The following is a 230,686-nucleotide window of genomic DNA, read 5'->3' as shown; positions in this document are numbered from 1 at the left end:
CGAAAAGTGGGGCGGTGAAGCACTGCGCGTGGCGGGCAAGCCCGGTACCGAACATCTGCTTGAGGCAGCCCCGTCGGCTAATGCGGTTGTTGCCCTTGGTTCGTGCGCTGTTAACGGCGGATGGATGGGAGCTAACCCCAATTCAGCTGGTGCAGTAGGCGTTGAAAAGTTCCTCAAGGAATCTGGTATCAACGTTCCGGTTGTGAACATACCTGGTTGTCCCGCAAATCCGGAATGGCTGGTAGCGGTTCTTGTCGATGTCGTCATGATGAATAAGCTGCCGGCGCTTGATTATGAAAACAAACCGGCTCTTATCTTCGACGAAACTATTCACGACAACTGTGAGCGTCGCGGACACTTTGAGAACGGCGAGTTTGTCTATCAGTTTGGCTCGGAAGAAGAAGCCAAAAACTATTGCCTCTATGCCATGGGTTGTCGTGGCCCTCAGACAAAGGCCAACTGCGGTATCGTGCGCTACAACAACCGACGCAGCTGGTGTGTTGAAGCGGGTGCTCCGTGTATTGGTTGCTGCGAAGCGGCACCCATGGATCCTGGTCATAACTGGGTTGAGGTCAATACGCCCTTTATGAAGCGCCATCGCGATCTGCGTATTGGCGATTGGACGTTCCAGACCGAAGCGGTTTGCTTGGGCTTAACAGCTATCGTTGCTGCTGGCATTGCCGTTCATGGCTTTGGCATTAAGGCCTCAGGTCGCATGAAAGGCAAGTTCCGCTTTGAAGAAAAGCGTGCCTGGGATGCTAAGCACCCCGATCGGTCGGTGGGCGATTACGTTGAAGATAAGGTAATCATTAAGTCTGACGGGACCACCGAGACCGTATCTGCTGCCGATTTCGAAAAGAAGCAGGCTGACGATCTGCAGGTCATCAAAGAAAAGCTCAGTAAGAAGGGGGGCAGCGAGTAAATGGCACGTACCGTAATCGATCCGATCACCCGTATCGAGGGTCATCTGCGCGTCGAGATGGAAGTCAACGACGGCATGGTTACTGACGCGTGGGTATCCGGTGGCTGCTTCCGCGGCATGGAATTGGTGGTGCGCGACCGCACACCCGAAGATGCTGCCATGATTGTGCAGCGCATCTGTGGTGTCTGCCCGGTTTCGCATGCACATTCTGCTTCTATTGCTGGCGAGAAAGCCTATGGCATCACTATTTCAAACAACGCACGCATCATCCGCAACCTGGTTGAAGCAGCGCAGTTCATGCATAGCAATATTCTCTGGTTCTATAACCTGGCGGCGCTGGATTATGTGAACCCGCTCAACGCGCTGACGGCAAATGTTGCTGATGCGTACGATCTTGCTCAGGCAGCGGGCACATCGACCATGAGTGATCTCGGCGCAGTGAAGAAAAAACTGCAGACGTTTGCCGCCAATAAGCAGCTGTCTATTTTCAGTGGCAACTGGTTTGATGCTGAAAATAACGATGGCTACCAACTGACGCCAGAGCTCGATCTTATTTGTACGGCTCATTATCTTGAAGCGTTGCGCATGCAGGCGAAGGCGAGCGAGATTGCTGGTTTGCTCGGCGGCAAAATGCCTCACATTATGACAAGCACCGTCGGTGGCACCATGTTTGTGCCGACCGAAGAAAAGCTTGACGATCTGTGGGCGCTGGTCAACGAACTATATGATTGGGTTGAAGCGACGATGCTTCCCGACACCCTGGCTATTGCACCGTACTATGCTGATGCATTCGAATTTGGCCGTGGTTGTGGTCGCTATATCGCATGGGGCGTATTTGACGATACGAGCTTCGATATGACGAAGCGCTATCTGCCCGCCGGTGTCTTAAACGATGGATTCGCACTCGAAGAGGTCAACGAGGACGCCATTAGCGAATATGTTGGCCATTCCTGGTACGAGGGCTCGTCCGACTTGAATCCGCGCGAAGGCGAAACAAAGGCCGAATTTACCTCGTATGACGTTGCTGATCGCTATAGCTGGGTTAAGGCTCCTACCTACAACGGTAAAGCCATGGAAGCCACGTCGATGTCTCGTATGCTTGTTGCCTACAAGCGCGGCGTGCCGTTTATTGTCGAGCATGTTGACGCTCTGCTTGAAGCATTGGGTGCACCGGGCCGTATCGACATTGTGCCGTCTACGATGGGCCGCACGGGCGTTCGCCAGATCGAAACGCTCTATATTGCTGGCCTTATGAAAGATTGGGTCCGCGAGCTTATTGAAGCTATCAAAGGTGGCGACACTGAGTACTTCCGTCCACCGACTCGCACAACTGGTGAAGGATCTGCTTTCTGGGAGGCACCGCGTGGTGCTCTGTATCACACCGAAAAGGTCAAGGACGGCAAGATTACCGACTACCAGATTATTATTCCAAGTACGTGGAACCTTGCGCCAATTAATGGACATGGTGAACATGGTCCACTTGAACAGGCGCTTATTGGTGTACCCGTTACCGATCTCGAGAAGCCTATCAATGCCCTGCGCACCGTTCATAGTTTTGATCCATGTACAGCGTGCTCGGTGCATATTACGGAGCCGGCAACCGGTAAGAAGTTCCAGACGGTCACGAATCCTTGGGGAGTGAGGTAACATGGCTCATCTAGCCCATTACCGCGAGGCACATCCACTGCCTCTGGTGATCACTCATTATGTGAACCTATCCTGCATGGCATTGCTGATTCTGACGGGTTTCATGATTCATTTTCCGTATGCACCTGCCAATATGGGCATTTGTCGCGGCGTGCATATCTTCTGCGGTATCGTACTGTTGGTAAACTGCATTGTGCGTATTGTGCTTGCATTTGTAGTGGAATCAGCACCCGCCGAAGGTACGCGTCAGATGCAGAAAGATATCCGCTCATGGATTCCGCAACCGGATAATCGTCATCAGCTTATCGAATGGGTAAAGTTCTACCTGTTCATCAAGAAGGACCATCCGCTCTCAGGCAAATTCAATCCATTGCAGAAAATTGCCTATGGCGCTATTCCGTTTCTGATTATCTTAATGGCTTATACGGGATTTTGCCTGTGGGTACCCACCTCGTCGCTGCCGTTTTTCCAGGCAGGTACCGACCTTGTGGGCGGCATCATGAGTATGCGTATTATCCATTACATCATGATGTTCGTGTTCATCCTGTTCACGATGATCCATGTGTACATGTCGGTTATCGAAGGCGGAAAGCACCTGCTTGCCCTTATGTTTGCACGTAAGCAGCATGGCGGTATGACCTACGACATCCATACCCATGATGTAGCGGGAGAAGACTACAACGTACGGTAAGACTTTTCGTGATCTGCCAGGATACGCAACCTACTGATCTGGTAAAGCGAATCACTCGTACCGGATGGCAGGACGATATTGTTGTGGTATTAGCAAGCTGAATCGCTCCTGCAGTGCTGCAAAATGAATGAGCGTTACCTGTACTAGTAAGGCAAAAGCGAAGGTTCAACTCCGAAAGCGATAAGGACCTAACTTCGGTTTTCCGAGGTTAGGTCCTTTGCTTATGCGGTATTCTGGTCTTCTAAATGAAAGGGGTTCCATGCGTATTGCCGTGTTTTGCGTGGGCAATAAGCTCATGCTCGATGACGGGCTTGGTCCAGCTGTCTATGAAGAGCTACAAGCTTACGACTTTGCGGGAGCGGTGGATCTCTTCGATGTTGGCTGCATGAGCCTTGATTTGGTGAATAAAGTTGCCACCTATGACTTCATTATCACGGTTGATGCGCTTGAAGGAACCGGGGAAGCGCCAGGAACCATATTGCGTTTTTCGCCTGATGACGCGGCGCGTCGTGGCTTTGGGAGCCAATCGTTGCATGATTTGCGCTTAAGCGACTTATTCGATGCCGCAGCGCTTCTTGGATATCACGCCCAGGGAGTATGCTTAGGCATGCAGATAGAAAATGCCAACCCGATCGACTTGACCATAGGGCTTACCCCTGCCATAGCTGCTAAATTACCTGATCTTGTCGATGCGGTGCTAGCAGAACTGGTGGCTGCTGGTGTTGAGGTGTGCTTGGCAGCGACGGGGGAGCGCGTCGCTGTCGGATATCATCATTTAATGGGCTGATCAGGAAACAATTTGCTTGTTAGCAGTGTTCTCGCGCTTGCTTTTTAGAGCAGCTTTTCAATGGCTGCTTCAACATCTTCCATCTTGGCAGTGGGCTCGAAGCGCTCGATAAGGTTACCTTCGCGATCGAACAGGAATTTGGTGAAGTTCCACTTGATGTAGGCGGCATCACCAAATTCTTTGTCAACCGACTTAGCCACCTGGTTCATCATGAGTGCCTTTGGGCCACGACCAAAGCCAACAAAGGGCTTTTCAGTCGCCATTTCCTTGAAGAGCGGAAAGGCGTTCTCGCCATTGACATCGATCTTTTTGAACTGGGGAAATTCCGTTCCAAATTTCATCGTACAGAATTGATGGATCTCTTCATCGCTGCCAGGTGCTTGCTCGCGGAACTGGTTGCATGGAAAGTCGAGGATTTCAAACCCTTTTGTGCGATGGTTTGCATATATTTTCTCGAGGTCTTCGTATTGCGGGGTAAATCCACACCCGGTCGCAGTGTTAACCACTAGAAGAACATCCCCCTTATACGCACTCAGGGGTGCTTCGCTGCCATCAAGGTTGGTTGCGGTGTAATCATAGACGCGCATGACGTCATCCTTTCTTTTTAAGCTTCTCGTTCGTTGATAGAATAATTGCACACAATCTAATATAGTTCAATTAGTTCACAGAACATCCTTGCTTGCACTGGGGCAAAGATCGGCAATAAAGCAGTCGGCGCAGCGCGGTCGCCGGGCGATACAGAATTCACGGCCAAAATGAACCCACTGATGATTGATGTAGAGCCAATCTTTTTGTGGGTATGTCTTCAGCAGTGCTGCTTCAGTTTTTGCGGGCGTATCAGCTGATGGACCAGCAAATTTTAACTTATGCGCAATGCGGAACACATGGGTGTCTACGGCGATGCCTTGTGGGTTTTTAAATGCTTCACACATAACAACGTTGGCCGTCTTGCGACCTACACCGGGTAGCGTCTGCAATGCGTCAATATCGTTGGGTACTTCACCACCGAAATCAGTCATAAGAACTTGTGAGAGATGTACAAGATGCGTTGCTTTTGCTCGAAAAAAGCCGAGTGAATGGATGATAGTTGCAACATCAGTGACGTTTGCCTGAGCAAGAGCTGCTGGGGTAGGGTATGCTGCAAAAAGCGACGGGGTAACTTTATTGACAGCAGCATCGGTACATTGAGCAGAGAGCACAACAGCAACAAGCAACCGAAAGGGATCGCATTCGTAATCAAGCGAGCAGGCACCCGCACCGTAGTGGTCAAACATACGCTTTTCTATTTCAGCTGCGCGTTCACGTTTTGCTGCCATTGTTTCCCGTGGCATAAATGCTCCTTCATCGTGCTTTGAAAACGATCATACCTGTCTTTCGTGGAGCGCACGTGCATGCTGGCTGTCTTGTCGCAGAGTTGTTGCCGCACTTGATACAATAGGCGCGCTTTAAAACACGTATCGCCGCGCTATGCGGCTTTTCGTGTTTGGGCCGCTAGCGGTATTGTGGGCTTGCGCTGCGCGTGCTGTTTGAAGCCCTGTATTACAGCGGATTGCTTTTGCTGGCCTTTTCTGCAATGGGTGGCTATTGTGCGGTTTGGCCACTGCAGATTGCTATTGTTGTCTGGGCTTTTGCGACTACGGTGGTGGTCTTTGCTGAGTGGCTTCACGTGTGGCTGAGCGGACGTTAAGAAACTCTGTTTTCGCTTGCGCAGACGAGAGTAAATAAGAAAGGAATGTAACAGGCAATGTTGATAGATGCCCTCACATATCCTCTTAATGCCTGCAAAGACGTGCATACCTTCTGGGGTAAGCTCGATAGCGGTGCAGATGCGACAATGGGGCTTGCTGCTTCGGCGCGTCCATTTTTTACTGCAGCTCGCTTTGCGCGTACACCGCAGCCAACATTGGTCATTGTCGCTGGTGAAGAAAGCGCCGCAGATTTTGCCCGCACGCTTTCTGCCTATGTAGGTGACAATCGGGTCCTGCGTTTTTTTGAGCGAAAGGACTATCCCACGGCATCAACACCCGTTGATGTTCATGCGGTAGCGTGCCGCTTGCAAGCACTTCATGCGCTTGTTGAAAGCCGAGAATGCATTGTCGTTGCGAGTTCTCGTGCGCTGATGCGCCTGATGGGTCCAGTGCGGAGCCGTTTTTATCTTCCGTTGACTTTTACGGCAGGTATGGATGTGCAAAGTGGATCGGGTGAGCGAACGATCGCGTCGTTTGAAGCCGCTACAGAAGAGCTCGTGGCCTGTGGTTATCTCAACACTGGTGAGCTTTCGGGGCCAGGAACCTTTTGTGTGGGCGGAGGCACGATAGATGTCTGGCCCGGTAATCTTTCCTATCCCGTGCGCATCGACTTTTTCGGTGATGAAGTCGACGAAATACGACGCATTGTGCCAGCTACGGGACAGACGATTGCTCGCATCGACAAAGTGGATATATATCCCTTACGCGAGTACATGCCTGATCGTGCCGCCCTTGATCGAGCACGCCGGATTCTTTTTGATCCTGATACCACCGATCCAGTTTTGCGTGAGTCGCTTGAAGCGCTTGAGGGGGGTGTATACAACGAAGCGGCTGATGCCCTGCTTCCGTATTTGTATGCGCACCTGGCAACATTGGGGGATTTTCTTCCTTCCGATGCATTGAGTGTGTTAGTGGAACCGCGGTCGTTAATTGATGACGCTCTCCATGCTGCTGAAGCACTGTCTTCTCTTCCTGTTGAACACACCAGGTTTGTTGAGGATCTTATTTGTCCACCAGCGAAACTTGATTTTGGAAAAAACCAGCGTTGCACCTACCAGTCGATTATGCGCGTAGCTTCTTCGGTTGATGCTGAAATACCCGTAAAGCGTACGGAAGTAGCGGGAGATCCCGAAAAACTTTTTGGACGGTTGATCAGTTTAACTCAAGCGGATTTTACCGTTGTGTTTAGTGCTCCTTCATATCGTGCCCGTGAGGACATGAAGCTTGCTTTTGTGGAGCGGGGTTTGTCGATTGTCGACCTTGCGAATGCTGATGCAGATACCGTTCCTGCGCGTCTGCGTCGGGGGGTCGTCAACGTGGTGGAAGCAGATATTCCGCTCGGTTTGATTATTCCAAAGGCAAAAATTGCGCTGATAAGCCTGTCTGACACGCAAGGGGCTACGGCTATTCGTCATCATCGACGGGTGGATATCACCGAGATTACGTTCCCCTTTAATCCAGGTGATTATGTGGTTCATGCCGCTCATGGTATCGCGTTTTTCCGCGATGTTGTACGTCAAGAAGTGGGCGGGTCGCTGCGTGATTATCTACTGTTGGAATATGCCGAAGGCGACAAGCTTTATGTGCCGGTTGAGCAGCTTGATCGGGTAACGCGTTACGTTGGTCCTGAAGGATCTTCTCCGCGCTTGACACGCTTGAATACAAGCGACTGGTCGCGTGCCATGGGGTGCGCGCGTAAGGCAAGCAAGAAGCTTGCGTTCGACCTGGTAGATGTGTATACGCGCCGGTCGGCTGTTTCAGGGTTTCAGTATTCTGCCGACACACCCTGGATGCGGCAGATGGAAGAAGATTTTCCGTATCAGGAAACCCCCGATCAGCTGGCGGCAATCGCCGATGTGAAAGCAGATATGCGCTCGGCTCGACCGATGGATCGACTTATTTGCGGTGATGTCGGATTTGGGAAAACCGAAGTGGCGCTTCGAGCCGCTTTTAAGGCGACACAGGATGGCAAGCAGGTTATGGTGCTGTGTCCGACAACTATCTTGGCGCAGCAGCATTACACAACATTTAAAGACCGCTTTGAAGAGTATGGCGTTACGGTGGAAGTGCTCAGTCGATTTCGCTTTTCGTCTGAACAAGCTGCGGCGCTTTCTGGTTTTGCGCAGGGCACTGTTGATGTGCTGGTGGGTACCCATCGCCTGCTCTCGCGTGATGTAAACCCGCACGATCTGGGGCTTGTTATCATCGACGAAGAGCAACGCTTCGGGGTAGGGCATAAAGAACAATTGAAGAACCTGCGCGAGTCGATCGATGTACTGACCTTGTCTGCCACACCGATACCACGAACGATGCAGATGTCCCTATCGGGCGTGCGTGATATGAGCTTGATTATGACACCCCCCGACGATCGCAAGCCGATTAAGGTGCATGTGGGTGAATGGGATCCTGATGTGGTGTCCGATGCGATTCGGCGAGAATTAGCGCGCAACGGCCAGGTGTACTACGTGTCAAACCGGGTGCGTACTATTGATGATGCGGTAGCGCGCGTTGGTCAGGCAGCGGGCGAAGCGCGCATTGGTGTTGCGCATGGTCAGATGAGTAAAGAACAGCTCGAACAGGTTATGGAAGAATTTGCGGCGGGCGAAATCGATGTGCTTGTTGCGACAACCATTATTGAAAGTGGCATCGATAATCCCCACACGAATACGCTTATTATTGAGGATTCACAGCGCCTTGGATTGGCACAGATGTACCAGTTAAAAGGACGTGTTGGTCGCAGTTCATTGCAAGCGTACGCCTACTTTATGTTCCCCGAAAATGTTCCGTTAACTGAAGAAGCGACGGCGCGCCTTGAAGCTGTGGGTGAATACCAAGAACTAGGCAGCGGGATGAAAGTCGCCATGCGCGACCTTGAAATTCGCGGTGCTGGCAGCATGTTGGGAGCTGAGCAGAGTGGCAACATGAGCGCCGTGGGTTTCGATTTGTTTGCGCAGATGCTCACCGAAGCTGTGCGGGCGACACGTGAGGGGCGTGCCGATACGCTTCATGACCTTCCGCCAGCTCTTTCGGATATCACCGTTAACGTACCTGATCATACCTATATTCCTGAAGAATACGTGCCCGATGCCGATGCGCGTGTGCTCGCTTATCGACGGGTCGCTTCAGCTGATACACCAGAGGTAGTCGATGGGATTGCCGACGAGCTTTGCGCGCGTTATGGAGCAGCACCACGTGCGGCGCAGAATTTCTTTGCGAAAGCACGCATTAAGGCACGCGCGCATCAGATGGGGGTAACAGCGGTCAGTATCGTGGCAGGTAAACTCAATATTGAGCCGATTGCACAGCCGCCCGCATCGCTGGGGACAGACATTCGCCGTGCTCGTGGGCGGTATATTGTGCAGTCAAAAAAACTGCAGATACCTCTGACCTACTTTTCATATGACGACGAACATCCGCTTATTGAAGCGATCGATGCCTTTATAGCTACGTTACGTGCCAATTAATCCGACTGCTCGATGCCTTCAAGCCACACGCGACCGGTAACGGGCACAAGTGACACTGCCGCTTCAGGGCAGCTATCAACACAGATGCCGCAGCCAATACAAAGTGTTGCATCAACGACAGGGGTGCCATCACCATCAGCATTACCAGTACCATCAGAACTACTATCGCTATCGTCCTGCGCAAACCTGCGCGCTCCAGTGGGGCAGAGACGGACACATTCGCCCGATCCACGGCAGAGCGTTGTATCCGTAACGGAAAGGGCAATCTCTATGTTGTCGGCTATATCTTCTTGGCGGCTTATTGCTTCAAGAAGCATCTTGCGCCGGGGCATCATCAGGTGCCGTATAAAACCTTCGGGGGTCAGTGTTGGGAAGGCTTCTTCGTCGACAAGATTGAGTCGTGCAATCGCCCTCTGTCGTTCTTTTTTGGCGTAGTAATCGGCTAATACCTGGCTGTTGCGCAGTCGCCGTTTTCCGCTGGCAATCTCGCCAAAATCGGCAGCTAAATCGGTAAATGCTCCTCGGCGATCAGTCGCTTGGGTGCTTTTGGCATACTTGTCGATAAGCTTTTGCTTTTCAGGAATGCGGTATGAAAATTTCACGCTACCGCCCGTGCGTTCTTCAGCCATTTCGATAGCGCGCGGAAAGAGCGTGCCGCCGATATCTCCCGCGCGTTGGCAATCTTCACAGTATTTGAGATCGCAGGCCACCGACACGCGTATGTTTTCGGCTAAAAGGAGCGTCCATAGTTCGGGAGGGACCATAGATAGGCAGGGGAGCACAACGACATTCGTGTCGATGTTAAGCTCCGGGAAAATATTCTCGCGACAGGTCAGGTACGCTCGTCGACCTGACGTGGCAATTCTGCGAATGCGCGCATGCAGATCCGCCATAGTAAGATGGGTTGAAGCAAAGGTGTCACAGATACCAAAGCAGACACCACAGCCGTTGCAGCGGTCTATATCGACGTGCGGTACGCCCGGCAGCTCGGGTAGATCAATGGCGTCATGAGGGCATATATGCGTACAACGCAGACAGTCTGATCCAGCGGCATGGGTGCAGTACTCCTGCACAACAACTACTTTAGCGCGCGGCTTTGCTGTTTTATCTGCCATGCGCGTGTCCTACTGTTTGCTTTCGAAAACCTCTGCGAGCGTTGTGTCGATACGGGCAAGTATATCGGCGCGCTTGAGCAGCTCGATACTTTCAAACAAAGGTGGTGAAACCATATTCCCACAGACAGCAACACGCAGCGGTTGGAATAAAAACTTTGGCTTTATATCGAGTGGTTCACAGAGAGCCCGACAGGTATTTTGAAGCGTCTCATACGTCCATGGGATGGCCTCATCTGCTAGGACTGCACGCGTTGCCTGGAGTGCTTCGTCGGCACGGGCACCTTCTTTTAACAGAACCTTCTGCACACTCTTTTCATCGAGGTGAACGGCTGGTCCCCAGAAAAGATACGAAAGCTTTTCGGGAATGTCAGAGAGTCGCGTCAGGCGTTCGGCAATAAGCGGATAGATGCGTTCAAACCAATCACGATTTGTGTCGATAAGCGCCTCATCAGCACCAGCAGCTACGAGCCAGGGGCGCGCGGCATCAACCCAAGCTTGTGCCCCCATGTGTTGAATGTATTGTCCATTCATCCATTCGAGTTTTGTTTCGTCAAAGATGGCATCTTTTTTCGTAATGCGCTCAAGACTAAATTCGCGACAGAGCACATCGCGGGGAATAATCGTGGTTTCCCCATCAAGTGACCAGCCAAGCAGTGCTAAAAAGTTCACCAACGCATCGGAGGTAATTCCCGCATCGCGGTATTCTTCAACGCTGGTGGCACCATGGCGCTTTGAGAGCTTCTTGCCGTCTGCTCCTAAGATCATAGGAAGATGCGCAAAAGACGGTATCGGATAACCAAGCGCTTCGTAGATCAATATTTGACGCGGCGTATTGGATAGGTGGTCGTCTCCGCGAATAACATGACTGATGCGCATATTGGCGTCGTCGCAGACCACCGCAAAGTTGTAGGTGGGTGTGCCGTCGCTGCGCACAAGGATCATGTCATCCATTGCTTCAAGGGGAAAACTCATCGGTCCATAGACAGCATCGTCGAAGGTGATAGCAGGGTGATCTTCAGGCACCTTCAAGCGCCAGACATGCTCTTCGCCAGCCGCTATGCGCCTGTGCGCCTCGTCAGCACTCAGATGGCGGCAGGTGCGATCGTAGCCCGCATACGCTTCCCCGGAAACCTCTGCGGCATGCCGCTTTGCGTCGAGTTCTTCTTTAGTGCAAAAGCACGGGTACACCTTTCCGGCTGCTTTGAGTTTTTCGAGGGCTTCACGATAGGTATCAAGCCGTTCGGTTTGCGTGTAGGGGCCGTATGCGCCGCCTACTTCCGGGCCTTCATCCCAATCAAGTCCGAGCCATCGGAGCGCACGCAGGATGATCTGCGTATTTTCTTCCGTAGACCGTTCGGGGTCGGTGTCTTCGATGCGCAAAATAAATGTGCCACCTTGTGAGCGTGCAAATGCCCAGTTATCGATGGCAGTACGAGCGCCGCCAATATGCAATTTGCCCGTTGGAGAGGGGGCAAAACGAACGCGTACATCGCGATGATCGGTCATGATAGTCCTTCTCAGTTCCAGATGGGAGGGCACGTCTACTTTAGCGTGCGTTTGTCGTCAGAAGATGACGTCCCACAACTAGTGAAATCATACAGGTCAGTGCGCTTACCGCCAACCAGAGGATAGCCATGCCCATCCAAAATCCCTCGGGAAGCATGGTGATAAGAAGGCTTTGAGCGGGAAATGCCCAATTGCCTTGGGGGAAGAAGAGCCGGTGGAAGGCACTGAAAAAACCAACGAAATCGATGCTAGCCCAAAGTGCGCACAGGGCAAGCAGGACAATCAGAAGCAGGGGTGCACACATACATGCCCACGCCAGTAGGCGACGATGATGGCGTAGCGTCACGAGGCAAACGATTGTCCCAACGGCAGATGCGGCAATCCAGCCAAGTGCCGCATTGATTAAACGGTTGCAGTCGGCTAAGTGCGCCAATGATGCGCTATCAAGAGCTACTGATGCATCCAAATCCCCCAAGACACATACATATGCCCAGTCGTTAGTGGTGGTTGCCATCGTTGTTGCCGTCGTTGTTGCTGTTGATGCTGCGCCAGATGAAATGCTCTTTTCTTCAACGGCTTCATATGCTTCATGAATGCGCTCGGCAATAATGCGACTGCGCACATCGTTTCCTTGTGAACTTGCGCGTGCGTGGTCCATGATAATGCGTGCAAGTGCCTGTTCGGCTTTACCGCCCGCCTCTGACGTGGTATCCAGTGGCACCCAGGGTGGCGAAAGGGTGTAGTCACGCGTGGCGAGCGCCATATCCACCAAGCTATCGTGATCATACGGCGATGAAGGGGCATCAATGGTGTGGTCTGCCAGCAGTGCGCTTACTGGTCGCAGGGTACAGACGATAAAACCGCTGGCAAAAAGCGAACTAGCAAGCAACAGCGAAGCGATACCCGCAAGGGCTGTCCAACCGATAGATAAACCTGGTTGTGGCAGGTGGTTCTTTATCTGCGCGTTCTGACATGTATCACGAGACGGATCACGAGACGGTATGGACGTCTTCATCAACGTTTACCTTCAGGTCTGAGAGATGGCATTAGAGGTTGCAGTCAACCCACATAGTGGCACTGGTGAGATCACCTAAAGGTTCGCTAATAACCGGCTGGGGTCCTAATCGACTAAAGATACCCGCAAATGTTCCGTTGTATACATAGAGGCCATTCAGATTGTTGTAGAAGGTCGTTTGGCGGGGAACCTGGTCATCTTCGCGTGCCGAAATATCGTAACAGGGTGGAATTAACTCGGTTTTAAAGGGCATGTTATAGGTCTGCACCAAGAAGGGGGCACCTGCTGCTCCGTTGGCAAAACGGTTGACAATGGCCTGCCAGTCTTCGGATGAATACATGTTTCCCGCGTACACATCGCGTGCGCCATAGCTGTCAGTGGGCTTGATAATCCATTTGTCTTTTTGGGCGATAACGGCATTCAAGTCAATCTGACTTGCATCGAGGAACTTAGTTTGGGGAACGCCAGCCTGAATAAGAGCGATTTCATCGGTGGTAAGAAATGCCTGGGTTGATGGGTGGTGCATGGCATCGAATATCTGCTTGTCGTGGACAATATGTCCCGCAAAACTGCCGATGAGCGCCACGTTTTCATCAGCCACAGCATTAATAAGTGGCTGCACGTCATCCCAATACGCAAGAACATCATTGGTAACGATTCGACGCCAGATGGCATCAATGCGCGCGCCCTGTTTATCGCGAAGGTGTGTTCCATCGTAGGTAAGCTCGCGTGCATCAACCATGAAGGCATCCACTCCGTGACGGGCAAACGTTTGGCAAAAGACCTTAAATTCCTCGGTGATAGCGTTATCAAATATATCGACAATTGCCACGCGCGGATGGGCAATCGCATGGTCAAACGAAGTATAAATACGCATGAATTCATCGACCCAGGTGTCAAATAAATTGCTTGATTGCACCTGATGAGATTGTTTAAAACGGGCCAATGCGGGCGATGCGGTGAAGGAATTATTGAGTTCACGATCTTCATTCATGCCACTTGATCCATCGGCATTGAGTTCACAGAAACCAAAGGAAAGGTCATCTTCGTTAAGGAAGATATCAGCGCGCATGAAGGGGAGTAGTGCGTCGTAGCCGCGCGGCAGAAGAATCAGATCAACGAGGCGCGGATCATAATCGAAAATCGATCGATATGAGGCATCGTCAAGGTAGCGCTGCATGATCTTGCAGCAGATGGAATACGTTGTTTCAGAGATGTTCTTGAAGGCATCATACGTTTCTCGATCGAAGAGGCGCGGGACGTACGACGAAACAACATGCGTTCCATGAACGATAGCGGTTGAACTGTCCATATACGCATGCGCTGCCCGCCGACCAGGTAAATCGCCATCAAGTGCATCAATAATGTTCAAATACTCGCGTGTGTAATTTGCGTTTTGAGTCATACCGTCGTCTCCGAAATAGGGAATTATCACTGGTATTAAAGTGTATCATTGCCAAGAAACATTTCCCCGCTGCGCTACGGTAGAGGGGTGCTTTTATGAAGGAGCAACACTATGGAGAATCGTGAGGAACATTCCTCGTACCTGTTTACCAGCGAATCTGTGACCGAGGGTCATCCCGATAAAATGTGCGATCAGATATCGGATGCCATCCTTGATGCCATCCTCACGCGCGAAGCCGAGCTGGCCAAGGTAGGATATGTAGCACCTGATGGATCAGCGGCGGATGTTTCTGCTGTACGTACCGCCGTGGAAACATTTACTACGACCGGCATTATTACGGTCATGGGTGAAGTGCGCACACAGGCCTATGTTGACGTTGAAGGCATCGTGCGTGATGTGGTCGAAGACATTGGCTATACAAGCGATGACTTTGGATTTAACGCACGTACCTGTGCGGTATCAAATTACATTCATGCGCAATCAGCCGATATTGCTGCGGGTGTGGATGAATCCTATGAAGTACAAAACGGACAGGCAGATGCTGATGACCCGTATGAGCGCATCGGTGCCGGCGATCAGGGCGTCATGTTTGGGTATGCGTGCAACGAAACAAGCACGCTTATGCCAATGCCGATATATTTGGCTCATCGTCTTGCCGAACGGCTGACAGCGGTGCGTAAGAATGCAACGCTTCCATATCTGCGTCCCGATGGGAAGACGCAGGTTTCAGTGCGCTATGAAGACGATAAGCCAGTGCGTGTAGAAAAAGTACTTATCTCCACGCAGCATGCACCGGAAAAGACAACGGCTGAGATTAAAGCCGATCTTATCAAGTGGGTTATCGAACCTGTTTTTGCTGCTGAAGGGGTTGCCTGGGATGGCGCTGAGATATTCGTCAACCCCACGGGCCGCTTTGTGGTAGGGGGTCCCATGGGTGACACGGGTCTTACCGGCCGCAAGATTATTGTTGATACCTACGGTGGACGCGGGCGACATGGTGGCGGTGCGTTTTCTGGCAAGGATTGCACGAAGGTTGATCGCTCTGCTGCATATGCAGCGCGCTGGGTGGCAAAAAATATCGTGGCAGCTGGTCTTGCTGATGCTTGCGAGATCGAACTTTCGTATGCGATTGGGGTGGCAAATCCTCTGTCGGTGTATGTGGACACAAAGGGAACCAACACGGTACCGGTATCCACTATTGAACGGGCAGTTAATACGGTATTCGATCTGCGACCGGCAGCAATTATTGACGCGCTTGACTTACGTCGTCCGATATTCCGCAAGACGAGTGCGTACGGTCATTTTGGCCGCGAACTCCCCGAGTTTACTTGGGAGCGTACCGACAAAGTTGACGAATTGCGCGCTGCCTGCGGATTATAGAATACGAGCCGACTAGTAAGTGGTTGGTTGTCGCATGGAAGCTTCAACAGTGTCCTGCATGAAATTCGCGCAGGTTGTGCTTGATATTCCCACTCAAGCCCTTGAGGGTTCGTATGTGTATGCCGCGCATTCCGATTTGGGCGATATTGAAGTAGGTTCACCAGTCCTTGTTCCCTTTGGGGGGCGATCTGCTGTTGGTTTCGTGATGAAGATGCTGTCGCTTGATGAGCTTGCACCTGAGGCAGTAGAAGAGGCCCTTGGGTGTGATTCTCATAAAGTAAAACCAATCACGCGCCTGCTTGGTCGTTCGCTCTTTCCGCGCGAGTCGGCCGCTTGTGCCCAATTTCTTGCTCAGCACTATATTGCACCGCTTGCCAGTTGCGTACGTCTCTTTACGCCGCCGGGTGGTGTGCCGCGCATGGTGCACGGGCGCGACGGCTGGTATCTTCGTGATGCGTCGGTTGGTAAGGTTGACGATCGCTGGGTGCGCTTAGCAGTGGGTGCGCGTGAATTTCACCCGCGTAAGCAGGCAGTCAAGCAGCGCGCTATTATTGCAGCACTGGATGCTGGTGAACTGCGGGTAGCTGATCTGCGTGCTGAATATGGATCGGTTTCTGCCACACTGCGATCGCTTGCAACAAAGGGCGTTATTGAAATTTTTTCTCGCCGACGCATGCGTGGTACAAGCGTTTCAAACACACCAACATCTGGCTGCGACTATGGATTGTGTACTCTTGATGCGGCCCATAAGCCTCATCTAACGCCGGGTCAGCAACGTGCGGTTGCTGCAATATCGAAGGCTTTTCAAGCGCACAGTGGGCAGGTAGTGCTTGTCGATGGGGTAACGGGTTCGGGCAAAACCGAGGTCTATTTGCGTGCCATTGAAGAAGTGGTGCGATCGGGTCGTAGTGCTATTGTGCTTGTTCCTGAAATATCGCTTACTCCGCAAACGGTTGCGCGGTTTCGCGGGCGCTTTGGCGACATGGTTGCCGTGCTTCATTCACGGATGGGGACAGGAGAACGTTTCGATCAATGGGATTTCATCCGTTCGGGTGAAGCCCGTGTGATTGTGGGTGCACGCAGCGCGCTGTTTGCGCCTGTTGCCGATTTGGGGCTTATTGTTATCGATGAAGAACATGAGGCTTCCTACAAACAGGATAGTGCCCCACGCTACGTGACGCGTGATGTTGCGGCATGGATGGCGCGCGAGCGGGGTGCAGCGCTGGTGCTTGGGTCGGCGACCCCTTCTATTGAGGCGATCTTTCGCGTTCAGCATGATCCTACCTGGACGGCCGTTGAACTGCCCGAACGAGCCAATGGCAAGCCTCTGCCTTCTATTGAAGTTGTTGACATGGCACACGAATTTTCTGCGGGAAGTCGATCCATGTTTTCGCATCGTTTGCAGCAGGCTTTGCGCGAAACACTTACAGCGGGGAACAAAGCGGTGCTCATGCTCAATCAACGTGGGTTTGCGCAGTTTGTCCTGTGTCGCGCATGTGGCTTTGTACCTCAGTGTCCTAGCTGTTCAACCTCGTTGACCTTTCATGAAAAGGGCAATGTACTCATGTGTCATCACTGCGGTTTTCACATGACAACGCCCGCTGTCTGTCCGCAGTGTGGCAGCCCCTATCTCAAGCGCTTCGGGGCAGGTACGCAGCGGGTTGAAGCTGAACTTGCTAGCATACTTGCCGGCTTTTCCGATGTTGATGCGCATATCGTGCGGATGGATGCCGATACGACCGCACGCAAAGGGGCGCATCAAAAGCTGCTTGAGGAATTTGCTGCTGCCGACGCTGCGGTACTTTTAGGTACTCAGATGATTGCCAAGGGACTCGACTTTGATGATGTGACGCTTGTCGGTGTTATCAACGCCGATACGCAATTGCGCCTACCCGATTTCCGCAGCGCTGAGCGTACATTCGATTTGATTGAACAGGTAGCAGGTCGTTCGGGTCGCGCGCAGTTGCCTGGTCGCGTTATCGTGCAGACTTATAGTGCCACGTCAATCGCTATTCAGGCGGCAGCTCACTATGATCGCACGTCATGGCTTAACCACGAACTTGAAAGCCGAAAATCGCTGGGGTATCCGCCATTTGTTCGTCTTGCCGATGTGCTGGTGTGGGGTCGTGACGAGGCTGCTGTGCGGCGTGAAGCAGGCGAGCTATATCGTCGCATGACAGATGCTATCGATGAACATACGCAAGGCGATTGGACCATACTGGCGCCAACACCGTGTGTACTTTCGCGCCTGCGTGGTTCGTGGCGCTATCACATTACGGTAAAAGCACCAGCTACTGCAGATATCGCGCGGGTGCTTACACCGGTGTTTCGATCGCGGCGCGCAATGCATGAATTGTCTGTTGCGGTTGATATCGATCCAGCAAGCATGCTCTAAATCTTCAGTACCTTATCCAGCGAGATAGGTGACCGACGGATCGCGCTGTACGATGAGTTTAAGGTTGCTAATATAGCGATCGAGCAGCTGGCTGGGGCGCCGATCTTTGTGCATCACGTAACCGACCCGCATGGTTTCGTTAGCGTGCAAGGGGATCGATACAATTCCCGTGTACATTTCGCTTGAAAGTACGCCAGTTGTAATGGTAAAGCCATTGAAATTGGCAAGGAGATTCGACAGCGTACCGCGGTCGGACACGTGGATATTGCGCTTATGGGGCAGGTGTCCAAAGGGCTCTTCCGCAAAATAGAATGAATTATTGTTTCCCTGTTCGAAGGAGTATCGGGGGTATTCTTCAAGATCCTCAGGCTCGATGATTTCTTTATTGGCCAGGGGATGATGAGCGCCAACAAACACATGTGCGCTCGCTTCGAATAGCGGATAAAACATTAGTCCTGCGTCATCGAAGGCTTTCCACATGACGCGACTATTGAAGCTGTCGGTAAATACGATGCCGATATCGCTGCGGAACGTTTTGACATCCTCAAGAATTGCTGCTGTTGCTGTTTCACGCAGGATAAATTCGTATTCAGCGGTGTCGCAGGTTTCGGCAGTGTCAATGAAGGCCTGGACCGAAAAGGCATAATGCTGCGTTGATACTGCGAGTCGCGCATGATGTTCGGTGCTCTGAGCATAGCGGGCGTGAAGCATATCAGCCTGTTCGATAACCTGTCGTGCATACGCAAGAAGCTCTGTCCCTTCGTTGGTGAGCGTGACGCCTCGGTTTGATCGACGAAAGATGGCAATGCCGAATTCAGATTCAAGGTCTTTGATTGCGGTTGAAAGATTTGACTGGCTGGCATACAGGTTGTGCGCTGCGGCGTTGATAGAACCGTATTCTGCAATGGCGATAAGATAGCGTAGTTGTTGGAGAGTCATAAGCATCTTTCTGGGATATATAAATTGCCGAATGATTAAGCATTAAACACATCATTGCTCCACTATGCAAGGGGTAATTAAGTGGCAGATGAAGGTATAAATAGAGAAATAAATAGCTCTCAACTGGTATAACAGATACATATCGGTAGAATAGATAACAGATTCCAAAAACAACGAATGCCTGTACCTCTTGTCTTAGCGGGGTATGAAGCAGTTAAATGCTCAAGGTGCATCCAAGGTGCCTGGTAAACAAGGTGTCCAAGCCGATGCGAACTGCTTTATATCAAGGAGAGAAGCGATGGCAAAGAAAGATCTTCCTGACAACCAGAAGTATTACGACCCTGAGATTGAATGTATGCCGCGGCCTGAACTTGAGCAGCTTCAACTTACTCGTCTGAAGGATATGGTTGCTTTTGCCTATGAGAACACGGCCTATTACCGTCGCTCCTTCGATGAGGCGGGTGTTTCCCCCAACGATATTACTCAGCTGTCCGATTTAGAGCGATTCCCGTTTGTTGATAAGAAAACCGAGCGTGCCACCCAGCATGTGGGAAGTTTCTTTGGCGAAATGTGTGCGGTTGACGAAAAGGACGTTGTCTTCATGGCCACGTCATCAGGTTCAACGGGCGTTCCCACTGTTTCGCCGTTTACCCAGGAAGACTTCGACCAGTGGCAAGACATTGAGGCACGTCTATTCTGGCAGGCGGGTATGCGCTCGCAGGATCGTTACGTTCATGGGCTTAACTTTGCGTTGTATGTAGGTGGCCCCGATGTTATTGGTGCTCAGCGTCTTGGTGCGACCGCTATTTGGGTAGGGGCAGTGCCCTCTGACAGACTTCTGTTTGTTCTTGAGCACTATCAGCCAACCGTTATTTGGACAAGTCCTTCCTATGCGTGGACATTGGGTGAAAAGGCAAAAGCAAAAGGCTATGATCCTCGTCGCGACTTCAATCTACATACCATTATTGTTGCTGGTGAACCGGGTGGTTCGATCACCTCAACGCGTGAAGCTATTGAAGATATGTGGGGCGCGAAAGTTGTTGACTTTTTCGGGTTGTCAGATATCTATGGCGCGTGTGCTGCAAGCTGCGAGGCGCATGATGGCCTACATATTGTTGAGGACCAGATATTAGTTGAAACAGTCGATCCACAAACGGGTGCGCTGCTCGCTTCCGGTGAAACGGGCGAGCTGGTATATACGACGTTGGTGAAAAAGGCGCGCCCGATGATTCGCTTCCGATCGGGTGATATCGGATACGTATCAAACGAACCGTGCAGTTGCGGTCGTACTTTGGCGCGTATTCATATCACAGGACGTAAAGATGAAATGTTTATCGTTGGCGCTGTTAATGTGTTCCCGAGTGACATCGAACATGTGGTGCGTGCTGAAAAGGGTCTAACCGGCGAATACAGCATTCGCGTATGGGACGAAAACTTCTCAACGCGCTATGAGGTGTCTGTTGAACGTGCACAAGGTTCTGACGAGGCATTTGATACGGTTGCACAGCGCGTCGAGCGGGCACTGAAAGCGCATACTGGCGTGCGCCCGGCAAAGGTTCTTGTGTTTGATGCTGGTCGGCTCGGAGTATCATCGGAACATAAAGCCAAACGATTTATTGACGAGCGCACTCCTCGCAACTAGATGGGCGAAAAGACAGATGAAAGAGAGCAAGGAAACTATTATGGAAACGAAGTTTGCCGTATCTGGCCAACATTATCTCTTTAGCGTGCAGGCATTCGCTCATACTGTTCTTGCCGGTGGAGGTGTTGAATATTCCTATGCCTTCCGCAATGGCACTACGCGCAGTGTTATCGCCGATGTGCAAACAGGTCGCAGCAATTTGGGCGTGCTGTTTGAAACAACGGAAAACGCCGATGAAATTGAAGCAGCAGTGCTATCGGCGGGGTTAGAATTTACGCCGATCATTTCATCGAAGCCGTATATCGCTCTGCCCAAGAGCCACCCATTGAGCAACGCACGAAGCGTCTCTATTGAAGACATGACTGATTATCCCTATGTCTATTTTGAACAGGAGGAAGGCGATTCGTTTGCCTTCTTTGAAGAGGCCTTATCTTCTGTCCCTCGTGAAAAGCGTATTGCAACGACTGATCGAGCAAGTTTAACTGAGCTTATTGCGGCACTCAATGGGTACACGGTAACAAGCGGCATTCTGGTGGGCATTACTGATGGATCGCTGCTGCAGACTATTCCGCTGCAAACCGACGTGACCTTAAAACTCGGATACATTGCGCAAAAGGGTGCTCATCTCGAGGGTCCCGCTGAGGGTTTTGTGCAGAGTCTGACAAAGAACCTCTCTCGATACGTACGGCTGTAGTCGCGCAATCGGCACATTTTCACACGACAGGAGAAGCTTGTGGTCGATGTGATTTGGCATGGCAGGGGCGGACAAGGAGCGTTTACCGCTGCACGTCTGCTCGGTGCGGCTTGGTGTTATGAACAGGGCCATCAGGCCCTCGCATTTCCAACGTTCGGTCCTGAGCGCCGGGGTGCTCCCATGTGTGCGTTCACGCGTTTGGACACGGGTCCTATTGGCGTGCGTGGAGCGCCCACACAGGCGGATGTAGTGGTCTATCTTGACGATACGCTGCTATCGTCTGGATGGGAACAGGAACTGACTGCTGGGGGAGTGGTTCTTGTTAATACGGCTCGCACTATCGATGACAGTCGGGTTGTTTGCCTTGATGCAAGCGCTATTTCTACCGAACTGCTTGGGCGCGCTATTCCGAATACCGCACTGCTTGCCGCACTAACAAATCTTATTGAGGGGTTTACTGCAAAAACACTTAATCGTGCCATCAGTGAACAGCTACCTGCGCGCCTGCATGCTGGCAATCATGCCGTGGTCGAGCGCGTGTGTGCCATGGAGGTTGGTGTGCCTTCGGTTGCGCCTGCGGTTTCTGAATCGAATGCGCTAGCGGACAATCAAGATATACCAGCCAGTCATTTAGATGTACCAGCAGGTCATTCAAATGCATCAACAGACAGCTCAGATATACCAGTAGGTCCTCCGTCTGGCACTCCCTTTATACGTGCGAGAAAGCCACAGCCTGCCGATTACGCTCGGGCAACGTGCTTTACTGCGGGATACTTAGTTGAGAACAATGCCGGGTGGCGCGAGAGGCGACCGGTGGTGGACGCACAGCGTTGTACGGGCTGCTTGCAATGTTATTTGTACTGCCCTGATGGCGCTATCAAGCGGACACCGTCTGCTGCCGTAGTTGTATCAGTGGATACCGAATTTTGCAAAGGATGCGCTGTCTGCGAACAGGTATGCCCCTTTGACGCCATTTCAATGGTGTCAGAAGCAACTATCAAGCAGAATGCCGCCATCCAGTATTCCTCAGCCAAATCAGGGGCGGATACAGCTGGTACATTAGATAACAGACGTACCGCAACAGGCGCAATGAACAAGGAGAAGTAATGGGCGAGAGACGATTTCTCTCAGGTGATGAGGCATTTGCCGAAGGAGTGCGCCTTGCCAGGCCGCAGGTTATATCGGCGTATCCCATTACCCCACAGACTGTTGTTGTCGAACGTTTAAGCGAAATGGTGGAAAGCGGAAGCTTGACCGCCGAATACATTCATGTTGAAAGCGAGCATTCAGCACTTGCGGCGGCTATTGGCGCTGCGGCAACGGGCGCTCGTACGTTTACTGCAACGTCGAGCCAGGGACTGCTCTATATGGCTGAGTGCCTCACGTACGCATCGGGTGGACGGTTTCCCATTGTAATGATGAATGCCAATCGCGCGACATGTCTGCCGTGGAACATCTATGGCGACCAGCGCGATTCGCTTTCCCTGCTTGATCACGGTTGGATACAAGCATATGCCAAAGATGCCCAAGAGGCGCTTGACATGGCACTTATCGCCTATGCCGTTGCGGAGGATGCGCGCATTATGACGCCGGTTATGGTTAACCTCGATGGATTTGCCCTCACACACACCTACGAAACAGTGGATATTCCCACATCAGAAGAGGCTGATGCATTTTTGCCGCCCTATCAGACGAGCAATCGATTTGATTTTGAGAACCCGACCAATATGGCGTTTAGTGCAGGTCCGGCGTATAACCGTTACTTTAAACAGAGCGAACATATCGACATGCTGCGTACCAGTGAAGTTTTAGCCGATGTTGAAAAGCGCTTTGCTGACATTGTTGGTCGTCAGTGGCCAGGGATGATAGAGACTTGGGGCTGCGACGATGCCGAAGTTATTCTTGTGGTGCTTGGTTCGGTCGCTGGGCTTGCATGCGAAGTAGCTGAACATTTACGCCAACAGGGGAGAGCAGTTGGGGTTGTTCGCATTCGCTATCTCCGTCCGATGCCCGCTGCCGAGATTGTCGCAGCGCTTTCGGGGGCACAAGCAATCGGCGTGCTTGAAAAAGACATTTCCTTTGGCGCTGAGGGAACGGTATTCACCAATGTATCGAGCGCATTGTTTAACGCTGGCCTGTGTCTGCCAGCTGTTAACTTTATTGGCGGTCTTGGCGGTGATGATATTACCGAAGATCAGATGCGACATGTTTTCGATCAGCTGTTTTCCTGCGCACAGGGAAATAAGCACGATTCAGTAGAGTTTTTTAACATCGAAACGCCATCGAGGTCTGAAGTAAATGAAGCGTTGAAGGGGGTGCCGTCATGTCATTAAATGCTCGGACCCTTCCAACCGAAGAACCCTTTTTCGGTCATAAGGCGTGTGCTGGCTGTGGCGGGTCACTTGTGCTGCGACAGGCACTCAAGGTATTAGGTCCTCATGCCATAGCCGCCCTGCCAGCTGGTTGTATGAGTGCTGTGGGGTTCAACTTCCCTCAACTGTGCTTTGCGAACAACGCTATGATCACACCCTTCGCGGCAACCGCTGCAGTGCTGTCAGGTATTGATGCGGGGCTGCGCGCTCAAGGATGTAAGCCTGACGATTGTACTGTCGTCGGTTTTGCTGGCGATGGTGGTACCGCTGATATTGGTATACAGGCACTATCTGGCGCTATTGATCGCAACGAAGATATTCTCTATATCTGCTATGACAATGAAGCTTACATGAATACCGGTATACAGAAGAGTTCTCTGACGCCGTTTGGCGCACGTACAACGACAACGCCAGTTGGCGCCAATCTGCATGGCTGCACAACGGATAAGAAGAACATGTTTGAAATTGTTGTCGCTCATGGGATTCCTTATGCGGCGACGGCGAGCATTGGATATGCTCCCGATTTCTTACGCAAGGTGGCTAAGGCACGCGATATGAAAGGTACTCGGTATCTTCATGTGATTGCGCCGTGTCCCACGGGATGGGGCTGTCCCGATCGTGACATGGTCGATATTGCCCGTGAGGTGGTTGACGCGGGGCTGTGGTATCTCGCTGAATATGAAGGACCGCAGACTTCCCAGACACCAGCCGGTCGTTTGAAACTAAACCGTCGACCCGCTCAGTTTGCGTCAGGTGCCGATGAATGGGGATCAGTTGAGCATTATCTTCGCCGACAAGCTCGTTTTGCAGCGCTTGATGGTGAAGATATCGCCCGTATCGAAGCGGGGCGCGACGAAATGTGGGAGCGGCTTGAACGGCTGACGACTGCCTTTTCGTAAGGCGTCCTTTCATAAGGTGCTCGCTATCAAGTTATGCACCACAGTAACGGCCCTACGCAGATACCTCCTATTGCGAGAGGCGCACTGTTTAACAGGTGCGTTGTAGTGTTGCTCTAACCGATTACCGAGTGTAACAACACGCGTATACTAACAAGCCAGCTACTTCATATTCACAAGTCAGTTATTTACTTGTTATTGGCATCGTCTTCGACATAGACGCCTTCTTGCGTAAAGACCGTCGCGATTGTTTTGAAAAATATCCGCACGTCAAACGCAAAACTGAGGTGATGCACATAGTAGACATCGAGCTTCAATCGTTCATGCCACGCCAATGCGTTACGTCCATAGGCGGCAGCGTATCCGGTGATGCCCGGTTTAACAAGCAACTTTTCGCCTTCGTTGCCTTCATAGAGTTCTGTTTCGCGCTTCAGATCGGGACGCGGTCCGATAAAGGACATATCGCCTTTAAGAACATTGAGAAACTGCGGAAACTCGTCGAGACTGGTGCGCCGCATAAAGGCGCCGATGCGTGTCATACGCGGGTCATCGGCGCCGTTATACGTTGATCCGTCTGCCATCTTTAAATCGGGCGCGTTCACTTTCATTGAGCGAAATTTATACATGATGAATGGGCGCCCATTCTTGCCGATCCGCTCTGCGTTATAGAAGAGGGGTCCCTTATCTTCGCGATAGATAAGCGGTCCTACCACGATAAAAATCAGGAACAAGAACGGCAGCGCGATAATGCCGATAAGAATATCGAGAACCCGTTTAAAGAAGTGACGGTACATGCGGCTAGTTCCTACCTGCTACCTGCGGCAGCGAGAGCACGCTTGAGCGAGTCAGTGACATAGTCAACGTCGTCGTCGGTCAGTAACGTATGCAAGGGGAGGGTGATTTCGCTTGCGTACATTTTGTATGCCTGGGGGTAGTTGTCGATAGAAAAGCCGAGCTTCTGGTAGCCCGTAAACAGGGGAACGGGCTTATAGTGCACGTTGGTAGCAACCCCGTCGGTGGCCATCTGCACAATAATCTCGTTACGCGTTTGTTCGTCAATTCCCTTTATGTGCACCATTATCAGGTGTCCTGACGAGCAATTGTCGCCGTGGTAATGAGGAATAGTTATCACGTCGAGATCAGCAAGGTTGCGTTCGTAATGTTCGATTAATTCACGGCGGCGCGCCAATAGTGACGGATACCGCTTGAACTGTGCGAGCCCCAGAGCAGCCAAAACATCGGTCATATTGCATTTCCAGCCAGGGAATTCAATGTCGTATTCCCACGCACCAATTTTATTTTTCGAAAGCGCATCTTTTGATTGTCCATGGAGCGATTGGAGCATAATGTCGTGATAAAACGCGTCATTGTCAAAGCCATGTGAGCGCCACGCCAAGCCGCCCCCTTCGGCTGTCGTGAAATTCTTGACCGCATGGAACGAAAAACTCGTAAAGTCGGCGATGCTACCAGCTGGTTTGCCGTGCTGTGTTGATCCGAGTGCATGAGCGGAATCCGCAAAGATAATGACACGATCGAAACAACGTTGAATATCAGTATTCGGAGTCCAACAGGCAGCATGTGCGCGAACGATTTCAAATAACCGATCGTAATTTACGAGGTGTCCGCCTAAGTCAACGGGAATAATCGCTTTGGTGTGTTCATTGATGAGAGCACCGAGGGCGTCGTAGTCCATTTCAAAAGAATCTGCTTGCGTATCGCAGAGAATCGGGGTAGCACCCAGGTGGATAATGGGGGAAATGCTTGCCGTGTAGGTGTAGGCACAAACGATTACTTCGTCGCCTGGTCCAATACCGAGTGCACGCAAGCCACATTCCAGGGCAGCCGTGGCAGAATTAAGGCAGGCGAATCCGTCGGCACCCGTGAAAACTTTTAACTCCTGCTCCAACTGTTTTGTGCGCGGACCCGTGGTAATCCAACCGCTTTTTAGGGCAGCAGTTACTTCATCAATCTCTGCCTGGCTAATATCAGGCGGGGAAAACAGAATTTCGCGTTTTTCCATGATATCCTTCCCGGTTTCGTGTCGAAGCGCCCGACACAGTCCTTCCCGGTCTTGCGCTGGGGTGTTCGACATCATTTCTTGTACGGTCTTGTGTCGTGGTTCATCACCCTTCCCGGTACAGTCTTGTGCCGTAGCATCATGCGGCAGCAGTTTCCTGTACGGTCTTGTGTTGAACCATCCAACGTATTCCGTATCCGAGCAATTCATTATAGAGGGGGTCTTTGCAGGGTCAATGAATCCCGCCACACTTCCATTGCTTCCCGCTGCTGAGTCATTGCGTTATCCTTACAGACATGTTTTCCCAGCAGGACGGCGGAAGGATGGCAGTGAAGGATTCATACGACTATCTGATTGTAGGTGCTGGCCTGACGGGTGCAGTATTTGCTCACGAAGCAATACAACGGGGGAAGAGCTGCCTGGTCATCGACCGGCGCAATCACATTGCCGGCAATGCTTTCACGCGAAGTGTTGAAGATATCAATGTGCACGTCTACGGCGCACATATCTTTCACACGTCTATCAGGCGTGTGTGGGACTATGTGAATCAGTTCGCAGAATTTAATAACTACGTCAATAGTCCGGTGGCCATCTGGCACGATGAACTGTATAACCTGCCATTCAATATGAATACGTTCAATCAGCTTTGGGGCGTAAAAACACCTGCCGAAGCGCAGGCTAAAATCGCTGAAGCAGTGGCAGCTGAAGGTATTGAAGAACCGCGCAATCTTGAAGAACAGGCGCTTTCGCTGGTTGGACGCGATGTGTATGAAAAGCTCATCAAAGGGTATACCGAAAAGCAATGGGGGCGTCCTTGTTGTAAATTGCCCGCGAGCATTATTAAACGCATCCCGTGTCGCATGCGATTTGATAATAATTACTTTAACGATCGGTGGCAGGGCATTCCCATTGGCGGTTACACCGCACTGGTTGAACGCATGCTTGCTGGTACCGATGTTCTACTTGAATGCTCATATCGCGACTTTATAGCTGAACATCCGCAGTGCGCGGCGCGTACTATTTATTGCGGGCCGATCGACGAGTTCTATGACTATTGCTTTGGTTACTTGGAATATCGAAGCCTGCGTTTTTCCTCTGAGGTGATTGATGAAGTAAATCATCAGGGTAATGCGGTGGTGAACTACACTGATCGTGCAGTGCCGTATACCCGCATTATTGAGCACAAGCATTTTGAGTATGGCACGCAGCCAAAAACGGTGGTGACACGTGAGTATCCGGCTGCATGGCAGCCAGGTGACGAGGCATATTATCCCATTAACGACGATCGTAACACACAGCTCTACGAGCAGTATGCCGACAAGGCGCGCACGGAAGGCGATATTGTTTTTGCTGGTCGCTTGGGTGGTTACAAGTACTACGACATGGACAAAGCAATCAATGCGGCACTTGATTTAGTCGATGCTGAACTGGGCGTGTAACGCTTCTCGGTTTGCTTACACATAATCATGCATGGTGTAAAAATGGCGCTGAACCCCTCAACGGCGTACATCTAAACGGCGTACATCTATTATCTATCTCGGTAGATAGTGCCTTGCTGTCTCGTGGTTTTCTACCCCCGCCTTGTGCAGTCGTTCAAATACAAAATTAAATATTATATCTTGAACGTTCAGATATTAGGTTGTATTATTTCAAATCGAACGTATCGGTATTGATTTCCGATAGTAGTTTTAAGAAACGAAACGATCGATAAGGAATAGCTCCATGGTGAACTTGAACGATTTCAAGATCCTGTGTGCTCTTGACGAGCTTAATAATCCATCGGTATCGCAGCGGGTAATCGCCCAACACACAGCGCTGTCACTTGGTACCGTTAATGCTACTCTGGCGCGTTGCCGCAAAAAGGAGTACGTCGACGCGAATTGTCTTACGGAAAAGGGAAGAGCAGCTCTTAAGCCGTATCAGGTAGATAATGCCATCATTATGGCTGCGGGTCTTTCATCGCGCTTTGCTCCTATTTCGTATGAAAAGCCCAAAGGCCTCTTGAAGGTAAAAGGCGACGTGCTCATCGAACGGCAGATTAAACAGCTGCATGAGGCTGGTATCAAGGACATCACTGTTGTGGTGGGCTATAAGATGGAGTACTTTTTTTATCTTGCCGACAAATACGGTGTGAAGTGTGTAGCCAACCCCGACTACGCGACGCGCAACAACAACTCGACGCTCTGGGTCGTGCGCAATCAGCTGCGGAACACGTATATTTGCTCATCGGATATCTACTATACCGAAAACCCCTTTAGCAAATACGCTTGGTGTGCGTACTATGCGTCCCAGCACGTTGATGGTCAAACTGATGAATGGTGTATGGAAACCACTTCTGGCAATCGCATTGCCAAAATTACTATCGGCGGCAGTGATGCCGATATCATGCTTGGTCATGCTTACTTCGATCAGGCGTTTTCCAAACACTTTGTTGAAATTCTTGAGCGGGAATATCAGTTGCCTGAAACAGCGGGCAAGCTGTGGGAGAGCATCTATTTTGACCATCTCAAAGAATTCGATATGCGCGTGCGACGCTATGACGCGGGCTGTATTTACGAATTTGATTCGCTCGATCAGCTGCGCATGTTTGACCCGCAGTTTATTGAAAATGTCGACTCGGCGGTTCTTGATAACATCACTTCAGTTTTGGGATGCAAGAAATCAGACATTCGCGATTTTTATCCACTGAAGCAGGGAATTACTAACTTATCGTGCCATTTTTCGGTCGGCAATGCCGAATACGTGTACCGTCATCCAGGCGTGGGAACGGATAAGATGCTCGATCGTCAAGCTGAACTCGCAGCGCTTCAAATGGCGCGTGATCTTGGTCTTGATGAAACGTTTCTCTATGAAGATGCGCAGGCCGGTTGGAAGATATCGCGATTTGTTCCCCATGCACGCAACCTGGATGTGCATGACGAAAGTCAGCTGGCTCGTGCAATGCATATGTGCCGTCGGCTGCATGATTCTGCTGGTACGCTGGCGCGTTCATTTGACTTTTACGAGGAAGGCAAGAAGTACGAACAGCTGCTTGCTTCACACGGTCCTATTGATGTGCCGGGCTACCACGACCTTGCCCAAAAGGCATCACGCCTCAAGCAATATGCCGATGCCGATGGGTTTCCTCATTGCGTGAATCACAACGATTTCTTCCACTTGAATTTTATTCTCGATGACGACGACCGCCTATTTCTTATCGACTGGGAATATGCCGGTATGGCGGACTGCGCAAACGATTTTGGCACCTTTGTTGTTTGTAGTGAACTGTCTGATGACCAGGCAGAACGTGCGCTTGAATACTATTTTGACCGCCCACCGACCTTTGAGGAACGTCGCCATTTTTGGGCGTATGTGGTTCTGGCGGGCTGGTGCTGGTATGTCTGGGCGCTTGCGCGCCAGGCCGAAGGCGATCATGTCGATGAATGGCTATTCGTGTACTGGCGCTATGCGGATAGCTACATGAATCGCGTGCTCGGTTGGTATGAAGACGCCCAAAACTAATCTAAGCAATAGAGGTAGTAGGCCATTCACTTGCGTGTTATTTACGCAGCGTAATGCGAAGAACTCAAAAGAAACCATTGCGTGGTATGTACACGCTGCGGTAAGAGGAAACCGAAGGGAACCATCATGAAATACGGACTCGGAAGCGGCATTCTGTGGGGTCTTGATACGCTTATTTTGGGAATAGCGGTTTCAATGGCGCCACTTGCGGAACTTTCAGAAGCGCCGATTGCCAGCGCGTTTTTGCATGATGCGTGCTGTGCCATTATGTTGCTGCTGTATATGGGTTTGCGGGGACGCCTGGGCGATACCGTTGCGGCGTTGAAGACGCGCAGCGGACGTGTTGTTATGGTTGCCGCGCTGCTTGGTGGACCCTTAGGTATGACGGGTTATCTGATCGCCATTGCCAATATTGGTTCGGGTTATACGGCTATCATATCGGCATTTTACCCTGCTGTTGGTACAGTATTGGCAGTGCTTGCTTTGCACGAACGTATGCGGGTGCGTCAGGTAATTGCGCTGATGGCTGCCCTTGGTGGTGTGATGACGATGGGTTGGATGAGCGCTGGTGCAGAAGCTACGGCGGGAGATCCTCTTCTTGGTGTTACCGGCGCGCTCGTTTGTGTGTTTGGCTGGGGGTCTGAAGCGGTTATTTTAGCGTGGGGTATGCGTGACGATGCCGTCGATAACGAAACAGCCCTCCAGATCCGTGAAACCACATCGGCGCTGGTGTATGGACTGGTGGTTGCACCCGTAGCCGGTGCGCTTAATTTGGCAGGGGACGTTGTGACAACGCCGGCCATGGGTGTTATTGCACTTGCTGCCCTTGCTGGTACGGTATCGTATCTGTTCTACTATCAGGCAATCAATCGTATTGGCGCCGCGCGCGGCATGGCACTTAATATTTCTTATTCAGCCTGGGCCGTCATTTTTGGGGTAATCATCTTGGGAAACATTCCTCAGCTGCTCGACATTGTGTGCTGTGTGCTAATTCTGGGCGGTACGGTGCTTTCGGCAACCGCAGAATGGGTCGATTTGAATATGTTTAAGCGTGAAGATCCAGCTGTAGACCCTGCTTCGGGCAAGAGCGCGTCGATAACTGAAGGTGTTTCGGGCAAGAGCGCGTCAGCACCAAGAGACACTGCTTCAGAAAAAAATACATCAGCTGCGATGGATTCCACTTCAGGCAAAGACATGCTCGCAAAATAGATGCTAGGCAAGTAGATGTCCAAGCAAGTAGATTGCCCCCAACCGCACAAATTAGTCGGTTGGGGGCATCTTTAAACACATCTCATATTGTCAGATTTTGTAAGAGTACGGTCTATCATGCAGAAGCATAATTTCGAATTAGCTTTGCCAAGCTCCTGATGAATCAAAGAGATATTCGATGGCGTCGATCGTATATGATCCAGTGACCATGCCACCCCAGTTCACAAAGTAATACCAGATACCGTCTATCTTTTGCCAGCCGGTCTGCATGGCGCCGAATGTGCCATCATGGTTGGGGTTTAAGTAGTACCACGAACCATCTATTTTCTGCCAACCCGACAGAAGAATACCTTCTGAATCGAAGTAGTACCAGGTATTATCGATTTCTTGCCAGTCGGTGCGCATGCCACCCCACCAGGCAAAGTAATGCCATGAGCCATCTAATTGCAACCAGCCCGTTTCCATGCCACCAGATAAATCGAAGTGATACCACGTGCCATCTACCTGCTGCCACCCGACATTCGCGCCACCCCAGCTTGCAAAGTGATACCAGATACCGTCTATCTTTTGCCAGCCGGTCTGCATGGCGCCAAACGTACCGTCATGATCAGGGTTCAAGTAGTACCACGAGCCATTCAGCTTTTGCCAACCGGAAGCAAGATAGCCCTCTGAATCGAAATAGTACCACGTGCCATTTACTTTTTCCCAGGCAGAGGCAGGATAGCTTCCGTCGGCTCGTTTCAGCCACCAACCGTGACTATCTTCAATCCACGTATATTTTGAGGGATAGGGCGTGCCGCCAAATTCAAAGTCGAGATCAACGTTGCCGATAATGCCGTCGACACGCTCGACATCAGAGCATTGCCATAGGTGATATGCCTTTTTGTAGGAAGACTGATAGTTGCGGTAGTGTGCAATCCAGCGATCCCACTGATCAAATACCGAATCGGTCAGATAGTTATTCCACCAGTTGACGTTCGCATATACACCAGGTGTATAGCCTGCATCTTCGATGATGTCGCAGTATGCCTGAGCCATGTCGGCAAGTAACTGGCGATTATCGGTTGATGCGAGGTCCGATTCTTCAAGGTCGAAGTACACAGGGTACGAAGGGCTGTGGCCAGCAAGGTCGCGCAGGGTTCGCTGTGCCTCGTCGCGCGCTTCATCAACGGTAGTGGCCGTGGAGTATAAATAGACACCGTAGGGAATGCCAAGGCGTTCACATTCACCGACGTTGCGTTTCCATTGGCGGTCGTTGATATTGGTGCTTTGACCGCAGCGTAAGATAACAAAATCGATACCGGCAGCCTTTACCTTTTCCCAGTTAATCGTGCCTTGATGGTGACTGACGTCAATGCCAATAGCTGTTGCTCCTTCAATCACTTCGCCCGTGGGGGAGACAGCCCCTTCACTCGTGAGGCTCCATTTTGAAAGTTGGGTGCCAGCTGGTCGATTCGATGGACGTGATTGGCTACTGGCGGATTTACTTTGCGTTTCGGTGGTGTCCAGTGATTTTTCGGTAGTACCGTCTGTGTACAGCCGTACCCCATCGCGATACCGCCAGCTGTTTTCTGCTGCTTTTGCTGTGTCAGCTGCTTGTGCAGATGATGTCTGTGTTGCATCAGCGGCGGTAGAGGAATCGCTCAGGGCTGCATCGATCTCATCTGTCTGTTGAGCACTTGTTGTTTGTGTAAATGAATCGCTGCGCTGTGCTTGTGTGGGAGATGAGGAGGTGGTGCTGGTTACCTGGGTGGAAGTAGAAGTATCCCTACTAGACGAATTTGTGGCAGTAGCCCATGCGAGATCCGGCATAGTTGACAGAGCAAGCATGCCAGCAAGAAGAAAAGCACCTGCTATACGGATGGGTGCATTCGTATGCCGTGTGGCATACGAAGAACTAGTGTAACTTCTATTCATACTATATCGGATCCTCTCAGAAGGCATGACGAAGCTGGTTCGTGGCATCATTGTACCTGCCGGTATTCGTTGTTTATAGGATGTGCGGGTAGGCATGGATAAGTTCCACGAATAGTCGTGTACATTTGTCGATGCTGTGGCAATCGTGGACGCCCTGTGTGTACATTTGCGCTTGGTGGCGTGAGTTTGGGATAATAAGCCGATTTATTTCGACGTTCTGTCGATCGTTGCGGGAGAATGCTGCCAATGGCATTTAAAAAAGGAAATCATGCTGCTCCAAAACATGCAGCTACTTCTCAGGATACTGACCGATCTGGCGGCTTTAAGCCGGCAGTTGATATTGATTCACTGTCTCAAACGGCCTCGGTGCAGCAAGCGGGTACAAAGGCTTATTCGCGGCATGCCAATGGAAAGTACCAGCGTCCGAAGCGTCGTCGGCGCCGTATTGTTCTGACTGTGCTTGGCTGTATCTTTGCTGTTCTGTTAGTTGGCGGTGGCGTTGTCTGGGCTTATTTGCATCATACCGTTGAAGTGGTGGATGCAAACCTCAAAGAGGGCCTGGACGAAAATCTGCAGGATTCTCTTGTCAAAACCGATTTAACTAACGAACCTTTCTACATGTTATTGCTGGGTACCGATGAATCACTACAGCGTCAGGAAAACCTTGAGACGGGTGGAACATATCGAACTGATTCCATTATTCTGGCCCGCATCGATGCGAAAGCTAAGCAGGTAACCATGGTTTCTGTTCCTCGTGATACCAAGATAGAGCTTGACGGTCATGGTGTTCAGAAAATTAATGCGGCCTATGCATTTGGTGGTTCGTCGTTAGCTGTTGACACCATTTCCAGTGTTGCAGGGGTTGGTATTTCGCATTTTGCGCTAGTGGATATGGATGGCCTCAAGGCGACGGTTGATGCACTTGGTGGTGTGGAAGTTGATGTGCCTATTGAGATTAACGATCCAGATGCAGGTGGACATCTTGATGCAGGTTTGCAGACGCTCGATGGTGATCAAGCATTGATTCTCTGTCGTGCTCGTCATGCGTATGACAGCTATGGTGACGGTGATGGCTATCGCGCTGCTGACCAGCGTTTGGTTTTGCAGGCAATTGCGAAGAAAATGCTGGCGAGTGACCCTATCACACTCACAAATACCATTACGCTGCTTTCAGAATATGTTCATACTGATTTGTCGGTCAATGACATTATTGGCCTGGCACAGGCAATGCGTGGCATGGATCCCAGCACGTCACTTTGGAGTGCAACGTTGCCAACAGAAGCGGTGTACGAGGATAAAGTCTGGTACAACATCATTCTTGAAAAGCCTTGGAAGGCCATGATGGATCGCGTAAATGCGGGCTTATCTCCGACAGAAGAAACGGTTATTGATGAAGCAACCGGTATTGCAATGTCTTCAGCCGGTGATGATGCCCCTTCAACTGAGGTTGACTCGGGTGGATCAACGGTGGTGGACTCGTCAAGTTCTTCTGGTAACACGTTGAGTTCTTCATCTCCATCATCGAGCTCTACGTCTTCTGGCAACACATCTTCTACGCGGCACTCTTCAAACCGATAGTTTGAGGAACTTGCTTTCGTTATAGTAGTCTTCAAGCAAGTACATAAGTAATTCTCAAGTGCACTTCTCTGCGGTATTGATTCAATCGACAGTTAGATCGAAAAGGTGCTTAAACCGCTAGTGTACCAATCTTATTCTCAGGCGTATTTTTATGGATAGTTTGTTATCGCATTGAGCGCTAAAGAGATATCTAATAGCAAAATTATCGGGTTATTTTCTGGGATTAAAGTACTATATTTCATTATATATGCAGATAAAACAATATATCGTTAATATAGATAACAAACTGGCTATATAACGTATACCATTCAGCCTTTCAAGGAACATCTGAGAACGCTAGTATGCAACGCATGCAAAATAGCAGATGGCTCAAAAGGCAGTAACTGCAGAATGGCGAGATGGCCACAAGCAGGAACTGCAAAACGCTTGGCGGGCAGTGTCTGCAAAACGGATAAGGCGCATTGAGGCAAGAATACTTAACTCGGTCTTGATGAGTTCTATCGTAGGCAAAGAGAGCAACTGACAAAGCATCATGTTCGCTGTTTTACACTGTCGCCGAGATGACCTCGGTGCGAGAGACTGGAGGAATTGATCGATCATGATACGGATCGAGCATCTGTTTAAGACATACCATGCCGGCGAGACCGATCGGGAGCATGTTGCCCTTACCGACATCAATCTTTCTATTGATGACGGTGAAATATTTGGCATCATTGGTGAATCAGGTGCGGGAAAGAGCACACTCGTGCGCTGTATTAACTTGCTTGAGCGCCCGAGTAAGGGTCGAATTTTCATCGATGGGCGTGATGTGACTGATTGCACCGGCCGTGAACTTGCGCACCTGCGTCAGGGAATTGGCATGATTTTTCAGAACTTTAGCCTGTTTGCACAGCGGTCGGTATTACGCAACGTGACCTTCCCCTTGGAATTACAGCATGTTGAACAACCCCAGGCGCGTGAGAGGGCCTACGAACTGCTGCGTTTAGTAGGGCTTGAAGGCAAGGCGAATGATTATCCCTCTCAGCTATCAGGTGGGCAGCAGCAGCGCGTTGCGATTGCCCGTGCGCTTGCCTGTAAGCCAAGTATTATCCTCTGTGATGAAGCAACCAGCGCACTTGATACGATGACAACAAAGTCCATCCTGGGTTTACTTGCCGATATTAACCGCGAACTTGGGGTGACACTGGTGCTGATTACCCATTCGATGAATGTGGCGCAAGCTATTTGTCATCGCGTAGCGGTTATCGATGGGGGACAAATTGTCGAAGAGGGTGTAACGGCGGAGGTATTTGCTCATCCACAAAGTTCCATGGCGCGCGCTCTGTTGGGATTAGACGATGTGGGTGAAACAGCGCCTGCGAAAAATGAATCAGCTAACACAGCAACTTCTTCGCCTCAGAGTACGGAGGTGAGCGCATAATGGAAGTACTCACTTCGTTTTTCGGTCAGTATGGGCAACTATTGCTGGTTGGAACGCGTGACACCGTTGTTATGACACTCGTCTCAACGCTGTTTGCTTATCTGTTAGGTATTCCGCTTGGCGTACTGGTAACACTGACGGCGCCAGATGGGTTGCGACCCCATCCCGCTCTTTCGCGCGTGTTGGGTTGGCTAGTCAATATCGGTCGCTCGGTACCGTTCATTATCTTGCTTGTTGCCCTTATTCCCTTTACGCGCTTTATTGTGGGCACGAGTCTTGGAGTTCCTGGTGCCATTGTGCCGCTGGTTATTTCTGCCGCACCCTTTGTTGCGCGTATGGTTGAACAAAGCTTGCGTGAAGTTGATAGCGGTTTGGTGGAGGCAGCACAAAGTTTTGGTGCTTCGACGTGGCAGATTGTCTGGAAGGTATATCTGCATGAAGCTGTGCCGTCGCTCATACGTGGGGCTTCAATCACGCTTATTACGCTGCTTGGTTATTCAGCGATGGCCGGCACAGTAGGGGCCGGTGGTTTAGGTGATATTGCTATTCGCTATGGGTACCAGCGCTACCAAAACGACGTGATGATAGCCACGATTATTATTCTTATCGTGCTTGTTCAGATCGTGCAGAGTGCCGGTGATATGACTGCGCGGCGAATGGATAAGCGCAATCGGTAACGCAACAAATATCAATAGACGCAACCGATCGCGCGAAAACATTATTACGAGCAATCAATCGTACAGAAAACATCATTAACTGCTGCGTGAGAACGCAGGAGAGAAAGAAAGGAAACGAACATGACATTCAAAAAGACACACCGAAACACCCTTGCACTGAAGGCAGCACTTGTTGCCGCTGTGGCTGTTGTGGCTTTTGCCTTGGCCGGCTGCGGGACCGCAGGTACCTCGTCGACGAATGACACAGTCATTAAAGTGGGCGCAAGTCCGACACCGCATGCTGAAATACTCAAAGCTGTTAAAGATGAACTGGCAGCCAAAGGCTATACCTTAGAGGTTGTCGAATATCAGGACTATATTCAGCCGAATGTCGCGCTCAATGATGGCGACTTGGACGCAAACTATTTCCAGCATGCACCCTATTTGGACAACTACAACGAGCAGAATAAAACCGATCTTGTGAGCATCGGTGCTATTCACTTTGAGCCGATGAGCCTCTATGCAGGCAAGAGCTCCGATCTTTCTGCTATTGCTGATGGTGCAAAAATCGCCGTTCCCAGCGATGCTACCAACGAAGCGCGTGCTCTGCTGCTTTTGCAGGATCAAGGTATCTTGAAGCTTAAGGATGGCGCAGGGCTTGAAGCTACGACAAACGACATCGTCGAGAATCCCTACCATGTTCAGTTTATTGAGGTTGAAGCTGCCTCAGTAGCTCGCCAGCTACAGGACGCCGACTTTGCCATCGTGAATGGTAATTTTGCTCAAGCAGCCGGTCTTGATTCTTCCAAGGTCTTGGTCAGTGAATCTGCCCAGTCTGAAGCAGCAAAAACATACGCCAATGTTGTTGCTGTGCGTGCAGCGGACAAAGATTCCGCTAAGAGCAAGGCACTGTACGAGGCTCTGACCAGCGATACGGCTCGGCAGTTTATTGAATCAACGTACAACGGTGCTGTCGTGCCGGTCTTCTAGAGTTCAGTTACAGTCAATTAGATTGTCGTAAAGTTTCTAACTGCAGGACACAGCTTCATCTAACCGTCTTCGAGGGTTCAGGTGAGACCACATAACATCCTTCAACGGTGGGAACACAGTTTCATCTGCGCAATTTCGAGAGTTCAGGTGAGATCGCACGAAAGCCATGACGCTGGCACATAGCAGCTTTCGAGATCTTTGAGGATTCAACTAGATTGCAGTAAACCGGGTCTTTGCGGATAAAGTAGGACCCGGTTTAACTTTCTTTCTCGGTGTTTTAGTGCGCGATGGTCGTGTCGTATTATGTCCGCGCTACACTATGCGCGTTGAATCCAAGGGAAAGGGGCCGTGTGGCATGACTCCCGATCAAGAATATGTGATGCGCACGATTGAGTCGCGCGATGTCCACTTTGTGCGTTTCTGGTTTACCGACGTGATGGGTAACCTAAAGTCCTTTGCGGTGAGCCCTGGTGAATTGGCTGATGCCTTTAGCTACGGTATGGGTTTCGATGGAAGCTGTATAGCTGGATTCACGGGCGCCGCTGAAAGCGACATGCTGGCGTTTCCCGATGCGGGCACCTTTCAAATTCTTCCTTGGCGCCCCGATTCAAATGCCGTGGCACGCATGTTTTGCAGTATTCGCACTCCCGAAGGCGACGTGTTTGAAGGGGATTCGCGCGCGATTCTTGCGCGGGTGGTTGAGCAGGTGCGCCAGCGGGGCTTTTTAGTGAATATTGGCCCAGAACTTGAGTACTTTTATTTTTGCGATAGTACCGCGCCGGTTGTTCTTGATCGTGGGGGATACTTCGATTTAACGCAGCTTGATTCAGGGTCGGACTTACGCCGTGATACCGTGCTAACACTCGAGCGCATGGGCATTCCCGTGGAATATAGCCATCACGAAAGCGGTCAGAGCCAACACGAGGTTGACCTACGCTATTCCGATGCATGCAGCATGGCTGATGCTGTTATGACGTACAAGATGGTCGTAAAAGAAGTCGCTGCCAAGCACGGCGTATACGCAAGTTTCATGCCGAAACCGCTTTCCGATCAGCCAGGAAGCGGCATGCATTTACACGTTAGTCTTTTCACCCCCGACGACCATAATGCGTTCTGGGATGAACAGGCGGAAGCGGACTATCACCTGTCTCATCTGGCAAAGTGTTTTATTGCTGGCCTTTTGCATTACGCTCCTGAATATTCACTTGTTACCAACCAGTACGTTAACTCGTACAAGCGGCTAACCGGTGGGGCAGACTCACCGTCATATATTAGCTGGGGGCGGTCGAATCGCAGCACGCTCATTCGCATACCGGGCTATAAGCCACATAAGGAAAATGCGTGTCGCATTGAACTGCGCAATCCCGATCCTGCCTGCAACCCGTATCTTGCTATCGCGGCGGTGCTTGCTGCGGGGCTCGCCGGCATTGATGAAGAGCTTGAAGCGCCCGCACCGGTCGACGGGCATAATCTTGCGTTGCATACGTCTGCCCAGCTTGAGCAAGCAGGTATTGCCCAGATGCCCCGCACGCTTGCCGAAGCGGTCGATGCATTTGCTCAATCTCGCTTGATGCAGCGCGTGCTTGGTGAACATATTCATAGCTACCTTGTGCAAGCAAAACGTGCGGAATATCGCGCCTATCAGGCAACGGTTAGCCCGTGGGAGCTTGATCACTATCTCGAAGTCCTGTAACCGATACAGACAGGCAATCAATGATACCGAGTACAGTCACAAATAACGAAACTGACGAAGCCCGCAAGCAGGTTGCGTTTGTTGCCGATAGCTTAAAGAGTGCGTATAAGTTTCGGCAGGTGCTCTCGGCACTTCCTATCGATTTTGTCGCCCATTCAACAGCTCGGTTTGAGCGTGCCTTAGACCACGGTCAGCACTTCGATTTGGTGATTTTTGAGTTCAATCAAAACGTATCGATGTCGATGGCTGCCCTAGAAACAGCTTTGGTTGAGGCCGGTGGCATACCAACACTTATTATTGCGCCTGCCGATATATTGGAAGAAACACGTCTTCCAAGCCAGGTAAAAAGCGATTTTGTCGTTTCATCGGCAAGCGAAGGGGAGTGCAGCGTTCGTATTCGACGCTTGCTCTGGCCTCGTAATGATGCGCTTGAGACCGACACCATTACCGTTGGTTCACTGTGCATCAACCTTGCAACCTATCAGGTTACTATCGCGGGCACTCCGCTTGATCTGACCTACCTTGAATACGCGCTCCTCGCGTTTCTTGCAGCACACCCTGGTCGTACGTTTAGTCGTGATGCCTTGTTGCAGCGTGTGTGGGGCTTTGACTACTACGGTGGAAGCCGCACGGTTGACGTACATGTCCGTCGCGTACGGAGCAAACTGGGACCAGATTTAGCGCATCACTTAGAAACCGTACGTGGTGTTGGCTATCTGTGGCAAATCTAGTCCAGCATAGTCTCGGTTATAATTCGAAGAGAAATCACGACAACAGGGCAGGGGAATGAATATGCCAAAAACAATTGCCGTCATTGACGGGAACTCTCTGATGCATCGCGCCTATCATGCGGTGCCTCCCACTATGAATGCTCCCGACGGCACGCCGACCAATGCGGTGTTTGGCTTTCTTTCAATGTTTCTGAAATTTATTGATATCGCTCATCCCGATGCGGTGGTATGTGCGTTTGACGTGGGTAAACCACAGCATCGTATTGCTGCTCTTGAGCAGTACAAGGCTCAGCGTCCACCCATGGATGACGATCTGCGTGTGCAGTTTCCCGTTGTTGAGCAGGTGCTTGCCGCAATGGGCATTCCTGCTGTTAAAGTTCCTGGTTGGGAGGGTGACGATATCTTAGGTACCATTGCGGCGCGTGGCGATGCAGCTGGCTATGACACGCTGCTGGTAACGGGCGATAAGGATGCCTGCCAATTGGCCAGCGACCACACGCGGATTGTCAACACCAAACGCGGCATTTCCGATGTGGTCATATTCGATCCGGCGGGTGTAGAAGAAAAGTATGGTGTTTCTCCTGAACAGATTCCTGACTTTTTAGGGTTGATGGGTGACTCATCAGACAATATTCCAGGGGTGCCAGGTATTGGCCCGAAGACGGCTGCTAAGCTGTTGCAGCGCTTTGGGAGTATTGAAGGCATCTATGAGCATCTCGACGAGCTGAAAGGCAAGCAGCAGGAGAGTATCCGCGATAATCGCGATGCGGCATTTCTTTCGCGTGATGTTGCCATTATTAAGTGCGATCTTGATTTTGAACTCGACCTCGAGAATCTCACTTTTCCGTCATTTAATGAAGAAGCCGTGACAGCTGCGTTTGAGAAGCTTGGCATGCGGGCTCATTTGGGTCGTGTGTTATCGCTCATTGGTGAAGAGGCTCCTGTTGGTCATGTGGTTGCTCTGAAGTGGCAAGACTATACACGTAATGATGAAGCGTACAATCTGATTGCACAGGTGCTTGACGACAGTGTGGAATGCACAGGTGCTGAGCGTATTGGTATGGCATTTACCATATCTGATCAGGAAAACTTATTTGAATCAGGTTTGAAGCTGGCAGTCGCCTGCGACACCGGTTGTGCGCTTATCGAAGGTGATCGCGCACGTGCTTTATTGGGGTTTGCCGTAGGTCGGTCATCTTCTCTGCGCATTGCAGTGCTTGATGCTAAGGAAGCACTTCAGTGTGTTTATCCGCCGGATACTGCTGAAGAGATACATATTGCCGAAGCCGATTTGTTCGCCATGAACTTCTTTGATGTCACCTTGGCTGCCTATGTGCTTGATTCGTCTGTGTCGCGCTATGACTTTTCGTATCTTGCCGAAACATATCTTGAAGGTGCATTGGCGCCCGTTGAGGATGATGATGACCGCTTAGTTATGCAGGCTGCATGCTTACGGGCACTTATCGACCCAATGTCACAGGCGCTGGTGGCCGACGGCACGAAAGGCGTCTACGATACGATTGATCTGCCGCTTGTCCCGGTGCTTGCCCATATGGAGCGCATTGGAGCGCTGCTTGATACTGATACCTTGCAGGCACTTGGTTCTCGTACGGCTCAGAATATTGCTGATATATCAGAGCGTATTTATGAGCTAGCGGGTGAAAAGTTCAATATCGATTCGCCTCAGCAGGTGAGCCATATTCTCTTTGATGTTATTGGTTTGCCGCCGCGTAAACGAACATCACGGGGATATTCAACGGATGCTAAAGTGCTTGAAGATCTTTCAAGCGAACATCAGCTACCGGGCCTTATCTTGGAATATCGCGAGCTGGCAAAGATTATGGGCACCTATATTGATGCGCTGCCAAAGCTGCGTGGAGCTGATGGACGTCTTCATACCTCGTTTAATGAAACCGTAACAACGACGGGGCGTTTAAGTTCAAGTAATCCCAACCTGCAAAATATTCCGGTGCGGACAGAATTTGGACGTCATATTCGGGAATGTTTTATTCCGCTATCACCTGAGCATCTTTTTGTGTCGGCCGATTATTCGCAGATTGAATTGCGCCTGCTCGCGCATCTATCCGGCGATGCTCATTTAATTGACGCCTTCCGTTCAGGTGCCGACTTCCATTCGGCCACTGCTGCTCGTGTCTTTGGGGTACCTGTTGAAGAGGTGACTCCTGAACTGCGCAGCCGTGCGAAAGCAGTTAACTTCGGTATCGTTTATGGGCAGCAAGCATTTGGGTTGTCGCAGAGTTTGCGGATTCCCTTTGGTGAAGCGCAAGCGATGATCGACCGCTACTTTACGGCATATCCGGTTGTGCGGGCGTATCTTGATAACATTGTTGCGCAGGCACATGAGAAGGGCTACGCACTCACGATGTTTGGTCGTAAGCGCCATATCCCTGAATTGCGTGCTCATAATGCGCAGCAGCGAGCTTTTGGTGAACGCATCGCGATGAATCATCCAATGCAGGGAACAGCAGCCGATATCATCAAGAAGGCCATGGTCGAAGTCGATGCGCGCCTACGTCATGAATTCCCTAATGCGAAGATGATGATTCAGGTTCACGACGAACTTGACCTGTCAGTGCCAGCTGACCAGGTAGGAGAGGTATCTGCCCTCTTAAAAGAGGTAATGGAAAACGTTGTTGAATTGGATGTGCCGCTTATTGTTGATGTGCAGAGCGCCAAAAACTGGGCAGAAGCACACTAGAACAAAAAGTCCAACCAGCATCTGCTGGTTGGACTAATGGTTTACTGGAGCCAGTGACAGGACTCGAACCTGCAACCGCCTGATTACAAATCAGATGCGCTACCATTGCGCCACACTGGCAAAAGCCTGTTTATTATGCCACACTTCCGCATTTCGGCAAGTGTGTTTGACAAGAAACGTTTTCTACAATTCTTTTCGTTTTTGCTGTTTTTGTAGCGCTTGACTTGCCTTTAAGAAGTACGCGCCGACATCGTTGCGCAGCTCGCCAAAGGGCGAGGTATTCGCCTCTGCCAGCGAAGGAGGCATACTGTCGGAAGCATGATGGTTTGTATGCGCATGATCGCCACTATGCGAAGAGTGCGCATCACCAAGAATAAAGTGGTTAACCGGCATCGCCCAACCGGTTTTGTCCTGGATAGAATTGAATTTACGAGCAAGTTCTTGTGCTCGTTCATCATCAGCGGGAACGCCATCATGCATGAGTACGATAGCCTGCGCAATCAGTTCGTGCATCGCACGCATTTTTTCATGATGGCGCTGCTTTTCTTCAATATTGCGCTGAACAGCGGCTTCAACTTCCCGTGAAGCATTTTCTTCGTATACACAGCTCAGCTGCCAGAAATACTTTCCGCCATCCTCAAAGTCTTGAATGATGCGCGCATAGCGAGACCAGTCAATACTGTCGTCATCGCGCGTGGTAGCGGCAAGGTTTTTCAAAGCAGTAAAGTGCCGTAACAGCTCGTTAAATTCCGCTTCCATGGTCTTTGATTTCTCGCTGAACAGCTGTTTGACACTATCAATAGTGCGGTAATCATCCTGATCGCGCTTAATATCATCGAGCTGAATGCCAAGGAATTTCATGACCAGAATGCGATAGACATTCTCGATATCCTCTTCGGAATAGAGACGCTGATTGCGGCTGCCCTTTGCCGACGGCTTGAGGATGCCCGCTTGATCGTAGTATTGGAGCGTTCGTACGGTAATACCGACGCGTTCTGCGACTTCGCCGACGGTGCTATAACCTGTATCCGATTCCGTGGTCGGCTCCTTTCGATCCGATGCGCAAGGATAGTGCGGATTATAGATGCGGCTTACTTTATGCCGAGGGAATATTGGCGGAAGTAAACAACAATGTCATGGCTCGGCGGCAAGGATACTCCAATAGGTGTATAGACATACTGCTTCATTCGTATTTCAACAAGTTAGATATCTCACAAGTGTATGAGCACACCCCATTATTTTTTAGCGGGTTTGTTTCCTTTGAACGTTGTTATCGCATAGTTTTATAGCTGAACGTTTGTCTGGCTCGATACGTGTTTAACTTAATGCATAAGCTTAAGCTTTTCGGCTATGCACTTTTTAGATGTCTTGCTTGAGCGTGTCGATTAGCGATGCTGTGTCGGTATCATCTTGCTGTTAGAATAAGCACGTTTCCTTTAGGTGAAAGGTTTTCACATGTCCGATGCTCTCAGTGGATTCATTCAGAATTATGCGCTGGCTGTTTCGGTGCTTGCTGCTATTGTCATTATTGTTGTTACTTATATCGTCCAACGATGGGTGTTTTCGCTGATCAAACGGTTATCAAACAGCGATAAAACCCCTCTACCGGGTGGATCCATTCTGGCAAACATCGCTCGCATCATCATTTGGTTGCTGGGTTTAGCCATTCTTTCAAAGGTTTGTTTCAACTACGATCTCACGGCATTTGTTACGGCGTTAGGTGTTGGCGGTATTGCGATCTCGCTTGGTTTTCAAGATACTTTGCTCAACCTTATTGGCGGATTGCAGGTCTCGCTTGGTAAGATCGTTGAACTCGGGGAATACATCGAGGTACTTGGTCAACGCGGGCGGGTTGTCGATATTGGTTGGCGCCATACGACGATCATTGATTCATCCGGCAGCCTTCATTCCATACCGAATTCACTCATGAACAAAAACGCCATTGCCAGTATCGGTGAAGAAGGGGTTGTGAGCGTTCCTTTTCTTTTAGCTATAGGAAGTGATCTTGATGCGTTTAGTAACCGAGCCGTTGAAGCAGCGCGTCATGCACTCGGTCATGCAATAGGCGATAAGGGTGTATCGGTCCTTATGCGCGGGGAAGAAGTGGGTGGATTAGCTGGCGATATAACGGTGCACTATAAGCGTTCGCGGATTACTTCATCTGATGCAGCCGATAAGGTACTGCGTGCCATTGCTCCCGTGCTTACCGAGTATGCCGATGAGAGTTAGGGCTATCAGCACGCCCCGAGCAGCGATAATAAACTGCAAGGTTAAAGTCGCTTAATGTACGGGTGTAGTTGAGGTCAGCATGCAACGTGGGTATGTACTCGAAGCATGAGTTCCCAAACCATTAAAACTATCAGCTTTGACAACATCAAAATAACCCCGCTGTGCGAAGAGTTGTTACTCTACCTGCCAGTCAGGCTGTGGTAAGCGGATGAAAATAGTATCGGAATGTGTGTTAGACGTGCGCGAGTAGTTCCGAATCCTGTTTGTAAAAATTACCTTCGTAGAGCCAGCAGGCAAGTGGATCTTCCTGCATGCGATGGAGCGCAGCTGAAAGAGCAAAGGTGCCGAAACTCTCTTCGGGGTTCAGGTGATAGATTTGCGCCATTGGGTACCCGAGCTGTTTGGCGATAGTTTTCATGACGGGCGCAAGTCCACTTGCAACATCATACGAGGTTCCTTCGGCAAGATGCTTATACAGTGCCTCGTAGAAGCCGCCAAAATGGGTAAGTGTTTCGTCAGTTGGCTCGAATTCTTCGCCGTTACGTACCTGATCAGATTGAGTACTTTGTGCATGTGAGGTAATCCAGGCGGTATTGAAGGGCATCACAGTGCGGGTTAACGAACGGCTTGTAAGAATATCACGTAAGAAAAGCGCTCGACCTTCATCGGAAAGAAACGATTCATACAAGGTAGTGCCAACCGCATATAGGGCATCGAGACTGTGTGACAGGTCGTTATCAGAAAAGTTCCAAGCTTGCTGTGCACGCTCGAGTTCAGCTTGCAGAAATTGCTGAGCGAGCGTTTCCTTTTTCGGAAAATGATATTGAACAAGCGGGCGTTTGATATTGCAGGCTTTAGCAAGAATGGTATAGGTTGTTTCATCGTAACCAATAGTAACGAACAGCTGCCACGCCTTACGGCGGATGACGACTTTCAGTTTTTCATTACGTGGTCGTGCCATAAATTCATTCCCTCATGTGGATATCGGTCCCGGAAAATATACCATTTTGCATACCAATTAAAAGGTCTATAAACCGTTTTTCTATATACGGTCACTTATTTCTAACCAGGTGTCCTCAAGCTCACTCAAAGCTGCCTGATGATGCTGCAATTCTGCCTGTGCCACGCCCAGTGCAACAAAGTCGAAAGGATCAGTTTCTGCAAGTATTTCTTGCGCCTTAGTCACACGATTTTGTTGGGTTTTCATTTTCCTCTCAAGGCTATACAGTTGCTTGCGCAGTGCATGCCTCTCGGCGTTTGAGAGTTCATCGCTTGTTACATCACGTGTGCTGTCGGATGTTTTGCGCGCGTTATGTGTTGCAGAGGAACGTGCTGACTCGTTACTTGCTGTTGTAAAGGAATGTGCCGATGTAGCACGCGTTGTATTCGTATTGCGCGGGGCGGTTTGGGTGCCTTTTGCTGTATTCGATTGCGTGCTTTGGTGCTTCTGCTCAAGCAGCGAAAGGTATTCGTCAACACCGCCTGGTACATGGTGGATATGGCCATCTATGAGCGCGAATTGGCTATCGGTTACTCGTTCTATGAAATAGCGGTCGTGACTAACCACAATAAGAGTACCGGGCCAGTTGTCGAGCAGATCTTCAGTGACTGCGAGCATGTCGGTGTCGAGATCGTTACCAGGCTCGTCTAAGATGAGCACGTTGGGTTCGTCGAGCAGAATAAGCAGAAGCTGGAGTCGCCGTCGTTGCCCACCGGAGAGATCTTTGATACGCGCATTCATTTCTGCCGGCGTAAAGCCAGCGCGCTCAAGTAGCGCAGCAGGGGTAAGTTTCTTGCCTTCTACCTGATAGAAGGTTTTATAGCGCGATAACACTACCCGAATGGTGTCTTCTTCAAGCGGGGTAAGCTCGTCAAGGTTTTGTGTCAAAGTAGCAAAGTGAACAGTGCGTCCTGTTTTAATGTGCCCCAAGGTTGGGCGCAAGCTGCCATTGAGTAGATGCAGTAACGACGACTTGCCAGCGCCGTTTTCACCAAGAATACCAATGCGGTCACCAGGTCCGATATTCCACGTGATATCGGTGAGAATTCTCTGTCCACCACGGTCAAGACAGACATCAGAAAGTTCAAGTACCTGCTTGCCCAAACGCGATACGGCCATTTGTTTTAATTCAAGGGAGTTGCGCATTTCGGGCACGTCAGCAATCAGCGCCTGAGCAGCCTCAAGATGGAAACGTGGTTTACTTCGTCGTGCTTGCGCGCCGCGCGACAGCCACGCCAGTTCTTTACGCAGCTTGTTTTCGCGTTTTTGCTTCGCAAGGGCGGCACGTCGGTCGCGTTCAACCCGCTGCATGACATAGGCCGAATAACCACCTTCAAAGGGGTCAACCTGTCCATCATGTACTTCCCACATTGTGCGGCAGACTTCGTCAAGAAACCAGCGGTCATGCGTGACAACCAAAAGGGCTCCACTTCCACTTTGCCAGCGGCTACGCAGGTGTTCGGCAAGCCAATGAATAGCACCGATATCGAGGTGGTTTGTTGGCTCATCGAGCATGAGAATATCCCAGTCGCCAATCAGCAGACGCGCAAGGTCACAACGGCGGCGTTGTCCGCCCGAAAGGTCGGCAACGCGTTTTGAATGGTCAACGTCGCCCAAGAGTTTTTCGACAATAGTTCGTGCCTCGCGACTTGCCTCCCAGGTGAAAGCATCAACTTGGGCACCTGCTAGCACGTCTGCAACGGTGTTGTTGTTGTTGAGAGTATCACGTTGGCCCAGCAATCCGATAGTTGCATTGCCACTAGGTATAACCTGACCCGTGTCGGGTTCGATGCGTCGTGCGAGCAGGTTCAGCAGTGTTGACTTGCCGTCGCCATTAGCTCCGACAATACCAATACGATCACCTGACGATATGCCCAGTGTTACCTCGCTGAAAATAGTTTTGGTGGGGAAGTCCAAGCTAGCATCTTTACAGGTAAGCATCACGGGCACGACGAGTAATCTCCTTACAAACACAAAGCAATACTGTTTTACCTATTAATAATGATATTCACTATCGTAATGGCACGTATAGCGGCATTGATCATAGCAAGGCTGCCCCTTATCAATGCGGCATTGTTCGCTATAGCGCCGCTGCGCTGCAGCACTATAGCGACATTATCTCTATGGTAGCGCACCTCGTATTTCTTTCGGGAGTTGCTCTTCTTATGGGTGTGAAGTTAACACGATCACTTCGCTTTGTATCGGTTGAACGCGTTGTTACGACGAGATCGTGGAGTGTTGCTTTTGCAACATACCACCTGAAAGGGGCTCAGTACGATACGGCATGCATACGAGAGAGGTAATCGATGAAACGACAAATTATTACGATTGATGAAGAGAAATGCGATGGCTGCGGCATTTGTGTAACTGCTTGTCATGAAGGCGCTATTGGCTTGGTTGGCGGCAAAGCTCGTCTTTTACGTGATGACTATTGCGATGGCATGGGAGATTGTTTGCCTGAATGTCCCACTGGTGCTATCACCTGGGAAGAACGTGAAGCCGCCCCGTATAACGAAGCAGCTGTGTTGGCGGCTAAGCTTGAACGTGCTCGTGTCGATAACGCTCAGGCGCAGACGGTCAAGACAACTTCGGTTGCGTTTGCAGAGCCTGCTGGCGGCTGTCCTGGTAGTCGCGCTATGACGTTCGAGCGACACGTACCGTCATCGGGCGTATCTACCCCGTTAGCTGGATCGCCCCAGCGTGCATCAATGTCCTCACCATATAATTCACCAACTGCCGTGCCGAAACCATCTTCGGTGAATTCATCGGCAGTATCTTTCTTCAACGGCGTGCTGTCATCGTTAACAGACGAAAATCCGTCGCAGTCCTCCAATGCAGCTGATATAGCGGCTGCCTTTAGTGGCAACTATGCGCTGCCAACCGTTGGAGTTCGTCGCAATGGGGCACTTGATAGTGAACTTTCTCAGTGGCCGGTTCAAATCAAACTCGTGTCACCATCGAGTTCATTTTTCCAAGGATGCCATTTGTTAATTGCCGCAGATTGCACGGCATTTGCTTACGCTGATTTTCATCGCGATTACCTGACGGGTCGTGTGGCACTTATTGGGTGTCCGAAGCTTGACGCCGTTGACTACACCGAAAAACTTTCTGCCATTCTTTCACTTAATGACGTACGTGATGTGGTTGTGGCGCGTATGTCAGTGCCGTGTTGCGGCGGTATTGAAATGGCGGTGCGGCGTGCGATAGAGCAAAGCGGAAAAGACATCCCGCTGCATGTGACGGTTATTGATACGAATGGTGATCTGTTGTCATAAGCGGTTCGCCGCACAATTTAGACCGTTGGAGAACGGGGATATGAGAATTGTTCTCGCACTCTTGAAAATAAAGTTGCACACGGTTATAGATAGCTTGTACAAGTTAATCGATACATCCTATGAAAGGGGCATCTCATGATTAACGACAAGCTCAATACTTTGTTAGCAAACTATGCAGTAGTAGCCCACAAAACCCAGAACTTCCATTGGTACATCAAAGGTCACACCTTCTTTAACACGCATGCCAAACTCGAAGAGTTCTATGACCAGATGTTTGATCAGATCGACGAAGTAGCCGAACTGGTGCTGCAAAATGGCGGTCAGCCGCTCGCTTCGATGGCAGGCTTCCTTAAAGCTGCCACAATTGACGAAGCAGAAGATGGCTTCAAAGAAGTGAATGCACTCTTCGCAACGGTAAAGAGCGACTTTGAATCGCTGCGGAGTCTTGCTGCTGACATCAAGAAAGATGCTGATGCTGAAGATAATTATCTGGTTTCAGCAGCTATGGACGAGCACATTGCACTGCTGTCCAAGCATATCTGGATGATCGGTCAATCACAGATGTAAGCAAGTGTTTTCTTTCTTGCTGACGTGCGCAACTGGTCGGCTGCACATGCGAGGGAAGACTGAAATACCGAGACCATGGTTGATACGGCTGTCCCTCAGGGATAGCCGTTTTTTGTTATGCCTGACTGAGAGCTATCCATATCGGCGTTTTGACAGTCAGTCTGTGGGTGTCATTTTGTTATGTCCGACTGAGAGAATTCAAGCCTACTTGAGACTGTGGTGTATGGTTTTCCCCTATTGCAAGCGCCTCCGAAGGCGCTTTAAGCCCTTTTCGGGCGTGTGTAATTGTGGTTAGGGTGGTTAGGGTGGTGCCATAAAGGATAAAGAGGTAAAGGGACAAGGGACGCACGATCGGCTAATCGGTCGCATCGACATCAAGCGTGGCATTGAACTCATAATGAGGGTACTTTTGCGCTGCTTGGCGACATATTTCATTAAAGGTGGCATATCGATCTTTGTCATCGAACCCAATAACCACGTCGAAGCTCACCGTTTCTGTTTCCTCATTCAGATAGAATCCATGAAGGTCGTGTACGTGGGGAAACTGCGCAATGATGTCTGCTATACCCGTGCGTATTTCACTTGCTTTACTGCTTTGAGTGTTTGTTGAATAAATACCAACCGCCAGCAAATGGACATGCTGTTTTTCGTAGACCTCTTTTCTAATGCGACGGCTGATTGCATCCATGTGTGCGGCCGTCATCGTGTCATCTACTTCCACATGAACACATCCATCAATAGCACCTGGGCCATGGTCATATAGAGCCAAGTCGTAGGCGCCATGTACACCATCTATCTGGTTGATGGTTGTCCGTACTGCTTGGGATAACTGTGCTTCAGCGCGTTCACCAAGCGTTTTACTGACCGCTTCACGAAGAATATCGAACCCTGCTTTAATAATAAGCAGCGAAATAATCGCGCCTACCCATCCATCAAGCGAAATTCCACCCGCGAGGTATACACCCGCTGAAGCGAGAGTGGCAGCGGATACGACGGCGTCATAGCGTGATTCGATGCCGGACCCAACCAGGGCATCGGCGCCTAAACGCTTGCCACGCTTAATCGTGAATGTGCCTAAGACCATCTTTGCAACAATGGAAACAGAAACGATCAAGAGGGACGTAAAGTCATACGTAGTTGATTCTGGCGTAATGATGCGTGCGATAGCTTCCTGCATGGAATTAATACCGGCATAAAGCACGATACCAGCCACCAGAAAGGTGACAAGATATTCGATACGACCATAGCCAAACGGGTGTTTGCGGTCGGGTTTTCGTTCGGAAAGCTTGGCACCGATAAGCGTGATAATGGAAGAAAGCGCATCGGAAAGATTATTGATAGCACCCAGGATAATAGCGACCGAATTGGAAAGCAGACCAGCGAGCATCTTGAAGACAACGAGAAGGATGTTTGCTGCAATGTTGATAAGCGCTACCTGACGAATGGAGCGATTGCGTGCCTTCAAGCCGATTTGTATTTCCAGTTCAGTGCCTATTTTGCATTCCTTTCGTTTCTGTATGCTTACCGCACATTTGTATAGTCAATTTCAAGCGGTTAGTGTATGTTAACGAATCTGAACATCTCGTTAGTACATGCAAGCAATTCTGAATGTTCAGTTAGTACATGCAAGTAGCTCTGAACGCCCAGGTGATACATGTAACCAATTCCGAATATTCAGCCCTACGGTGAATAGCTATCTTTTACCTGCCATTTTTTACACTCCACATTGAAGTTTGGCTAACCTAACTTATAGTAGTGCAACATTAAAAGGCGGCAAGTAGATTTCTTCCGCTGTTTTAAATCGTTCACTAAGAACAGATTACAAACCACTACTGAGTACTATCTTTCTGGCAGGACAATCCTTCGTATATACTCGAGACTATGAAATTACTTGCAGCTATAACAAAAATGCTGGATTCAAGTGGCATGAATGCAATGAAACTTGCCAATGCTATTGGCTGTACGCATGCCACTATCTTTGATTTGTTTAGCTTTAAACGTGACGATGTGAAAGCTGAAGAACTCGTGTCAATGGCGGCGGCTATGGGATATGAAGTTGTCTTGCGTGGTCATGGGGAAGAAATCCGTATCGACCCAGCATGTAAGAGTCAATCTCACCAAAAGGATTAACCTTTTAGGGACAGAGAAAATAACAAAAACTTGGAAAGGAGGTAATTCTCATGTCAAATACGAAAAGAACAGGACAAACAGCTCTTTATGAGCGTTTAAGTCGTGATGATGAAATGCAAGGAGAGAGCAATTCTATCACCAATCAAAAGCAGCTACTTGAAAGCTATGCCAAAAGAAACGGCTTTGTAAATATTTATCACTATACAGACGATGGAGTAAGCGGAACAACCTTTGATAGAGAGGGATTTCAAAAAATGATAAAAGCAGTAGAAGAAAACAAAGTATCTACTGTGATAGTAAAAGATATGAGTAGGTTTGGCAGAGATTACCTCAAAGTAGGCTTTTACACCGAAATACTTTTCAAAGAAAAGGGAGTAAGATTTATCGCTATCAATAACGGAATAGACAGTGAGAAACAAGCAGAAAGCGACTTTACCCCATTTTTAAACATTATGAACGAATGGTATGCAAGGGATACCTCAAGAAAAATACAATCTATCTTCAGAGCAAGAATGGAAGAGGGTAAAAGAGTATCTCCAAGCGTTCCATACGGCTATTATAGAAACCCAAAGAACAAACAGCAGTTACTTGTCGATAAAGAGAGTGCAAAGGTCGTAAAACGCATTTACCATCTTGTTATAGAGGGATATGGAGTAACACAGATAGCAGATATACTAACCAAAGATAAAATCCTTATTCCGTCAGCCTATGCAGAAATACATTATCCCGAAAATAACCATAGCTCAAAGAAAAGAGGAATAGAAGACCCGTATTTTTGGACACCGACCACAGTAGGTTATATCTTAGAAAAAAGAGAATATATGGGACACACTGTACTTGGTAAAACAATATTTGGACAGCCGATAATAAGATAAAAGCGTTGAAAGAGTTTGGTTGTAATTGTAACAACTACAATCCTTACAAAGAGAGTGAAACACCATTATTTAGAGATGAAAAAGTAAATTGGTTTTGAGGAGATAAAAAATTGATAGAAAGTAGACCTGAGTTTGACAAAATTACATCGTTTGATGAATTTACTAAATACTATTGGTATCGTGAAGAACTTTCACAGATATGCAAGTCATTAGGATTAGAATATAGAGGTACAAAACAGGAACTCAATTATATTATTGAGCAATACTTTAAGGGTAATTTGATTAAAAAATCATCAATAAAAAATGAAAAGAAGCAAGTGGAAAATATTACTTTAGATACACCATTACTTGAATGTGGTTTTTCTTTTAATGCAAAGTTCAGAGAATATTTCGCTGTTTTAACAGGTATCTCACCATTTAAATTTACTGCTGATATGGCAACAGTTTGGAGAAAAGTAAAAAGAGAAAATGATTTGAGTTTTACAATTCAAGATATGCTAAAAGTTTATTATGGGAAATCAGATTATGCAAAGTATGATAATTCGGTTTGTCAATGGAATCAATTTTTAAAGGATTTCTGTGCAGACGAAAATAGTTGCAACTACTCAAACAAATTAAAAGTAGCTTCTATTCTTTGGAAAGAAGTCAGAAATTCAAGAAATGAAAAAATTTATTCAAAGAATCTTTTGACTGAATATGCCGATAAAATAAAAGAGTATTGCAAGTAGGATATTTTTAGCTTGCTAAACTAACAATTCAATAAAAGCTAACACGAAAGCAGTAAATCAAAAAGGTTTGCTGTTTTTTCTTTGCTTAAAAACGGAAAGGAGGACACATGGAAGAAGAAAAAAGAGTAATAAAAGAACCACAACATAAACAGTTAATAATGGATATTGGAAAAACAAAATACACCGTAAACCTACATTTCAAGCAAGGTACAGGGGAAACATACAAGGATAAAATACTAAAGCTAATCAAGAGAGAAACAGAGAAGATATAAATTTATCAAAAAAATTTTGTTTATGTCCTTGACAAATCTTCCCAAACGGAGCCGTAAGCATATATTGTTACCGTATACGGTTGATTTCTGATGGTATGCAGCAGCCGGTTTTACCAATATTGTTCGCCACGAGAATGTGAAAAAGAATTGGCTTTGCGTGGAAGCTTTCGTCCTGACGGGATGATAGATAGATAACGCTGCCGTCTCAATGGAACGATAGATAGGTAAGAAACATAGTTGTGTATCGGTTTGGTGGGATTGCTGCTCAATCTTGAAGGGAGATTATCGTGCCAAATGCATTGGTACTTGTTGATGTGCAAAACGATTTTTGCACTGGTACGCTTGCGGTAGAGGATGGACCAGAGGTTGCCTGTGCCATTGCGTCATATGTACGCGAGCAGGCGGCTGATTACGACTACATCGTGACGACGCAAGATTGGCATATTGATCCCGGTTCTCATTTCAGTGATCAACCCGATTTTCGTGACAGCTGGCCCATTCATTGTGTGGCTGATACCTGGGGAAGCGAGCTTTTTACCGACGTGCGTGATGCATTGAATACAGCTCCGTCTGAAAAAGTTGTATCCATTATAAAAGGAATGCAATGCGCAAGTTATAGCGGCTTTGAGGGTGTGTTGCGCGGCGATTCTAGCCAGTCGATGGATGCCTTTCTTACCGCACAAGGTATAACTAATCTGGTGATTGTTGGCATTGCGACTGATTACTGTGTGGACGCAACGATACGCGATGCCGTGCAACAGGGCTATCACGTTGAGACAATTGCTTCTCTGTGCGCTGGTATCAATGCAGATCGCGTAGGGGAAATCTATACTGAGTATCCACACTTAGGGGTTACGGTTCGCTAGACTATAGCGCGCGTAATGGGCTTGCCCAATTTTTACGAATCTATATGACTTTGCGCGTTGCGGTTTGCTCGACGAGCAGCGCATGTAATGCGGGCGTATTACGTAATGCAAAGGTTTGATATAAGGACAATTCGAATCTATAAAGCAATTTGAACTGTGCTTTTACCCGCTCGTTCAACATGGTATGAAAGATCTGCTGCATTACGGCAAGGTTGGCTCGGTACAATAGGTGCTGATAACCGAGATATCGTTTCTTGTTAAAACGGTATCAATGAGCAAAAGAACATGCGTGCGTGGTAAAGAGCGCTGCTTACAATATAGAGCGTTTGCGCACGATATCGAGTGGGTAATCATACATGACAACGGGGAAGGACTGATGGTGTCTTTTAGGCGGACTATTTCAGTAACAGGTGACACAACAGCACACAAAGTAGATGATTACGTGCAGTTTAGCTATCGACGCGGCGTGTTCGCGGTAATGCTGCTCCTGATGCTTTCTTTGGTTCTTGTTGCTTCAGGTTGTTCCATTCCTTCATTTCCTAACTTTATGTCGGCGCCAACAAGTGATGGTCCCGTTGATTGGACACAGTGGGATGAACAAACTGCCCCCGACTATTACACAGTTGAAGGCCCTGCCCAAATACCTGATGATATTCCTCCTGCTGGGCAGGTTGATTATTCGCCACTTGATGCACTGGGTCGGACCGGGTCGGCGGCGGCAACGGTCGATTGGGATATGATCGAGGAAAGTGCTGGATGGCGGCAGAAGTTTGCTGCTGGTGATAACCCAAGTGGGTGGGGCGATAACGCCGAAGTAGGCATCGATTTACCTGATGGGCGGGTGTATCACGGCTGGTTTTGGAATCGCTCGCACCTAATAGCAGACTCGCTTGGTGGTGATGCGGTTCGAAAGAATGCAGTTACTGGCACACGCATGCAGAATGTGGGCGCTAATTCATCAACACGACCTGGTGGTATGGCGTATCCAGAAACAAAAGTCAGAGATTGGCTCAAAGATCATCAGAGTGAAACAGTCGAATATGCTGCGACACCGTTGTATGTGGGTGACGAACTGGTTCCGCGCGCGGTGAGTGTGGATATGCGCTCGTCAGACGGTAGTATTGACGAGCATGTCATAGTGTTTAATGCCGCAAAGGGTTATTCCATTGATTACCACGATGGCACGTTTTCACCTTCGTAAGTCGCATGATTAGCGATGCTATATGACGTATGAGTATGGCATCGTGAAGCAAACCGACGTTTTCGAAACAAACGTTTTTGAAACAAGCTGAAACAAACGAACGGGCAGCGAATCCATGAATCCGTTTCGGCTCATGAATGCTCGCTGCCCCTTAAAACATGTATGAGTGATTTACTGCTTATTCACTACCTTACAGGTAAGCATTACTTCTTTGGTAGTGCATTAGCCATTAAGGCATCGTAGTCAGCCTGGCTAAGATCGTAGTGATAGAACAGGTGGTAGTACTCGGTCACGACCTGTTGCAGGTCGTTATCGAATGCGATACAAGAACAGCGACAATCATCAAAAGGGCAAGTCCTGCAATAATAGTGCGCTGCCTGTGCTTACGCGTTTTCTCCTTCGGCAATCCCATGAGCTCCCTTGTGGTAGTGCCTTGTTGTTGTCCTGTCGCAAACGACTGCTCGAGTAGATGAACAGGTTCTTTTACCAATCTGCCAGAAATTATAGCCAATTAAGGATATATATGCGATAAAGCTACGACATATCACGGCTGGATAGCGCGGTTATGGGGAAGTCTTCACGATAGTGGCGCACGAGACCAAAAAAGAGTACTATTCGTACTCATGCATACGAGGTTTGCTCGCATGTGGACAACTTTCGCTAGCTTGGAAAGTGGGATTCGTCCCGCTTTCTTTTGTTCTGGGAGAAAAAGGGGGTGCCAGATTCTCACCGGTAAAGAAACGCGGCTTTTAGAGGCGCTTGAACCAACTGCTCGTGAAAAGGGTATCGAGATCGTATCAATTGAGATTGTTGGGTCGCGCAAGGCGCCAACAATTCGGGTGTTCATCGACACTCCTGATGGTGTTAGCTTTGATGCACTTGCGTCTGCTCAGTCGTGGATTAACGAGATCATGGATGCCATCGATCCGTTTCCAGGTGCCTACATGCTTGAGGTGAGTTCCCCAGGTATCGATAGACCTCTGCGTACGCCTGAGCACTTTCAGCGTTTTAGCGGTCAGGAAGCACAGATTGTGCTGCGTGCACCGATCGATGGGCGCAGTAAATTCACCGGTATGCTGAAGGGTTTCGCCGATGGAGCTGTTCTTCTGCTGGTGGATGGTGCCGATGAGGTGACATCAATAAACTACGATGCGATCAAACGGGCTCATCTCAAGGGTTCCGTTGATTTTCACTCTTAAGGGAAAGGATAAGACTGCCATGGCGACTTCTGAGCTTATCGAGGCATTACATGCTTTAGCGCATGAACGCAAGATTGATGAATTTTATCTGATCGAGCGTTTAGAGGCTTCGCTGGCAAAGAGCTATCAGAACATTCTCGATCTCGAATGGGATGCTCGTGTCACAATCGATCGCAACACGGGCAAAATTTACGTTTATGAATTGGTGCCGCAGGGCGAACCCGATCCTGAAACAGGTGAATATACCGATTTCGAAGAACGCGATGTGACACCTGATGATGTTAGCCGTATTGCGGCGCAGAATGCAAAAGGTGTTATCAACGCCATTGTGCGTGAAGCGGGTCGTCAGTCTATTTACGAAGAGTTTAGCCAGCGGGTGGGCGACTTAGTCACCGGTACCGTCCTGCAGGGCACTCCTGATTTCACCATTATCAAGATTCGTGACGGCGTTGAAGCGGAACTACCTCATTACGATCAGAAGCGTTTTCCTGACGAACGTAACGAACGTCCGGCTAACGAGCGCTATCGTCATAATCAGCGTTTAAAAACCCTTATTATCGAGGTACGAAACCCCAATTCGGAAGAATCACGGCAGCGTGGCGAACAGGCACGTCCGTCTATCGTGGTATCGCGTACCCATCCCGACTTAATCCGCCGTCTTTTTGAGATTGAAGTTCCAGAAATCTATGACGGTGTGGTTGAAATTAAATCAATCGCGCGCGAACCAGGTGCACGCAGCAAGGTGGCAGTGGTTAGCCACGAAAATCATCTTGATCCTGTTGGTGCCTGTGTTGGCCCTAAAGGTTCTCGTGTGCGTATGGTCGTTGAAGAATTACGCAACGAACGAGTTGATGTCATCCAGTGGAGTGATGATGCGGCAACGTATGTGCGCAACGCTCTTTCGCCTGCTCGTGTTTCTCACGTTGATATCGATGAAGAAACGCATTACGCAACCGTTATCGTTCCGGATGATCAGCTTTCTTTAGCGATCGGCAAAGAAGGTCAGAATGCTCGATTAGCTGCTCGCCTTACCGGTTGGCATATCGACATTAAATCATCGTCATTTGCTGGCGAGCCGGTTGTTTCTGAAAACATTCTGATCGACGAAGAACCCGATGACGCTGTTTCCGGACAATGTGAGTTTATCGATGAAGAGGGCGTGCGCTGTCGTAACCACGCGCGTCCAAACAGCCGCTTCTGCGGCATTCATTCTCAGGCAGAGAAGTAAGGTACGATGATGAACGCTGCTGCGACAACAAGACGCTCTCATGAGCCTCCGTTGCGTACGCGTCGTTGTATGACGTGCTCGTCAAAGCGTGAGAAAGCCGACTTGTTTCGAGTTGTGCGCCATGCTGATGGCACGGTAGCGTTCGATCCAACGGGACGTGCACCGGGTCGTGGTGCCTATGTGTGCAGTCCGGCTTGTCTTGAAGAGGCTTGTCGCAAGGGCCTTATGGGGCGAGCTTTGAAGACGCGGGTTGATAACCGCGCAGCGCAACAGATCGTCGCTGACATGCTCAGAGAGCACGAGCGGCGTGCAGGAATAGACTAGGAGATGCGAATGGCCAGCATGCGAGTACATGAATTGGCAAAAGAGCTGAACATGTCAAGCAAAGAATTGCTTGAGCGTTTGGCAGAGATGAAGATCCCCGCGAAGAGCCATGCAAGCGTTCTCAATGATGCCTATGTGCAGAAGATACGCAAGAACCTTGCGCCTGAAGAAAAGGCACAGGCTGGCATTATCGATCAGAAGGAAGCTGAAGAGCTTGCGCGCGAGAAGGCAGATCAGGCCGCCAAAAAGGCTGAAGAAGAAGCCGCCAGACGTGCTGCTGTTGAAAAGGAGCGCGCGCTGCGCGAAGCGGAACGTGCTCGTCGTCAGCAAGAGCAGCAGGCAGCGGGAGCCTCTGGTGCGTTTGCGGGTTCTACCACCGCTGCTGATGAGCCTTCAGCTGATCATACTACGCCGAGGTCAGCGCCGTCTCCTTATGCTGATCTCGCCGATCAGATCGCACTTGAAAAAGAACGCGTTGCGCGTGAAAAGGCCGAAGCTGAAGCAAAAGCTCGTCGAGCCGCAATTGAACGCGATGTTGAAAAGAAACGTGCGGTTGAAGCGCGCCTGCGGGGAAATCAACGTCCGCGCCAGGCAGCATCTTCGGTATCAGTGTCTGCACCAAGCTCGCGCGAAACGGCAGCACCGAAACCTGCAGCTGGTGCGGCTAATCGGTTCGATTCATTGTTGTCTCAAATCGAAAGCGAACAGCAGCGTATTCAGAGTGAAAAAGCAGCGGTGAAACAGAATCGTCGCGATCGCAAACAGGCAGCGGGCAGTCGTCGTGCCCGCCAGCATGACCGTGAATTCGAACCAGACGTACCCGAGCTCACACAGGTTGCTGCATCGGGTGAAGATCGCTATGCCCACATGGCTGTTCAGGCTGAAAAACTTCAGCGTGACAAGGTACTTGCCGAAGCGCGTGCGGCCGTTGCAGCGGCAAGTGGCGAAGGTGAAGGACGCCGCCGCAAGCGCAAGGAAAAGCGCGAAGCGGAAGCGCGCGAGCGCGCCGAAATGGAAGCAATCGAAAAGGGTCTCGACCCAAGCTTGGTGCTCGATGATTCTGTGGTTGAAATTCCTCAGGGTGCAACCGTTCAGAAGTTTGCTGAATTACTCGACGTTGCGCCAAATGACATCGTAAAACGCCTGTTCATGCTGGGTCAGGCGCTCACGTTAACGCAGAGTATGAGCGATGACCTTATTGAACTGATTGCTGATGATATGAACCGCAAGGTGCGGGTGGTATCGCCCGAAGAAGAGTTTGCGGTTGTGTATAACGATCGAGACGAAGATCTCAAGCCCCGTCCGCCTGTTGTAACGGTTATGGGTCATGTTGACCACGGCAAAACGAGCTTGCTCGATGCTATTCGCCATACGGGTGTTGCTGAACGCGAAGCGGGCGGCATCACTCAGGCGATTGGTGCGTCGGTCGTCAACCTCAATGGTCGTCAGGTTACGTTTATTGACACGCCTGGTCACGAGGCATTTACTGCCATGCGTGCACGCGGTGCTAAGGTAACTGATGTGGTTGTTTTGGTGGTTGCTGCCGACGATGGTGTTATGCCGCAGACCATAGAGGCTATCAACCATGCAAAGGCCGCCGGCGTTCCTATTGTTGTGGCGGTTAATAAGATTGATAAACCCGGTGCAACGCCTGATCGCGTCCGGCAAGAGCTCACCGAATATGAGATCATTCCCGAAGAGTGGGGTGGCCAAAACATGTTCGTTGATGTGTCGGCTAAACAGCGCTTGCATATTGACGACTTGCTTGAGGCTATTCTCTTGCAAGCCGACGTGCTTGAACTAAAAGCAAATCCTGATGCTTTGGCATCCGGTTATGTTATTGAAGCCAATCTTGATAAAGGTCGCGGTCCGGTGGCAACCGTGCTTGTTGAGCGCGGCACTTTGCGTCCGGGCGATACTGTAGTTGCTGGTACCAGCTACGGTCGCGTGCGCGCTTTGGTTGGTACGCGTGGCCAGCAGGTAGAAGAAGCGAAGCCTTCTGATCCGGTTGAGATACTGGGCTTGGGTAGCGTTGCAGCTGCGGGCGACGAATTCCGTGTATTCGAAGACGAACGCGACGCCCGTAAGCTGGCGGAAGAGCGTGCCTTACGCGCTCGTCTTAAAGCGCAAGAGTCACGTCATATGAGTCTTGATGAACTCTTTAGTCATATCGAAGAAGGTAAGACAACTGAGTTGAACCTTGTGGTGAAGGCTGACGTGATGGGTTCAATCGAAGCTCTGCGTGATGCCTTTGGCAAGATGGACCAGTCCGAGGTAAAGATTAATATTATTCATGCTGCGGTTGGTGGCATTACGGAAACCGATATTACTCTTGCGGCGGCAAGCGATGCCATCATTATCGGCTTTAACGTACGCCCAACGGGCAAAAGTCGTACGCTCGCTGAAAAAGAAAAGGTGGATATTCGTCTATATCGGGTTATCTACCAAGCAATCGAAGATATTAACGCTGCACGTGTGGGTCTTCTGTCTCCCGATATTGTTGAGAAAGACACGGGTATCGTTGAGGTGCGCGAAACATTTAAGGTTCCTAAGGCTGGAACGGTTGCCGGTGGATACGTTGTCGAAGGCGAAATCAGTCGCGACGACAAGGTGCGTATCGTGCGTGATGGTACCGTGGTATTCGAAGGTGCTATTGCGAGCTTGCGTCGCTTCAAAGACGATGTTAAGACCGTTCGTTCAGGCTATGAGTGCGGTATCCAGATCGAGGGATACCAGGATATCAAGGTGGGCGACACCATTGAAGGCTATCAGGTGGTTGAAGTAGAGCGCACCGAGTAGAATCATTAAGCCTCTGCAGGTACCTCAGCTTGTGGGGGCTTTTAAGCATTCTTCTGTCGCATAAAGTGCCACTCATTTGCTTACTGTCACAGGTAAGTGCTGGTAGCTCGGCATAGGCGGCATGTTGCAAGGAGGCTTCCTATGAAGCAGAGTTCTTCCAGCCGGAAGGTAAATCAACAGGCTCGCGAGGTTATTGCGAATGCTTTACTGTTCGAAATATCTGATCCGCGCCTTGCGTTAGTGACAATAACGGACTGCGAAGTGAGCTTCGATCGCAGTGCCTGTAATGTGTTTTATACCTGCGACGCTCAGTCCTATACTGAAGTTGCACAGGCATTTGCTGCCGCACGGGGACGTATTCGCTCGATTATGGCTCAGCAGCTCTCGTGGCGTGTTGCTCCTGATCTGCGTTTTATACGGGATGAAAGCGTCGATGCGGCGCAGCGTATCGAAGAAGCACTCAAGCGCGAAGCGGAACGAGATGCGTCCCATGGATAACACAGCCACGAACGCCACTCTTTCCCAGATTGCCGATCGTATTCTTGGGGCACAGCGTATTGCCATCTGCGGGCATGTGAGCCCTGACGGTGACTGCATTGGTTCGCAGCTTGCCCTTGCGTGTGGCTTGCGCCAAGCGGGAAAAGAAGCAATCTGTCTCTTGGCGGCTGACGAGCCAATTGAGTATGGACTGCGTTTTCTTCCGGGTGCTGCCGATTTCGTGCCGGCTGAGCACTTCAAAGGATCAATTGACCTTTTTGTCACCGTTGATGTGCCAAGTGCTGCTCGTTTGGGCTCGTTTGCAGCCGACTTGCATGCAAAAGCGCCTGCCACGGTGACGATTGACCATCATATAAGCGAAAGTCCGCTTTCACAGATGAACTTCGTCGATGCGGATGCACCGTCTTGTTCACTTCTGATATGGCATTTGCTTGAGGCGATGGATATCAATCGCGATGCGGCGATGGCAACCTGTTGTTTCACCGGTCTAATGACCGATACCGGGCGTTTTAGTTTTCAAAATGCTACTGCAGACGCGTTTGATGTGGCAGCTTCCATGGTTCGTGCCGGTGCTAATCCGGGGTATATTGCCATGCAAGTATTTCAAAATCGTTCGCGTGCGTCGCTGCGCTTGGAACAGATCGCTCTTGCGCATGCCCAGTACTTTCATGATGGTGCCTTTGTTGTCAGTGTACTCTCTGAAGCTGATTTCAAAGAGGCGGGGGCTGTGCGTGCCGATGCTGAACCACTTATTGATGTGCTGCGCTCGGTGCGTGGAGTGCGTGTTGCTTGCATGCTGCGTGAAAAGGGCTCTACCGTACGTGGCAGCCTGCGCGCAAAAGACGAAACTGATGTTGGCGTCATTGCCCGCAGCTTGGGTGGCGGCGGTCATCGGGCGGCTGCAGGTTTTACGTTCAATGGATCACTTGGCGCTGCACGTGCACGTATCGAAACAGAGTTTTCACGGTTAGCCTCTCGGGAAACAGAAGGGGAATAGCAACGTGGGAAAGAGGCGTGAGGCCTCGGGATATTCTCTTGTTATTGGGGTGGATAAACCGGCTGGTATGACAAGTCACGATGTGGTTGACCGCATACGGCGTATCTATGGAGAGCGCCGCGTAGGACACACCGGCACGCTTGATCCGGCTGCAACGGGTGCTCTGGCGGTGTGTGTTGGACCGGCGACACGGCTTGATCGTTTTCTCGTGGGACATCGAAAAGAATACGAGTTTACCGTAGTGTTTGGTGCGGCAACTGATACTGACGACGCGCAGGGTCGAGTGATTGAACAGTTGCCTGTTCCGGTGTCTGTCGGAAACGAAGCGGCAGTTCGTGCTTATTTCGATAGCCAGTTGGGAACTCAACATCAGCGGCCACCAGCCTATTCAGCTATTAAGGTTAATGGCAAGAAGTCGTATGCTGAAGCGCGTCGGGGCAACGTTATCGAATTAGCGTTGCGTCCCATTGAAATTTACAAGCTTGACCTCGTGGGTTTTGAACAGACCGAGGACATGGTGTCGTGGTGCGTGCGCGCAGAGGTATCAGCGGGGACGTACGTGCGTTCCATAGCACGCGATGCGGGGTTAGCCTTTGGAACCTGTGCTCATGTGGGTAGTCTTCGTCGGTTAAGAAGTGGCTCTTTAGCGGTTGAGGATTGCTTGACCCTTGATGAAATTGAGCGCAATCCACACACGTCAGCTTTAGATCCGCTTACGTTACTCAATAGGCGCATTCTCTTTGCCGGGGATGGTCAAGCAAATGATGTTGCACACGGGCGTCCGTTAGTTATTGATAACAGGCAGCTTGTTGCCTTTGATGCGCATACGATAGGTGCTTACAATTCTTCCTGCACAAGTGGCTTCTTTCTCGACGAAACGCCCGTTTCTGCAGGGGAGCAGATTGGTATCGTTGCCGACAATAAGCTTATTGCTATCTATGAATACGATGCGAGTTGTGCCGTATTTAAAAGTGCCTGTGGATTTGCAACGGGGGTGAATCGTGGGTTCGATATATACCGTCGATGAGACATTTGATCATACTCTCTTCGCGGGGTCTTCCTGTTGCTTTGGTGTCTTTGATGGGGTTCATACCGGCCATCGGTTTCTTATTGATGCTGCTAAAAAGGCGGCGCACGAGGCAGGCAGCCGCAGCATCGTACTGACGTTTGATCGTGACCCTGATGAGATTTTTGCTCCCGATAAACTCAAGAAATTGCTATCAAACGAAGATCGCCTTGCTTTGTTAGCTCAATCCGGTGTTAATGCGGTGTGTGTGCTTCCGTTTACACGTACCCTTGCAGCACTTTCACCGCAGGATTTTCTTGAGAAAACATTTGGTGTCTACTCGCCAGCTTTTCTGCATGTTGGGTGCGACTTTGCTTTTGGAGCGCGCGCGCAAGGCACGGTTGACGACCTTCAAACGTGGGCACACCAATCGGGTACGTCTATCTGTGCCTATGATTTAAAATCAGCAGATGGCGATATTATTACTGCCACGCGCATTAGAGGGCTTCTTGCTGATGGATGGGTTGAAGAGGCGAACCGCCTGATCGGGCGTGCCTATGCCTTGCACGAAACGGTGAGGCCAGGCCGTTCGGATGGGCGCGATTTTGGCTTTCGAACCGCAAATCTTACGGTGCCGTCTGAGCGGTTTGTTGTCGCTGAAGGGGTGTATGCCGGATATGCTATCGTAGCTGGCAAGCGCTATGCGGCAGCTATTTCCAACGGGGTTGCACCAACGTTTGCCGATTCAACCACCGCTAATGTCGAGGTGCATATTCTCGACTTCGATCAAGAAATGTATGGCGAGACAATTTGGGTGGAATTTCATCACCGCTTACGGCCGATGATGCGCTTCTCGAGTACCCAAGAGCTGATTGATACCGTCATGGGTAATATTCAATGGGTACGCGATAATATGAAGGTGTAACACAGATAACGAAAGGGATGGCACGCGTGGCGGGCATCAGCGATGAAGACATACAAAAGGTGCGTGCCGCTACGGATCTCGTTTCACTCTTTTCAGAGCGGGTTCCCCTGCGTCAGCGGGGTCGTGATTTCTGGTGTTGCTGTCCCTTCCATGACGAAAAATCGCCGTCGTGCAAGATAGATCCAGCCACGCAGCAGTTCTATTGCTTTGGGTGTCACGAGCATGGTGACGTGTTCTCATTCGTCATGAAAACTGAAGACATTGACTTTCCTGATGCGGTACGTCGTCTAGCTGATCGTGCCCACATTGAACTACATGAAAGTGGTGGCCGCGGTGGGGTTTCACGCAGCTACAAAGAACGCCTGCGGGGTGTGTGTCAGGAAACGCGTGATTTTTATCATCAGCAGCTCATGCGCTTGAAATCTCCTGAAGCCGATGCGGCACGGAGCTATCTTGCGTCGCGCGGTCTTGGCGGTCAGGTTCCTGCTCACTGGCATTTAGGGTTTGCACCGGGTCATGGTGTTCTTATGCGCCATCTGCGATCGCGCGGTTATACGGTCAAAGAAATGGTCGATGCCAATGTCGTTGTTTCCCGTGACAACGCGACGCCCCGTGATCGGTTTTTTAATCGCATTATGTTTCCCATTCACGACGAACAGGGGGAATGTATTGCCTTTGGCGGGCGTGTTGTTGGGTCGGGCGAACCGAAGTACCTCAACAGCCAGGATACTCCCTTGTTCCATAAATCAAATATTCTGTTTGGTCTTGATGCCGCTAAGGCAGCTATGACTGCCAGCGGCCAGGCGATTGTGGTTGAGGGGTATACCGATGTCATCGCGCTGTCTGAGGCGGGGGTTAAAAACGTGGTGGCAACCTTAGGAACGGCGTTGACCACACAGCATATTCGTTCATTATCACGCCATGCTGGTCAGCGCGTTATATACCTGTTCGATGGCGATGAAGCTGGTCAGCGAGCAACGGATCGTGCGCTTGGGTTTATCGATGAATCTATGACACCTGAGGCGGGAAAGGTTCGGATAGACCTACTGGCTTGTACTTTGCCTGATGGCCTTGATCCGGCCGATTTTGTCGACAAGTATGGTGCTGATGAATTACGAGCGGAGCTTAAACAGGCAAAACCGTTAATCGCTTTCGGTATCGATCGCCATCTTGCTCAGTTTGACCTTTCAACGCCCGAGGGGCGGACGGCTGCATTTGCTGATGCGTTGGCTTTACTTGCACCTATTAAGGATTCTCTGCTTGCGCAGGATTATGCTGTGCAGATTGCGGGGCGTCTTCATTTTCGTGAAGATGATGCGCTTGAACGTCTTTCACGCCTGCAGCCACCTCGCCGTGCGCAGGTTGCTTCGTCGTCAAGTTCTTCGCGCAACGCAGATCATCAAGATCGTCAGGTTGCATTGTCATCTCAACCGCAAACGACCTCGTCGGTCAAGCCTGCTGCTTTACCGCAGAGCGAACGGACACGTCGTCGTTTTGAAGCCGCGCTGATACGCGTCTGTGCTCATCATCCGCACCTGACGCTTACCCATGCGGATGCGCTTGCTCAGACAAACTGGCATGAAGCACTTCATGCGCAGGCTGCCGATGCTCTCTTAGATTGTGTGGCGAAAAACCCGACTGCTTCACCAGCTGAAGCTGCTGCTGCCATTACTCAACGTGCCCCTGATGCAACGGTGTTATTAGTAAGTCGTTCTCCCGATCCATCTGATATCGCTGCTTTTGCTGCATACCTTGTTGAAGAACTTTCTTTAGGTGACTTGTCAGATACGATAGATGCATATCGGAGTCAGCTCGCCCGTCCAGACGGTCTCGACAGTCAAGAGCGGGAACTCCTGTTTCAGACGGTTGCGGGCATGCAACGTGATTTGGCGGTGCGCAGGCAGGCTCAACGCGATCGCAGTACGTTTACGTTTGGGGAAACGTAACGACGTCTTACGTGATGGCATCAGTCTGGTGGAGACTTTTCGCGCTGTCGCTGGTGTCCTGCCTGTTCGTTGTCTTCATTCGCTACAATAACAGCGTTAATTGCTCAGTGCCGGCAGGCGCTTTACTATACGAACAGAAGGGGTGTGACGGTTATGAGAATCGTCCTGTCTCCCGATCCAATCCTTCGTCAGCGTGCGGAGGAAGCTGATATTGCTGATGAGAGCCTTAAAAGTCTCGCACAGCAAATGGCCGAGACAATGTATGAAAATAATGGCTGTGGTCTTGCTGCGCCGCAGGTCGGTGTCTTGAAGCGACTTATTGTTATCGACTGTGATACCGAATCGGAAGAGCGTAATCCTATTACGCTTATCAATCCCGTGATCTTAGAGACTGCAGGTGAATGGGAAACTGAAGGGGAGGGCTGCCTTTCAGTACCCGGCATTACCGTGCCTATCCGTCGCCGTGCGTTTGCCCGTGTCGAATACCGCGATTTGGACGGCAATGTGTGCACCATCGAAGGTGATGGATTGCTCGGGCGCTGCCTGCAGCATGAAATTGACCATCTCAATGGCAAAACGCTCTTTGAAAGTTGCGACCCCATTACACGTATTGCGGCATTGCGCGACTACGATGCGGCTTTAGCGGCTGGTGCGCAGCCAGGCGAAGTAGCCATTGCTTAAGCACGACTGAAACGCCAAGGAGGAGGATCGCGTGCGGATCGTGTTTATGGGCACCCCAAAGTATGCGGCGACCATACTGGACAATCTTATAGCTCATCACGAAGTGGTCGGTGTTTTTACGCGCCCTGATGCGGTGCGTGGTCGCGGACGTGAACTTCAACCGAGTCCGGTTCGTGAGTTGGCTGATCGGGCAGGTATTCCTGTTTTTACACCGACCACGCTGCGCGATAATGCCATCTACGATGTGATTGCTTCGTTGCAACCAGAGGTAATTTGCGTTGCGGCGTATGGGGCAATTCTTCCGCCGCGTATTTTGTCGCTTCCGCGATACGGCTGTCTTAATGTACATGCTTCCTTGTTGCCGCACTGGCGCGGTGCGGCGCCGATTGAGCGCGCTATCCTTGCCGACGATGAGGAAACGGGCGTCTGCGTTATGCGTATGGAAGAGGGGCTTGATACCGGTGACTACTGTGTTGTTCGAACAACACAGATTAACGGTAAAGGAACCGTCGAACTGACCGCTGAATTAGCCGACCTTGGTTCGCAGGCGCTTTTAACAGCATTGACGTTGCTTGCAGAGGGTCATATTGAATGGACCGCGCAAGATGATTTCTTTAGTACCTATGCCGATAAAATTGGTAAAGGCGAACTCAACTTAATACCTGCCGATGAAGTTCGTCGCGCTACCCGTAAGGTGCAGGCTTCGTCGCCAGCGCATCCGGCACGCTGTCTTATTGCGTCGCGTCCGTGCACGGTTGTGCGTGCTCATCGTGAGCCAAGCCGTCTATTGCGCGAGCGTATGCGCATTTCAGAAGGGCATACGGTACTTTTTCAAAAGAAACTTTACTTGGGATTTTCAGACGGCGCGCTTGAGATCGACGAAGTTCGTCCCGATGGTAAGCGCACAATGACTGGTCGTGATTTTGCAGCTGGTATTCAAAATATCAAAAGTGGGGTTATCACCTGGGAGTCATTAGATGTCTGAGCTTTCCTGCGCGCGGCGCCTTGCCGTAGAGATCGGCCGCGATGCGCGTGAGCGCAAAGCATTTGCTTCGGATCTTCTTGATGCGCGATTGGGTAAAAGCGGCTTGAATGCTGCTGATCGTGCGTTTACCCGTGTGCTAGTTCTTGGCGTGGTAGCAACGGTTGGCACTCTTGATGAGGTGATTGGACGCTGTCTTGATCGGGCAGGGGATGTTGGTCTGCAGCTGCGTGATGCTCTGCGTGTGAGTACCTATGAAATTATCTTTCTGAATAAAGATGCCTATGTGGCCGTTGATCAGGGAGTTGAACTGGCTGCATTTGTGCAGCCACGCGCCCGCCGTCTTGCTAATGCGGTGTTGCGTCGCATTATGGCAGCTCGCAAGTCGTTTCCCTTTGGCGATCCACAAACTGACGATGCTGCACTTGCGCGCTTGTACGGGTTTCCACTCTGGATGGCACAGATGTTTATCGCCGAGATGGGTCGCACGTCAGCGGAACAATTTATGGCAGCCAGTAATGAACCGGCATCGGTTTACTTTGGTGTAAACGCGCTCTGTACGTCGGATGCGGCAATTGAAAATGCGTTTACCCGCGAAAAGATTACGCTTAAACCGGTGACATTGCCCGTTGTATCTGCTGGTGAATCATCTGCACAGAGGATGCCCTCTACCCACAGAGCACCTACTACACAGACGGCGTCCTCTCTACACGGGGCATTCGCTACCCACAAGGAGTTTTCAGGCGATACAGAATCATCTGCGCGAACGGTAACGATTTCCGGCTGTTTTGAGGCGCCACATGCCTCGACGGTGACATCGCACGTAGCGCGTCGTGCATTCGATCAGGGGCAGCTGCTCGTTAGTGATGCGGCGGCACAAGCAGTTGCTTTACTGGCGCTACCCGATGTTGCTCCCACATCGTTTCTTGAGGTCGGTTCAGGGCGCGGGACGAAAACCATCTTGCTGCAATCGAATGCGTATCGCCGTTTTGGCACGCAGATGGATCTTACCTGTGTGGATGACCATGAATTCAAGATGAATGTCGCCTCAAGTCGAGCAGAGCGCTATGGTGCGCATATTTCACACCCGCTTGTAGCTGATGGACGCACGTTGTCACCTGCTCGATTCAATGCCGGCTTTGCAGCGGCGCTCGTTGATGCGCCTTGCTCCGGGCTTGGTACCTTGCGCCGTCATCCAGAAATACGTTGGCGGCTAGCACCACGCGATATTGCGGCACTTGCCGAACTTGAATTGGACCTCATAACAGCTGCTGCTCGCTTGGTGGTGCCCTTTGGGCAGTTGACCTATGCAACCTGTACGGTCAGTGCCGCAGAAAACGAAGGTGTGATAAAACGATTTCTCGCTTCGGATACGGGTAAGCAGTGGCGTATTGTACCCACGCCCGTGGGGGGTGCTTCGAAGCTCTTTTTTAAGACAACATTAACCGCTGGGGGATGTGACGCGCATTTCGCTTGCCGCCTGCGGCGGATTAACTGAAGAAGCGTATAATAAATTGCCTAAATAAACTCGTTTTGTGGGCTGATAGAAGGGCGCCTTTGCGCCATTGGGAAGGATGGAACTTCATGCAAGCCGAACGTATCATGGAATTCGTGCGCGTAGCAGAATCGGCTGCTCTCGCTTGTGAGCGCTGGTGTGGCAGAGGCGATAAAGTTGCTGCCGATCAGGCTGCTACGACAGCTATGCGCGAGGCATTTAATAGCATCGACTTTTCTGGGCGCATTGTCATCGGCGAAGGCGAGCGCGATGAAGCGCCCATGCTCTTTATTGGCGAAGAGCTTGGTCGTGGTGGCGAGGAAATTGATATCGCAGTCGACCCGCTGGAAGGCACAAACTTGTGCGCCTACGACCGCCCTGCTGCGTGGTGCACTATTGCAGTCGCTCCACGCGGTGCTTTACTCTATGCGCCGGATACCTACATGTGGAAAGTTGCTGCTGGTCCTGCTTGTCGCGGGAAGATCAGCGTGGATGCATCACCATCCGATAACGTAGCTGCTATCGCCCAGGCGCTGAATAAGCCCATTTCAGAGGTATGCGTATGCATTCTCGATCGTCCGCGCCATGCTGACATGATTGCCGAGCTTCATAAAACGGGATGTCGCGTGAAGACTATCGACGATGGTGATGTGTACTGGTGTATTGCCACTGCACTGCCGGGCAGCGGTGTCGATGCCGTTATGGGTGCTGGCGGATCGCCCGAAGCGGTGCTTTCGGCGTGTGGCCTCAAAGCGGTTGGTGGTGCCTTCTCGGCTCGGTTGGGTTTTGAAGTTGACCCTGACGGCGTTGAAAAACGCGCTCGTGCTGAAAAGATGACTGACATCGATCTTGATGCAGTCTTGTCGATGGATGATTTAGTACGCAGTGACGATGCACTGTTTATCGGCGCGGGTGTTACTAATTCTGAATTACTCAAGGGTGTTCAGGTGTTTTCTGATGGTGCGCAATCCATTGAAACGCTTGTGCTCAATGCGTATGATTCGTCGGCTCGTATTATTCGGAGCTGCCACCGCGGAGAGACTGGTCAGATTCACCTCTAGGATCGTATTGCAGCTTGCTTATCGCATGGCAGCTCGATCGAACGAGAAACCTGCAGGTTGTTTTTCTTCCTGCAGGTTTTCTTATTGCAATCTCAATTAGTATTGCGGCTTGATTCAGATGAAACTTGCAGGTCGTTGGCTCAGCACTTGACACGATTTAATCGAACCCGAATGTTTGCAGCTCGATTCAGTGAAGCGTGGGAGCAGTCTCTCTATTCCTAGCGTTTCAGATCGAGCCGCAAAATTCTGTGCACATATTTCAGTATGGACGTACTAGATTAAGCCATCTTTCTTATCAGCTTCGGCAGGGAGACCCGCTGCTTGTTCGTCGTGGCGCCTGATAGCAACACGACGAATTTTGCCGTTAACAGTTTTGGGAAGCTTGTCGACATAATCGATGATGCGTGGATATTTGTAGGGTGCCGTCAGATTTTTTACCCATTGTTGCAGTTCGCTCGTCAGTTCATCGGTGCCCTCGAACCCATCAGCAAGTACTACCGTTGCTTTAACTGCAAAGCCGCGCAGTGGATCGGCGATGCCGGTAACTGCTGTCTCGCGTACCGCTTCATGCTGCAAAAGGATGCTTTCGATTTCAAAGGGCCCAATGCGATAGCCAGAGCTCTTGATAACATCGTCGTTGCGCCCAACGTACCAGAAGTAGCCATCTTCGTCTTTCCAAGCAGTATCGCCTGTGTGATACCAGCCATTGCAGATGGCTGCGTCGGTCTTTTCAGGGTCGCGATAATAGCCCATCATAATACCGTGGGTGCTCGTATCCATTCGAATGCAGATTTCACCCGTTTCCCCTGTTGGGCAGGTGGTATCATCGGGATGATGAATCTCAACTTCGTACTGCGGCACCGCTTTGCCCATGCTGCCTAAGCGTGGTGTCATGCCGGTAAGATTTGCAACGGTAAGCGGTGTTTCGGTCTGGCCGAAGCCTTCAAAGATTTCAAGACCGGTGTGTTGCTTCCAGAAATCAAATAAATCAGGGTTGAGTGCCTCGCCGGCCGTGGTGCAATAGGTAAGACTGGACAGGTCGAAAGCGTCAAGATCCACTTCGCGGAACATGCGATACATCGTTGGTGGGCAGCAGAGTGTGCTTACCTGATAACGTGCGATCAATGAAAGAATTTCATCGGCATGGAAGCGGTCGAAATCATAGGTGAGTACGCATGCTTCCATAAACCATTGGCCATAATACTTGCCCCAGACCGCTTTACCCCAACCGGTATCAGCAATGGTAAAGTGCAGTCCGCCGTCACTTTTGACATTGTGCCAATGTTTAGCGGTTAAGATATGCGCGACGGCATAGCCTGAATCGTGCATAACCATCTTTGGTTGACCGCTCGTGCCGCTTGAGAAGTACATGAGCATCGGGTCTGCTGCAGCTGTCTGACGGCGAGAGAAGTGCTCACTTGCCGCGCGTACAGCGGTGTTAAAGTCGATCCAGCCCGGTCGCGCTTCAGCTGCTTTGCAGATACCGTCCGGTCCTGACAAGGCACTTCCATAGCCAGCTGTGCGTACTGCGTGAGCGTCCATCATGCCGCCGCCGGCGCCGTTGACGATAAATCGTGCCTTTAAACTGGGACATTCGCTGACAACTGCATCGGTAACCTCGGCAATGTCGCCACATGAAGTGCAGACAACCGCCTTGGCTTCACAGCGATTGATGCGATAGATAAGATCATGTTCCTTCAGCATAAAGGTGGCAGGAACCATGACCGCACCAAGCTTGGCAAGCGCGGTTGCAATAAACCAGAATTGATAATGCCGACGTACGATAACTAAAACCATGTCGCCTGATCCGATACCGTGTTCAGCAAACATATTTGCGGTTTTGTCCGACCAGCGCTTCATGTCGGCAAAGGTAAAGCGATGTTCTTCACCTTCAGGATTACACCAGATCATAGCCGGACGAGCGGGGTCAGCCTCGGCGATATCATCAACCACGTCATAGCCAAAATTGAAGGTATCGGGGTAATGAACGCGGAAGCGGGTAAGCATGCCGTCTTCGTCAAACGACTCGTCAACATAGTGCAAGTTGATGTTTCTCATAGTATGTCTTTCAGGACAGAGGGGGATAACCCCTGATGTGTGCAGATAGGGATGAGTGGCGGTAGCGGCGCGCAACCAAAACGGTAGGCGCCTAGAGAATCTGCTGTCCGCGGGGTTTCATAACCAAGGCAAGGAAGACGCACGGTTGGCCATCAATGGCGATCATTCCGTGTGGACGTCCTGAATCGTATAGTACGCTATCTCCAGGTCCGAGCTCTTCGATATGTTCATCATGCTGAAAGCGTAGACGCCCACTGATGACATAGTCGAATTCCTGACCAGCATGATTGGATAGATGGATAGGTTTATCCTGTTCACCGGCTGAGTACGGTGCTGTTACCACAAACGGTTCGCACATTCTGCCGTGGAGGTACGGCGCTTTATGAAGGTATTCAAATTGGGCGCGCCGTTTAATAGAAAGACCCTCGTCGGCACGTGTAAGGGTGTATCCATTCAAATGGGGGGCTTCACCCGTGAGCAATTCGACAACATCTACGCCCAGTCGATCAGCTGCTTTACTTAAAAAGGTAAAGGTTAAGTCACGCACACCGCTTTCTTGTGCGATGTACTCTTCAATTGAACGGCCGGTTGCTTGAGCCATCTCTGGCAGGGAGATGCCCATGTCCTCGCGCAGTGCACAAATACGGCGCGCGACCTCTTGTGTGTCGATGTTCATCGCATACCCCCTTCGTAGTCTCGTCTGTCTACTTGCCTATAGCTTGCGGTTTTTTGATTTTAATTCATTTTCATTGTCTATTTGCGCAAAGATAGTGGCTGCGTCGATTTTTCACGCAGAGCTGTTTTTGGCAGTTCAAGGATTGTCTCGATCGGACTGCCTGTGCTATGTTACCGCCCACATATCATTTACGCGATAGCGTGAGGAATAGTGGAATACGTTCGGTATCGCCATTGCCATACGCTTTGAAGGGGGTGGGTTGATGTCTGAGGTTTCGCTATTTAACAGAGCCAAGAAAGAAATGCCAGAGGTCGATGCACTAGCGGCTCTTCCAACGCTACCGACATCTCTTGGTAATCTACCCTCAATTGTTGTGGTGTGCGGCTATTACGGTGTTGGCAAGACAACCTTTTCGCTTAACTTAGCTATTGCAGCTGCACGCGCTGGTCGGCAGGTAGTGTTGGCTGATCTTGATGTGGTGAATCCGTATTTCCGCTCAAGTGATAGTGTCGAGGTATTACATACTCACAGTGTTGATCTTATTGCACCTCCGTTTGCCGGAACGTCACTTGATACACCCGTTGTTTCGGGTCAGGTCGAGGCGGCCATTGATGCAGCGCGTATGCGGCCAGGTGGGTTACTGGTGCTTGATGCGGGTGGCGACGATGCTGGTGCGCGCGTGTTGGGACGTTTAGCTGCCTCAATCGCACGCGATTCCTATGAATTTTTCTATGTGGTCAATGCCTGTCGTGAAGAACATCCCGACGCTGATGCCGCAGTGCAAATGCTTCAAAGCCTTGAGGAAGCGGCGCGCTTGCAGGCAACGGGTGTGATTAGCAATGCGCATCTTGCTGGTGAAACAACAGCGGCAGTCATTGCAGAAGGGGAGCGGTTTGCGCGCGTGGTGTCCACGAAGTTGAGCCTTCCCTTGGTGACAACTACCTATCCGCTTGAAATGCTGCAAGAATCCGTGTTGTTGGCGGAGCAGGACACCGAAATGGGCGTTTCCGGTGAAAATTACACGGACGTTTCCCAAAAAAGCGACACTGTCGCCGGCGAAAGTCGCTTTGGTGTGCGACTATACGTCAAAGCTCCTTGGGATACGCCTTGGGGCAGGGTGTAGATTTGCCCTACCGTGCGCTTAAGCAGACGCGCATATCGAAGCTAACTATATAAGAGGGTGCAGACGTGTCTCTAATCATCGTTGATGAATCCTATTGCAAAGGATGTGGTCTGTGCGTCGATGCCTGCCCTGAAGGTATCGTCGCCTTAGCAGATGATCGCATCAATGAAAAAGGGTATCATCCGGCCATTTTGACCAATGAAGCAGCCTGTACAGCCTGTTCAAGCTGTGCAACGATGTGCCCAGATGTGGCCATCACGGTCGTAAGGAGTCGATAATGGGCGATAAGGTTTTAATGAAAGGTAACGAAGCGCTCGCAGCTGCTGCGCTGCGTGCCGGATGTCGCTTTTACTTCGGCTATCCCATTACGCCCCAGACAGAAATCGCTGCTTATATGAGCAAGGTTATGCCGCGTATTGGTGGAGCCTTTTTGCAGGCAGAAAGCGAAATCTCAGCAATCAATATGCTCTATGGTGCCGCGGCGGCAGGTGCGCGAGCTATGACCTCGTCTTCTTCTCCGGGAATTTCTTTAAAGGGTGAAGGGATTTCTTACATGGCTGGCGCCGATCTTCCAGGTGTAATCGTCAATGTTGAGCGTGGCGGCCCAGGTCTTGGCAGTATTCAGCCCTCACAGCAAGATTACTGGCAAGCAACGCGCGCCATGGGTCATGGTGATTCTCGACACATTGTCTACGCGCCGTCGACTGTGCAAGAAATGGCTGATCTGACCTATTTGGCATTTGATAAAGCTGACGAATATCGTATGCCGGTAATTATTCTTGCCGATGGGCTGCTGGGTCAGATGATGGAAGCAGTCAAGTTGCCTGAAGAAAAAGGCGAGCTTCCCGAAAAGCCGTGGGCGACATCAGGACACGGTGGTGCTCGGCCGCATAATATTGCAAACTCGCTCTATCTCAAGCCTGATAAGCTCGAGAAAAGCTTACTTGCACGCTACGAACGCTACGAACGCATTGAACAATCCGAACAGCGCTTCGAAGGGTTCATGCTTGAAGATGCCGAATATGTTGTTGTGGCATTTGGTGCCAGTGCTCGTATTGCGCGCAGTGCCGTTTTGAAGGCACGTGAGGAAGGTATATCAGCCGGCTTACTGCGTCCGATCACGCTTTGGCCATATCCTAACGATGCTTTGCAGGAAATGCTTGACCATGTGAAGGCATTTCTTTCCGTTGAGATGAGCATGGGGCAGATGATTGATGATATTCGCTTAGCGATTCACGACGAACGTCCGGTTTCGTTCTATGGTCGCACGGGTGGCATGATTCCTACTCCTGAAGGCGTTCTTGCCGCTATTGAGCGCGCGGCTGAGAGGACGGTGTAACCATGGCAGAAACAGAAAAAGTTATTTTCGAGCGGCCAGCATCGCTGTTGCCCGTTCAAACACATTATTGCCCCGGCTGTGGGCATGGTATCGTTCATCGTCTTGTGTCAGAAGCAATGGATAAACTTGATATCGAAGGCAAGACGGTTGGCGTAGCACCGGTCGGTTGCAGTGTGATGGCATACGACTACTTTGGATGCGACATGATAGAGGCGGCACATGGGCGCGCTCCCGCTGTCGCAACTGCTGTCAAACGCGTACTTCCCAACAATGCCGTATTCGCTTACCAGGGCGACGGCGACCTCGCAAGCATTGGTATGGCTGAAACCATTCATGCTGCTACCCGTGGCGAAAATATTACGGTCATTTTTTACAACAATGCTATCTATGGTATGACCGGCGGGCAGATGGCACCTACTACACTACCGCAGCAAGTAACGCAGACAAGCCCCTATGGGCGTGATGTGGCTGAAGCGGGATTTCCTATTCGCGTTTGTGAGCTGCTTGCTCAGCTTGACGGCGTTGCGTATCTCGAACGTGTTTCGGTGGGTAATCCCGCACAGGTGCGGAAGGCCAAGCGCGCTATTCGCAAAGCGTTTGAATATCAGCTCGCAAACCGTGGCTATACCATGATCGAAATTGTCGGTACATGTCCCACCAACTGGGGTATGACTCCCTTAGAGGCGATCAATTGGATGGAAGACAACATGCTTTCATACTATCCGCTTGGGGTGTACCGCGACGTTGTTGCTGAAGGTTTTGATACTGCGAGCGATGCTGCTGCGGCTCGTGCGCAGGCAGGCAAGAAGGAAGACTAGCTATGGCGCAGACCTCATTCATCCTTGCTGGTTTTGGCGGACAGGGGCTTCTGTTTGCAGGTAAAATCATTGCTCAGGCAGGCTTGCAGGAAGGAAGAGAAGTCTCTTGGCTTCCAAGTTATGGTCCTGAAATGCGTGGTGGCACCTGCAACTGTAGCGTTTGTGTTTCGGATACGCCTATTGGCAGCCCGCTCGTGACCGATCCGGATGTGGTTATTGCCATGAACCAACCCAGTGTGGCGAAATTCATGGGGACTATCAAACCAGGTGGGTTGCTGATTGTTGATAGCACTCTTGTTGAAGAGGTCGATGGGCGTGATGACATCACCATATATCGCCTGCCTGCGACACATCTGGCTGAAGAAAACGGTTTTCCAAAACTCGCTAACGTCATTCTTACGGGTAAAGCCTTCCGTGAGACGGGCTTTTGTAAGCGGGAAAGTATTGATGAAGCGCTGCGCGCCGTTATCCCAGCGCGCAAAAAAAATCTGCTCGAGCCCAATCAGAAGGCACTGGCCTTAGGGATAGAGCTGTAGTTTTCGTCATAGCTGCTCATGGTGGACTTGATGGCGTCCTCTATCTTACTGGCTGCTTACCTACTTGACGGGTCTGGCGGACACGCGCACATGACGGGACTTTCGCAAACTTGAGGTAGGTACTGCTTAATAAGAATTCCTGTATGGTACGGAAAAGCAGCGGTAAAGAATAAAAGCACGAGGATATTGTATCTTCGTGCTTTTCCTTGCCAAGCGCGCCTATCTGTGGTTATATGCAAGCGTCTTTAAAAGCGGTACAGAGAGACCGACAAGGCTTGCAAGGCGCGTGTAGTAAAAGCTAAAGCGTCTTTCTTGAACGAGGAGCCTTTGTCTGTCGCAAAGGCATTTTTTATGCCCTGCGGCGGGCACGATGGAGCGGGGGCGTCCCATCGGCACAAGGTCGTTCTGTACGCACTCATGACTGAGAGGAGTGTGTATGAACAGAAACCGACAAGCGAGTTCTGTGTGCATGGATGCTGCAGAAATCGAACGTTCGCTGACACGTATTGCACATCAAGTGCTGGAAGTGAACCATGGCACCAAGGATTTGGCGCTGGTTGGTATCGTCACACGTGGTGACATGCTAGCTGAAAAACTCGTTCGTAAGATAGCAGATATTGAGGGGGTGGACATTCCCTTAGGCCATCTAGATATCAGCTTCTATCGCGACGATTATCTTACTCACCTTGCCCCCGAGGTACATGGTACAAACATCCCCTTTGATATCGACGGCAAGCATATTGTGCTTGTCGATGACATTCTCTTTACCGGTCGCACGATCCGTGCAGCGCTCGATGCGCTCATGGACCTTGGACGCCCACAGACCGTACAGCTTGCCGTGCTTGTTGATCGTGGTCATCGCGAGCTGCCCATTCGTGCTGACTACGTTGGTAAAAACGTGCCATCAGCAGCTGATGAAAGCGTGCGTCTGTTCCTTGAGGAAGTCGACGGACGATCTGAGGTGGACGTTTTTACCGTTGAGCCGGGGTCGCGTGCCGGTGCGGCTCCTTTGGGAGGGAATGAGTAATGGCTTTCAATCATAAGAATCTCATTGATATTCGCGAATATTCGGCAGATGACATTATGCAACTGCTTGAAACTGCGGTTTCCTTCATGGAAGTCAATGAACGCAAGATTAAGAAGGTGCCGCTGCTCAAGGGCATGACGGTTGTCAATATGTTTAATGAACCGTCGACCCGTACGCGTTCAAGCTTTGAACTGGCTGAAAAGCGTTTATCGTGCGATAGCTTGAACTTTGGGGGCAAGAGTACGTCGTTAGTGAAGGGCGAAAGTCTTGTTGATACCCTTGAAACGCTTGATGCCTACAAAATCGATATGGTCATTGTGCGTGACAAACATGCTGGTGTTCCCCATTTAATTTCGCAGCATACCGATGCGGCTGTGATTGATGCAGGCGACGGCAAGCACAATCACCCCACTCAGGCGCTTTTGGATTTGTTTTCCATTTGGCGGGCGAAAGGAACGCTTGAGGGTCTTTCGGTTGGTATTGTGGGTGACATCGGTCATTCACGAGTTGCGGGCTCGCTTGTACCGGCGTTAAAAATTATGGGTTGTACCGTCACCTTGATTGCACCGAATACCTTGTTGCCGGCTATGCCAGAATTGCTCGGTGCCGATGCGGTTACCGCCGATCTTGATGCGGTTTTGCCTGAACTGGATGTCGTATATATGCTGCGTATTCAGCGTGAACGGTTAGAGGGAGCACCATTCCCGAGTCTGCGTGAGTACAACATGCTTTTCGGACTTACGCGTCAACGCGAACAACTAATGCGTCCTGATGCCATTATTTGTCATCCGGGGCCCATCAACCGCGGTGTTGAACTTGATAGTTACATGGCAGATCACCCGAGTCGTTCGATGATTCTCGATCAGGTGTATGCCGGTATCTGCACACGTATGGCAGCGCTGTATCTGCTGCTGGGAGGGAGCGAAAATGGCTTTACTGCTTAAAGGAGCGCATGTTGTTGATCCGCAGGTGGCGCTCGATGGCGTGTGTGATGTACGTATCGAAGACGGCCGTATTGTCGAGGTTGGCCACGACCTCGCGACAGAAGGTGCGACCGTACGTGACCTGTCAGGTAAGTATCTTGTCCCTGGCTTGGTAGATATGCATGTTCATTTACGCGAGCCCGGCGGCGAGCAGAAAGAAGATATTGCAAGCGGTACCCGTGCAGCAGTGCATGGTGGCTTTACGGCAGTTTGCTGTATGCCGAACACTGAACCAGCCATTGATAATGGGGTAGCGGTCGAAGCGGTTAAAGGTATTGCCGCCCGCGAAGGTGCTTGTCGCGTTCATGTTTCTGGCACTCTGACGCATGGTCGCAAGGGTGAGATCATTTCCGAAATGGGAGATATGGTCAAGCACGGTGCGGTGGCATTCACCGATGATGGGGGAAGTCCACAAGATGCGGGCATTATGCGCTTAGTCATGGATTATGCGCACCAGTTCGGGCGAGCAGTTATGTCGCACTGCCAAGATACTGGTCTCGTTGGAGCGGGACAAATCAACGAAGGTGCTGCGTCAACTCGCCTTGGTATTCTTGGCTGGCCCGCAGCGGGTGAAGAACTCCAGATCGCACGCGATATTGCCCTCTGTCGCCTTACCGGGACTCATCTGCACATTCAGCACATTACCACCGCGCGCGGTGTTGAAGAGGTGCGTCGGGCAAAAGCCGAAGGCCTGCCTGTTACGTGTGAAGTTACTCCACATCATCTGTTCTTGAATGAAGATGCGCTCGATGAAACGTACAACACAAATTTGAAGGTTAACCCGCCGCTACGCACACAGGCCGACAACGACGCGCTTATCGCGGCGCTTGCTAATGGCACGATTGATGCTATTGCTACCGACCATGCGCCCCATACCGATTGGGAAAAGGATTGCGAATTTGAGATTGCTGCTTTTGGCATGACCGGTCTTGAAACATCGCTCGCGCTTGTTTGGACCCAGCTTGTCGAAACGGGTGTTATCGATTGTTCTCGTATGGTGGAAGCGATGGCTATCGCCCCTCGCCGTATTCTTCAGGTTGAGCAAGTATCGATTCAGCCAGACAGTCCAGCTGACCTGACGGTTTTCGACCCTGAAGCCAATTGGACCGTCACGGTCGAAGACTTCCAGAGCAAGGCGAAAAACTCCGGTTTTATCGGCGCTCAGCTGCATGGTCGCGCAACTGATGTGTATGTTGCTGGCGTTGCCAAGATGCAGGACGGCAAAATTCTTGTCTAAGTAGGAGAAACACGTACTGAGATCTGTCTTAAGCGTAAGCGTGCTTGCAGTGGATAGAGGCGATAGTGGCGCACATTATCGGCAGTGACCAGGGCTTGTTTAAGGCGAGCACATGCCCGCATACGGGATAACTGGTGGGTATTCTGAAGTGATGAATACCCACCATCAGTAGAAAAACCTAAGGGGAAGCAATGGAGAGAGCCGAACTCGTCTGTGAGACGGGTCGCATTATCGAGAACAGCGCGGTTGGTCCAAACCTGTATGTCATGCGTATCGAATCACCGCGCATTGCCCAAACAGTTCAACCGGGACAGTTTATCCACCTGCGCGTGCCGGGTATGGAGGGCCATATTCTGCGGCGACCTTTTTCGATTTACGATGTCGTTGTTCCGTCTGGCTGCCTTGATGTTCTCTATCAAGAGCGCGGGTTTGGTAGCCGCCATATGACACACCTTGTTGCAAACCAGCTGGTTGATAATATCGGGCCAGTTGGTCGGGGGTGGTCACTGCCACAAGACATCACGCGGGTGCTTATTGTGGGAGGCGGCGTGGGTGCCGCACCATTGCTTATGCAAACGCGAGTACTTGTGAGCGCTGGGGTAGTAGTTGATGTAGTGCTTGGCGCTCAAACAAAGAATACCCTTGTAACGCTTGATCGCTTTGAAGCAACGGGAGCACACATTCATGTTGCTACCGATGACGGTAGCTCTGGTGTGGCGGGATTCTGCACCATTCCTGCTGCTGAATTGCTCGAAGCTCATCACTATGATCTGGTTGCGTGCTGCGGACCTGAACCACTCATGCGCCGCATTGCCGATACAGCACATCAGGCAGGCGTTTATTGCGAAGTATCGCTTGAACGTCGCATGGCATGTGGTGTGGGCGCCTGCCTTTCCTGTGTGGTTGAAACATCGAAAGGAAGACAACGCGCCTGTGTTGATGGCCCTATCTTTAATGCACGTGAGGTGGTGTGGTCATGACAGCGGTTAATTTCGCGGTTAATCTCGGCGGCCTAGCGATGAAAAACCCCGTGACGGTTGCGTCGGGGACGTATGCGGCTGGTCGTGAATATCATCCGTTTGTATCCGTTGACATCCTTGGTGCGGTTACGACAAAGGGCGTATCCCTTTCAGGCTGGGCGGGAAATGATGCACCTCGTATTGCGGAAACTCCTTCCGGCATGCTTAATTCCATTGGATTGCAAAACCCCGGCGTTGCTGCTCTGCGTGCTGGCGATCTTGCCTGGCTGGCGCAGTATGACGTGCCGGTTATCGTGAATGTATCTGGTCATAGTCCGCAGGAATATGTGCAGGTTATTGAGGCGCTTGAAGAAGACGACCGGGTGAGTGCTTACGAGGTAAATATCAGTTGTCCGAATGTTGATGCAGGTGGTATGACGTTCGGGACGACGTGTGATGGCGTCGAAACGGTAGTGTCAGGCTGTCGTGCTGTAACCAATCGCCCGATGATCGTTAAGCTTTCTCCTAATGTGACGGATATTGCTGAAATCGCGCGTGCTGCAGAAGCGGCGGGCGCCGATGCTATTTCACTCATTAATACTCTGCTCGGTATGGCTATTGATGCAGACAGTCGCACGCCGGTTCTTGCCCGTGTGGTGGGTGGCTTGTCTGGTCCAGCCGTCAAGCCAGTGGCGCTGCGCATGGTGTGGGAAGTGAGCCGCGCTGTTTCACTGCCGCTGCTTGGTATGGGCGGTATCACCAATGGCACCGATGCGGTGGAATTCATGCTTGCTGGGGCAACAGCAGTAGCAGTCGGGACGGCAAATTTCATGAACCCCTTTGCAACACAGCAGGTGATAGATGGTATTCAAGCCTACTGCGAACGTCAGGGTGTTGACGATGTCAACGATTTAGTAGGGGGGTTGCAATGCTAATTCCATGGCAAAACGCACCAGCACGTGAGCGCATTATCGTGGCGCTTGATTGTGAAAAAGACCGCGCGCTTGAACTTGCCGATATACTTGCTGGTCACGCACGGTGGCTGAAAGTTGGCATGACGCTCTTTTATGCGCTTGGTCCTTCTATCATTCACGATTTAAAAGAACGTGGCTTCAATATATTTCTCGATCTGAAGTTCCATGATATTCCACATCAGGTGTTTGGTGCTGCGGCATCCGCTACGCATGCCGGTGCCGATATGTTGACCATGCATACCTTAGGCGGCGAAGAAATGATGCGCGCTGCGGTACAGGGTGCCAATAAGGCAGCTGCTGAAGGGGGGAGTGAACCTCCCGTCATGCTTGGCATTACGGTGCTTACGAGCATGAATCAAGCTGCTCTTTCATCGCTTAATATTGCTCTGCCGATTGCCGATCAAGTGCAAGCCATGGCGCGCTTGGCATATACCGCGCAGGCACACGGTGTGGTTGCGTCTCCCCAGGAAGCGTCAGCTCTGCGTGTACTACTTGGGCCCGATGCATATATTGTGACACCTGGTGTACGACCACGTGGATCGGCTCTCGACGATCAGAGCCGTGTGGCTGATCCAGCTTCTGCTATTGCTCAGGGCGCCTCGCATCTGGTTATTGGTCGCCCCATTACGCAGGCGAGCGATCCCGTTGCCGCATTTGAGGAAATTGTTTCGAGTTTGGAATAATACAAAAGGCTAGAAACCGCCAGATAACGAATGATTTTACCGTCCGCTGACAGTTAATTTATGCCAGTTGAGGATGTGTAATTACCGCGGGCGAAAAATTAAGGCTACGAACAGGGATTTTTTGTATTACTATGGGTAAGGCGCAATAGGGTGCCCATATGAGAAAGCAAAGGAGATCTGGAGATGGCAATTCCTCAGCTTACCCCGGAAGAACGCAAGGCTGCTCTGGAAAAGGCCAAGGCTGCACGTATCAAGCGTGCTGAGATCCGCGACGATCTGAAGAGCGGCAAGCTCACCTTGGAAAAAGTTCTTGGTATGAAAGACGATCCCGTTGTGGGTCGCATGAAGGTTTCTACCTTGATCGAGACACTTCCCGGCTATGGCAAGGCTAAGGCCGAGAAAGTTATGGCTGAGCTGCACATTGCTGAAAGCCGTCGTTTGCGCGGTCTCGGCGAGCGCCAGGAAGCTTCCCTGCTGGAGCGTCTCGGTTAGTGTCGCGAACTGGCAACCTGTTCGTTATCTCAGGTCCATCGGGCGCGGGTAAGGGCACACTCGTAAAGCGTGTCCTTGACCGCGTCCCCGATGCATGGGTTTCCATTTCAGCTACAACCCGTGCCCCTCGTGCCGGGGAAGTTGATGGTGTCTCATATTTCTTTCTTTCTGACGATCAATTCGACGATCTTATTGCGCAAGATGGCTTCCTTGAATGGGCTTCGGTGCACACCGCGCGATATGGTACGCCTCGCGCAAGCGTAGAAGAGCGCTTAGCTGCGGGTGTTCAAGTTATTCTTGAAATAGATGTACAAGGTGCTTTTCAGGTTAAACGCTATATGCCAGAGTGCCATCTGGTTTTTATAGCTCCTCCAAGTATGGAAGAGCTGCGTGCGCGCCTCGAAGGTCGGGGAAGTGAAACTCCTGAAGCGATCGCTGAACGCATGGCGACAGCGGAAGTGGAACTTGCGCAGAAAAAGAAGTATGATTACACGGTTGTTAATGACAACCTTGATGAAGCGACCGACCAGCTGGTCGCTTATATCGAATCGCTGGCGGAACGAGAATAAGGATCAAAGAAACTATGAGTCTTATCGAACCAAAGATCGATCAGCTTCTTGAAGAAACCGATAACGACCGGTTCCTTCTTTGTGCGATTGCTTCGCGTCGGGCGCATGATATTAACGACATGCTGCGCGGTCAGCGCGATCGTGCTATTCAGCTGCAGACTGCTGTTGAAATTGCGCGCGCTTCAAACAAGAAGCCGCTCTCTATTGCGTTTGACGAAATATCCAAGGGGGAAGTCTCCTGGGATCCTGCAACCATTGATGCGCAGGCGCACTAGGTCACACCATATTTAAACAATCAAGCAGCCCGCTGTTGCCCTTTTGGGCAGGCGGGTTTCTTCATGTACCAATCTTTGCAGGGGTATACCGTGGAATTTCAACGCATCTGTTTGGTTCATTATCATGAAATTGGCCTGAAAGGTCACAATCGCGCATCGTTTGAAATGCGCTTGCTGCGCAATCTTGAGGCGCTTTTGCACGATCAACCTATTGTTACGATCCATCGTATATCTGGGCGTCTTTTGGTGTTTATTGAAGAAGGTACCACCTTTGAGACTGCGTGCGCCATCGAAGAAGCCATTGCTAAAGTGCCTGGTGTAGCGCGGGTTTCCTGTGGATATAAGTGCGAGCGCGCCATTGAGGAAATGTCTGAAGCAGCTCGTCAAGCGCTGGTGGATGTTGGCGATTTTCAATCGTTTAAAGTGGCTGCTCGAAGAAATCACACCGATTTCCCTATTGATTCCATGCAGATAAATCAGCTGGTCGGTGCAGCTTTATGCGAGGCGTTTCCCGATAAAGCGGTAAAGATGAAAGACATGGACATTCAGATTGGTGTTGAGGTTATCCAATCGGCTGCCTATGTGTATGCACGTAGCATACGTGGGGTGGGGGGTCTGCCCGTTGGATCGAGCGGACGCGTTGTGGCGCTGCTTTCAAGTGGTATTGATTCGCCGGTTGCGCTTTGGCGGATGGCGCGGCGTGGTGCTGTTTGTATAGCGGTGCATTTTAGTGGTCGTCCTCAAACGAGCGCCACCAGTGAGTTTCTTGTTGATGATATTGCCCACCTGCTCGAGCACGATGGGTGTATTGCACGCGTGTATGTTGTGCCCTTTGGTGACTATCAGCGCGAAATTGCCCTTACTGTGGCTCCTGAACTGCGAGTTATTATGTATCGACGCCTTATGTTTAAAGTGGCCGAAGCGATTGCCAATCAGGAGGGTGCGCGGGCACTGGTAACTGGCGAAAGCTTAGGTCAGGTTGCCTCGCAAACGATCGATAATATTTTCGCAACTGCTTCTGCTGTTAACCTGCCCATATTTCGTCCGCTTATTGGCACTGATAAGCAAGAGATTATTGCCGACGCACAGCGACTGGGTTCATTTCCTATTTCAAGTCAGGATGCGCCCGATTGCTGCACACTCTTTATGCCGCGTAATCCCGAAACACATGCAAAGATGGATAAAGTTCTTGCTGAAGAGGCAAAATTTCCGCAGGACGATTGGGTTAAGGAAATTGTGGCAGCTGCCGAAGTTCATGATTACACCTGTCCAGCTTATCGCCCGCCTCGTGCTGCACAGTCGCTACATTCCGACAGCATGTAGGGGATGTTAAACGCCCGCTGGCTATTCCTCGGCTGCACAATCGTCACATTCTGACACCATGTAAAGGATGTTAGATGCCGTGCTGTACAGACTGACTATTCCCCGGCTGCGCAGTCACCACGTTCTGCACCATGTAAGAATATTACATATGACGCGGCTACTCCTCGGCCGTACAAATGCCATATTTCGGCAACATTTAACGGCATAGTTTGTCCATAACGTGAGATAGGTTTAAAGGACCCTTTTGAAGGGATTATCTCTACCGAGGAGACCCTATGCCCTTTATCGCCACGTCCGAGCGCCTCACTAGTCGCTTGCATCTTTCGTCTGCAAGTAGACCTGCCCTGGCTGGCGTGATACTACTGGTGCTTGTTGCGCTGGTTTTGATGGTTCATAACATTGTTGCCTGTGCGGCGCACAAAGCGCTTTCTGAAGAGATACCACAAACCCAATCTTCGCCTTCTGCGGCCGAAGCGATTTCGTCTGATGATGCGGTTGATAGTGATGAGGTTGACGGAGCCAATGAAAGCCGTGCCCATTCTGCATTCGATCAAAAGAAAGTGATAGTGCATGTCAGCGGGCATGTTGTGAACCCCGGTGTCTATGAATTGTCACCAACGGATCGTGTTGAAGCAGCGGTGGAGGCTGCTGGTGGCATGAGTGAAGATGCCGATGCCAATGGATTGAACCTAGCGCGTGTGGTGCAAGATGGCGAGCAGATATATGTTCCAGGATTAGCAACCGATGATACTGCCACCAATCAATCTGGTGCATCTTCTTCTGTGCCATCTACATCGACATCATCGAAGAGCTCATCACAATCAGCGGGTAGCGCTGGGTCATCGCGTACGCAGAAAGTAAACATCAATACAGCAGATGCTAATGAACTATGCAGCCTACCAGGGGTAGGGCAAAGCACGGCACAAAAAATTATTACGTATCGTCAAACGGAGGGTCGTTTTGCCACCAAGGAGGATTTGAAACAGGTATCGGGTATTGGGGAAAAGAAATATGCCGCGCTGGCAGACTTTATTACTGTTTGATCGGGTATCAGACCGCAATAGTGTGCAGAACGACCAGCGTTGGTGTCTATCATGTGTGGACCGTACGCAGAACAATCATGTTCTGGAACGCGGCTGTGTACAGAGCGATCGCATGCCGCGTGTGGGTCATGCATGTACTCGCTGAATGCGAGCCGCAGGTAGAACGATCGAGCATGGTGAATACGAGTCCCTTGCAAAATACTCCCTTAAGACCGGCGCTCATGCCTCATGTATGTGCTGCGCTTGGCATGTGGGCAGCAGTTGGTGTGTCCCTTTGGTGGCTCGATACGGATCCTGATATTTCTCCAATCCTTTTGATGGGAGAATCACTCGGTGCTTTAGTGCTTTTTGTACCGTTTGTCGTGCGCGTACGGTCACATTTGTTATGTGCTTTTCTTTCGCTTCTGATTGGTACAGCCGCGGGTCTTGCTATCAGTACGGTGTTTATTCTGGTGCTTAACGAAGAAGCCGATCAGATTGCGCACGATGGTGCGCAGAGTCATACGTTCTGTGCGCTTGAAGATTCCCATACAGGCGAATTTAATTCTTCGGTAGAGGCGCTCTGTGTGCTTGAATCTGGTTCCCTCGAGCGGGTCTCGGTTATATTCGATAAGAATGAATCGCTTTCCTGTTGGGAAGTATTCACCGCCCACGGTGAATTACGGGGTGAAAAGCCAGCTTCAAGAGGTCGCCTGACACAACAAGGGCTTGCTGGTGATGTACATGCCCAGACAATTGAGCGGTTGGGACCAGCGCCTTTTGCTGCGTTGCCCTATACCGCACGGCATGCTTGTCTTTCAGCGCTGAGCAATCAAGGGGGAGAGGGTACTCTTCTGTTAAAGGCGCTTATCTGCGCTGACCGATCTGACCTGACGGGGAGTAGCGTTTATCGTGCAGTGCGATCATGTGGGCTTGCTCACTTAGTTGCGGTAAGTGGGTCGCATCTGGCGGTTTTTGCTGGGATGGTTGCTGCCATTCTCGCACGCATTCGTCTTGCAAAAGGACCTCGTAATATGCTGGTGCTTGCTCTTGCGGGTATCTATGTGGTGTTTGCGGGTGTGCCGATATCGGCTCTGAGAGCGTGTGCCATGTCAGCGGTTGTATTGCTCTCTTTTGCGTCGCGGCGGCGGGCAAGCGGTCTTTCCGCTTGGGCCTGGTGTGTTGGGGTACTTGTTATTTTGTGGCCGCCGAATGCCCTATCAGCATCGTTTCAACTTTCGGCTGCTGCAACACTGGGGATTATTCTGTTTGGTCGTTATTTTGCGCAGTGGATTGGGGTACTCCTTTTTGGACATGCACAACCCATAGCCGATGTTCTTGGCATTACGATTGCAGCCAGTTTAGCGACTCTGCCATTTTCAATAAGCGTATTCGGTCAGTTTCCCCTTGTGTCTCCACTGGCTAATGTGCTTGCTACGCCGTTGTTTGCGCTTACCTGTACAATCGCTTCAATACTGGTGCCTATCGCGGCTCTTATTCCGCCTCTTTCGAGTGTACTTGGTATACCGTGTTTCTGTGCCCAAGCGCTTTGTGATGTTGCCCATCTCTGTGCACACATTCCCTGTGCGAGTATTCCTGTCGCCTTTGAACTTCCCGTATTGCTCTGTGCAACGCTTACTGTGTTTGGCGTACTGTATGTTCTGTGGCCCACACCTTCACTGCCAGCTGCCATTAGTGCTGCCTGTCTGGCAACAGGCGCTTTGGTATGCATTCTTATTGTGCCCCCTGCTTTGCATGCGAGTGAACTGGTGCTTTTAGATCTTGAAGGGGATAGTGCCGTACTGGTCCGCGATGGTCCTTCAGCGGTGCTTATTGGGACAGGGTCATCTGGTCCCCGTCTGCTTAAGGCACTTGCTCGACATGATGTTAATCATCTTGATGCACTTGTGGTAACGGATGCATCCGCGCATACGCGCGTACTTGATGCGGTCTGTGGTGGAATAGGCATTGATCATGTTATTGCGTTTGGGCAGGGTTACACGCAGACAAAGGAAGATACCATCGCACCAAATAACAAGAACACACAGATCAATGGCCTGTTACTTGAAAGCTCTTTACCGAATTCATGCGGGGCGGGAAACGGATACTGTTCAATAGGTCATTTGCGATTGACGAGCATGTCTGATGTGACTGGTATATCTAATTCCTCGGATGAGCACGAAAGCGAAAACGGGCAGGGCATTTCGGGGGTGCTGTTTCAGTTAACAGCCGATACGAATGGCGATGGAACGGCTGATGTAACAGCACTTATTACTGACGAGCATTTCAAGCCAACGCTTGAAAGAGCACATTGTCTGAAGAGCAATGGACCGATAGATGTTCTTGTTAGTTTGCAACCGCGGGTTGATAGCAGTCGTGACGAGCGCATCGCAAAAGAAATTCATCCACGTGTCATTATGGAAGGACTCGTTCGAACAAATGAAGCGGGAAGTGATTTGATAGGTTCGTCTTCAACAGGTGATTCACGTCACATGACTGCTCACGCAACCAGTCGGGTAGATAAACAAAAGAAGAGCGATGTCCTTCTGTACAAAACTGATACATGCGGGGATGTTGTATGCAGATTGTTGCCGGACACAATGTACATCAATGCGGATCGCGTACCATGACGATATGACTTCAGCATCGACAACACCTTTGCTTCCCGCTTATCTTGTTACGGGCACCGATGACCTCAAGAAAGAGGCAGTTATCCGTCGTCTGCATGAGCGCATTGCCCGTGAAGGCGACCTGTCATTTAATCGTGATGAATTTGACGGGGCACAGGCTCAGGGTGAAGCTATCGTGGCATCTTGCAATACGCTTCCCTTTGCTAGCCCTGTTCGCCTTGTTGAGGTGTTTGCAGCTGATCGCTTGAAGGGGAGCGACGTTGCCCAGGTCATTGAGTATCTCGCGGCGCCCAATAACCAGACAGTTCTCTGCCTGGTGGCAACCGGGCTCGCCAAAAATACGCGCCTGTATAAAGCGGTGGCAAAGTTAGGTGCTCAGGCAGTTATTGATTGTGCGCCGCCAACCCGCCGTGATTTACCGAAGAAAGTTTCGGCTTTAGCAGCTTCACAAGGGGTATCTATTACCCAAGCTGCCATTGGTACCCTGATTGATCTTGTGGGAGAAAACACCGTCGCTCTCAACGCCGAGATACGCAAACTCGCGCTTGCTCACTGGGGAAGCGATGCAATCAATGAAAATGAAGTGCGAGCGCTTGTAAGCCGTACGAATGAAGCTAAGCCATGGGAATTTGTCGACGCTTTTTCAAGTCGCAATGTTGAGCGCTGTCTTGTTATTCAAGCGCAGCTTGGAGATATTTCAGCCTATCGCTTGCTTGCCCTGTGTGTTACGCGCATTCGCGAACTTATCATGACGAAGGCGCTCGTTAATCGAGGTCAAGTTCAAACACTTCCTGATTTATTGCATCTTCCTGCTTGGCGGGTAAAAAATCATGTTACCTGGGCGCGCGGGTTTTCAGTGTCAGAACTTCACCGAGCACTTGAAAGCGCCCGTGACACCGAATTAGCTATGAAAAGCGGTGCCAATCCTGAAGAATCTTTTGAGTCCTGGTGGCTTGGTGTCGTCTGTCGATAAGACATCTGTCATGAAACTTCGAATAATTTGTCGGCAAACAAGTTAGTTAATCTGCGCTGCTAAGCGGATGTAGGTACATATCTCTGCTTATAGCCTCAAAGTCAAACGGATCAGCTTTTAGGTGTAAAAAAGCCCAGAAGAGTATCGACTGTTCTTAGGATATGTGGCCTGATGTGTCCAAGAAATCGTCCGGAGGTCCACCTCGAAAAAGGGAGGCGTAAGCCTCCCTTTTTCGAGTGTTTGTACTGTATGTATTGAGTTGAAACGTATTCAGCTCGGTTATTCAGCAGCCTCTTCAGTGGACTCTTCAGCTTCTTCAGCCTCGCTTGCCTTTTCGGCTTCAGCCGCTTCAGCGGCCTTACGAGCTTCCGCAGCAGCTTGAGCCTTCTTGGTGGCCTTGCGATTCTTTTCCTTTACCTTGGCGGCTTCTTCATAGGCCTTCTGACGTTCAGCACGACGTGCAGCCTTCTTGGTACCACCCTTTGGCTCGGTAGCACGCTTCTCCGGTGCCTTGTAGGCAGCACGAATCTCATCGGTGACGACGGTGTTAGCAAGTTTCATAATGCCACTTTTACGGTTAGCCGCTTGGTTCTTATGGATGACTCCCTTTGAAGCCGCACGATCAAGCAGCTTGCAGGCATGATGGGCGCCAGCCAGTGCAGCAGCGCCATTGCCGGCCGCAACAGCATCTTTAACGACACGAATAGCCGTCTTTAGTTCGCTTTTGACGGCGCGATTACGCAGACGCGCCTTTTCATTGGTACGAATACGCTTCTTCTGACTTTTGATATTTGCCATGCTGGAACTCCTTTAATTCCGCCTTCTGCCGCAACGCGGCGTATTGTCTACCTATGCGGCATGCAGAAAATGCGGGGTGGAGTCTTAAGGCCAGGTGGAATACGGTCTTATCCGACGCATTTCAGAACCTGTGCCGAAATGCGATAGATTGAACGGTCAGGATTTTCCGTTCATGCGGCCGTTAGCCACCCGACGTAACGATGATCCCATGCAGCCTTGTCTGCAGATCCGCATAAGCAGTGTGCTTTGCGAACGTCTTGCCGGATACGCGATGCATCAGGTTACCAGATTTTGGCCATACGGTGGCGTGTGAAGGAAGAAAAGCGCGTACAAATGCACATCTCCTGCACGCCTGCGGGCAAGCTGCAGCGATGAGTTCTTATGGCAGCGTAACCGATATATTTTCCATCTCCTGCACGCCTGCGGGCAACTGCTGCAGCGGTATTTCAAGATATTTCCAACAACATTGCTGCAGCAGAGCAGTCATGTTGATGGTGTTTCAACTAAGAAGCACCGCGGTGAGATTTGGCGCTTCAGTAGAGGGTGCCGATACGCGTTCTATTTCACGATACAATATGAGTTCCGTTTACGCGGGATATTTGATCACACCCCTTGCACGTTTAATCGGAAGGGCAGGGGTATAACAGCAGTAAAGAAAGCAGCTATGACCGATCCTTCCCATATCAGGAATTTCAGCATTATTGCGCACATCGATCACGGTAAATCGACGCTCTCCGACCGTATTCTGGAACAGACCGGTACGGTTGCTGCGCGCGATATGCGCTCGCAGCTGCTTGATAACATGGATATCGAACGTGAGCGTGGCATTACCATCAAAAGTCAGGCAGTACGGGTAAGTTATACCGCCGATGATGGTGAAACGTATCAGTTCAATCTGATTGATACACCGGGGCACGTTGACTTTACCTACGAAGTCAGTCGCAGTCTTGCCGCCTGCGAAGGCGCTGTGTTGGTGGTTGATGCAACTCAAGGGGTCGAAGCACAGACGGTCGCAAATGCGATGATGGCTATGAATGCAAATCTGGCTGTTATTCCTCTTATCAACAAGATTGATCTACCGGCTGCCGAACCTGAGCGTGTCAAAGCAGAAATTGAAGATGGCCTTGCTATCCCCGCTGATGATGCCGTGCTTGCCAGTGGTAAAACGGGTGTCGGCGTGCATGATCTGCTCGAAGCCATTGTCTATGACATTCCCGCTCCTACGGGCGATGCACACGCGCCACTGCGCGCGCTTATCTTTGACAGTTATTTTGATGCGTATCGTGGTGTGGTAGCGCTCGTGCGCATTGTTGACGGGCAGCTTACCTGTGGACAACACCTGCGTCTGCTGGCTACCGATGCCGAGATGATCGCTGAAGAAGTTGGCGCACGTCATCCGGCGGAAGAGCCGTTGGAATGTCTTAGCATGGGCGAGGTTGGCTATCTTGTGACGGGATTGAAGGATATCGCACAGGTAAAAGTTGGCGACACCATCACAGCTACTGAAAACACAACCGTCGAGCCACTCCCGGGCTATCGTGAAGCGAAACCCATGGTCTTTACGGGGCTTTTCCCGATTGATGGCGACCAGTACGAGCCGCTTAAAGAAGCGCTTGAAAAGCTTTCCCTTAATGATCCAGCCCTTATTTGGGAACCTGAGACCTCGCATGCGCTTGGCTTTGGGTTCCGCGTAGGCTTTTTGGGACTTTTACACATGGAAGTTGTTAAGGAACGGCTTGAGCGTGAATTCAGTCTTGATTTGCTTGCAACTGCGCCAAGTGTGGAATATCACGTCTACAAATCATCGGGAGAAATGGTAAGCCTGCGTTCGCCGCAAGAGATGCCCGATCCGGGTGAAATCGATCATATTGAAGAGCCGTATCTCAAGGCAAAGATACTTATTCCGCCTGATTATGTCGGTGCTGTTATGGATTTAACGGTGGCGCGTCGCGGTGAATTTATTACGATGAACTACCTCAGCCCGACGACGGTCGAAATGGTTTGGGAGATTCCCTTGTCGGAACTCATTATGGACTATTTCGATAAGCTGAAGTCGAATACACGAGGATACGCAAGTCTCGACTATGACTTTGATGGCTATAAGCCAAGCAAGTTGGTTCGGCTTGATATCTTGCTGGCGGGCAAGCCTGTTGACGCGCTGAGTTTTATCGTTCAAAAAGATAAAGCCTACGATCGTGGGCGGGTGCTCACTGAAAAACTCAAGGAAATTATTCCCCGACAGATGTTTGAAGTGCCCATCCAAGCTGCTGTTGGTGGGCGTGTTTTATCGCGTCAAACAGTCAGTGCTAAACGTAAGGATGTTCTTGCCAAGTGTTATGGCGGCGACATCAGTCGTAAGCGCAAGCTGTTGGAAAAGCAGAAGCAAGGTAAGAAACGCATGAAGGGAATCGGCAATGTTGAGGTTCCCCAAGAAGCATTTATGGCCATATTGAAGGTCGACGAGTGATAGGCAACTATATGGCAGATACACAAGACGATACCGAACGCAGTTGGATTGACGAGGCCTTTGATGACAGGCGGCCGCCAACGCGGCGCATGGCTGGTTCGAGCAAAGCAGCAATTGGCTGTGGATGCTTTCTGGCCATTCTTTTAATGGTGATTATCGGTGTCTTAGGGCTTATGGGTGCCCTGAGTCTATCGAAAACCGTATAGGGCATCAGGTGGATTGGCCGGCATTTATGGCAACGCATCCGGTTATGTTAGCTCCTATGGCTGGCGTAACCGATCCAGTTATGCGTAAGCTCTGTCTTGAACAGGGCGCTTCTCTTACGTTTACCGAAATGGTAAGCGCTAAAGGGCTGTCGTATGAAAATCAGCGCACTGAAGACCTTTTAACGCTTTCTCCAGACGAGACACAGGTTGGCGTGCAACTCTTTGGACATGAGCCTGCTACCATGGCCCACCAGGCAGCACGTGTACGCGAAATGCTTGGCGAAGCGCTTGCTGTTATCGACATCAACATGGGCTGTCCTGCCCGAAAAATTATTACCAAAGGCGATGGATCGGCTCTTATGCAGCAGCCCGACCGTGCTGTACACATTGTTGCTGCTGTTGTTGACGCCGTCGATGTTCCGGTTACCGTTAAGATGCGGCGCGGGTTCGCGCTTGGCTGCGAGACTGCGGGTGATCTAGCACGTCGTGTTGAGCAGGCAGGAGCTGCGGGGGTAACGGTTCATGGGCGATTTGCGCAGCAGTTATACCGCGGCACATCCTGCCATGCGACTATTCGTCGCGTAAAAGAAGCGGTTGCGATTCCGGTGGTTGGCAATGGGGATGTCTGTTGTGGCGCTGATGCGGTTACGCTTATGCGTGAAACTGCGTGCGATGCCATCATGATTGCACGAGCAGCTGAAGGAAATCCATGGGTGTTCGCCGACGTGGCAGCAGCACTCGCTGGTAAGCCAGCACCACAACCACCCAGCTTACGCGAGCGCGTCGCGCTTGCTCGACGCCATGCGCGAGAGCTCTATAGGTGGGAGCCGCGTACACTGGTGCGTATGCGCAAGCAGGGGAGTTGGTACTGCAAGGGTCAACCAGGTGCCTCACAGGCGCGCGAAGCGTTGAATCGATGCCGGTCGCTTGCAGAATTTGAGGCTGCATTTGACGAAATGGATCGCCGTCTCGACGAACTTGAAATGCGTGAGGATGCGCAATGAACGATCCTTTCAAAGCGCTCTATGTGCATGTTCCGTTCTGTCGGGCAAAATGTTCGTATTGCGATTTTGCATCACATGTTCCAGGACACAACAGCGAAATGGATGCATATGTTGAAGCGGTTGTGCTTGCCCTGCGTGCCCGTGGGCGCGACGGGTTGTTGAGTGATATTGAAACCGTCTATTTTGGTGGGGGCACACCAACATTTCTAGGACCTGCCCGCCTTACTCAGTTACTGTATGCACTATCTCTTTCAATGCACCTAACCGATACGGTTGAATGCACTATTGAGGCAAATCCTGAAAGTCTGACACGGCGTATGGTGCGTGATCTGTGGGCGCTGGGAGCCAATCGGCTTTCCCTTGGTGTACAGAGTTTTGACGATACGGTGCTCGGTATATTGGGGCGTCCTCATTCAGCTGATGATGCGCGCCGTGCAATCGACGATGCGCATGATCGCTTTCACAATGTATCAATCGATTTGATATGTGGTATTCCTGGTCAAACGCCTGGAAGTTTTCTTTCAAGTGTGCAGGAAGCTATCGCGCTCGGTGTTTCGCATATTAGTATTTACCCGCTCACCATCGAAGAAGGCACACCATTCTATAGCCTATATAGTAAAGGGCTGCTTGCTGCTATTGACGAAGATGAACAAGCTGATGCCATGATAGATGCTTCACGTATACTTAAGCAGGCTGGTTTCTATCGATATGAAGTAGCAAGCTATGCTCGTATGGGATATGAATGCCGCCATAACTGTTCCTACTGGACAGGAGTACCGTATCTCGGTATAGGGTCGGGAGCCGTTAGTATGGAACAGAACGACGAGGGACGTTGGCGCAGTCAGGATGGATATATTCTTGAGCGACTCGATCGCTATCAGCGCGAAGCAGAAGATCTCATGCTAGGTATGCGCCTAACAAAGGGTATTTCCGATATACGTCTTAATGAAGCGGCGAAGTTGCTACCGCAGGCACCAAATACGTTTTCATCGCTTGTCTCGCTCGGTCTGGTTGAACATACGGATGGCGTATGGCAGTCAAGCGAAAAAGGATGGCTGCTTGGCAATGAACTCTATGGAGCACTTCTTGATTTGGCACCCTAATTAGCATGGGCACTTTTAGCGCTCTAGCCAGCATGGGTACTAACACGATCATTGCGTATGCCAGCGTGCGCCTCACGGCGTTCAACAGGTTGATATATTTCATCTGCATCGGAGGATTCCTTGGTAACAGCGTGCGCCTCATGGTGTTAAACACGTCGATACATCGACGTTGACTGTTCTCCTGGTGACATATTGGTATCTTTTGGAAGACAGTATCAGCACTCGATAGGCTTGGCTGCTAGAATGCCCTTTCAGCAAAGTATGTCGCAAAGCGTATTTTGGTGATGGTTGTAAAAACAGCTGACGAGTTTTTGAAGAGCCTTTCACCAAACAGTCGCGAAGTAGCTGCGAAGAGTAACCGGAAAGGAGCGTGAACCAAAGATGCTTTCTGATAGGCGCCAACGGGTGCTTGCTGCACTGATCGAAGAATACATATCGCACGCCCTGCCGGTTGGTTCGCGCACGCTGGTTGAGAACTATCGTTTGGGCGTCAGTTCAGCAACGGTGCGCAACGAACTATCAGTGTTGGAAGATGCAGGCTATATTAAGCAGCCGCATACGTCCGCTGGGCGCATTCCCACCGATTTCGGGTATCGCGCATTTGTCGATGACTTGTTGGGCTCGTATGTTACCGAAGAAGACCTTGATGAAGATTCTCGCCGTGCGGCGCGGGCGCTGAAAGATTCAGCGCTTGAACTCGACGATTTGATGGATCGCACCACGTCGGCGTTGGCTCGCCTGACAGAATGCTTATCGATCGTATTGCCCCCACAAACACTTTCGCTGTCAGTGCGACAGATTACACTCGTGGCGCTCTCAGCGCGGCGCGTCATGATTGTGGTGGTAACTGAAGAAGGACAGGTGCTTGATCGTCAGGTGGAATGTCCCTGCGAAGTATCACCTGATGAAGTACATGCCGTGCAGGAGACCTTAAACGCGCTGATTGTCGATAAACAACCAGATGATATACCGCATCATATTGACGAGGAACAGTTTCCCGACCATTTAACACGCCTTCTTATACGCGAGACGCTACGCCTTGTTGAAGAAGGCTCGGCAGGGCGTGCTCATCAAGAAGGTCTCAAAGCGTTGGTCCGACAACCCGAATTTGCGCAGGCACAGGCATTGATGCCCGTACTTGAAGTGCTTGAAGACGATACGATTTTGTTGCGTATACTGCACGATGTTGATAGCGATGGGAATACCACAGTGCGTATCGGAAGCGAAAACGGAGCCGCCTCTCTTGCGGGAGTGTCGGTGGTGGCTGGTCGTTACGGTCGTGGCCACAGCGAAGGAATTGTGGCAGTCATTGGGCCAACACGAATGAATTACGCACAAGTTATCAAGGCGGTGCGCACAGCGCAGAGCGCCTTGGGTGACACAGACGCATAAGGAAGACAGCTAGCGCTCTTGTAAAGATGGTAGCGTTGGATCGGTAAAGGAAGGTAGAACGTTTCATGTCCAAAGATCTCTACGAAGTACTCGGGGTTGAAAAGACAGCCACCGATGACGAGATCAAGAAGGCGTTCCGACGTCGTGCACGGCAACTTCATCCTGATGTCAATAAAGCGGATGATGCCGAGGAACAGTTCAAAGAATTAAACGAAGCATATGACGTGCTTTCCGATCCGGCTAAGCGTGCTCAGTATGATCGGTTTGGCACTATCCCTGGTAGTGCTGGTGGCAATGCACCATATGTCGATCTCGACGATCTGTTTGGCGGATTCGGCAGCATGGGCGACATCTTCAGCAGCTTCTTTGGCGGCGGTCAAGGTGGCGTGCGTATGCGGCGTGAGGGGCGTGATATGGGCGTGGGCTTGCGGCTTACGCTTGAAGAAGTGGCCGCTGGTGTGAAGAAAGAAATTGTCTACGATCGCCTTGCGCCGTGTCCCGAATGCGGCGGCAGCGGATTGGGTCCTGATGGAAAGGAAACTACATGTCCCGATTGCCATGGACAAGGCCGTGTTGTTACCGTTCAGCGTACCTTTTTAGGAGACATGCAGACCGCTTCGACCTGTCCGCGCTGTAACGGCACCGGCACTATTGTGACGGATCCTTGTCCAGAATGCGAAGGGCAGGGACGAGTTCCCGACCGTCAGCGCATTACCGTTGAGGTACCCGTTGGTATTCGCGACGGTCAGCAATTGCGCCTTTCTGGCTTTGGCGAAGCGGGCATGCAAGGAGCCAGCGCGGGCGATCTTATTGTGACGTGCCGTATCGTCGCTCATGATTATTTCAAGCGCGATGGCGACAATTTGCATACGCGCGTGAGCATTTCAATGGTGCAAGCCGCACTTGGCGCTGAAGTTGAAGTTGATGGCATTTTCGAAGGTGAAAAAGTAACCGTTGTTATTCCTGAAGGCTGTCAGAGCGAACAGGTTGTTCGGACGCGAGGGTATGGTATGCCACGCTTCAAAAGCGAAGCGCGAGGCGATTTGTTTACGCATGTGAATGTGGTCATTCCGAAAAAGCTTTCGAAGCGCGAACGAGAATTGCTTGAAGCGCTTGCAGAAGAAATGGGCGAGGGATACACCGAAGAGAGAACACCCTTCCAGAAGATCAAAGACGCGTTTAACTAGGAATCTCATGAGCTTGGCACGCTTCTTTCTTCCTTCTCAGGTGCTTGCCTGTGAACAGGAAAGTCCCTTTATTTTGCGTCTTTCTGCCGAAGATGAACACCACGCGCGGGTCTTGCGTCTTGCAGCTGGTGAACATGTGGCTGTTGTTGATGCGGCACAAGACTACTTTGAGTGCGAGATTGTTTCCTTCTATGCAGCAGGCATGTGCGTGCGTATTGCGGCGCATAATTCTGCTTCTGTCGACCGTCCCCAGGTATGTCTGTTGCAGGGTATTTCAAAAGGTGACAAGGTTGATGTTGTTATACGGCACGCGACCGAGCTCGGTGTAACGCAGTTTGTACCGTTAGCCTGCGAGCGAAGTGTGGTGAAACTTGACGGTGATAAAGCACACAAGCGGGTCGGTCGGTGGCGTGCGATTGCCAAAAGTGCCGCTATGCAATCAGGGCAGCCGCGTATACCTGAAGTTACTCTTCCGTATCGCTGCGACGAAGTGGCAGAGATACTTTCAGATGCTACGTGTATCCTTATTTGTTGGGAAGAAGCACATGGCGTTGGCGTGTCTGAGGCAATTGCTCAAGCACTTCAGTTGAGTGGACAGACGGCTGCCCACGCTCGCGTTGCGCTTGTCATCGGCCCTGAGGGTGGTCTGACGCAACATGAAGTGGATTATTTCTTGCATATGGGACCACCGGCTTACGCCGTAACTCTGGGGTCTTCCATCTTGCGCACTGAAACAGCGGGTATTGTGGCGCCAGCGCTTGCTCTGTCGACTCTGGGTGTCCTGCAATGAGATACACCATCATTAACTTAGGGTGCAAGGTTAATCGGGTCGAGTCGGATACCATCGCTGCTCAGCTCGAGGATCGGGGAGCCATTACCGACGACAGGTATCCCGATGTTGTTGTTATCAACACGTGTACCGTTACGGGCGAAGCAGAAAAAAAGACACGAAAAACCGTGCGCCGTGCCTTGCGTGATTTTATGGGCGCTCGGTCGGTTGTTGTTACCGGTTGTGCAGCCGCACTTGATCCAGATGAATTTTTATCCATGGATGAGCGCGTTGTTGTATGCGGAAAGAATCAGGTTGCCGATACCTGTTTTGAAGCAGTTCACGAAGAGCCGCTTATTGCCGAGGAAGTGCGCCGTCACCTGCGTTTTGGGGGAGATTTTCCTACCCGTGTTGGCCTTAAGATACAGGATGGGTGTAGCGCGGCATGTACGTTCTGTATTGTTCATGTTGCGCGGGGAAAAGCGTTCTCACGACCTCTTCCTGATGTACTGCGCGAAGCACACGAGCTGTACGATGCGGGCGTGCGCGAGGTAGTTTTAACCGGCATTAACCTGGGAACCTATACCAGTAACAATGCCAACTTAGCAAAGGTGGCTCAGCAGCTTATTGACGAGATGCCGAAGCTGCGAGTACGTATTTCGAGCATTGAACCACTTCATGCAACGGATGAATTGATAGAGGTGCTTTCCCGTCAAGAGGGGCGTGTGTGTCGTCATCTTCATCTGCCTCTTCAATCAGGGTCGTCGAAGGTCTTACACGAAATGGCGCGCCCGTATAGTGCCGAGCAGTTTTTGTCGATTGTTGAGCGTATTCGCACAGCTGTTCCCGAGGTATCGTTGTCGACCGATATTATTGTTGGGTTTCCCGGTGAAACTGATCAGGACTTTCAAGCAACCCTTGATATGGTGCGTGCGTGTCGCTTTTCGAAAGTCCACGTATTTCGTTACTCGAAGCGCGCGGGAACACCAGCAGCAGCGCGCACTGATCAAATAGATTCACTGGTCAGTGCTAACCGTTCGCATATTCTTTCAGAGCTGGCGCGTGAGGTGCGCTGGCAAGAAGCCACTCGACGCATCGGAACAAGCGAAGACGTACTTGTTGAATCACATGGTTTGGGAATGAGTGAATCGTATTATCCCGTTTCGGTTGACCCGGCGATACCGCGCGGTTCTCTGGCGCGCATGCATTTGAAGAGCTTTGATTCTCACGGGACGTTTCAGGTTTAATGCGCTTTATAATAGCCCCAGAATTCTTGAAAGCATTTTCAGCGTGCGGTGCACTTATGAAAGGCTGAAACGGTGGATATCACAATCAATTATGACTATGGACGTGAACGTGTTGAGGGCATGCCTCTTGAAAGTCTTGCGCAATTTATTATCGCCGCTGAAGGCAAGCCGGCCTCTACCGAGGTTTCTATCAGCTTTGTCGACGATGACCGTATTGCTGAGCTGAACGAAGCATATCGCGGCAAAGTGGGTCCAACCGACGTATTAAGCTTTGAGTGCGACGGGTATGATGACGATTTCAGCGTCAACAACGAAGCTGATCAGGTGGGGGAGATTCCCTACGAATTGGGCGACATTGTTGTGGCAGTTGATGTGGCCGAACGACAGACGGCTCTTTTTGGCACGACGTTGGCAGAGGAAATAGAGCTCTTGGTGTGCCATGGTCTGCTTCATCTTTGTGGATATGATCATATGGTTGAAGAAGAAGCTCAGGTAATGGAAGCGCGCGAAGATGAGCTGCTCGCTGCGTGGAGGAATTCCCTATGAAGCCCGATGGGACTCCCACGCCGTTTGTTTCTTCTTTTCGATATGCGGCTCGTGGCATAGTTCAGGCGTATCGACTGGGTCTTAACATTCGCGTGCAGACCGTGGTTGCTTTGGTGGTTGTCCTTGCTGGAGTTCTCTGTGCTCTTAGCCCCGTTGAATGGTGTCTTATCGTTCTGTGCATTGGCGCTGTACTGGCGGCTGAATGTCTCAATACTGCTCTTGAGCAGGCTATCGATTTGTCATGCCCTCATTTTGATGAGCAGGCGGGCGTTGCGAAAGATCTTGCTGCTGGTGCCGTGCTCGCCCTGTCGATAGCTTCTTGCATTATTGGGCTGCTCGTGTTTGTTCCTCATATTATTTCGTTTTTTTGTTAGCTTCAGTGGGTGAATCAATGACTACTCAAACCACGCTATCACACTCTGAATCACAATCTGGTGATGACACATCGTTTCAATCGGGGTTTGTCACCCTTGTCGGTCGTCCCAATGCAGGTAAGTCAACACTTATCAATGCTATCATGGGCAAAAAAGTGGCTATTACCAGCGATACCGCTCAGACAACGCGCCATCGCTTTCGCGCGGTCAAAACTACCGATACCTTTCAGCTGGTGCTTATTGATACGCCAGGCATTCATAAGCCACATGATGCGCTTGGCCAAGAACTCAATGAATCAGCCATCCAAGCGCTTGACGGTATCGATGTGGTTGCTTTTCTTGTCGACGGTACTAAACCTGTCGGCACGGGGGACGAATGGGTGTCTCGCATAATTGCTCCTATCAAGGCAAAAAAGGTACTGGTTATCACCAAGATTGATCTCATCGATCAAGATACGATTGATGCGCAGATGGAAGCGGCGTCAGCACTTGCTGATTGGGATGCAAAAATTCAACTTTCTGCCGTAAGCGGCGAGGGCGTTGAATTCTTCCTGAACAAAATGGCATCGCTACTCCCGGTAGGCCCACGCTGGTTTCCTGCCGATATGGAAACCGATCAGCCCCTTGAAGTGGTGGTTGCTGAATTCATTCGCGAAAAAATTCTGCGCAGCTTTTACGATGAAGTACCCCATGCTATTGGCGTGGTGGTTGACGAATTGGAATACGTACGACGCAAAGATCTCGAACGCGTTTTTGCCACGATTTTTGTTGAACATGAAAGTCAAAAGGGCATTATTATTGGCAAACGCGGGGCAGCCCTAAAAGCTATCGGGCAGGCTGCGCGCATAGATCTTGAACAGTTGCTTGGCTGTCGGGTGTATTTGGACTTACATGTGAAAGTCAAAAAGAACTGGCGGCGCGATCTCAATCAGATCAGACGGTTTGGTTACGGCGAAGGCATTTAATGGGTCGTCCTGCACAGCATGAGCGCGCTATCGTCTTGCATCGCAATCGCTTGCGTGAAAGCGACGCTATTGTCGATGCGCTCATTGAAGATGGGTCCCGTATCAGTTTTGTGGCACGCGGTGCCTTAAAGCCTTCTAATCCGTTTGCGGCACGTCTTGATCTCTTTGGGGTATGTGATGTCATGCTTGCGCCGAGTCGTGGGTTGGCAATTGTCAGCGAAGCGCGTCTTGCGGCTGCCCATGCTCCATTGCGTAGTGACATCATTCGCAATGCTGCGGCGGCTCCTATTCTTGATGCGCTGCGTCGCTGTGCACATGAGGATCTTCCGGTTCCTCGCCTATTTCCTATGACCGAATCCATTCTTGACCATCTATCGACCTGCGAAGAGATAGTATTATGTCCGCTGACGGCTGCCTATCTTTTGAAGCTGTTTGCACTCCTGGGATTTCGCCCTTCGCTTGACACCTGCATCGATTGTGGACAGTCGCTTTTGGAAGACAATCCAACAGACGAAGTGCGCTTTTCATATATCGACGGCGGGGCGCTTTGCTACGACTGTGCCGCATCCCATGTCCATGTGGCGCTTTCTCTGCATACCCTCAACTGGGCACACGCATTGTCATTGATGACCTTTGACGAGGTGGAACAGGCTGATTGCGATATCGACACCGCATTTCACGTGCTGCATCTGTGTCATAGTTGGCTGCGTGGTGCCTTGGGGGTTAACCTGAAATCGATGAATTTTCTTCTTTCCTGCGGACTCTTTTAAGGCAGCGTGAAAAGGGGGTGTTCACTTGAAGCAGAGGCCGCTTGTGTGCAGACGATAGAATCACCTGATCGAGAATGCATCAGTGCACGAAGCGCCTATAATGGACAAGCTGTCTGGTGACAGACTACTTCCTGCTTGGCGCGCACGCGCCCACCGCATGACGCTCGGCGGGAAGCGAATTGTTGTGGACGTCACGTCCCGAAGAGAAAGGTGGGATCATGGCTGACAAGCTGAGTATCTCCAAAGAGCGCACTGCAGAATTGATGCGCGAATATGGCAAAAACGAACACGATTCGGGTAGTGCGGAGGTGCAGGTCGCCATTCTGACGGAGCGTATCCGTAATCTTACCGAACATCTGAAGACCCACAAGAAGGATAACCATTCTCGTCGTGGTCTGATGATGCTTATTGGTAAGCGTCGTGGTCTTTTGCGTTACATCAAGAACCGTGACATCGAGCATTATCGTGACCTTATTAAAAGGCTCGGTATCCGCGATAACGTGTAAATGCCTAAAGCCCGCATTTTTGTGCGGGCTTTTGCTTTTCCACCAGAGCGAACACGGTCGGTCGCGCAGGGCGTGGCTGCTCGGGTAGTGGGGGAGGTCCCTACTACAAAGAAGCTTTAGGCACTCCGGCCTAAAGGAACGAGAAAGTAGACACATGAAAAAAGTTGTTGAAGAATTCGAACTCTATGGTAAATCCTATCGTCTTGAAACAGGCGAATTGGCAAAGCAGGCAACGGGTGCCGTGCTGGTGACACAGGGTGAAACAACCTGCTTGGTAACAGCGGTCGTTTCGAAGGAAGAAAAAGATTATGACTTCTTCCCACTGACCGTCGACTTCATGGAAAAGATGTACGCGGTTGGCCGCATTCCAGGTGGTTATTTGAAGCGCGAAGGAAAAGCTTCCGACAAGGGTACGCTCACGGCTCGTATGATCGACCGTCCTATTCGTCCGGGCTTTCCTGATGGATTTAAGCAAGAAGTACATATTGTTGCTACGACGTTTGTTGCTGACGGCCAAAATCCACCTGATTGCATTTGCGTTGGCGGCGCTTCGGCGGCTTTGCTTGCTGGCGGTGCACCGTTTGATGGTCCTGCTGCTTGTGTGCGTATTGCCCGCAACGTGGAAACGGGCGAATTTATCGTTAACCCCACCTATGCTGAACAGGAAGAAAGCGATCTTGAGCTAACGATTGCTGGTACTGCCGATTACATCAGCATGGTTGAAGCAGGTGCCAATGAAGTAAGCGAAGAAGACATGCTTGCCGCAATGAACTTCGGACAAGAAGCCATTGCCGCCTTCTGCGACGCCCAACAGCGTTTTCTCGACCAGCTCGATTGTACGCCGCTTGAATATGCCATTCATACCGCTGATCCGCGTATTGCCGAACGCGTTAACGCTCACGAAGCCGAGATGGCTGCTGCTCTGCGTGATGCTGATAAGCTTTCGCGTATCGCAAAGGTTGAGGCGCTTAAAGCAGCTGTACGCGAAAGTGATTTCAGCGACGAAGAGCGCGCTGCGTGGGCTTCCGATATTGCCGCTGCTCTGAAGGCGCTCGAGAAGCGGGCGATGCGTGTCATGATTATCGAAACGGGCGAGCGGGTCGATGGGCGTGCTGCCGACGAGATTCGTCCTCTTTATATCCGCCCGGGATATCTTCCGCGTGTACATGGTTCGGGCTTGTTCCAGCGTGGCCAGACGCAGGCACTTTCAGTGTGCACACTGGGCACATTGCGCGAAGGACAGCGGCTTGACACGATTGACCCATCCGAGGGCAAGCGCTATATGCACCAGTACAACTTCCCGCCCTATTGCACGGGCGAAGTTGGTCGTATAGGAGCGCCAAAGCGTCGCGAAATTGGCCATGGTGCCCTTGCTGAGCGGGCTCTTATTCCCGTGCTTCCCAGCGAAGATGATTTTCCCTATGCCATTCGTGTTGTCTCTGAGATTCTTGAGTCCAACGGGTCAAGCTCTATGGCATCTACCTGTGGATCAACGCTTGCCCTTATGGACGCTGGCGTGCCCATTACGGCTCCTGTTTCCGGTATTGCAATGGGCCTTATCAAAGAAGGAGACGAAACGGTCATCCTGTCTGACATCCAGGGTCTTGAGGACTTCCTCGGAGATATGGACTTCAAGGTAACTGGCACCGCTCGTGGTATCACGGCTCTACAGATGGATAACAAGGCGCGCGGTCTGTCGACTGAAATTCTTGGCAGGGCGCTTGCGCAGGCGAAGGAAGGACGTGCCTTTATCCTGTCTGCTATGCTTGAGCAAATTTCCGAGCCACGTGCTGAACTGTCTGAGTTTGCGCCGCGTATCGAGACTATCAAGATTCCGGTTGAAAAGATTCGCGACGTTATTGGCACGGGTGGCAAAGTTATTCGCGGCCTCCAAGACGAAACCGGTGCGACGATTGAGGTCGAAGAAGACGGTACGGTTCATATTGCTGCCGTTGAAGGCCCTGCTGGCGAGGCAGCTAAGCAGGCTATTCTTGACATTATTAAAGAGCCTGAAGTTGGCGAAATATACGACGGCGAAGTGGTAGGTATCAAAGACTTTGGCGCCTTTGTTAAGCTGACAGCTGGTAAAGATGGCCTGCTTCATATCAGCCGCATGGCCAATGGTCGTGTGGGTCAGGTCGAAGATGTGCTTAACCTGGGCGATGCTGTCAAGGTTGAAGTTATCGAAGTTGGCGACAACGGCAAAATCAGTCTTGATCGCATTGATAAACCCGATGCACCGCAAGGCTCTTCACGTCCACGCCGCGATATTGACAGTCGTAGCGATCGCGGGCAGCATGAACGCCGTCAGTCTGGTCGCCGCCCAGGTGACCAAGGTGTGCAAGGCGATCATCGCCGTTCTCGGTCACGTAAGCGCGATTAACATACGACGTTGGGAGAATGACATGATACATGTTGCGGTAAGTGGCTGTGCTGGACGGATGGGAGCTACGGTAGTTGCTGCTGTCTTAGCTGCCGACGATATGGACTTGGTATGCGGTATCGACCCGCACCAGACACCTGCCGCATTTCCCGTCTACAAAAGTGTTCCCGAGGCTCTTGCCGCGCAGGATACTATTGATGTCTTGATTGACTTTACCGAGCCGTCATCAGTTGCAGACAATATTCGCAGCTGTCTGGCGGCTCATATCAATTGTGTCGTGGGAACGACCGGTCTTACCCCAGCCGATCTTGAAAAGTTAGCCGAACAGGTATGCGACAATACGTGCTTATTCTATGCACCCAACTTCACTATCGGTGCGGTGTTGATGATGCAATTTGCCGAGATGGCCGCAAAGTATTTCCCCGAAGCAGAAGTTATCGAATTCCATCATTGTCATAAGAAAGATGCCCCCAGTGGCACCGCGATGAATACGGCTCGTCGTATTGCCGCAGCACGTGATCATACCTCGTTGGCACCAGGTCGCGAAACCGAAGTTGCTGATGGGCAGGGTGCTCGAGGGGCGCTGGTCGAAGGGGTGCCGGTCCACTCGGTACGCAGCAATGGTTATTCTGCTTCGCAAGAGGTTATATTTGGTTCAATGGGACAGACGTTAACTATTCGGCATGACTCATGGGATCGTGCCAGTTATATGCCGGGCGTGTTGTTAGCAGTGCGTGCTGTTATCGATCGAGAGGGCCTTATTATTGGACTTGAAAACCTTATGGCTTGAAGACTTCAAAATGTCGCTTGCCAACAGGGTTGCTTTCGGTATAATTCTCTCTTGCGCAACAGCGCACTAAAAATTCCTCGGTAGCTCAACGGCAGAGCATTCGGCTGTTAACCGAAGGGTTGTAGGTTCGAATCCTACCCGGGGAGCCATTTGATATACCTCAAGGGCCATAAGGCCCTTTTCTACGGGCGTTTGGCGCAGCGGGAGCGCGCTTCCTTCACACGGAAGAGGTCACAGGTTCAAACCCTGTAACGCCCACCATCGACATTGCAGGTCAGAAGCGTAAAGTTCCTGACCTGTTTTCATGCATGTGACTGAATGTGATTGAGCGCTTTTTCTCTGCTCAAAGCTGTTCGAAGTTTTAAGTTCTCGAAGCAAACATCCACACGCGTCGGTAGGCGAACGAGCGCACACATTCTTCCTTATTTGAATAAATCCCCGCACGTTCCTCTAGGTAAATAAACGTTGATGCGCCTAGAACGGAATTCGAGGTGGGCCTCCGGAATTTTCATACTTATTCGAACGGATAGCGTTCAGTTACGCAGTATGAGAATGAAAGCTCAATATTTGCATAGAGATCGCACTTCCCAGCGTGTGAATGAGTGCGCACATTGAGCTTCATCCGACATGGGCTTTCGCCTTGCGTAGGTTTAACGTACTTCGCTACAGAGTCTTCAAGAGATGGGATAATAAATCGGATAAAGTAGCCCATTTATTTGATTCGGAGGCGAATTGCATGTCCCAGAGCACACAGCCATTATTTGGTCGGCTTATTCCGGCAATGGTGACACCATTCGACGATGAGTTACATGTCGATATAGCGCAGACTCGTGCTCTTGCGCGACGTCTTGTCGATGGCGGCTGCGATTCTCTGCTGATCTTCGGAACAACAGGGGAGGGCCCTACTGTTTGCGCTGATGCAAAGATTGACGTTCTTGGGGCACTTGTTGCTGACCAGTCGTTAACGGTGCCGATTATCGCTAATGTTGGCAATAACTGCACCGCTGATACCATCGCGTTTGCGCGTCGTGCTGAAGAAGTGGGTGTCGATGGTCTTATGGCGGTGGTGCCGTACTATAACAAGCCACCTCAAACCGGCCTGTTTGCACATTTTTCTGCTCTTGCCAACGCAGTTGACCTGCCGATAATTCTTTATAACATCCCAGGGCGTTGTGGGATCAATATGGAAGCAGAAACGACGCTTGCGCTTGCCCGTGAGCATCACAATATTGTTGCTGTTAAAGAAGCTTCGGGTGATCTTGAGCAGATCGCCCAAATCGCCGCTGATGCTCCGGATTATTTTACGGTGTATTCGGGTGATGATGCATTAACCGTCGATGTTATGAAGTGCGGAGGGGCAGGCGTTATTTCAACTATCGCTAATGTTACCCCGGCGCGCATGAAGAAAATTGTGGAGTATGCGGCGCAAGGTCTATGGACTGAAGCAGTCGCTGAAAATGAAAACTTGTTGCCCCTCATGCGAGGGCTGTTCGCGACGTCCAACCCCATTCTGGTTAAGGAAGCATTGAATCTGAGCGGATTCAATGTGGGGGGCGTGCGGCTTCCGCTTCTGCGGGCAACCAGAGAAGAATCAGCTGCATTAGCGCAGGTAATGCGCAGTGTTGGTCTCTCTGTCTAACCGCAAAGGAAAGGTATGAGCAATAACCAAGAAAGTAAGTCCACTACGGACTCTAAGCGGCGTGCGCCTTCACAGTCGTATAAGCACGCCCACATCGAACATGAACGACCGAAGCTCACGCAAGCAGAAGATTCGGTAAAAGGGTCTGCAAAACGGCGGAGTTCTCATCGTCGCCAGAGTTCACCATCAATTCGGGAGGGAGCATTCTCTTCGCGCAATGAAGTATCGGGTATTTTGTCTCCCAAAAAAGATCCTAAGGCACAACTTAAGGTAATTCCCTTAGGAGGGCTCGACGCAATCGGCAAGAACATGACCGTTTTCGAATGCGGAAACGACATGATACTTGATGATGCAGGCATTATGTTTCCCGACGATGACCATCCCGGTATTGATCTTATTTTGCCTGATTACACCTATGTTCTTGAGAACGCCGACAAACTGCGCGGCATCGTCATTACGCACGGACATGAAGATCACACCGGGTCGCTGCCATATTTGATGAAGGATCTCGACTGCGAGGTACCGATTTATGCTACTAAGCTCACACTCGGTTTAATCGAAGGCAAATTTGCCGAGCATAAGATCAAAAATGCGAAGCTTATCGAAATTAAGCCCGGTCAGCGCATTAAGCTTGGCTTCTTCACGTGTGACTTCTTTTCGGTTAACCATTCCATTCCTGGTGCTGTCGGTATCTTTTTCCAAACGCCGGCAGCTAATGTACTGCATACGGGTGACTTTAAACTCGACCAGACACCGATTGATGGCATTACGACCGATTTTGGCGCGCTGTCTCGTGCGAGCGAAGTGGGCGTCGACCTTATGATGAGCGACTCCACGAATGCAAATGTGCCGGCTTTCACACCGAGCGAGGCTGAAGTTGGCAAGGTGCTGCGCGATATCATCAGACATGCAAAGGGCCGCGTGATCATTGCGAGCTTTGCAAGCCATATTCATCGCATGCAGCAAATTTGTGATGCCGCTGTTGAAGCGGGACGCAAGGTGGTTGTTACCGGGCGTTCAATGGTGCAGAACACCGATATCGCGCGCCGGCTCGGGTATCTCGATGTACGCGATTCTGACATCATTGATGCGTACGATCTCAAGGGTATTCCACCCGAGAAAGTCGTTGTCATGTGTACCGGGTCGCAGGGCGAGCCCCTTTCTGCCTTAGCGCGCATTGCGGCGGGAGAGCACAAAACCATCTCTATCGAAGCGGGCGACACTGTTATCATCAGCGCAACTCCGGTACCGGGCAACGAAAAGGCGGTAACGCGCGTTGTTAACCTGCTTGCCAAGGTTGGAGCCGATGTCTACGACAAAAACCGTGCGCGCGTTCATGTTTCAGGGCATGCGGGCGCTGAAGAATTAAAAATCATGCTTTCTATCGTGAAGCCACGTGCCTTCATGCCGGTTCATGGTGAAGCGGCACATCTGCGGGCTCATGCTCAATTGGGACGTGCGGTAGGCATTGATCCTGACAAGATATTCATTCTCGAAAATGGTGAATCACTTGTGCTATCAGGGGGCAATGTACGCGAAGGCGACCCTGTACAAAGCGGTATTGTTTTCGTTGATGGTCTGTCAGTTGGTGATACGAGTCAGGATGTCCTCGACGAACGTAGCGCTCTGGTTGAACAGGGAATTGCTACAATTGCCTGCGCTATCGATCGGTCTTCTGGTTCGGTTCGTGGTAGTGTACAGGTGCAGATGCGTGGCATTACTGGTGGCGACGATGCCTATTTGGCGGAGGATGCAGCCACTACTGTCAAGCGGGCGCTTGAGAAGGTTATTACCGACGGGTCACGTAAGCGGCGCGATTATGAAAAGGCCTGTCGTCAGGCACTTCAGTCCTTTATGTGGGAAAGTATTAAACAGCGTCCAATGGTTATCGTTAACCTGATTGAACTGTAAATAAGAGCATTAAACAATACGTAGGGGAGAACGGGTGCTGCACATGGCGGCACCGTGGATAAAGGAGCAGGGTTTGGCTCGTTCAGCCAAGGGAAAAGCAGCCGCGCGCAAGAATACACGGACAGCTTCTCGTCAACCGCGTAAGGCTCAATCAGCTAGTCGGGCCGCACGCGTTGGCGATGTCGATCATCTTCTTGATGAAAAGTCGCGCCGTGATATAGCGGGCGTTATTTGTGCGGTTGCGGGTATTGTCCTGTTTTTGGCAGCCTGTTTACCATCGAACGGCCTGGTGACTGAATGGCTTTCCAATATGCTCCATATTGGATTAGGTATCGGCGCTTTTCTACTGCCAATTGTTCTTCTGCTTATCGCAGCGGTGCTTTTTATCGGACGCGTGGGCGAAAAAATGAGCGTACGCGTTGCGCTTGGCCTTATTATCCTCTTTTTCTCGTTGCTGACGTTGTTTGCTGTCTTTACGCCGAATGTTGCATCGTCGTCTTCTGATGTGCTCTTTCAGGAGAGGCATCTTATCGCCCAAGGCGGCTATGCCGGCGCGCTGATCGCGTGGGTTCTTTTAACGCTCTTCGGGCAGCAAGCAGCCGCCGTGGTGGCTATTGGGGCCATACTCATCGCGCTTATCGTTATTGGGTTTTCCGTTAATGGCTTGGTTGAAAAAGTACGATCGATGCGTCAACAGAAAGTTGCTGAAGAGCAGGCGGAAAATAAAAATGCATCAGCCAATGGCATGGAACCGTATCAGACGCGTACGCGCAAGGTACGCCGTGCTGCCAACAGCGCAGGGGCAACCGGGCAGCAAAAAGGTGAAGATGCCATGCCAACGGCACGTATTGTGCGCGGTCGCGCTTCTGCTGCTTCGCCAACCGAACCGCTCTCTCCGCTTTCGCGCGCTGCTGCCGCTGTCGGGCGTTCTGACACCCAGGCGCTTACCCGAACATTAGGCAAAAAGAAAAGCGCCAGCAAATCGGCGGGAGGTCAATCGACACCTGCTCGCAGTGCTGGTGCTGTTCCACATCCGTCAGAGGGTTTCGAGCTTCCCGCGGCAAGTTTGCTCATGCGAAAAGACCCCCGAACGTCAGATGGTGAAGGGGAAGAAACCCTGCGCCAGACAGCGCAGTTATTGCAAGATACGCTTGCTGATTTTGGCGTGGACGTTTCGGTTGAAGGGTGGGCTGCTGGCCCAACGGTCACCCTCTTTAAGGTGGCGCTTCCTTCTGGTGTGCGCGTCAGTCGTGTTACGGGCCTTACCGATGACATTGCACTCGCTATGGCATCGCAGGGTGTGCGCATCTTTTCACCTGTTCCCGGCACAAATTACGTTGGCATTGAAGTGCCCAATGTCAATCGACGTACCGTCTTTTTGGGTGATGTGCTTGATGTGGCTGGTGCTGGTCCACTGCAGGTAGCTATCGGAGAAGATGTCGAAGGGCACCCCATCGTCAACGACCTTGCAAAGATGCCGCACTTGCTGGTAGCTGGCACCACCGGGTCAGGTAAATCGGTTGCCATCAACGGCATGATCATGTCGATCCTGATGCGTGCGACACCAGCTGAGGTGCGCTTCATTATGATCGACCCGAAACGCGTTGAATTTACCCCGTATAACGGCATTCCCCATCTCTATGTACCCGTTGTAACCGAATGCAAAGAGGCCGCCAGCGCCCTTTCTTGGGCAGTTGCAGAAATGGAGCGGCGTCTTAAGCTTTTCTCAAAGGTGGGTGCGCGCAATATCGCTCAGTACAACTCAAAAGCGCAGAATGGCATGATGATCGGCGATGAGGCTGCTGAAGAAATACCCTATATTGTCATTGTGATCGACGAGTTGGCTGACCTCATGATGAACGTAGGCAAAGAAGTTGAATTCAGCATTAGTCGGTTGGCTCAGTTGGCGCGTGCTGCGGGTATCCATATGATTATCGCCACGCAGCGGCCTTCTACCAATGTCGTGACGGGCCTTATTAAGGCGAATATCACAAACCGCATGGCGTTAACGGTGGCTTCTGGTATCGATTCGCGCGTTATTCTTGATGCAACAGGTGCTGAAAACCTTATCGGCAATGGCGATATGCTCTACGGCAAGCCCGAATATCCCAAACCGCAGCGCTTGCAGGGCTGCTTTACGTCGAACAAAGAAATCGAATCGGTGGTCGATCATCTGAAGGCGCAGGGTGAACCTGAATACCATCAAGAGATCCTGCAAACTAATGTCATGTCTATTGGTGATACGATGCCCGATGGGTCAGGTGGTCGGAGCAGTTCCGACGATCCGCTTATTTGGGATGCTGCTGAAATCGTGGTTAATTCTGGTTTTGGTTCGACCTCTAATATACAGCGTCGACTGAAAGTTGGTTATTCGCGAGCAGGGCGTATAATGGATATGTTGGAAGAAAAGGGTATTGTGGGGCCGCCCAATGGCAGCAAACCCCGTGAGGTACTCGTTGACACAATGGAATTGGAAACCCTCAAGGCATTTGAAATGAACGATGAGGATTCCGGAGAGTAGACAGTAGATGGACGAGATCGGCTTTGGCGAGATACTACGCCAGACACGTGAACGCAAGGGCCTCGGCCTCAACGCCACGGCGCGCCGCTTGCGCATCCGCCCTGATATCTTGCGTGCTATCGAGGATGGTAATTTTGCTGCGATGCCGCCACGTGGATATACTCGCAATATGGTAAACGGATATGCACGCTATCTTGGTTTAAATCCAACTGAGATAACCGGGATGTTTATCGAAGAACTTTACGCCTATCAAGCGAGCCTTTCGCAGCAACATCGACGGAGTTCAGGCATCGATATGCCTGACGATGTCGAGTCTTCACGTCTCTCGCGTCGTTCTTCTTCTCGTCTTTCACGGACGCAAGGGCGCACCGATCATACATCGTCACGAACTGGTCGTAGCCGTTCTGAAGGTGCTGCGAGTCAAACTCACCGCACGCGGCAAAACGGATCCTATGTCGGTGGTCTGACGGGGGCAGATACCTACATAACCCAGAATTCACGGAGCACTCGACGGTTCAGTGACGAGTCGTCAGAACGAGGAGAAGGCGGCTTCTTGAGTCGTATTCCTTTTGTGGCGAGCCAGTATACGGGTGCCTCATCGATATCGTCTAATACGTCAGCACGCAGCATTGCTCCCTTTATTATCGGCGCGGCGGTACTCCTGCTGATCGTGGTACTGATCTGGTTATTTTTCTTCCATGGCCGCGGGCAATCTTCCAATACTGCTGTGGAAACCATGCCGGTTACCACCGTTTCTCAGTCGCAATCGAGCGATACGTCTTCAGATTCCGAGGCAGAAAGCAATCAAACAGGTACAACGTCGTCTGAAAGCGCTCCTGACCATGGAACATTTGAATACACGATTGCTCAGGGCTCTTCAACCTACCTTGAGATATATGTCGATGGTACTCGGCAGACCGCTGGTGATGTAAACGGCCCGGCTTCTGGATCGTATGATTTTACGGATTCGCTCAAATTGGTTTGCTCAGAGCGGAAGGCGATATCCGTTAAAATCAATGGTGAAGCGGTGACGCTTGAAGAAAATGCAAAAGGTATTGTAAATACCACCTATCGCTTTAGCGATATCTTGGCTGAGTGGGAGAAGACGCACTCTTCTGGACGGGCGACTTCAACAGCAACCTCAGCATCGTCGTGACGCTGCTATAACGGACAAACTATCGTCTCGTTAATGCATCTCAGTGAGGTTATCTACAACGCCACTATTTTCTGAGGTAAGGGTTGATAGCTTTGTTTACGTGCGCACTATGCCCGAATGCGCGTGCTTCATCTGTCGAATTATCGCAATGACATAAGCGATTCATGCGCTGCGATAGCCATCTGCTACGATAGACCAATAGCATAATAGTAGTTGAGACTGATGAGTGCCTTGTCGGTTCGAATAAAGGGGGCGTTATGGCAAAGGAATCAAGCTTTGATATCGTGTCGATCATTGACTTACAAGAAGTTGATAATGCTTATGGCCAAGCAAAGAAAGAAATAACACAGCGCTACGACCTCAAGGATTCGGGGTCAACTATCGCGTTCGATAAGCAGACAGCGACACTCACTATTACGGCGCCCAGTGATTTCGTAGCTGGACAGGTTCAGGACATCATTACCAGCAAGCTGTCTCGACGCGGCATTGATCTTGCTGCGGTGAAATGGGGATCATCAGAATCAGCGTCAGGTGGGTCGGTGCGTCGCAGCGGTAAGCTCATCGAAGGCATTGATCGTGAGTGTGCGCAAGCGATTAATAAAGATATCAAAGCGCAAAAATTTAAGGCAAAAGTGCAAATCGAAGGTGACAAACTGCGGATAAGCAGCGCTTCACGCGATACCTTGCAGGAAGTTATTGCTTTTGTGAAATCAAACGATTACGGACAACCCCTGCAGTTTTCGAACTATCGCTAAGACTTGCAGGAGATACCATCCATGCAAGAAATAACAGCAGGTACAGATACCCGTAGCAGTCAGGCTGATAAAGGTGTTCAGGGTAATTTGAACGCTGCAACTGCTCCAAACAAGTCGATACACAAAGATGTTTGGGGAACTTCTCGCATACCCAATGCCTGCATCATCACGATGGGATGCGCAAAAAACGAAGTTGATTCAGCCAAGATGCGCGGCCAACTCCAAGAAGGTGGTTGGTCTGTTATTAACGACCCTACCGCAGCTGATGTGATTATCGTCAATACCTGCTCATTCATACAAGCAGCCACTGAAGAAAGTCTTGAAACTATTTTCGAGGTTGCTGATCTGAAACGTGTCCGTTCAGGGCAAGCGAAGATTGTCGTTGCTGGCTGCATGCCAGCACGCTATGGGGATGATCTTTCCGATTCTCTTACTGAAGCAAGTCGGTTTGTTCCCTGCAGTAAAGAAGATGATATTCTTTCGGTTGTCGACGAGCTGATAGATCGACCGAAATCGTCGTATGCGCCGGGTGCTTCATCCATTCCCGTTGTCGCTTCTTCCGATCCGCTGTACAGCGCCTATGTCAAGATATCGGATGGATGTGACCGCTTTTGCAGCTACTGCACTATTCCTTTTATTCGTGGTCGCTATCATAGTTTTACCTTTGAGGTAATCGAGGCAGAAGTAACGCGTTGTATCGATTCGGGTGCACGTGAAATTGTTCTTATTGCTCAAGATACCGGACGATGGGGACAGGATTTTGACCAGCCTTCAACACTAGCTTGCTTGATGGCTCGTCTTGCCGAGCTACATCCTGACACGTGGTTTCGCGTGATGTATCTGCAACCTGAAGGGGTAACTGACGAACTTCTTGCTGCTATGGCATCGCACGATAATATTTGCTCTTACCTGGATATTCCTTTTCAGCATGCCGACGAGCGTCTTTTGACCTCGATGAATCGGCGGGGGAGTCGCGCTGGGTATCAAACGCTTATCGAGCACGTACGTTCTTGTGTGCCGGGTATTACCCTGCGCACCACCATGATCGCTGGTTACCCGGGTGAACGCGACGAAGACTTTGAAGAAATGCTTGAATTCATCGACGAAGCAGATCTCGACTATGTTGGTGTGTTTGCGTACTCGCAGGAAGAGGGAACGCGAGCCGCGCGGCTTTCTGACCAGGTTGACGAAGCCATCAAACAAGAGCGCGCACAGCGCCTGCGTGATGTGGCTGATGCTCATTCGCAGATGCGAGTTGCCAAGCGCATTGGAAGCACGATGGATGTCTTAGTGCTTGGCTGTGAAGAAGACGGACGACTTATTGGTCGAGCGCAGTGTCAAGCGCCAGATGTTGATGGTGTCGTCTACCTTGATCACGGGCAGGTGGGTGAGATCGTTCAGGTGGATATTACCGATACGTTCCTCTATGAAATGGAGGGCGAATGTCATGTCTAAGCGCAGCGACGAAGTAGATACACTCTGGACACCAGCCAATAAGGTAACACTGCTGAGAATCTTGCTGATACCGGTATTTGTTGTTGCTATTGTGAGTCCTTGGCCCGATTGGCTTAATGCGTGGCCTGATGCAGCGACTTGGAAACCATGGGTTGCAGCTGGTGTGTTCGCTCTTATATCTGTGACCGATTCAATCGACGGATACCTCGCACGCAGTCGCAATGAGGTTACGGCACTCGGTAAATTTATGGATCCGCTCGCAGATAAGATACTTGTCGCTGCAGCCTTGCTTGCTCTGATAGAGCTGGGATCACTGCCGTCGTGGCCAGCGCTTATCATTTTGGCGCGGGAATTTATTGTATCCGGTATTCGTATGGTGGCTGCCAGCAGGGGCGTAGTTATTGCAGCAAGCTGGTATGGGAAGGCAAAAACTGTCCTGCAAATTGTGGCTATTCTTCTTTTCATTATTAAAAGCAGTCAGCCTATTGCCAGCAGCACCGCTTTCTATGTGCTGTCGTGGACGGTGATGGTGGCGGCATTGATTTTGACGATTGTATCAATGCTCGATTACCTGATGAAAGCAGTGGAAGTCATGGGCTTTACAGCGGCTACTACAACAGAAGAAGTCACGTCATTAGGGTCTGGTACTGAATCTGTTTCTTTTGATGCGGCGTGCGATACCAGCAAAATAACCTATACTGCAGGCAGTATAGGTGAAAGTGATCAGGCAAACAAAACCGCTGATAGTACGGATAATCGGAACAAGACAACCGATACTGCAGGCAGTATAGATGAAAACGACATTCTCGTTCCCGCTTGTTTTGAAGAACAGATCACCCACCTTGCTACGCAGGTTATTAGACTTGCGGGGAATCACGTGCAGCTTGCAACGGCTGAAAGTTGTACGGGTGGGCTTATTGGTGCTGCTCTTACATCTATTCCAGGCTCTTCCGCGTCGGTTGTTGGTGGGGCAATCACCTATTCAAACGAAATGAAACAACAACTGCTTGGCGTCAAAGCTGCCACTCTTGTCGAATATGGGGCAGTCAGCCGCGAAGTAGCCTGTCAAATGGCATCTGGTGCGCGCACGCAAATGGGTGCCGATATTGCTGTTTCAGTTACTGGCATCGCTGGGCCAGGTGGTGCGGTAAAAGGCAAGCCAGTGGGAACCGTTTGGCTTGCGCTTGCGCAGGCAGACGGGGTTCAAGCGTACGAGGAACATTTCAAGGGCACTCGCGCCGAGGTACGGGCACAAACCGTTATTCGGGCACTCCAATTAATAGAAGCAGCACTCAGTCAGTAGTTTCAGGTTTATGAGTTTGTGACTCAGTTGGCTCGGTTAACGCATCATGGGCGCCAGACTTTTGACACATAACTGCCAACGTTAACAGGTACTATGAGTTCCGATAAGATTTCTTGACACACAAACGGATGTTCGTATAATTAAGAACGGCCTCAACCGGACGTGAAGGGGAAGAAATGGCTCAGTCCAACGAAAAAGAAAAGATGCTCAAGATCACTACCGATCAAATAGAGCAGCGATTCGGTCGCGGCACCATCATGAAACTCGGTGAAAATGATCATAGCCTTGAAGTGGGCGTTATTCCTACTGGTGCATTACCGCTCGATGCAGCGCTTGGCATTGGGGGTGTACCACGTGGACGCATCATTGAAATCTACGGCCCAGAATCAAGTGGTAAGACAACCTTAGCGCTTCATATTCTTGCAGAAGCCCAGGCACTTGGCGGTATTGCCGCATTTATTGATGCCGAACATGCACTTGACCCGGTCTATGCAGCTCGTCTTGGCGTTGATGTTGACGATCTATTGATCAGTCAGCCTGATACCGGTGAGCAAGCGCTTGAAATATGCGACATGCTCGTGCGCAGCGGTGCGATCGATTGTGTGATTATCGACTCGGTAGCAGCGTTGGTTCCCCGCGCCGAAATCGAAGGCGAGATTGGGGAAACAACCGTCGGTCTTCAGGCGCGTCTTATGAGTCAAGCACTGCGTAAGCTTGCTGGATCACTTTCACGATCCAATACAACCTGTATTTTCATCAATCAATTACGTGAAAAAATTGGCATTATGTTTGGCAATCCCGAAACTACAACCGGCGGTCGTGCGCTTAAGTTCTTCAGTAGTGTACGCATTGATGTTCGTCGGTGTGACTACGTCAAACTTAATGGCGAAACGATCGGTAACCGCGTGCGGGCAAAGGTGGTAAAGAATAAAGTTGCACCACCATTTCGTCAGGCCGAATTTGATCTGATATACGGTGAAGGCATCTCAAAAACTGGCTGCATCTTAGATATGGCTGTTGAGTGTGGTATCGCTAAGAAAAGTGGTGCCTGGTACACGTATGGTGAAGAGCGTCTTGGCCAAGGTCGTGAAGCCGCAAAACACACGCTTGAAGAACATCCTGATTTACGCGAGGAAATTGAAGCGAAGGTGCGCGAAGAGTATGAGATTGCGCTTCCCGACCAGGTTGCTTCAGCCGAGGTAACCCCCGTGCCAAAGCCGACGAAAAAGCGGTAAATTCCTCAAATGGACGTTAATCAGTTCAACTCGGCGTTTGCCTGCTTCGACCCTGACGAGCACTGTACTCGACAGCGAAAAAATAGTAGTCGTCGGAGTAATCGCCGACGGTCTGGCTCTCGTCGGGCACGGTATGCGCATACTGCAAACGGGAGTATTCGTGCTACCAGATTCTCTTCGAGTGATCAGGACAATCTTGATTCGAATGATACGTCACCCACACAGCCGACTAAACCAGCTTTCGATCGTATTGTGCAGCTCTGTACTTTGCGCGATCGATCCTGTTTTGAATTGCGCGAGCGCTTGAAACGTGACGGCTACGATACCGAAGATATAGAAGCTGCACTGGCACGTTGTTGTGCCTGTGGATTGGTTAATGACATACGGTTTGCGGAATCCTATATACGTGCCCATGTGGCCCAAGGAAAAGGCTCACGCACGATCGCACAGTTTCTTGCCATGCAGGATATAGCCGTCGAGAGTCTTAAGGGATGGCCTGATGCGTTTGGATTGTCGTCAGAAGATCAAATGAAACGGGCGTATCAGCTTCTCTGTACGCGTCCACCACATGCACGAGATATGCGTCAAGCCGCTTGGCGCAAACTCATTTCACGCGGATTTCCACCGGATGCGGCTGCTCGAGCGGTTCGCCAGTGGGCGAATGAAGCATTGTATTCAGAAAGCTCTAACTCTGTGACAAGTTCAAACTAACGCAACGAAAAGAGTGCTTTCTAGTGATATTGCAGCTTTTCAGTGTTTGCTTTGAATACCAGCCGTTCAACTCGTATTATGTAAACACGTGAGAAATTATGCCCTCGAGGCATCCCATATAGGCAAAACTGCATAGGGTCGCATCATTATTGCAACGGCATCTGTTCTCATGGTCGCCAGCGAGGCTATACCCTTGTTGGCTTGTGAACTTACGAGTATGGAAGGGGAGAGCGGATGTCTGAAATCATCCTCATTGTTGCAATTGTTATTGCGATTGCGGCAATTGTGGCCGTCATCGTCATGCGCCAAAGCACCCAAAAGTCACAGCATCGTTCTGAAGAAGAAGCACGTACGCTCTTAGAAGATGCACGACGACAAGCAGACGCGCTTCGACGTGAAGCTGAAATCGAAGCAAAGGACGAGGCGTTAAAACTCCGACAGTCGGTCGAATTAGAAAAGGCCGATCGCCTTAAGGAAGTGCGTGCAGCAGAAGACCGCCTAAACCAACGTGAAAAATCACTTGACCACCGAAGCGATTCGCTTGATGCACGAGAACATCAGCTTTCAAGCATGCAAGGTCAGGTGGAAAAGCGTAATCGCGATTTACAGGAAAGCGAACGCGAACTTCAACAACGTCGCGATAACCTCGATGAAGAATATGAGCAAGTTAATCGTAAGCTCGAATCTGTTGCGGGTATGACTGCTGACGAAGCGAAAGATGAATTGCTCAATAATCTTAAGGACGGACTCGCTCATGAGTCTGCTGCCATCATCCGTGAATCGGAGGCGCGCACAAAAGCAGAAGCTGATAAGACAGCTCGTGAAATCCTTTCACTTGCTATTCAACGCGTTGCTGCTGACCATGCTGCCGAGGTAACAGTGTCGACAATTCACATCCCCTCTGATGAACTCAAGGGTCGCATTATTGGGCGTGAAGGACGCAATATTCGTTCATTCGAGCAACTCACAGGCACTAATCTCATTATTGATGACACCCCAGAATGTGTGACTATCAGCTGTTTCGACCCGGTACGGCGTGAAATTGGCCGCGTAACGATGGAAAACCTTGTCGCCGATGGTCGTATTCATCCAGCTCGTATCGAAGAAATGTTTAAGAAGGCTGAAAAGCTTGTTGACCAGCGTGTCCAAGAAGCGGGAGAGCAAGCGGCATTCGACACAGGTATGCACGATCTTCATCCTGAACTCGTCCATACGCTCGGACGTTTACGCTATCGTACAAGCTACGGACAGAATGTCCTCAACCATAGTCTTGAGGTTGCCTATATTGCTGGCGTGATCGCTTCTGAACTTGGTATTGATCCCATTACGGCGAAGCGCGCAGGACTTTTGCATGACATCGGCAAAGCGGTCGACCATGAAGTTGAGGGCGGTCATGCGGTTATTGGTGCTGATTTAGCTCGACGCTTCGGTGAACGTCCCGAGATCGTACATGCTATTGAAGCTCATCATAACGACGTCGAACCGAATAGCGTGCTGGATGTCATTATTCAAGCGGCTGACGCTGTTTCAGCAGCCCGTCCTGGTGCTCGTAAAGAAACGCTCGACGCGTACGTTAAGCGTCTCGAAAAGCTTGAGGAAATCGCCAATGCGCACAAAGGTGTTGAGCGCACCTATGCTATTCAGGCTGGTCGTGAAGTGCGTGTTATGGTTAAACCTGAAGAAGTTGACGAAGCCGCTACCACCGTACTTGCTCACGATATCGCGCAGCAGATCGAAAATGAAATGCAGTATCCCGGCCAGGTGAAGGTCGTGGTTATTCGCGAGAGTCGTGCAGTCGACATCGCAAAGTAGCCACTATGTCTGAATCTGATCTCTCAGATTTTATTGAAGCGGTAACGGGCGATACCCACTTGCGGGTCGAAGATGATCTTGGATGTGGTTTCGTCCGTCTCCGTTCTGCTGAAGCTGAGCGTCGTCAAGCCAAGCATGACATCCGTGGTACGGAAGATATTGTCATCGAAATGCTGCGCAATGCGCGTGATGCGCACGCCAAGCTGATCTTTGTTGCCATCTCACGCACTGAATCAACGCGTCGCATTACGATGATTGACGACGGCGATGGGGTGCCTGACGAACTCCAAGAAACAATCTTTGAAGCACGCGTCACAAGTAAGCTTGATAGCGTTCACATGGATACTTGGGGCATTCACGGACGCGGTATGGCGCTCTATGCCATCAAAATGAATGCGGCACAGGCATTTGTTGCAGCATCAACGCTTGCCGGCGGTTCTTCATTTGTTGTTGAAACTGATCTTGGAAACCTTCCTGAAAAACGCGATCAAAGTGCCCATCCGCAGTTTTCTTTTACGGAATCTGGAACACTAACGGTGCGCGGTCCCAAGAACATCAATCGAGTCATCGCTGAATTTGCATATCTCGACCGTGCCGCCTGTTCAGTCTATGCTGGCTCACCCATCGAGATCGCTGCGACGCTCTGGCAGTATGGTCGTGCCGTGCTCTCGCAAAATACGATTGCCTTTTGCTCTGATGCACAGACTATTGCACCTGCTCAACGTCTTGCGTGCGCGGCAGAGCCGGAAGAGTTTGCTGAAATTGCACGTACTATCGGTCTGGAGCTGTCTTCTCGCAGCGCACGGCGCATTATGGATGGCGAAGTACAGCCGCTTCTTCCTGTGCTGGATACCATTAGCATTGAACGCAGTGATGGTGTGGCTCCTCAAAAGAAAACGGGTAGTTCTCATCAGAGGAAACCCAAAATCACTCCCGCTACGGTGCTCGCTGCGGGCGATGAACGCCACCTGCGGCTTTCTGCTGATGATAAGAGTCGTTTCAAAGAAGCCTTACTTCGCGCTTGGGCGCCGCTCGCGCGCGCGTATTATCTCGATCCGAATATTGGCATTGATATTAAGGTAAAAGGCGATCGCATCGAAGCTTCTTTTCCTGTGATACTCCAGTAGTCAGAACAGTTAGTTCAAAACCGCGGTCACGAGTAAAAGCTTCTTCTCCCGTCGTACTACAGGAGGGTTTGCACCGACTTGAATCACCAAACATGTCAGCATCTAAAGTCACGCGAAACTACATGAATGGTGATGCGGTGAGGGTTGCACATAGTTGAGCCACTTAATTGCGCTCGTGTTGTCACCTCGATAGAATATCAACGAAGAGCAAAATCATATCCTATGCGTTTCTATGCGCCTATATCATTTCTGAAGGAGTACGCGTGCCGCAGCCCTTGGAAGACTCTCGTCAGACGGGCTTTCTCAAAGTCTCGTCTAAATCTTCTCCCGCGTCAGTGGCAGGAGCAATTGCTGGCATGGTCAAAGATGATGTGTCGGTTGAAATACAGTCGGTTGGCGCTGGAGCGGTTAATCAGGCGGTTAAAGCAATTGCTATTTCGCGGGGCTTTTTATCGCCTATTGGCATTGAAATTGCCTGTATACCAAGCTTTGCTGATATCGTTATCGACGGTGAATATCGCACTGCCATTAAATTCACGGTTCTACCATTAGATAATCAGGCAGTACAACTATCTCTTGATCTTACTCAATAAGGATTCTCTATTCATGTTCGAAAATACTACGTTTTCCATTACCACCTTTGGCTGTCAGATGAATAAACACGATTCGGAGCGGATCGCTGGCCTGCTAGAATCGCTTGGCTCTATTGCGGTGTCTTCGCCGGCCGAAGCTGATTTTTCCATTTTCATGACCTGTTGCGTACGTGAAAAGGCAGATGAACGCCTGATGGGTCAAGTGGCAACCATGAAAAATGATGCGCCGCGCAAAGGAAGTCCTTTTGGTCGGCGCTTTGTTGCAATTGGCGGTTGCATCGGTCAGCGTGACGGCGAAAAACTCCTCACTCAGTTAGACAATGTTGATGTTGTTTTCGGCACACATAACATGGAAACGCTTCCGCAACTTCTTGAGTCAGCGATTGAGAAAGGCTCGCGGCGCGCTGAGATTATTGATGGGCGAGCGGAATTTCACGATGAGCTGCCTGAAGATCGCGAGCATCCCTGGGCGGCATGGCTTCCGATAACGGTTGGCTGTAATAACTTCTGTACGTTTTGCATTGTGCCCTACGTGCGCGGTCGTGAAATAAGTCGACCGCTTGACGAAATTGCTGATCAGGCACGTGCCTATGTGCAGCAAGGCGTCAAAGAAATTACGTTGCTTGGGCAGAATGTTAACTCCTATGGCCGCGATCTCTATGGGTCGCCGCGGTTCGATGCAGTTCTTGATGCTGTTGCCGCTTCGGGTATTGAGCGCATTCGGTTTGCAACGAGCCATCCAAAAGATTTAACCGATGGCGTTATCGAGCGCTTTGCCACGCTGCCCAACCTTATGCCAGCTCTTCATCTTCCGGCGCAAAGTGGCTCTAATCGCATTCTTGCCGCCATGAATCGTCGCTATACCATAGAGCACTACGAGGGACTTATCGAAAAGTTACGTGTGGTACGACCCTATATTGCCTTGTCAACCGATATTATCGTTGGCTTTCCTGGCGAGACCGAGGACGATTTTGAACAGACCTGTGAATTAGTCAAACGGGTTGGATATAACCAGGTATTCACCTTTATATACAGCCGTCGTGACGGAACTCCTGCAGCACGCTTGCCTGATGATACGCCGCGTTCGGTTATTCAAGAGCGCTTTGATCGGTTGGTTAGTATTGTTCGAGAGGGGGCGCTTGCACGCAATCGTTTGTCGCTTGATCGCACGATGCCTGTTTTAATTGAAGGAATAAGCAAACGCAATGCGTCGATGATGGCAGGAAAAAGCCCTTATAACCAAACGGTGCATCTTCCCCTTCCGGCGGGTACTTCCTTGCAGCAGTGGGAAGGCACCATTGTTACTGCGCATATTGAAGAAGCACGCACGTGGTATCTACGGGGAAGTATGCAGTCGTGACTCAAAACACGCTTGCATCGCACAGACCGCATCCTCTGGTCATCTGCGGTCCAACTGCTTCAGGTAAAACTGATCTTGCACAGGCGGTGGCACAAGCTATTTCAGGAGCGGTCTTAAGCGCCGATAGCATGCAGGTGTATCGCGGTATGGATATTGGAACAGGAAAGTTACCGCCAGCCGAACGTGTTGTTGATCATTATGGATTTGACCTTGTTGATCCTGGTGAGCCGTTTTCAGCTGCTATATTTCAGACCTATGGCCGGTCCATTATCGATGAACTTGCGCAAGAAAATCGCCCCTGTGTACTGTGTGGTGGGACTGGTTTTTATATTCGTGCCGTTATTGATAACTATACCTTTCCCGCGGGTGAGCAAGTTAATAATCCAATACGTGATACGTATCTGGCGCTATGGCAGGCAGAAGGCAGTCAAGCATTGTGGCAACGTCTTTTTGTGCGCGATCCCGATTCGGCGCGGGTCATTCATCCACATGATACAAAGCGCGTTATCCGCGCATTTGAATTGCTTGATCAGGGTACGTCGTATGCGTATCAGCGGCAAAAACTTGCAACCATTGATGAATTTTATACAGCAACCCATATTGGTATTGCTATTGATCCTGATGTTCTGCGACAGCGCATTGATCAGCGGGTCGATACGATGATAGAAGCAGGTCTTGTTGATGAGGTGTCTGGGCTGCTTGATGCCGGTTTTCGCAGTGGTATTACTGCTCCTCAGGCAATTGGCTATAAAGAAATAGTGGCCTTTCTTGATGGACTCTGTACGCTTGATGAGGCTATTGAAAAGATTAAAACAGCGACAAAGCAATATGCCAAACGGCAACGCACCTGGTTTCGCAAAGACACGCGCATTCATTGGATTGATGGTACTAATAGAGCTGTGTCAGACATACTTGCCCAGGCACTTGCTATCTGTACGGTATAGAGATGTTCACTTTCGATAAAGGAACGTTTCATATGCTATGTAGGCATCTGAAAAGTTGTTCTATGCTGTGGTTTGTCTACCAAATAAATAATCGATGCAGCAAAAGGAGATACCCATTCTTTCCCTGAGGAATACGGGTATCAATTTAACTTTGTATTGCACGTAAATACACCCTTTTGATGGGGCACTAGTTGGATACGCGTCTTGTATCTATTTTCTTGAAAACTTGTAGGGTAGGGGCTCGCTTAGCGTATCGGTCTGAAGAGTGCCACAACCTTGCCGACAATCGTGCAATCCCGAACAATAATCGGTTCCATCGATGAATTTTCAGGCTGAAGCCGTATATGGTCTGCCTCGCGATAGAAGCGTTTAACGGTGGCGCCGTCATCGATAAGTGCAACAACAATTTCGCCATTTACTGCGGTGGGTTGTTCCTTTACTACAAGATAATCGCCGTCATTGATACCGGCTTCAATCATTGATTCGCCGTGAACGGAAAGAAGAAATGAAGCAGCATCGCCGACAATTTCCGTTGGAAGTGAAATATGATCGGTAATGTTTTCTTCAGCTAGTATCGGTTCTCCTGCAGCTACATCGCCCACTAAGGGCAACGTAACAACGTTGTAGGGGGTGTCGACCAGCGCAGAAGGTTGTCCCATAGATTCCGCAGCAGCACCTGTGAGGGTAATAGAGCGCGATTTCAGCGGATCACGATTAATAAGCCCCTTTTCTTCGAGAGCACGAAGATGCACATGAACGGTAGAAGGGGAGCGCAGGCCTAATTTATTGCAGACCTCGCGCACGGTTGGACCGTATCCCTTTTCTTCAATAAATTCTTCAATGCAAGAAAGTACCTGTTGCTGGCGTTTTGTCAGATCGTTCATGTTCATTTCCTTTTTACGAACAAATGTTTGATTTTTCATTGACAAGAACTTTTGTTCGATTTAGAGTATACACGAACAGAAGTTCTTATCAAGTCAGAAGGAGCGAAAATGAACGGATCACAGCGTGACTACCGAGTGATGGGTTCCTCAGCACTGGTTGCTGCTCATAAAGCACCGACGGTATCCGTTATCGATTTCGCCCAGGCACAGCGCACATTTGCGCAAGCAGAACAGTTGTATGAACCAGCCATATCTGACATTTTATACAGCAAAGTTATGCGCTTTATCGATACCACCCAGCGTCTTTTTTATCAGGCTGTTGACTTCGTTCGGACAAGCGATATCGCCGCCGATATTAAGAAGCATGATTTAAGTGGCTATGGCTATCGTGAAAAACCGTCATTGTTCACAAATGTTGGTGCCGCTGCGGTCTATGTTCTTATTGCCGCTGGTGCACTGATTGCTATTCTCTAAGTACAGCAAATCATATCTAACCAGTTGTATCAGCTCGCATAAACGTGATGTTATAATGCATGCCGTCTCACAAACCGAGAGGACTGACATGCGTTGCCCTTCATGTGGAAACACTGATTCAAAAGTAGTTGATTCTCGACCTTCAGAGGATGGGGCTTCTATACGCCGTCGTCGCGAATGCCTTTCATGTGGTCGTCGTTTTACTACCTACGAACGGCTCGGTGAAAATCCCCTTATCGTTTTGAAGTCCGATGGCTCATCTGAGGTATATCATCGCGATAAAATTCTTCATGGTGTGTATATTGCTTGCGCGAAGCGTCATATTGCCCCTGAACAGGTAAATGATCTTGTTGATGACCTCGAAGCAGAATTGCGTAACAGCAATCGCACTGAAATCCAGTCAAAAGAACTTGGCGATATGGTTCTTGCGCGTCTTGCTGATCTTGATGAGGTTGCTTACATCAGATTTGCAAGCGTGTATAAAGATTTCAAAACGGTCGATGAGTTTGCTAAAGCCTTGAAAGGTCTCTAGTTTATGGATACCACTCAAATCCCTTTGCCGATTAAAAAGTTAACGGCCGAAGCTGTTATACCGCATGCTGCGTATGCCGGTGATGCTGGTATCGATTTGCGCGCTTCAGCTCCGCTTACACTTCAACCATTCGAACGAGCTCTTATCCCAACAGGACTTGCTGTTGCAATACCTCATGGGTATGCCGGTTTTGTTCTTCCACGAAGTGGATCCGCCATTAAACATGGTTTGTCACTAGTTAATACGCCCGGACTTATTGATAGCGGCTATCGTGGTGAACTGAAGTGTATCGCTATCAATCTTGATCCTCATACACCAATTAACATACAGGTTGGAGATCGCATCGCTCAGTTGGTTATCATGAAAGTTGAGTCTCCAACAATTATCGAGACAGACGAACTCGATGAAACTGAACGCGGGACGGGTGGATTTGGTAGTAGTGGCCTCAATTAGACTAACTGAGTATCATAAAAGTGTAAAAGTAGGCCTTAAAACGGCTTAGAATGCGTATAACCAGTTCAAAAGCTATTTTTAATCCATTAATTACGTTAATCTGCGCCATATCCGCTGTTTTATGAACCGATATTGGCTTATACGTGTCTTTGTAGAACAAAACCGGTTCTCTGAGTGTATAGATGAAAACAGTAGCCTTTGAAATCCGAAGGCGTTCCAATAAGCAGTGGTCATGGCTTAAACAACACCAGACAGCGAGATAGCGTAGAAATAATTTTGCACGTTGAACTGATAGCTAACGAGCAATAAAACGTACAAGCAATTTAAACGTTTAACGCAAGCACGGATAGACAATAAAATTCTTACGTAAAAGACTTAGCATCCGTATGAGTAATAGCGTTAGCATGACGTTACTTAAATAATTGATAATATATGTTATGTAAACTAAAGAATGAGATATTGAATTTGGACAGAGCACCTACTAGTGAGATATAGCGTATGGTAGTAATACCCTATACCGCTGCGAGACATCCTTCTCTGTTGTTATATAGCTCGCATATTCTTTAGTTCGTAGACGTTGGATATGGCCGTTTAAACTAAGCCAGTTGGCAGACATTCCGCAATAGATTAGGTAGACATCGCTTTGACAGCATGCGCTGCTGGTTCTGTTGTTGCGTATGAAGTGTATTGATCAACTTATACAGACTCTGGAAAATGCGGTCTGATACTTACTTCACCAGAAGCAAGTCGATCAATTGATCCGTCGCTAAAACGCAAACATAACCGAAGGTCGGCATCAATATCAATGACGTGTGCGACTTTCCCATCATGTACTCCACTAACAACGGTAACCTCATGCCCTACAAGAAATGAACGTTGTCGGTACTCATCAACAATCGCAGATAAATCGTCCATCTGATAAAGAGCAACAAGCTCTTTGATAAGCGTTGCAGCTAGCGTATTACGTCCTTGCCAGCGAACTTGTTGCCATAGCGCACCAGCACGATTGCTATAGGCTAATGGAAACCCACCAAGAGGTTCGTACGCATTGATGCCAATGCCGACAATCGCAAACGTAAGACTGCCACTTTCAAGGTCAGAAACCGCCTCGGTAAGAATACCGCAAACCTTTTTCTGTCCAAGATAAATGTCATTTACCCATTTTATTTGGGGCTGATCAGGCAATCCATTCACTGAATCAATAGCTCTACAAACGGCAACAGCTGCCGCAGCCGTGATAAAGCCCGCTTGATCAAGCGGACAGTTTGGACGCAATACGAGACTCAGATAGACACCCGCATCTCCCAGGGAAAAGAACGGGCGCCCTCTCCTGCCACGACCAGCTGTTTGTTTGGCAGCTATAACACAGGTAAAAGGTGCCGCTCCTGCCTCTGCAAGTTTTCGGGCATCATCATTGGTGCTTGTTGTCTGCTGGAGTACGTGTAGCTGTGTCTGCGTCGTGCTGTGTGGATCAAGTAACCCGACAATACCGTCTTTTGTCATAAGGTCACAGGGGTTAGCAAGTCGATAACCTCTATTGCGAACTGCTTCAATTGTAAGACCTTCTGCTTCAAGCAGTTTAATGGCCTTCCAAACAGCCGCTCGAGTAACCTGGCATGATGCAGCAAGTTCTTCGCCTGATACCCACCCATCGTGTACGCGTGTGCAGGAACTTTGAGCGAGAATGACACGCACTTGTTCCTTAAGAGCGGATGTGTGCGTTGTGTTCGGTGCTGTGCTCACTGAAGGACCTGACGAATCGCACCTTCAAGTGTATCGAGTAGAGTAAGCGCTTCAGATTGTGACGAAGCCTTACCAAACAGATACGCCTTTATTTTTGGTTCGGTACCACTAGGTCGGATAATGACCTTACACCCTTCATCAATACGAAATTCAAGCACATCAGCCTGTGGAAGATCGGCAACCCCCTGCTGATAATCGATGTATTCCCTCACTGGCCACGTGGCAATATTTTTGAAGGGATGTGATCGCAAACGTTCAATCAGTTGTGCCATTTCCTGAGCACCGGCAGCACCTTCAAACGCAATGCTGATGGTGCGATTTTCGTAGAACCCATAACGTTGATACAACGATTCCAGCGCTTCTGAAAGGCTCTTCCCTCTCCCCTTCCAGAATTGTGCCATCTGACAGATAAACATGCAGGTAGAAACCGCATCTTTATCACGCACTAACTGCGTGCCAAGGTAGCCATAACTCTCTTCAAAACCAAGTATGAAGCGATCTAATTCGTCCACAGCCTCAAGGCGATTCATCACGGTGCCAATATATTTGAATCCGGTCAGTGTCCGAATGACTGTTGCACCATAATCGGCAGCAATAGCATCGAGTAGCGCAGTTGATACGATAGTACTGACAACAACTGGCTTTTCGGGAAGGATACCCGCTTCTTTACGCGCTCGACAGAGATAGTCAAACAGAAGAACACCCATTTCATTCCCTGAAATGAGGTCATAATCGTTGTTTTTACCTCGACAGGCAACTCCAACTCTATCGGCATCTGGATCGGTCGCTAAAAGGAGATCCGAACCAGTTTGACGGGCAAGCGCAATGCCCATTTCGAGGGCTTGGCGCACTTCGGGATTTGGATATGGACAGGTTGGAAAAGTGCCATCGGGATTGCGCTGTTCGGGCACAATGTGTACGTCGTCAATGTCAAGACGATCGAATACCTTACTCACCAATTCCAAACCAGAACCGCAGAGCGGTGTATAGGTTACACGTAAGGTTGAAGGATTTTCAGGCGAAATTGGATCAGACATACGTGCTGCGAGTGTTGCATCAAGAAAGTTATCAAGTACTGCATCAGGAACAAACGTTATCAGGCCTTGCGAAACGAAATCGTCTAAGTTGCCGTCTTGTACGTCGTCAAATGCATCAATGTGATCGATAGCGGCAGAAATTTCTGCAGACGTATCGCTTGTCATCTGACAGCCATCAGCGCCATAGACCTTATATCCATTGTAGGGAGCAGGATTATGGCTTGCCGTCAGCACAATACCTGCTGTTGCCTCTAAAAAGCGCACGGCATAGCTTAAAGCAGGTACTGGTTCAATACGTGGAAACATACGCACGGCAATGCCATTTGCTGCCAGTACGCAAGCGGCACGGCGCGCGAAAAGCTCCCCTTTTAGACGGCTGTCACGAGCGATAACGACACAGGGTGTCGCATCTTTAACCGTTGCATTGAGGTAATTCGCCAGCCCTTGGGTCGCTTTACCCACCGTATAGATATTCATGCGATTGGTTCCAGCGCCAATAATGCCGCGTAAGCCTGCCGTACCAAACGAAAGATTTTGGAAAAACGCGTCAGCAAGTGCTTGATCATGAGTACCATCAAGCAGTTCATCAAGTTCACGGATAATGTCGCTATCCTTAGCACACTCGCGCCATCGGAGCGCTTCACACTTGATTTCATTCATGTTGGCCTCTTTCAGCATGCGTATAGGCAACGAATGTTATTCTTCGTATCCGTTGGGATTCATCATCTGCCAGCGCCAGGCGTCGCGACACATGTCTTCGATGTCAAACTTCGCTTCCCAGCCCAAATCACGTTTTGCCGCATCAGCGCTTGAGTAGCATTCTGCCACATCGCCAGCACGACGAGGTAAGATGGCATAGGGAACCTTTTTACCCGTCGCCTGTTCGAAGGCATGAACCACTTCAAGAACACTGTAGCCACGTCCCGTGCCAAGATTCCAAACATGGATACCAGGTTTCCCTTTTGTGGCCGCCAGTGTACTGACATGACCGCGTGCCAGATCGACCACATGAATGTAGTCGCGGACACCAGTTCCATCAGGCGTGTCATAATCGTCGCCAAACACGCCAAGCCGTTCGAGCTTGCCAGAAGCCACCTGGGTGATATATGGCATAAGGTTGTTCGGTATGCCATTAGGGTCTTCGCCCATCAATCCACTCTCATGCGCACCAATAGGGTTAAAGTACCGCAAAAGCGTAATATTCCACTCGTCATCAGCACGCTGTAGATCCCGCAAAATCTGCTCAAGCATCTTTTTTGTCTGGCCGTACGGATTCGTGACCTCACCAAGCGGGCAGTCTTCAGTAATCGGCACAAATGCTGGGTCCCCATACACAGTTGCCGACGAACTGAAAATGAGATTCTTTACCCCATGCGACCGCATGACATCCAACAGTATTAAGGAACCGGTAATATTGTTTTCGTAATACTCCCAGGGCAGCGAAACGCTTTCACCGACTGCTTTTAGTCCAGCAAAATGAATAACTGCCGAAATGTTTTCTTGCTCAAAAAGGTTTTCAAGACCAGCTCGATCACGCATATCTATCTGGTAAAACCGCGGGCGCACACCAGTAATCTGCTCAATACGATTAAGTGACTCAGCTTTTGAATTTACGAGATTATCAAAAACGACGACATCGTAACCAGCTTCAATTAGCTCGACGCAGGTATGACTTCCAATAAAGCCTGTTCCGCCAGTGACTAGAATAGTTTCCATGTGAGCTCCTTGCTCTTCTTTTGACGTTGCCTTTCATGGCGGCAGGTAGTAGCTTCTTTCAACATGGTGTACATCATAAAGCGGAGATATACCATCATCGTGCGGCATACCTTTTCTTCTCGCGTTTATGTGCATACTGCGCACCGCAAAGAGGCCCTCACCAGAGTAGCAAATTATAAGCTGTACCGGTGTGTTTCCTTAAACTTCCAGATGGGTCGCTTGTGAAAAAGCAGTAGTGGAGCCCTTTCTTGGGGTAAACTAGTCCGCATGGATATTTTGCATCGCGCCTCGAAGCGCTCTCATCTGCCGTTTTTTGGTACGAGTATCCGCACCTTAGGTGTTCTATCTGTTATCGGCCTTTTTATCGCATTGCTCGTTTTTCCTTCGAGCGCTGTTGCTGACGATATGCAGGATGCGGTTGATCAAGCACAGTCTCAACTTTCTGCGGCCGAGGCACAGATGGAAGCAATTGTTGCTGATTATCACGCCACTGAAGCTGAAGCAGAATCAATGCAGACGCGTATTGATGAAACAGCCGCTGCCGCCTCGCAAGCTCAGCAGGCGGTAAATGAAGGTCGTGATGAACTGGGATTAGTGGCACTCTCGCAGTATCGCGCATCCGATTCATCGCTTATGCTTTCGTTGCTTTTAAATGCGACTTCATTCGACGACTTACTGCGGCAAGTCACGTACTTTGATGCAGTTATGCAGCAAAAGGCTGATCTTATTGCGGAACAGAAAGAACGCGTTGAGCAATATAACCAGCTCATCAGTGAACTGAATGCTCAGAAGGATGCTCAAGACGCAAAGCTTGCTGAACTTGAAGAACGTCGTACTGAAGCTCAAACCCTTGTTGAAAATGCTCAGTCTCAGTTGACAAATGCACAAGGTGAACAGGCTTCTCGCCTTGCAGCTTTAGCTGCCGCATCAGAATCGCTTGGTAATACCACAACTCAAGAAGAGACAACGACTTCGTTTGACCCTTCATGGAATACGTTCAGCAACGACAGTACGAATAATTCAAACTCGAATTCAAATTCGTCACCCTCTCCCTCTCCTACCCCTACTCCGACACCAACACCGAACAACAACACGAGTGATGATTCGACTGCGGGATGGAAAACGGGCATTGCTTCGGCGTACGGTGGATCATCAGACCCGTCTACCCCTAACCCTGGCACAACCGCCACGGGAGCCCGCTGCGACGATAATTCAATGGGTGTTGCAGTTCCGATGTCGCTTCCGGGTTACCGTTCGCTATTCGGGCATACTGTCGAAATTAAATATGGTGGCAAAACCGTTCTAGCAACTATCAATGACTGTGGTGGTATGGGTAACGGTAGCCGTGCGCTTGATTTGCAGCCAGGTGTGTTTAAGTCTTTTGGTGCAAGCACCTGCCAGGCTTGGGGCCTGCGCACCGTCAGCTACCGCATTCTTTAGCCACCAGCAAGCAGACATACCGAAGCGCTTTTATGAACCCCAGCAGTAACTCCTCCGCAAATCGTGAGCATTTTTCTGCGCTCACACCGCGTCTTATGTTGCAATTGGCAGCACCTCATACCTGGCCGGCTTCTATCGCACCGGTACTTATTGCTTGTGCTCTTTCATTCCAAACACTTGATGGCCACGCGCTTTCGGGCTTTATGGCTTGTGTGTTGCTCGTGATTAGCATACTGCTGCAATCGGCAGTCAATACTATCAACGACTATTTCGATTATGTAAAAGGCACCGATACGCGAGAAAATCAAGATGACCCCACCGATGCGGTGTTGGTATACAACAACGTTAATCCGACACAGGCGCGTACCTATGCCATTGCTTTGATTGTGTGTGCCTTTCTGCTTGGTCTGTACGTTATCTGGTACGCAGGAATTATTCCCCTGATCATCGCCCTTATTGGAGTGGTAATCATATTCCTCTATTCAGGGAGTAAAACACCGATATCCTACTTACCGCTTGGTGAAGTTGTGAGTGGTTTTACGATGGGTGGACTGATTACTCTCGCTTCCTATCAGGCACTGACGGGTGTTTTTGATGGCACGGTTCTGATATGGTCGCTGCCGGTTATGCTTGGCATTGCTTTGATCATGCTGACAAACAATACCTGCGATATCGAAAAAGATATAACAGCACACCGGCAGACGCTGCCGGTTCTACTTGGTCGCAAGAATGCCCGCTCGCTGTACCACGGCATCATTTATACGTGGATCGTACTTGTCTGTTTACTTGTTATTATGCATGGTGGCGGTGGCTGGATTGTGCTCCCTTTCATGCTTGTTGCTGTGCATCCAATTGGACGTGCCCTTATTGCAAATCCGCTTATTCCATCAAGTCGCGCAGGTGCATTTGCCCAGTGTACAAGCCTTAATATTGCTCTTGCTGCCTTCTATGCGGCAGGACTTTTGGCCTATACACTTCCCGTGTCGTTCTTCCCTCTTGTTTAGAGGCTGTACTTTTTCACGCACGTAACACGCGTTGCGCTAGTTCTCTGTCATCACGCAGAAGTTGTTATCGCTGACAACGGCCGCCTGAGAGTTGTTTAGTGGAACCAGATCAAGCTTGTCGCCGTAGATTCTGATCGTCTCAGCGGTCGTCTCGACGAAAGGAAACTCGCCGTTATGGGGCAGCACGTACCAATCGACGAGCCCCATACCGATGCAGTCGTTGAGTTCGGGGGCTACCGCCCTATCGTCCATAATTTGGTTGTACTCAATGTCTGGGCAAGCGATTATCGCGCCGGCGGATTCCCCGATATAGAGCATGCCCTTGCGAACCTTTTTCGCAATAAGGTCAATAAGCCCGTTTCTTTTCAGTTCTTGTAGGAGGAAGAACGTATTACCACCGGATATGCACAGGCATTCGCAGCTTGCAATAGTATGGGCAGCCTCATCGCGTGTGACTGCAGCCACGTCGAGGGTTCGTAGGGCGTAACCCATTTCCCGAAGTACTGCTGCCCCTTCGTCGACATAACCTCGGTATTCCTCCACGTTGGCAGCGGTGGGGATGAACACGATTTCCACAGGCTGCTCCTCCGAGAGAAACTTTTCGGCAAGGCCCTTCGTGCCTGCTAGGTAGGATGTCAAGAACAGCTTCATAGAAACGATACTCCTTTTGATCTGCCTATGTGTATAGTATCGGCCATGCGATAGATTCATAGTGTGATTTCGCATCTTAGGAATTTATTTTACCTGACGCAGGGTTCATCGAGGTCGATGAGTGCCATGGGCGCATCACCAGCCTTCATCCAGCCAGTAAACAGAGCACCTCATTGAGTACTATGCATCAGCCCGTCTCATTGAATGCCGTGCGAGCTAACGACAGTAACTCAGCAACCTTAAGAAAACGTGATATGCGAAACACCCCGCAGTCGATCAAGATTTGCGACAGCAATAAGTTCTTGTGGAGTAACTGCCTCATCAGTATCGATAATTCCCGCTAAATAGGATAGATGCCCGATTAGCGCCTCTGGAAAACGGTAGGTTTCTAACATACGTTTGAGTGAAGCATCCTGATCGCGTTTTGACAGACGTCGTCCAGTGGCATTCACCAAAAGTGGCACGTGCGCATAGGCCGGGTGTGGAAGACCCAGAAGGTCCTGCAGATACTGTTGTCGCGCAGCGCTTTCGAGCAGGTCAACACCACGGACAACCGAGGTAACTCCTTGTGCCGCATCGTCTATTACCACCGCAAGCTGATAGGCAAATACCCCGTCGGCACGTCGGACAATAAAATCACCACAGGTATCTTTGAGATTTTGAGTACTCACACCCTGCATACGATCGGTAAAAGAAACAACCGTGTCAGGTACCATCACGCGCCAAGCTGGCTGCCGGCCAATTTCTGCAAGCTCGTGTACGCGCCTGGCAACAACGTCGGGTGCAAGATTGCGACAGGTGCCGGCATAGACAACGCTTCCACCATGAGGGGCTGATGCCGCATGTATATCGGCCCGGCTGCAAAAACAAGGATAGAGCAGCCCCCTTTGTCGAAGCTGGTCAAAAGCTTCTTGATAAGCCTGAGTGCGGGTGCTCTGAAAGAGTGGTCCTTCATCCCAATCAAAACCCAACTTCTTGAAATCACGCATAATGTCGCGCGCATATTCAGCTCGACAGCGAGCCGGATCAAGATCTTCAATACGTAAAACAATGCACCCGTTTGCTTGACGTGCAACAAGCCACGCAATGAGCGCAGAAAAGATATTGCCAGCATGCAACTGCCCTGATGGTGAAGGAGCAAAACGACCAACAACGGGTACTGTCGGCGAAGCAGATTTAGCGGCATCAAATGTCATGCCAGCACAATCTTATTCGCTAAAGCGCAGGCAGAAGGCACCAATCTGTACGACATCACCATCATGCAGTATCGCTTCAGAAATACTTTCATTATTGATCCACACGCCGTTAAAACTTCCATCATCGGTGATGCGATAACCATCAGGCGTAGCTTCAATAAGTGCATGTGCACGAGATACCGTCATATCGTTAAGAAAAATATCACACTGAGGCGATCGACCCACGTTCATCTTGTTGGTACCAAGCCGATAGGCTGTTCCCTGGTTTTGGGGACCACGTAAAACCGTTAATGTTGAAGGGCGCGCAGGAGAAAGAGGAGCGCTGATTGTCTCGTTTAACGCGATGGGCTTAAAGCGCTGAGTAGCTCCCGAAAGCTTAAAACCACAAGAGGGGCACGCTGCGGCGCCAGGTTCCAGGGGGCTATTACATACCGGGCAGGTTTCCATAGTGGCTCTTTCTCGTTGTTGGTAGACCTAAGCTGCCTTTTGCAGTACACGGTCATCTATCTTTGGAGTTTCATTGTACAGAATGCTTTGCGCTACAGCGGATTCTCCCGAGAAACCAGAGATGAAGCGCTGCCACCAGATGCCGATGCCCGTAAAAAAGTCAGGAGCATCAACACTCTGCGTAGCCACCAGGTTTTCAGTTGCAATAAGCGTGTTGTGCTGATAGTAGTCAATACGCCCAACGATATCGCCAGCTTTTACGGCTCCGTTGGGCACAAACCAGGTTGCTTGCTGACTGACATTGCCTTCAAGATCGCAGACCATTACCTCAGCCGACGCATCGCTAAATGTTGCATCAACAGTTTTATCAGTCCAGGCACCCAGGGCTACTGAAGCAGCAAGCGGTACGGTAGTGCCCGAAGCATCAACAGTCGTGTTTTCGGTATGAGCTAATGAATAATTAATTCGATGGTTAAAAACCCAATCCCAGAGCGTGCGCGTATCAGTAAAACGCTGCTTTTCGCTTGTCGAATCAAGTACCACCGAATAGAGCGTGATATCAGAAGTTTCTACCGCTCCAGCAAAGCATTCGCCAGCCGAATCGGTAAAACCTGTCTTAACCCCAATCGTACCCTCATAACTGCCTAAAAGTTCATCGGTGCTGTCAAGCGAAAGGGAAACCTGTTCCCCATTACGCAATACCTTGCAGGTTCCCCCATCGGTGCTTGTAATCGAACGGATAGCATCTTTGCTCATGGCATATTCGATAAGCTTTGATATATCGCGCGCGGTACTGCCAAAGTCACCTGACCACGAACCATCATCGAGACCGTGTGGGTTTGACCAAATTGAATCGTTCATGCCCAAATCGGCGGACTTCGCGTTCATGGCATCAACGAAAGCCTGTACGCAAGCGCTGCTATCCGAAGCATCTTTATTTGACGATGTCAGCATCATGCCGCCAATTGATTCAGCAATAGCCCACGCAGCATCGTTTCCCGAAGGCCACAGCAATGCTTTGAGCGCTTCAGAAAGAGGCATGGTATCCCCTTCCTGCAGGGCGGCTGTTGATTCGCCAATACGAGCGGCTTGGGAGCTTACCGTAATGGTTGTGTCAAGTGGCACGGAATCAATGGCGGTTACGGCTGTCATAACCTTTGTAATACTGGCAATATGAACGCGGGTATCAGCATCGCGCTCAAAATAGGTGGTTCCATCTGAGCCAACAACAATCGCGTGTTCAGCATCAATATTAGGACAGCGGGAAAGAGCAAGGCTACGGGCACTAACAGTTTGACCAATGACGATATCGCTCTTGCGAACATCAGCGAGTGCTCCCGTGGGAAATACAAGCGTGCAGGAAAGTATCCCCGCTATCAGAAAAGCCCCCGCGCACTGAATAAAACGCGTTCCGCGCTTGTTACGCAATGACGATGGATATGTTTGCAACCGCATCAGACACTCGCTTTCTGCTGTACCTGACGAACTTTGGAGATGGCAGCGTAAACGTAGTACGAGGTGGTAAACACGCCGAGTAGCATGCCAGCATACACAAACCAGATGCCCCACCCCACCAGTTCATGGTTAAAACCAGGAAGCCACGCAACATCAACCATACCTAATCCAGCTATTTGTGGCCAGTTGAGTATGAGGGCAGCAAATCCAACAAAGAGGCACGTCGTAGCTACTTTTCCTGGATAGATAACATCCACGTGTACGTTCCATTGACGACGCAGCAAGGCATACCCGGCCATCATTACGGCGTCACGACAGACGATGACCGCAATAATCCAAAGTGGCACGCGCCCAATCAGAAAAACACCCAAGACACCAAATATCATGAGCAGTCTATCAACAGCCGGATCAAGCATGCGACCCAGTTTACTCACGCTGTGAGTGCGACGTGCAACCTGCCCATCAATCCAGTCCGTGCCGGCTGCAAGCGCAAACAAAATCATAGCGGAGACATCATGTCCCCCAATAAGAACAACAAAGAACAGCGGGATCAAACAGAGCCGTATGAAGCTAATAAGATTAGGAAGCGTCAGAATACGGTCCGTTGGTTGCGCGGGGGTACCGTATTCATCCTTTTGCGTGTCGTGTATCTGCTGATCCGTCCGGTGCACGTAGTTTCCTTCGAAGAGCGACTCCAGCGTACCACTGCACGCCTAAGCTGCCATTCTAGCGCAAGCACAGCGAAATTAATCGGTGCTTGTATTGCGTTGCTTCGCTTTCATAGCGGCTTCAACTTTCGCCTTCTTTGCAGCAGCCTTTGCCGCTTTTTCTTCGGCGGATTCCTCTGGTTTTTCCATCAGCTCAATATGCATCATGCGCAGAGGTTTTTGATACTCTGGCTCCATCGAAAGCGAAGATGTCGGGCACGCACGAACGCAGGCACTGCATTGCACGCAACGAAAATGATCGATCGACCAGGTACCATTCTTTTTTTCAACCACAATTGCGTCCGAAGGGCATACTCGCTGGCACATACCGCAGAGAATACATTCGTCGATACGATTCGCAATATGACCCTTGAGGTTGAGATATGCCGGCTTGACCTCTGTTGGATAGAGTAATGTTTCAGGTTTGGTAAACAACGAACGGAGCGTCATTTTTCCCAATTTGAAGCTTCCCATACCATGCCTACCTTTCCGAACAGCTGATGCAAGGATCGATGGTAAGAACAATCATATTTACATCAGCCAAATCGCAACCCTTAAGCGCCATGGCCATACCAGCGAGGTTAGCGCTCGTTGGTGTGCGCATGCGCATGCGCGAGAGAAACTTTGTTCCGTTACCCGATGCATAGTAGTAGCATTCGCCGCGCGGCTGCTCAAGCGCATGACACGCCTGGGATCCTGCGGCGGGTGAACCCTTTACCTTAGTAAGCACTTCACCCGCAGGGATCGTATCAATCAGCTGGCAAATGATATCGATACTCTGCAACACTTCGCGTATACGTACTTCAACCCGTGCATAGCAGTCGCCATCATGAGATAAGATCGGCTCGAAATTGGGAAGAGCCGCATAGGCAGCACTCCCCTTACAACGGGCATCGTTGTTGACAGCCGATGCGCGCGCAAACGGACCCGTCATACTCCAAGCGGCTGCATCTTCGGGAGAAATGTAGCCAACTCCCACAAGGCGACCTTTGACGCTTGAATCTTTTAAGAACGTATCGCTGATCTGCTGATAGTCAGCTTTGATACCTTCAAGTCTCTCTTTCACTGTAGCGAGTATTTGAGCATCTTGATCGCGCACCATGCCACCGACGAGGTTTGCAGAAAAGATGACACGACCACCAGTCATTGCTTCAAACAGGTCGAGCACACGCTCACGCAGGCGCCAGCAATGCATGAAGAGACTTTCAAAGCCGAATGCATCAGCGGCAAGACCTAGCCACAGTACATGAGAATGAATACGTGACATCTCGTGCATGATAACGCGCAGATACTGAGCACGTGGCGGCACTTCGATGCCCATGAGATGCTCGATAGTTTCGGCGTATCCCATGCTATGACCAAAGGCACAGATACCGCAGATACGTTCTGCGACGTAGATAAACTGGTTGTAGTCCTTGGTTTCAGTCAGACGCTCAAGACCACGATGGATAAACCCAATCTGAGGAATGGCTTCAACAACCGTCTCATCTTCCACTACCAGATCGAGGTGAAGTGGTTCGGGTAAAACGGGATGTTGGGGACCAAAAGGTATAACGGTTGACTTACCCATAACTATTCACCTTCCTTCGAAGCAGTTTCTCGAGCAGCACGTGCCTCTTTCGCCTTTGCTAAGCGTGCCGCTTTTTCACGAGCTGCTTTTTGAGCGGGGGTAATGACTGTCATGGGTGCCTTTTCTACCAGATCATAGAAACGTCCCGCAAAATCGAGAACCATACCCTCAACACGAAGGCCGAATAGATCGACCGCTTCGTTTTCAAATGGGAACAGCCCCAGATACATACCTTGAAGCGACGGAAGTGGCGTATCAGGCGTTACGCCATGAACCTGGTAGTTTTCGTAGACATCGTCTACCCCATCGTGGCAAAAGGTGTACGTAACCAATACGCCTTCTTCAGTATTCGTGCAATGTATCTGCACTGCACGAGCACCGGCTTCCTTTTTCTGGGCGGCCAGATCAACAATCTGGTCGATAGTTATATCTTCAAACGTCTGCTTCATTGGGCGTCTCCAACTTCTGTATCGTGCGCAGCTGCTGCCATAATGGCCTCTTCAACAGGCACGGCAACCGCATTCTGTGCGTCATGCGACTTCATAGGTGTTGTTGGATCTTTCCCTGCTTTCAGTAGTGCAGCTTTTTCTTCAAGTATGCCAACCGCTTCAACAACCGCATCGATAATTGCTTCAGGTCGAATGGCACATCCCGGTGCATAGACGTCAACTGGAACAGCGTTTTCCACTCCACCAATAACGTTGTAACAATCGTGGAACACCCCACCGGTGCAGGCACAACATCCGCACGCAACAACGGCTTTTGGCTCTATCATCTGGTTGTACAGCTCTTGAACAACCTTAATATTCCGCTCATTAACACTTCCCGTTACCAACAGGATGTCGGCGTGTTTTGGGTTGCCAGTATTAATAACCCCGAAGCGTTCAGCATCAAAGCCAGGGCAGAGCGCGGCCAATACTTCTATATCGCATCCATTGCAGCTTGACGCGTCATAATGGATGACCCAGGGCGATTTACTCGCAAACGACATCGCTGCACCTCCTTACATAAACGCCAAAACGGTGATGTTAATACCACCCGCAATAAGAGCAACAATCCAGGCCCATTTGAGCATCGATTGCCACTTCACGCGGGCAAAGTTGTTGTCGATCCAGATTTCAAGAAGATAGACGACGACAACGGCGACGATGGCGGCTATCCATCCAACAGGGCTCGCATAGAGGAAAAACATACCAACCCAGCCCATGAACAGCACCGTTTCGTACCAGTGCATAACCTCGACCTTCGCGAGGGTCGGGCCACTCATTTCGGTGGTAATACCCGAAACAAGTTCTTGATGCGCATGGTGGCTATTGGAAATATCAAAGGGGCTTTTACGGAGCTTGATCGTGAGCACAAACAGCAAACCCAAAAATACCGGCCACGTAAAGCAGAGGATGGGATGACGCAAGCTCAGAAGATCAGCCACATCAAACGACCCTGCGGTTAAGTACAGTGCCATCGCGCAAAGCAGCACCATTGGCTCGTAGCTCATAACCTGCATGGTTTCGCGCGCTGCGCCCGCTTCTGCAAAGGGCGAACGGGTTGAATAGGCCGCAAGAATAAAGAAGAGGCTCGATAGGGTAATAACAAACACACAGAGCAGGAAGTTACCACCCGAAAAGAAGATACCACCTGCAAGCACCGCAAAAACAAGCGACGCTATTACATAGGTTCCCTCGACGCTGTTAACGCTGAAACGCTCTTTTTCAAGCAGCTTACGCACATCCCAGTAGGGCTGCAAAAGCGGCGGGCCAACACGACCCTGCATGCGAGCGCTGATAATACGATCCACTCCGGCAATAAGGCAACCGACAATCGGTGCCAGCAACGCAAACAGAAGGGTTCCCAGTATCGTTGTGATAAACGTATTCATGGTCATCCTCCTATAACAGTGACGCGGGTGTAGCCAGAGCAATCGCAAAGGCGGCAATAATGATGATGGTACAAGCTATTTCCCCTATCGGAGCAATATGCGTTTCACCGAAAATACCCTCGAGATACCAGTTGCGAGCCGTCGAAGCTGTTTCGTGTGAAAGCGAATTAGTAAAGGTGCGTTGGGTATTATTGAGACCAACACCCGACAGATAGACACTTGCTTGGCGCGTCTTAGGATTTCGATGCGAAAGACCCCCGAATATAATCCAGGCAACCGCAAGCGAGAGAATGCCGGTAATCCAGAGGATGTCGTTTCCACCATTCGTGAAGACCGCTGGACCCCAAATAGTCCAAAGATACGGCATAACCAAATAGTCACTTATAACGGGCAAGAGCGCGCAGCAGAGCACCAGAACCACTGCCATCGTGGCAAGAGCAATCCATTCACTGCGATGGATGGAACCTTCGAGCGAATCTTGGGGCGCAGCAATACCAGCCAGCTTACCCATCCATTTTGCCCAGAACATAAAGGTTGCACCCGATCCAAAGGCAAGCAGGATAAGAAGAACCACTTGGCCTGAATCGATAAACGAAACGAGTGCTGCCCACTTTGATACCAACATGCCAAAGGGAGCAATAAACATGCACATGATACCGAGCATCATAAGACGACTGAGACGGGGCAACCGTTCAAATAGCAGATCTTCGTCTTCAATATCACGACTGCCAATATGATGCTCAGCGGTACCCACGCAAAGGAACAAGAGCGATTTAGCAATAGCATGGAACAGCACGAGGAAGATGGCTGCCCAAACTGCTTCGGGCGTGCCAACGCCAGCACAGGCGACAATAAGGCCGAGGTTGGCAATTGTCGAATAGGCAAGCACCCGCTTGGCATTGGACTGGCTGATAGCAATAAACGAAGCAAGGCAGAATGTAATACCGCCAACCAGTATCGTCATAGCTGCTGGTATAACTGACACGGTAAATGCTGGCGCCAGTTTAATAAGCATAAATACGCCTGCTTTTACCATCGTTGAACTGTGCAGCAAGGCACTGGTGGGAGTAGGTGCCACCATTGCGCCCAAAAGCCAGGTGTGAAACGGCATTTGAGCTGCCTTTGTGATACCAGCGAATGCCAGGCAAGTCACTGGCACGATAGCAAGGGTTGGATAGAGCGCTGCAGCTTGTACGAAATCAGCAAGTGACAAGGTATTAAAGAACAGGACACTACACATAAGAGCCAAGACAAATGCGATACCGCCGGCAAGATTCATAATAATCTGGCGAAACGCACTCCGTAGTGCTTCTCCGGTCTTTGTGTAACCGATAAGCAAAAACGAGCAAACCGTTGTCACTTCCCAACCAGCAAACAGCCAGGAAAGATTATTGCTAAATACGATTGCATACATGGCCGAAAGAAAAAGGAACATGAGAGCAAAGAATACTGGCCGACGGTCAGGGTCATTGGCATGATGCTTTTGGAAGTCCTTCATGTAACCAAGGGCGTATACGCAGATACCGCATCCAACGATGCCAATAATGAACACCATGAGCAGCGACAGTGAGTCAAAGTACAGGTTGTAGTGCACGTGTGAGTCTGAAGCAATTGTCAGCGGCACTTCAAAAAGGAGTGAAAGAACCAACTGAATAATGGCCAAGACACCTGCCCAGCGATTCTTATACCGAACGGCATAGACCATAATGCATGCACAGACCGCTACGCTTACGAGAGGAAGCAATAGATCAACCAGAGGTGCTTCGGCCTCGAAATAAACGCCAGGCGTACCGATATTGGTTGCAATCAACCACAGTGATGCCGCTGCAATAAACGCAGAGGCACCATACACAATGGCCCCTCGAAGCATTTCGGTACGTGCGACAAGCAATAAAGCTGCCGCAATGAGCGGAAACACGATTAAAAATACGGGCGTACCCACGGGCGTCACCCCTTCAAACATTCTCTGATACGTGGAGCTATCTGCTATAGCTGTATATGAGCATACGGCAAGAGCGTTGCGCCAGGTATAGGGGTTTTAACGGAGGTTGCCACAATCGGTAGACGGATTTTTACTGGCTAAAGCAGCCTAAGCGAACAAATTCTGTCCGTATTCAGTGCACATTTTATGCACATGTACGAAAGCAGGCCAGAAGCTTTAAGCCCCTGGCCTGCGTTTTCGATGGTGGGCGTTACAAGATTTGAACTTGTGGCCTCTTCCGTGTCAGGGAAGCGCTCTCCCCCTGAGCTAAACGCCCGTATGTGCTGCCATGCAGCGAAAGACATTCTATCAAAGACCTCTTGAAATGGAAGAGACTTTTCAGAATGCTGCGCAGGTGCACCGAAAAGCTGGAGGCGACGCCCGGATTCGAACCGGGGATAAAGGCTTTGCAGGCCTCTGCCTTACCACTTGGCCACGTCGCCGTGTGACACCCTGTTTCAACAGAAGAGCCGACCGAATTGTATTCAGTCGGCTCTGGTTAAACACTGGAGCGGACAACGGGGTTCGAACCCGCGACCCCCACCTTGGCAAGGTGGTGCTCTACCAACTGAGCCATGTCCGCGTGCGCAAGAGACAATTATACGTAACTCACCGAGTGACGCAAGGGGGTATTTTGCTGTCTGTCTTCCCTCTTGCCTGGCGGCATAATTCCTTCATAAGGCAGTGCGATAGCATCGCTTCCACACCTTACCTGCGCTTTTATTGAAGCGAGATAGTCAGATACACGGGGATTATAGGATGCACATTTTTGACTGTAACCCTCTACCCACTATTTTTATTTAGCTCCACTTGTATCGAAACGATATGGTCAGATACACGTCGATGTACAAGAACGCATTACCGTCGAACTGCGGCGGTCTGGAGCTAACTACACGCAAGCGATCCGTGTCCCTATGGTGGTGAGTAGCCACAGACACACTTTTCTGCCTATATCCCCGGATCGTCCAAGACAGCAAAAACCCAAGCTCAAAAGAGCCTGGGTTTTGGTTACCTGGTGTCGGAGGCGGGATTTGAACCCGCACACCCGGTAAATGGGCACTAGCACCTCAAGCTAGCGTGTCTGCCGTTCCACCACTCCGACATAAGCTCAAACGAGCAGCTGGTAGTCTACCAAAAGCCCGTAGGATTGCAAAGAAGTTTTTAACTGTTGATAGTACCCTGCGGATAGAGAACCATCAGAAGGATAAGCGACAGCAAAAAGACCACGGCAAATACGATGGTAATACGATCGAGGTTACGCTCGATAATACCCGTGCCAGTATTCGTTGAATACAACGAACTTGCAATGGCGTCAGATATGCCAGTTCCCTTTCCGGAATGAAGCATAATAAAGACAATTAAGCCAGCGCCGGAAACAACGAGAGCAATAATAACCAGGATAAGCAGCGGATTCAATGCAAACTCTTCCAATCGGGTTCAACGGACAGGCCGCAATAAGCCTGCAAAACAGAAATTATACCGTAATAGACACATGACGCAACTAGTTGCGAACAAGTGATGAAGCAGTCATTTCTGAGGGAATTGAAACACCTGCCATATCAAGCAGAGTCGGCGCAATATTGCAGAGCGCACCCTTCCCCGCTTGTGCATCCGGCGAAAAAGAAAAACCAGTTTCGGCATAATCAATCAGCACCAGCGGCACGGGCGCAGTGGTGTGGGCAGTATGCGGGGATCCATCGGCGGCAAGCATTTTGTCGGCATTGCCATGATCGGCAGTTAAAAGGGCAACTCCCTGCTTACGCTTGAGCGCCGCAAGTACACGACCGACACCACGATCAACTGCTTCAACCGCTTGCACGGTCGCCGGAATCGAACCAGTATGTCCAACCATGTCGCAGTTAGCAAAATTGACCAGATAGAAGTCAGCCTCATCGTTATCAATAGCCTGCGCTAAGGTGCTTGAAACTTCTTCTTCACTCATTTCGGGTTGAAGGTCGTAGGTGGCCACTTTCGGCGAAGGAATAAGTACGCGCTGTTCCCCTTCTTTTGGCTCTTCACGCCCACCATTCAAGAAAAAAGTGACATGCGCATATTTTTCAGTCTCAGCAATGTGATACTGCGTCAGTCCCGCAGCAGCAATGGCATCAGCAAGCACCATCTGCGGAAGTTCCTTCGGAAAAGCCACGTCAGCAGGAATACGTGGGTCATATTCAGTGAGGCAGACAAACGTCGGGTGGCAATTGGCGCCCGTAAACCCATCGAAAGTTGGATCGCAAAACGCGCGCGTAAGCTGCCGTGCGCGATCGGGCCGGAAGTTAAAGAAGATAACCGCATCATCGTCGGTCATAGGACGCTCAGTAAAGGAAACAGGTATTACAAATTCGTCAGTTACCTTGTCGTTATACGAGGAATGAAGATATTCAAGTGGTGTCGCTGTTGTAATTGGTTGCGCTTGAGCAATTGCTTGCCACGCCGCTTGCACCCGATCCCAGCGGTTGTCGCGGTCCATCGCATAATAGCGACCTGAAATACTTGCAATCTGATACTGCAAGCCGGCGGCAGTATGCTGTTCACACGCATCCAACACCTGGCGAAGATATCCTTCAGCACTTTTTGGCGGCACATCGCGGCCATCGAGGAATGCATGAATAAACACCTGCTGCACACCATTGCGCGCTGCCATATTCATCAAGGCAAGCAGATGGTCGATGCTGGAATGAACACCACCATCAGAAACAAGTCCCATCAGATGGAGAACTGATCCTCGTGTGCGGGAGGTCTCCATAGCCCGAAGCAATACTTCGTTGCTTTCTATTGAGCCACTTCGGCACGCTTCATTAATGCGGGATAGTTCCTGATGAACGACACGTCCTGCCCCTATGTTGAGGTGTCCCACCTCAGAGTTGCCCATTTGACCAGCTGGTAGGCCAACTGCTTCACCTGATGCTTCAAGTTGAACAGACGGCGAATCGGCAAGCAAATGGTCGAGTACGGGGATATGTGCCTGGGAAATGGCATTACCCGTACCTGATGACGCTAAACCGAATCCATCCAAAATAATCAAAGCAGCAGGAAGATGCAGTGACGATTGGGGCATGGCAATTCCTCGATTCACTTTCATACTGATGACATCCGTTGCGTCATCGTTTTGTTTGAGAAAGAGTATACAGAAGTTAGCTTAGGCATTCTTCGATGAGTTGCACAAACGATTCCGCCTTCAAGCTTGCACCACCTACGAGTCCCCCATCAATATCTGCTTCAGCAAGGAGTCCGCGCGCATTTTCAGGTTTCATTGAACCGCCATACAGTACACGCATGGCATCGGCTGTTTCGGCCGTGAAATCAAGTGCAACTTGCGCTCGTATGGCAGCACAAACTTCTTGAGCTGCTTCAGGTGTAGCGGTACGTCCGGTTCCAATAGCCCAAATGGGTTCATAGGCAATAGCCAAGCGTGCAACCTGCTCGGCATCGAGACCCGCCAATGCAGCGGACACCTGAGCGCGAATGTAGTCCAAATAGGTACCAGCATCGCGCAGACCAAGCGATTCACCAACACAAACAATGGGAATAAGACCGCCATTAAGTACGGCATGTACTTTTCGATTAACCATTTCGTCAGTTTCAGCAAAGAGCGTGCGCCGCTCGGAATGACCAACGATGCAGTACTCCACGCCAATCTCCGAAAGCATGCCAACGCTTATTTCACCCGTGAAAGCCCCGGATGGCTCCCAATGAACATTTTGGGCACCTAACTTGATGGAAGATCGATCGAATTCAAGCACGGAGTAAACCGCTTTAAGATCACAGGCGGGCGAACAGAGTACAATATCGATTGACTCCCACGATCCACGGCTTTGATTGCTGATGGCTTGAGAAAGAACAACGGCTTCCGCCCAGTTTTTATTCATTTTCCAATTGCCTGCCAGCATAACCTTACGTGTCATGAGATCTCCTTCTTGAGCGCTTCAACACCTGGAAGAGCGCACCCTTGCACCAATTCCATTGAGGCACCGCCACCAGTGGAAATAAAGGTCATTTTATCGGCGAGATTAAACTTGTTGACGGCTGCGACACTATCGCCCCCACCAATAACAGTGACAGCATCAGTGGCGTCGGCAAGTGCAAGAGCCACCGCCTTTGTACCTGCCTCAAATGCCTCCATCTCAAAGACACCCATGGGGCCATTCCAAAATACGGTGCGTGAAGCGGCAATCGCGGCCGCATAGTTTTGTGCTGTTTGCGGACCAATATCAAGCCCCATCATGCCGTTGGGAATAGCATCAGCTGAAACAAGAGCGGTCTGGGCATCAGCAGCAAAACGATCAGCCACAACAATATCGCAGGGAAGCAGCAACTGTACTCCTGCTTTGTGGGCAGCCTCTATCATCTGCGCTGCCCGTGCGATCCAATCGTCCTCTTTCAGACTGGCGCCAACTGAATATCCTTGGGCTGCCAAGAAGGTAAAGCACATACCGCCGCCGATAATAATCGTGTCAGCTTTGCCAATGAGCGCATCGATAACGCCAACTTTGTCGGATACCTTCGAGCCACCAAGAATCGCAGTAAATGGTCGCGCTGGGTTTTCGAGCATACTTGTTAACGTAGCAACCTCGCGCTGAAGAAGAAAACCCGCATAGGAAGGAAGCAAGGTGGCTACCCCGGCAGTTGATGCATGAGCACGATGCGCTGTTCCAAACGCATCATTAACATAGATATCAGCCAAGGCAGCAAGCTCTTTACAGAACGAATCCGCGCAGGCCTTTTCCCGCGCGTCAAAACGCAGGTTTTCAAGCAGAAGAATTTCACCAGGTGCAAGCTCCGTCGCACATGCACGAGCATGGGAACCAGTAATGTCTTCAGCAAAACGCACGGGTGCATCAATAAGTTTTTGAAGCGCACCAGCAACAGGAGCCAGAGAAAACTTTTCTTCGTAGCCCTTCCCTGCTGGACGACCAAGGTGGCTTGCCAAAATAACTCGTGCACCACCGCGAACAAGGAATTCAATCGTCGGAAGTGCGGCACGAATACGCGTGTCGTCGGTCACCACGCCATCTTCAAGTGGCACGTTGAAATCAACACGTACTAATATGCGCTTATCCGCTAGGGGCGCATCCTCGAGTGACTGTATCGTAGACATGAGGTTCCTTTACCTGATTTACCTAAAATGGATAGTAGAAATACCTGCGCAGAAAAGTCGTCATGCGATAGTCGTTTTAACTTTTTCGGTTTCGACCCATCTGCGCAAGATATTCAATCGGCTTTTCCTTGTTTGGAAAAGCTAAGCCTAAAGCATAAGCCGTGCAAGATCCTTGACGCGCTGAGAATAACCCCATTCATTGTCGTACCAGGCAATGCACTTAGCCAAGGTGCCCTCGCCACCAAGTACCATAGTCAGCCCCGCGTCAAAAATCGACGAATGATCGTCATGCACGATGTCGCACGAAACAATCGGATCGGTTTCGTACTTGAGAATACCAGCGAGCGGGCCTTCTGCTGCTTCACGCATTGCTGCGTTAATGGACTCAATAGTTACCGGGCGTTCGGTTTCAAAGGTAAGGTCAACCATCGAACCATCAGGAACAGGCACGCGCGTGGCAAAACCATCCAGACGGCCCGCAAGTTCAGGTAGCACAAGGGAAACCGCGCGGGCAGCACCGGTAGTGGTGGGAATCATTGACTGAGACGCCGCACGAGCTCGGCGTAAATCTTTATGGGTGGCATCAAGAATTTTTTGGTCGCTGGTAAACGCATGAATCGTATTCATGAAGCCGCGTTTGATGCCGAAGTTGTTCAAAAGTACCTTGGCCATGGGGGCAAGACAGTTAGTCGTACACGAGGCATTACTCACGATATTATGAACAGCTGGATCGTAGAGTTCGTCGTTTACACCCATCACAATAGTGATGTCTTCGTTCTTTGCGGGAGCGGTAATAAGAACTTTCTTTGCACCCGCATCGATATGCGTACGCGCCGTATTTCCATCGCGAAAGGCGCCAGTTGCTTCAATAACAATATCAACGCCAAGTTCGCGCCAGGGTAGATGAGCGGGATTGCGGTCGCAGAAAGCGCGCACCTTAGCACCGCCATCAACAATGAAACCATCCTCAACTGCCTCAACTGAATCAAAGGCGCGTCCATGGATGGAATCGTACTTCAAAAGATGAGCAATCGCAGGGATCGCACCGGTGTCATTGACGGCCACTACTTCCAAGTCTGGGTCGTTGGCCATCGCGCGAAAAACCAATCGTCCAATGCGGCCAAATCCATTGATAGCTACCTTCGTCGCCATGAATTCCCCTTTCATAAGGCGTTTTCGGCATGTATGCCCTACTGAAAGCACACACGCACTTAGTGTAACCTACCGCTACGAAATCTGAGCAGCAAGCTGCTCGATGCGTCGTACGCGGTGGTAGACGGCAGACTTAGAGAGCGGTGGATCGGCAAGAAGACCAATCTCTTTGAGCGTGGCATCGGGGTGCTGCACCCGCAAACGAATAAATTCCTGCAAAGCAGGAGGCAGTGCATCCATGCCATAGCGCCCTACAACAATCCGAATAGCGCGCACCTGTTCGGCACTTGCGTCGGTTGCCTTTTGTTGGTTAGCAAGTTCAGCATTTACACGCCGATTTACTTCGTTGCGCACGCTCTTAATAACGCGTTCATTTTCCATAGCTAAGGCACTTTGATGCGCACCTGCTAAAGCGAGAAATGCCGATATGGCTGCACCCGACTTCAAATAGACAATGAAGTTATTCCGGCGCTGCATGATCTTGGCGGGTATGTCAGATCGTTCCATAAGGCGTGCGATATCATCGGCAAGATCACTTGCTTCAAGAGCAATCTCAAAATGAAAATCTCCGCGCGGACTGGCAATAAAACCACCACCGAGAAAGGCGCCGCGCAAATATGCCGCAGCACAGCACCGTTTCTCGACAAGCTGAGACGGAATGCCGGAACGTATCCCCGTTTCAGAGATGATGCCCAATTCACGCAGGGCATCAGGCAGTGCCGCCTGCATGGGAACTTCGATCAAGTAATTTGGCGTTTTGTGCAACACACTGCGTCGGACAGTTAGTTCAGTTTTTAAGTGAAATAATTCGTGCAGAAGCTTCACCATAAGACGCGCGGTTGGCGGTGAGTCGGTATCAACCTCAAGCGCCATCTTTCCCCCACCCGACAACACCAGGGACCCTTCAATGCGTACGAGTGCAGAAAGTGTTGCCTGTTCGCAGTGAGAACAGGTTGGCGCAACGCGCGAAAGTTCTTCTTTTACATCTGCGGTGAACGACATAGTTTAAGTACCTCCGCAAATGCACGACTTAATGCCAGCGGATCATGCCAGGTGGGGTTTTGACTGTTGGCAAGATTGCGAGTGATAACCATTGGTCCCGTTTCTTGGATGCGGCGCACCGAATCAAAACTAATCGAAACTGGTCGAATACGCCCCGTCGCTTCGCTGTAGCGATGCGGATCACCAGCAATCGTGGGGCCCTCTACCTCTGAGGCAAAGTTACCTGCTTCGTATCCACCGGGTCGCAAGGGCTGCGGTGTATTGATAAGAACATAATCAAGCAGGCCAGCCATGCCATGTGCCTGCAGCGCTGACACATGTTCTTCGGCCGAAAGACCCCAGGTCTCGCCCTGCATATCGGCAAGTCCACAGACAAACAGCGTTTTCCCACGCGAAGCACGAATAGCTTCGGTCACGCCAGGAACAAGCAGATTGGGAATAATCGACGTAAACAGCGACCCCGGACCAAGCACGATAAGATCGGCTTCGCAAATGGCCTTAATAGCCTCGGGATAGGGCTGTGCCGTTGACGGGTCTTTCAACCAGACACGCTCAAGTGCGGTCCGTGAATGAGAAAGTAATGCCTGACCTTCGATAACTCGGCCATCTTTTGTTTCGCCCACCAACACAACATTGCCAAGCGTGGATGGATACACATGGCCCTTTGCATGAAGAAGACCCTCGCAGATACGGACTGCCTGAGGAAACGACCCGCTTGCCTGTTCAAGGGCTGAAAGCATGAGGTTGCCAAGGGTGTGATTATCAGCAAATTCAAACCGGTATTTAAACGCTTGGGTAAGCGCATCATCAGTGTCTTCAGCAAATGCAATTAGGCATTTTCTGATATCACCAGGTGGCGTCACGTTAGCTTGTGCGCGCAATTTACCCGTCGATCCCCCATCGTCTGCCATTGCAACCACAGCGGACGTCTCGGCGCCCAACGAAAGCAGGGTCTTAATCGACACTGGAGCGCCGGTTCCGCCACCAATCACCACCGTGCGAAAAGCACGTGCATGGCCGACGTTTGGCAGCGCACCCCGCAATGCGGCGAAGGCAGCAGTAGCCGAGGGATCTTGCTTGAAGGGACGCTTCACACTGAAAGACATGCTAACCACGTTCCTTCCCTGTTGCTGCGACCTCAGCTCGCGCGAGATCGCGATGTGATACATGTACTTGATAGCCGCGGCTGGTTAGAAAATCTCCCGTTGCACACGCAAGCGCAACACTGCGATGTTGGCCGCCCGTGCATCCCACGCCGATCGCCAGCTGCTGTTTACCTTCTTTAATATAGCCCGGTACAACGCAATCGAGCAGAGCGTACCACCGCTTAAGGAACTCTTCTGTTTCGCTTCGTTGCATAATGAAATCACGCACTGCCTCGTCAAGCCCCGTCAACGGACGCAGCGCTGGATCATAATATGGATTCGGTAAAAAGCGCACGTCAATGACGATATCAGCATCGAGCGGCGAGCCATGTTTAAACCCAAAGGAATACACCACGATGCTCATCTTGTTGTGATCGGTTGCATCCCCAAAAGCAGCAGTAATTTTCTGTCGCAGCGCAATAGGACGTAAATTCGTCGTATCAATAACAAGATCTGCAGCCGTACGCAGCTCGCGCAAAAGCGATCGTTCCTCACGAATGCCCTGCGCAATAGTCATGCGTGCATCCGTACAAAGAGGGTGTCGGCGGCGAGACGCCTTATAACGAGCAATCAGCGCATCATTGGATGAATCAAGAAAGATAATACGGTAAGAAACGCCATCATTTCGCAGGAGCGTTAATTCACTGGTAAGCTCGTGAAAGAACGAACGATTACGTGCATCGCACACCACGGCTAAGCGGCGCGGTAAACCTTCCTGACCGGGAATGCTATCTGACTTAACCAAAGAACGTAGCAGTGACGGTGGCAAATTATCAATGCAGAAAAAGCCCATGTCCTCGAAGGTATGCATGGCTTCAGTGCGTCCCGCGCCGCTCATACCGGTGATAATCACAAGATCACAGTTGGTTGCATGTGGATCGTCCGCTTTATTGGCTGCTGAAGTACTTTGCTCGACACGCGTGCCCTCACCTGCAAACACAGCGTAGGTTTGTGCCGCACTGGCTTTCATTGAGTGATCCATCTTTGACTGGGATGGCAGGGCGTCTTCACTGTCGCTCATCAATCCTCGCTTTCGGTGGAAGGATCATCAATCATGTTTGCGGAAACATCCACGGAAGACAACATGCTCGCATCAGCTTGCGAGGTGGATGATTGTGGCACATCCCTGTTCGTTGTCGCGTTTGCTGCATCCGTTTCTTCTCTCAAATCATTATACTGTGCCAGCACCGCAAAGAGTTCGCGTGCCACCTCGACTGGTAGGACACGTGATGCCTCGAGGTCTTCTAAGGATGCTTGCCGCAAGTTTTTGAAACTCTTGAAGTGGCGCAATAAAGCCTTTTTACGCACCGGACCAATACCCTCGACTTCGTCCAAAATGCTTGCTGTCATACCTTTGCCGCGCAGCTGCCGATGAAACGTAATCGCAAAACGATGCGATTCGTCACGCACTCGTTTTACCAGGTACAGCGATGCTGAACCACTCGGCAACACGACAGGACCAGATTCCTGCCAAGGGACAAACAGTTCTTCGTCACGCTTCGCTAAGCCTGCCAAGGGAATGTCCACGCCCATCGAACCAAGCTGCTCTATGGCAGCACTCAGTTGTGGCTTGCCACCGTCAAGAATAAGCAGGTCGGGTTTTCGCCCAAACCGTTCGTCAGCCATACGTTCGGGCGCATACCGGCGCCCGAGTACTTCTTGCATTGACAGAAAGTCGTTCGCCTCGTCGAGATCGGCCTTTATTTTGAAACGACGATACTGGCTCTTGTCGGGGCGGCCATCGGTAAACACCACCATTGAGGCAACTGTATACGTACCATGGAACGTCGATATATCGAAGCATTCAATACGCAGCGGCGGCTCAGGCAGAGCCAGAGCGCTTTCCAGCTGGAGAAGCGCCTCGTTAATGCGCTTATCTTCATAGTTGGTACGCACCATATAGCGCATAAGCGTATGGCGCGCATTGGTCGTGGCCATATCGAGCAATTCACGCTTTTCACCACGTTCGGGTTGGGCAAAACGAACTCGTGCACCATGACTATTTGCAAGTTTACGAGTAAGCCAATCACCCATCGTGTCCGCGTCGTCAGGCAGCTTCTCTAAGATAATTTCACGCGGAATAGATGTTGCCACGTCGTAGTACCGCAAGAGAAAATTGCGCAGCAAATCGTCATCCGATACGTCTGTTCCTTTGTTGAGCACAAACTCGTTGCCGTTAATAACACGCCCTTCGCGCACCATCAGCACATGAACACCGGTGATCGTTTCTTCGCGAAATATTCCAATTACATCGGCGTTGAGTGAATCGGACACCACCGCGTGCTGTTTATCTTCAAGCCCCCGTATGATGTCAAGACGTGCCTTTAAGCGACCGGCGCGTTCAAAGTCGAGATCAGCAGCAGCCTTTTGCATATCGTGAGAAAGTTCCCGAGTGAATTCACGGCGTGAACCCCGTAAAAAACGCGCGACACGGGTAAGATTTTCCTCGTATTCTTCGGGCGTTATTCGTCCGCAACAGGCGCCCGGCGCCAATCCAACATGGCAATCGAAACACGGCTTCATGGGGTTTTTCTTAAACGCCTCGTACCCATCACGATCGATTATGCGCTTCATCTGTCGCCATTGCGAACAGGAGGCAGAACATAGCGGGACAATACGCCGAACGATATCGATGAGATTACGCGCCGCGCGGCTATCGGTATACGGACCAAAGTACAGCGTATCCGCGCGGTGTTTTTCGCGGGTAAACTTGATAGCAGGAAACACGTCCCCTTTTGTTAATGCAATAAAGGGATAACTCTTATCGTCTTTGAAATCTGCATTGAAGAAGGGCGAGTATTGGTTGATCAGGTTTTTTTCAAGAACAAGACTCTCGTATTCATTTTCAACCACAATGTATTCAAATGAACGTATCTGATCGACGAGCAGCGGAATTTTCGCGCGGTCATCTTGAAAATTAACGTACTGACGCATCCGCGCGCGTAATTGCTTTGCCTTGCCGACATAGATAACCTGGCCTGCTTCGTCTTTCCACAGATAGACGCCAGGTAAGGTCGGTACACTTGCAAGCTCGCGTTTGATGCGCTCGATATGATCGATATCAGTCATGTATTTCAGTATACGGCACCGACGTTATTACGTTTATGGCTCTCGCCTGCCTTCGCAGGCTGACCATTCAGTTGATAACGTTTCGTAACGGTTAAAAGCACGAGCGCTACAGAGCACGCAGCATACAGAACGATACTATTAACCACACATTAAACCTCGCTAAAGGAGACCATTGTGAGTTACGTCCAGACAGTTATCGACCAGGTAAAAACAAAAGATGCCGGACAACCGGAATTTATCCAGGCAGTTACTGAGGTTCTTACCTCGCTTGAGCCAGTTATTGAAGCGCATCCTGAATTCCAAGAAGCTGTCCTGCTCGAGCGCATTGTTGAACCCGAGCGGGTTATTATGTTTCGCGTGCCATGGGTTGATGACGCCGGTAACGTGCAGGTAAATCGTGGTTTCCGCGTACAGTTTAATAGCGCTTTAGGACCCTACAAAGGGGGGCTGCGCCTGCATCCATCGGTTAACCTTTCCATTCTGAAGTTCCTCGGTTTTGAACAGGTGTTTAAAAATAGTTTAACCACGCTGCCTATGGGCGGTGGCAAGGGCGGCTGCGACTTCAATCCGAAAGGTCGCTCCGATGCTGAGGTGATGCGCTTCTGCCAAAGCTTTATGACCGAGCTCTTTCGTCACATCGGTCCCGATACTGATGTTCCTGCTGGTGACATTGGCACGGGTGCGCGTGAAGTTGGGTATCTGTTTGGACAGTACAAACGCCTGCGCAACGAATGGTCGGGGGTTCTTACTGGCAAGGGTCTTTCGTTTGGCGGATCGCTCGCACGTACTGAAGCAACGGGCTATGGACTGGTGTACTTTGTTGAAGAACATCTCAACAATAAAAACGACAGCTTTGCGGGTAAGACCGTGTGCATTTCTGGCTCGGGCAATGTGGCCATCTATGCTGCAGAAAAAGCAAGCCAGCTTGGTGCAACCGTTGTAACCCTCTCCGATTCAACTGGTTGGATCTATGCACCCGAAGGCGTTGATCTTGACCTTGTAAAGCAGATTAAAGAAGTTGAGCGTGGACGTATTAAAGAATACGCTGATCGCATAAGTGGCGTACAGTACCACGAAGGTCGCGGTGTCTGGAGTATTCCTTGCGATATCGCTCTGCCGTGTGCCACCCAAAACGAACTGCTTGCTGATGATGCGGATATGCTTATTGCTAATGGCTGCACCATTGTTGCTGAAGGTGCCAATATGCCCACAACGCTTGAGGCAACAAATAAGCTGCAACAAGCTGGAATAGCATTCTTCCCTGGTAAAGCCGCTAATGCTGGTGGCGTAGCCACCTCAGGTCTTGAAATGTCCCAGAATTCTGAGCGACTTGCCTGGACCTTTGAAGAGGTTGATGGACGCCTGCAGAATATTATGAAGGGTATCTACCACGCGGCCGATGATGCGGCACGTGCCTATGGACATGACGGCAATTACATGATGGGGGCCAATATTGCCGGCTTTGTCAAAGTTGCCGACGCCATGATGGCGCAGGGCATCGTGTAAGCACAATACATCACGCCATGCTGTACGAGTCTCGTCTAACTAATGGTCTCAGATTCTTCATGCACTGGCAGACGACTGACGTTTGTTGTCGATGGTAGTTAGTCTTCGTTGTATGAAGTGACTGTGACAGCAGACAGAAGCTAAGATATCAGACCAACGCCGCTATATATAATCCCCCATTCTTCAGCAGCTTACGAAGAGTGGGGGATTTTTGTGCGATGTTGAGAAGCTACTCGGGCAAGCTAAAACCTGAAACCTAAGCATGTAAACCGAAAACCAATGAGTGAGCCCAGAGCATTAAGTGGCTCATTGATACTCTCGCTATCTTTATGCATCGCTCCTCTTGTCAAGAATAACTTCGCCTTATTGCGTATTACCCGTATCACCACTGGCTGCATTGATGTGAAGCAGCGGGGCAAGAAAACGACCGGTATGGCTCTGTGGGCAAGCCGCCACTTTTTCAGGTGTACCAGCCACGACAACGCTACCGCCCCGCGCGCCACCTTCAGGACCCATATCGATAATATGATCAGCACATTTAATAACATCGAGGTTATGTTCGATAACCAACACGGTGTTCCCCGCATCAACAAGACGCTGTAGAACAACAAGCAACTGTCGCACATCCTCAAAATGCAGACCCGTTGTCGGTTCGTCGAGAATATAGAATGTCTTGCCAGTTTGCTGGCGCTGCAATTCACTTGAAAGCTTCACGCGCTGCGCTTCGCCACCAGAAAGCGTCGTCGCTGGCTGCCCAAGGCGGATATATCCAAGACCAACATCGTGAAGTGTCTGCAACTTGCGCTTGATCGATGGAATGCTGCCAAAGAACTCAAGTGCTTCGTCAACAGTCATTTCAAGAATATCGTAGACGTTTTTACCGCGATACGTTACTTGCAGGGTCTCACGGTTGTAGCGCTTGCCCGCACATACTTCGCAGGGAACATAGATGTCGGGCAAGAAGTGCATTTCGATCTTTACCTGGCCATCGCCTTTGCACGCTTCACAGCGCCCACCAGCTACATTGAAGCTGAAGCGCCCAGGGTTGTAGCCGCGTGCCTTGGCTTCCTGCGTAGACGCCATAAGCTTGCGGATATCATCCCAAAGCCCCACATACGTCGCCGGATTGGAACGTGGCGTACGGCCAATAGGACTCTGGTCGATGTTGACCACCTTATCAAGCCGTTCAGTTCCCTGGAGTTTTTTAAATAATCCACTCCGTCGCCGCGCATGACTGACACGGTTCGCCAAAGCAGGAGCAAGGGTGTCGGTAACAAGCGAACTCTTACCCGACCCTGATACACCGCAAACAAGTGTCAAGGTGCCAAGTGGCACTTCAACGTTGACCCTCTTGAGGTTATTTTCTTCTGCACCAACAAGCTTAATAGAACCCCGCCGGGGATGACGCCGCTTTGTGGGCACGGGAATGCTGAGGGTGCCATTCAGATACGCTGCGGTAAGCGAATTAGGCGCCTGCGCGATTTCCTCAGGTGTTCCCGCCGCTACCACTTCGCCTCCATGCTCTCCGGCACGCGGACCCATATCAATTACGTAGTCGGCACTACGGATGGTTTCCTCGTCATGCTCAACCACAAGCACCGTATTCCCTAAATCGCGCAGGTGAATAAGGGTTTCAATAAGGCGGGCATTATCACGCTGATGCAGGCCGATAGATGGTTCGTCGAGGATGTATAAGACGCCCATCAGGCCGGCGCCGATCTGTGTCGCTAAGCGAATACGTTGCGCTTCGCCGCCCGAAAGCGTAGCCGTCGCGCGCTCAAGGGTAAGATAATCAAGCCCCACGTCGACAAGAAACTGCAGGCGCGCACGGATTTCTTTAACAATCGGTTCGGCAATACGCTCATCCGCCCCGGTAAATGACAAGCCCTTAAAAAACTCAAGGGAGTCAGCAGCACTCATCTCGCACACTTCATGAATGTTCTTGTCATGCACGGTTACCGCAAGAATTTCAGGCTTAAGACGCATACCGTGACACGTTGCGCACGGAATAATGGAGAAGTACTGCCCTAGTCGTTCGCGCGCGCGATCGCTTTGCGCCTCCTGATAGCGGTGTTCAACGGCCGAAAGAATACCTTCCCATTCGATAAACCAATATGTTTCGCGCCCATCGACTGTCACATAGTCGACTCGCACCTTTTCATCTTTGGGTAAACCATAAAACATGGCATCACGCACACGTCGCGGCAGGTCACCCCACGGTGTTTCAGGTGAACAACCAAGGTGCTTGAGTACTGCCCGCATAACCTGCGGATAGTAATTGCCTGTGGTAAAAGGAGCAACGGCACCGTCCGCAAGAGAAAGAGACGGATCAGGGACTACCAGACGCTCATCAACCTCTTCGCGACTTCCGATACCCGAACAATCAGGACAGGCTCCATACGGAGCATTAAAGCTGAAATCGCGCGGCTGCAGTTCATCCATTGAATGGCCGTGAATAGGGCATGCCAGCGCAAGACTATAGGTCATCTCGCGCTCTTCGGTATCATCAACCACCAGCACAGTTACCCGTCCGTCAGCAAGTGTTGTCGCGGTCTCAACCGCTTCGGCTATACGAGAAAGCGCATCGGCTTTCAGTACCACACGGTCAACGACTACTTCGATCGTATGTTTGAATTTTTTCTCAAGCTTGATATCGTCGCCATCGAGACGCATCACTTCCCCGTCGATGCGCGCACGGGAAAACCCTTCATGACGAATATCTTGCAAAAGCTTAGTAAACTCGCCCTTACGCCCCACCACCACGGGCGCAAGAATAAGCGCCCGTTTATCGGATGCTGCGGCAAGAATTTCATCAGTTACTTGATCGGTGGTCTGTCGTTTGATTTCGCGTCCGCACTCAGGACAATGAGGAATGCCCACTCGAGCAAATAGAAGACGCAGATAATCATATATTTCAGTGACAGTACCCACGGTGGAACGCGGATTTTTACTGGTTGTCTTCTGGTCAATTGATACAGCCGGTGATAACCCATCAATACTATCGACATCCGGTTTGTTCATTTGACCCAGAAACATACGGGCATAGCTCGACAGGCTCTCAACATACCGGCGTTGCCCTTCGGCGTAGATGGTGTCAAAAGCTAATGAACTCTTACCTGAACCTGATAGGCCAGTAATAACAACAAGTTTGTCGCGCGGAATAGTCACGTCGACATTCTGAAGATTATGCTCGCGGGCGCCCTTAATGACGATCGCATCTTGAGGCATGAAATCAGTCCTTTTCAAAATTGGTTTATATTTGTGGCTTGATGCCTTTCAAACCTCCAGTGTATCCCCTGCGGGTGAAAATCATGCACGCGGATGCGCTTGCTTATGAACTTTTCGCATCTGCGCAATTGAAACATGTGTGTATATCTGAGTGGTCGAAAGGCTTGAATGACCCAATAATTCCTGAACACTTCGCAGGTCTGCACCACCTTCAAGCAAGTCGCTCGCAAACGTATGACGCATATCGTGTGGCGTGTATGCAGCGCGCACCCCAGCTTGGATAAGTGTTGTCTTAAACATCTTGCGTATCGCGTCGGTATTCATCGGCAATCCCCGAGTCGAAAGGAAGAAATACCCCGGATCAGTGCGCCCGCGCAACAGATCGTTGCGAGCAAAATGGAGGTAGGCACCCATACTTTCGATGGCGAGAGCATGTAAGTACACAACCCGCTCTTTACTCCCCTTGCCGAACAGTCGGGCAGTACCTCTGTCGAGATCAACAGCATCCACGGTTAGTGCAGCCGCTTCTGATATACGAGCACCACAGGCGTAGAGAAATTCAAGCACTGCCTGATCACGCATTTGTATCGGTGTTTGCAGGCGTGTTTTTCCTTGCTCATCGCGCGGGCCATTAACACGTAAAATGCGCACCATATCGGAAGGTGGTATCCGATGCGGTAAATGCTTTCCCTCTTTGAGTGACGATACTGCTTCAGCAGGATTATGTTCGAATAATCCTGCAATTTGGCCCCATCTGAAAAAGCCACGTAACGAACTTAAGCGGCGATTGATTGTCGCCTTTGCATAGCGAGCAGCATCAAGATCAACCAGATAAAGCCGAATGTCTCGATGCGACGGTTCAAGCGCGTTTATATTTGAGCGTTCGGCAAAACGAAGCCAGTCGGCAAGATCGTTGCCGTAGTTACGTATGGTATGCGCTGAAGCACGGCCAGTGCTCGTCAATTCTTCGAGATAGCGTGCAACAAGTAACTCAGCACTATGGGATTCTGTCTGATGTTTGGTTGTCATCGCACTACCCCTTGATGTGAGGACGCCTTGGGTGCTTGATCGTATAAATCTAAATCGGTGGATGCCTCGGTGTGGAGATTTACGTCATCCTGAGACGCTGAAGCACTCTGTGCTACACACGTATCGGAATATGCATCGGTAAGAAGCCCCACTTTTGACAGCATGTGACAATAGTCATCAAGTGCCTTGCCGCCACGCTGCGCATACGCATCATAGCGAGCACGCTTATTCTTCACCCGTTCAGCAAGCGGCTCGATGATACCGAAATTCACATGCATTGGTTGATAGTCTTCTGTTGTTGGATCACTCGCCCACAGCCAAAGCGATCCAAATGCCATCTGCCGCGAAAGAGGCGGCGGTGTGAGGTTTCGCAGTCGACTCACAACACCAAACGCAGCATGTAAACCTGAACGAATTGCCTCACAGTAACCTTCAGTTCCCGTAATTTGTCCCGCCGCAAACAAGGGCACCCCCTGCCAACGTTCTGTCTTAAATGACAAGTCACTTGCGAGCAGTTGCGGTGCATCCATAAAGGTGTTGCGATGCATAACGCCGTAGCGCGCAAATTCAGCCTGTTCAAGACCGGGAATCATCTGAAAAACGCGCCGTTGTTCGGGGAATGTCAGATTGGTCTGAAAACCAACCAAGTTGTAACAGGTTCCTTCACGGTTTTCAGCACGCAGCTGCAAGGCAGCCCATGGACGTTTATGAGTACGCAGATCAACAAGACCGACCGGCTTAAGCGGTCCAAAACGCGGGGCATCAACACCAGCACGAGCAATCTCCTCTATCGGTTGGCAGGCTTGAAATAGTTCCTTTGTTTCAAAATCACGCCGTACCACCCGCTTGGCGCTTAGCAGCGCCGTAATGAATTGCTCGTATTCTTCTTTCGTAAAGGGCGCATTCAGGTAATCGCCCTGTCCCTCTTCGTAGCGACTTTGTCGAAAGAGGATGTTTGTATCAAGCGAGTCCGCCATAACAATGGGAGCGGCTGCGTCAAAGAACGAGAGGTTGTCTTGTCCGGTAACACCAGTGATGAAATCAGCAAAAGAATCGGATGTCAGTGGACCGGTAGCCACAATCACCGCATCAGCTTTTGGCGTTTTTTCTTCGCGACCATTTTTGTCGACACGCAGGCTGATCGACCCATCCGCATGCACACTAAGCGCTTCGCCACACACCAGATTGATACTGGGCGCTGCGGTAACCTGATCGGTAACCGCATGGGCGAATGCATACCGATCAACTGCAAGGGCTCCACCAGCCGGCACCCGTGTTTCACGGGCTGTTTGGTACAGAAAAGAGCCCAGTACATCTAGCTCACGCTTGAGCATACCTGCTGCACTTGACAGACTTTCACTCTTTAGCGAATTGGAGCAAACGAGTTCAGCACAAAGCCCCGTTTCATGAACGCCATCGGTAAACAGAGGGCGCGATTCAATAAGCGTTACTTTAATGCCACGCGCTGCAAGTTGGAGCGCTGCTTCACTGCCCGCCAGACCGGCACCGATAATGTTTACATGATATTTTTGCATCCGACCATAGTAGCAGAAACCCAATTGCAACCTGAAAGAAGAGGTTTCTTTCAACGCTTATGTTCCTTGCTAACAGGTATGACACAATTACTTTTGTCCTTTATCCTTGCGTACTGCACACCTTATCCTTATGGCCACCACGCTGACATTAAAGGCTCGCAGGGCCATAGCGCCCATCAGGATAACGCGCGACAAGATGGAGAGCTTCCGCCCGCGCAAGAGCTGCCAATACGTTTGGTGCGGTGGCCTGCTTATTTTGTGCACAGAGCACATCAATGAGCGTGTCCGTTCGAAGCGGTTCCGCCCGCAAGGCAGCAAGAAGTGCTTGAGTTACCGCATCCAGCGGTAACTCAAGCGACTTTGAATCATCATCCATGTGAATACACTCTTGTTTCAAGAGACAAAACAAGCTGCTTAAGGCGGTATCGAATGTTTCATCGTCAACTATAGGCGTTGCACCCTGATAGATAAGCCTATTTGCCCCCGCTGAGGTTGGAGATGTAATCGCTCCAGGAACAGCTAATACCTCACGATTCGCTTCAAGCGCTTCATCGGCTGTTGAAAACGTGCCCGACGGAATGCCAGCTTCGACAATAAGTGTCGCTTTGGCTAAACCAGCTATAAGACGATTGCGAGCACGAAAGGTATACGGCAGTGCAGGGAAATCCCATTCGTTTTCGGAGACAATTGCACCACCGTTATTGATAATTTCTTGGAACAGGGGGACATGAGACGGCGGATAGGGTTGATCACAGCCACCCCCAAGAAAGGCTACGGTACGTCCGCCCGCTTCAAGGGCAGCCCGATGCGCACGCGCGTCACACCCGCGTGCTCCACCCGATATGATGCAAATACCACGCTGTGCAGCGTGACGTGCAAATCGCTCAGCGCATGAAAGTCCATACGGGGTTGCTCGCCGCGCTCCAATAATAGCAAGCCCCTCTTCAAGTGATTCAAGTGACCCAATGCCATAAAGTGTATGAGGCGGCTTATTAATACAAGTAAGCGCTTTTGGATAAGTTGATGAACCAATAGACACCTCAAAGCGCGGGCCCGACAACGGGTGACCTTCCCACCGCTGCCATCCGTGTCGGCGCCGTTGCGCATGAGCTTCTTCAAGCGATGGCGGCTCCACCACTGACTCCCTTCCCCATTTGAGCACGTACTCGAAACGATAGCGCTTCAGCAACTTGATCAGCAGATACGGTTGTATCTTCAGCAATGTCGGCAATCGTCCGTGCTACGGCTACCACCTTCATAATGCCGCGCCCACTGAGCGCACACGAATCAGCTGCGCTGCGCAGAAAGCACGCTGCTTCATCAGTTAGGGCACACGCACCAATAAGTTCCCCCACATTGCGCGCCGGTGGCCCGCCCTGCTGCCGCCATCGTTCGAAGGCAAACGTGCGCGCCGTCATAACACCTTCGCGCAATTGCGCTGACGAAATTCCTTTATTCTCTGAAACAATTTCGTCGTAGGCACTGCGCCACACATCGATACAAAGATCAAACCGATCAAGAATGGGACCACCGATACGGTTTTGGTACGACTGTACCTGTGTCGGCGTGCACGTGCAGGAAATTTTCGCATCGCCATAGTAGCCGCAGGGGCAGGGATTACTCGCGCCGACCAACATAAAATGTGCGGGCATAGTAATAGTGCCACACGCACGAGTAATAACGACCTTTCCAGTTTCCATTGGCTGGCGAATGCTCTGTAATACACTTGGATGAAACTCTGGCATCTCGTCAAGAAAGAGCACACCCCCGTGCGCAAGCGTTACCTCACCAGGGCGCACAGGATTGCCTCCCCCTACCAGTCCAGCCATTGTTGCACTGTGGTGCGGCGCTCGAAATGGTCGATGTCCAGCAAGAATCGAAGAAATATCTGCACCAGCTATGGAGTGAATCCGTGCGGCCTCGATACGTTCTTCTTCCTCAAGGGGAGGCAAAATACTCGCTAAGCGCTCAGCGAGCATCGATTTTCCTGACCCAGGAGGCCCAATCATCATAAGGCCATGTCCACCTGCCGCCGCTATTTGACAAGCTCGCTTAGCAACGACACACCCACCGACATCGGCGAAATCGGGGAGTTCTTCAGGCTCTCTGTTGGAATGATATTGTGCGGCGAGCAAGGTATCTTCGCGAAACGTACCTAATGAAGCAACGCACTCAACCTGATTGGAAAGAATTCCTTCCCCTTCAAGGCAACAGGGTGCGCAGATGAGCCGTAGAGCCTGGCGAGCAGCACAACAACGATACGCTATCATGCCGGCTACTGGTTTAACGAACCCCTCAAGCGAAAGTTCACCCACCAGCAATGCATCAGCAACATGGCGTGGATCAATCTGACGAGTAGCGGCTAGGATGGCAGCAGCAATAGGCAGATCAAATCCTGAACCAGTTTTCTTCAACGACCCTGGAGCCAAGTTGACAACTACTTTATCGGGCGGCATTGAAAATCCGCAGGCTTTAATGGCAGCACGGATTCGCTCGCGGGCCTCTTGAATAGCAGCATCAGGCATTCCAACGATAGAAAACCCTGGCAAGCCAGTAGTGATAGCCACTTCCACCATAACCGGCTGTGCATCGACTCCCGTTATGGTTGCACATCGTACGCTAAAGCGACTATCGTTCATCACATCGCGCAATCACTCGCAAGCACATCGCGATGCATACGCAAGAATGCGCGACTTTCACCCGTAGCAAGGATGGAAATAACATCAAAAGTCACCCGCATCTCGGGTAAATTGTTGCACGACCTGAGGTAGCACTCTGCAATTCGCTCATAACGACTGCGCTTTTTTGCATCGACCGCTTCGGAAGGAAACCCACGGGCAGCACTCGAACGCGTTTTTACTTCGATAAAATGAATGCTTCCCTCGCCCTGTGCAATGATGTCCGCCTCGCCAGCCTGACACATCCAATTGCGCTCAACTATTTCATAGCCCCGCCGCGTAAGAAATGCCGCAGCTGCATCTTCTCCCCGTCGTCCAAGTTCGCGATTGTTCTGTGACTTGTTCGTTGGTGCTACTGTGTTGATTGAAGAGGATTCTTTTCGCTGTTCAATGCTATTTTCTTTCTCATGCATAGCATGCGTTGTAGAAGAATCAACAGATGGTTTCGACTGAGTCTTCGTATTGCTACGTTTAGCGGCTTTACCAGTAGATTGTTCGTCTTTTGTTTTTCGAGCGGCCATAACGCCCTCCTTTCCTTGCTGGTAATGCTAGAAAGGCGATATGGCACAGAACTCTGGAAAATACAGTCGATATGTCATGTCAAACTGGCAGAAATGCAGCGCCAGCCAAACAAATTAAAACAGTGATTCCTGAACAAAGGAATGACAAAAACTGCGTCGATGAAGTGGGCAAAGACCATACTTTTTAATAGCAGCAATGTGTTCAGCAGAGCCGTAGCCCTTATTTCGGTCAAAACCATAAACGGGATATGTTTGTGCTGCCTGAGTCATAAGCTCATCTCGTTCAACTTTAGCCACCACTGACGCAGCAGCAATGCAGGCTAGGCGTGCGTCCCCTTTAATAAACGTGCGTTCACGCACATCAAAATGAAGGGGGTTTCCATCAAGCAACACGACATCAATGGCAACACCTGCGGTCTCAACCGCCGCTACCGCACGACCAAAAGCACGTCGCAGGCAGGCAGACATTCCCGCATCATCAATATCTTCGGGCGCTATATGTTGAACTGACCAGGCAATTGCAACATCTTTAACGGCAGCAGCCACCTCTTCACGACGACTGGCAGAAAGTTGCTTTGAATCGTTGAGATGTGCAATGTGCGGCGCTTCAGGCAGCACCACTGCCGCTACTGTCAAAGGGCCGGCAAGTGGTCCGCGACCGACTTCATCAAGACCGACAGACACTCCACCATCTGCGGCTTGTGCCTGCAAAGTATAGAGTTCTTCAAGACGCTGCTGTTCAGCGGCTTGTGCCTGTAAGCGATGTCGCGCGCGTTTAAGAGCCTGTTGAATTCCCTTACGCGTATCAGACGCCAAAGAGCGCTCAAACACGGCAAATGATTCCGCATCAGCTTTTTGCAAGCGAGAAACAATGTCTTGAACTGTCTGTCGACGCTGATTCATTTATCCTGCCAGTGTTGAAAGAATACCTATAAGGTATCGCGTTAATTAATTAGTTAACTAGTTAGTAGATGCTTTATCTATCAGTTAATTACCTTATGCTAGCTTAAACCACGTGAAGCATCTATAAAAAGGGCTCCTTATTGGAGCCCTGTTAATACGCTTGTCCTAGAAGGATTTTTCTTTAATCTTGGCGGCCTTACCTACCTTATCGCGCAGATAGTACAGCTTGGCACGACGGACGGCACCACGGCGGACAACTTCGATGTGATCAATCTTCGGAGAGTGCACAGGGAAGGTACGCTCAACACCAACAGAAAAGCTGACCTTGCGGACGGTGAATGTCTCACGGTTGCTTGCGCCCTGACGACGGATAACATCGCCTTGGAAAACCTGAATACGTTCGCGATTACCTTCGGTAATGCGATAGTGCACCTTTACCGTATCACCCGCCTGAAAATCAGGGAGATCCTGTTTAATTTGCTGCTGCTCGATAGCGCGGATGATATCCATGGCTGTTCCTTCTATATGGTCAATTCACAATTGAATGGTCTTGTAAAGACGCGGTTGGAAAGTATACCGTGGTCGCTGATACGAAGCAAGCAAAAAGCACATCCCTACTTTGAAAGTTCACCAGCGAGGTCTTCAAGGCCAAATATAACCCGCAAATCATACCCTTACCTACCACTAGCAACACCAACCGATATCTTTCGTTTCAGAAGATATTGGATACCACTTACATGCCGAAAAACGCCGCAAGGAGTGCATAAGCTACAATACCCGCACACGCACAGCCAATGAGGGAATGCGTGCGCCATGCGACGATAACAACAAGCGCCGCCGACACCAGCGGCACCATACTCGCTGCTATACCAGCATCAAACATACTGGGCTTGAACAAATCATTCGCAACAAGCGCCGCGAAAGCAGCTGGCGGAATCAGTTCTAATGCCATTCGTACATCAGCTGGCAATTCGCGGCCTTTAAGTGCAAACAGCGGTACGCAACGGCAGATAAGCATCGTTGCGATACATATGCCATAAACAAGCAAGAAGCTCGATGCGGTCATGCGCTCACCCTCTTTCGCACGACCAAACCGCAGGCAACCCCCAAGCAAGCACCAAACAGAATGGCCGGCCCTTCAAGGCCAACGATCTTAAACAAGCAAACACTAAGCATGCTCACCGCAACAACAACTGCAGTGATGCGGTTATGACGTTGCGACACAAGCAGGCAGATAAAGATAGAAGTCATCGCAAACGAAGCAATTGCCGCCGGTATCGGCAAAGCATCGCCAGCCACCGCGCCGAGCGCATTAGCCGCTGCCCACGAGAACATGCAGAGTACGTTGACCGCTGTTGCCTGTGCAGGAGTCCACGAGCCCTGTTGAAACCGGGTAAGATTTACACCAAAACTTTCATCGGTTACGGTGGCGGAAAAGAAAAATGAAAGCGGCTTTCGTACCTGGGCGAAATAAGGCGAAAAAGCTGCTGCGTACAGCATCTGTCGCGTATTAACAAACGATACGCTTGCAATAATTGATGCCGCGGGTGCACCAGCAAGCTGCATGCCACCTACCATGAATTGTCCTGCCCCTGAATAGAACGTCATGCTCACCACAAAGGCTAACCACGGACTGAGTCCAATCTGCGCTTCCATAATGCCACAGGGAACGCCAATAGCGAGATAACCCGCCATGATGGGAAGCGCAGCAGAAAAAGCGGTTTGTAGACAGTGTTTAATCGACATGACTCGCCATTATAGCGGCGGCTATGCCAGTCACAACATGTGCGCCTCTGAAATCAACGGACAAACTGATGTGGCATAAAAATTTCTCGATACACACTCAAAGCATAACGGTCGGTCATTCCTGCAACAAAATCAACTACCGCACGTGAATCGTCACCATCTGATAGTGAACGATATTCTTCAGGCACCTCATTAATACAGGCAAGATAATGGTCAAATAGCCCAGAGACCACATGATGAGCACGCTGCACTTCAACAAGCACTTCGGGCGCATGATATACCCTATCAAACAGAAAGGAACGAAGTTCCATCATTGCTGACCAGGTATCATCTCCCATTCGTATATCATCTAAGTCTTGAGAGGTATGCACGCAGTCAAGCACCATGGTCTGAATGCGTGCTGAATGACTTTCACCAAGACGACGGCGGGCAGCTGATGGAAGATCTTCTTCAGAAAGAATTCCTGCCCGAATAGCGTCATCAATGTCGTGATTCACATAGGCAATACGATCTGCAAGAGCGACCACGCGTCCTTCGAGCGTTTCAGCCTGCTGAGATCCGGTATGACACACAATGCCATCACGCACTTCGGCGGTAAGGTTAAGACCACCACCATTGTTTTCGATAACCTCGACAACCCGCAAACTCTGAATGTTGTGACGAAAGAGATGCGCTGTACGCGATGCTTCGCCATCCATTCCCATCAAACTGCCTAAGCTGGCACACAGAGCATCTTCTCCCGCATGCCCAAACGGTGTATGCCCTAAATCGTGACCGAGCGAAATAGCTTCAGTAAGATCCTCATTTAAACCAAGCGCACGCGATACCGTGCGCGCTATCTGAGATACTTCTAACGTATGAGTAAGACGCGTTCGATAATGGTCGCCCATCGGCGCCAAAAATACCTGCGTTTTGTGCGAAAGACGACGAAATGCTTTGCAGTGAATAATCTTGTCGCGATCGCGTTGATATTCAGTCCGTAGTTCATCGGGATAGCTGCTGTTTTGGCGACCTTCGGATTCGTCGGAAAATGATGCATCATCGGCGAGCGTTTCATGCTCTATCGCCTGGCGCTCTTCACGTGTCACAATATGCATACGGCTCTCCCCTTCCGCATTCGCATTGCTCGGTATCCTGATCAATAATCGTTTGCATCTTACCATCGGGGCGATTTACTCACACAGGTGTTTGTTGCGAAAGAACGCCTATCTGAAAGAAAGATATGCCGCCAGGTTAAACTACCGATCAACAATAAGCAGGCGCCGACAGTGAGGACACCGGCTAATCGGTGCCTCACGTTCTACCTGCAGAAAGCGGTTTGGTTCAATGGTGCTGCGGCAGGCCCCGCAGCGGTCACCGTCCAAGCGTGAAACGCCAATACCCCCACAACGTGCCAGTGCTTCTTCGTATGCATCAAAAAGCTCAGGTGAAAGAGCAGCGGTAAACTGAGGACGCTGTTGGTTGGCAGCTAACGCCGTCTGCTCAAGGGCGCTTCGCTGCTGTTCGTATGCTTGCCGAAGCGTCTCTTCTTTACTATTTAATGCTTCAAGGGCATTTGCAGCCTGCGTGAAAACTGTCTTAATTTCGGTGATACGTTTATCGAGCTTACCCATTTCAAATTCGAGCGTTTCACGGCGCTTTGCAATGCCTTCAAGATCGCGAGTAAGCGACTTAATACTGCGGTAGTCGCCACTAGCCTGCGAAATATCAGTCTGCTTTTCGCGCTGACGACCGGCAAGATCATCGTCCTCTTCAGCATACCGCTGGAGCTTTAATTCAGCCTGATCAAGCAGTTCTTTGATCTGGTTATACTTATCGGCAACAGTCGCTTTTCGCTGACTGATTTCTTCAATTGCTGCCGGCTGTGGGAGCTTTGTTAAATCCAACTGCGCTCTGATACGTTTTCGATCAAGATTTTGCAGCGATTCAAGGGCACTAATCTGCTCTTTTGTTGCCTGCATGGCTATTGCCTCCGCATCATGTTGGGAACGGTCCAGTTATCACTTTGATCCAGAATAGTAATTCGACTCTCGTCAAACCCCGCTGTTTCTATTGCCGCAGCCAGTACGCCCGTTAGGGGCAACTCGCTCACATCATGCCCTAACTCTATCACGGCAAGACCAGTTTGCACGATATCGAGCGCGGCATGATAGCGGATTTCACCGCAAACCAGGCAATCGGCACCGATGCGTGCGCAATGCTCCGGAAGATCGCCTGTTGTACCCGTGCACGTCACAACAGTGGAGAGAACCTTATCTGCCCTACCCCAAACGCGAGGAGGACGACCAAATACTTCAGCACAACGACACGCTAAATCCGAAAGGGTTAACGGACTATCGCTTGCAACGTGACAGAGCTGACCATATCCCTTTTCGAGTTCAGAGGCAGGTATTCGATCGACAATTGAGTCGAAAGTAAGTCCCAAAAGACCCGGTAAAACAGAAGCAGCAGCCGGGCTGACATCGAGCGTCGTATGAAAGTTCATAAGCGCAATTCCCGCATCAAGCGATTCCCATACCGTTGCTGCCGGACCCCAGGTGCTCGACGATGCTGGCATAATGCGACACGGCGGATCAAGAAACGCAGGATGGTGAGTAACTAATACATTTGCACCAATGTGCTGAGCGGCACGGACAGCACGTGGCGTTGCATCGAGCGCTACCGCAACACCTGAAATCACAGCACGCGGATCACCCACCAGCAATCCCGTTCGGTCCCATGATTCAGCATCGGAAGCAGGAAATAGTTCAAGAAGTGCCTGTTCCAGTTCACCTACCGTAATGGTACGCGATGTCACACGTAGGGCGTCTTGCTTAGTGGCGATCTCTGTTTTCTGATCGGTTTTGCTCATAGCTCTTTCCTTTACCTCTGCCAGGAAAGCACACGCTCAAACGCGGCAAGAATACCGTGAACATCCTCTTCGGTTGTTGAACGACCAATCGAAATACGCAGGGTACATAAAGCGCGATCACGATCGATACCGATCTGTTTAAGAACTCGACTTGGTTCAAGTGAATGAGAACTACAGGCCGAACCCCCTGCAAGAGCCACCCCTTCGCGATCAAAGCGCAGGATGAGCGTTTCGCTCTCAAGGCCAGCGACATTGACACTCACAATATTGGGGAGAAAGTCCTTCGATCCTGATTCGCACGGAACGCTGCACTGTACTCCCTCGAAGGCACAAAGCCCTTCATAGAGCATATCGCGCAGGTTGCGCTGGCGATTTACCTCTTCATTGAGGCCTTCACCCGTCGCAGCAGTGGCTGCTGCTGCAAAACCAACCATACCTGCAACATTCTGCGTGCCACTGCGTAAGCCGTGTTCTTGTCCACCGCCCAGAAGCACCGGGAGAAACGGGGTACCTGACTTTAAAACAAGAGCACCTATCCCCTTGGGGCCGCCAATTTTATGAGCTGAAATGCTGAGAGCATCGACACCTGAGGCATCCAACCCAACCGACATTTTTCCAAATGCCTGAACGGCATCAGTATGCATGAGAGCGCCCGCTGCATGAACTACTTTTGCGATTTCGGCAACTGGCTGGATTGAACCAACTTCGTTATTTGCCAACATAATTGAAACCAGTACGGTATTCGGCTGAAGAGCCGACTCAATAGAAGCAGGCGAAACAATACCGCGCCTATCTGGCTCAACATACGTTACTTCGACACCTTCGCTCTCGAGGCGATGTGCAGGCTGCAGCACAGCATCATGTTCAATTGAACTGACAATCAAATGAGGAACAAAATCTGCTTGACCACGCTGACGTACCGTTTGCGCAGCAGCACCAACGATGCCAAAAATAGCTGCGTTATCCGCTTCGGTAGCACCACTCGTAAAGATAACCTCGTCCGGCCGTGCACCGGTACTGCGTGCGATAGCGCTTCGTGCATCTTCCATTGCTGCAAACGCACGACGACCTTCGGTATGCAGTGAATTGGCGTTTGCATTGACCGTAATATTTTCCGGTCCGCTAAATGCCTCCATTGCCAAAGCCGCCTCTTGACTCAGCGGGGCTGTTGCCGCCCAATCTGCATAGATACGCTTCATCGTTGCCTTACTTCCTTTCTTGTAGTGCCTCGCTGCTGACAGATAGCACTACGAGACACTGGTACGGGCGTTATTTGCGGCGCCACGAATTGAATCGATAGCCTGTGCCCGATCAGCCGCCTTAAAAACAGCATTCCCCGCAACGAGTACATCAGCCCCCACAGCGCCAACCAGCGCCGCCGTTTCAGCAGAAATACCACCATCCACCTGGATACGAGGGCAAGCTCCTTCCTGGCGGGCAGCGCGAACCACCTGCTCAACACGATCAATCGAAGCAGGCATAAAAGCCTGACCAGAGAACCCCGGTTGAACACTCATAACCAGCACCATATCCCATGCGTCATAGATACCCTCAAGCACACTCGTAGGCGTATCGGGACGCAGGGCAATACCCGCATGCACACCGGCAGAGCGAATAAGCGCTGAGGCTTCAAGGGCTTCCGTGCGCCCACCCAGCGCTTCCCAATGAATTGTTACGTAATCGGGAGACGCCGCAAGATACCACGGTAGCTGCACAAGTGGATTGTCAATCATAAGATGCACGTCAAGGGGGATATGCGCACTACGTGCAATCTGATTAAGCAACGGCACCCCAATTGTTAAATTAGGTACGAAGTGACCATCCATTACATCAATATGAACCAAATCTGCACCAGCGCGTTCAATGTCATCAATTTCATCAGCAAGATGCATGAAGTCCGCTGAAAGTATGGACGGCGATATCCGTGCTGCCTCGAACATACACAACCCTTCGTTCAGGCTCAAAGCCGAATGCTATTGACTAGGCGATTGTAACGCAGTGCAGGCGCTAGCTATGGCACTGTTCAAGTTTCAGCAGGAATTCCTTGAGCTTGTCGGCTGCATCATCTGAGCGAACAGAACGATTGGCACCCACAATACGATGACTCGGAATAAAAAAAGGCAATGGATTCGCGCGACTCGCCGATCCAACTGCACGGTACGCTTCCCCATGACCAATAGAGGCAGCAATATCGGCATACGCACGGGTTTGCCCATACGGAATAGCAGCGGCTGCGCGCCAGACATCTTGTTGGAACGGTGTTCCGTGAGCTGAAAGTGGAATATCGAAGACAAAACGCTTGCCAGCAAGATATTCCTGCAGTTCTGTTGCCGCACGATTAGTAAGGGCACTCGGTGTATGCACACCGGGAAAAGAACCTTCACCCACACAAGCACCCACCAGCGCATATCCATCAGATGCTAGTGTCACAGGCCCAATCGGTGTGACATATGAATAATGCGTTAAGGGAGTACGACGCGGAGTATAAGCCATCAAGAAAGACCGTAGAACTCTTCCCGTAAGGGACGCCGCGCGAGCTCAATTGCAGCTTTTGATGCGTCTGCACCCTCCCAGACAACCTGACGAACCACCTCAGCAATCGGCAACTCGACACCAGCACGCTTGGCAAGGGGAAGCAATGTCTTCGAGGCAAGCGCCCCTTCCACCACCATATGAGTTTCTTCACAGAAGTCATCAAGTGATCCACCAGCTGCCAGGCGTTCGCCAAAACGACGGTTGCGCGAATGCTGCGACATGCACGTTGCGATCATGTCACCGGTGCCCGCCAAGCCCATGCAGGTGAGCGCGTCGCCGCCCAGTGCACTGACTAGACGACCCATTTCCGCTAATCCTCGGGTAATGAGCAGCGATGCCGTATTGTCGCCATACCCAAGACCGTACGAAAGACCAACGGCGATAGCGATAACGTTTTTGCAGGCAGCACAAACCTCAACACCAACAACATCTGTACTGGTATAGGTACGGAAATTCTCGGTAGCAAAAACTGATTGTAGGAATGAAGTGGTATCCGCATTGCGCGAGGCGATAACCGTTGCAGCAGGCATTCCGGCGATAACTTCTTCAGCATGGTTGGGGCCAGAAAGTACCGCAAGTCGACTGACATTACCCATTTCTTCTTCGAAGATCTGTGTTGGTAACAGACCACTAACCGCTTCAACACCTTTGCTACAAATAATAATCGGCAGATCGTCTGCCGCTCCTGCAGCTGCCAAGGCACGTGCAACCCCGCGCAGTAAGTTTGACGGAGTGACCACCGCTATTGCCTCGGCATTCATTAAACAATCTTCGTAGCCCACTGTTGCGACGATATTTGATGAAAGCGTCACGTCGCTGAAGTAGCGTTGATTTATATGGTTGGCATTAATTGACGCAACAACTTCAGGACGTCGTGCCCAAAGGTTTACGTTCAAGCCTTTTGTAGCAAGCATTTGCGAAAGGGCTGTTCCCCATGAACCAGCTCCGATAACTCCAATCTTCATGCGTTACCGCCCTTTCCGTTTATGTTTTTACCCACCGTACTTTCAGTGCCAGCCCGCAAACGAGCAATGTTATCTCGATGAGCCCAAATAACAAGTATGCCGACGAGCGCACTCATGACACACGCTAACAGGTCATCGTGGAAATAGAACACAGAAAGCGGTACACAGAGCACCGCAGCGGTCAGCGAACCAGCAGAAATGCGCTTCGTTATCAGTGCTACCACGGTAAACGAGGCCAGTTCGATAAGGGCACCAACAACACCGAAGGTCACAAATAGACAGCCAACGGAAACGGCAATACCTTTACCCCCATGAAACCCTAACCACGGTGAAAAAATATGTCCACAGGCTGCCCCAAGCAGCGCTGCCGCACGAGCTTCTTCCAACGTAAACACACCTGTCGGACTGCTCAAGCCGTGCGCGATACCCAGGGTAACCAAACCAGCAATCAGACCCTTGCCAAAATCAAGCAGAAATACGGCGTATCCACCCTTCTTGCCCAGGGCGCGAATGGCATTGGTGGTGCCAATATTGCCCGATCCAGTTTCACGGATATCCGTATGAAAGAAGACACGACCAATAATGACGCCGCTCGGAAGCGAGCCTAAGAGGAAACAGATAGCAAGAACACCAATGAAAACAACGGGACTTATCACCGAGAATCGTCCTTCCGCTTAAACTTGATACGGATGGGTGTGCCGGTAAGATCAAACGTACGGCGCATACGGTTTTCAAGATAGCGTCGATAATTATCGGTAACCATTTCGGGATGATTCGCAAAAAAGGTGAATTGCGGCGGGCAGATTCCTGTCTGTGTCGCGTATTTAACCTTCAATAATTTCTTGCCCGAACTCACGGTATGCCCAAACTCGCGAATGTCAGTCAGCCAATTATTCAGCTGGCTCGTGGGTATCTCGCGATGATACCCGTCCCATGCAGTATCGATAGCTTCCCAGATACGATGTGTGTTCTTGCCTGTGAGTGCTGAAACAGCAACAACTGGCGCAAAGCCTACAAACCGCAGACTTTCTGTTATCTGATCACGCACAGCTTCTTTGCGATCTGCTCCCTCAACGATATCCCACTTATTAAGCACGATGACCATCGCACAGCCGCGTTCATGCGCAAAACCAGCAATGCGTTGATCTTGGTCGGTTAAGCCAAGCGTGCCATCGACCATTAGCAGTACCACATCTGCCCGATCAATGGCGCGCATCGAGCGCACGAAGCCATAGTATTCAACATCTTCATCAATCTTACTTTTGCGCCGTAAGCCGGCAGTATCAACCAAACGGTAGGCGCGTCCTTCATGTGCAACAAGCGTATCAATTGCATCACGGGTTGTGCCTGCTACATCGCTCACGATAGAGCGGTCGTTACGTGAAAGCATGTTGGTGAGAGATGATTTACCAGCATTTGGTCGGCCAATAATAGCAACGTTAATAATCTCGTCATCATCGTCGTTTTCACATGTTTCATTAGGCGTTACCTTATCAAGTTCAGCAACAACGGCATCAAGCAAATCACCGGTACCCGTGCCATGAATTGCCGATATCGGCCACGGATCGCCAAGACCCAGCCGATAAAATTCATACATTGCATCGGCCGTATCGAGGTTGTCGAGCTTGTTCACCACCACCAAAACGGGGGCTTTTTCACGACGGAGAATGCGGGCGACTTCTTCATCGTCGGCTGTAATGCCTGTTCTCCCATCAACCAGCAGCAGGATAACATCACACTCGCGCGCAGCAGTAAATGCCTGGTTACGGATAGACGTCTGAAATGCATCTTCATCGCCCATTTCAATACCACCGGTATCAATAAGCGTGAAATGGTGTCCGTTCCAGTCGGCATCGTGATATGAACGGTCACGCGTCACGCCGCGCATAGCATGCACAATAGCTTCGTCACTGTGGACAATGCGGTTGACGAACGTTGACTTTCCCACGTTTGGCCGCCCCACGACGGCGACAAGATGCTTTGCCATACGATATCAACCTTTCTTCACCGCCAGCAAAAGCGGGGTGCTATGAATGCGCGCGAGAAATAAGCGCGATAAGTTCAGGAAGGAATTCCGACGCTTGGCAGGATACCACATGCACTGGCATGCCAGCTGTGCGTGCGACATCAGAAGGCGTGGTGTCGTCGAGCATAACGCCATCAGCATTGAGTGTTACTTTTGGCAAAAGAGCAATACGTTCTTGCGTATCACCGCGCGTGCGTGCTTCTTCCTGTGCCTTGGCAAGAGACGGTCCCACATCACAGCCACACAAAAGTCCCGTCACATCGACGTTGCCCCCAAAATAATCATTGCGCACATACAGTGGCTCGAGCAGGCCCTGCAGTGGACTGTTTCGCAAAAGCGGGTCGAGAAATTCTCGTTGAGCGCAGCCACAAATAAGCAATGCATGCACCTGCGCATCCTTTAATGCACGCGCAGCCTTGCGGGCGACCGCTTCGGTACCCTGCCAGTCATCCACGAAGGCCCGCACGATACCAATACCGTCTTCAAACAGGTCAAAATCCCCGTAAAACGAAGCAGGTGGCAAATGGTCGAGTAAATCATCGGGAAAAGCATTCCGATAAAACTCATCGCTGGCATACACCCAAGCAGTGCCGCGATCAACAAGCGCGCGCTGTTGATATCCTTCTATCGCATCAATCACCGCCCGTGCACGCGCCTGTTCACCAAAGCTCTTTTCAAATGCGCGCTGATGCTTTGTATAACCTAATGGCACGATACCCACCGAACGAATGCCTTCATGCTTCCACGCCCAGGAAAGTGTCTGGGCAAGTTCGGCGCCATCATTAACACCCGGCATAAGCACAATCTGCGCATGTAGTTCGATACCCGCCTGCAAAAGGCGCTCGGCTGCTTCTATTCCAACCGATGCCCGCGGCCCGATCATACGCCGACGCACCTCAGGGGTAACCGCATGCAGCGAATACCGCAACGGTGAAATGTGCTGCTCAATAATGCGCGCCTCATCAGCGGGCGTCAGATTGGTAAACGTAACGAAGGTTCCCTGTAGAAAACTCAGACGAAAGTCGTCATCACGCAGTGTCAACGAAGAGCGTACATCGTCAGGAAGCTGCCGCATAAAGCAAAACATGCAGGCATTACGACATTGGATAACCTCGTCGAAAATTGCTTTCGAGAACTCAATACCCCAGTCTTCACCAGGCGAGCGCACCAGTTCAACCTCGCCCGCTTCACCGTCGTTATCGATATATGAAACGGTTACTGCTTCATCGCATGCCCACCAACGCCAGTCGATAACATCGCGCAGGGGGTGTCCATCGGCGGCAGTTATCTGGCACCCACGCTCAAGCCCCACTTCCCAGGCAGGACTGTCAACCTCAACCGAAGCGATAATACCCGCGTAGCACGACACGGTTTATTCCTCTTGGCTTTCAGCAAAAGAACGCAGACGTTCGATAACGCTTTCGATCTGGTCTTCAGGTGTCGAAGCACCAGCTGTTACCCCAACGCGTTGCGCTCCCTTGAAATCAATGGCCTGCAATTCGTCGGGCGATTCAATGTGAAAAGCCTGAGGACTGCGTGCCCGACAGATTTCAAAGAGACGAGTAGTGTTTGAAGAATTATGCCCGCCTATTACCACCATAACATCGACTTGGCTTGCAAGCTCTGCCGCGGCTTCTTGTCGCGTTGACGTGGCACTGCAGATGGTGTCACGTATCTCCGCTTCAATTCCGCGTGATTTAAGTACATCAATAATGGCATCAAGTTTTTCGCGTCGCTGAGTTGTCTGCACGACAATACCGACCGATCCATCAATCTGAGAGGGCACATCGTCTGGTGTGGCAGCGACAACAACCTGTCCTCCAGCCTGCTCGGCCCAGGCGCGGAGTCCCTCAACTTCAGGGTGACTTTCTTCGCCCACCACAATAACTAGGCGCCCTTCAAGCGCAAGATCACGAGCTGCCTGTTGCGCACGCAGTACATGCGGACAGGTGGCATCAATAATATCGGCACCAGCCTGCTCTATCCCCTCACGCACTTGTGGGGTAACTCCGTGGCTGCGAATAATAGCACGTGAAGCGGTAAGTTCTTCAGGCTTTGATACGGCTTCAACTCCCGAAGCAGCAAGTTCAGCAACTACCTGTGGGTTATGAATAAGCGAGCCGAGCGTCTGAACGTCGCCACCCGACTGGGCTGCCTTTTGCGCAAGATTCAACGCACGCTGCACGCCGTAACAAGCACCCGCGCGCGAAGCGATAATAATCTCCATGACACTATCCTTCCCGTTGCTCCGCGCGAAACGCTTCGGTGTAGTCCTTTGCATCGGGAAAGAGTACCCGCATATCAACCTGTTCGGGATTAATACCATCGCGCAAAGCAAAGCATTCGCGCATTACATACCACATACAACCGTCAAGGCGTTCTTCTTTTGGCAAGAAATCAAACGAAGAAACATCAATGGGTTTGCCATAATGTACATCCACCCGCACGGGGCGTGGCAGATGACCTTTCTGCTTGACACGTTCAACATTTGAAACAGCCGCCGGAATAATCGGCACCTTCGCCATGCGTGCAATAAGCGCTGCACCACCATGCACTTCGGGGGTGATGCTCGTTTTCCCTCGCCGAGTACCCTCAGGAAAAATACCGACGAGCTCCCCCTCTTTCAACATGCGCACGGCACGTTTTATCGATGCACGGTCAGCTGAATCACGAGTAACCGGAAACCCCCCGCATCGCGCAAAGATAAACGCCGTAATTGGATTTTCAAAAAGAGTATCGCGCGCCATCAGGCGAAGCCATTGACCAGGCCGCGGCGGGCAATACATGTAAGCGATGTCCAAAAACGACGCATGTGTGCAGGCTACTACCGCCCCTGAACGTCCCCGAAACGCGCGCAGGTGCTCAATACCATGCACACGATACCGTGTAAAAATTTTGCAGAGAAATACAACGATAACCCAAAGAATATTGCCCAGCCAATGCGGTGCGCGTTTTTTGGTGGAGGTGCCCATAAAGGGCATATCAAAGAGCTCTTCGGGTGAATATACGTGTGGCATGAATTATTTCACCTGGTTAACCAAGGCACAGATGCGATCTGTGACCTCATCAATGGACAGTGAACTTGAATCGATGCGTACCGCATCGTCGGCAGCGCGTAGCGGCGCAGCAGCACGCGACGAATCCCGTTCGTCACGCTGGCGAATATTCGCCAGAACCTCTTCAAGATCAGTTGAACCCACCTTGCGCCGAAGATTCTGCCGCAGACGACGTCGAGCACGCGCTTCATCACTTGCCGATAGGAATACCTTTACCGCTGCATCTGGAAATACCACGGTGCCGATGTCGCGCCCTTCGACCACATAATCGCCCGCCTGCCCAATGCGCCGCTGCTGATCGAGCAGCGCTGCGCGAACCGATGGATGAGCGGACACCACTGAAACTAGTTGATCGATTTCAGCAGTACGAATCACACGGGTTACATCCACCCCACCGATAAGCACCCGCGCAGGTCGTGATACATCGCTGTCGTGTTCAAATGATATGGGCCGATCACGAGCAACGTTTCCAACAGCTTCGCCATTAGAAAGGTCAATGCCCTCATGAAGGGCCCGCCACGCCACAGCGCGATACATCGCCCCGGTATCAAGACAGGCAAATCCGAGTTTGCGCGCAACGGCCTTGGCTACTGTCGATTTGCCGGCACCTGAAGGCCCATCAATGGCAACGATCATCGAACGAGTCCTTCCATACTCGCAAGAAAACCTGGATAGCTAATCTTCACCGAATCAAACCCGGTAACCGTAACAGGGTTCGGCCCCGTCAGACCCACTAATGCCCAGGTCATCGCCAAACGATGGTCATGATGAGAATCAAAGACAAGATCGCATGGATACTGCAGGCTTGGCTGACCTTCAATATAAAGATCGTCACCTTCATTCCAGGCATCAACACCCAAGCGCCCAAGCCCTTCGATAACGGCTGCCAAGCGATTTGATTCTTTCACCTTAAGCTCACTTACCTGGCGAAATACGGTTATCCCATGAGCATGAGCTGCCACCAGGGCTAAAACAGGAATCTCATCAACCAACGAAGCAATTTTATCGGCCGGAATTTCACAGCCACGCAGATCTTCAGTCCAACGCGCTTCAATAATGCCGTAGGGCTCTTTGCCTGACATACCGGTGCGCGTAATTGAAACATCGGCACCCATACGTTCAAGCGTGCGGGTAAAGCCAATACGCGCTGGATTAAGGCTGACACCTTCAATTTGTACAGCACTATCACGGGCGAGCACGGCCGCGCACACAATGAAGGCAGCTGAAGACGGATCGCCTGGAACGTGAACCTCACTCGCCGTTAATTGACACGGACCGATAACTGAAGCGGTTCGCTCACCGGCAGTGGTCTGCACGCCAAATTGTGGCAGCATCAATTCGGTATGATTGCGCGACGCCGCTGGCTCGCAGACACGTGTTTCGCCTTCGGCACCCAGGCCCGCAAGCAATAGAGCGGTTTTCAGTTGGGCTGATGCCATGGGTGAATCATACGAGAGCGCTTTCAGATGGCGTGAACCCTTTTCGGTAACGGGTAAGCCTTCACTACCAGCAGGTGTAAACGTTACCCCCATTTTCATCAAGGGGGCATAGATACGTCGCATGGGCCGCCGGCGCAGAGAATCGTCTCCGTCGAGAGTCACCGCAATATCCCAGGGGGCCAGCACACCCATCAGTAAACGCGCTGTGGTGCCTGAATTGCCACAATCAAGCGCGCGGGTAGGCTGAGTGGGGCCAGCACTTCCCCATCCCGTAATGCCACCCGCCAGACTGCCATCAACCTGCTTTTCTAGGGCTACCTGCGCACCAAGCTGTTGCACGGCTGCTATGGATGAACGCACGTCGCCCGAATCGAGCACACCCGAAACCTGCGAAGTACCTTCAGCCATTGCGGAAAAGAGAACACTGCGATGCGATATAGACTTATCGCCCGGAACAGACGTTGTACCCAGCAGAGGGCCTGCCAGGGGCTCTATTACCAGTTCATCTGGCGCTATAGCGTTCATTGCCGATCACTCCTTTGCGCTTAAGGGACTCAGCGACACCGTAAATCCTGCTTCAAGCAAAAGCGTTGACAGACGGCCGAAATCCCCTTCGTCGGTTAGCACCATGTTAAGCACCGCGCTATGGGCGGTAAGGTGGTCAATCTCGATAGAATCGATGTTACAACCTGCTTTACCAGCAATAGTTGTTACCTCAGCAACTGCTCCGGTACGGTTTGTTAACGGAATACGCACTTCGATTAAATCGTCTGTTGAAGGCAGCCATTTCTGCGGTATTGCACGCCGTGCTTGAGCGGCCGCATCAAGTAGATCGAGCATGCGCTTTTTATCGCCCGCCATAAGCGCTTCCTGGAACTGTCCAATGATGGAACGGATTTCATCGAGGCCCAGGGCAATTTCGTCGCGATTATCAAAGGCGATACCACACCACAGGTCAGGCGAGCCAGCAGCAATACGTGTTGAATCCTTAAACCCACCTGCTGCAAGACGAAATAAGGCCTGTTGATTGTCGGCATGACCAGCCACCAACTGCACCAGCGACGAAGCCACCATATGCGGCACATGACTCACTAAGGCAATCGAACGATCATGTTCTTCACGCGGAAGTGAAATAACACGCGCTGAAAGCCCCGTCAGCAGGTCATGCAGCGCCGTATAGAACTCGCCCGGCGTTCGCTCGTTCGGACAGAGAATCCAATGAGCACCCTCAAATAAATCGGCCCGGGCACCGGCAATGCCATTTACTTCAGAACCAGCCATTGGATGACCAGGAATAAAGCGTTCGGAATGGTGAAGCACCTCGTCAGCATCGCGGCAAATGCGCTCTTTGGTCGAAGCGGTATCAGTTATGATGCCTTCAAAATCCCAACGGTCGAGCGCTTCGAGATACGGGCGCGCACCAGATGCGGGAACAGCAAGCACAACCAAATCGCATACCGAGCGCACGAATGACTCAAACGCTTCATCGGCACAGCCAGTAGCGGCTTGATCAATCCACCCCCGCCGCAGGGCTTCCGTGCGTGTTTGTTCATCAACATCAACACCCAGAATACGTACCGTATTCGAAAGGTTCCGAAGCGCTGCTGCCAATGAGGAACCTATGAGGCCCAGACCTACTATCGCAACGGTATGTATGTGCCTCTCACTCACGAATTTGCTCCTTGGTACCTTTACTAACAAATTGCCTGACTGTTTACGTGTTGAACTGCTGAGGGCTTAGCGACTGATCTGACTGATTACTAAACTGATCAATTGTTTAGTTATTAATCGCTTAGCTGCTCAGTTGCTTAATCCCTGACCAATTCTAACATTCCTCGTCGTCGGGGCAGCAAAGGCCCGCGGCATTATAGAGCACGCTCAACTCCGCACCTTCCAGGCGACGATACGCACCAGTTGCTAAGCCAGCAAGATCAATCGGCCCAAAGGAAGCACGATGAAGCTTTACCACCGGATGACCCACTGCTTGACACATGCGTTTTACCTGATGTTTACGGCCTTCATGCAGTTCAAGCTCAATAACACTATGTTTTTTGCCAGCTTGCACAACCGATACTCGCGCCGGGGCGGTCATGCCGTCGTCGAGCAGTATTCCGCTAGCGAGCTGCTCGAGTGCCGCTTGTCCAATAGAGCCCTCTATAGTGGCTCGATACACTTTGGACACCCCATGGCTCGGATGAAGCAATGCATTGCCCAAGTTGCCGTCAGTGGAAAAGAGGAGTAATCCGGTCGTGTCCTGATCGAGCCGCCCAATGGGAAATAACCCCGGATACTGTTCGGTTGGCATAATATCAGCTACACAACGCCGACCTCGAAGGTCTTTCATAGTGGTGATAATGCCGGCTGGTTTATTGAGCGCAAGCGTAACCGCCGGCGCGCCCCACGTTACGATAGCTCCATCGACACAGACTTCATCAACCAGCGGATCAACCTTTGTGCCGAGCTCGGTAATAACAATGCCATTTACCGCAACCCGACCTGCACTGATAAGCCGCTCTGAACCACGCCTGCTTGCCACGCCCGCGCGTGCAAGAAACTTCTGTAGTCGCAAGGGAAAATCATGATGCGCAAGGCGTTCCTGCCACGCATATACCTCCTCAGAAGTAAATGGTGCTTCCTGTGTTTGTATTGCAGGCGACACCCCAGATATCTCAGGTGTCTCAGGTGTCTTAGATTTCTCAGGCGTCGCAGGCAGCATCTCGCCCGCATCTGTCCTTTTGTCACAGCGACTGTCACCATCTGGGCGAAACGAGATATCTTTTCGGTCAGTAGACGACATAGCTATTCTTCAAACTCCAGATCGTCGAAGTCAACCTTTTCAACAACGCCTGCAACTTGAGCAAGGGACGCACCCAGCAAAGTAGCTGTCGGTGTCGATGTAGCTGCAGATGCTGATGAAAGCTCTTCGGTGCTGAATAAACGCGCTGACGCATTCTCTTGAACGGTATTCCCATCCCGCTGCGATACCGATGCGCGCGATGAAAAACTGCCTTCACCCGCACCTGCCTGTGCAGCTTCAGCAGCACCCTCGCTCGTATCAATTTGCAAAGACGGTACAACATGCGCAGCCGAAAGACGCTGTCTAATAAACTGCCTTGTTTCGTTGTCGGGGGCATATTCATCAAGTGCCGGAAGATCCTCGAGCGAACGCAGTCCAAACTTCTCAAGAAAGGTACGCGAAGTTGCATAGAGAATGGGATTGCCTGGAGCCTCGGCGCAACCCGCCTCGCGTACGAGACCTTTTTCAATCAGCGAATTAAGCGGACTATCGGAATTAACGCCACGCACATTTGCGATACCCTGCCGCGTTACCGGTTGAGCCCAAGCAACAATCGCAAGCACTTCAAGTGCCGCCCGCGAAAGCTTGCGGGTGTCCCACGACAATACATAGCGCTCAAGAAGATCGTGAAAGCAAGCGCGCGTACGCAACTGCCAGCCACCAGCAACCTCAGAAAGTTCCAAACCACCTAATTGCACAGCAAATTTTTCGCGCAGACTTTCAAGCGCTGCAGTAACCTGCAGTGGATCTATCTCAAGTGCATCAGCAAGCGTGATAGCACTGACGGGCTCGCCACTGACAAACAGAAGTGCTTCGAGCGCACCCTCGAGCGTCTCACCGTTCAATTCTTCAGCCATCTAGTGTCTTCCTTCGTTATATTTACCAGCTGCCACTGGGCGTTCTTCTGCCTGCTGCTGTGAAGCGTCACTATTTTCTATCTGCTGATGCGCGACTTCGCTATTTTCTGCCCGCTGCTTTTCGACTTCACTATCCTGCGGCATATCAGTACTCGCAGCAGCAGATTCGTCAGTAGAATCCGGCTTGTCGATAAAGAACTCGCTTGCCCCCTCAAGACGCTCCATGACGATGTCACCAAACGGCGTATCCTGCTGAACGCGTATCATCGAGCGCTTGTACAACTCAAGCATTGCCAGAAAGGTCACGACCGCCAAGGCAGGATCGGCATCCGCATCGAGTAAGTCGGAAAAGGCAAGCCGTCCTGAGGTGCGTATACGCTCCCACATATCGTGCGCTCGCGTCTCAACAGGAATAGGTTCGGCCGCAATATGATCACTTTCCAATAAGAATGGATCGCGTCGCGATGTCACCTGTACACACAGATGCGCCAATTCATCAAGTGAAACACCTTCAAGATAGTCAGGAACTGCACTCAATAGATCGCTTGAGGGACCACACAGGCGAGCATGGAGACGTGCTTCTTGAGCGCCGCGCTCATCAAGATAATCGGAAGCATTCTTAAATTGCTTATACGTTATCAGTCGCTCGATAAGCAGCTCACGCGCTTCATGCGGGTCGAGCCGCTCAAGTTCTTCGTCATCGATATCGCTATCCTCAAGGATCAGGCTTTTCGCTTTAATCTCGAGAAGGGTTGCAGCTACCAGCAGAAAATCGCTCGCCACATCCAAATCAATCGCCTGCATACGTGCAACCTCAGCGAGATACTGCTGTGTTACTTCGGCGATAGAAATTGAAGCGATATCAACCCGCTGTCGGCTGACTAAGTACAGCAGCAGATCAAACGGCCCCTCGAAGCTTTCTATACGTACGTGATATGACACAAGACCTCACGAACGATAGCGTTGTGTCTGCTCAGCAATAAGCCCCTCATCGGCAAAGTAATCAATACGCATTGCGCGCTTTACTTCAGAAAGGGTCTCCCCTGCTGCCGCTTGCGCCCGCTTGCATCCAGCAGCAAGCAAATCATACAGGGTAGGAATATTGCATTCCCATTCATGTCGACGTGCTCTGATGGGTGAAAGCGTTTCCTCGAGAATCTTATTGAGGAATTGCTTGCACTTCACATCGCCCAAGCCACCGCGCCGATAATGGTCTTTCAGTTCGTCGAGGCTGGCGTATTCAGGCAAAAATTCTGCAAAATGCTCCGGCTTACAAAAAGCATCCAGATAGGTAAAGACAGCATTGCCTTCAACATGCCCTGGATCGGCAAGGTTTACATGCGCGGGATCGGTATACATGCTCCGAACCTTGGCCGCTACTTCTTCGGGTGAATCCGCCAGATAGATTCCGTTTCCTAACGATTTGCTCATCTTTGCTTTGCCGTCAATACCCGGCAAGCGCTTTGATGATTCCTCGGTTGGTATCAACGCTTCAGGCTCAATAAGCACCGGGCCATAAGTACGGTTGAAACTGCGCACGATCTCGCGTGTCTGTTCGATCATAGGCAGCTGATCAACTCCCACCGGAACCGTTGTTGCCTTAAAGGCAGTAATATCCGATGCTTGGCTAATCGGATAGGTGAAGAACCCACACGGCACATCGGCGGCAAACCCGCGCATCTGTATTTCGCTTTTTACCGTTGGATTGCGCTGAACCCGCGCGACGGTTACCAGATTCATGTAATACGACGTCAACTCAAAGAGTTCAGGTATTTGTGACTGAATAAAAATTGTCGTTTTGGCAGGGTCAATACCACATGAAAGATAGTCGAGTGCCACTTCAACAATATTCTGGCGCACCTTTTCTGGATTGTCGGCATTGTCGGTAAGCGCCTGAGCATCGGCAATCATGATGAAGATCTCATCGAAGGTACCGGAATTCTGCAACGCAACGCGCTCGCGCAGCGACCCAACATAGTGACCAACGTGCAGGCGACCGGTGGGACGGTCCCCCGTAAGAATAATCTTCTGTTGCGGCTCAACAAACGAAGTTGCTTCACCGTCATGAGCATCGGATGAGCACTCAGGCATATCCTTGGACATATCGACTCCTCTTTGGACGATGTTCCCTCGCGTATACACGCTAAGAGATGTGGTACGGAAATAGGATATTCGCCAAATTACCTGCGGTCGCCTGTAAATACAGAGACAGTGGATTTATGGGAAATAGATACGGCACAACAAACAACAAAACAAGGAGCACTGGCATCGCGTACTGCTGTACCTGATAGTAAGCAGGTAAGTACCGTTCGGGCAGTATAAATGCGAAAATGCTTGAACCATCGAGCGGCGGAATCGGTATGAGATTAAAAAACATCAGATACAGATTGATAAGCGTATACAGCGGCAAAAATACCAGATAGAAATAGGCAAAAAGATCGTTTTGAGCCGTTACGGTTGACGTAGCTACAGGGTAAAGCAGCCACGCAATGGCAGCTGCAACAATCGCTTGCACCAGGTTTGCTGCCGGACCGGCAAGCCCAACGATTAAATCACCTTTACGCTTATCCTTAAAATAGAGCGGATTATACGGCACCGGTTTGGCATATCCGAAAATGGGCGCGTTAGCCAGCATGAGAATAAGCGGGAGCAATACGGTGCCAAATGGGTCGATATGGCGCAAGGGGTTAATGGAAAGTCGTCCTGCCTGGCGAGCCGTTGGATCTCCCAACTTATACGCAGCAAAACCATGTGACACTTCATGCAAGACAATGGCAGGCACAAAGGCAAGAATGCTACAGAAGTAATATGCAATCGTATTAACAGTCATAGCTAGTCAGTATAGCCCGGTCACCTACATGAAGCGACGAGGACAGTCATGACTCCTGAACACTTCATAACCTACTACCGTATTAGGCCGCCCACCACCTTATTGAAAGCCCTACTGACTATCCATTGCGCGCTCTATTTCTTCACTTAGTTCCAGCCATTCATCCTCAGCAGCTGCGAGGCGTTCCTTCAAGCGAGCGTGCTCGCCTATCACATCGCTTGACGCGGATTCATTCGTATAGAACGTTGGGTCTGCCAAGAGTTCGAGCACTTCATCAAGACGTTTTCGATCCGCTTCCATCTGCTTTTCAAGCGCCGCAGCACGCTTACGCTGGCTTTTAAGCGCTTCCCATGCGTGGCGACGGCTGCGCGCCTCTTCGCGTTTTTGTTGCTTGGTTTGTGCCGTAGCACCCGAACCAGCACGCGCCGAAGCGCTTACCGATACATGAGCTGCTTGCTGACTGGGACGACGCGGATCTGCTTTTTTACCGGCATGACCGTTGCCTGCTTGACCGTCCGGTAGCGTATCTTGCCCCGTTTTGTAGAGATAGTAATTGTAATCACCGGCATAGTCAGAAACCTTACCAGGCATAATCTCGATAATGCGATTTGCGACACCTTGTATCAAATGACGATCATGGGTAATCAGAACAACGGTTCCCTCAAACGCGCGCAAGGCTTGTTCAAGCACATCAACACTTTGAATGTCCAGATGGTTTGTCGGTTCGTCAAGACAGAGTAGCGGCTTGGGCGCCACCAACATCTTAGCTAAGGCTAGGCGCGCTTTTTCTCCGCCTGAAAGCACGGAAACACGCTTTTCAACATCATCACCGGTAAACAAAAAAGCGCCGAGCAGAGAACGCACCTGCGAAATGCTCCATCCTGGCGCGGCGTGATCAAGCTCTTCAAAGACCGTATTTCCTGCATGAAGTTCTTCAAGCTGATGTTGAGCATAATAGGTACGCTCAACATGCACACCCAGTTTGATTGTGCCCGAATCGGGAGGCAACACACCAGCAATCATCTTAAGCAGTGTCGACTTCCCGGCACCATTAGGGCCAACCAGCGCAATTTTTTGCCCACGGTGTATTGATAGATCAAGTCCATCGTAAATATGATGCATGCCGTACGATTTACACACGTGCGCCAATGAGACAACCATCTCGCCCGTACGCGGTGGCTGCTTAAAATTAAAATGAACCGCTCGACGCTCGGGCGGCACCACAATGGGTTCCATCCGCTCGAGCTTTCGTATCCGATCCTGCACTTGCTTGGCTTTCGTTGCCTTATAGCGAAACCGTTCGATAAACGCTTCGAGATGTTCACGTTCTTCTTGCTGATGAGCTGCCGCAGAACGCAATTGTGCAAGACGCTCCTCGCGCTCTTTAAGATAGGCACTATAGTTGCCCGTGAATAGGTGTACCTGTCCTTGATCAATTTCAGCGACACGATCAACCATATTGTCCATAAAGACACGGTCATGGCTGACCACTACAACGGTACCCTCGTAACTGTGCAAGAAACCTTCAAGCCATTTGACGCTTTCAAGGTCGAGATGATTAGTCGGCTCGTCGAGCATCAGGACATCGGGACTGCGCACGAGCAACTTCGCGAGCGCAATGCGCATCTGCCAACCACCCGAAAAATCACTGGTCGTTTTTTTCATATCTTCTTCGGTGAAGCCCAAGCCAAACAACACCGCTCGCACCTTCGGTTCGAGTGTGTAGCCACCCATCATTTCATAGGCATCGCGCGCGCGACCAAGTGCTTCTAGTTCAGCGGTTGATGGATTGGCAGAAAGTGATGTCTCAAGGCTATGAAGACGACTGGCAGCTTCAATTATTTCAACTTGACCAGACATAACCTCATCGAAAATAGTGCGATCTTCCATCTCGATAGCTTCTTGCTCGAGATAGCCGACGCGCGCACCGCGAGCTAATACCACCCGGCCGTCATCAGGATCTTCAGTCCCAGAAATAATGTTAAGCAGTGTGGTTTTACCCGCGCCATTGGGCCCAACCAGCGCAAGCCGATCGCCCGCTTCTAACTTAAAGGTGACGTCCTCAAACAATGTGCGTGCACCAAACGACTTGGATATATGCTCCAACTGTATGATCATGGAATTTCCTGCTAGTATTCGTTAAGACAAACGAATAGAGGTTATCAAAGATTGCCCGGTAACGCACGCAGTAACATTGCTTCGGGTAAACCGAGAGGAACCACCATGCATTGTATTGTTGCATCCGACTATGAAGATATGAGCCGCAAGGCCGCTGATATGATTACCAAACAAATCCAAATGAAACCCGCCTGTCGGCTGGGCTTAGCAACCGGATCAACTCCACTTGGCACCTATGCCAACCTCGTAGCAGATTATCAACGTGGTGCTATTAGTTTTGCGGATGTAACCACCTTTAATCTCGATGAATACCGTGGTCTTGATGGCACCCATCAGCAAAGCTACCGTTATTTTATGAACAAGCACCTCTTCGATCTGGTCGATATCGACAAAAATCGCACTCATGTTCCCGATGGTTCAAATGACGATGCCCATGCGGTCTGTATAAATTACGAACAGGATATTGATGCGACAGGTGGTATCGATCTGCAGTTGCTTGGTATCGGACACAATGGCCACATTGGCTTCAACGAACCCAACGATGCATTCCCGGTGCTTACCCATCTGGTTGATCTCACGCAGAGTACGATTACTGCAAACAGCCGGCTTTTCGATTCAACTGAAGAAGTACCTCGGCAGGCTTACACCATGGGCATTGGAACAATTATGAAAGCGCGAAAGGTACTTCTTATTGCAAGCGGTGCCGATAAAGCTCGCATTATTGCCGACGCCGTTGCGGGACCAGTTACTCCACAGGTACCAGCAAGTATTCTGCAGCTTCACCCGCATGCTACCGTACTAATCGATAAAGAAGCAGCAGCTCTTATTGCTGATTCACCTGTCGCGGCTCACTGATGCAAAATAAAGATAACAAAGAGATAGTTTCGTATCCCCCCCTCATGTTCGCTTCAAGAGCGTGTCAGATAACGCGTACATTTATGAACCGATGCGTTTTACAATGCTCGTATCACGGTGAAAGGATAGCCATATGTCCGCTTCAACAATATGTCTGCGCGGCAGTCGCGTATTCGACGGTACTGGTTTTACTGCCGCTTCGGTTGTGATCAAAGACGATCGTATCAGCCGCATTGTTGAACCTGATATTCCCGTTCAAGCTGATGAAGTTATTGATGCACACGGTTTTGTCGTGGCTCCCGGCCTGATTGATCTTCATTTCCATGGCTGCTGTGGTCACGATTTTTGTGACGGAACATCAGAAGCACTTTCAGCCATAGCCCGCAGTGAAGCATCATGGGGTATTACGTCCATCTGCCCGGCAACTATGACCTTTCCTGAAGATCGCTTGCTTACCGTTATGAAAACGGCTGCTCGCTGGAAGGCAGCTGATGATGAAGCGGCTCTTGTCGGCATTAATATGGAAGGTCCATTTATTTCACCAGGGAAAATAGGTGCTCAGAACCCCCACTTTGTACAACAGCCTAACATCGCCATGATGCACCGTTTGATGGATGCATCAGAAGGACTTGTCAAACTGGTTGATATTGCTCCTGAAGAAACAGGCGCCATCGAATTTATCGAACAGCTTCATCGCGACGTGCGCATTTCTATTGCACATACCTGTGCCACGTACAAACAAGCACGCAGTGCCTTTGAAGCGGGTGCGCGACAGGTTACCCATCTGTACAACGCCATGCCACCCTTGCACCACCGTGCTCCAGGACCTATCCCTGCGGCAGTAGAAGAAGATGGTGTTTCCGCTGAGATCATTACTGATGGCATTCATGTTTCTGCCGCCATGGTGCGCTTAGCGTTCCAGCTGTTCACCGGTGCGCGCATGATTCTTATCAGCGATTCAATGATGGCCTGTGGTATGGGAGACGGCACCTTTGAACTTGGTGGTCAGGCAGTTTCGGTCACGGATCGCCGTGCCACCCTAGTCGACGGAACGCTTGCGGGGTCGGCTTCAAATTTAGCCGACTGTCTTGCATGGGCTATTACCGAAGCGGATATACCTGCCGAAGTGGCACTGCGCAGTGCCACCGCCAACCCAGCGCAAGCACTAGGTATCGCCGATGAAGTTGGCAGCATTGGTGCTGGTAAAAAAGCTGACCTTGTTCTGTTTGATAGCAGTTGGAAAGTGGCTGGTGTTATCTTACGCGGCCGAGTGATTAAGCCTCTTCAATTGCCTGCGTAAACCAGGTTGTAATCGACGTGGGATGCGTAATTGCCGTTCCTACTACACAAGCCCAGGCACCAGCCTTAATGGCCGCTGCGGCTTGATTGGGTGTATGAATGCGTCCTTCACAGAAGACGGGTGTTTCCCCAGCCGCCGCTACTGCTTGGCGCACTAAATCGAGATCGGGCCCTTCAGTTGCCGGACGATCATTTGTATAGCCTGCAAGAGTTGTTGAAACAATATCAACCTGTACATCAAGTGCACGCTGGACATCATCCATACTCCCGCAATCAGCCATAATCAACGTGTCAGTAGCACGGCGCAGCGCGTCAACCGTTTGGGCAAAGGTTCTACCGTCGGGTCGGGGACGCCCCGTTGCATCGAGCGCCACAATATCAGCGCCTGCTGAAACACAGGCAAGAGCATGGCGTAATGTCGGGGTGATATAAACCCCTTCGTGCCCTTCTTTCCATAACCCAATAACGGGAATGTCAACGCGACCCTTGATGGCAGCGATGTCGGCAAGACCCTGACAACGAATGGCTGCCGCCCCACCCCGCCATGCAGCGTGTGCCATCTGTGCCATTGTTTCAGGGTGACGCAATGGCTCATTCGGGTAGGCCTGACAACTTACCACCAAGGACCCTTTAAGCTGTTCAATCAGAGGATCAACCATGTGTGTGTGTTCTCCTTCCGCAGGGTTTCTAAACCCATCACCCACTGAGCAACTATAAACCAGCGCTATAAGCCCGTTAACTCAAGGGAATCAAGCAAGTCTTCAGCAGCGCCGATAAGCGGTGCTTCGCCACCAAGAGCGGCATCGACAATACGAGTTTGTGCTACCGGGTCGAGTGCCTGCGATTGATACCCCGCACTCAAGGCTTCACGCCAAGGAGCACCTGCTCGACAGACCGATCCTGCCAGAATAACCAATTCGGGATCGAGAATATTAACCCACGAGGCAATCGATTCACCAAGGGCAAATCCGGCATCGTGCAGTACCTGTAGTGCACGCGTATCTCCTGCTTGGGCCTGTGCTGATACCCACGCACCGCCGCGCGCTTCATCAAATGATGGATCCGCCGCTGAAACCCCCTGATATAAAGCACCAATGCCCTGACCAGAAGCGATAGATTCAATATGAGCAAACCGGCCGCATTGGCATTCCATATCACGTGCCGCAGGATGAAGAGTATGGCCAATGTGTCCTGCAATCCCGTGTGCACCACGTAAGACGCGTCCGGCAATAACTAACGCGCCACCTAAGCCGGTACCTGGAGCAACAAGCAAACAACTGGATACTCCCCGTGCGGCACCCCACCGCGCCTCGCCGAGCGCATGAGCCTGCACATCACCCATAACCGATGCGGGTAGCCCAAAGGCATAGCGCAAGCGTGCTGCTACGGGCATGCCAGTCCAGCCAGGCATAATGTCGTTTGCGCTGGCAATTGACCCGTCGTGCGGATCGGGACAGCCTGCGGTGCCCACGCCAATGCCGAAGACCCCGTCCATAAAGGAATCTCCCTCTTGCACGCGCGCTTCATCAAGGCAGGCACGCACCACACCAATGATGGTGCCCATCACGTGCTCGCCTCCCAGCGCTGCTTCAGTGGGAACTTCTTTATGATATGAAAGAACAGGTGGCTGGAGTCCTTCGAACGAAACGATGGCGCAGGCAATCTTCGTGCCACCAACATCGACGCCAACGGCCCGATACGAACGATGTACACGCGGATTGAGAAACCGCCTTTCCTCGACCGCTTCCATGTCTAGCGTGTACGCAATGGCATAGAAGGATCAAGCATGCCACATTCGGCAAGAACGCGGGCGATATGAGCTACATCAGATCCGTCAAGCGGCTGAACGGGTTCACGCATCTGATTGGTGTCGAAGACGCCCATTTGCCAGAGGGCTGTCTTGAAGGCACCCACGCCAGCACCAAAGCCGACTTCCTTAACAATGCCGCGCGTTACCCACATAAGACGGGCTAACAGGTCCTGTTCTTCTTTTACCTTCTGCCAATCGCCCTGCTCGGCTGCCTGCTGCATGCGTACATACGCACACGGATTCACGTTGGCTAAACCAGGCACCGAACCATCCGCACCGCCCAAAAGGGCGCCATCGACAGCAACCTCATGGCCGGTAAGAAGCGACAAGGGATGACCTGCGTCTTCGTTAAGAAGCACCAACCAACGGAACTGCACATCGTCACCTGAGGAATCCTTCACGCCTTGAAGAACGCCATCGCGCCCCAGACGTACAAGCATTTCAGGTTCGAGTTTCGTGTGAACGCAGACCGGTAAGTCATAGGCAAATAACGGCAGGTCGCAGGCTTCGCGAATCAGGCGGAAATGCCGTTCGTTTTCACGAGGACCACCTAACGCATAAAAGGGAGCGGTAGCCACCAGGGCATCAACGCCGTATTCCTGAGCGCGCTTTGCCTGTTCGATCACGCGTAAGGTTTCCATATCGATGATTCCTGCCAAAACTGGCACCCGACCATCGACAATGCGAACCGCTTCGCCCAAAAGTTCATAGCGCTGCGCATCGTTCATAAACGCGACCTCGCCACTTGAACCCATAATAAACAGGCCATTGACGCCCGCTTCAATCATGCGATTAATCGACCGTTCAAACGACTTCACATCGAGGTTGCGCTCGTTGTCAAGCGGAACGACAACCGGAGGAATAACACCGTAGAATTGCTTATTTGCCATAAGACTATGCCTTCATTTCTTTCAGACTGTATCGGCGGCTGTTTCGTGCCGCAGCCGACTATAGCGCGCACGGTTCACACGTCAAGTATTCACGTGGTACAGGCGCCCTGTGTAATTCTTACCGCTATCGAATGATTGATCCAATAGCGGTAAGTTAACTATCATCACGCCTTCAAAACAGAAGGGTCAGGATGAAGTAAGGACGGCGCTGCACCAAGCAACTTTCTTGTGTAGTCATCCTTTGGATGTTCAAACACTTCCGTTGCCGGACCGCGCTCAACACAGACACCTTTGTTCATAACGCAAATGGTATCGCTGATGTAGCGCACCGTCTGAATATCGTGGCTGATAAAGACCATCGCTAGTCCAAGGTCTTTGCGCAGGTCGGTTAGTAAGTTGAGAATTTGAGCACGTACCGATACATCAAGCGCACTTGTTGGTTCGTCGGCGATAATCGCATCAGGTTTCAGTGAAAGGGCGCGCGCAATAGCCACACGCTGGCGCTGGCCGCCAGAAAGCTGTCCTGGTAGCGCTCCCATGACTGATGTGGGAAGCCCCACCATGCCAATAAGCTCAAGTGCGCGCTTTTCCCGTTCAGCGGGTGTACCCACCTTATGGATATTCAGCGGGTCGATAAGTTGATCATGCACGGACATACGTGCATTCAGTGCGGTTGCCGGATCCTGGAAAATAACCGAGATAACACGTCCCATACGACGACGCAGCGCCGGGGTACGACGTGTGACATCTTCGCCTTTGAACAAGACGCGCCCGCTGGTTGGTTCCTGCAAGCCACACATCACATTAGCCGTTGTCGACTTGCCGCACCCCGATTCACCCACAATACCAAGCACTTCACCAGGTGCTACCTGTAAATCGAGATCGCGTACCGCATGCACTTTATTGGGGTGAATCAGTGACCCTGTACGCGTTTTATACACCACGTTAAGCTTTTCAAGCTTAATAATGGGTTCTGTCGTGTTTGAGGCTGCTGCCGAGTTGGTAGCTTCCATCGCACTTGTATCATTCGAATTCATCGGCGAATTGCTCATGCGACACCTCCCTTCTGCGCCACGGGTTCAAGCCCAACGCGCGCAAGTTCTTCATCGGGAAGTTCAGCATAATAGTGGTCGGTTTGCCCCCAACGCTTGATAACCGGACGTACCGATGAAGAAACATCCGAATGGCTTGACCGCGGAGCAAAACGATCACCTGCTGCGAAATCACGTGGACTCGGCACCGATCCAGGCACCTGGTGAAGGCGTCCTCCCCCTGCTTCAATGGAAAGCACCGAACCCAACAGGCCACGCGTGTACTCGTGAATAGGACTTGTCAGAATATCGTTGACAGGGCCCTGTTCAACAACCTGACCGGCATACATGACAGTAATCGAATTTGCCACTTCAGCAACAAGCGCCAGATCGTGGCTTACAAACACCATCGCAAAGCCCAGTTCTTTCTGCAGCTTATTCAGCAGATCAATAACCTGCTTTTGCACTGTTACATCAAGCGCTGTTGTGGGCTCGTCACAGATAATCAATTTTGGATCGCGCGTTAGTGCCATAGCGATCAGCACACGCTGGCGCTGTCCGCCAGACAGCTCATGCGGATACGAATCAAGCGTACGCTTTGGATCAAGCCCCACGAGCGTCAGTAATTCTTCAGCCGAACGCGTACCACCACGGCGAGTTAGCTGCCGCATCTGTTTGCGAATAAGCATCGACGGATTCAAAGACGACAGCGCATCTTGATAGACCATCGCAATCTCGCGACCGCGCAAGTCATTCATTTCAGCAGCGGACATCTTCAGAAGGTCTTGGCCCTGATAGAGTATTCGCCCTGATGTAATGCGGGCACGCGGATCAAGCAGGCCCATAACCGCCAGTGACGTAATGGACTTACCGCAGCCTGATTCCCCAACCAAACCCATGGTTTGACGCGGCCGCACGACAAAGCTCACATGATCGATCACATCAACATCGCCATGCCGTGGGAAAGCAATCGAAAGATCTTCAACCACCAGTATCGGATCAACTTCAGTATGTGCCATAAACCGGTCGGTACGATGCTGTTCAACCTCTTTCAGTTCTGCAAGTCGCGCTGAAAGAGATGTGGCCTGGGCAGCGTAAGCAAGCTTCGGGTCGGCCACCATCTTATCGGCTTCACGCGACCCAACCAGGTCGTCAGCATCTATATTGACAGCGGATTTTGGTGCCGCCATAGCGTCGGTAATGCCTTCAGAGAGAATGTTGAGACACAGTACCGTAATCATAATAGCTAAGCCAGGGAACAGCGCCTGCCACCACCGACCAGCAAGTACGCCGCTGCGTGCATCAGCAAGAATATTACCCCAGGTGGGAGTAGGCTCAGGAATGCCAGCACTAATGAATGAAAGACTGGCCTCAAAAACGATAGCATCAGCTACCTGCAAAATGGTAAACACGACAACCGGTGCCAAACAATTGCGCACAACGTGCTTAGATAAAATCCAAGGAGCGCGTGCCCCAGCCACTACCACCGCACGAACATAGTCTTTCCCATATTCACTGGTCACATTGGCGGCAACAACGCGGGCAATCTGTGGGATATACAAAAAGGCAATCGCCACAATAAGCGAAAATACCGAATTGCCAAACACGGTTACAAACACTGCCGCCAAGGCAATACCCGGGAAGGACATAATGATGTCCATAATGCGCATGATAATCTCGTTGACAACTTTGCTTGAAACAGCTGCCAACGCGCCAAAAATCGAACCGATTACAAGTGCTAGTGCTGTAGAGCATAAACCAATTACCAGCGAATAACGTGCGCCAAAGATCATGCGCGACAGTACATCACGACCCTTATCGTCGGTACCAAATAGAAAATCGGCACTCGGAGCCTGACGAGCAGTAAAGATCTCAAGAGGATTATGTGGCGCAATCTGCGCGGCAAACACAGCAGCAAGAGCAATGACCAAAAGCACAATAAGACTGAGCTTTGCACCAAACGTCATGCTACGCAGGCGACGCAAACGCATACGCCCGGCCTGTGCTTCCATTTTGGCAGTAGTGCCTTCACGAAACTTCAGCATGTCTACACCGTCCTAATCCGCGGATTAATAACGATATAGAGCATATCGACCACAATGTTGATTAGGATAAACGTGACTGCCACAACCAGGGTAACGCCCTGCACCAGGGTGGGATAATTCTCTTGCACACCTTGCAAAATAGCCATGCCCATCCCCTGCAGATTGAAGATAACTTCAATAACCACCGCGCCACCGATAAGGTGACCGATTTTTAGACCAAGCACCGTCACAGGAGTAATAAGCGCGTTGCGCAGTACATTGCGCGCAATCACTACGTTGCGGGGTATGCCAAATCCGATAGCGGTACGCACGTAGTCTTTGTCGAGTTCTTCGACCATGGCAGTACGGATTACACGTGTCATCTGCCCAGCAACCGGCACACCTAAAGCAAATGCTGGCATTGCCATACGTGCCAAATACCCACCCGGATTGGCTGTAAATGACGGTAACTGCCCCGAAGCAGGCAGGGCATGAAGCATTGAAGAAAACAGCAGAATTAACAACACCGCGAGCCAAAACGAAGGTGTCGCAATGCAGGCAATACTAAACACGCGAATAACCTTGTCGGGCCAACGATCGCGATAGAGCGCTGACACCACACCAAGAATCAGTGAAAGAACGACCGCGATAATAAGCCCGATAAACGTTAACTGCAGCGTTATAGGCAGCGCTGTCGCTACTTTGGCAGCTACTGAACTTTCATTGGCTCCATACGTTCCAAGGCTGCCCTGCACCATGCCTGCCATGAAATTACCGTATTGAACAATCCAAGGGTCGTTGAGCCCATGAGCAGCGCGATAAGCATCAAGTGCCTCTTGAGAAGCACCTTCTCCCAAGGCTGAATACGCCGGATCAATCGGTGAAAAGGACATGATGAAAAAGACGAGAATCGTGACGCCCAGCACCATGATAGGCAAAGCAATCAGGCGCTTGCCCACCAATCGCAGCAGGTTGTTCACCGTATTCCCCTTTCGTCTGCGTGTACTTATTTGTGGGTTGACGCTTATAGATTTAAGCCACAAGCCACAACCCGAACAAGCCTGCACCGTTTCCGATGCAGGCTTGCAACTCTATCTGATATGCAACGGCCGCATACAAGACATGCTTATTTGCCTGTGGTGGCAGCCCCAATAAAGTTGAGACCAGTGGTACCAATAGGCTTGTAATCGGCAATCCTATCGGCATAGTAGCCAGTAAGCATCTGACGGTGGAACAGCGGATACAGCGGCACTTGTTCGGCAATCAAGTCAAAGCACTGGTTCCAGAGCGTCTGTTGAGTGCTGCCGTCAGATTCAACGGCCTGCTGCATAAGGCTATGCAGCTTCTCGTAGCTTTCGCTGCCGCCCCACTGTGTGCGCTTCTTGGTCCAAGTATTATCGCCATACCACCAGTTCATAAGCAGGTCGGGGTCGTTGCCGAACACCGACGGGTCGCCCGGTGCCATGACCACATCAAATTCAGGATTGTCGGTGTCAGTGCGGTTTGCATACAACGACGAAGATGCCTGAGACTGAATGTCAACCTTGAGTACGCCTGTTGCTTCAAGATCGTTTTTGACCTGAGCAGACAGCGCCGTAATCCATGGATGGTCGGTCGTATCAAGTGTCAAGCTCAGATTGGTGACACCCGCTTCGGCCAAAAGACTCTTCGCTTTATCGGTGTCGTGGTCAAACACGGTAGAAGCGCGATGATAATTCGCATGGTTTTCCGGCAAAAAGCTCGTTGCTTTTGCAGCCAAACCACTCATGGCATTTGCAATCAGCTTGTCGACATCAATGGCATAGAAGAATGCCTGGCGCACGCGATTGTCATCAAACGGCGCCTTTTTCGTGTTGAACATAAGGAAGGGCAGATTGAAGCCCTGAACGCTATCGACGGTCACACCGGCGGACTGTAGCTGCGCCTGCATATCGGCCGGAACGCTTTCCATTACCATAACTGAACCCTCTTGCAGCGCCGTTGTGCGAGCGGTGTCATCTTTGATGATGTCCCATTTCATCGATTTATCAAAGGCAGAAAATTCACCGTTATAGTTCTCGTTAGGCGAAAACGTGATGGTCTTCTCGTCGATGGAATCATACTTCCACGGACCTGAGCCAACTGGCATAGCGGTCAGCTCTTCGTCGGTTGCTGACGAAGGAACAACCTTGATAAGCGATAAGCGCTGCTTCACCAACGAAAAAGGATATGCCAGTTTGAAGTCAACCGTTGAATCATCGGAAGCAGTAACGCTTTCGATAAAGGTTAAAAACGGAATGTAGAGGCTCTTCTGAGCGATAATGCGCTCATATGAAGAAACAACGTCGGCAGCGGTTACCGCAGTACCATCAGAAAACTTTGCATCATCGCGCAGCTTAACCGTGTATTCCGTATCGGAAACCTTAACGGGATCGCCCGCAGCTAGCGCTTGATACGGGGTGTATGTGCTCAAATTTAATTCGTAGAGACCCTCAACCACATGCCAGTTAGAACCCATAGCAAGAGCAGATGACGTGGTGGATGGATGATAGTTCTTCGTCTCATACGCGACAGCAGCTGTCAGTTCGCCTCCGCCTTGAGCACCCTGACTCATCGAGTTGGAAGACGATCCGCAGCCGGATAGGCCCAAGCCCATCGCCGCAGCCATAGTTGCGCCCGCAGCTACAAAGCTACGACGGCTCACTGTCAATTGATTCTTCCGCATGTATTCCCTCCTCGGTAAAGACACTCGCATGCAAGCACGTTCTCTGTAACACTGCTTCACATACGTTCACATATTTTCCCCCATCATGAGAGGTACTGTAAAGCTATTTCGGCAGGTTTTATGCCCAATAAAGCAAAGTGGGAGCGGGTGGAACAGATGTTTATTCATTCACCGCTGCAAACCGACCGCTCGCCTATAAGTATTTGGATCAGCTATGGTGTCACTACAACAACACGAATTTCGAATAATGATGCAAATTCTCGCAATGCGGTACTATCTTTTCTATGAGAAAGGGTGAGCAAGATTGCAAGTAAATCAATGGAGTGGATACGTCGGTGTATTCGATTCGGGCGTCGGTGGCATCAGTGTCCTGCGCAATTTAGTGCGCGAATTGCCCGCTGAAAACTTTTTGTACTATGGCGATTCTGCCCATGCCCCGTACGGTGATAAAACGATTGTCGAAGTGCGCAGCCTTTCAGCAAATATCGTTGAAACAATGCTCGCTCGTGGCGTTAAAGCTATCGTTATCGCTTGTAATACCGCCACAAGCGCTGCTGCAGAACATCTGCGCGAATGCTATCCAGGCCTACCCATTATTGGAATGGAACCAGCTCTTAAACCAGCCGCAATAAACCCGCAGCATCAAAACATACTGGTTATGGCAACTACTGTTACCTTAAAGCTTGACAAATTCCAGCAGCTTGCTCACACATGGGGCAGCCAATCTCATATCATCGCCCTTCCCTGCCCGGGACTTGCTGATCTCGTAGAAACAGGCGATCTCGATAGCGATGCTATACGAAGCTATCTTGCAGAAAAACTAGCCCCATATCGCGGGCAGGTCGACAGCGTCGTGCTCGGCTGCACCCACTATCCCTTCCTCAAACGGCAGATTCACCAGGTACTAGGAGCAGAAGTGCCGCTTTTTGATGGTGGGGCTGGCTGTGCACGACAAACACGACGTTTGCTTTCCGAAACACATTTACTTGTGAATACCCCACAAACAGGTCGCGTTATCTTTGAAACAAGTAGCGCTGATACGCAAACGCTCAAGCTCTACGAACGCCTCTTTAGTATTCCGCTTTCGACTGAGCAATAAATATACATGTGCACTCCTTAGTGCAATAGACTTACTGCATGAAACGACAAGCGATCTGTCGGACGTATGGGTATCTGCACTAAACCTGTATGTGCTCCACTGAGGAGGCGAGATGCGACCAATTACTTAAACATATAAAGAAGCGCTGAACCTCATCAGCACCTCTTTATAGAATCTTTTATACGCTATCGTCTTTTGAGGGACATGACAGCCCCGACAGAACAACAAACGACAGTTTTCTTTAAACCATACAGGTAGACTTACGCCGCCTTATTAGGAAGTTCACTTGTGCAATGCGGGCAGCGCGTAGCTGAAGCAGCAATCTCTTCCTTGCAGAACGGACACTCACGCACAGCTGATTCCTCTTGAGAGTCTTTCTTAGCAGATGCAATATGGCCTTCTGTCGTAGCAATTGCTTTAACAAGGCAAAACACAACAAATGCAACAAGAATAAAGTTGACGATTGCCTGGATAAATTTGCCGTAATTAAGCGTTGCTGCATTGTCGCCAGTACCAAAGGTAACTGCCAGAGAAGAGAAATCAGCACCACCAATCGCTAGCGATACTATTGGCATTACCACATCACTTACCAGCGAGGTGACGATAGCAGTAAAAGCTGCACCGATGATGATACCAACGGCCATATCCATCACGTTGCCACGTGATACAAATTCTTTAAATTCTTTGAGGAAGCCGCGCATGGGCCCCCCTTTCATATAAGGAAATGTGGTGGGCCCGGCCGGATTCGAACCGACAACCAAAGGATTATGAGTCCCCTGCTCCACCGTTGAGCTACAGGCCCGTTTGCGCGCCTGCTATTCTAGCGTATTGCATCACTCCGACTGAAAAACTACATAGCGACTATGTGACAGAAAAGGTATTGTAGATGTGCCGAGGCTTAATGCTCTCTCTGAGGTCGCATATAATCAAATAATGGGCCTATACACAAGGCGGTTGGAGGTGCAAAGTCCATGCAATGGCGTTTTCTCGACTACGATACGGCGGTTGACGCCCTGCGTGCAGAATTTGGCTTCGACTTCACTACTATCGGTCTTGCCCCTCATGTAGGGGCACCCCTACGTTGGGTTTATGCTTCAGGCGCCTCAGGTAACCGCTATTGTCGCATTGTTCTTTCACCAGGTCACGGTGTGGGCGGTATCGTACTTAAAGCTGGTCGGCCCATGCTTTTTACCAATATTGACGCCCAGCTTGATCCACGAAAGTATTCCAGTTATCCCATTATATTTGCTGAAGACTTGCGCAGCTTCTGCGCCCTTCCCTTGGTAAAAGCCAGCATAGAAGGTGAATCAGTTCACGGCGTTTTAGTGTGTGCATTCAGAAGCACTGACGCAAGTCATAAAGATATTTTTGCACGCCTGTTTAAAGAACTGGAAGATGGTTTCTGCAACTTTTCCGTGCGCTGCAGCGAATTTATCAACCTCAACGGTGCGCATACCGTAGGGCCAGATGAACAGGCAACCACCGACCAAAAAAACCGTCCTGCATCTGGCGAGGTCGCTATACAGCAAGCACAGGAAAGCGAGCGTCGGCGCATATCTCGTGAGTTACATGATGGGCTCGCTCAGGAGCTCTTGAGTGTTTCGATGCTCATTCGACAAGCTGAATTAAAGCAAAACAACCCCTCAACTGATACCTTACTTACCGAAGCACAATCAACGCTGCGTTGTCTTATGGACGACATCCATAAACTTTCGGTTGAACTACGCCCGCTTGCCCTTGATGACCTCGGCTTATCGGCAGCGCTTCGTGCTCAGGCGCAGCTGTACTGTAAAACATTTGGACCGCAGATAGACGTCGTGGATGAAACCAACGGCCAGCGCTTTCCTCATACCATCGAAACGCACGCCTATCGTATTGCACAAGAAGCCTTATTGAATGCCTGTAAGTACTCGCAAAGCGATCATATTAGTGTGCATATCGCAACGAACAATACACATCTTTTGATTCACATTCTTGATACCGGCTGCGGTTTCGATGTTGCTCATCCCCCCATCAGGGGACATGGTTGTGGCCTTGCCGGCATGAAAGAACGTGCGCGTTCCATTGACGGAACACTCGATATCACTTCAAATGAACGAGGTACACAAGTCGTGCTTCGTATACCTACGCCCACTGTCACACAAGAAGAATCTGCTGTGACACAGGAAGGAGCAGACAGCCTATGATCGACGTTGCTATTGCCGATGACCATGCCGTTGTCCGACAAGGATTTGCTTTTATTATCAATTCTCAATGCGACATGCGCGTTGTTGGAGAAGCAGCCGACGGCAAAGAAGCCTATGATCTTGTTGCACGGGTTGAACCACACGTGCTACTGCTTGATATTTCAATGCCGCCTGGCGAAAACGGACTGATTGCCTGCGAGCGAATATCATGCGATTTCCCTAGCACACGGATCATTATTCTTACCATGTTCGAAGAAACCGATTATCTCTTCTATACTCTGCGTGGCGGAGCAGCGGGCTACGTGCTTAAAAATTCTTCAACCGAAGTGCTCCTTGGCGCAATTAGAAAAGTAGCTACTGGGGAAACGTACATTGAACCAAATATGGCGCAAGCACTATCGGGAAAACTTCATGGCCAGTCTGGTGTGGCTGAAAAGAACCCGTATCATGAACTATCAAGCCGTGAATTCGAAATATTTTCTCTGTTGGCACAAGGGTATACAAACAAAGAAGCCGCCGACAAGCTATTTATTTCCGTAAAAACCGTCGAAACGCATCGCAGCAAAATATATGCAAAACTTGGCGTAAATTCACGTGCCGAACTCGTCCATCTTGCTCTTAAATATCACTTGCTCGACCTATAGGCGAAGCAAGCCTAGCACGGCGTGTATTTACCTAGCCAGCAAAGTACAAATAGCAGCAATCGCTGCAATGCTTGAGCCAAATATGGTGTCCAATTATCTAGTGATTTTTGACCGAATAAAGTACATATTTCACTATTCACGCTAACCAGCAAAAAGCGATGAAATCATAGGGGCGTACCCCATGATAAAGATAATCACCATCAACACTGGTATGCCGTAAGTACACCAAGGACGTAACCAGCGGGGAAATTTAATACCCTCACCAGCATCAACTTCGGCCATTAAGTTATCCCAACCCCAGCCAATTTTCCACGTGCAGAAGATCGTCAAGATCAAGGCGCCGAGTGGCAAAATGTTGTTCGAGACAATGAAGTCTTCGATGGCTTGGATATTACCGATACCCGGAAGCTCAAAGCCACTCCACACGTTGAAGCCCAGCGCACAGGGGATGCTCAAAACCGCAAGAATACAGACATTCATGAGCACTGCTTTTTTGCGCGAAAAACCCCAGCGGTCTTCAACCCAGGTCACAAGCGTTTCAAATACTGCAATAACCGTTGAAATAGCCGCAAAACTCATAAAGACAAAGAACAGTGCACCCCAGATTTGGCCAAAGGGCATTTGACCAAACACGATAGGCAGTGTCACAAACACGAGCGACGGACCAGATTCAGGACTCACGCCGAACGCAAAACAGGCAGGAAAGATAATAAGCCCTGCCAAAACAGCAACCAGTGTATCGAGCACCGTTGCTGAAAGAGCTTCACCTGTCAGACTGCGATCACGGCCAATGCGCGATCCAAAGATAGCCATACCGCCCATGCCAACCGACAAACTAAAGAATGCCTGACCCATAGCGGCATACAGCGCATTACCAAATGTGGCGAACTTTTCGGGTAGGGTATCGCCCGCAAAAAGATGACTGAAGTCGGGCTGGAGATAAAACGCAAGACCACCTTCGGCACCAGGCAGTGTGACGGCACGGATACAGAGCGCTATTAAGATAATAAACAAGCCCGCCATAAGGAATTTTGCCACGCGCTCAACGCCCTTTTGCACACCAATAAACGATACAACAGCACCAATAGCAACGGAAACAAGCATCCAAAATACCAGCTGTCCTGGATCAGCAATCATCGAAGCAAAGGCAGCTTGCGAAACTTCACTTTCCGCCGCCGCAAACTCACCAGAGCCCAACTTGAAAATATAAGCAAACATCCAACCACAAACAGTGGTATAGAACATAAGCAGGACCATCGAGCCGATATAGCCCCACCACGAAAACCACTGAAAGTTACCCTGTGCGGGCAAAATATGGAACGACCGAGCCGTACTACTCTGGCTAGCACGTCCGACGGCAAATTCCATCACCATAACGGGGAGGCCTAAAATTGCAAGGAATATAAGGTAGATAAGAATAAATGCCGCGCCACCGTATTCGCCAGCAATATACGGAAAACGCCATACATTACCAAGACCAATGGCACAACCCGCTGCCACAAGGATAAAACCGAGGCGCGAGGCAAAATGCTCGCGTTCTTTTTCTTCCATCCCTCTTGCAACCTCCCTGCGTAGACATTATGCAAGACACGCTACCATATTTCACCTGCTAATACCTCTGTCAATGGGCAAGAAGAGTGGAAATGGGTGAAAGCAAAGGTACTATGGTTATGAAACGCAACAACAAAAAAGCCCCATTGCTGGGGCTTTTTGGCTTCACTGGTGGACTGTCGGGGACTCGAACCCCGGACCTTGGGATTAAGAGTCCCCTGCTCTACCAACTAAGCTAACAGTCCGAAATGGTGGACTGTCGGGGACTCGAACCCCGGACCTTGGGATTAAGAGTCCCCTGCTCTACCAACTAAGCTAACAGTCCGAATGTCGCAAAACGACGCTATGAAACCTGTATAAGGTCTTGTCAAATGCGCTGGGGTGGATAGTGGGACTTGAACCCACGACCTCCAGAGCCACAATCTGGCGTTCTATCCAACTGAACTACATCCACCATAGGCGCAAGCAAGTATTATACGGTTGGCTCATATGCGGTGCAAGGGAAAGTTCCACCCGCTTAGACCCTTCGTATTTTCTCCTGAAGTTCGGGCCACAGCTAGACATCGGAGCACGAACTGCCAAACAAATACTGCTGACCACTGCATCCAAAGTTTGTACCTCTCACCATATCACCGACGCGGACAACCAAATATCACCGACCTGTCATCCAAAAAAACCTGTTATCACCTATATGTCTTGTTGTGGCAGTGCTATGCGAGCAGAAAACCTGCAATTTCACCGTACAATAAGCACGACCATCCAGTAATAGATCAACCAGGAGCACCATGGCTACTCTTGAGCTTATTATTCTGCTCTTCGTTGCAGTCCTTATATCAGCCGTACTCGAGCGCGTTATCCCTCGGGTTTCCCTTCCACTTATTCAAATCACGCTCGGCTTGGTAATCGCAGTACTTTCGCTGAATCCTGCTGATGTTTCACTGAACCCAGAATTTTTTCTCGTGCTGTTTATCGCACCGCTTCTGTTTCATGATGCCAAAGAGTCCGACAAACTTGCTCTCTGGAAAAATCGGCGTGCAATTCTTTCTCTCGCCGTCGGACTTGTGATTGTCATCATGCTCGCCATTGGCTTTACAGTAAATTTACTTGAGCCTTCTATCCCACTGGCAGCCGCGCTCGCTTTGGGGGCAGCACTTGGGCCAACTGACGCAGTAGCAGTTGCTTCACTTTCTTCTGTGGCGAAACTTTCTCGCACGGAACGTGCCCTATTATCAGGCGAATCGCTACTCAATGATGCGACAGGCGTTGTCGCGTTTCAATTTGCTATAGCAGCGGCGACAACCGGTACATTTTCTGTCTTAGAATCGGCTGGATCATTCGTTGTGCTTTTCACGGGTGGGTTAATTTTCGGCCTAACAGCCGGATGGATAGCGCAGTGGCTCCAAGACATACTGCGCAAAGCCGGACTCGACTCAACAACGTTTCACGTTATGTTCGATGTTTCGCTGCCCTTTGTCATCTATGTTGCATCCGAAGCACTCGGAGTAAGTGGCATTATTAGCGTGGTGGCAGCTGGTCTTATCATGAGCTCGGTTGAAGACCGTGAAGTCAGTCCAAGCGCTTCGCGCCTAAGCATTGTCAACAGTAGCGTATGGGGGGTGCTTTCATTTGGGTTAAATGGCATCGTATTCACTATGCTCGGCATGGAACTGCCTAATGCTTTTCAGAGCACCTGGGATGATGTAACTATCGGTAATCAGACCGTTATCGGATACGTACTAGCGATCACCTTTATTCTTATCGCCGTGCGCTTTATATGGGTAGCGGTCATGAATTACTTTGTTCCCTCACTAAAAGAACGACTGCGCTCAACCCTTATTACCACTATCGGTGGCCCTAAAGGTGCCGTCACGCTTTCAATTATCTTTTCGATCCCCTATGTCATCAGTAACGGCGGTGGATTCCCTCAGCGTCATCTCATTATCTTTTTGGCTTCAGGCGTTATTCTTTGCACCCTGTTGATTGCCAATTTCCTTCTGCCTCTTCTTGCTCCGAAAGGCGAAGACGAAACCTCTAATGCAGCAGAAAAAGAAGTAAACGCACGTATTGACATCCTCAGACGTGTTATCGAACGGCTTTCAGCGGCGCGCAGTGAAGTCGGCATGCAAGCGACCGCAGCGGTAATCAATTCCTATAACCGACGTATTGAGCGCATACAAAACGCAGCTGATCTTGAAAGTGAATCAACAACCGCACTGCGTATCGATGTTATTGAACACGAGCAAAGTCATCTTTTTGAACTTATTGAGGCCGGCGATGTTGAAGAATTTCAGGCGTATCGCTATTTGCGCCGTCTTTCGAAGATGCGCACCTATCTTATGCATCGCGACGAGTCCCCCTTTGACCTCCATCGGCTTCACCATTTGTATTCGCTTATAGTGAGCTATTTAAGAACCGGCCGTCAACGTGTGCGTCAGAGTGAGGATGGTGCCGCCGCCCTTGATGTCCAGGCGCGCAGCCAGGCTGAAGCTATTCGTTATTTGCATACCTTAATGCAGAAGGAAGAGAACTCCTACCCCACTGAAGTGATTGCCAATGTGCTTTTGACGTATCAAAACGCATATCGAGCAACGCAGCAGAGTCGGCCAAGTATCACGCAATATACGTCGGTTTCAGACCGCATCGAAACCGTTGAGCGGATGGCTTATCGCTTTGAACTTGATGAAATACAAGACGCGCTCGAAGCAGGTGAAATCGACCGAAAATGCGCCAAAAATCTCAACGAAAGTGTCTACCTTATGATGGTCGATCTCGAAATGAATTTATAACAACCAGCACCAGCAATAAGAAGTGGTAAGACATAAACAATGCGCACACGCTTGGGTAATAAACCACGGTAACGTGTGCGCCGGTAGTTCGCTTATGAAGCCTTTGAAGATACGTAGACCTTCGTTAGTATTGAACTTTCGAAGATTGTTACATCTTCGTTGATATCGAGACTCTGAAAACTATTACATCTTCGTCGGTGCTGAAATACCGAGCAAGCCAAGCGATATTTCAAGTACGATACGCGTGGCATCAATCAATGCAAGACGTGCATTCTGAAGGCTTTCATCTTCCGTAATAACGTGGCAGTTGCCATAGAACGCATGGAACAAGCCAGCAAGATCTTGGCTGTAGTGCGTTAACCGGAACGCCGCCCGATCACGCGCAGCACTTGCGACAAGATCCTGCAGACCATCCATCTTACGCATCAGATCGATTTCCGATGGATGTGTCAGCCCTGTTAAATCAGCATGAGCAGGAATAATGGCATGTGCCAATTCATTCATCGAAATCTCACCCGATTCAGCCTTCGCAGCAAGATCAGCCGGCGCCGCCTTGCGCAAGATCGAGCAAATGCGCGCATGAGCGTACTGCACATAATAAACGGGGTTTGACGCATCGCGTTTCTTGGCAACTTCGATATCGAAATCGATGGTCTGATCAGAGCTACGAGAAAGCATCATCCAACGGGTGGAATCGACACCTACCTCGTCAATAACCTCTTCGAAGGTAACCATTTCACCGGTACGCTTGCTCATACGAACGGGCTTACCGTCGCGGAACAAGTTAACTAGCTGGCCAAGCATCACTTCAAGTGCGCCAGGATAGCCCCAGGCAGCCAGCATAGCTTCGCAGCGAGCAACATATCCATGATGGTCGGCACCCCATAGATCGATAAGATGCTCGAAACCACGCTGCATCTTGTCGTAGTGATACGCAACATCGCTGGTGAAGTACGTGGTTTCACCGTTACTCTTCATAACAACGCGGTCTTTGTCGTCGCCAAATTCCGTGCTCTTAAACCACACAGCACCATCAGATTCGTAGATATAGCCCTTTTCGCGCATCGCATCGATAGCTCGATCGACCTGGCTTTTGCCATCAGCATCTTTCACGTAAAGTGAACGTTCGGAAAACCACTTATCAAAAGTGGTACCAAAGGCATCGCAAATACGATGCTGCTCGGCAAGCTCAAACTGATACGCACGCTCACGGAAGTTAACGCGACGCTCGTCAGGATCGGCATCAAGCCATTTATCACCATCTGTATCGATGATTGACTGTGCGATATCTTTGACATAACCACCTGCATAGCAAGATTCAGGCATTTCAACATCGCGACCGAGCAGCTGCTGATAGCGAACTGCTACCGACTCGCCAAAATTATCCATCTGGCTGCCATGGTCGTTAATATAGTTTTCTTCGTAGACGGTATATCCGGCATGGCGCATAACACGTGCCGTTGCATCACCGAGCGCTGCCCAGCGGCCATGACCGACATGGAAAGGCCCCGTTGGGTTTGCGGAGACATACTCGATGTTGACATTTGTATAGCCTTCTTCAATCGTGCTCTTTCCAAAGTCGACACCATCTTGGCGCACCTGAGCAACTACCGACTGAAAAGCCGTAGGAGCCAACTTGATGTTAATAAACCCAGCACCAGCAATGTCAACCGAATCGATTAAATTATTTGCGGGTATATGATCAACGATCGCCTGAGCAATCTGACGTGGATTCGTGTGTGCGAGCTTTGCGCTTCGCAGGGCAACCGTAGAAGCCCAGTCGCCGTTTGCAAGGTCGCGCGGTCGCTCCAATGCAGCTTCGGGTGCTTCAGTAAGGGCAAGGCTCTCGTCTTCAATAGCGGAGCGAATAGCTCCGTTGACGAGTTGTTCAAGTTGTTCGCGAATTTGCATAGTTCCCTTTCAAACGACTCGATCGGCAGTACATGATTTTAGACACTATACCGCAACGCACCCTTCACCTGAGCAAGCGAATACAGAACGCATATCTTACCTGCAATTTAGAAAGATTTTGCATAGATAGGAAAGACAAAAACTCCCCCGCATCCAACGACACGAGGGAGTTTACATTACTCAACTACGCAAAATAATTAAGCGTATTGCTGGTAAAACTAGTCGAGCGTAATAACCGTACCGGTTTCACCACGCAAACCAGCAGCAGCGCATTCAAGGCTTGTAATAAGAGCCTTGCCCTGTGGATACTTGCGCACATAGTTGATGCACGCCTGCACTTTCGGAAGCATCGATCCAGGGGCAAATTGACCCTGCTTGATGTACTCTTCAGCCTCAGCAACCGTCATGTGCGAAAGTGCTTCTTGATCGGGCTTGCTAAAGTTAATGCAAACCTTTTCGACCGCCGTTAAGATAACAAGCATGTCAGCTTTGAAGTCGCTTGCGAGCATAGAAGCAGAGTTATCCTTGTCAATAACAGCCGGAACACCCTGATATCCGCCATTTACTTCAAAGACGGGAATGCCGCCACCGCCAGTGGAAACGACAATATAGCCTTCATCCATGAGGTCCTTGACCGCATCAAATTCAACAATGCGCTGTGGAATAGGGCTTGCCACAACACGACGCCAGCCGCGACCAGCATCTTCTTTCACGGTGCAGCCTGTCTTAGCAGCCATGTCTTTGGCCTCTTCTTCGGTCATAAAGGCGCCAACTGGCTTTGTTGGATTCTGAAATGCCGGATCGGAAGAATCAACCACTGTTTGTGTGACTAGATTTGCTGTTGAGCGTTGGATACCACGATTTTTCAGCTCGTTCAAAATAGCCTGAGACAGATGGTAACCAATATAGCCCTGACTCATCGCACCGCACTCTGGGAAGGGCATGGGCGGTACCTTGTTTGCCGCATCTTTCGATGCCGCATCAAAGGCATTGTTAATCATGCCAACCTGAGGACCATTGCCATGGGTGATGATGGTGTTTACTCCGTCGCCAACCATATCAACAATATGACTGGCGGTATTTTTAACAAGCTCAAGCTGCTCTTCGGGAGTGTTGCCGAGGGCGTTACCACCCAATGCGATGACTACGCTTGGACCTTTGCCTTTCTGATATGGCATCGCTGCCGCCTTTCTCTTAGATAGAGATTCCTTACATGGAAACTTTTTCATCGATGAATGCCAGATGCGTAAACCACTGACAGGTAGGATCATCGAAGAGACTTGAAAAGGATGTCTGGCAGCTGTGTATAGCCAGCTGCCAGATTAATCCAATGTATAGCTCAATAATAACCCGCTATACGGTATCGCTTAAGCACTTACGATAATGTTGCGTACATAACCGCCTTGATAGTGTGCATGCGGTTTTCAGCTTCATCAAATACGCGGGACTGCTTGCCCTCAAACACCTCGTCAGTAACTTCCATCTCGGTAATACCAAACTGCTTAGCCTTTTCAGCACCAATAGTGGTGTTGGTGTCATGGAAGGCAGGCAAGCAGTGCAGGAAGATAGCCTCAGGCTTAGCAAGAGCCATAACATCTCTCGTTACGCGATATGCCTCAAGTTCCTTAATACGGCTTGCCCACACTTCATCAGGTTCACCCATGGATACCCACACATCAGTGTAAATAACATCAGCACCGGTAACACCTTCACGCACATCGCTCGTCAGCTTGATGGTGCAACCATTGTCTGCAGCAATAGGCTTGCAAGCCTCAACCACGTCGTCACCCGGCATGCAATCCTTAGGCCCGCAAGCAACAAAGTTTAAGCCAAGCTTAGCGCATACAACCATGAGAGAACGAGCAACGTTATTCTTTGCATCGCCCATGAAAACAAGAGTGCGACCTGCGATATCATCGCCGAACTCTTCCTGAATAGTCAAAATGTCAGCAAGCATCTGAGTGGGATGCCATTCGGTGGTTAAACCATTCCATACCGGCACCGTCGCGTTGTCGGCCAGATCCTGAACATCCTTCTGAGCAAAGCCGCGGAATTCAATACCATCATAGAAACGCTCGAGCACGCGGGCGGTGTCTTCAATAGACTCTTTCTTGCCCATCTGCGAGCTGCCCGGATCGAGATAGGTCACACCCATGCCAAGGTCAAGGGCACCTACTTCGAAAGCACAGCGTGTACGGGTAGAAGTCTTCTGGAAAAGCAGAACGATATTCTTGCCTTCAAGATAGCGATGCGGAGTACCCGTTAGCTTCAGGTTCTTGAACTCGCGAGAAAGCTTCAGCAGATACTTGATCTCAGACGTTGAGAAATCAAGCAGCTTCAGGAAATCGCGTCCAGAGAGGCTCGTAGGCATAATGTTTCCTTTCTATCTTATATATGCGGTCTTGCATATATACCTAAAACTTCCGAGCAGGTGGGTGGAGCACCCAGGGTAGTTTGACGTCTCTCGATAGCTCGGGAATCGAGAAGACCAAATACCCCAAGTGAGCACCTCTTTCAAGAGAAGTGCCCACTTGAGGAGGTGCATCTTAGATATCCTCGCGCCAAGCGGGCATGCTCATGCAGCGTGGGCCACCACGACCGCGGGAGAGCTCAGCTGAGGGCACGACCTTCAGATCAAGACCCTGCTTGTAGAGAAAATCGTTGGTTACCTCGTTGCGCTCATAAACCGCAATAGTACCCGGACGGATGCACAGGGTATTTGAGCCGTCGTTCCACTGCTCACGCTCTGCAGCAATACGATCGCCCGCACCGCACTGCAAAAGCTTAACCGGGCAGCCAACATACTTAGCCAAGATGCTCTCAAGGTCACTATCGAGACGCTTAACGGATACTTCTCCGCCTGCGGCAGGAGTAAGTTCAAAGACGGTTAAGGGTCCTAAGATACCCGGATGGATCGTGAACTTGTCACGGTCGATCTGTGTAAACACCGTATCGAGGTGCATAAACGCACGAGAGTTGGGAATATCAAAGGCAAGGATCGTGTCAATGGAGCTCGTCTCATCGGCAAAGATGCCACGAGCGAGCGTGTCAATAGCATCAGGTTCGGTACGCTGAGAGATACCAACAGCCAATACATGAGAGTTCAAGTTCAAAACGTCTCCGCCTTCAATGTGGAAGGCCCAATCACGACGATAGTAAAGCGGTGTGCCCTTGAAATCAGGATGATTGTCAAAGATGTACTGACCATAGAGGGTCTCACGATTGCGGGTAACCGAATACATACGATGTACAGTTACCCCCGTGCCCACCATAGCAAAGGGATCACGGGTGAAGTACAGGTTTGGCATGGGGTCAACCACCATCTTGGTGGGGCTTGACACCAAGTCGATAAGGCTGCCAGAGCGATCGACATCAAGTTCGGCTAAATTGATGCCTTCCATGGTCTTTTCAACCAATGCCTTAGGATCGGCATATTCGCTATTGAGGTAATCACGAATAATACCTTGCCACTTTTCGGTATGAATACCAGCCTCTTGGGTCCACTGAGCAATAAACTCATCGCGCAGAGCAGGATTGTCACGAATGACATCTGCCATGAGATCCTCAAGGTAGACAACCTCGACGCCCTCATCGCGCAAAACCTGTGCGAATGCGTCATGTTCGTCTTGGGCTACCCGCAGAAACGGGATGTCGTCAAATAACAGACGCTCAAGTGTGTCAGGGGTGAGGTTTAATAGCTCCTTGCCGGGCCGGTGAAGGATGACCTTCTTGAGCGGGCCGATCTCGCTCTTAACGTTGACTCCGGTCATATACGTCCTCCTTTTGCTTGATGCATGGAATAGGAATAAAACGCATGCCGAGCATCCGGTCGGTGTCTTCAGCGCCGGCACGAGCAAAGCATCTCACGCCTGTGGAGGACTTGCAAGGAGAATTTGTAAGAATTTTAAATAGTTAGTTTTTCTCCTACTAACGGTTGTTTTTATCGGTAAACGGTACTTTACTTTTTGGACTCTCATGCTTTAAAAAGCATCAGTCTTGATAGAAAATTGCTATTCATCAGGCTATTTCTCTGGTTTAGAGTGGGTGTATTTCATAAACACAGATATGTCTTCCTGTCAATATGCGCCAAATTGCATAATTACGTATTCCAATACGTAATTGCTCACTTTTACGTGCGAACTACCCATCGTGATGCTGTCCTGTGCCAGAGAGGTTTATCGCCGTTAGCTCCCATACTTATCCCCTCTTAAACGCCAGATCGCTACCGATATGTATCCCACAACTAACGGTTCCCTTACACATCAAGTGCGGTGAGTAGCATCAAAACAAGGACATCCTACACTGGGAATAATCTCTTTTATTGGGCTATTAAAACAATGAAGGGACACGTCATGAATCTGAAAGAAGCGGTACGTGAGCGGCATGCAGTACGTGCCTACTCACCGACTCCCCTATCGGCTGACTTACTTGATCGCTTGCAAGCAGAAGTTGGTGCTTGCAATGAAGAAGGATCACTCCATCTACAACTTGTCCGCGATAATCCCGCTGCTTTCAATTCGTTTTCAGCTCGCTATGGTCATTTTGAAGGGGTACGTTCATACCTCTGCTGTGTTGGCGCAAAGTCAGACACGCTTGAACAGCGCATTGGGTATTACGGCGAGCGTATAGTACTGCTTGCACGCACGCTTGGTATCGACAGCTGTTGGGTTGCCATGACCTATAGCAAACGCAACGCCGCCTGTGTAGTACGCAAAAGAGAACGCCTTGTGTGCGTTATTACGCTTGGCTTTGGAAAAACCCATGGTGTTGAGCATCGTTCAAAGGACCGTGCCGAGTGTTTTAGTGTTCCAGCTGGCATGCAAATACCTGCCTGGTTCAATGAAGGTATCGATGCCGCAATGCTTGCACCAACTGCAATGAATCGCCAGAAGTTCCACATCAGCCTTCTTAAAGACGGAACGGTCTGTGCACAGTCAACCGCACGAGGATCAATGTCCAAAATCGATCTTGGTATTGTTAAGTACCACTTCGAGGTCGGCGCGGCACCCCAAATCGTTCATTGGAATTGCACGAAGAATAATAAGTAGCTTATTTTTCACCGCGCGTGTTGTCATGTACCTGATGTGCAGCAAGCATCTGCTGGAACATTGATCGTGACTCATTGAAATCGGTTGGAAGTACCACTGTAGAGGCACGGCCTTCCTTAGCAAAGGTAGTCATCATTTCAGTAAACTGCGTATAGAGGAACAGCTCGTTTGCCTCTGCTTCACTTACACCCGATTCTTTAATGGTATCAAGCGAATCCTTAATACCCTGCGCAATAGCAATGCGCTGAGCAGCAATGCCACGGCCGGTCTTTTCCATAGCCTCTGCTTCAGCTTGAGCACTCGTCACGCGTTTAATCTTATCGGCATCAGCTAGTGACTGCGCAGCTTCGCGCTGGCGCTGCGCCGCATTGATATCGTTCATTGATTTCTCAACTGAAGTTGGCAAGTTAATACCCGTAATAAGCGTGGATACTAGTGTCCAGCCATAGCTCTGCATAGTGCCCGCCACGTTAGCATTGACATCACGCGCAATATCGTCCTTTTTACTAAAGACATCATCAAGCGTATATGCCGGTATGGAAGAGCGCAATGCATCCGACAGATAGTCCTGCATCTGAGAAATCGGATCGGCCAACATGTAGAATGCCCGATACACGCCCGATTGCACAGCATTTCCATTGCCATTGTCATAATCGACATGATACTGAGCAGACACTTCGAGCACGATTGTCACATTATCGGATGTCTTGGCATCGAGACGGAAACTAAGTTTCCCCGTCTTCATGGAGAGACAAGTTGCCTTGCGCTCAACCACTGGAATAAGCAAATGGATGCCAGGACCTGTAATACGATTGAACTTGCCAAGACGTTCAATTACCACAGAATTTTGCTGTGGCACGATATAAATACCGAGTGGCAAACAAATAACTACCGTAATAAAGAGCACTATTGGAAGTAATGCAAGCAATGATAACATGGCCGATCCTTTCCGTTGCAAAAGTAAAAACGCACCTTATAAATATAAAAACACACTTCACACAGTGAAAACGCACCAAAACACGCCGCTCTAACGTGTTGTGCGCACATCACTATGAAAAAGGGCGCCACGCTGACGCCCTTTAAAAGCGCTGGTGCGCCCAGCAGGACTCGAACCTGCAACCGCCGGATTAGAAGTCCGATGCTCTATCCATTGAGCCATGGGCGCAGTCATAAAATGATTTGACTATCTTACCGTATATTTACCCGATCGATAGGATGTGAGCGTAATCAAGGAACGATTATCATCTCCGGATTATCCCTATCAATAATCTCACGAGCTACGATTTCTGCACCGAAGTATGTCTGAAGCAACCGAGCAAATTCATCGACCATCGTATCGAGTTCGTTTCGCCGAGCTGGATCGAGGTTTTCGGTAATAAGTATTGCGTTACGAGAATCATCCTGAAGAGCAGTGCGTACACCATCGCGCCAATTAAAACAACGACAGATAGCGCCCGCGTCGTCGCGATAGCACAATTCTCCTGCAAGGGTAGGATCGTCAGCGTCTTCACCAATAGGTTGAAAAGCATCGCCCCCTTCGGTTATTCCAAGACGCACATTACCGACAAACGAGTCAACATCTTCGCCTCCTACAGGGAAGGCATACTTTAATGACAGCGCATTATACAGATCAACTGAAGGCGTAATACTGCCAACCGGATTACCCTTGAGCACCCGTTTGAGCAGGCTTTCAAGTGAACAACGGACACCCTTTTTTGTTTTGAAGCGCCGATAGGCATCGCGCCAAATAGCGACAACCGAATTTTCAGATATCGTGTTACTTTCGAGATACTGATCGGCCTGCGCATTGGAGGTACGCAAAAGATTCACGATAACCTCGCGATCCGCCGCAGTAATCTCGTCAGCTGTCTTCATGTTGCGCACCACGAGAATGCCAATAGAAGCATCGGGAAATAAATCCCAAAAAGACTGTTCAGCAATAAATTTTTGCATATACCACATTCCTCACATCCAGCGTGCTATCTACCATAAAAGTCTTCAGATATCGCTTGTGGCAAAAACATCCGACACTATGTCAAGGTATAGCCCTTGTAGCTTCTAGTAAAAACAGCTTAAAAAATATTAGCCGTGCTTCCCCCTACCTAGAAGCGTACTGCCAATTTTTCCTGTAATACGATCGGGTTCTATACGCCATACTGCCGTACCACGGCAATTTGATGACTTTTCCATTCGCTCTGCATCAGTCCAGCTGATGAGATATTTATCACAAAGCGCTTTCAGTCCCTGATAGTGTTCCTGTTCATCCTGCACAAGAACGGCTCGTCCAAAGACGATAACGCTCAAAAAGTCGGCTGAATATTTCTGCTCGTTCGTTTTATCAGCAGCAACGACCGTAAAGCACACATGCTCATCGGTAGTAAGGGCATCATATCGCTGCCCAGCACAGGCGGTATGTATCCATAAAAAGCCATCGGCCCAGGCAAATGAAATAGGAGCGGCATAGGGGTAGCCCCCTTCCCCTTTTACGGCAAGCACTCCATGAAGGATTGTTGGGTCGGCGAGAATGTGCTTTGCTTCCGCATCATCAAGTAATTGTCGATGCCGACGCATATCACGCATAAGTACTCCTACCTTTATGTTCGCCGCAGACTCGTAAAGCTACGATAAGCCAGCCCAGATAGCAATCTTGGGCGCATACCCCATAACAAGAATAACAATAATGAGTGCTGGTATACCAAATGAAATCCATCCACGTGCCCATGCGGGGAACCGCACACCCTCGCCCGCGTCAGCTTCAGCCAGAAAGCCCTTCCAGCCCCAACCACCGCGCGTCACGCAAAACACTACGTACAAAAGACTACCAAGCGGCAGTAGATTGTTTGACACAATGAAGTCCTCGATGGACTGGATATCACCAATTGCCGGTATAGTAACGCCTGACCACACATTGAATCCGAGAGCACACGGCACACTTAAGACGGTCACCATAAGCGCGGTTCGCCAAACGGCCTGCTTACGCGACCAGTTCCATTTATCCATCGCAAAACTGATAAGGTTTTCAAAAACCGCGATGATGGTTGAGAGTGCCGCAAAGCTCATAAACACAAAGAACAGCGCACCCCACAGCTGCCCTAATGGCATCTGATTAAAAATGCTCGGCAGGGTGACAAATACAAGTGATGGACCCTGACCAGGATTTACCCCAAAGGCAAAGCAAGCTGGAAAGATAATGAGTCCCGCCATAATAGCCACGAAGGTATCAAGTCCGCAGATGCGAAGAGCTTCCCCCGTCAGTGAACGCTCTTTGCCAATATAACTACCAAAGACTTCCATTGCAGAAATACCAAGCGAAAGTGTGAAGAAAGCCTGTCCCATGGCGGCGTAGACCGCATCACCGAAGGTTCCCCATTGTTCCTGTGGTGTACTACCGGCAAAAAGGTGGCTGAAATCGGGAATCAAATAAAACTCGAGACCAGCCTGTGCGCCTGGTAAAGTAACAGCGCGAATAACAAGCACGATAAGAATAGCTAGCAGAGCGCCCATCATTACCTTGGTAATACGTTCAACACCCTTCTGCAAGCCAAAGCTGCAGACGATAAAACCAATAATGACGGAGGCAAGCATCCAGCCAACCTGCACGATAGGATCCCCCAACGATGAGGTAAAGGCAGCGCCAACCGCATCGGCAGATGCATTGTTGAATTCGCCCGAGCCAATTCGAAAAATATACGAGAGCATCCAGCCGCCCACTGTAGTGTAGAACATCATCAACACGAAGCAGCCAATATAGCCCCACCAGGAAAACCAATGCCACCGCTTACTTGGCTGCAGTGTGTCAAACGCAAGCGCCGAACTCTTCTGGCTCGCACGACCCACCGCAAATTCCATCACCATTACCGGCAGACCAAGAATCACGAGAAAGACCAGGTACAGCAATACAAAAGCAGCGCCACCATACTCGCCAGTAATATAGGGGAAACGCCATACGTTACCTAAACCAATGGCACAACCTGCGGAAATAAAAATAAAACCGAGGCGACTGGCGAATCGTTCACGCGAAGCGGGATTGTTCCTGATAGATGATTCTTCTTCGGTGGCGATGGGAATCACATCCTTGCTGTTCTCTAGGCTTTTATATGGAATGCGCATCACTATACCGCATTAAAGCAGCCGAGGGAACAGGCAAAACGTCCCAGTGGAGCCAAGTAGCCGGTTACCTATACGATAGATCAATTCATGTGGCTGATTATCTACCCAATCAGCCAACCATAGCGTGCGGCTATCTATGCAGCGAGACCCCACTGTTGTTTCCCGGCGTAACCACTAGCCACACGTCTAGTTATCTACGCTGTCTAGTTATCTATGATATGCGGCTAGTGGCTACTCAACTTCATCCATAGCGCGATTGGCTAATTCATCTGCTTTAATATTGCCCACATTATCGGCATGACCCTTCACCTTGTTAAAGGTAATGTCGTTAAATTTTTCTCGTTCAGCCAAAAGTTCCAGCCACAGATCTTTATTTGCTACCGGTTCCTTTTTTGAGTTAACCCAGTTTTTCTTCATCCACCCATATATCCACGTTGAAATGCCGTTATAGACATAGGCACTATCGAGGTAGACATCGACGCCCACGCTTTTATTCTTAATGGCGCGCAGGCCTTCGATGCAGCCGGTTAATTCCATCTTGTTATTGGTTGTATTGCGTTCGCCGCCGAACAATTCTTTGGTGTGAGACCCCCAGATAAGATAGGAGCCCCAGCCACCAATATTGACTTTTCCCTGGTTGCCACGGCAACCGCCGTCGCAGTACAGCTGCACCCGCTGACTCATGCACAATCACCCGATGCATCATGGGTATATATAGCGCAGTTCATTGGCGTTTCGTAGACCTCTACCTGCTCAACAGGGAATCCTGCCTGATCAAGTTTAGAGAAAAAGTGCCGAGCAAAATTTTCAGCCGTCGTGCGGAAAGGGACCATAGTGAGGTGAAAGCCCTCACGCGCGAGACAGTCGAGTGTGTCAGGAGCAAGGGTTCCCTCTTCAACAATAAAGGTATGATCAAACGCCGCGGTAAGATCGCGGAGCGTCTGCTTGAACGACGAGAAATCCATGACCATATCGCGTTCGTCTCCAGATGGCATAAGGCAAGCCGACCCAAGTATTGCGACAACACGCCAGCGATGACCATGCAGGTTTTCACACTTCCCGTGATACTCAGCAAGAAAGTGAGCGCCGTCAAAGTAACTTTCGGTTTTTAACCCGTACATCTATTCCCTTCCAGAAATAACAAAGCGGCGGTTACCACTATGTCTATAAACGAGTAGATGGTCCTTCGAGCGGCAAATCACCGGCAGTGGCAGCTGGTGTATCGTCGGCGGCCACTTCGGTTCCATCAACAGCACGATATGCCTCGTGACCAGGAAGGATCATATTTAAGATAATACCGGTAAGCGAACCGATCGCCAAACCCGAAAGGCTGATAGTAATCGACCCAGCAGGAATGACAACAGCACCGGCCGTGCTATACGCAATGCCAATAGACAAAACAATGATGAGGGCCGTAATAACAATGTTGCGACTCAGCGTGAAATCGACGTGATTCTCAACCAAGTTACGAATGCCAACTGCAGAAATCATGCCGTAAAGTACAAGTGAGACACCACCGATAACACAGGCAGGCATAACTTCGATAACCGCGGAGAATTTCGGGCAGAAAGAAAAGACAATTGCAAACAGTGCTGCCAAGCGAATAACACGTGGGTCAAATACGCGAGTCAGTGCAAGCACACCAGTGTTTTCGCCATAGGTTGTATTCGCAGGCGCTCCGAACAGCGATGCCAAAATCGTTGCCAAGCCATCGCCGAGCAAGGTACGATGCAGTCCAGGGTTAGCAATGTAATTACGGTTACAAGTGCTGCTGATGGCCGAAATGTCGCCAATGTGTTCGATCATCGTGGCAAAGGCCAGCGGCACGATTGTAATAATAGCTGTAATAGCTAGACCCGCATTAAACGAGGGTCCCGCAAGCGCGAACACTGTGTTGTCCCATAAGACCGGCAGGCCAATCCAAGAAGCCGTCTCGACTGGCGTAAAGTCAACTTCACCCAAAGCAGTAGCAACAGCATAAGAAACCAGTACACCAAGCAAAATAGGAATAATACGCACCATTTTGCGACCCCAGATATTTGCCACGATAATCGTTGCCACCGCAACAAGGGCAACAAGCCAATTCGTCTGGCAGTTTTGAATGGCAGAGGATGCTAACGTCAGACCGATCGCAATTACGATAGGGCCAGTAACCACCGGCGGGAAAAACCGCATAACACGCGCGGCGCCAAATGCTCGAAACAGCGCTGAAAGCACAAGGTACAGCAAACCGGCGCAGGCAACACCCAAACAGGCATAGGGCAAAAGCTCCGCTTCCCCATGAGGAGCAATCGCTGCATACCCGGCAATAAAGGCGAAGGAAGAGCCAAGAAAAGCGGGAACTTTACGCTGAGAGAGCAGATGAAACAGAAGTGTTCCTAAACCCGCAAAGAGCAACGTAGCAGAAACTGACAGACCGGTCAGTGTCGGCACCAGAATAGTCGCGCCGAACATGGCAAACATATGTTGTAAGCCAAAAACAAACATTTTCGGTCGACCAAGCGTTCGCGCATCGTAGACTGCATCTGGTGCATCCTGCGCACCCATTGTGGGTACTTGCATTTCATCCGCCATTCAGATGACCTTCCTCTTAATTGGTTATGCATTTAATCGCATAACCAGTCCTCTGTATAACCTTTCGTATAATACCCCTTTTCCTGATCTTGCCGGCAATGGAAAACGATGTACAACAGGTCTGCACGATTCACCCGATTGATTCCGATTGATTGATAGTCCCTGCATTCCTATCGATAATTATCACCGATAATTTAAAGTAGTTACACTGTATGACGTGGTAGAGTGTCACACGATTTATTCGGCCAATTGCTTCCATGAACGCAACAAGCACGATAAGAAGGGACTCGTGTAATGGAAGAACATCGTTTCGATCGCTTGAAGTTGCTTATTGGCACCGACGCGGTAGAGAAGCTCGCACAATCCCACGTTATTGTCATGGGTGTGGGCGGTGTTGGTGGCTTTGCAGCGTGTGGACTCGCACGAAGCGGGATTGGTTCTCTCACGCTTATTGACCGCGATATGTATGACGAAACAAATCTCAATCGCCAAATTGGGGCCCTTGACTCCACCATTGGGAAACCAAAGGTCGAGGTTATGAAACAGCGCATTGCTGAGATTAATCCTCATTGTCGCGTGATCGCCCGTCAACTGCTGTATCTTCCTGAGACAAAAGATTCCCTCAACTTTAGTTCGTATGACTACGTTATTGATGCAGTTGACACCATGACTGCCAAGCTCCTTATTATTGAAGAAGCACAACGAGCTGCGACGCCCGTCATATCAATTATGGGTACCGGCAATAAGCTTGATCCGACCGCACTTGCCGTAGCTGACATAGCTGAAACACGTATCTGTCCGCTTGCGCGCATTCTGCGTAAGGAATTACGGCGACGCGGAATACACCACGTACCAGTTGTTTATTCGACAGAGCAATCACGTATGCCCGGCGCAGCTGATGGGCATACCACACCCGTTAAACGTGGTACTCCACCTGCAAGCGCTATCTTTGTGCCTGCAACTGCTGGAATGATCGCCGCTTCTCAGGTTATAAAAAATCTTATCGAAACAGAAAATGCGCCTCACCCCCACAGATGAAACGCATCTTCCAGCAGTCATTTCACTGTACTAGCTCAACCAGGCGCCAGAACTCGCAAAACGATGCGTAACGCCATTGATTACATACAGTCCAGTTGCCATAGCACCTGAATCTTTCAGGTAATACCACGAACCGTCGATTTCACACCAGCCAGTTACCATAGCGCCGTCGGCATTAAGGTAGTACCAGCTATCGTCAGAGTACAGCCAGCCAGTTTGCATAACACCTGACGCATCAAAGTGATACCAGGCGCCATCAACCTGCTGCCAACCAACGGCAGCTCCACCCCAACTCTGCAGATAATACCAAGAGCCATCAAGCTGCTTCCAACCAGTAGCCATCGCACCATTTGCGTCAAACCAGTACCAGCTACCATCAATTGATGCCCAGCCAAGGGCCGTACCACCCCAACTCTGCAGATAATACCAGGTACCGTCGAGTTGTTTCCAACCAGTTGCCATCGAACCAGCCTCGTCGAACCAATAGTGACTTCCGTTGATGTCCTGCCATCCTGTTGCCAGCGTACCGTCGTCGATCACATAGGTCCACGTGCCGGCTTCATCCTGGTGCCAACCAGGTGTGGGCGGATTAACAGGATTAGGGAAGTCAACGGTAAAGTCCATCGACTGAGCACCCGCGGCCGCAGTAGAAATACGAATACCTGTATCCGTGCGTTCAGACGGGAGTGCACAGGCATTATAAGCAAGCACTTTCAGAGGATCGCTGCCCACCTGCTTATTGGTGTTGGCGTTCATGAACGGAAGATTTTGTAGCGGCCGACCAGCAGCAACACTCGACACTTCGTAATATGCCGGCATAATGCCTGGACGATGCTTCTTGACGTTAACCGTATTAGACAGCGACGGATCAGACGGTGTTACGAGACCATTGTTGACGGCGATACCGTTATCGATATGCCAGACAACCAGCCCACCTGTTGGGTTTGTATAGGAATACCCATTTGAAGGCTGACCGTCAGCGGCGGTATTTCTCACCGAACCGCTTGTGAAAGCTGCTTCCATTCCCTCGTCAAATGATTCGTATTGCCTATTCTCAACAAGATAGTATTCATCATCGTTAACACGAATGATATAGGACTTAAAGCCCGCATCGCTCTTTTGCGACGTTGCGGTATAAGTGCCATCCTTGCTGATTTCTTCAGGATCGATGTAGCCAAGCATATAGCGGCAATAGGCATCAAAGAACGTGGGGCGATATTCCCCCGATGACGTGCGACCCCACGAGCCGCCATCCATCATTGAAAGATAGCCAACGGTGTAGTCCGACCAGGCACCCGTGCCATCACTCGTATCGTAGAGGTCGGGTAATCCCAGATAATGACCCAATTCATGACCAAGTGCACCAATGCCACTCTGATGTTCTTCGCCTTGGCGCGTTGATTCCGTTTCAGCCTGAAGGACATATGACGATATCGAAACTGATCCACTTGAACTGGTTACGGCATACGGATCTTGGAAGTACCACTTATGGGGCCAGATAGAATGATGGCCCACGGGCGTATAACCAGCAGATTGATCGTAACCAGCTAACACAATACCAATACCGATTTCGGTCTGGTCAAGCACGCCGTTACCGTTCTTGTCGTAAGCAGCAAAGTCAACATATTTGGCTGCTTCTTTAAACGCCGCACGCAAAGTATCCCAATATTCATCACTGCCACTATCGCCCACGTTTCCATATTTTTGCGACAGAGTTACATGCACGACACCATCGTTAGATATATCAGACTTATTTGTATTTCCATCGACGCCATAAGCACTTGTTTCTTCAATGGGAAGCCAAGTAAACTTGCCATTTGATGATTCTCGATAAAATGAAGTAATACTGTAATCACCTTTGAAGAACTGCTTTGACCAATCGTAATCGCTGTTATAAGGCTCATCTTCAAAGCCAACCATAATTGTAACTAACGGAAGTGAGGTTGTCCCATCAGTCGATCGCGCCGATCGTGAAAGTTTACCGTTATCAAGCGATTGAGTTTCACGAATCTTATCGAGTGTCACCACACTCTGCGGGTCAAATGCCGGAGCCGGTGTATATGAGGCACCGCCTAATGCATACAGTTGCTTTTTAACCGTGTCAGACGCGAGATCGTCGGCGCCGAGCGCATGAGATTCTTTTTCGTTCTGAGCAAGAGCACCTAATGAAAGGTTGTTCTGAGATTCCATAACAACCTGATACCAAGTACCACTTTCAGGATCTTGCTGAACAATCGCGCCTTCGTCGGTTATACGGTAGTGAAAGTTTTCATTACCCACCAAACGCGAATTAAAGGTCGTACCATCCGGCTGAGATGTCGGTACCAAACCTCCATAGGCAGGAGTAGCACTCGCGGGTACAGGATGAACGGTTAAGGCAAAAGCGCCGCAAGCAGCAGCTACCCCCACCGAACATGCTAGGCGCACGATGGTACCAACCGCACCTGTCCGCATCGTGTTTTGCATCGGTTTATTCCTTCCTCTCTTGCTGTGTGTATCCTTGTTCACATTTCCGCGCAAATGATACACAGAAGTGTTCCACACTCCTTAACCACTTGCTCCTTAACTACTTTTTGGCAGTAAATTGCGCTCAGCCAGTTCGGCAAGCACCGTACGTAACATGAGATCGGTATCGTCAAGACCAAGATGCCGTTCATCTTCATCGGCACTCAACGTCTTACGACGACGTGCCCACGACTCAAGCGATGCTGGTCGCGATTCATGTGGAAGATAACGCACTTCAGGATCAAGCTGACGACAAATATCGCGTGTGTCCACAGGGACAATGCGGCCTGCTTTGCGACCCTCGGCATAGCCGTTGAGATTCAGCAAAAGCCACGCATCCTCAAAGGCCGCGTTATGCGCAAGATACGGAAATGCTTCGAGCGCTTGCAGTAAACTAGCCTGCAGGTCGCTATCGTCCCGAAACTGCGGACGATCAGCTATATCATCCCAGGTAATACCATGTATTTCAGTTAGTGGCACACCCGTTTCTTCATATTGAGCAGGCAGACCACACCACGCTGCACACGCACCAAATGGCTTTTCGCCTTCGGCAAGCTTAACGTATTCCCAGCCCACATTAATGATGCGTCCGCGATCGGGCGCGCGGCCAGTTGTCTCGAGATCAACGCCAACTACTACCCCACCTAATGGATGACTTGCATACACCACATCAAGCGCGGTATTACGCACATCTGAAACTTCTTTTTGCACCGCATCGGCAGCACGATTCTGTAAGGCAGCAATTGATCGAATAATGTCATCTTCGGAAAGACTCCGTGGCAGGTTTGGACTATTCGTGTCAGGAATAGGCTGTCCCACCAGCGCGTCACAGAGCTCGCGATTTCTGTCAGCTAAATTGCGGACTAGATCAAAGGAAAATGAAGGGTTATCGTTTTCGAACCATTCCGTCACCAGTATTTTGATGGCTGATTCATTGCGATTACGTTCATCAAGCACCGCATCAGTGCCCATACCAAAAAGAAATTCGGGAACGACAAGCGCCTGGGCTTGCTCGATCGCCTGGGTAACATTCATACGCAGCACCTTTCAAGGGATGCACACGTGTGCGTCTTAAGTGCGCATCTGAAACTCTCACTGTAAGGATACCCGACATCGAACGGAACAGCTTCGAAAATGGAGAATGTTTACTTATACTGCCTTATTGCTTCTGCAGCCACTATGTGCCTGAGCTGTCACATATGCCACGTTATGGCGTGGTTAATTAATCGCCCATCACCATGCGGCGACGCGCCACCCAGCGGCGTATATGCCAGCTGTGACTACTGCAAACAAGCCAAACCAAACCAGCAAGAGCATACAAAAGCAGCAGCGCTGGCATCAAAATGCCCGAATCCTCAACAAACAACATAATAATGGCGGTTACCAGCAGCGCCGTATAACCACTCGCGAAAGCCTGATTATCTTCCCAGAATTTACGATAGCCGCCCGGTTGACGCACACGCAGCATAATCATGAAACCAAGAATAATGAAAAAACCCACGGCAAGTGCCGGCGAGAACGTGATGGTATTCCAAGACAGGCTGAGCATATTCCGAATAACTTCCGGAACCACCATCCACCACGCATCACTTTGTAAGGTGTTGGCGTACGTGCCAAGGTGCGATTCTGTTTCAAAAGATGTATCAAGAACCAGCACAATAAAGGCAAGCAGAGCCGCAATTAGCGTGAGGCACACCACCAGCATCCACGAAAAATGCCTTCCTTTAAACATTGAGGCAGCTATAATCAGGCCCACTGTTCCCCAGATAATTACGCCAAAATTGCTCCCCCACCAGGGTGCGGCAATCACGGCAAAAATGAACAGTGATCCCAAAGGGAAAATCCAATGCTTAAATATTCGCAAAAACCGCTCGCGTTTTACTTGATTGAGCAGCAATGCTGAAAGCGTGACCCATGATCCAAACAGCAGGCTTGCCCCTTCGTTGCCCATGCCGTAGTAGCGCGTTGCTCCCATCGGAGAATAGCTCAAATACCCGGTCGCCGTCATAGGCCCACCAAGCAGCTGATCGGCCACGAGCACCAAGATCGTTAGACCAAGCATCGTGAACAATGCATAGGTCCAGCGAAAAACGAGGGCCACAATAATGCAGATAAAAGCAATTTCCATAGCAGCAAAGGAAAAATAATCGAATGCGATTTCCGCCGTTGTAAACGAAGGAAGCTGCAAAAACATGATGAATGTCGCCAGCGGAATAGCGAGCGCAATAATCCATAACAAACGGGTAGCTGGTAACAAATGTTGAAGAGACGTGGGTTTAATACGGATGTCTAAGAAGAGCAAAACAATACTCAGCGAAAAGACAACCGCCATAATAGCGACGAATACAGCAATAAATTCGTCACGTGATTCATCAACTGAAACGGCAATTGAATTCTCACGCGCAAGCTGTTTTGTACGCGCCAGTGCACCATAGGAATCAGTAAACGCGTAGATCGAAACATTGCCAGGCTTGACCTGTGGTGCTTCAAGTAAGTGAGCAATGGCATTACTGACATTACTTGAGGTAACCAGACCGCTACGATGTGTTGAAGTCGAGGTAAGCAGTCCATTATCGCCTGCATCGACCATAATCAAGGCACCGTAGCCTGGTAAGGCATACGCATCAATGCGTGCTAAATACGGCGAGGACGTAATGAATAACGAATCATTCGGACCAAGCTTTTCGTAGATCTCGGCGACACGTAAATCAATCTCACGCGCTTTGGTGGAGTTTACCCGCACATAATGAAACCGCGGATTAGCATCAAGGGCATAGATGTCAACCTTGTCTTCAGCAATCACGTTGGCGCACGCGTAACGGCCGGCCAAACGCTGTAAGTTTGGCGTATTATCATTGTCAATATCTTCCCAGGAAAAGCTGGGAGCAACTACCAGATAGACCTCTCCTACCGGATCATCTGATGTATCGTCGGACAGTCCTGATGTATCAGCTTCTACATCATCGGAAGAAGAACCGCCTTCGCCCTCGTCAGAGGTACTGGTAGTTGACACCACCCCAGCAGCATCAGATGCGGTTTGAGTCGGCAGGCTTTTTGTTTCGGTAGTTTCTTCACCGGAAGTTACCTCTGTTGAAAAAGCACGATCTGACCCCTCTGTGTTGGATGGATCAGCATTTGCCGCGCTGGCTAGACAGCTGCCCCCCAAAAAGGCAGCAAAGACCATGCTGATGGCAATAGCACAAAGACGTTTTGATAGCGTTGATGTCATACCCTCAGTTTACGACAACCGCAAACTATCAACCATTTGCTTAAATTCATCGAGATGTTTGAGGTCTTCATTCCCGGTATA

The 230,686-nt window shown here is 50.4% G+C and carries 202 protein-coding genes and 12 tRNA genes (2 of these 214 running past the window's edge); 108 read left to right on the top strand and 106 right to left on the bottom strand.

Translation table 11 applies throughout. The annotated features are described in order from the left end of the window. From CCUR_RS04230 to CCUR_RS04215, 4 genes are all read left to right on the top strand, one after another. Positions 1 to 922, top strand: partial view of a hydrogenase small subunit gene (locus CCUR_RS04230; RefSeq protein ID WP_012803244.1) — the 3' portion only. 398 nt of this gene lie to the left of the window's left edge; 922 of the gene's 1,320 nt are visible here — the last part of the coding sequence; its start codon lies off the left edge, out of view; it ends in the stop codon at positions 920 to 922. Further along, positions 923 to 2,569 carry a nickel-dependent hydrogenase large subunit gene (locus tag CCUR_RS04225; RefSeq protein ID WP_012803243.1) on the top strand — a complete coding sequence of 549 codons (1,647 nt, stop codon included), beginning with the start codon at positions 923 to 925 and terminating at the stop codon, positions 2,567 to 2,569. 1 nt (position 2,570) lies between these two features. Next, complete coding sequence (locus CCUR_RS04220) at positions 2,571 to 3,260, top strand: cytochrome b/b6 domain-containing protein (protein ID WP_012803242.1); 690 nt, start codon at positions 2,571 to 2,573, stop codon at positions 3,258 to 3,260. A gap of 259 nt (positions 3,261 to 3,519) precedes the next feature. Further along, complete coding sequence (locus tag CCUR_RS04215; protein ID WP_012803241.1) at positions 3,520 to 4,047, top strand: hydrogenase maturation protease; 528 nt, start codon at positions 3,520 to 3,522, stop codon at positions 4,045 to 4,047. 44 nt (positions 4,048 to 4,091) lie between these two features. Here the strand turns inward: CCUR_RS04215 and CCUR_RS04210 are convergent, their stop codons facing one another. Next, positions 4,092 to 4,634, bottom strand: a complete 543-nt coding sequence (locus CCUR_RS04210) for a glutathione peroxidase (protein ID WP_012803240.1) — start codon at positions 4,632 to 4,634, stop codon at positions 4,092 to 4,094. Positions 4,635 to 4,709: 75 nt separating this feature from the next. Next, positions 4,710 to 5,378 carry an endonuclease III gene (gene nth, locus CCUR_RS04205; protein ID WP_012803239.1) on the bottom strand — a complete coding sequence of 223 codons (669 nt, stop codon included), beginning with the start codon at positions 5,376 to 5,378 and terminating at the stop codon, positions 4,710 to 4,712. A gap of 188 nt (positions 5,379 to 5,566) precedes the next feature. Between nth and CCUR_RS07545 the strand changes: the two genes are divergently transcribed. Further along, positions 5,567 to 5,734 carry a hypothetical protein gene (locus CCUR_RS07545; RefSeq protein WP_012803238.1) on the top strand — a complete coding sequence of 56 codons (168 nt, stop codon included), beginning with the start codon at positions 5,567 to 5,569 and terminating at the stop codon, positions 5,732 to 5,734. A gap of 57 nt (positions 5,735 to 5,791) precedes the next feature. Then, positions 5,792 to 9,259, top strand: a complete 3,468-nt coding sequence (mfd, locus tag CCUR_RS04200) for a transcription-repair coupling factor (RefSeq protein ID WP_012803237.1) — start codon at positions 5,792 to 5,794, stop codon at positions 9,257 to 9,259. Here mfd and CCUR_RS04195 read toward each other — a convergent pair. Genes CCUR_RS04195 through CCUR_RS04180 form a run of 4 tightly spaced genes read right to left on the bottom strand, consistent with a single transcriptional unit; the run spans position 9,256 to position 14,300 of the window. After that, on the bottom strand, positions 9,256 to 10,374 hold the full coding sequence (locus CCUR_RS04195) for a 4Fe-4S binding protein (RefSeq protein ID WP_012803236.1): 1,119 nt from the start codon (positions 10,372 to 10,374) through the stop codon (positions 9,256 to 9,258). The genes mfd and CCUR_RS04195 overlap by 4 nt on opposite strands. Before the next feature lie 9 nt (positions 10,375 to 10,383). Next, positions 10,384 to 11,880 carry a glutamate--tRNA ligase gene (gene gltX / locus CCUR_RS04190; protein WP_012803235.1) on the bottom strand — a complete coding sequence of 499 codons (1,497 nt, stop codon included), beginning with the start codon at positions 11,878 to 11,880 and terminating at the stop codon, positions 10,384 to 10,386. A 40-nt stretch (positions 11,881 to 11,920) separates the two neighbouring features. Then, positions 11,921 to 12,895, bottom strand: a complete 975-nt coding sequence (locus CCUR_RS07255; RefSeq protein WP_012803234.1) for a lipoprotein intramolecular transacylase Lit — start codon at positions 12,893 to 12,895, stop codon at positions 11,921 to 11,923. Positions 12,896 to 12,926: 31 nt separating this feature from the next. After that, positions 12,927 to 14,300: an ATP-grasp domain-containing protein gene (locus CCUR_RS04180; protein ID WP_012803233.1), complete on the bottom strand. Its 1,374-nt coding sequence runs from the start codon at positions 14,298 to 14,300 to the stop codon at positions 12,927 to 12,929. A 111-nt stretch (positions 14,301 to 14,411) separates the two neighbouring features. Here CCUR_RS04180 and metK point away from each other — a divergent pair, with 111 nt between their 5' ends. Next, entirely contained in the window at positions 14,412 to 15,680 is a 1,269-nt protein-coding gene (gene metK, locus CCUR_RS04175; protein ID WP_012803232.1) for a methionine adenosyltransferase, read from the top strand. Between the two features lie 34 nt (positions 15,681 to 15,714). Next, positions 15,715 to 18,075 (top strand): replication restart helicase PriA, encoded by a 2,361-nt coding sequence (priA, locus tag CCUR_RS04170; protein ID WP_012803231.1) that lies wholly within the window; start codon positions 15,715 to 15,717, stop codon positions 18,073 to 18,075. A 12-nt stretch (positions 18,076 to 18,087) separates the two neighbouring features. Here the strand turns inward: priA and CCUR_RS04165 are convergent, their stop codons facing one another. Further along, complete coding sequence (locus CCUR_RS04165; RefSeq protein ID WP_012803230.1) at positions 18,088 to 19,014, bottom strand: LysR family transcriptional regulator; 927 nt, start codon at positions 19,012 to 19,014, stop codon at positions 18,088 to 18,090. Between the two features lie 298 nt (positions 19,015 to 19,312). Here CCUR_RS04165 and CCUR_RS04160 point away from each other — a divergent pair, with 298 nt between their 5' ends. Genes CCUR_RS04160 through CCUR_RS04140 form a run of 5 tightly spaced genes read left to right on the top strand, consistent with a single transcriptional unit; the run spans position 19,313 to position 24,621 of the window. Further along, positions 19,313 to 20,656, top strand: a complete 1,344-nt coding sequence (locus CCUR_RS04160; RefSeq protein WP_012803229.1) for a phenylacetate--CoA ligase family protein — start codon at positions 19,313 to 19,315, stop codon at positions 20,654 to 20,656. 40 nt (positions 20,657 to 20,696) lie between these two features. After that, the gene (locus CCUR_RS04155) at positions 20,697 to 21,350 is read left to right on the top strand and encodes a LysR substrate-binding domain-containing protein (protein ID WP_012803228.1); all 654 of its coding nucleotides are present in this window, start codon (positions 20,697 to 20,699) and stop codon (positions 21,348 to 21,350) included. A 39-nt stretch (positions 21,351 to 21,389) separates the two neighbouring features. After that, positions 21,390 to 22,457, top strand: a complete 1,068-nt coding sequence (locus CCUR_RS04150; protein ID WP_012803227.1) for a 2-oxoacid:acceptor oxidoreductase family protein — start codon at positions 21,390 to 21,392, stop codon at positions 22,455 to 22,457. Continuing rightward, on the top strand, positions 22,457 to 23,683 hold the full coding sequence (locus CCUR_RS04145; RefSeq protein ID WP_012803226.1) for a transketolase C-terminal domain-containing protein: 1,227 nt from the start codon (positions 22,457 to 22,459) through the stop codon (positions 23,681 to 23,683). The genes CCUR_RS04150 and CCUR_RS04145 overlap by 1 nt, the downstream gene beginning before the upstream one ends. After that, entirely contained in the window at positions 23,674 to 24,621 is a 948-nt protein-coding gene (locus CCUR_RS04140; RefSeq protein WP_012803225.1) for a thiamine pyrophosphate-dependent enzyme, read from the top strand. Before CCUR_RS04145 ends, CCUR_RS04140 begins: the two co-directional genes overlap by 10 nt. A gap of 185 nt (positions 24,622 to 24,806) precedes the next feature. On the opposite strand, the gene CCUR_RS04135 is transcribed toward CCUR_RS04140, so the two are convergent. Next, positions 24,807 to 25,412, bottom strand: coding sequence for a sugar transferase (locus CCUR_RS04135; protein ID WP_012803224.1), 606 nt, complete (start codon positions 25,410 to 25,412; stop codon positions 24,807 to 24,809). Positions 25,413 to 25,423: 11 nt separating this feature from the next. Beyond that, positions 25,424 to 26,638, bottom strand: coding sequence for a DegT/DnrJ/EryC1/StrS family aminotransferase (locus CCUR_RS04130; RefSeq protein ID WP_012803223.1), 1,215 nt, complete (start codon positions 26,636 to 26,638; stop codon positions 25,424 to 25,426). Between the two features lie 320 nt (positions 26,639 to 26,958). Here CCUR_RS04130 and glf point away from each other — a divergent pair, with 320 nt between their 5' ends. The 3 genes from glf (at position 26,959) to CCUR_RS04115 (ending at position 31,345) form a co-directional block, all read left to right on the top strand. Continuing rightward, complete coding sequence (gene glf, locus CCUR_RS04125; RefSeq protein ID WP_012803222.1) at positions 26,959 to 28,074, top strand: UDP-galactopyranose mutase; 1,116 nt, start codon at positions 26,959 to 26,961, stop codon at positions 28,072 to 28,074. Between the two features lie 283 nt (positions 28,075 to 28,357). Then, complete coding sequence (locus CCUR_RS04120; RefSeq protein WP_012803221.1) at positions 28,358 to 30,136, top strand: phosphotransferase; 1,779 nt, start codon at positions 28,358 to 28,360, stop codon at positions 30,134 to 30,136. A 126-nt stretch (positions 30,137 to 30,262) separates the two neighbouring features. Then, positions 30,263 to 31,345: a DMT family transporter gene (locus CCUR_RS04115; protein ID WP_012803220.1), complete on the top strand. Its 1,083-nt coding sequence runs from the start codon at positions 30,263 to 30,265 to the stop codon at positions 31,343 to 31,345. Positions 31,346 to 31,483: 138 nt separating this feature from the next. Here CCUR_RS04115 and CCUR_RS07250 read toward each other — a convergent pair whose 3' ends face one another. Then, positions 31,484 to 33,262, bottom strand: coding sequence for a GH25 family lysozyme (locus CCUR_RS07250; RefSeq protein WP_012803219.1), 1,779 nt, complete (start codon positions 33,260 to 33,262; stop codon positions 31,484 to 31,486). Between the two features lie 246 nt (positions 33,263 to 33,508). Between CCUR_RS07250 and CCUR_RS04105 the strand changes: the two genes are divergently transcribed. From CCUR_RS04105 to polA, 7 genes are all read left to right on the top strand, one after another. After that, positions 33,509 to 34,840, top strand: coding sequence for an LCP family protein (locus tag CCUR_RS04105; protein WP_012803218.1), 1,332 nt, complete (start codon positions 33,509 to 33,511; stop codon positions 34,838 to 34,840). A 598-nt stretch (positions 34,841 to 35,438) separates the two neighbouring features. Continuing rightward, positions 35,439 to 36,260 (top strand): methionine ABC transporter ATP-binding protein, encoded by an 822-nt coding sequence (locus CCUR_RS04100; RefSeq protein WP_012803217.1) that lies wholly within the window; start codon positions 35,439 to 35,441, stop codon positions 36,258 to 36,260. Then, on the top strand, positions 36,260 to 36,937 hold the full coding sequence (locus CCUR_RS04095; RefSeq protein WP_012803216.1) for a methionine ABC transporter permease: 678 nt from the start codon (positions 36,260 to 36,262) through the stop codon (positions 36,935 to 36,937). The genes CCUR_RS04100 and CCUR_RS04095 overlap by 1 nt, the downstream gene beginning before the upstream one ends. Positions 36,938 to 37,057: 120 nt before the next feature. Then, positions 37,058 to 37,906 (top strand): MetQ/NlpA family ABC transporter substrate-binding protein, encoded by an 849-nt coding sequence (locus CCUR_RS04090; RefSeq protein WP_012803215.1) that lies wholly within the window; start codon positions 37,058 to 37,060, stop codon positions 37,904 to 37,906. 355 nt (positions 37,907 to 38,261) lie between these two features. Continuing rightward, positions 38,262 to 39,599 carry a glutamine synthetase family protein gene (locus CCUR_RS04085; protein WP_012803214.1) on the top strand — a complete coding sequence of 446 codons (1,338 nt, stop codon included), beginning with the start codon at positions 38,262 to 38,264 and terminating at the stop codon, positions 39,597 to 39,599. Between the two features lie 20 nt (positions 39,600 to 39,619). Beyond that, complete coding sequence (locus CCUR_RS07245) at positions 39,620 to 40,330, top strand: winged helix-turn-helix domain-containing protein (RefSeq protein WP_012803213.1); 711 nt, start codon at positions 39,620 to 39,622, stop codon at positions 40,328 to 40,330. A 61-nt stretch (positions 40,331 to 40,391) separates the two neighbouring features. Then, on the top strand, positions 40,392 to 43,049 hold the full coding sequence (polA, locus tag CCUR_RS04075; protein ID WP_012803212.1) for a DNA polymerase I: 2,658 nt from the start codon (positions 40,392 to 40,394) through the stop codon (positions 43,047 to 43,049). Between the two features lie 45 nt (positions 43,050 to 43,094). Here polA and CCUR_RS04070 read toward each other — a convergent pair. Beyond that, positions 43,095 to 43,169 (bottom strand) — tRNA-Thr (locus CCUR_RS04070). A 63-nt stretch (positions 43,170 to 43,232) separates the two neighbouring features. Continuing rightward, on the bottom strand, positions 43,233 to 44,135 hold the full coding sequence (locus tag CCUR_RS04065) for a MerR family transcriptional regulator (RefSeq protein ID WP_280985060.1): 903 nt from the start codon (positions 44,133 to 44,135) through the stop codon (positions 43,233 to 43,235). A 369-nt stretch (positions 44,136 to 44,504) separates the two neighbouring features. Here CCUR_RS04065 and CCUR_RS04060 point away from each other — a divergent pair, with 369 nt between their 5' ends. Further along, a complete protein-coding gene (locus CCUR_RS04060) occupies positions 44,505 to 45,278 on the top strand; it encodes a mechanosensitive ion channel family protein (protein WP_012803211.1) in 774 nt (257 codons plus the stop codon). A gap of 232 nt (positions 45,279 to 45,510) precedes the next feature. Here the strand turns inward: CCUR_RS04060 and CCUR_RS04055 are convergent, their stop codons facing one another. Together CCUR_RS04055 and CCUR_RS04050 are read right to left on the bottom strand one after the other, a co-directional pair. Next, positions 45,511 to 46,239: a TetR/AcrR family transcriptional regulator gene (locus CCUR_RS04055; RefSeq protein WP_012803210.1), complete on the bottom strand. Its 729-nt coding sequence runs from the start codon at positions 46,237 to 46,239 to the stop codon at positions 45,511 to 45,513. Between the two features lie 81 nt (positions 46,240 to 46,320). Then, a complete protein-coding gene (locus CCUR_RS04050) occupies positions 46,321 to 48,219 on the bottom strand; it encodes an ABC-F family ATP-binding cassette domain-containing protein (protein ID WP_012803209.1) in 1,899 nt (632 codons plus the stop codon). Positions 48,220 to 48,584: 365 nt separating this feature from the next. Here CCUR_RS04050 and CCUR_RS07630 point away from each other — a divergent pair, with 365 nt between their 5' ends. Both CCUR_RS07630 and CCUR_RS04040 read left to right on the top strand, forming a co-directional pair. Continuing rightward, entirely contained in the window at positions 48,585 to 49,553 is a 969-nt protein-coding gene (locus CCUR_RS07630) for an ATP-binding protein (RefSeq protein WP_012803207.1), read from the top strand. Between the two features lie 135 nt (positions 49,554 to 49,688). After that, a complete protein-coding gene (locus tag CCUR_RS04040; protein WP_012803206.1) occupies positions 49,689 to 50,120 on the top strand; it encodes a Dps family protein in 432 nt (143 codons plus the stop codon). Positions 50,121 to 50,475: 355 nt separating this feature from the next. Here the strand turns inward: CCUR_RS04040 and CCUR_RS04035 are convergent, their stop codons facing one another. After that, positions 50,476 to 51,585: a cation diffusion facilitator family transporter gene (locus CCUR_RS04035; protein ID WP_012803205.1), complete on the bottom strand. Its 1,110-nt coding sequence runs from the start codon at positions 51,583 to 51,585 to the stop codon at positions 50,476 to 50,478. A 461-nt stretch (positions 51,586 to 52,046) separates the two neighbouring features. On the opposite strand from CCUR_RS04035, the gene CCUR_RS04030 reads away from it, so the two are divergent. The 19 genes from CCUR_RS04030 (at position 52,047) to glpX (ending at position 71,333) form a co-directional block, all read left to right on the top strand. Continuing rightward, positions 52,047 to 52,250, top strand: a complete 204-nt coding sequence (locus tag CCUR_RS04030; RefSeq protein ID WP_143711812.1) for a hypothetical protein — start codon at positions 52,047 to 52,049, stop codon at positions 52,248 to 52,250. A 50-nt stretch (positions 52,251 to 52,300) separates the two neighbouring features. After that, positions 52,301 to 53,125: a recombinase family protein gene (locus CCUR_RS04025; protein ID WP_012803203.1), complete on the top strand. Its 825-nt coding sequence runs from the start codon at positions 52,301 to 52,303 to the stop codon at positions 53,123 to 53,125. A 110-nt stretch (positions 53,126 to 53,235) separates the two neighbouring features. Next, complete coding sequence (locus CCUR_RS04020; RefSeq protein WP_012803202.1) at positions 53,236 to 53,853, top strand: SAP domain-containing protein; 618 nt, start codon at positions 53,236 to 53,238, stop codon at positions 53,851 to 53,853. Between the two features lie 107 nt (positions 53,854 to 53,960). Next, the gene (locus CCUR_RS04015; RefSeq protein ID WP_006627244.1) at positions 53,961 to 54,125 is read left to right on the top strand and encodes a transposon-encoded TnpW family protein; all 165 of its coding nucleotides are present in this window, start codon (positions 53,961 to 53,963) and stop codon (positions 54,123 to 54,125) included. Positions 54,126 to 54,412: 287 nt separating this feature from the next. Next, positions 54,413 to 54,991, top strand: a complete 579-nt coding sequence (locus tag CCUR_RS04010) for an isochorismatase family protein (protein WP_012803201.1) — start codon at positions 54,413 to 54,415, stop codon at positions 54,989 to 54,991. 376 nt (positions 54,992 to 55,367) lie between these two features. Beyond that, a complete protein-coding gene (locus CCUR_RS04005; protein WP_169302065.1) occupies positions 55,368 to 56,192 on the top strand; it encodes a DNA/RNA non-specific endonuclease in 825 nt (274 codons plus the stop codon). Positions 56,193 to 56,914: 722 nt separating this feature from the next. After that, the gene (locus CCUR_RS04000) at positions 56,915 to 57,391 is read left to right on the top strand and encodes a ribosome maturation factor RimP (protein ID WP_041225561.1); all 477 of its coding nucleotides are present in this window, start codon (positions 56,915 to 56,917) and stop codon (positions 57,389 to 57,391) included. Positions 57,392 to 57,410: 19 nt separating this feature from the next. Beyond that, positions 57,411 to 58,619: a transcription termination factor NusA gene (nusA, locus tag CCUR_RS03995; protein ID WP_012803198.1), complete on the top strand. Its 1,209-nt coding sequence runs from the start codon at positions 57,411 to 57,413 to the stop codon at positions 58,617 to 58,619. Positions 58,620 to 58,625: 6 nt separating this feature from the next. Beyond that, positions 58,626 to 58,943 carry an RNase P modulator RnpM gene (gene rnpM / locus CCUR_RS03990; RefSeq protein ID WP_012803197.1) on the top strand — a complete coding sequence of 106 codons (318 nt, stop codon included), beginning with the start codon at positions 58,626 to 58,628 and terminating at the stop codon, positions 58,941 to 58,943. Positions 58,944 to 58,952: 9 nt separating this feature from the next. Continuing rightward, positions 58,953 to 61,742, top strand: a complete 2,790-nt coding sequence (infB, locus tag CCUR_RS03985; RefSeq protein WP_012803196.1) for a translation initiation factor IF-2 — start codon at positions 58,953 to 58,955, stop codon at positions 61,740 to 61,742. A 141-nt stretch (positions 61,743 to 61,883) separates the two neighbouring features. Beyond that, on the top strand, positions 61,884 to 62,240 hold the full coding sequence (rbfA, locus tag CCUR_RS03980; protein WP_012803195.1) for a 30S ribosome-binding factor RbfA: 357 nt from the start codon (positions 61,884 to 61,886) through the stop codon (positions 62,238 to 62,240). After that, complete coding sequence (locus tag CCUR_RS03975) at positions 62,233 to 63,237, top strand: DHH family phosphoesterase (protein ID WP_012803194.1); 1,005 nt, start codon at positions 62,233 to 62,235, stop codon at positions 63,235 to 63,237. Before rbfA ends, CCUR_RS03975 begins: the two co-directional genes overlap by 8 nt. A 4-nt stretch (positions 63,238 to 63,241) precedes the next feature. Continuing rightward, positions 63,242 to 64,264, top strand: a complete 1,023-nt coding sequence (gene truB, locus CCUR_RS03970) for a tRNA pseudouridine(55) synthase TruB (RefSeq protein WP_012803193.1) — start codon at positions 63,242 to 63,244, stop codon at positions 64,262 to 64,264. Further along, positions 64,239 to 65,168, top strand: a complete 930-nt coding sequence (ribF, locus tag CCUR_RS03965) for a riboflavin biosynthesis protein RibF (protein ID WP_012803192.1) — start codon at positions 64,239 to 64,241, stop codon at positions 65,166 to 65,168. Before truB ends, ribF begins: the two co-directional genes overlap by 26 nt. Before the next feature lie 17 nt (positions 65,169 to 65,185). After that, entirely contained in the window at positions 65,186 to 67,114 is a 1,929-nt protein-coding gene (dnaG, locus tag CCUR_RS03960; protein ID WP_012803191.1) for a DNA primase, read from the top strand. Between the two features lie 153 nt (positions 67,115 to 67,267). Beyond that, positions 67,268 to 67,795, top strand: coding sequence for a peptide deformylase (gene def, locus CCUR_RS03955; protein ID WP_012803190.1), 528 nt, complete (start codon positions 67,268 to 67,270; stop codon positions 67,793 to 67,795). Positions 67,796 to 67,826: 31 nt separating this feature from the next. Next, a complete protein-coding gene (fmt, locus tag CCUR_RS03950; protein WP_012803189.1) occupies positions 67,827 to 68,780 on the top strand; it encodes a methionyl-tRNA formyltransferase in 954 nt (317 codons plus the stop codon). Then, positions 68,773 to 70,275, top strand: coding sequence for an RsmB/NOP family class I SAM-dependent RNA methyltransferase (locus tag CCUR_RS07240; RefSeq protein ID WP_012803188.1), 1,503 nt, complete (start codon positions 68,773 to 68,775; stop codon positions 70,273 to 70,275). The genes fmt and CCUR_RS07240 overlap by 8 nt, the downstream gene beginning before the upstream one ends. Positions 70,276 to 70,361: 86 nt before the next feature. Further along, on the top strand, positions 70,362 to 71,333 hold the full coding sequence (gene glpX, locus CCUR_RS03940) for a class II fructose-bisphosphatase (RefSeq protein ID WP_012803187.1): 972 nt from the start codon (positions 70,362 to 70,364) through the stop codon (positions 71,331 to 71,333). A gap of 273 nt (positions 71,334 to 71,606) precedes the next feature. Here the strand turns inward: glpX and CCUR_RS03935 are convergent, their stop codons facing one another. Further along, complete coding sequence (locus CCUR_RS03935; RefSeq protein ID WP_012803186.1) at positions 71,607 to 73,391, bottom strand: AMP-binding protein; 1,785 nt, start codon at positions 73,389 to 73,391, stop codon at positions 71,607 to 71,609. A 91-nt stretch (positions 73,392 to 73,482) separates the two neighbouring features. After that, entirely contained in the window at positions 73,483 to 74,067 is a 585-nt protein-coding gene (locus tag CCUR_RS03930) for a helix-turn-helix domain-containing protein (RefSeq protein ID WP_012803185.1), read from the bottom strand. A 262-nt stretch (positions 74,068 to 74,329) separates the two neighbouring features. On the opposite strand from CCUR_RS03930, the gene CCUR_RS03925 reads away from it, so the two are divergent. The 18 genes from CCUR_RS03925 to holA all read left to right on the top strand — a co-directional run bounded on the left by CCUR_RS03925 (position 74,330) and on the right by holA (position 91,030). Continuing rightward, a complete protein-coding gene (locus CCUR_RS03925; RefSeq protein WP_012803184.1) occupies positions 74,330 to 75,190 on the top strand; it encodes a tyrosine-protein kinase family protein in 861 nt (286 codons plus the stop codon). 65 nt (positions 75,191 to 75,255) lie between these two features. Beyond that, the gene (locus CCUR_RS03920) at positions 75,256 to 75,468 is read left to right on the top strand and encodes a 4Fe-4S binding protein (protein WP_012803183.1); all 213 of its coding nucleotides are present in this window, start codon (positions 75,256 to 75,258) and stop codon (positions 75,466 to 75,468) included. Next, positions 75,468 to 76,529 carry a 3-methyl-2-oxobutanoate dehydrogenase subunit VorB gene (vorB, locus tag CCUR_RS03915; RefSeq protein WP_012803182.1) on the top strand — a complete coding sequence of 354 codons (1,062 nt, stop codon included), beginning with the start codon at positions 75,468 to 75,470 and terminating at the stop codon, positions 76,527 to 76,529. The genes CCUR_RS03920 and vorB overlap by 1 nt, the downstream gene beginning before the upstream one ends. A 2-nt stretch (positions 76,530 to 76,531) precedes the next feature. Next, the gene (locus CCUR_RS03910) at positions 76,532 to 77,347 is read left to right on the top strand and encodes a thiamine pyrophosphate-dependent enzyme (protein ID WP_012803181.1); all 816 of its coding nucleotides are present in this window, start codon (positions 76,532 to 76,534) and stop codon (positions 77,345 to 77,347) included. 2 nt (positions 77,348 to 77,349) lie between these two features. Beyond that, on the top strand, positions 77,350 to 77,883 hold the full coding sequence (locus CCUR_RS03905) for a 2-oxoacid:ferredoxin oxidoreductase subunit gamma family protein (RefSeq protein ID WP_012803180.1): 534 nt from the start codon (positions 77,350 to 77,352) through the stop codon (positions 77,881 to 77,883). A 436-nt stretch (positions 77,884 to 78,319) separates the two neighbouring features. Then, entirely contained in the window at positions 78,320 to 78,910 is a 591-nt protein-coding gene (gene pyrR, locus CCUR_RS03900) for a bifunctional pyr operon transcriptional regulator/uracil phosphoribosyltransferase PyrR (RefSeq protein WP_012803179.1), read from the top strand. Continuing rightward, complete coding sequence (locus tag CCUR_RS03895) at positions 78,910 to 79,854, top strand: aspartate carbamoyltransferase catalytic subunit (RefSeq protein WP_012803178.1); 945 nt, start codon at positions 78,910 to 78,912, stop codon at positions 79,852 to 79,854. The genes pyrR and CCUR_RS03895 overlap by 1 nt, the downstream gene beginning before the upstream one ends. Continuing rightward, positions 79,838 to 81,130: a dihydroorotase gene (locus tag CCUR_RS03890; protein ID WP_012803177.1), complete on the top strand. Its 1,293-nt coding sequence runs from the start codon at positions 79,838 to 79,840 to the stop codon at positions 81,128 to 81,130. The genes CCUR_RS03895 and CCUR_RS03890 overlap by 17 nt, the downstream gene beginning before the upstream one ends. 191 nt (positions 81,131 to 81,321) lie before the next feature. After that, positions 81,322 to 82,110 carry a dihydroorotate dehydrogenase electron transfer subunit gene (locus tag CCUR_RS03885; protein ID WP_012803176.1) on the top strand — a complete coding sequence of 263 codons (789 nt, stop codon included), beginning with the start codon at positions 81,322 to 81,324 and terminating at the stop codon, positions 82,108 to 82,110. After that, on the top strand, positions 82,107 to 83,024 hold the full coding sequence (locus CCUR_RS03880; protein WP_012803175.1) for a dihydroorotate dehydrogenase: 918 nt from the start codon (positions 82,107 to 82,109) through the stop codon (positions 83,022 to 83,024). The genes CCUR_RS03885 and CCUR_RS03880 overlap by 4 nt, the downstream gene beginning before the upstream one ends. Further along, complete coding sequence (pyrF, locus tag CCUR_RS03875; protein ID WP_012803174.1) at positions 83,018 to 83,746, top strand: orotidine-5'-phosphate decarboxylase; 729 nt, start codon at positions 83,018 to 83,020, stop codon at positions 83,744 to 83,746. The genes CCUR_RS03880 and pyrF overlap by 7 nt, the downstream gene beginning before the upstream one ends. A 183-nt stretch (positions 83,747 to 83,929) precedes the next feature. Next, complete coding sequence (mihF, locus tag CCUR_RS03870; RefSeq protein WP_012803173.1) at positions 83,930 to 84,238, top strand: integration host factor, actinobacterial type; 309 nt, start codon at positions 83,930 to 83,932, stop codon at positions 84,236 to 84,238. After that, positions 84,238 to 84,807 carry a guanylate kinase gene (gene gmk, locus CCUR_RS03865; protein WP_012803172.1) on the top strand — a complete coding sequence of 190 codons (570 nt, stop codon included), beginning with the start codon at positions 84,238 to 84,240 and terminating at the stop codon, positions 84,805 to 84,807. The genes mihF and gmk overlap by 1 nt, the downstream gene beginning before the upstream one ends. A gap of 14 nt (positions 84,808 to 84,821) precedes the next feature. Next, the gene (locus CCUR_RS03860; protein WP_012803171.1) at positions 84,822 to 85,082 is read left to right on the top strand and encodes a DNA-directed RNA polymerase subunit omega; all 261 of its coding nucleotides are present in this window, start codon (positions 84,822 to 84,824) and stop codon (positions 85,080 to 85,082) included. Between the two features lie 90 nt (positions 85,083 to 85,172). Then, positions 85,173 to 86,405: a tRNA uracil 4-sulfurtransferase ThiI gene (gene thiI, locus CCUR_RS03855; protein ID WP_012803170.1), complete on the top strand. Its 1,233-nt coding sequence runs from the start codon at positions 85,173 to 85,175 to the stop codon at positions 86,403 to 86,405. A 275-nt stretch (positions 86,406 to 86,680) separates the two neighbouring features. Continuing rightward, positions 86,681 to 87,448, top strand: coding sequence for a ComEA family DNA-binding protein (locus CCUR_RS03850; protein WP_012803169.1), 768 nt, complete (start codon positions 86,681 to 86,683; stop codon positions 87,446 to 87,448). A 95-nt stretch (positions 87,449 to 87,543) separates the two neighbouring features. Continuing rightward, positions 87,544 to 90,057 carry a ComEC/Rec2 family competence protein gene (locus CCUR_RS03845; protein ID WP_169302064.1) on the top strand — a complete coding sequence of 838 codons (2,514 nt, stop codon included), beginning with the start codon at positions 87,544 to 87,546 and terminating at the stop codon, positions 90,055 to 90,057. After that, positions 90,038 to 91,030 carry a DNA polymerase III subunit delta gene (gene holA / locus CCUR_RS03840; protein ID WP_012803167.1) on the top strand — a complete coding sequence of 331 codons (993 nt, stop codon included), beginning with the start codon at positions 90,038 to 90,040 and terminating at the stop codon, positions 91,028 to 91,030. The genes CCUR_RS03845 and holA overlap by 20 nt, the downstream gene beginning before the upstream one ends. A 279-nt stretch (positions 91,031 to 91,309) precedes the next feature. Here the strand turns inward: holA and rpsT are convergent, their stop codons facing one another. Beyond that, a complete protein-coding gene (rpsT, locus tag CCUR_RS03835) occupies positions 91,310 to 91,828 on the bottom strand; it encodes a 30S ribosomal protein S20 (RefSeq protein WP_012803166.1) in 519 nt (172 codons plus the stop codon). Between the two features lie 664 nt (positions 91,829 to 92,492). Between rpsT and lepA the strand changes: the two genes are divergently transcribed. The 31 genes from lepA to miaA all read left to right on the top strand — a co-directional run bounded on the left by lepA (position 92,493) and on the right by miaA (position 126,059). Then, entirely contained in the window at positions 92,493 to 94,295 is a 1,803-nt protein-coding gene (gene lepA / locus CCUR_RS03830) for a translation elongation factor 4 (RefSeq protein WP_012803165.1), read from the top strand. Positions 94,296 to 94,306: 11 nt separating this feature from the next. Continuing rightward, the gene (locus CCUR_RS07470) at positions 94,307 to 94,501 is read left to right on the top strand and encodes a hypothetical protein (protein ID WP_143711809.1); all 195 of its coding nucleotides are present in this window, start codon (positions 94,307 to 94,309) and stop codon (positions 94,499 to 94,501) included. Positions 94,502 to 94,509: 8 nt separating this feature from the next. Further along, positions 94,510 to 95,505 carry a tRNA dihydrouridine synthase DusB gene (gene dusB, locus CCUR_RS03820; RefSeq protein WP_012803163.1) on the top strand — a complete coding sequence of 332 codons (996 nt, stop codon included), beginning with the start codon at positions 94,510 to 94,512 and terminating at the stop codon, positions 95,503 to 95,505. Then, the gene (gene hemW, locus CCUR_RS03815; protein ID WP_012803162.1) at positions 95,502 to 96,608 is read left to right on the top strand and encodes a radical SAM family heme chaperone HemW; all 1,107 of its coding nucleotides are present in this window, start codon (positions 95,502 to 95,504) and stop codon (positions 96,606 to 96,608) included. Before dusB ends, hemW begins: the two co-directional genes overlap by 4 nt. A gap of 381 nt (positions 96,609 to 96,989) precedes the next feature. Further along, on the top strand, positions 96,990 to 98,000 hold the full coding sequence (gene hrcA / locus CCUR_RS03810) for a heat-inducible transcriptional repressor HrcA (protein WP_012803161.1): 1,011 nt from the start codon (positions 96,990 to 96,992) through the stop codon (positions 97,998 to 98,000). A 65-nt stretch (positions 98,001 to 98,065) separates the two neighbouring features. Then, entirely contained in the window at positions 98,066 to 99,187 is a 1,122-nt protein-coding gene (gene dnaJ, locus CCUR_RS03805) for a molecular chaperone DnaJ (protein ID WP_012803160.1), read from the top strand. Between the two features lie 7 nt (positions 99,188 to 99,194). Then, positions 99,195 to 99,977, top strand: coding sequence for an RsmE family RNA methyltransferase (locus CCUR_RS03800; RefSeq protein ID WP_012803159.1), 783 nt, complete (start codon positions 99,195 to 99,197; stop codon positions 99,975 to 99,977). Continuing rightward, entirely contained in the window at positions 99,974 to 101,203 is a 1,230-nt protein-coding gene (gene mtaB, locus CCUR_RS03795) for a tRNA (N(6)-L-threonylcarbamoyladenosine(37)-C(2))-methylthiotransferase MtaB (RefSeq protein ID WP_012803158.1), read from the top strand. The genes CCUR_RS03800 and mtaB overlap by 4 nt, the downstream gene beginning before the upstream one ends. A gap of 72 nt (positions 101,204 to 101,275) precedes the next feature. Then, positions 101,276 to 101,749 carry an rRNA maturation RNase YbeY gene (gene ybeY, locus CCUR_RS03790; RefSeq protein WP_012803157.1) on the top strand — a complete coding sequence of 158 codons (474 nt, stop codon included), beginning with the start codon at positions 101,276 to 101,278 and terminating at the stop codon, positions 101,747 to 101,749. Continuing rightward, positions 101,746 to 102,123: a diacylglycerol kinase family protein gene (locus CCUR_RS03785; RefSeq protein ID WP_012803156.1), complete on the top strand. Its 378-nt coding sequence runs from the start codon at positions 101,746 to 101,748 to the stop codon at positions 102,121 to 102,123. The genes ybeY and CCUR_RS03785 overlap by 4 nt, the downstream gene beginning before the upstream one ends. Before the next feature lie 17 nt (positions 102,124 to 102,140). Further along, positions 102,141 to 103,088: a GTPase Era gene (era, locus tag CCUR_RS03780; RefSeq protein WP_012803155.1), complete on the top strand. Its 948-nt coding sequence runs from the start codon at positions 102,141 to 102,143 to the stop codon at positions 103,086 to 103,088. Next, positions 103,088 to 103,858, top strand: coding sequence for a DNA repair protein RecO (gene recO, locus CCUR_RS03775; protein ID WP_012803154.1), 771 nt, complete (start codon positions 103,088 to 103,090; stop codon positions 103,856 to 103,858). Before era ends, recO begins: the two co-directional genes overlap by 1 nt. A gap of 218 nt (positions 103,859 to 104,076) precedes the next feature. After that, entirely contained in the window at positions 104,077 to 104,364 is a 288-nt protein-coding gene (gene rpsO / locus CCUR_RS03770) for a 30S ribosomal protein S15 (protein WP_012803153.1), read from the top strand. Positions 104,365 to 104,518: 154 nt separating this feature from the next. Further along, positions 104,519 to 106,747 carry a polyribonucleotide nucleotidyltransferase gene (locus tag CCUR_RS03765; protein ID WP_012803152.1) on the top strand — a complete coding sequence of 743 codons (2,229 nt, stop codon included), beginning with the start codon at positions 104,519 to 104,521 and terminating at the stop codon, positions 106,745 to 106,747. Positions 106,748 to 106,769: 22 nt separating this feature from the next. Further along, a complete protein-coding gene (dapB, locus tag CCUR_RS03760) occupies positions 106,770 to 107,537 on the top strand; it encodes a 4-hydroxy-tetrahydrodipicolinate reductase (RefSeq protein WP_012803151.1) in 768 nt (255 codons plus the stop codon). Positions 107,538 to 107,611: 74 nt separating this feature from the next. Beyond that, positions 107,612 to 107,686, top strand: a tRNA-Asn gene (locus CCUR_RS03755). Positions 107,687 to 107,723: 37 nt separating this feature from the next. Further along, positions 107,724 to 107,798: transfer RNA gene (locus tag CCUR_RS03750), tRNA-Val, on the top strand. A 475-nt stretch (positions 107,799 to 108,273) separates the two neighbouring features. After that, positions 108,274 to 109,176 carry a 4-hydroxy-tetrahydrodipicolinate synthase gene (gene dapA, locus CCUR_RS03745; RefSeq protein WP_012803149.1) on the top strand — a complete coding sequence of 301 codons (903 nt, stop codon included), beginning with the start codon at positions 108,274 to 108,276 and terminating at the stop codon, positions 109,174 to 109,176. Positions 109,177 to 109,191: 15 nt separating this feature from the next. After that, a complete protein-coding gene (locus tag CCUR_RS03740; protein WP_012803148.1) occupies positions 109,192 to 111,087 on the top strand; it encodes a ribonuclease J in 1,896 nt (631 codons plus the stop codon). 73 nt (positions 111,088 to 111,160) lie between these two features. After that, a complete protein-coding gene (locus CCUR_RS03735; RefSeq protein ID WP_012803147.1) occupies positions 111,161 to 113,608 on the top strand; it encodes an FtsK/SpoIIIE family DNA translocase in 2,448 nt (815 codons plus the stop codon). A 7-nt stretch (positions 113,609 to 113,615) separates the two neighbouring features. After that, entirely contained in the window at positions 113,616 to 114,764 is a 1,149-nt protein-coding gene (locus CCUR_RS03730; RefSeq protein ID WP_012803146.1) for a helix-turn-helix domain-containing protein, read from the top strand. 257 nt (positions 114,765 to 115,021) lie between these two features. Then, positions 115,022 to 115,519 carry a YajQ family cyclic di-GMP-binding protein gene (locus CCUR_RS03725; RefSeq protein ID WP_012803145.1) on the top strand — a complete coding sequence of 166 codons (498 nt, stop codon included), beginning with the start codon at positions 115,022 to 115,024 and terminating at the stop codon, positions 115,517 to 115,519. Positions 115,520 to 115,540: 21 nt separating this feature from the next. Then, positions 115,541 to 116,974 carry a 30S ribosomal protein S12 methylthiotransferase RimO gene (rimO, locus tag CCUR_RS03720; RefSeq protein ID WP_012803144.1) on the top strand — a complete coding sequence of 478 codons (1,434 nt, stop codon included), beginning with the start codon at positions 115,541 to 115,543 and terminating at the stop codon, positions 116,972 to 116,974. Further along, the gene (pgsA, locus tag CCUR_RS07625; RefSeq protein WP_012803143.1) at positions 116,967 to 118,277 is read left to right on the top strand and encodes a CDP-diacylglycerol--glycerol-3-phosphate 3-phosphatidyltransferase; all 1,311 of its coding nucleotides are present in this window, start codon (positions 116,967 to 116,969) and stop codon (positions 118,275 to 118,277) included. The genes rimO and pgsA overlap by 8 nt, the downstream gene beginning before the upstream one ends. Positions 118,278 to 118,453: 176 nt before the next feature. Continuing rightward, the gene (gene recA, locus CCUR_RS03710) at positions 118,454 to 119,512 is read left to right on the top strand and encodes a recombinase RecA (protein WP_012803142.1); all 1,059 of its coding nucleotides are present in this window, start codon (positions 118,454 to 118,456) and stop codon (positions 119,510 to 119,512) included. 9 nt (positions 119,513 to 119,521) lie between these two features. After that, positions 119,522 to 120,223 (top strand): regulatory protein RecX, encoded by a 702-nt coding sequence (locus tag CCUR_RS03705; protein WP_012803141.1) that lies wholly within the window; start codon positions 119,522 to 119,524, stop codon positions 120,221 to 120,223. 234 nt (positions 120,224 to 120,457) lie between these two features. Next, a complete protein-coding gene (rny, locus tag CCUR_RS03700; RefSeq protein ID WP_012803140.1) occupies positions 120,458 to 122,035 on the top strand; it encodes a ribonuclease Y in 1,578 nt (525 codons plus the stop codon). A gap of 5 nt (positions 122,036 to 122,040) precedes the next feature. After that, positions 122,041 to 123,162 carry an ATP-binding protein gene (locus CCUR_RS03695; RefSeq protein ID WP_012803139.1) on the top strand — a complete coding sequence of 374 codons (1,122 nt, stop codon included), beginning with the start codon at positions 122,041 to 122,043 and terminating at the stop codon, positions 123,160 to 123,162. Positions 123,163 to 123,425: 263 nt separating this feature from the next. Then, positions 123,426 to 123,755, top strand: a complete 330-nt coding sequence (locus CCUR_RS03690; RefSeq protein ID WP_012803138.1) for a stage V sporulation protein S — start codon at positions 123,426 to 123,428, stop codon at positions 123,753 to 123,755. A gap of 13 nt (positions 123,756 to 123,768) precedes the next feature. Further along, entirely contained in the window at positions 123,769 to 125,115 is a 1,347-nt protein-coding gene (miaB, locus tag CCUR_RS03685) for a tRNA (N6-isopentenyl adenosine(37)-C2)-methylthiotransferase MiaB (protein ID WP_012803137.1), read from the top strand. Continuing rightward, positions 125,112 to 126,059 (top strand): tRNA (adenosine(37)-N6)-dimethylallyltransferase MiaA, encoded by a 948-nt coding sequence (gene miaA, locus CCUR_RS03680; RefSeq protein ID WP_041225548.1) that lies wholly within the window; start codon positions 125,112 to 125,114, stop codon positions 126,057 to 126,059. The genes miaB and miaA overlap by 4 nt, the downstream gene beginning before the upstream one ends. Positions 126,060 to 126,304: 245 nt before the next feature. On the opposite strand, the gene lexA is transcribed toward miaA, so the two are convergent. After that, entirely contained in the window at positions 126,305 to 126,943 is a 639-nt protein-coding gene (gene lexA / locus CCUR_RS03675) for a transcriptional repressor LexA (RefSeq protein ID WP_012803135.1), read from the bottom strand. 108 nt (positions 126,944 to 127,051) lie between these two features. Between lexA and CCUR_RS03670 the strand changes: the two genes are divergently transcribed. The 3 genes from CCUR_RS03670 (at position 127,052) to dut (ending at position 128,402) form a co-directional block, all read left to right on the top strand. After that, entirely contained in the window at positions 127,052 to 127,417 is a 366-nt protein-coding gene (locus CCUR_RS03670) for a hypothetical protein (protein ID WP_012803134.1), read from the top strand. An 88-nt stretch (positions 127,418 to 127,505) separates the two neighbouring features. After that, positions 127,506 to 127,949, top strand: coding sequence for a transcriptional regulator NrdR (gene nrdR, locus CCUR_RS03665; RefSeq protein WP_012803133.1), 444 nt, complete (start codon positions 127,506 to 127,508; stop codon positions 127,947 to 127,949). A gap of 3 nt (positions 127,950 to 127,952) precedes the next feature. Then, entirely contained in the window at positions 127,953 to 128,402 is a 450-nt protein-coding gene (dut, locus tag CCUR_RS03660; RefSeq protein WP_012803132.1) for a dUTP diphosphatase, read from the top strand. Positions 128,403 to 129,098: 696 nt separating this feature from the next. Here dut and CCUR_RS03655 read toward each other — a convergent pair. From CCUR_RS03655 to galE, 3 genes are read right to left on the bottom strand one after another with little or no spacing between them, the layout of a single operon-like run. Beyond that, a complete protein-coding gene (locus CCUR_RS03655) occupies positions 129,099 to 130,097 on the bottom strand; it encodes a biotin--[acetyl-CoA-carboxylase] ligase (protein WP_012803131.1) in 999 nt (332 codons plus the stop codon). Positions 130,098 to 130,141: 44 nt separating this feature from the next. After that, positions 130,142 to 131,842, bottom strand: coding sequence for a phospho-sugar mutase (locus CCUR_RS03650; RefSeq protein ID WP_012803130.1), 1,701 nt, complete (start codon positions 131,840 to 131,842; stop codon positions 130,142 to 130,144). 36 nt (positions 131,843 to 131,878) lie between these two features. After that, a complete protein-coding gene (gene galE, locus CCUR_RS03645; protein ID WP_012803129.1) occupies positions 131,879 to 132,898 on the bottom strand; it encodes a UDP-glucose 4-epimerase GalE in 1,020 nt (339 codons plus the stop codon). Positions 132,899 to 133,165: 267 nt separating this feature from the next. Here galE and CCUR_RS03640 point away from each other — a divergent pair, with 267 nt between their 5' ends. Both CCUR_RS03640 and CCUR_RS03635 read left to right on the top strand, forming a co-directional pair. Then, positions 133,166 to 134,338 (top strand): coiled-coil domain-containing protein, encoded by a 1,173-nt coding sequence (locus CCUR_RS03640; protein WP_012803128.1) that lies wholly within the window; start codon positions 133,166 to 133,168, stop codon positions 134,336 to 134,338. A gap of 32 nt (positions 134,339 to 134,370) precedes the next feature. Then, the gene (locus tag CCUR_RS03635; protein WP_012803127.1) at positions 134,371 to 135,342 is read left to right on the top strand and encodes a prenyltransferase; all 972 of its coding nucleotides are present in this window, start codon (positions 134,371 to 134,373) and stop codon (positions 135,340 to 135,342) included. A gap of 36 nt (positions 135,343 to 135,378) precedes the next feature. Here CCUR_RS03635 and CCUR_RS03630 read toward each other — a convergent pair whose 3' ends face one another. The 24 genes from CCUR_RS03630 to uvrC all read right to left on the bottom strand — a co-directional run bounded on the left by CCUR_RS03630 (position 135,379) and on the right by uvrC (position 156,691). Then, a complete protein-coding gene (locus tag CCUR_RS03630) occupies positions 135,379 to 135,993 on the bottom strand; it encodes a Type 1 glutamine amidotransferase-like domain-containing protein (RefSeq protein WP_012803126.1) in 615 nt (204 codons plus the stop codon). Positions 135,994 to 136,232: 239 nt separating this feature from the next. After that, a complete protein-coding gene (gene gluQRS, locus CCUR_RS03625) occupies positions 136,233 to 137,189 on the bottom strand; it encodes a tRNA glutamyl-Q(34) synthetase GluQRS (RefSeq protein ID WP_012803125.1) in 957 nt (318 codons plus the stop codon). Positions 137,190 to 137,201: 12 nt separating this feature from the next. Further along, the gene (locus CCUR_RS03620; protein ID WP_012803124.1) at positions 137,202 to 137,636 is read right to left on the bottom strand and encodes an FHA domain-containing protein; all 435 of its coding nucleotides are present in this window, start codon (positions 137,634 to 137,636) and stop codon (positions 137,202 to 137,204) included. Between the two features lie 27 nt (positions 137,637 to 137,663). Beyond that, positions 137,664 to 139,091 carry a D-alanyl-D-alanine carboxypeptidase family protein gene (locus tag CCUR_RS03615; RefSeq protein ID WP_012803123.1) on the bottom strand — a complete coding sequence of 476 codons (1,428 nt, stop codon included), beginning with the start codon at positions 139,089 to 139,091 and terminating at the stop codon, positions 137,664 to 137,666. Continuing rightward, positions 139,091 to 139,762, bottom strand: a complete 672-nt coding sequence (locus CCUR_RS03610) for a CDP-alcohol phosphatidyltransferase family protein (protein WP_012803122.1) — start codon at positions 139,760 to 139,762, stop codon at positions 139,091 to 139,093. The genes CCUR_RS03615 and CCUR_RS03610 overlap by 1 nt, the downstream gene beginning before the upstream one ends. A gap of 75 nt (positions 139,763 to 139,837) precedes the next feature. Beyond that, on the bottom strand, positions 139,838 to 140,272 hold the full coding sequence (locus tag CCUR_RS03605) for a 4Fe-4S dicluster domain-containing protein (protein ID WP_012803121.1): 435 nt from the start codon (positions 140,270 to 140,272) through the stop codon (positions 139,838 to 139,840). A gap of 7 nt (positions 140,273 to 140,279) precedes the next feature. Then, positions 140,280 to 141,368, bottom strand: coding sequence for a hydrogenase large subunit (locus CCUR_RS03600; protein WP_012803120.1), 1,089 nt, complete (start codon positions 141,366 to 141,368; stop codon positions 140,280 to 140,282). Positions 141,369 to 141,370: 2 nt separating this feature from the next. After that, complete coding sequence (locus CCUR_RS03595) at positions 141,371 to 141,817, bottom strand: hypothetical protein (RefSeq protein WP_012803119.1); 447 nt, start codon at positions 141,815 to 141,817, stop codon at positions 141,371 to 141,373. Further along, the gene (locus CCUR_RS03590; protein WP_012803118.1) at positions 141,814 to 142,359 is read right to left on the bottom strand and encodes an NADH-quinone oxidoreductase subunit B family protein; all 546 of its coding nucleotides are present in this window, start codon (positions 142,357 to 142,359) and stop codon (positions 141,814 to 141,816) included. Before CCUR_RS03590 ends, CCUR_RS03595 begins: the two co-directional genes overlap by 4 nt. 12 nt (positions 142,360 to 142,371) lie before the next feature. Then, positions 142,372 to 143,244, bottom strand: a complete 873-nt coding sequence (locus CCUR_RS03585) for a respiratory chain complex I subunit 1 family protein (RefSeq protein ID WP_012803117.1) — start codon at positions 143,242 to 143,244, stop codon at positions 142,372 to 142,374. Positions 143,245 to 143,254: 10 nt separating this feature from the next. Further along, positions 143,255 to 145,186 carry an NADH-quinone oxidoreductase subunit 5 family protein gene (locus CCUR_RS03580; protein ID WP_012803116.1) on the bottom strand — a complete coding sequence of 644 codons (1,932 nt, stop codon included), beginning with the start codon at positions 145,184 to 145,186 and terminating at the stop codon, positions 143,255 to 143,257. A gap of 241 nt (positions 145,187 to 145,427) precedes the next feature. After that, a tRNA-Val gene (locus CCUR_RS03575) sits at positions 145,428 to 145,502 on the bottom strand. Positions 145,503 to 145,594: 92 nt separating this feature from the next. After that, positions 145,595 to 145,668, bottom strand: a tRNA-Cys gene (locus tag CCUR_RS03570). 64 nt (positions 145,669 to 145,732) lie between these two features. Then, positions 145,733 to 145,808: transfer RNA gene (locus CCUR_RS03565), tRNA-Gly, on the bottom strand. A 430-nt stretch (positions 145,809 to 146,238) separates the two neighbouring features. After that, positions 146,239 to 146,327 (bottom strand) — tRNA-Leu (locus CCUR_RS03560). Between the two features lie 59 nt (positions 146,328 to 146,386). Continuing rightward, a complete protein-coding gene (gene secG, locus CCUR_RS03555; protein WP_012803115.1) occupies positions 146,387 to 146,641 on the bottom strand; it encodes a preprotein translocase subunit SecG in 255 nt (84 codons plus the stop codon). A gap of 85 nt (positions 146,642 to 146,726) precedes the next feature. Beyond that, positions 146,727 to 148,283, bottom strand: coding sequence for a 2,3-bisphosphoglycerate-independent phosphoglycerate mutase (gene gpmI, locus CCUR_RS03550; protein WP_012803114.1), 1,557 nt, complete (start codon positions 148,281 to 148,283; stop codon positions 146,727 to 146,729). Positions 148,284 to 148,359: 76 nt separating this feature from the next. Continuing rightward, complete coding sequence (gene tpiA, locus CCUR_RS03545; RefSeq protein ID WP_012803113.1) at positions 148,360 to 149,130, bottom strand: triose-phosphate isomerase; 771 nt, start codon at positions 149,128 to 149,130, stop codon at positions 148,360 to 148,362. Continuing rightward, the gene (locus tag CCUR_RS03540) at positions 149,127 to 150,323 is read right to left on the bottom strand and encodes a phosphoglycerate kinase (RefSeq protein ID WP_012803112.1); all 1,197 of its coding nucleotides are present in this window, start codon (positions 150,321 to 150,323) and stop codon (positions 149,127 to 149,129) included. Before CCUR_RS03540 ends, tpiA begins: the two co-directional genes overlap by 4 nt. 147 nt (positions 150,324 to 150,470) lie before the next feature. Beyond that, complete coding sequence (gene gap / locus CCUR_RS03535; RefSeq protein ID WP_012803111.1) at positions 150,471 to 151,475, bottom strand: type I glyceraldehyde-3-phosphate dehydrogenase; 1,005 nt, start codon at positions 151,473 to 151,475, stop codon at positions 150,471 to 150,473. A 75-nt stretch (positions 151,476 to 151,550) separates the two neighbouring features. Beyond that, positions 151,551 to 152,477 carry a DNA-binding protein WhiA gene (gene whiA / locus CCUR_RS03530; RefSeq protein ID WP_012803110.1) on the bottom strand — a complete coding sequence of 309 codons (927 nt, stop codon included), beginning with the start codon at positions 152,475 to 152,477 and terminating at the stop codon, positions 151,551 to 151,553. Next, a complete protein-coding gene (locus tag CCUR_RS03525) occupies positions 152,456 to 153,583 on the bottom strand; it encodes a gluconeogenesis factor YvcK family protein (protein ID WP_012803109.1) in 1,128 nt (375 codons plus the stop codon). Before CCUR_RS03525 ends, whiA begins: the two co-directional genes overlap by 22 nt. A gap of 1 nt (position 153,584) precedes the next feature. Beyond that, positions 153,585 to 154,643, bottom strand: coding sequence for an RNase adapter RapZ (rapZ, locus tag CCUR_RS03520; protein ID WP_012803108.1), 1,059 nt, complete (start codon positions 154,641 to 154,643; stop codon positions 153,585 to 153,587). Further along, a complete protein-coding gene (uvrC, locus tag CCUR_RS03515) occupies positions 154,643 to 156,691 on the bottom strand; it encodes an excinuclease ABC subunit UvrC (RefSeq protein ID WP_012803107.1) in 2,049 nt (682 codons plus the stop codon). The genes rapZ and uvrC overlap by 1 nt, the downstream gene beginning before the upstream one ends. Positions 156,692 to 156,865: 174 nt before the next feature. On the opposite strand from uvrC, the gene gdhA reads away from it, so the two are divergent. Beyond that, positions 156,866 to 158,197, top strand: a complete 1,332-nt coding sequence (gdhA, locus tag CCUR_RS03510) for an NADP-specific glutamate dehydrogenase (RefSeq protein WP_012803106.1) — start codon at positions 156,866 to 156,868, stop codon at positions 158,195 to 158,197. A 363-nt stretch (positions 158,198 to 158,560) separates the two neighbouring features. Here the strand turns inward: gdhA and uvrA are convergent, their stop codons facing one another. From uvrA to CCUR_RS03355, 31 genes are all read right to left on the bottom strand, one after another. After that, complete coding sequence (gene uvrA / locus CCUR_RS03505) at positions 158,561 to 161,425, bottom strand: excinuclease ABC subunit UvrA (RefSeq protein WP_012803105.1); 2,865 nt, start codon at positions 161,423 to 161,425, stop codon at positions 158,561 to 158,563. An 81-nt stretch (positions 161,426 to 161,506) separates the two neighbouring features. Beyond that, on the bottom strand, positions 161,507 to 162,454 hold the full coding sequence (locus CCUR_RS03500) for a tyrosine recombinase XerC (RefSeq protein ID WP_012803104.1): 948 nt from the start codon (positions 162,452 to 162,454) through the stop codon (positions 161,507 to 161,509). Then, the gene (trmFO, locus tag CCUR_RS03495) at positions 162,451 to 163,989 is read right to left on the bottom strand and encodes a methylenetetrahydrofolate--tRNA-(uracil(54)-C(5))-methyltransferase (FADH(2)-oxidizing) TrmFO (RefSeq protein WP_049754328.1); all 1,539 of its coding nucleotides are present in this window, start codon (positions 163,987 to 163,989) and stop codon (positions 162,451 to 162,453) included. The genes CCUR_RS03500 and trmFO overlap by 4 nt, the downstream gene beginning before the upstream one ends. A 148-nt stretch (positions 163,990 to 164,137) precedes the next feature. Further along, positions 164,138 to 165,124, bottom strand: coding sequence for a DNA-processing protein DprA (gene dprA / locus CCUR_RS03490; RefSeq protein ID WP_012803102.1), 987 nt, complete (start codon positions 165,122 to 165,124; stop codon positions 164,138 to 164,140). Further along, positions 165,105 to 166,628 carry a YifB family Mg chelatase-like AAA ATPase gene (locus CCUR_RS03485; RefSeq protein ID WP_012803101.1) on the bottom strand — a complete coding sequence of 508 codons (1,524 nt, stop codon included), beginning with the start codon at positions 166,626 to 166,628 and terminating at the stop codon, positions 165,105 to 165,107. The genes dprA and CCUR_RS03485 overlap by 20 nt, the downstream gene beginning before the upstream one ends. Next, the gene (locus CCUR_RS03480) at positions 166,628 to 167,188 is read right to left on the bottom strand and encodes a YraN family protein (protein WP_012803100.1); all 561 of its coding nucleotides are present in this window, start codon (positions 167,186 to 167,188) and stop codon (positions 166,628 to 166,630) included. Before CCUR_RS03480 ends, CCUR_RS03485 begins: the two co-directional genes overlap by 1 nt. Before the next feature lie 114 nt (positions 167,189 to 167,302). Further along, the gene (locus CCUR_RS03475; protein WP_012803099.1) at positions 167,303 to 168,091 is read right to left on the bottom strand and encodes a ribonuclease HII; all 789 of its coding nucleotides are present in this window, start codon (positions 168,089 to 168,091) and stop codon (positions 167,303 to 167,305) included. A gap of 165 nt (positions 168,092 to 168,256) precedes the next feature. Continuing rightward, on the bottom strand, positions 168,257 to 168,601 hold the full coding sequence (gene rplS, locus CCUR_RS03470) for a 50S ribosomal protein L19 (RefSeq protein WP_012803098.1): 345 nt from the start codon (positions 168,599 to 168,601) through the stop codon (positions 168,257 to 168,259). 223 nt (positions 168,602 to 168,824) lie between these two features. Beyond that, entirely contained in the window at positions 168,825 to 169,157 is a 333-nt protein-coding gene (locus tag CCUR_RS03465; RefSeq protein ID WP_012803097.1) for an AzlD domain-containing protein, read from the bottom strand. Then, complete coding sequence (locus CCUR_RS03460; RefSeq protein ID WP_012803096.1) at positions 169,154 to 169,837, bottom strand: AzlC family ABC transporter permease; 684 nt, start codon at positions 169,835 to 169,837, stop codon at positions 169,154 to 169,156. The genes CCUR_RS03465 and CCUR_RS03460 overlap by 4 nt, the downstream gene beginning before the upstream one ends. Positions 169,838 to 169,890: 53 nt before the next feature. Continuing rightward, positions 169,891 to 170,934, bottom strand: coding sequence for a deoxyguanosinetriphosphate triphosphohydrolase (locus CCUR_RS03455; protein ID WP_012803095.1), 1,044 nt, complete (start codon positions 170,932 to 170,934; stop codon positions 169,891 to 169,893). 141 nt (positions 170,935 to 171,075) lie between these two features. Continuing rightward, a complete protein-coding gene (locus tag CCUR_RS03450; protein WP_012803094.1) occupies positions 171,076 to 171,798 on the bottom strand; it encodes a zinc ribbon domain-containing protein in 723 nt (240 codons plus the stop codon). 2 nt (positions 171,799 to 171,800) lie between these two features. Beyond that, positions 171,801 to 172,688, bottom strand: coding sequence for a Nif3-like dinuclear metal center hexameric protein (locus tag CCUR_RS03445; protein ID WP_083771574.1), 888 nt, complete (start codon positions 172,686 to 172,688; stop codon positions 171,801 to 171,803). Between the two features lie 11 nt (positions 172,689 to 172,699). Continuing rightward, on the bottom strand, positions 172,700 to 173,887 hold the full coding sequence (locus CCUR_RS03440) for a cysteine desulfurase family protein (protein ID WP_012803092.1): 1,188 nt from the start codon (positions 173,885 to 173,887) through the stop codon (positions 172,700 to 172,702). Positions 173,888 to 173,935: 48 nt separating this feature from the next. After that, positions 173,936 to 174,628: a ribulose-phosphate 3-epimerase gene (rpe, locus tag CCUR_RS03435; protein ID WP_012803091.1), complete on the bottom strand. Its 693-nt coding sequence runs from the start codon at positions 174,626 to 174,628 to the stop codon at positions 173,936 to 173,938. A gap of 67 nt (positions 174,629 to 174,695) precedes the next feature. Then, complete coding sequence (locus CCUR_RS03430) at positions 174,696 to 175,181, bottom strand: methylated-DNA--[protein]-cysteine S-methyltransferase (protein WP_012803090.1); 486 nt, start codon at positions 175,179 to 175,181, stop codon at positions 174,696 to 174,698. Then, on the bottom strand, positions 175,181 to 176,188 hold the full coding sequence (locus CCUR_RS03425; protein WP_012803089.1) for an NAD(P)H-dependent glycerol-3-phosphate dehydrogenase: 1,008 nt from the start codon (positions 176,186 to 176,188) through the stop codon (positions 175,181 to 175,183). The genes CCUR_RS03430 and CCUR_RS03425 overlap by 1 nt, the downstream gene beginning before the upstream one ends. Beyond that, positions 176,185 to 176,844 carry a glycerol-3-phosphate 1-O-acyltransferase PlsY gene (gene plsY / locus CCUR_RS03420; RefSeq protein WP_012803088.1) on the bottom strand — a complete coding sequence of 220 codons (660 nt, stop codon included), beginning with the start codon at positions 176,842 to 176,844 and terminating at the stop codon, positions 176,185 to 176,187. The genes CCUR_RS03425 and plsY overlap by 4 nt, the downstream gene beginning before the upstream one ends. After that, positions 176,841 to 178,175, bottom strand: a complete 1,335-nt coding sequence (der, locus tag CCUR_RS03415; protein WP_012803087.1) for a ribosome biogenesis GTPase Der — start codon at positions 178,173 to 178,175, stop codon at positions 176,841 to 176,843. The genes plsY and der overlap by 4 nt, the downstream gene beginning before the upstream one ends. A gap of 40 nt (positions 178,176 to 178,215) precedes the next feature. Beyond that, complete coding sequence (locus CCUR_RS03410; protein WP_012803086.1) at positions 178,216 to 179,583, bottom strand: radical SAM protein; 1,368 nt, start codon at positions 179,581 to 179,583, stop codon at positions 178,216 to 178,218. Between the two features lie 3 nt (positions 179,584 to 179,586). Then, positions 179,587 to 180,441: a 4-hydroxy-3-methylbut-2-enyl diphosphate reductase gene (gene ispH, locus CCUR_RS03405; RefSeq protein ID WP_012803085.1), complete on the bottom strand. Its 855-nt coding sequence runs from the start codon at positions 180,439 to 180,441 to the stop codon at positions 179,587 to 179,589. Positions 180,442 to 180,445: 4 nt separating this feature from the next. After that, complete coding sequence (locus CCUR_RS03400; RefSeq protein ID WP_012803084.1) at positions 180,446 to 181,231, bottom strand: lysophospholipid acyltransferase family protein; 786 nt, start codon at positions 181,229 to 181,231, stop codon at positions 180,446 to 180,448. Between the two features lie 3 nt (positions 181,232 to 181,234). Next, complete coding sequence (cmk, locus tag CCUR_RS03395; RefSeq protein ID WP_012803083.1) at positions 181,235 to 181,906, bottom strand: (d)CMP kinase; 672 nt, start codon at positions 181,904 to 181,906, stop codon at positions 181,235 to 181,237. Further along, a complete protein-coding gene (aroA, locus tag CCUR_RS03390) occupies positions 181,903 to 183,234 on the bottom strand; it encodes a 3-phosphoshikimate 1-carboxyvinyltransferase (protein WP_012803082.1) in 1,332 nt (443 codons plus the stop codon). Before aroA ends, cmk begins: the two co-directional genes overlap by 4 nt. Before the next feature lie 6 nt (positions 183,235 to 183,240). After that, positions 183,241 to 184,380 carry a prephenate dehydrogenase/arogenate dehydrogenase family protein gene (locus CCUR_RS03385; protein ID WP_012803081.1) on the bottom strand — a complete coding sequence of 380 codons (1,140 nt, stop codon included), beginning with the start codon at positions 184,378 to 184,380 and terminating at the stop codon, positions 183,241 to 183,243. Positions 184,381 to 184,534: 154 nt separating this feature from the next. After that, on the bottom strand, positions 184,535 to 185,506 hold the full coding sequence (locus tag CCUR_RS03380; RefSeq protein WP_342606832.1) for a pseudouridine synthase: 972 nt from the start codon (positions 185,504 to 185,506) through the stop codon (positions 184,535 to 184,537). A 2-nt stretch (positions 185,507 to 185,508) separates the two neighbouring features. Beyond that, positions 185,509 to 186,363: an SMC-Scp complex subunit ScpB gene (gene scpB, locus CCUR_RS03375; RefSeq protein WP_012803079.1), complete on the bottom strand. Its 855-nt coding sequence runs from the start codon at positions 186,361 to 186,363 to the stop codon at positions 185,509 to 185,511. Then, the gene (locus CCUR_RS03370; protein ID WP_012803078.1) at positions 186,364 to 187,305 is read right to left on the bottom strand and encodes a segregation and condensation protein A; all 942 of its coding nucleotides are present in this window, start codon (positions 187,303 to 187,305) and stop codon (positions 186,364 to 186,366) included. A 6-nt stretch (positions 187,306 to 187,311) separates the two neighbouring features. Next, a complete protein-coding gene (trpS, locus tag CCUR_RS03365; protein WP_012803077.1) occupies positions 187,312 to 188,466 on the bottom strand; it encodes a tryptophan--tRNA ligase in 1,155 nt (384 codons plus the stop codon). 40 nt (positions 188,467 to 188,506) lie between these two features. Beyond that, positions 188,507 to 189,193, bottom strand: coding sequence for a site-2 protease family protein (locus CCUR_RS03360; RefSeq protein ID WP_012803076.1), 687 nt, complete (start codon positions 189,191 to 189,193; stop codon positions 188,507 to 188,509). Positions 189,194 to 189,304: 111 nt separating this feature from the next. Continuing rightward, the gene (locus CCUR_RS03355) at positions 189,305 to 191,311 is read right to left on the bottom strand and encodes an ABC-F family ATP-binding cassette domain-containing protein (protein WP_012803075.1); all 2,007 of its coding nucleotides are present in this window, start codon (positions 191,309 to 191,311) and stop codon (positions 189,305 to 189,307) included. Between the two features lie 105 nt (positions 191,312 to 191,416). Here CCUR_RS03355 and nagB point away from each other — a divergent pair, with 105 nt between their 5' ends. After that, positions 191,417 to 192,166, top strand: a complete 750-nt coding sequence (nagB, locus tag CCUR_RS03350; protein ID WP_012803074.1) for a glucosamine-6-phosphate deaminase — start codon at positions 191,417 to 191,419, stop codon at positions 192,164 to 192,166. A gap of 133 nt (positions 192,167 to 192,299) precedes the next feature. Beyond that, on the top strand, positions 192,300 to 193,466 hold the full coding sequence (nagA, locus tag CCUR_RS03345) for an N-acetylglucosamine-6-phosphate deacetylase (protein WP_012803073.1): 1,167 nt from the start codon (positions 192,300 to 192,302) through the stop codon (positions 193,464 to 193,466). Here nagA and CCUR_RS03340 read toward each other — a convergent pair. The 7 genes from CCUR_RS03340 to CCUR_RS03310 all read right to left on the bottom strand — a co-directional run bounded on the left by CCUR_RS03340 (position 193,441) and on the right by CCUR_RS03310 (position 201,924). Beyond that, on the bottom strand, positions 193,441 to 194,124 hold the full coding sequence (locus CCUR_RS03340) for an N-acetylmannosamine-6-phosphate 2-epimerase (protein ID WP_012803072.1): 684 nt from the start codon (positions 194,122 to 194,124) through the stop codon (positions 193,441 to 193,443). The genes nagA and CCUR_RS03340 overlap by 26 nt on opposite strands. A 65-nt stretch (positions 194,125 to 194,189) precedes the next feature. Then, complete coding sequence (locus CCUR_RS03335; protein ID WP_012803071.1) at positions 194,190 to 195,215, bottom strand: ROK family protein; 1,026 nt, start codon at positions 195,213 to 195,215, stop codon at positions 194,190 to 194,192. A gap of 2 nt (positions 195,216 to 195,217) precedes the next feature. Beyond that, the gene (locus CCUR_RS03330) at positions 195,218 to 196,165 is read right to left on the bottom strand and encodes a dihydrodipicolinate synthase family protein (RefSeq protein WP_012803070.1); all 948 of its coding nucleotides are present in this window, start codon (positions 196,163 to 196,165) and stop codon (positions 195,218 to 195,220) included. A gap of 164 nt (positions 196,166 to 196,329) precedes the next feature. Continuing rightward, the gene (locus tag CCUR_RS03325; RefSeq protein ID WP_012803069.1) at positions 196,330 to 197,217 is read right to left on the bottom strand and encodes an ABC transporter ATP-binding protein; all 888 of its coding nucleotides are present in this window, start codon (positions 197,215 to 197,217) and stop codon (positions 196,330 to 196,332) included. Beyond that, entirely contained in the window at positions 197,214 to 199,241 is a 2,028-nt protein-coding gene (locus CCUR_RS03320; protein ID WP_041225211.1) for a dipeptide/oligopeptide/nickel ABC transporter permease/ATP-binding protein, read from the bottom strand. The genes CCUR_RS03325 and CCUR_RS03320 overlap by 4 nt, the downstream gene beginning before the upstream one ends. Positions 199,242 to 199,243: 2 nt before the next feature. After that, entirely contained in the window at positions 199,244 to 200,200 is a 957-nt protein-coding gene (locus CCUR_RS03315; RefSeq protein WP_012803067.1) for an ABC transporter permease, read from the bottom strand. A 146-nt stretch (positions 200,201 to 200,346) separates the two neighbouring features. Continuing rightward, positions 200,347 to 201,924 (bottom strand): ABC transporter substrate-binding protein, encoded by a 1,578-nt coding sequence (locus CCUR_RS03310; protein WP_012803066.1) that lies wholly within the window; start codon positions 201,922 to 201,924, stop codon positions 200,347 to 200,349. 304 nt (positions 201,925 to 202,228) lie between these two features. Here CCUR_RS03310 and murI point away from each other — a divergent pair, with 304 nt between their 5' ends. Continuing rightward, entirely contained in the window at positions 202,229 to 203,023 is a 795-nt protein-coding gene (gene murI, locus CCUR_RS03305; RefSeq protein ID WP_012803065.1) for a glutamate racemase, read from the top strand. A gap of 260 nt (positions 203,024 to 203,283) precedes the next feature. On the opposite strand, the gene mscL is transcribed toward murI, so the two are convergent. Both mscL and CCUR_RS03295 read right to left on the bottom strand, forming a co-directional pair. After that, the gene (gene mscL / locus CCUR_RS03300; protein WP_012803064.1) at positions 203,284 to 203,724 is read right to left on the bottom strand and encodes a large conductance mechanosensitive channel protein MscL; all 441 of its coding nucleotides are present in this window, start codon (positions 203,722 to 203,724) and stop codon (positions 203,284 to 203,286) included. A gap of 26 nt (positions 203,725 to 203,750) precedes the next feature. Further along, positions 203,751 to 203,825: transfer RNA gene (locus CCUR_RS03295), tRNA-Ile, on the bottom strand. Positions 203,826 to 203,994: 169 nt separating this feature from the next. On the opposite strand from CCUR_RS03295, the gene CCUR_RS03290 reads away from it, so the two are divergent. Next, positions 203,995 to 205,209 carry a GAF domain-containing sensor histidine kinase gene (locus CCUR_RS03290; RefSeq protein WP_012803063.1) on the top strand — a complete coding sequence of 405 codons (1,215 nt, stop codon included), beginning with the start codon at positions 203,995 to 203,997 and terminating at the stop codon, positions 205,207 to 205,209. Next, positions 205,206 to 205,853, top strand: coding sequence for a response regulator (locus CCUR_RS03285; RefSeq protein ID WP_012803062.1), 648 nt, complete (start codon positions 205,206 to 205,208; stop codon positions 205,851 to 205,853). The genes CCUR_RS03290 and CCUR_RS03285 overlap by 4 nt, the downstream gene beginning before the upstream one ends. Before the next feature lie 141 nt (positions 205,854 to 205,994). Here CCUR_RS03285 and CCUR_RS03280 read toward each other — a convergent pair whose 3' ends face one another. From CCUR_RS03280 to CCUR_RS03265, 4 genes are all read right to left on the bottom strand, one after another. Then, positions 205,995 to 207,404 carry a sodium-dependent transporter gene (locus CCUR_RS03280; RefSeq protein ID WP_012803061.1) on the bottom strand — a complete coding sequence of 470 codons (1,410 nt, stop codon included), beginning with the start codon at positions 207,402 to 207,404 and terminating at the stop codon, positions 205,995 to 205,997. 169 nt (positions 207,405 to 207,573) lie between these two features. Further along, positions 207,574 to 207,649, bottom strand: a tRNA-Lys gene (locus CCUR_RS03275). 4 nt (positions 207,650 to 207,653) lie between these two features. Next, positions 207,654 to 207,729 (bottom strand) — tRNA-Lys (locus tag CCUR_RS03270). 52 nt (positions 207,730 to 207,781) lie between these two features. Beyond that, positions 207,782 to 207,858: transfer RNA gene (locus CCUR_RS03265), tRNA-His, on the bottom strand. A gap of 331 nt (positions 207,859 to 208,189) precedes the next feature. Here CCUR_RS03265 and CCUR_RS03260 point away from each other — a divergent pair. Continuing rightward, positions 208,190 to 210,190, top strand: coding sequence for a cation:proton antiporter (locus CCUR_RS03260; RefSeq protein ID WP_012803060.1), 2,001 nt, complete (start codon positions 208,190 to 208,192; stop codon positions 210,188 to 210,190). Positions 210,191 to 210,373: 183 nt separating this feature from the next. Here the strand turns inward: CCUR_RS03260 and argS are convergent, their stop codons facing one another. From argS to CCUR_RS03240, 4 genes are all read right to left on the bottom strand, one after another. Further along, positions 210,374 to 212,101, bottom strand: coding sequence for an arginine--tRNA ligase (gene argS / locus CCUR_RS03255; RefSeq protein WP_012803059.1), 1,728 nt, complete (start codon positions 212,099 to 212,101; stop codon positions 210,374 to 210,376). 218 nt (positions 212,102 to 212,319) lie between these two features. Then, positions 212,320 to 213,279 (bottom strand): carbamate kinase, encoded by a 960-nt coding sequence (gene arcC, locus CCUR_RS03250; RefSeq protein ID WP_012803058.1) that lies wholly within the window; start codon positions 213,277 to 213,279, stop codon positions 212,320 to 212,322. A 197-nt stretch (positions 213,280 to 213,476) separates the two neighbouring features. Further along, positions 213,477 to 214,472 carry an ornithine carbamoyltransferase gene (gene argF / locus CCUR_RS03245; RefSeq protein WP_012803057.1) on the bottom strand — a complete coding sequence of 332 codons (996 nt, stop codon included), beginning with the start codon at positions 214,470 to 214,472 and terminating at the stop codon, positions 213,477 to 213,479. Between the two features lie 175 nt (positions 214,473 to 214,647). After that, the gene (locus CCUR_RS03240; protein ID WP_012803056.1) at positions 214,648 to 215,871 is read right to left on the bottom strand and encodes an arginine deiminase; all 1,224 of its coding nucleotides are present in this window, start codon (positions 215,869 to 215,871) and stop codon (positions 214,648 to 214,650) included. Positions 215,872 to 216,453: 582 nt separating this feature from the next. Here CCUR_RS03240 and CCUR_RS03235 point away from each other — a divergent pair. After that, complete coding sequence (locus tag CCUR_RS03235) at positions 216,454 to 217,149, top strand: nitroreductase family protein (RefSeq protein WP_012803055.1); 696 nt, start codon at positions 216,454 to 216,456, stop codon at positions 217,147 to 217,149. A 1-nt stretch (position 217,150) separates the two neighbouring features. On the opposite strand, the gene CCUR_RS03230 is transcribed toward CCUR_RS03235, so the two are convergent. The 8 genes from CCUR_RS03230 to CCUR_RS03195 form a co-directional block, all read right to left on the bottom strand. Continuing rightward, a complete protein-coding gene (locus CCUR_RS03230) occupies positions 217,151 to 218,086 on the bottom strand; it encodes an SPFH domain-containing protein (protein WP_012803054.1) in 936 nt (311 codons plus the stop codon). A gap of 152 nt (positions 218,087 to 218,238) precedes the next feature. Continuing rightward, a tRNA-Arg gene (locus CCUR_RS03225) sits at positions 218,239 to 218,314 on the bottom strand. A gap of 62 nt (positions 218,315 to 218,376) precedes the next feature. Then, positions 218,377 to 219,102, bottom strand: a complete 726-nt coding sequence (locus CCUR_RS03220; protein WP_012803053.1) for a B3/B4 domain-containing protein — start codon at positions 219,100 to 219,102, stop codon at positions 218,377 to 218,379. A 129-nt stretch (positions 219,103 to 219,231) separates the two neighbouring features. After that, a complete protein-coding gene (locus tag CCUR_RS03215; RefSeq protein WP_012803052.1) occupies positions 219,232 to 219,729 on the bottom strand; it encodes a pyridoxamine 5'-phosphate oxidase family protein in 498 nt (165 codons plus the stop codon). A gap of 39 nt (positions 219,730 to 219,768) precedes the next feature. Continuing rightward, positions 219,769 to 221,259 carry a sodium-dependent transporter gene (locus CCUR_RS03210; RefSeq protein WP_083771572.1) on the bottom strand — a complete coding sequence of 497 codons (1,491 nt, stop codon included), beginning with the start codon at positions 221,257 to 221,259 and terminating at the stop codon, positions 219,769 to 219,771. A gap of 231 nt (positions 221,260 to 221,490) precedes the next feature. After that, positions 221,491 to 221,943 carry a ribonuclease HI gene (rnhA, locus tag CCUR_RS03205; protein WP_012803050.1) on the bottom strand — a complete coding sequence of 151 codons (453 nt, stop codon included), beginning with the start codon at positions 221,941 to 221,943 and terminating at the stop codon, positions 221,491 to 221,493. After that, a complete protein-coding gene (locus CCUR_RS03200) occupies positions 221,940 to 222,380 on the bottom strand; it encodes a 6-pyruvoyl trahydropterin synthase family protein (RefSeq protein ID WP_012803049.1) in 441 nt (146 codons plus the stop codon). The genes rnhA and CCUR_RS03200 overlap by 4 nt, the downstream gene beginning before the upstream one ends. 43 nt (positions 222,381 to 222,423) lie before the next feature. Beyond that, entirely contained in the window at positions 222,424 to 223,833 is a 1,410-nt protein-coding gene (locus tag CCUR_RS03195; RefSeq protein ID WP_012803048.1) for a uracil-xanthine permease family protein, read from the bottom strand. Between the two features lie 294 nt (positions 223,834 to 224,127). On the opposite strand from CCUR_RS03195, the gene CCUR_RS03190 reads away from it, so the two are divergent. Further along, positions 224,128 to 224,871, top strand: coding sequence for a tRNA threonylcarbamoyladenosine dehydratase (locus CCUR_RS03190; RefSeq protein ID WP_012803047.1), 744 nt, complete (start codon positions 224,128 to 224,130; stop codon positions 224,869 to 224,871). 30 nt (positions 224,872 to 224,901) lie between these two features. On the opposite strand, the gene CCUR_RS03185 is transcribed toward CCUR_RS03190, so the two are convergent. The 4 genes from CCUR_RS03185 to CCUR_RS03170 form a co-directional block, all read right to left on the bottom strand. Further along, positions 224,902 to 227,337: a M6 family metalloprotease domain-containing protein gene (locus CCUR_RS03185; protein ID WP_012803046.1), complete on the bottom strand. Its 2,436-nt coding sequence runs from the start codon at positions 227,335 to 227,337 to the stop codon at positions 224,902 to 224,904. A 96-nt stretch (positions 227,338 to 227,433) separates the two neighbouring features. Further along, on the bottom strand, positions 227,434 to 228,411 hold the full coding sequence (locus tag CCUR_RS03180; protein ID WP_012803045.1) for a 3'-5' exonuclease: 978 nt from the start codon (positions 228,409 to 228,411) through the stop codon (positions 227,434 to 227,436). A gap of 187 nt (positions 228,412 to 228,598) precedes the next feature. Next, complete coding sequence (locus CCUR_RS03175) at positions 228,599 to 230,605, bottom strand: hypothetical protein (protein ID WP_012803044.1); 2,007 nt, start codon at positions 230,603 to 230,605, stop codon at positions 228,599 to 228,601. A 9-nt stretch (positions 230,606 to 230,614) separates the two neighbouring features. Next, a protein-coding gene (locus CCUR_RS03170) for a hypothetical protein (protein ID WP_012803043.1) crosses the window boundary here: on the bottom strand, positions 230,615 to 230,686 show its end. 519 nt of this gene lie beyond the right edge of the window; the window shows 72 of its 591 coding nt (coding positions 520–591); its start codon lies off the right edge, out of view — the gene reads right to left on this strand; the stop codon is at positions 230,615 to 230,617.

Origin of the sequence: Cryptobacterium curtum DSM 15641 (genome assembly GCF_000023845.1) — a bacterium.
GTDB lineage: Bacteria > Actinomycetota > Coriobacteriia > Coriobacteriales > Eggerthellaceae > Cryptobacterium > Cryptobacterium curtum.
The sequence above is the reverse complement of the archived record's forward strand: the minus strand, read 5'-3'. Positions and strand labels throughout refer to the sequence as shown.

Bases quoted from the DNA above. Each gene is read 5' to 3' on its own strand.
- CCUR_RS04225 (WP_012803243.1), top strand. From the start codon at position 923: ATGGCACGTACCGTAATCGATCCGATCACCCGTATCGAGGGTCATCTG.
- CCUR_RS04220 (WP_012803242.1), top strand. From the start codon at position 2,571: ATGGCTCATCTAGCCCATTACCGCGAGGCACATCCACTGCCTCTGGTG.
- CCUR_RS04215 (WP_012803241.1), top strand. From the start codon at position 3,520: ATGCGTATTGCCGTGTTTTGCGTGGGCAATAAGCTCATGCTCGATGAC.
- CCUR_RS04210 (WP_012803240.1), bottom strand. From the start codon at position 4,634: ATGCGCGTCTATGATTACACCGCAACCAACCTTGATGGCAGCGAAGCA.
- nth (WP_012803239.1), bottom strand. From the start codon at position 5,378: ATGCCACGGGAAACAATGGCAGCAAAACGTGAACGCGCAGCTGAAATA.
- mfd (WP_012803237.1), top strand. From the start codon at position 5,792: ATGTTGATAGATGCCCTCACATATCCTCTTAATGCCTGCAAAGACGTG.
- CCUR_RS04195 (WP_012803236.1), bottom strand. From the start codon at position 10,374: ATGGCAGATAAAACAGCAAAGCCGCGCGCTAAAGTAGTTGTTGTGCAG.
- gltX (WP_012803235.1), bottom strand. From the start codon at position 11,880: ATGACCGATCATCGCGATGTACGCGTTCGTTTTGCCCCCTCTCCAACG.
- CCUR_RS07255 (WP_012803234.1), bottom strand. From the start codon at position 12,895: ATGAAGACGTCCATACCGTCTCGTGATCCGTCTCGTGATACATGTCAG.
- CCUR_RS04180 (WP_012803233.1), bottom strand. From the start codon at position 14,300: ATGACTCAAAACGCAAATTACACACGCGAGTATTTGAACATTATTGAT.
- metK (WP_012803232.1), top strand. From the start codon at position 14,412: ATGGAGAATCGTGAGGAACATTCCTCGTACCTGTTTACCAGCGAATCT.
- priA (WP_012803231.1), top strand. From the start codon at position 15,715: ATGGAAGCTTCAACAGTGTCCTGCATGAAATTCGCGCAGGTTGTGCTT.
- CCUR_RS04165 (WP_012803230.1), bottom strand. From the start codon at position 19,014: ATGACTCTCCAACAACTACGCTATCTTATCGCCATTGCAGAATACGGT.
- CCUR_RS04160 (WP_012803229.1), top strand. From the start codon at position 19,313: ATGGCAAAGAAAGATCTTCCTGACAACCAGAAGTATTACGACCCTGAG.
- CCUR_RS04155 (WP_012803228.1), top strand. From the start codon at position 20,697: ATGGAAACGAAGTTTGCCGTATCTGGCCAACATTATCTCTTTAGCGTG.
- CCUR_RS04145 (WP_012803226.1), top strand. From the start codon at position 22,457: ATGGGCGAGAGACGATTTCTCTCAGGTGATGAGGCATTTGCCGAAGGA.
- CCUR_RS04140 (WP_012803225.1), top strand. From the start codon at position 23,674: ATGTCATTAAATGCTCGGACCCTTCCAACCGAAGAACCCTTTTTCGGT.
- CCUR_RS04135 (WP_012803224.1), bottom strand. From the start codon at position 25,412: ATGTACCGTCACTTCTTTAAACGGGTTCTCGATATTCTTATCGGCATT.
- CCUR_RS04130 (WP_012803223.1), bottom strand. From the start codon at position 26,638: ATGGAAAAACGCGAAATTCTGTTTTCCCCGCCTGATATTAGCCAGGCA.
- glf (WP_012803222.1), top strand. From the start codon at position 26,959: ATGGCAGTGAAGGATTCATACGACTATCTGATTGTAGGTGCTGGCCTG.
- CCUR_RS04120 (WP_012803221.1), top strand. From the start codon at position 28,358: ATGGTGAACTTGAACGATTTCAAGATCCTGTGTGCTCTTGACGAGCTT.
- CCUR_RS04115 (WP_012803220.1), top strand. From the start codon at position 30,263: ATGAAATACGGACTCGGAAGCGGCATTCTGTGGGGTCTTGATACGCTT.
- CCUR_RS07250 (WP_012803219.1), bottom strand. From the start codon at position 33,262: ATGAATAGAAGTTACACTAGTTCTTCGTATGCCACACGGCATACGAAT.
- CCUR_RS04105 (WP_012803218.1), top strand. From the start codon at position 33,509: ATGGCATTTAAAAAAGGAAATCATGCTGCTCCAAAACATGCAGCTACT.
- CCUR_RS04100 (WP_012803217.1), top strand. From the start codon at position 35,439: ATGATACGGATCGAGCATCTGTTTAAGACATACCATGCCGGCGAGACC.
- CCUR_RS04095 (WP_012803216.1), top strand. From the start codon at position 36,260: ATGGAAGTACTCACTTCGTTTTTCGGTCAGTATGGGCAACTATTGCTG.
- CCUR_RS04090 (WP_012803215.1), top strand. From the start codon at position 37,058: ATGACATTCAAAAAGACACACCGAAACACCCTTGCACTGAAGGCAGCA.
- CCUR_RS04085 (WP_012803214.1), top strand. From the start codon at position 38,262: ATGACTCCCGATCAAGAATATGTGATGCGCACGATTGAGTCGCGCGAT.
- CCUR_RS07245 (WP_012803213.1), top strand. From the start codon at position 39,620: ATGATACCGAGTACAGTCACAAATAACGAAACTGACGAAGCCCGCAAG.
- polA (WP_012803212.1), top strand. From the start codon at position 40,392: ATGCCAAAAACAATTGCCGTCATTGACGGGAACTCTCTGATGCATCGC.
- CCUR_RS04060 (WP_012803211.1), top strand. From the start codon at position 44,505: ATGTCCGATGCTCTCAGTGGATTCATTCAGAATTATGCGCTGGCTGTT.
- CCUR_RS04055 (WP_012803210.1), bottom strand. From the start codon at position 46,239: ATGGCACGACCACGTAATGAAAAACTGAAAGTCGTCATCCGCCGTAAG.
- CCUR_RS04050 (WP_012803209.1), bottom strand. From the start codon at position 48,219: ATGCTTACCTGTAAAGATGCTAGCTTGGACTTCCCCACCAAAACTATT.
- CCUR_RS07630 (WP_012803207.1), top strand. From the start codon at position 48,585: ATGAAACGACAAATTATTACGATTGATGAAGAGAAATGCGATGGCTGC.
- CCUR_RS04040 (WP_012803206.1), top strand. From the start codon at position 49,689: ATGATTAACGACAAGCTCAATACTTTGTTAGCAAACTATGCAGTAGTA.
- CCUR_RS04030 (WP_143711812.1), top strand. From the start codon at position 52,047: ATGAATGCAATGAAACTTGCCAATGCTATTGGCTGTACGCATGCCACT.
- CCUR_RS04025 (WP_012803203.1), top strand. From the start codon at position 52,301: ATGTCAAATACGAAAAGAACAGGACAAACAGCTCTTTATGAGCGTTTA.
- CCUR_RS04015 (WP_006627244.1), top strand. From the start codon at position 53,961: ATGGAAGAAGAAAAAAGAGTAATAAAAGAACCACAACATAAACAGTTA.
- CCUR_RS04005 (WP_169302065.1), top strand. From the start codon at position 55,368: ATGGTGTCTTTTAGGCGGACTATTTCAGTAACAGGTGACACAACAGCA.
- nusA (WP_012803198.1), top strand. From the start codon at position 57,411: ATGGCGACTTCTGAGCTTATCGAGGCATTACATGCTTTAGCGCATGAA.
- rnpM (WP_012803197.1), top strand. From the start codon at position 58,626: ATGATGAACGCTGCTGCGACAACAAGACGCTCTCATGAGCCTCCGTTG.
- infB (WP_012803196.1), top strand. From the start codon at position 58,953: ATGGCCAGCATGCGAGTACATGAATTGGCAAAAGAGCTGAACATGTCA.
- rbfA (WP_012803195.1), top strand. From the start codon at position 61,884: ATGAAGCAGAGTTCTTCCAGCCGGAAGGTAAATCAACAGGCTCGCGAG.
- CCUR_RS03975 (WP_012803194.1), top strand. From the start codon at position 62,233: ATGGATAACACAGCCACGAACGCCACTCTTTCCCAGATTGCCGATCGT.
- dnaG (WP_012803191.1), top strand. From the start codon at position 65,186: ATGGCACGCGTGGCGGGCATCAGCGATGAAGACATACAAAAGGTGCGT.
- def (WP_012803190.1), top strand. From the start codon at position 67,268: ATGAGAATCGTCCTGTCTCCCGATCCAATCCTTCGTCAGCGTGCGGAG.
- CCUR_RS07240 (WP_012803188.1), top strand. From the start codon at position 68,773: ATGTCTGAGCTTTCCTGCGCGCGGCGCCTTGCCGTAGAGATCGGCCGC.
- glpX (WP_012803187.1), top strand. From the start codon at position 70,362: ATGCAAGCCGAACGTATCATGGAATTCGTGCGCGTAGCAGAATCGGCT.
- CCUR_RS03935 (WP_012803186.1), bottom strand. From the start codon at position 73,391: ATGAGAAACATCAACTTGCACTATGTTGACGAGTCGTTTGACGAAGAC.
- CCUR_RS03930 (WP_012803185.1), bottom strand. From the start codon at position 74,067: ATGAACATCGACACACAAGAGGTCGCGCGCCGTATTTGTGCACTGCGC.
- CCUR_RS03925 (WP_012803184.1), top strand. From the start codon at position 74,330: ATGTCTGAGGTTTCGCTATTTAACAGAGCCAAGAAAGAAATGCCAGAG.
- vorB (WP_012803182.1), top strand. From the start codon at position 75,468: ATGGGCGATAAGGTTTTAATGAAAGGTAACGAAGCGCTCGCAGCTGCT.
- CCUR_RS03910 (WP_012803181.1), top strand. From the start codon at position 76,532: ATGGCAGAAACAGAAAAAGTTATTTTCGAGCGGCCAGCATCGCTGTTG.
- CCUR_RS03905 (WP_012803180.1), top strand. From the start codon at position 77,350: ATGGCGCAGACCTCATTCATCCTTGCTGGTTTTGGCGGACAGGGGCTT.
- pyrR (WP_012803179.1), top strand. From the start codon at position 78,320: ATGAACAGAAACCGACAAGCGAGTTCTGTGTGCATGGATGCTGCAGAA.
- CCUR_RS03895 (WP_012803178.1), top strand. From the start codon at position 78,910: ATGGCTTTCAATCATAAGAATCTCATTGATATTCGCGAATATTCGGCA.
- CCUR_RS03890 (WP_012803177.1), top strand. From the start codon at position 79,838: ATGGCTTTACTGCTTAAAGGAGCGCATGTTGTTGATCCGCAGGTGGCG.
- CCUR_RS03885 (WP_012803176.1), top strand. From the start codon at position 81,322: ATGGAGAGAGCCGAACTCGTCTGTGAGACGGGTCGCATTATCGAGAAC.
- CCUR_RS03880 (WP_012803175.1), top strand. From the start codon at position 82,107: ATGACAGCGGTTAATTTCGCGGTTAATCTCGGCGGCCTAGCGATGAAA.
- pyrF (WP_012803174.1), top strand. From the start codon at position 83,018: ATGCTAATTCCATGGCAAAACGCACCAGCACGTGAGCGCATTATCGTG.
- mihF (WP_012803173.1), top strand. From the start codon at position 83,930: ATGGCAATTCCTCAGCTTACCCCGGAAGAACGCAAGGCTGCTCTGGAA.
- CCUR_RS03860 (WP_012803171.1), top strand. From the start codon at position 84,822: ATGAGTCTTATCGAACCAAAGATCGATCAGCTTCTTGAAGAAACCGAT.
- CCUR_RS03850 (WP_012803169.1), top strand. From the start codon at position 86,681: ATGCCCTTTATCGCCACGTCCGAGCGCCTCACTAGTCGCTTGCATCTT.
- holA (WP_012803167.1), top strand. From the start codon at position 90,038: ATGCGGATCGCGTACCATGACGATATGACTTCAGCATCGACAACACCT.
- rpsT (WP_012803166.1), bottom strand. From the start codon at position 91,828: ATGGCAAATATCAAAAGTCAGAAGAAGCGTATTCGTACCAATGAAAAG.
- lepA (WP_012803165.1), top strand. From the start codon at position 92,493: ATGACCGATCCTTCCCATATCAGGAATTTCAGCATTATTGCGCACATC.
- CCUR_RS07470 (WP_143711809.1), top strand. From the start codon at position 94,307: ATGGCAGATACACAAGACGATACCGAACGCAGTTGGATTGACGAGGCC.
- hemW (WP_012803162.1), top strand. From the start codon at position 95,502: ATGAACGATCCTTTCAAAGCGCTCTATGTGCATGTTCCGTTCTGTCGG.
- hrcA (WP_012803161.1), top strand. From the start codon at position 96,990: ATGCTTTCTGATAGGCGCCAACGGGTGCTTGCTGCACTGATCGAAGAA.
- dnaJ (WP_012803160.1), top strand. From the start codon at position 98,066: ATGTCCAAAGATCTCTACGAAGTACTCGGGGTTGAAAAGACAGCCACC.
- CCUR_RS03800 (WP_012803159.1), top strand. From the start codon at position 99,195: ATGAGCTTGGCACGCTTCTTTCTTCCTTCTCAGGTGCTTGCCTGTGAA.
- mtaB (WP_012803158.1), top strand. From the start codon at position 99,974: ATGAGATACACCATCATTAACTTAGGGTGCAAGGTTAATCGGGTCGAG.
- CCUR_RS03785 (WP_012803156.1), top strand. From the start codon at position 101,746: ATGAAGCCCGATGGGACTCCCACGCCGTTTGTTTCTTCTTTTCGATAT.
- era (WP_012803155.1), top strand. From the start codon at position 102,141: ATGACTACTCAAACCACGCTATCACACTCTGAATCACAATCTGGTGAT.
- recO (WP_012803154.1), top strand. From the start codon at position 103,088: ATGGGTCGTCCTGCACAGCATGAGCGCGCTATCGTCTTGCATCGCAAT.
- rpsO (WP_012803153.1), top strand. From the start codon at position 104,077: ATGGCTGACAAGCTGAGTATCTCCAAAGAGCGCACTGCAGAATTGATG.
- CCUR_RS03765 (WP_012803152.1), top strand. From the start codon at position 104,519: ATGAAAAAAGTTGTTGAAGAATTCGAACTCTATGGTAAATCCTATCGT.
- dapB (WP_012803151.1), top strand. From the start codon at position 106,770: ATGATACATGTTGCGGTAAGTGGCTGTGCTGGACGGATGGGAGCTACG.
- dapA (WP_012803149.1), top strand. From the start codon at position 108,274: ATGTCCCAGAGCACACAGCCATTATTTGGTCGGCTTATTCCGGCAATG.
- CCUR_RS03740 (WP_012803148.1), top strand. From the start codon at position 109,192: ATGAGCAATAACCAAGAAAGTAAGTCCACTACGGACTCTAAGCGGCGT.
- CCUR_RS03730 (WP_012803146.1), top strand. From the start codon at position 113,616: ATGGACGAGATCGGCTTTGGCGAGATACTACGCCAGACACGTGAACGC.
- CCUR_RS03725 (WP_012803145.1), top strand. From the start codon at position 115,022: ATGGCAAAGGAATCAAGCTTTGATATCGTGTCGATCATTGACTTACAA.
- rimO (WP_012803144.1), top strand. From the start codon at position 115,541: ATGCAAGAAATAACAGCAGGTACAGATACCCGTAGCAGTCAGGCTGAT.
- pgsA (WP_012803143.1), top strand. From the start codon at position 116,967: ATGTCTAAGCGCAGCGACGAAGTAGATACACTCTGGACACCAGCCAAT.
- recA (WP_012803142.1), top strand. From the start codon at position 118,454: ATGGCTCAGTCCAACGAAAAAGAAAAGATGCTCAAGATCACTACCGAT.
- CCUR_RS03705 (WP_012803141.1), top strand. From the start codon at position 119,522: ATGGACGTTAATCAGTTCAACTCGGCGTTTGCCTGCTTCGACCCTGAC.
- rny (WP_012803140.1), top strand. From the start codon at position 120,458: ATGTCTGAAATCATCCTCATTGTTGCAATTGTTATTGCGATTGCGGCA.
- CCUR_RS03695 (WP_012803139.1), top strand. From the start codon at position 122,041: ATGTCTGAATCTGATCTCTCAGATTTTATTGAAGCGGTAACGGGCGAT.
- miaB (WP_012803137.1), top strand. From the start codon at position 123,769: ATGTTCGAAAATACTACGTTTTCCATTACCACCTTTGGCTGTCAGATG.
- lexA (WP_012803135.1), bottom strand. From the start codon at position 126,943: ATGAACGATCTGACAAAACGCCAGCAACAGGTACTTTCTTGCATTGAA.
- CCUR_RS03670 (WP_012803134.1), top strand. From the start codon at position 127,052: ATGAACGGATCACAGCGTGACTACCGAGTGATGGGTTCCTCAGCACTG.
- nrdR (WP_012803133.1), top strand. From the start codon at position 127,506: ATGCGTTGCCCTTCATGTGGAAACACTGATTCAAAAGTAGTTGATTCT.
- dut (WP_012803132.1), top strand. From the start codon at position 127,953: ATGGATACCACTCAAATCCCTTTGCCGATTAAAAAGTTAACGGCCGAA.
- CCUR_RS03650 (WP_012803130.1), bottom strand. From the start codon at position 131,842: ATGAATGAAATCAAGTGTGAAGCGCTCCGATGGCGCGAGTGTGCTAAG.
- galE (WP_012803129.1), bottom strand. From the start codon at position 132,898: ATGGAAACTATTCTAGTCACTGGCGGAACAGGCTTTATTGGAAGTCAT.
- CCUR_RS03640 (WP_012803128.1), top strand. From the start codon at position 133,166: ATGGATATTTTGCATCGCGCCTCGAAGCGCTCTCATCTGCCGTTTTTT.
- CCUR_RS03635 (WP_012803127.1), top strand. From the start codon at position 134,371: ATGAACCCCAGCAGTAACTCCTCCGCAAATCGTGAGCATTTTTCTGCG.
- CCUR_RS03630 (WP_012803126.1), bottom strand. From the start codon at position 135,993: ATGAAGCTGTTCTTGACATCCTACCTAGCAGGCACGAAGGGCCTTGCC.
- gluQRS (WP_012803125.1), bottom strand. From the start codon at position 137,189: ATGACATTTGATGCCGCTAAATCTGCTTCGCCGACAGTACCCGTTGTT.
- CCUR_RS03620 (WP_012803124.1), bottom strand. From the start codon at position 137,636: ATGGAAACCTGCCCGGTATGTAATAGCCCCCTGGAACCTGGCGCCGCA.
- CCUR_RS03615 (WP_012803123.1), bottom strand. From the start codon at position 139,091: ATGCGGTTGCAAACATATCCATCGTCATTGCGTAACAAGCGCGGAACG.
- CCUR_RS03605 (WP_012803121.1), bottom strand. From the start codon at position 140,272: ATGGGAAGCTTCAAATTGGGAAAAATGACGCTCCGTTCGTTGTTTACC.
- CCUR_RS03600 (WP_012803120.1), bottom strand. From the start codon at position 141,368: ATGGGTAAGTCAACCGTTATACCTTTTGGTCCCCAACATCCCGTTTTA.
- CCUR_RS03595 (WP_012803119.1), bottom strand. From the start codon at position 141,817: ATGAAGCAGACGTTTGAAGATATAACTATCGACCAGATTGTTGATCTG.
- CCUR_RS03590 (WP_012803118.1), bottom strand. From the start codon at position 142,359: ATGTCGTTTGCGAGTAAATCGCCCTGGGTCATCCATTATGACGCGTCA.
- CCUR_RS03585 (WP_012803117.1), bottom strand. From the start codon at position 143,244: ATGAATACGTTTATCACAACGATACTGGGAACCCTTCTGTTTGCGTTG.
- gpmI (WP_012803114.1), bottom strand. From the start codon at position 148,283: ATGCCCCAATCGTCACTGCATCTTCCTGCTGCTTTGATTATTTTGGAT.
- tpiA (WP_012803113.1), bottom strand. From the start codon at position 149,130: ATGACACGTAAGGTTATGCTGGCAGGCAATTGGAAAATGAATAAAAAC.
- CCUR_RS03540 (WP_012803112.1), bottom strand. From the start codon at position 150,323: ATGTCTACGATACAGTCACTCGAGGATGCGCCCCTAGCGGATAAGCGC.
- gap (WP_012803111.1), bottom strand. From the start codon at position 151,475: ATGGCGACGAAGGTAGCTATCAATGGATTTGGCCGCATTGGACGATTG.
- whiA (WP_012803110.1), bottom strand. From the start codon at position 152,477: ATGTCGTTCACCGCAGATGTAAAAGAAGAACTTTCGCGCGTTGCGCCA.
- CCUR_RS03525 (WP_012803109.1), bottom strand. From the start codon at position 153,583: ATGTCTTTCAGTGTGAAGCGTCCCTTCAAGCAAGATCCCTCGGCTACT.
- rapZ (WP_012803108.1), bottom strand. From the start codon at position 154,643: ATGAGCGACAGTGAAGACGCCCTGCCATCCCAGTCAAAGATGGATCAC.
- uvrC (WP_012803107.1), bottom strand. From the start codon at position 156,691: ATGACTGATATCGATCATATCGAGCGCATCAAACGCGAGCTTGCAAGT.
- uvrA (WP_012803105.1), bottom strand. From the start codon at position 161,425: ATGCCTCAAGATGCGATCGTCATTAAGGGCGCCCGCGAGCATAATCTT.
- CCUR_RS03500 (WP_012803104.1), bottom strand. From the start codon at position 162,454: ATGACAACCAAACATCAGACAGAATCCCATAGTGCTGAGTTACTTGTT.
- trmFO (WP_049754328.1), bottom strand. From the start codon at position 163,989: ATGCAAAAATATCATGTAAACATTATCGGTGCCGGTCTGGCGGGCAGT.
- CCUR_RS03485 (WP_012803101.1), bottom strand. From the start codon at position 166,628: ATGAACGATAGTCGCTTTAGCGTACGATGTGCAACCATAACGGGAGTC.
- CCUR_RS03480 (WP_012803100.1), bottom strand. From the start codon at position 167,188: ATGGCCGCTCGAAAAACAAAAGACGAACAATCTACTGGTAAAGCCGCT.
- CCUR_RS03475 (WP_012803099.1), bottom strand. From the start codon at position 168,091: ATGAATCAGCGTCGACAGACAGTTCAAGACATTGTTTCTCGCTTGCAA.
- rplS (WP_012803098.1), bottom strand. From the start codon at position 168,601: ATGGATATCATCCGCGCTATCGAGCAGCAGCAAATTAAACAGGATCTC.
- CCUR_RS03465 (WP_012803097.1), bottom strand. From the start codon at position 169,157: ATGACCGCATCGAGCTTCTTGCTTGTTTATGGCATATGTATCGCAACG.
- CCUR_RS03460 (WP_012803096.1), bottom strand. From the start codon at position 169,837: ATGTCGATTAAACACTGTCTACAAACCGCTTTTTCTGCTGCGCTTCCC.
- CCUR_RS03455 (WP_012803095.1), bottom strand. From the start codon at position 170,934: ATGCATATTGTGACACGTGAAGAGCGCCAGGCGATAGAGCATGAAACG.
- CCUR_RS03450 (WP_012803094.1), bottom strand. From the start codon at position 171,798: ATGCAGGCAACAAAAGAGCAGATTAGTGCCCTTGAATCGCTGCAAAAT.
- CCUR_RS03445 (WP_083771574.1), bottom strand. From the start codon at position 172,688: ATGAGCAAAACCGATCAGAAAACAGAGATCGCCACTAAGCAAGACGCC.
- CCUR_RS03440 (WP_012803092.1), bottom strand. From the start codon at position 173,887: ATGAAGCGTATCTATGCAGATTGGGCGGCAACAGCCCCGCTGAGTCAA.
- rpe (WP_012803091.1), bottom strand. From the start codon at position 174,628: ATGTTCGAGGCAGCACGGATATCGCCGTCCATACTTTCAGCGGACTTC.
- CCUR_RS03430 (WP_012803090.1), bottom strand. From the start codon at position 175,181: ATGGCTTATACTCCGCGTCGTACTCCCTTAACGCATTATTCATATGTC.
- CCUR_RS03425 (WP_012803089.1), bottom strand. From the start codon at position 176,188: ATGAAGATTGGAGTTATCGGAGCTGGTTCATGGGGAACAGCCCTTTCG.
- der (WP_012803087.1), bottom strand. From the start codon at position 178,175: ATGGCAAAGCATCTTGTCGCCGTCGTGGGGCGGCCAAACGTGGGAAAG.
- ispH (WP_012803085.1), bottom strand. From the start codon at position 180,441: ATGGAGATTATTATCGCTTCGCGCGCGGGTGCTTGTTACGGCGTGCAG.
- CCUR_RS03400 (WP_012803084.1), bottom strand. From the start codon at position 181,231: ATGCCACACGTATATTCACCCGAAGAGCTCTTTGATATGCCCTTTATG.
- cmk (WP_012803083.1), bottom strand. From the start codon at position 181,906: ATGATCGTTGCCATTGATGGGCCTTCAGGTGCCGGCAAATCGACAGTA.
- aroA (WP_012803082.1), bottom strand. From the start codon at position 183,234: ATGAACGCTATAGCGCCAGATGAACTGGTAATAGAGCCCCTGGCAGGC.
- CCUR_RS03380 (WP_342606832.1), bottom strand. From the start codon at position 185,506: ATGTCGTCTACTGACCGAAAAGATATCTCGTTTCGCCCAGATGGTGAC.
- scpB (WP_012803079.1), bottom strand. From the start codon at position 186,363: ATGGCTGAAGAATTGAACGGTGAGACGCTCGAGGGTGCGCTCGAAGCA.
- trpS (WP_012803077.1), bottom strand. From the start codon at position 188,466: ATGTCCAAGGATATGCCTGAGTGCTCATCCGATGCTCATGACGGTGAA.
- CCUR_RS03360 (WP_012803076.1), bottom strand. From the start codon at position 189,193: ATGACTGTTAATACGATTGCATATTACTTCTGTAGCATTCTTGCCTTT.
- CCUR_RS03355 (WP_012803075.1), bottom strand. From the start codon at position 191,311: ATGATCATACAGTTGGAGCATATATCCAAGTCGTTTGGTGCACGCACA.
- nagB (WP_012803074.1), top strand. From the start codon at position 191,417: ATGCATTGTATTGTTGCATCCGACTATGAAGATATGAGCCGCAAGGCC.
- nagA (WP_012803073.1), top strand. From the start codon at position 192,300: ATGTCCGCTTCAACAATATGTCTGCGCGGCAGTCGCGTATTCGACGGT.
- CCUR_RS03340 (WP_012803072.1), bottom strand. From the start codon at position 194,124: ATGGTTGATCCTCTGATTGAACAGCTTAAAGGGTCCTTGGTGGTAAGT.
- CCUR_RS03335 (WP_012803071.1), bottom strand. From the start codon at position 195,215: ATGGAAGCGGTCGAGGAAAGGCGGTTTCTCAATCCGCGTGTACATCGT.
- CCUR_RS03330 (WP_012803070.1), bottom strand. From the start codon at position 196,165: ATGGCAAATAAGCAATTCTACGGTGTTATTCCTCCGGTTGTCGTTCCG.
- CCUR_RS03325 (WP_012803069.1), bottom strand. From the start codon at position 197,217: ATGAGCAATTCGCCGATGAATTCGAATGATACAAGTGCGATGGAAGCT.
- CCUR_RS03320 (WP_041225211.1), bottom strand. From the start codon at position 199,241: ATGCTGAAGTTTCGTGAAGGCACTACTGCCAAAATGGAAGCACAGGCC.
- CCUR_RS03310 (WP_012803066.1), bottom strand. From the start codon at position 201,924: ATGCGGAAGAATCAATTGACAGTGAGCCGTCGTAGCTTTGTAGCTGCG.
- mscL (WP_012803064.1), bottom strand. From the start codon at position 203,724: ATGCGCGGCTTCCTCAAAGAATTTAAAGAATTTGTATCACGTGGCAAC.
- CCUR_RS03290 (WP_012803063.1), top strand. From the start codon at position 203,995: ATGCAATGGCGTTTTCTCGACTACGATACGGCGGTTGACGCCCTGCGT.
- CCUR_RS03285 (WP_012803062.1), top strand. From the start codon at position 205,206: ATGATCGACGTTGCTATTGCCGATGACCATGCCGTTGTCCGACAAGGA.
- CCUR_RS03280 (WP_012803061.1), bottom strand. From the start codon at position 207,404: ATGGAAGAAAAAGAACGCGAGCATTTTGCCTCGCGCCTCGGTTTTATC.
- CCUR_RS03260 (WP_012803060.1), top strand. From the start codon at position 208,190: ATGGCTACTCTTGAGCTTATTATTCTGCTCTTCGTTGCAGTCCTTATA.
- argS (WP_012803059.1), bottom strand. From the start codon at position 212,101: ATGCAAATTCGCGAACAACTTGAACAACTCGTCAACGGAGCTATTCGC.
- arcC (WP_012803058.1), bottom strand. From the start codon at position 213,279: ATGCCATATCAGAAAGGCAAAGGTCCAAGCGTAGTCATCGCATTGGGT.
- argF (WP_012803057.1), bottom strand. From the start codon at position 214,472: ATGCCTACGAGCCTCTCTGGACGCGATTTCCTGAAGCTGCTTGATTTC.
- CCUR_RS03240 (WP_012803056.1), bottom strand. From the start codon at position 215,871: ATGACCGGAGTCAACGTTAAGAGCGAGATCGGCCCGCTCAAGAAGGTC.
- CCUR_RS03235 (WP_012803055.1), top strand. From the start codon at position 216,454: ATGAATCTGAAAGAAGCGGTACGTGAGCGGCATGCAGTACGTGCCTAC.
- CCUR_RS03230 (WP_012803054.1), bottom strand. From the start codon at position 218,086: ATGTTATCATTGCTTGCATTACTTCCAATAGTGCTCTTTATTACGGTA.
- CCUR_RS03220 (WP_012803053.1), bottom strand. From the start codon at position 219,102: ATGCAAAAATTTATTGCTGAACAGTCTTTTTGGGATTTATTTCCCGAT.
- CCUR_RS03215 (WP_012803052.1), bottom strand. From the start codon at position 219,729: ATGCGTGATATGCGTCGGCATCGACAATTACTTGATGATGCGGAAGCA.
- CCUR_RS03210 (WP_083771572.1), bottom strand. From the start codon at position 221,259: ATGCGCATTCCATATAAAAGCCTAGAGAACAGCAAGGATGTGATTCCC.
- rnhA (WP_012803050.1), bottom strand. From the start codon at position 221,943: ATGAGTCAGCGGGTGCAGCTGTACTGCGACGGCGGTTGCCGTGGCAAC.
- CCUR_RS03200 (WP_012803049.1), bottom strand. From the start codon at position 222,380: ATGTACGGGTTAAAAACCGAAAGTTACTTTGACGGCGCTCACTTTCTT.
- CCUR_RS03195 (WP_012803048.1), bottom strand. From the start codon at position 223,833: ATGGCGGATGAAATGCAAGTACCCACAATGGGTGCGCAGGATGCACCA.
- CCUR_RS03190 (WP_012803047.1), top strand. From the start codon at position 224,128: ATGGAAGAACATCGTTTCGATCGCTTGAAGTTGCTTATTGGCACCGAC.
- CCUR_RS03185 (WP_012803046.1), bottom strand. From the start codon at position 227,337: ATGCAAAACACGATGCGGACAGGTGCGGTTGGTACCATCGTGCGCCTA.
- CCUR_RS03180 (WP_012803045.1), bottom strand. From the start codon at position 228,411: ATGAATGTTACCCAGGCGATCGAGCAAGCCCAGGCGCTTGTCGTTCCC.
- CCUR_RS03175 (WP_012803044.1), bottom strand. From the start codon at position 230,605: ATGACATCAACGCTATCAAAACGTCTTTGTGCTATTGCCATCAGCATG.